Raw genomic sequence first — 189,430 nt, 5'->3', positions numbered from 1 at the left:
AAAACCTACTGGAGGTCCGAACCCACGCCCGTTGAAAAGGTCGGGGATGAACTGTGGATAGGAGTGAAAGGCTAAACAAGTCCGGAGATAGCTGGTTCTCCCCGAAAGCTATTGAGGTAGCGCGTTTGGTATTACTGCCGGGGGTAGAGCACTGTTACGGCTAGGGGGCTGTCATGGCTTACCAACCCGTTGCAAACTCCGAATACCGGCAAGTACGAGCCAGGCAGACAGACGGCGGGTGCTAACGTCCGTCGTCAAGAGGGATGAAAACCCAGACCGCCAGCTAAGGTCCCCAAATATGGCTCAGTGGGAAACGATGTGGGAAGGCAAAGACAGCTAGGAGGTTGGCTTAGAAGCAGCCATCCTTTAAAGAAAGCGTAATAGCTCACTAGTCGAGTCGGCCTGCGCGGAAGATTTAACGGGGCTCAAGCCATATACCGAAGCTGCGGGTGTGTTCTATGAACACGCGGTAGGGGAGCGTTCGGTAAGCCAGTGAAGGTGTGCCGGAAGGCATGCTGGAGGTATCCGAAGTGCGAATGCTGACATGAGTAGCGATAAAGGGTGTGAAAACCACCCTCGCCGTAAGCCCAAGGGTTCCTGCGTCAAGTCAATCTGCGCAGGGTGAGTCGGCCCCTAAGGCGAGGCCGAGAGGCGTAGCTGATGGGAAATCGGTTAATATTCCGATACTGTTGTGAGATGCGATGGAGTGACGGAGAAAGGTAGCTCAGCCGGGTGTTGGACGTCCTGGTTTAAGCGTGTAGGGAGTCTTCTTAGGCAAATCCGGGAAGGCAATTCCAAGGCGTGATGACGATCCTCTACGGAGGAGAAGTGAGTGAACCTACGCTTCCAGGAAAAGCTTCTAAGCTCTAGTCTTACGATGACCGTACCCCAAACCGACACAGGTGGGCAGGAAGAATATTCCAAGGCGCTTGAGAGACCTCGGGTGAAGGAACTCGGCAAATTGACACCGTAACTTCGGAAGAAGGTGTGCCCTGATAGGTTGTACTCCCTAGCGGAGGAAGGCTGAAGGGGTCGCAGAGAATCGGTGGCTGCAACTGTTTAACAAAAACACAGGGCTCTGCAAAGACGAAAGTCGACGTATAGGGTCTGACGCCTGCCCGGTGCCGGAAGGTTAAGTGAGGGGGTGCAAGCTCTTGATCGAAGCCCCGGTAAACGGCCCGTAACTATAACGGTCCTAAGGTAGCGAAATTCCTTGTCGGGTAAGTTCCGACCTGCACGAATGGCGTAATGATGGCCACACTGTCTCCACCGAGACTCAGCGAAGTTGAAGTCGCTGTGAAGATACAGCGTTCCCGTGGCAAGACGGAAAGACCCCGTGCACCTTTACTACAACCTAGCATGGGACTTTGAGATGATTTGTGTAGGATAGGTGGGAGGCTGTGAAACTGGGACGCTAGTTCTGGTGGAGCCGTCCTTGAAATACCACCCTGGTGATCTTGGGGTTCTAACCTCGATCCGTTATCCGGATCAGGGACAGTGTTAGGCGGGTAGTTTGACTGGGGCGGTCTCCTCCCAAAGAGTAACGGAGGAGCACGAAGGTACCCTCAGCGCGGTCGGAAATCGCGCAGTGAGTGCAAAGGCACAAGGGTGCTTGACTGCGAGACAGACAAGTCGAGCAGGTGCGAAAGCAGGTCTTAGTGATCCGGTGGTTCTGTATGGAAGGGCCATCGCTCAACGGATAAAAGGTACGCCGGGGATAACAGGCTGATTCCCCCCAAGAGTTCACATCGACGGGGGAGTTTGGCACCTCGATGTCGGCTCATCGCATCCTGGGGCTGTAGCCGGTCCCAAGGGTATGGCTGTTCGCCATTTAAAGCGGTACGCGAGCTGGGTTCAGAACGTCGTGAGACAGTTCGGTCCCTATCTGCCATGGGCGTTGGAGATTTGAAGGAAGCTGCTCCTAGTACGAGAGGACCGGAGTGGACGTACCTCTGGTGTTCCGGTTGTTCTGCCAAGGGCATTGCCGGGTAGCTATGTACGGTCGGGATAACCGCTGAAAGCATCTAAGCGGGAAGCCCATCCTAAGATGAGATCTCCCGGGGCATAAGCCCCCTAAAGGGTCGTGGAAGACTACCACGTTGATAGGCTCCATGTGGAAGCGCAGTAATGCGTGTAGCTAAGGAGTACTAATCGCCCGTGTGGCTTGACCATATATCACCCAAGCATCCAAGTAAAAGAAGCCTTCCCTTCAGCAACACCCTGAGCGCACGCCAACACCCGCGCCCAGGACCAGACCAGTTTAACCTTGTCTGGCGGCCATAGCGCAGTGGAACCACCCCTTCCCATCTCGAACAGGACCGTGAAACGCTGCAGCGCCTATGATAGTTGAGGGTCTCCCTCCGCGAAAGTCGGTCACCGCCAGACACCTATACCTCATCAACCCCGACTCAATACAACGAGCCGGGGTTGTTTTTTGTCGATTGGCCGCAGGAATGCCTGGTTTTTCCGCACGCGAGTTTAAACAACCTGCCCCGCTGCCTGTCCTGATGCCCAAGCCCACTGAAAGTTGTAGCCGCCGAGCCAGCCGGTGACATCGACCACTTCACCGATGAAATAGAGGCCCGGCACCAGCTTCGACTGCATTGTGCTGGAGGACAGTTCATTGGTATCGACCCCGCCCAGCGTGACTTCGGCGGTGCGGTAACCTTCGGTGCCGCTGGCGGTGACAGGCCAGGCGTTGAGCTGACTGCCGATAAGACTGAGCTCCGCGCTGCGGTATTGACGCAGCGGCCGACTGTCGAACCACTGCTCACACAGGCGCTGCGCCAGCCGATTCGGTAGCGCATCGCCGAGTACGGTTTTTAGTGCGGCAAGAGGACGAATTGTGCGCTGTTCGATCAGCCATTCCGCCGCGTCCTGTTCCGCAAGGAGGTTGATACACAGTGCGTCGCCGGGTTGCCAGTAGGAAGAAATCTGTAAGATCGACGGTCCGCTGAGGCCGCGATGGGTGAACAGGAGGCCGGCGCGGAAAGCCTGCTTACCCACGCTAACCTTCGCACTGGCTAGGGACACACCCGCCAGATTTCGATAATGCTCCTGATGGATGCCGCTCAGGGTCAGTGGCACCAGACCGGCGCGGGTGGGTAGTGTGTTATGCCCAAACTGGCGTGCCAGATTGTAGCCGAAGCCCGTGGCGCCCATGCTGGGAATCGATAGGCCGCCCGAGGCGACGACCAGTGATTCGGTAAGCACTTCACCACGCGTCGTACGCACGCTGAAGCCTTTCACGGCTTGTCGTACCTCTTGCACGGTGCAACTGGTCTCCAGTGTCACACCTGCTGCGCTGCACTCAGCCACCAGCAACTGCACGATTTGTCTGGAGGAACCATCACAGAACAGCTGACCGAGTTCTTTTTCGTGAAAGGCGATGCCGTGTTTCTCCACGAGTGCGATGAAGTCCGCGGGTGTGTAGCGCGCTAGCGCGGACTTGGGGAAATGCGGGTTGCTGCAGAGGTACTGGCTTGGCGTTACCCCGAGGTTGGTAAAATTGCAGTGGCCGCCGCCAGACATCAGGATTTTCTTGCCGACTTTGTTGGCATGATCGATCACCAGCACGCGCCGACCGCGCTGACCGGCCGCGATCGCGCTCATGAGGCCAGCGGCACCAGCGCCAACGATCAGCACATCCACTTTCACCCGTTCACCATGTGTTCAATCTGGCGCGTGTATTTTGCGTTGATGATGACTATGCTAGCTGTTTCAGTCACTGCAAAGTTACTTTGTCTGGTTTTAGTGGCGCTCATTATTTTGCTTGTCCTGGTGATATAACCACAACAGGTTATTTTGACTTTAGGTGCAGTGTTTTTGCGTGTCGGGAGTGGAAGCTGCCCTCTCTCCCAAGACCCTGACGGCGATTCGTCTATGATAATGGAGGGCTGCTCGGTACGAAATAGGCCACCGTCGGGCGGCGCTTTGACAGGATAAACAGAGAAGACGGGTTTTCGTGCGGGAGGCCAGTCACGGGAACGCTGAGCCACCCTTTCCTTGACAGTACCAACCAGTCGGTCTTATATGGTGCCCCATTTCGGAATATTTATGAGGCAAATATGGAAGTGATTACTGCAATAAAAAATCGACGTGCTACAAAGTCCTTTGATCCGCACCACAAAATGTCCGAAGAAACACGACGGGTGCTGCTGGAGATATCGGCATTGGCACCCAGTGCGTATAATATTCAGCATTGGCGGATTGTGGATGTACAGGATCCAGCGGAGCGGGCAGCTATTCGCGAGGTCGCCTGGGGACAGGCACAGGTGACCGATGCTTCCGCGCTCTATGTGCTTTGTGCCGACCTCAATGCCTGGCAGGAAGAGCCGCAGCGCTACTGGGTGACATCGCCGCAGCCGGTGCAGGATTTTCTGCTGCCGAAACTGGACGAATATTATCGTGGTAAGCAGGAGGTGGCGCGGGATGAGGCCATGCGCAGCCTGGGCATTTTTGGTATGGCCCTGATGCTGGTGGCCCAGGATCTCGGTTATGACTCTTGCCCCATGGATGGCTTCGATTTTAATGCCGTGGCTCAGATTATCCATCTCCCGGCAGATTTTGCGATTGGCTATATGGTTGCGATCGGTAAAGGCACGGATAATGCTTGGCCTCGTAATCGGGAACCTGTGGAGAAACTGGTATATATCGATCATTTTTGAGCCCTGGGCAGATCGTCGCGGTGGGAAATGCTCTATACTCGTAGCTCATCATAGCGAGCAGGTGACCACCTGCAGGAGAGTGAAGAATGCCTGTCAACGAAGGGACTGCGGACCGGATTATCCGCGTGATTGTAGGTTTGGCCATTATTATAGTGCTGGCAGCTTTTCTGCCTGGCGCGAACAAATGGTGGGCGTTGGTGGGTTTGGTGCCACTGATTACCGGGCTCACCGGTTTCTGCGCGCTGTATCCCTTGCTGGGCATCAAGACCTGCCCGATGAAGCCGCGAGCAAAATCCTGATCCTCTGAATGCTGTTTCCCGGCACTTACGGGCGTTGCGTGAAGGGCACGGCGGCGACTGAGCCTTTCTTGCTATACGCCTCTTGGATATACCTCGGTGGGCCGGGTGAAGTCCAAGCCCGTGGTGCGCCCCGTGCGCAAGCCAACGGGGATGATGCCATTGCTTGTTAACCTGAGCAGGGACGCGCGGCCAGCCGTTCTCGCTTTTTGATGCCTTGGAAGCGGTTTGCACGCAAAGTTGCCTGAGAGCCCGCAAACACCTTGACATCCACCCCTATCATCGCTAATCTCCCGCCCCTCAGTGAAAAACCCGAAGCCGGAGTTGTGTGATGAAGACCTATTCTGCCAAGTCTCATGAAGTGCAAGGGGACTGGTTCGTGGTGGATGCCACCAATAAAGTTCTGGGCCGCCTCTCTTCAGAGTTGGCCAAACGTCTGCGTGGCAAGCATAAGCCCGAGTACACGCCGCATGCCGATACCGGCGATTACATTGTCGTCATCAATGCCGACAAGATCGCGGTCACCGGCAACAAGGCCAAAGACAAAATTTATTACCATCACACCGGCTACGTCGGCAACCTGAAGAGTGCTTCCTTCGAGAAGATGATGGAGACGCACCCGGAGCGGATCATCGAACTCGCGGTCAAGGGCATGTTGCCCAAGAATCCGCTGGGTCGGGCGATGTTCAAGAAGCTCAAGGTCTACACCGGCTCCGAGCATCCTCATTCGGCGCAGCAGCCGCAGCCCCTGAACGTTTAAGGCGAAGATTTTATGGAACAATATTACGGAACCGGTCGGCGTAAAAGTGCAACAGCCCGCGTGTATTTGCGCCGTGGCTCAGGCAAAATCGTCATCAACAAACGCACTCTGGAAGATTACTTCGGCCGCGAAACCTCGCGCATGGTGGTCATGCAGCCTCTGGAATTGACCGGTCACGGTGGCCAGTTCGACATTCTGGTCAACGTCAGTGGCGGCGGTGCCAGCGGTCAGGCGGGTGCAATCCGCCATGGTATCACCCGCGCCCTTATGGTTTATGATGAAACCTTGCGGCGGCCTCTGCGCACGGCGGGTTTTGTCACCCGCGACGCTCGCGAAGTGGAACGTAAGAAGGTCGGCAAGCATAAGGCCCGGCGTAGTCACCAGTTCTCCAAGCGTTAATCACGCGCGCTTCAGACTGGAAAACAAGCCGCCTTCGGGCGGCTTTTTCCGTTACAGCTAAGATCATGTGGAGGGGAGTATGATTCATGTGGGCATTGTCGGTGGTACGGGGTACACCGGGGTGGAGTTGCTCCGTTTGCTGCTGCCGCATCCGGAAGTCGAGGTGACGCTCATTACTTCCCGTGCAGAGGCTGGGCAGCGTGTGGACGAACATTTTCCTAATCTGCGTGGTCACTGTGATCTGTGCTACACCACGCCAGATCCCGCGCTGCTGGGTCAACTTGACGTCGTCTTTTTTGCGACGCCCCATGGGGTGGCGATGGACCGCGCCCCGGAGCTCTTGGCCAAAGGCGTACGGATCATCGATCTGGGCGCCGATTTCCGCCTGTCAGATACGGAAATTTTTGCCCAGTGGTACGGTATGGCGCATCGTGCGCCCGAAGCGCTGGCCGAAGCCTGCTATGGTTTGCCCGAATACTACCGGGCGCAGGTCAGTGAAGCGCGGCTGGTGGCCAATCCGGGCTGTTATCCGACGGCGGTTATCCTCGCTTTTGCGCCGCTGTTAGCGGCTGGTTTGCTGAATGAAGAGCTGTTGATCGCAGACTGTAAATCGGGGGTCAGCGGCGCGGGGCGCAGCGCTAAGCTTGGTCTGCTGCTTCCTGAAGCAGCAGACAGCGTCAGCGCTTATGGCGTGAGCGGCCACCGGCACCGGCCGGAAATTGAGGCGGTGCTCTCTGCGATCAGCGGCACCGAATTGGAACTGCAGTTCACGCCGCACCTTATGCCCATGATCCGCGGTATCCATGCCACCCTCTATGGACGCTTGCGTCGACCCATGAGTGACGCGGCATTGCAGGAACTCTATGCGCGCCGCTATAGCGACGAGCCCTTTGTGGATGTGATGCCCTTCGGCAGTCATCCCGCCACCCGCTCTGTGCGGGGTGCTAACGTCTGCCGCATAGCCCTGCACCAGCCACGACCGGGACAGGTGGTCGTTCTCTCGGTCATTGATAATCTGGTTAAAGGGGCCGCAGGGCAGGCCGTGCAAAACATGAACCGCATGTTCTCGCTGCCGGAAGATTTGGGGTTGGCCCATGTCGCGCTATCGCCATAACGCCGTTCAGAAGTCCTCTGTGTGGAGGGGCGACAGGGTAATCTGCTGAAAACAATATCAATGTTTTATTTGTGTATAAATGCTGTAGCCGTTTTTCTACAGGCAAATTATATAACACCATGAAAAAATAGGTAATAATTATGGCATCATTTGTGCTTTTCCATCCAAACATCCCATCTGGAAGGCGGCATACGGTCCTTAATTGATGCCTGTTCTCGGTGGGTTTGTTTAATAAAAACAAGGAGTTTTGTGATGATTAAGCTATTAGCATTTGCTGTCGGTCCACGCTGGCTGGCGTTTGTCGGCCGTGTGGTGTTCGCTTGCGGCTTGGCCTGTGCGCCAGTCGCCACATGGGCGGATGATGGGCCATCTCTGGGGCTTGTTATTCCGGGGTTGAGCGTGTTTCTCGGTAATGCACCGGGTTATTATGCGCCGCCTCCCCCGGTCTACTACGCGCCGCCCCCGCCCCCGCCAGGTTACTACGTGGCGGCGCGGCCGGCGCGAGTCTATGGCCCCAGACGATGGGAACGGCGGGGTCCGCCGCCTTGGGCCGGACGCTGGCGGCGTGGTGATGACTGACTGACAACATGGGATGATGCGGTGGTTTGCCCGGGATAGAATGAGACGGTTCTGCTACGGAGGTTCAAGGAGTGCTCCAATTTGGTGTGTAATGCACATTTATGGTGCACTCGGGCCAGGGTGCCCAGTTGACACCTTGTGATTATTCTTTTGTTTTGTATGAATATAATGAACATTATTGGGTAATGTTGCTGATGGCATGATGTTTGCATTTTAGCAACAGTGGTTAATTTTTTCATACAAACTGAAGGAGTCGTTATGTTGCACCACAACGCTATCCATACTTCCCGCTCTTTGCGCAGATCGGTACTCGCTGCCATCGCCCTAGGCCTTCCTATGATCGCTGGGGTAGCTCAAGCCAGTCCCCTGTCCATGCCTGCCCCCCTGACCTTCAGTGCCGGCCCTCTTGGTAAGCTGGATGTGCAGGGTATTGCCAGTGGTATGGCTTTTTATCAGGATTTTCCACAGGGCACAGCCGGTACTATTGGCGCTAAGAATGTTGGCGCTGATATTACTAATGGAATGGTCATTATTCAAAAGAATACGGGCGCTCTGCAGTTTTATATCCAGGCGGGTGCCTACAGCTTCCCCACGCTGGCGGCTGCAATGCCTTCCTCCACGAGCGACATTAACTTCTTCGGTGCCATGCCCGTCGCCTACTTAAAGTACGCTCCTTCTTCTGATTACTCTGTGGAGGTTGGCAAACTCCCTACGCTTATTGGCGCCGAGGGTGGTTTTACCTACCAGAATATCAATATCGCACGTGGCCTGCTGTGGGATGTCGAGCCGATTGTCAGTCGTGGCGTTCAGTTTAACGCCAGTAACGGTCCTATCAGCGCCTCAGTTTCCTTGAATGACGGTTATTACTCCAATCGTTATAATGTCATGAGTGGATTGCTGAGCTATGCCATCAATGGCTCCAATACCGTGAGTTTCTATGCGCAGGGGCCACTCGGTAATGTCCGTACGAGCTCCCCGGATGTTGCTTATTCGTCGACTGGGACTGCCAGCGACATCTATGGCGTGGAGTATGTCTACAGTTCCGGGCCGTGGATGATCGAGCCCTACGTGCAATATATGCATACCCCGCAGTCAAACCGGTTGGGCATTGCGCACTCTTTCTCCAATTATGGCGCTGCTCTGCTGGCTGATTATAGTTTCACTAATACCATATCCCTGGGTAGCCGGGTAGAATATTTGGATGTTGGCGGGAAGCCTGGGGAACAGATTAGTGGCGTGGCGGCCAGCTTGACGGACTTGCCTGCTGATTCCCACGCTTGGTCCATCACGCTGACCCCAACTTACCAGGATGACGGCTTCTTCGCACGGGCGGATCTCTCCTACGTTGCGGCGTCTGCTCCTGCCGGATTGGGGCTGTCTGGCGGCACGAATACCACCCAGCTCCGCGGCATGCTAGAGACTGGTTTCATGTTCTGAGTCCTGCTTTGTGATCAGCGCCCCGAGACCATCGGGGTGGGCTCGCCGAGAAAACCCGCCACAGAAGTAGGGCGGGTTTTATGCGTACTGGCGGTGCGTACCTGGGTATGTTTGCCCCCTATCGGGGCAATTCTTGCCAGCTGCGGGTAAATACGCCTTGATTTTTCGGCTTCTATGCGCTGGCATGAGCTTTGCTAGGTTGTTGGTGTGGTATGGTGAACTTGTGTATCCTCCTCTAGCAATATTCATGGGCGGCCCTCCCGCCCATTTTTTATGCGCCTTGTATCATTACCAACCAAATATTTTCCCTTCTGTTATAAGCCGGGTCCAATTTGAGTTTGGGATCGTCCCTGCGGGCGCGATGGTGATCAATATGCAAGCACCCTTGACGTTTTGCCATAGCCTGGGCCATCATTCCCAAAACTTTGCTCTCAGTATTCACTCGCGACCTGCATCCCAGCGATGCGGTCCATTTTTTGCTTGGAGGACCATGGACGCCACGGACCAGAAGCGCCTGTTGCGTGAAATGCTTTTTGCCCGCCGTTTCGAGGAACGTTGTGCGGAGGCCTATCACGAACGCCAGATCGGCGGTTTTTTGCATCTCTACCCCGGTCAGGAAGCCTGTGCTATCGGTGTGCTGGAAAAGGCCCGCCCCGGTTCGGACTATGTGGTGACCGGTTATCGCGACCACATTCATGCACTGAAGTCGGGGATGGATCCCAAGGTGTTGATGGCAGAGCTCTTTGGCAAAGAAACGGGCTGCTCCAAAGGCCGCGGTGGTTCCATGCACCTCTTTGATCCTGATGTGCACTTCATGGGTGGCTACGCACTGGTCGGTGGGCCCTTCCCACTAGCCGCTGGTTTCGCTAAGGCGATTCAGTTGCGTGGCAGCGATGAAATCTCCATCTGCTTCCTGGGTGACGGCGCCAACAATCAGGGTACTTTCCATGAGACCATGAACATGGCGAGCCTGTGGAATCTGCCGGTGCTCTTTATCTGCGAAAACAATCTGTATGGCATTGGCACCGCCATCGAACGTTCGACGGTGGAAATCAATCAGTACAAGCGTGTGGCCTCTTATGGCATTGAGGCGGCGCAGTGCGACGGTCAGGATATTGATGTGGTCATGGCCCACGCCGAAAAGGCGGTGCAGCATGTGCGTGAAAAGCGTAAGCCCTACTTCCTGGAGTTGATGACCTACCGTCTGCGCGGTCATTCCATGTCAGATTCCGGTGCTTACCGCTCCAAAGAAGAGGTAGAAGAATGGGCACTGCGCGATCCCATCGGTATATATAAGCGTCGTCTGATGGATGCCGGGGTGCTCAGCGAGGATATCTTCCACGCCATGGACGTGGCCGTTCAGGACGAAATCGAGAACGAGATCGTGCGTTTTGCCACCGAGAGTCCGGAGCCGCGCGTCGAAGACGTTGCCCGTTATGTGTATACAGAAGGAGGCAAGCAGCCATGGCTGAAATGATGTATTGGCAGGGTATTCTGCGCGCCCACGATGAGGAAATGGCGCGGGACCCGCTGGTCTTTGCCATGGGTGAGGATATTGGCGTCGCTGGCGGTACCTACAAGGCGACCAGCGGTCTCTTCGCCAAGTACGGCGAGCTGCGGGTAGTCGACACCCCCATCTCCGAAAACAGCTACACGGGCATCGGCGTCGGTGCGGCCATGATCGGGGCCCGTCCCATCGTCGAGATCATGAGCGTCAATTTCGCCTGGCTGGCCATGGATCAGCTCATGAACAACGCCGCGAAAATCCATTACATGTCCGGTGGACGTATCCGCTGTCCCTTTGTGATGCGGGTGCCGGGCGGCACGGCGCACCAGTTGGGTGCCCAGCATTCGGCGCGCATGGAAAAAGTCTTCATGGGTATTTCCGGCCTGCGGGTGGTGACCCCGGCAACGCCGCGCGACGCCTACGGCCTGCTGAAAAGCGCCGTGCGTTGCGACGACCCGGTGGTGATCATTGAGCACGAAAGTATGTACAACCTCAAGGGCGAAATACCGGATACGGAGTTCTTCACCCCGCTGGAAGGGATAGAAGTGATGCGGCCCGGTAAAGATGTCAGCATTTTTGCCTACAACATCAGCGTGCACTGGGCGCTGGAGGCGGCGCAGCAGCTGGCGCAGGAGCATGGTATTGATGCCGAGGTCATCGATCTGCGGGCACTCAAGCCCATGGATCGGGCCGGTATCGCGGCCAGCGTCCACAAGACGCATCGCGCCATTATTGTCGAAGAAGACGAGGCGCCCGTAGGCGTAGGTTCCGAGGTGATCGCAATCGTCAACGAGGAATGTTTTTTCGACCTCGATGCCGCACCAGTGCGGGTGCATGCCCTGGATGTGCCCATTCCTTATAACCGTCGCTTGGAAAAGGCGGCGATCCCCAATGCCGGGGATGTGGTCGCCGCGGTGCGGAAGATGCTGGGTCGATAGTAGTATCCGGCGACCTGTTCTGGTGGTTGATCGTGACCCGTCCGGCGAACGGCGACACGGCCTCCCTCTCAATCTCGATTTGAATGAATAATGGTGAAACATGGCTGAACCTTACGTCATCAAGATGCCGCAACTTACTGACACCATGACGGAGGGTGTGCTGGTGTCCTGGGAGAAGCCCGTGGGCGCACGGGTGGAGCGCGGCGATGTGGTGGCGACGATAGAAACGGATAAAGCCATTATGGATGTGGAGGTGTTCCGCTCGGGTTATCTGGCAGGGCCTCTGGCCGACGCCGACAGTGTCCACCCGGTGGGCGGGGCTATCGGCTATATCACCGATAGTGCGGTGGCGACGGTAGCGGCGCCTATTCAGGCGGCGCCTGCTGCTGCTACACCAGAGCCGATGGCCGCTGCGGTATCCGCCCCTGAGGGCTATGCGGTGAAAATGCCGCAGCTCTCCGATACCATGACCGAAGGCGTGCTGGTGTCCTGGGAAAAATCTCTGGGTGCCAAGATTCAGCGTGGGGATGTGGTGGCGACGGTGGAAACGGACAAGGCCATCATGGATGTGGAAGTCTTTCGTGAAGGTTACCTTTCCGGTCCGTTGGTGGCGGCAGATGCGGTAGTGCCGGTAGGTGAACCTATCGCTTGGCTGGTGGCGTCGCCGGAGCAGGTGCAGCGCGACAGCGCGACAGCCAGCACCGGTACGGCGAGCAGCGTCAGTTCCGTGCATGCCCCCGCAGCGACCGTGGCCGCCGCCATGCCTGCTCTGGTGTCGGGCGCGCATCCGGCGGCACGCCCGCAGCAGGGCGCAGCCAGCCCCTTCGCCCGGCAGTTGGCGGGTCAGCAGGGGGTGGATCTCAACAGGCTGCGTGGCAGCGGCCCAGCAGGTGTGATTGTCGCCGCCGACGTCCTCGCGGCTGGCGGCGATACGGCACCAGTCGCCACCACCCGCCCCAGTGAGCCTGCCGTGCCCGGCAACGGCCGCGCCATGACGGCCATCGAAAGAGCCATCAGTCAGGCGATGGTTGCTTCCCTGAGTATCCCGGTTTTCCATGTCACGGTGCAGGCCAAGCCCGAGGCTCTGATCCGCGCGGCCAAGGCGCATCAGGTTTCCGTCACGGTGGCTATCGCCAAGGCCGCTTCCCAGGCACTGAGCAAGCATCCTTTGGTGAATGCCGCCTATCAGCCCACGGATAAAATTGTCGAACGTGGCCAGCATGACATCGGTATTGCCGTGACCACGGAAGATGGCGGGTTGGTGGTGCCGGTGCTACGTGGGGTGGAAGGCAAGGGCCTTGATCAGTTGCAAGCAGAATGGACCCCGTTGGTGGAGAAGGCGCGCAAACGTCGTCTCAGTCCGCCCGAATACACCCATCCCACCTTCACTATCTCCAACATGGGCATGTATGGCATTGCCCAGTTCGATGCCATCGTCACACCGGGCACGGCGGCCATCATCGCTATTGCCGGCAATGGCCCCGAAGGTATGCCTATCACCATTACTGCGGATCATCGGGTGGTGAACGGCGCCGAGGCGGCCCTGTTTCTCAAGGACCTGAAGCAGGCGATTGAGCATCCGGAGGCTTGGCTGGCCAGCACGGGACCGGTGATTCCTGAAGGGAATTATGATGTGCAGGTGCTGGTCATCGGTGCGGGTCCTGGTGGTGAAGACTGTGCCCGCGAGTTGGTGGAGAACGGCGTCAAGGCCGCAATGGTTAACAATGCGCCTTTGCCCGGTGGCGAATGTCTGTGGCGCGGCTGTATCCCCTCCAAAGCCTGGCGCGCCGCGGCAGACCGTATCCGAGACCGTGAGCATGATGCCGCCATGGGCCTTAGCTTGGGCAAGCCCAATTTGGATTGGGTGCAACTGGAGCAGCATCGCCGTGGCATTCTCCAGACGCGCGGGGAAATGGCCCTGAAAACCGATCAGGGCATGAAGATTCAGGTGCTGGAAGGCTATGCCCGCTTCACCGGCGATCATAGTGTCGAGATCAGCGGTAAAGATGCGCGAACGCTGACTTTTGGCGCTTGTGTCATCGCTACGGGTGCTCCGGCCTTTGTGCCGCCGATTCCCGGTATTCAGGAGGCGTTAAAAAGTGGCGCCGCTGTGACTTCTGATACGGTCTGGGACTTGAAGCAGCCCCCCAAACGCCTCTGCGTCATCGGTGCGGGAGCCATCGGCATGGAAATGGCGCAGATGTTCCATGACTTTGGCGCCGAAGTGCGGGTGCTGGAAGCCTTGCCGCGGCCGGTGGCGGAGATGGAAAAGGAGGTCGCGGAACAGTTGATGAAGGCCCTCGCCCACAACAGTCCGCGCTTGCAGGTGTTGACCGACGTCAAAGTGGCGGGTGTCACCGGGCAGGTCGGTCAATTAGCGGTTCGATATCAGATCGGTGAAGAAGCAGCGACTTACAACTGCGATCTGCTGCTGGTGGCAACCGGCAAGCGTCCGGATACCAGCGGTCTGAACCTGGCGGCGGCCGGCGTAACGCTCGGTGAGCGGGCTGCCATCGCTACGGATGCGACCGGGCGGAGCAATGTGCCCCATATTTATGCTGTTGGTGACGTGATTGGCGGTTACATGCTGGCCCACACGGCGGGTCAGCAGGGGCGAATTGCGGCGGCCAATCTGCTGGGCCACAGCGTTCGCTACGATGCGGCGAAGGACTGCGGTGTGACGTTCACCCGACCGCAGTGCGCCTTTGTCGGTTTGTCCCTGGAGCAGGCGAAGGCCGCGGGCATGGACGCCGTCGAGGTCAAAGTGCCGATGAGCATTGATGCCAAGGCGATGATGACCGGTGAGACCGATGGTCTGATCAAAATAGTTGCTGACAAGGTGAGCCATCGCATTGTTGGTGTACACTTTCTGGCCGATCATGCGGATACCCTGGTGGGTGAGGCGGTGCTGATGGTAAGCGCTGGTCTGACCCTGGAGCAGGTGGCCGAAGCCATTCATCCGCATCCAACGCAGACTGAACTCTTCGGCGAAATGGCGCGGCGTCTTTTGTCCCGTCTGCGCCGCTCCGTCAAGGCAGGGAGCTGATTGGGTTGAGTATAATGCCTCCCCCCCCCGGACATTCCGGCACCGAGTGGGTGTTAACGTGGTCTGTGGCGCGACTTGACGCCTGTGCGTAAAAGCGAGCAAAATACTCGGGTATCCACTGGATGAAGCGCCGCGGCGCATGGAGCGATGCATGATGAGCACAGCAACCGAAACGATGACTAATCTGGATTCCATTCCCCCGCTTATGACCCTGACGCAAAATGCAGCGGACAAGATTGCTTCGCTGGTCGAAGAAGAGGGTTCTGAAGGCCTGAAGCTACGTGTCTTTGTGACAGGTGGCGGTTGTTCCGGTTTTCAGTACGGTTTTACTTTCGATGAGAATATGAATGAAGGTGATACGGAAGTGCAGCAGTTTGGCGTGAGCCTGCTGATCGATCCCATGAGCTATCAGTATCTGGTAGGTGCAGAGATTGACTATAGCGAGGGGCTGGAGGGTGCACAGTTCGTCATCAAAAACCCTAACGCGACAACGACCTGTGGTTGTGGGTCTTCTTTCTCGGCTTGATTGCCGGATATGGTACTGAAGTGCCCCAAGGGGAGGCCGATGGCCTCCCTTTTATTTTACGGGCAGGTTATGATGATCTAACGATCGTGGTCTGCGGGGGCCTTTGTTGAGGATGCCCTCCGTCCGAATGATAAAAGGAGTTCTGTATGGCGGAACCGAACTTTGCGCCAGGTCTGGAGGGGGTGGCTGCAACTCACTCCAGCATTTCCAATATTGATGGTGTTGCTGGCTTGCTGAGTTACCGTGGTTTTGCCATTGCGGATTTGGTGGCGTATAGCAGTTTTGAGGAAGTCGCGCTCTTGTTGCTGGACGGTGTCCTGCCGAGCGCGGCTGATCTGGGAGAATTTGATCGCGGGCTGCGTACCCATCGCCAGGTCAAATACAATGTCCGGGAAATCATGAAGTATATGCCGGTAACCGGGCATCCCATGGATATGCTGCACTGTGCTGTGGCCAGTCTGGGCATGTTCTACCCGCAGCAGGAGCTCTCCGACGCCGAGCGCGAAAATACGCTCCATCTGGATGCTATGGCGATGCGGATTATTGCCCGCATGCCGACTATTGTGGCCATGTGGGAGCAGATGCGCTTTGGTAATGATCCCATTCCACCAAGCCCAGACCTTAGTCACGCAGCTAACTTTCTGTATATGATCTCGGGCCGGGAGCCGGATCCGGCCTTTGCCAAAATTCTCGACTCCTGCCTGATTCTGCACGCCGAGCACACCATCAATGCCAGTACCTTCTCCGTGCTGGTGACCGGCTCTACCCTCACTAACCCCTACCATGTTATCGGTGGGGCAATCGGGACACTGGCTGGTCCGTTGCACGGCGGTGCCAATCAGAAGGTGATAGAAATGCTGGAAGAAATCGGCTCTGTCCAGCGGGTAGGCGCCTATCTCGATGAGAGGATGGCTAACAAGGATAAGATCTGGGGCTTCGGGCACCGTGTCTACAAGACCCGTGATCCGCGCGCAGCGATTCTCAAGGATATGATGGAAGATCTGGCCAGTCACGGTCACCTGCGCCACAGTCGCCTTTTTGAAATCGCCATAGAGATGGAACGCCAGGCTACGGAGCGACTCGGCCCCAAGGGCATCCATGCCAATGTGGATTTCTACTCGGGCGTGCTGTATCACGAGATGGGCATCAAAGCGGACCTTTTTACGCCTATTTTTGCTATGGCGCGTTCTGCGGGTTGGCTGGCCCATTGGCGGGAGCAGTTGGCGGACAACCGGATTTTCCGGCCTACACAGGTGTATACAGGGGAACAGAGTCAACACTATGTGCCTGTGGCACAGCGGTCTTAGGAAAAACGCATGACAGAAGTTTTACAGGATATTCCCTTCCTGGCCACTGATCGGGTGGAAGCGCTGCTGGATATTGAGCGTCACCTGATCGCCGCACAATCCACTATTGAGCGCTGGTTTCGTGGACAATGGCAGCGGACGCCGCCGCCGTTCTATGCCTCTGTGGACTTGCGCAATGCTGGGTTTAAGCTGGCGCCCGTGGACACCAATCTGTTTTCAGCGGGATTTAATAATCTCAATCCGGAGTTTTCGCCGCTGTATGTTTCGGCTATTCAACATTATCTGAATCAGTATCATCCGGGTCTGGAGCGGGTGCTCCTGATCCCTGAAAACCACACCCGTAATCTTTTTTATCTGGAGAATGTGGCGCGGCTGCGCGAATTGCTGGAACTCTCCGGCCTGGAAGTGCGGGTGGGCTCACTGATTCTGGAAGATCGCATGGCTTATAATCTGCCTTCGGGTAACCTGCTCCTTCTTGAACCGTTGCAGCGTGTCGGCGGGCGTTTGACGACGGCGGGCTTCGATGCGCAACTGATTTTGCTGAATAATGACCTGTCAGGCGGCGTGCCTGAAATACTGGAACATCTGGAACAACCTGTCCTGCCTCCCCTCGCGGCAGGCTGGCGCAACCGGCGCAAATCCCAGCACTTCGCCCATTATCGTGCTGTCGCGCAGGAGCTGGCGGAGGTGATCGACATTGATCCATGGCTGATTGATCCCGTTTTTCGCCGCTGTCAGGGCATTGATTTTATGCGCTCCGAAGGACGCGAGTGTCTGGTCGCCAATGTTGATGCCGTGCTGGAGATCACGCGCGAGCGCTACGCCCACTATGGCATCCGCCAGCGGCCCTTTGTCATCGTCAAAGCCGATGCCGGCACCTATGGCATGGGCATTATGACGGCTTATTCGGGTGAGGAGTTTCTGGACCTCAACCGCAGGGAACGCACCCGCATGGCCAAGAGTAAAGAGGGCCTGCCGGTGAGTGATGTTTTTATTCAGGAAGGGGTTTACACTTTTGAGCAAACCGCCCAGGAGGCCGTAGCTGAACCGGTCGTGTACATGATCGGTCAGCAGGTGTTGGGTGGCTTCTACCGGGTGCATACGGAACGCGGGCGTGATGAGAACCTCAACGCCCCAGGAGCGCACTTTGAGCCCATGGCCTTTGGCCAGACCTGTGTGGTTCCTTGCCGGAAATCACCGCCCGATGCGCCGGTAAACCGTTATTATGCCTATGGCGTTATTGCGCGCCTGGCGCTGGTGGCCGCGACACGGGAGATGGCGGACTGGCGGCTACAGGATGCGCAGGAAGCAGGCCAATGAGTATGCTTAAGGCCGCTATACTCATGGACCCTATCATTGGCATCAAACCGGCTAAAGATACAACCTTTGCTATGCTTCTTGCGGCGCAGGCACGCGGGCACCAGTGCTGGGTGTTTACCCTGTCCGACCTGTTTCTGCGTGATGGGAGTGCCTGGGGGCGATTAAGTGCCGTGGTCGCGCGCGATGATGTGGAAGACTACTGCACGCTGGGTGAGCCGGAAGAACGTCCCCTCGCTGACATGGATGTGGTGCTGATGCGTAAGGACCCACCCGTTGATCTGGAATATCTTACCGCCTGCTATTTGCTGGAGCACGCAGGTACCTGGGTGGTCAATGATCCGGTCACCCTGCGCAATGCCAATGAAAAGCTCTATGCCCTGCATTTCCCGGATTTTCTGCCGCCCTTGCTCGTCAGTCGCGATCTTGGGGATTTGCGCGCCTTTCTCGTCGAGCATGGCGAGATCGTCGTCAAGCCGCTTTCGGCGCGGGGCGGCGAAGGGGTGTTTTATTTGCACTTGCAGGATCGCAATGTCGGCAGCATTCTGGAGACGGTGACGGACTGGGGCCGGCATTATGTGATGGCACAGCGCTATCTGCCTGCTATCCGCGCGGGCGACAAGCGTATCCTCCTGGTGGATGGCGTGCCGGTGTTGGGTGCTATGCTGCGGGTGCCTTCGGCCTCGGATTTTCGCGGTAATCTGGTGGCCGGAGCACAGGCCGTTGCGGCAGCACTTACGGACCGTGACCAGGAAATCTGTGCGGCGATCGGGCCCGCCCTGCGTGCTGCGGGCCTGCTTTTTGTCGGTCTGGATGTGATTGGTGGATATGTGACGGAGATCAATGTGACCAGCCCCACCGGGGCACGGGAAATCAAGCGCTTCTGCGGGGTGGATGCAGCGGATCTGCTCTGGCAACGTCTGGAGCAGGGGCGATAATGCCGCTATGCCCGTGCGGCTGGTCACCGGCACCTGCCGTTTTCGAGCGAAAACACGTATCATGGGAACTATGATCTTTTCATCCCTCAAAAATCATCTGCTCATTGCCATGCCTGAGCTGCACGACGGCGTTTTTGATCGCACCGTGATCGTGGTGTGCGAGCACAATGCCGAGGGCGCTATGGGCGTGGTCATCAACCGTCTGGTGGATATTAATATGTCTGATGCCCTGCGTGCGGTGGATATCCAGCCTTCAGAAGAAATGATCCATCGTCCGGTGTACTGGGGTGGGCCCGTACAACCCCAGCACGGATTTATCCTGCACTCGCCGCGTGGCGAATGGCTTTCCAGTCTGGAGATTAATGACGATCTGGCGCTGACCAGTTCGCCGGATATTCTGCAGGCTATTGCTCAGCACGAAGAGCCGCAGCGTTACCTGCTGACCCTGGGCTATGCCGGCTGGGGCGCGCAGCAACTGGAAGCGGAACTGCAGGATAACGCTTGGTTACACGGCCCCCTAGATATGGCGGTAATTTTCGACCTGCCCGCCAATGAGCGCTGGCAGGCCGCAGCGCGCTTGCTGGGTGTGGATATGCGGCTGCTCAGTGGCGCGGCGGGTCATGCCTGAGCGGAGCGGGCCGCTGCTTGGGATAGACTTCGGTGAGCGCCGGATCGGGATTGCGGTTTTGGGGGAGTCGGGGTTGGCGCCGCAAGGGGTTGCCACCCTGCGCAATGGCGAGGGTGGTCCGGACTGGGATGGCTTCGCCCGTATCCTTAAAGAATGGCAGCCGCGCGCGCTGGTTTTGGGTCTGCCGCTGCACATGGATGGCAGCGAGGGTTTTATGGTGGGCCGGGTGCGCAAGTTCGCCGAAAGTTTGCAGTACCGCTTCTCCCTGCCTATTCATTGGGTAGACGAGCGCCTGAGCAGTCACGCCGCTGAACTGGTCCTGAAAGATCGCGACTTTTCGCCAAAGAAACGCGGCCGTTTGCTGGACCAAGCCGCAGCCTGCGAGATTTTGTGGACCTTTCATAATGCCCGAGGCGACGCATGACGACCGACTGGGATGTGACCGCACTATTAGAGGGCATGGCGCGTGATCTGCGTCCCCTCATTGATCCGGAACAGACGGCAATGATCGGTATTTTTACCGGTGGTGTCTGGCTGGCGCGCACCCTGCACGCCGCACTCGCTTTGCAACAGCCCCTGGGGCAGGTGGATATCTCTTTTTATCGTGATGATTTCAGCCAGATCGGTCTGCATCCGCAGGTGCGTGCTTCGGATATCCCCTTTGGTATAGATGGTCGCGACATTATCCTGGTGGATGATGTCCTTTATACCGGTCGCACCGTACGCGCCGCGATGAACGAAATCTTCGACTACGGACGACCGGCTCGCATCCGCCTGGCGGTGCTGGTGGATCGCGGCGGGCATGAGTTGCCGGTGGCCGCTGATGTGGCGGCACTGCGCCTGAATGCCACGGCGGGCGAGCACATCAAGCTGCGCGGCCCCGATCCGTTGCGTTTGGAGTTGGAGCAGCGGAGGCCGCAGCCATGAGTACTACCCTGCGTTTTGGTGAAGGTAACTTGCAATACGATGCGCAGGGCCGCCTGCGCCATCTGCTCAGTACCGAAGGATTGCGGGAGCGGGAATTGCTGCAGATACTGGATACGGCGGAGTCTTTCCTCAGCATTGCAAAGCGCAGCGTCAAAAAGACGCCTACCCTGCGCGGACGCACCATCGTCAATCTCTTTTTTGAGAACAGCACACGGACGCGCAGTACCTTTGAGCTGGCCGCCAAGCGCCTCTCGGCGGATGTGCTGAATATTGCGGTCAGTACGAGTAGTGCCAGCAAGGGCGAGTCCCTCATTGATACCGTCGATAATCTGATGGCCATGCAGGTGGATGGTTTCGTCCTCCGTCATCCCGAAGCGGGTGCAGCCCATCTGATCGCCCGCCATCTGGGTGACTCGGCACTGGTGGTGAATGCCGGTGACGGTCAGCACGCCCATCCCACCCAGGCCTTACTGGATGTGTTCACCATCCGTCGCCTGGCGGGGCCGATTGAAAAGCGAGTGGTGGCCATCGTCGGCGATGTGCTCCATTCGCGGGTGGCGCGCTCGCAGATTCATGCCTTGTCCATTCTCGGTTGCCCGGAAATTCGCGTCATCGGCCCGCGCACCCTGGTGCCCGAAGAACTTTCGGCGCTGGGCGTGCATGTTTACCACGATCTGCAGGCCGGTTTGCGTGGGGTGGATGTGATTTGTGCCCTGCGCCTGCAACGGGAGCGCATGGCGTCGCACCGCCTGCCCAGTCTGAATGAATTTTATCACCGTTTCGGGCTGACACCGGAGCGCTTGCAGTGGGCAGCACCCGGCGCGCTGGTGCTGCATCCGGGTCCTATGAATCGCGGGGTGGAGATTGCCTCGGAGGTGGCCGACGGTGATCAGGCGGTGATTCTCCAACAGGTAGCCCATGGTCTGGCGATGCGGATGGCGGTGCTCACCATCCTCGCTGGCGCGGCGGGCGGGGAGTGAAGACCATGCACAGAATCATCCGCAATATTCGGGTCATGGACCCCAGTGACGGCTTTGATGCGGTCACTGATCTGGCCGTGGCGGGCGGTCGGATTGTCGCACGGGGCACGCTGCCTCCGGACTTTACGGCAGAAGAAGTGCTGAATGGCACTGGCTTGATCGCCTGCCCGGGATTCATCGAAACGTCTTTTCAGGCGCATACCCCCGGTCACGGCCGGGATGGTGACCTTGCCAGTGAGTTGCGTGCGGCGGTAGCCGGTGGCGTGACGCAGGTTTTACTGCGCCCGGACACGCTGCCCATGGCCGACATCCCGGCCGTTTTGCAGGAACAGCGCGTTCTGGCGGAGCGTCTGGCCTTGGCCAATGTGCATCTGTCCGGTGCCCTTACTACGCAGCTTCAGGGTGCGGCACTGACCGAGATGGCGGGCTTGGCAGAGGCCGGTGCTATCGCCTTCAGCCAGGCCAAGGAGCCGGTGCTCAGTGCGGCTTTGTTGCGGCTGGCGCTGAGTTACGCAGCGGATTTGGGCTTGCCCGTATTACTCCATGGCGAACAGCCGGAGTTGGCTGCCAACGGGGTGATGCACGAAGGCCGTCTGAGCATCCGTTTAGGCCTGACCGGCCGCCCAGCCGCGGCGGAGCAGATCGGCGTGCAGCGGGATATCGCCATTGCCGCGCTCAGCGCTTGCCCCATCCATTTCCCGCACTTGAGTATCGCTGCGGCGGTGGCCGAGGTTGCGGCGGCCCGGCAGCGGGGTGAGCCGGTGACTTGTGGGGTGAGTATCCATCACCTGCTGCTCACCGAGCAGGATGTCGGTTTCTTCAATCTCCACGCCAAGATCTTACCGCCTTTACGCGCCGCCGCAGAGCGCGACGCGCTGCGGCACGCCATTGCTACGGGTGCTATAACGGCCATCAGCAGTGATCACAGCCCCTGGGGGGTGGACCGGGAAGGCATGACTTTCACCCAGGCACCATTCGGCATTGCTGCCGTGGAATGGCTTTTGCCGCTGGCGCTACGTCTGATGGATGAAGGGGTGTTGGATTTAATGACGGTGCTGAACTTGCTGAGTGTTGGCCCGGCCCAAGCCCTTGGTTTGCCAGTGCCATCCCTGGCGGTCGGCGCCACCGCTGACCTCTGTATCTTCGATCCGGAGTCTTATTTCACGGTAGAGCCAGGGCGTCAGTGGAGCCGCGGGCGGAATCTTCCTTATGGACAATGGGAATTGCGCGGACAGGTGCGCTATACATTGGTGGCGGGTCGGATGGTTTTTCGAGGGTGAGCGGGGGCGGGAGGCAAATGTGACCGTCAGCGTTCAATTTAAATTGAATTGATTCGCATCGTCTGGTCGTCGTGGGCTTGGGCGTTTTCTTCCTGCACTTGACTCTCGCTGCTGGCTCGGCGCTTGCGGCGCTGCAGATGGGGGTCATGATTTATTCCCTGTGAGGGAAGATGCTCCATTGCTCCACCAATCTCCTATACTAAAAACTCGAGGTGTGGGATACACCCCGCCTTCCCACTAGACTGGCGCGCGCTGGAGGTGCCTTATGAACCCAAATATTTCCCGCATCCTATGGGTGCTTGCCGCCGTGGCGTTCAGCTCGGCGATGGCTCCGTCCGAGGCTGCAGTTGGACATCCATCGCAGCCTGCCATGGGCAATATGGACAAAGCGACCGGAGGAAGCGGCACCACGGAGTCCGGAAAAAAATATATCAAGATTCTTTCCCCTGCCAATGGTGCACAACTCAGTGCCGGTACCCCTGTGGTCCTGTCCTATGATGTCACTCTGGCTCCCAACGGCAATCATATCCATGTCTATGTTGATAAGCACATGGCTGGCCTGAGCCATGAATTGAAAGGTAACTTTTCTGTAGGCAAGTTGGCGCCCGGCACACACACTATTTGCATCAAAGAGGCTACAGCGGCCCATGTTCTCATCGGGGTCAACCGGTGCATTGTGGTTACGGTTAAGTAAAAATGACGGGCTTTTTCTTCAGCACCCAGCTTCTGCTCTATGCCTGCATTCAGGCGTTGCACAACTTGGGGGCGGTGGCCATCGTAGGTGGAGGCGCTGCAGCGCTTTTGCTGGCGCGCCGTTCTCCTGGCATACAGAGGACGCTGGTGTGGGTAATCACTTTGGGATGGGTAAACCAAGGGGTGACCGGCACCCTTTTTGGGGCTGCCAGCTATTACTATGATGGCCGTTTGCCCGATATTCATGGGATCGCTCTGACGGCTCTGATTCTCAAAATGGCTTGCGCAGTTCTGGGCATCATCCTCGGGATGGTCTACCTGCGTTTTGAGCGTGGATGGTCGGGGGCAGTGCAGCGCCGGATCCTGGGTTTTGATTTCGGCTTGGGTGTCACCGCCCTCACTGCCGCAGCATTTCTGCGTTGGTTTTCTTGATTTTGTAGGCGTGTTTCCTAACCCCGCTTAGGTGTGTCGGACACCCTATGCGAAAGCTCGACGACATCCCCCAGTTCCATCACCTGGTTGGGCGGGAGCCGGAAAAAGTCGGTGGCGTTGGCAGAAAAACGGAGCAGGATGGCGAAAAGACGTTCTCGCCATAAAGCCAGCCCCGCGTCGGCGGTCGGAATCACCCGTTGGCGGGAGGCAAAATAGGTGGTATCCGATGGGTTCCAGCGGAAGTTCGGACGCTCCGCGGACTTCAGAATCTCCGGAATATCAGGTTGCTCCATGAATCCATAACGGGCAGTGAAACGATAGATGCCTTGTCCGTAATCCAGAACCGCTACGCGGTGCGTGGGAAGAATGCGTGGCTCATCTTCAAATTTGACGGTGAGGATGATGACCCGTTCATGAAGCACCCTGTTGTGTTTCAGGTTATGCAGCATGGCATGCGGAATGCCGTGCTCGCGCACGGTCAGGTATACCGCCGTGCCCGGGACACGGATAGGCTCGCAAGGGGTGACGCCGCTCAGAAAGGCCTCCACCGAGATAGCATCCGGATACAGTTTGCGGGCGAGTATCTCCCGCCCCCACCGCCATGTCGACATGCTCGTAAAAACTACCAGACCGATCATCAGCGGGAACCATCCCCCTGCCACGAATTTCAGTAGATTCGCGCCGAAAAATATCCCATCCAGCAGGATAAAGAAGCCGCAGAAAAGGCCAGCTTTCCACAGCGGCCACCGCCAACTGTGGCGGGCGACGAAGAAGACCAGAACGGTGGTCAGCATCATGGTGCCGGTAACCGCCGTACCATAGGCGAAACTCAGCGCGTTCGAAGACCTGAACCAGAGAATCGCCGCGATAACCGCCGCCATCAGGACTCCGTTGAGCCCTGGAAGATAGATCTGCCCGCGCTCGGATGCCGAGGTGTGAATGATGGTCAGACGCGGTACGTAACCCAGCAGCAGGGCTTGGCGCGTCGCGGAATAGGCTCCGGAAATCACCGCTTGCGAGGCAATCACTGTAGCGATGCCCGATATCACCACTATAGGCAGAGTCGCCCAGGCGGGGAAGAGCCGGAAAAAGGGATTCTGAATAGCCGAAGGATCGAGCTCCAGCAAAGCGCCCTGGCCGAGATAGTTGAGGGCCAGGGCGGGCAGCACCAGAACATACCAGGCCATGCGGATGGGTCGCGCACCAAAATGACCCATATCGGCGTAGAGCGCCTCCGCCCCAGTGACGGCGAGGACTACCGCGCCCAGGATCACCAACCCACCGATGCCATGTATTCCGAAAAAATGCAGGGCGTACCACGGGTTGAGCGCAAGCAGCACCTGCGGATCAGCGCTGATCCAGGTCAGTCCGGAGCCGAAAAGCAGCAGGAACCATACCAGCATGCTCGGACCAAAGAGGTGACTAATGGCTGCCGTACCGCGACGCTGGACCAGAAAGAGTCCAACGATTACTCCCAAAGCCAGAGGGATGACCAGCGGTTTCCAAGCCGGAGAGGCGACCTCCATGCCTTCCATAGCCGACAGCACTGAAATGGCTGGAGTGATGATGCTATCTCCATAAAAAAGAGCCGCGCCCAAAAGCCCAATACTCAGTATCCACCAGCGCAATCGTCCAGAATGCCCTGTTGCATGGGCAGCCAGAGCGGTCAGCGCCATGACGCCGCCCTCGCCTTGATTGCTCGCCCGCATGATCACCCAGGCGTATTTGACGCTCACAACCAGCACCAGAGTCCAAAAAATCAGGGAAAGGATACCTTGGAGATTTGCCGCTGTGGGTGGCAAGGACATGGCGGACAGGCAGGCGCTGAGGGTATAAAGCGGACTCGTGCCGATGTCCCCGAAGACCACACCGAGGGTGGCCATAGCCAGCAGGGGAAGGGTTTCTTTCTGGTCGTTCATGATGACGTTCGCCAGTGCCTGTACGGCTGCAAATACCGAAGATAAAAAATGAATATTCGCTCGAATGCTTCCTTTACCAAAATCAAATGCTTCGATCGCCGCGAACCGGTACTCCATAAATGCCCTGACGATCGCGGAAAGCTACTTTCGAGCGCTGTCCAATCCATGTCAGTAATTTTATGCATTGGAAGAGGGCGGCAGGGCAGTGGCTGCTGCAGCGGCCCGCATGCCCTGCACCGCCTGCCCCAATTCTTCCTGAAAGAGATGGCTGTGCCCATGCAACTGACCGAGCAGGCGATGGAGCTCCTCGCGCGTCCCGCTTTGCCGTACCTGGAGAATTTTCCGACCCAGGATATGCACTGTTTCGTGCTCGGCCAGCAATGCCTCTACCCCTGTCAGTTCTGACGCATGGGCCTGCAGCCAGGTCGTGATCGGGCAGTCGGCCAGTTCCGTATTCTCGTAACCCTGATGATTCATCGCCGACTCTGCTGCCGCCCGCACCCAGCCCAGATGCTGGTACAGGGCCAGCATCGGCGTGTCCGCATCCCCGACGCCGAGGACAAAGCTGCGCACAAAATCCGCCACCGCTTCCGCCTGCAGCGGCCTGGCAATGGCGTACCCCTGGAGATAGTTGATTTTCATCTCGCGCAGTAGGGCGATGTGCGCTTCGGTTTCCACTCCTTCCACGGTGATGAGGACGCCCATCGCCAAGCCCAGATTGACGAGACTTTCGACGAAAATCAGATCCTGGGGTTTGTTCGACAACTCGCGGATGAAACCCTGATCGATCTTGATCTCGTCAATGGGCAGATTTTTGAGTCGCAGGAGAGAGGCGTATGCACTCCCCACGTCATCCAGGGCGATTTTGATGCCCGCGCCGCGCAGCCGTTGCAGATGCTCCAGGGCGACCCCCGGTTCGAGAATTTCCCCGATTTCCAGCACCTCCAGCACCAGGGATTTCGGAGGGACACTCGGATACGCCGCCAGGATGCCAAAGACCGTATCGGCAAATCCGGGTTGATCGAGTTCTTCCGGGGTGACATTGATGCTGAGAAAGAGGTCCAGTCCGGCTTCCCGCCACTGTGCGAGCTGTCGCAGTCCCGTTTGCAGCACGAAGCGCCCCAGTGCCTGACGCTCCCGTAACCCCAGGGCGGAAAGGAATTTGTCGGGGGAGACCTCCCGACCCTCCCGGTTCCACCGGGTCAGGGCCTCGAGACCCGCCACCCGATCCGTCGCCATGGCCACCAGAGGCTGATAGCGGAGAGTCACCGCTCCGCTGGCCAAGGCGCGCAGGAAATCCCGGCGCAACAGTTCATCGCCCATGCTGACATTGCCAATATCCGGGTGGTAGAGCTGCACCCAGCCCCCGCTCTCGCGACTGGGGCGCGCCTTGGCCGCATACATGGCCTGGTCCGCGTGGCGCAGGAGCAGATCGGCGTCCGCCTCGTCAAAAGGATAGATAGTCAGTCCCAGGCTCGCCTGAATACGGACCATCTCCCCCTTGATGTTGAAGGGCTGTGCACTCGCGGTCTGGAGACGGGCCAGAACCTGATCCAGTTCATCCATATCGCGCAGGCCTTCCAATAGCAGCACGAACTCGTCACCCCCCAGACGCGCCACGGTATCCGTCCGCCGCACTGTGCCTTGCAGGCGGCGGGCCATTTCTTTCAGCAGGTCGTCACCGGCATCATGGCCATAGGTGTCATTGACTGGTTTGAAATCGTCGATGTCGAGAAAACCCACGGCCAGAAGCCGCTCCTGGCGTGCAGATCGTGCCAGTGCCTTGCTTATCTCTGCATCCAGAGCGCGACGATTAGGTAGGCCGGTGAGCATGTCGGAGAACGATTGCCGCGCGAGATCATCCACCAATCGATGCCGTTCCGTCACGTCCACAAAGGTGCCGAGAATGCGCTGCACGCCATCCGTGCCGTCCAGACGTTGAACAGAAAGATCCACGTATATGACCGCTCCATCCAGACGGCGATAAGGCACATCTCTGAGCATCCCGTGGCCTTCGCTTAGGACCTTCTGATTAGCCGCGCCTACCCGATCGTAGGTTTCCTCGTCGAGGTAGAATCTCCGTATCGGGTGCCCGAGCAAATCCTCCGGGGAAGAGGCCCCGAACATTTCCAGCATTCGGGCGTTCACTTTTTCGAAAATCCTTTCTGGAGAGCGTATGACACCAATGCCAGACGACTGCGTGTTCAACAACACCTCGTTGAAGGCATTGGCTTCCCGCTCCCTTCGCAGAATATCCAGGCGATCGAGGCCATAGCCGACGTCTTTGGCCAAATCCGTCAATATCTTCTGGAGATCGGCATCGAAAATATTATCTTCACCGTGACCCATCGCCAAGATGGCCCAGCGCTTGCCACCACGGAAAATGGGTAGAGCGGCGTTCGCACTAATCCCAAAGGCTTCGGCACGCTGCGCCCAGGGCTTCATGCGAGGGTTTTTGGTGAATGACGCATTGTAAACCAATTTTTGATCGCGCCAGGACAGGCCTGCTGGTCCTTGTCCCTCTGGAAGTTCTGCGGACGCGGATATACGTATCCCCGCCAGATAGCCCATTGGCCCGACGGCGGCAAGCATTTGAAACCAGCCATCGCTATCGGGCTGGCCAATCCACGCCAGCCGCAGATGGGCATGATGGACGGCCAGTTCGCAGAGGGATCGCAGCAAATCTGCTTCGTTCTCCATCTGGGCGATGGCTTCATTGGCGCTGGAAAGCAGCACACTGAAATCGATGATCCGTTGTAGGCGTCTGGCGCTGTCCTGCTGGGCGGCCTCCAGCAACTTGCGCTTGCTGATGTCACGCGTGGTGGCTAGCAAGTAAGGCTTGTCGAGTTCGACAGGCACCACGTTGACCTCCACAGGAAACGTCGAGCCATCCTTGCGACGGTGTATGGTTTCGAACAGCGCGTGTCCCGATTTCCATAACTGCGCAAGCCCATTCTGGGGGGCAGCGCTGTAAGCCGTGTCTATGTCGTAAATGCTCATGGACAGGAGTTCTTCACGGGTGTAGCCCAAGGCGAGGCATCCCGTCGTGTTTATGTCTAAAAAACGTAGGGTGACAGGATCGAGCACCTCGATGGTGTCGCTGGAATTGTCGAGCAAGGCGCGGAATAATTTTAGCTTCGTCTCGGCCTGCTGATATTCGGTGGTGCTATGCATAATGGTCACCAATCATGTGCGTTGCCCCTTTTATATTTGCAAACTCACCAAATGGCTCTGCATGATTTCCACTGACCGGCGTAGTGCCTGCAATATATTTGGGTCGGGGATGTCGGTGTTCGCCGCAGTCGTCGGCCCATCGCCGGTGGCGCGCAATGCTGAAGGTGGGGCCATGTTCCATCGGCTGGGTGCAGTGGACCTGCGTCGCGAGGGGGCCCGGAAACAGTGCTCGACCGACGGCGATGGGATCGATCAACCCTCCATCCGCCAAAATCAGACCGTCGTGGCGCTGCGGAAGAGAGGAACACTTCCTGCCCAGTGACCATATCCGTCGCTACGCAGGCGAAAGGCCGGGCGGAATTCCTCAAGCTTGCGATGCCGGGCCGGTCATAGCAGGTATTGGGTGATGGCACTGCCCCAGCTGAGGCCCCCGCCACTGAAGTCAGGAAAAACAGACGCAAGGTTTCCGACCAGTGGGTCGCGCACGCCGCCCGAACCCGGGACCAAGGTATGCCGGGTTGCCGCTGCATTCCGCCGTGGCTACAAAGATGGGCAGGAAGGCGGGGAAAATAAAAAGCGCCGTTCGGAGAGCGGCGCCCTGTGGCGATCATCCCAACCGGGATTATGCCTCGCGCACGTCCTCAGCCTGCATACCTTTCGGTCCACGGACACTATTGAATGTTACCCGCGCACCTTCCGCCAAAGTTTTGAAGCCGTTGCCCTGGATAGCAGAGTGATGCACAAACACATCTTCCTTGCCATCTTCCGGGGTGATGAAACCAAAACCTTTGCTGTCGTTGAACCATTTTACTGTGCCAGTTGCCATGTTTAAGAACTTCCTATTACGTTAAATCTGGGCCATTTTCCCAGCTGGGAAGCATAATGGGTTTTATGCCGGGGTGCAAGGAAATATTGACGTATTGGGAAACCACTCACCCACCATGCTCAAAGGTGGGCGGCGAGCGGTCCGTTTGCTGGTCCCTTTTGTCGCCGCTGCCTCATTGCCGCAGGTGCACTCCCGACAATGATCGGGTTCAGGAATTGTGGTCAGTATATTTTATGATTTTCGCACGGTTTTTGAGTGGTGTTTTTGCGACCGCGGCGGTCGCTTTTTATTTGGGGCATATCTTCTATGCCCTTTAATCATAGTAAAGGCGTTTCTTGCGTTTTATGGCATTGGTGGGGCGCTGCATTTTCTGCCAATCTGCTGCTTTTCCCCCTCATGGGTCGCATCGCGTTATTGTGGTTTTTTCCGCGGACATTATGGTCGCGCCAAGGCTTTCTGCGTGGTGGCAGTCTGGACGAACTGCCTCGAAAACCAGACACTTGCAGTGCTTCCAGCCGGTTTAGGATGCTATGCGCTTGATGTCGAAGCTTTCCCCGGGATTCTCGAAGGCAGCGGGTACAAAGCTCTGGGCGGCCAGCCAGGTGAAGACGGTTTCGGGCTGGATCTCCGCGACCGTCTCAGGCGCGGTCGCGCCGGTCCACTTCGGGGGACAGGGGGACACAAGGCGTGGAGTGGTGGCCTGAACATGATGTCCGACAAAACCGTAGGTACCGGTGAGCAGGGTGGTCATGAGGATTTGCTCCTGGTACGGGGTAACTGGAAAGCGGTCCAATGGCGTTCCACGAAATCGATAAACTCCGCGCGGAAGTGCTCCGGAGCGAAGCGCATGGCGTTTACGCGGCAGGCGGTGGGCTGGATCACATCACCCTCTCGCTCGAAGCGTTCGACCGCTGCAATGATCGCTGCTTCGGATTGTTCCGCGAAAAAGAGGCCAGTGGGTGGGCGCAGCGGGATCTGTCCCGCTTCGGGGAGTGGGACAATGGTTTCCAGGGCGCCGCCCTGACCAAAGGCGATTACCGGGGTCCCGCAGGCTTGGGCCTCGAGTGGGGAAATACCGAAGTCTTCCTCCGCGGCAAACACGAAGGCGCGCGCCCTCTGCAAGTAATCGCGCAGGACGGCGGCCTCGGCAAAACCGAGCAGGATGACATTCACGCCCGCCCTGGCCTTGATCTTCGCAAAATCCGGCCCGTCACCGATCACCACCAGGCGTTTATCGGGCATGGCGGTAAACGCGGCAACGATCAGGTCGATCTTTTTGTACGGTACCATGCGTGAGGCCGTGACGTAAAAGTCCTCCTTGCTGGTGCCCATGGAAAATTCGCTCACGTCCACAGGCGGATAAATGACCGTGGATCCACGGCGGTACACCTTATAAATGCGTCGCGCAATATATCTGGAGATCGCCATGAATTCGTCCACTCCAAATGCTGTGCGGTTATCCCAGAGGCGGATGTAATGCAGGATAATTTTTGCGATCCATCCTTTCATCCCGGTGCTCAGGCCCGATCCCAACAGGTATTGATGTTGTAGGTCCCACGCGTAGCGGATAGGCGAATAGCAGAGACAAAGGTGCAACTGATCTGGCCCGGTCAGAACCCCTTTCGCCACCGCATGGCTGCTGGTCAACACCAGATCGTAGACGGAGAGGTCGAATTGTTCAATGGCCAAGGGCATCAACGGGAGATAAGTCCGATACTTTTTTTGCGCCAGGGGTAAGCGCTGAATGAAGGAAGTGGTGACGGTTCTGTTACCGATAAATCCGCGGTCTTCCGGCGGCAAAAAATCGATCAAACTGTAGAGGTCCGCTTCCGGGTAGCATAGCAGCATTTGTGCCAGAACACGCTCCGCCCCGGCATAGGTCACGAGCCAGTCGTGGACGATGGCGACCCGTCTGGGTGTCTGTGTTGTCACGCCGACAGGCCCTGGCGCGGAGACCGTTCGTGCGGGCGGAAGAGGGCAGCAACAGTACTGAGTATGGGAGCGTTCTCAAGGGCCATCGGGCAGTACCATAACGTTAATAGTCCACGTGGTCAATTGCATCGGATGGTCTTCGGCCCCCTATGGTGGCATAGGGGGTGCCCTTTTATCAGTTCTTCGGGCCATCTTCATCCTTATCCCGGAAGCTTTCCTCGGCAGCATCCATCTCGTCGGCAACATGCTGCGACGGCTCTGCTGTATCATCAGCGGCCGCCTCTACGCCGGGCCGGGATGCGGGCAGCCGTGCTGCGAAGAACAGTCCGACTTCAAAGAGCATGTACATGGGAATGAGCAGCATGACCATGGATAAAACATCGGGAGGACTGAGTACTGCCGATGCGATGGCGCAGATCAGGAATGCGTAGCGGCGACTGCGGCGCAATGTGGCCACTTGTAGCACCCCGATACGTACCAGTACGACGATCAGGATGGGAATCTGGAAGGCGAGGCCAAAGGCAAGCGAGAATTTGACGATGAGCGATAGGTAACTATCGACTTTGGGCATGGCGGTAATATCATTGCCAGAGAAGCTCACAAAAAATCGGAAGGCATTCGGGAATACGATAAAATAGGCAAAGAGCATCCCGCCGATAAACAGGAAAACAGAGGCAAAAATGAGCGGGAAAAAGGCCTTGCGCTCGTGTTCATAAAGGCCGGGGGCTATGAAGGCCCAAAATTGATACAGGACAATGGGTAGCGCCAGAACAAATCCGGATAGTAAGGAAAGTTGCACATAGGTTAAAAATACTTCAGGTAAACTAGTGTAAATTAAGTGACTACCCTTGGGTAACACCTCAATCAGCGGTGCGGCGAGAATAGTATAAATCGCTTTGGAAAAGGGGTAAGAGGCCATGAAGCCGACAAAAACGGCGATCACTGCAAATAATACACGGCGACGCAATTCTAACAGGTGGCCGATAAAGGTATTCTCCGCCAACTTGTCCATGCTTAAAAAACGTCCTTAGGCGGTATTGATGTGCTGGTGAGTTTGGACAGACTATACAATCAATGCAGGCGGCGGTTTTCTGGTCCGGGCAGCTCTGCATGCTGCACGGGTGCCGGCAGTATATCGAGTTCCCCCTGTTTTTGCTCTGCTATGATTTCTGGCGTTTCGTCGCTTACTGTAGGGATAGCTGTAGCGGTAACGTCCGCAGGCAAAAGTGCTTCATTGGCGTAGTCCCGCAGTCGGTTTGCCTCTTGGCGCAGGTCATCCAGTAAAAACTGCTGTTCGACCTCAGAGCGCAGGCCCGTCATGGTGCGCCGCATGGCGCCGTACCATTTCCCCGCAGTGCGCGCGAGCTCGGGCATTTTTTCCGGTCCGACCACGAGCAGTGCAATGATCCCGAGTAGTGCGAGCTCGCCGAAGCTGAAGTCGAACATGAGCGGTCAGCGGTTAACAGTTTCGTGTTCTTTGCTGGGCTGGACATCGGCGTCAATGGTGTGGCTGATGATTTCCTTCTTTTCCTCCTCTTCCTTGACGGCAGAGCGGAAGCCCTTGATGGCAGAACCCAGGTCCGAGCCCACGTGGCGCAGCTTTGCGGTGCCAAACAGCGCGACTACTATCAATAAAATGATGACCAGATGCCAGATGCTAAAAGCGCCCATGACTGCTCTCCTTCCCCCGCAGGGGTTTACGCACTACAACCAACTGTTGGACCATAGGAAAATAAATCGGTTGCGTCAAGCTTGGGGACGCCGTGCCGCCTTCTCTTCCAGGCCGGAAACGCCCTCACGGCGCGCCAGTTCCCCGAGGACATCATCTATATGCAATTCATGTTCCTCCAAGGCCACCATCAGGTGAAAGAGGAGGTCTGCTGCCTCTGCAATAACCGGTTTCGGCTCAGGATTCTTGCAGGCGATGATAAACTCGGTGGCCTCTTCCCCCACCTTTTTCAAAATCCGATCCTGGCCCCCATGGAGCAGTTGTGCCACGTAGGATTGGCCGGGATCAGCCAGCCGCCGACTGTGCAGGGTGGCCTGTAAACTATCCAGGATGCTGCCGGGCGGCGGTGCCTGATGCTGCCAGCCATCGCTGCCGGGTTGGCCGAGAAAGAAGCAGGTTTTCTCTCCCGTGTGACAGGCAGGACCTTCCTGAATGACACGCATAAGAATGGTGTCACCATCACAGTCGAGGCGCAGATCGACCAGATGCTGGACATGGCCGGAGGTCTCGCCTTTACGCCAAAGCGCTTGCCGGGAGCGCGACCAGTAGGTGCCCATGCCCACATGAAGCGTCGCCAGCAAGGCCTCGGCGTTCATCCAGGCCAGCATCAGTACCTGGCCGCTGCGTGCGTCCTGAGCAATGACCGGCACCAAGCCGTCGGCATTCCAGTGCACGGCGGCGAGTATGGCCGAATGCTTCGCTTCCGTATCACCCATGCTGGTCAGACCTCTCGTTGATGTCCTTCTACCCAAATATACGCAGTTACGGGTTGACCGGTGCGCCAAGCCGCGCTCGTCAGCGGATGCTGCGTACCGGGATACCCGCCTCTGCCATCTGTGCCTTGACCTCGGCGATGCGAAACTGGCCGAAGTGAAAGACACTGGCCGCTAATACCGCATCGGCATGCCCTTGCTGGATGCCTTCGGCGAAGTGCTGGATTTCTCCGACACCACCCGAAGCAATGACCGGGACCGGCACGACATCGCTGACGGCACGGGTGAGGGCGAGATCGAAGCCGACCCCCGTACCATCGCGATCCATACTGGTGAGCAGGATTTCACCGGCGCCGTATTCGGCCATCTGCCGCGCCCAGGCCACCGCATCCAGGCCAGTGCTGCGCCGCCCGCCGTGGGTAAAAACTTCCCAATGATCCGCCACGCGCTTGGCATCGATGGCGACGACGATACAGGAGTTACCGAAACGTCGGGCGGCAGCGCGCACCAGTTCCGGTTCATGGACGGCGGCACTGTTGATGCTGACCTTGTCGGCACCGGCGAGAAGCAGGGCGCGGATATCTTCGACGCAGCGCACGCCACCGCCGACCGTCAGGGGTATGAAGACTTGGGCCGCCACGGCAGACACCACATCGGCAAGGGTGCGGCGTTCTTCATAACTGGCAGAAATATCGAGAAAGGTAATCTCATCAGCGCCCTCGTCGTTGTAGCGTTTGGCCACCTCCACCGGGTCGCCGGCATCGCGCAGGGCAACGAACTGGACGCCCTTCACCACCCGGCCGTGGTCGATATCCAGACAGGGTATAATGCGCTTGGCGAGCATCTGCTTAAGCCTCGGCCTGGGCGCGGGCCCGGCTAAAGTCCAGGGTCCCCTCGTAGATGGCGCGACCGGTAATGGCGCCGGTGATGCCGTCTCCTTCGTGGGCCTTGAGCGCCAGCACCTGTTCCAGATTGGCGATGCCACCAGAAGCGATGACTGGCACGGGTACGGCCTGCGCGAGCGCTACCGTTGCGGGAATGTTCGGGCCGTTGAGCATACCGTCGCGGCTGATATCGGTGTAGATGATGGCCTCGATACCGTCGGCAGCGAAGTGCTGAGCGAGATCAATGGGATCGTGGCGGGACAGTTTGGACCAGCCTTCGGTAGCCACTTTGCCGTCACGGGCATCAATGCCCACCATAATATGGCCGGGAAAGCTTACTGCGGCGTTAGCGACGAAGCCGGGGGCCTTGACCGCCTGCGTGCCGATGATCACGTAGCGAACACCTGCTTGAATGTAGGCTTCGATTTGCTCTTCGCTGCGGATACCGCCGCCGACCTGAATTTCGAGCTCGGGGAAACATTCGCAGATGGCGGCGATCGCCTGTGCATTGACCGGCGCTCCCTGCACGGCACCGTCGAGATCGACGATGTGCAGACGTTTGGCGCCGGCTTCCACCCAGCGCTGCGCAGTGGCGATCGGATTATCCGAAAAAACCGTGTTGTCTTCCATCCGGCCCTGCCGTAAACGCACACAGTTCCCGCCCTTGAGGTCGATGGCCGGAATCAACAGCATGACAACTTCCTCCACACAAAGTTATTCCAGAAAACAGGGTCAAAGCGCACAGCTTGCTCCACCGTCACCATCCCAGCCGAGAAAATTTCCCAGCAGGCGCAGGCCTGTCGTGCCACTTTTTTCAGGATGGCACTGCAGGGCAAATAGATTGTCCGCCGCCATCGCGGCACAGAAGGGGAAGGCATAATCGCTAAAGGCCGCGAGTATCTCGGGGGCGGCGGGTTCCACGTAGAAGGAGTGCACGAAATAAAAATAGGCATTTTGTGGAACACCAGCAAAAAGAGGATGTTCCACCAACTGATGCAGCTCATTCCAGCCCATGTGCGGAATTTTCAGGCGGCGGCCATCTGCCGCCTGCAGAGCTTCTTCCGGAAAGGGAATGACCCGTCCCGGCAGCAGACCAAGTCCGGCGTGTTCTCCATGTTCCATACTGCCGTCCATGAGCATCTGCATCCCGAGGCAGATGCCGAGGAAGGGCCGAGTCTGCGCCGCAACGCGGACGAAGTCACTGAGTTCACGGGCCTCCAGCGCGGCCATGCAGTCACCAAAAGCACCGACCCCCGGAAAAATGATGCGGTCGGTGGTGGCCAGTTCGCTGGCCTGATCGCTGATAATCGCTTTGCCACCCAGATACTCCACGGCCTTGGCCACGGAATAGAGGTTGCCCATACCGTAATCGATAATGCCGACGCGGGTTGTGGCAGCGCTCATAGGGTCAGGGTACCTTTGGTACTGGGCACAGCGCCTGCCATGCGCGGATCGGGGGCGACAGCCATACGCAGGGCACGACCAAAGGCCTTGAACAGGGTCTCGGCGATGTGGTGGGCGTTGTTGCCGCGTAAGGCGTCCAGATGCAGGCTCACCTGAGCATGGTTGACGAAGCCCTGAAAGAATTCATGGAAGAGGTCCACATCAAAGCCACCCACCTGGGCGCGCGGGAACTCGACCGCAAAGACCAGTCCGGGACGGCCGGAAAGGTCTACCACCGCCCGTGACAGTGCCTCGTCCAGCGGCACGTAGGCATGACCATAGCGCTGAATGCCCGTCTTGTCGCCGACGGCACGGGCAAATGCCTGACCGAGGGTGATACCGATATCCTCTACCGTGTGGTGGGCGTCAATGTCCAGATCACCCTGGGCCTGAATGCGCAGGTCGAAAAGGCCATGGCGGACGATTTGATGGATCATGTGATCGAGAAAAGGTAGCCCGGTGTGCAGTTCCGCTTGCCCGGACCCATCGAGATTCACGGCAACCCGGATCTGGGTTTCGAGGGTGTTTCTTTCGACTTCGGCTTGACGCGGCTTCACAGTAAAGACTCCAGTACGGCCAGAAAGCGATCATTTTCGGCGGGGGTGCCGACACTGACCCGTAGATATTCGCTGAGACGGGGGTGACCTGTAAAGGCTTTGATGAGCACCCCGCCTTCGCGCAGCCCTGAAAATAGCGCTGCAGCTCGCCCGGGGGCATGAAAGAGCAGGAAGTTGGCGGCGCTGGGCCAGATCGCCAGGCCGTAGGAAGAGATGGCCTTAAGGAGCCTTTCCCGCTCGCTACGCAGGACTTCGGCCTGCGCGTCCAGCACTTTGGTATGGCATAAATAGAAAGCGACGCTACGCTGGGTGAGCACATTGATGTTGTAGGGCAGACGCAACTTGTCCAACTCCTGAATCCACGCCGTCGGCCCTGCCAGCATCCCCAGCCGTAACCCTGCCAGGCCCTCCTTGGACAGGGTGCGCAGGAGGAGGAGGTTGGGTGTGCGTCCCAGGCGATCGGCAAAGGTCGTCTGACTGAAAGCGTGGTAGGCCTCATCTACCACTACCAGGCCGGGTGCGGCAGCGACGATGGCTTCCAGATCGGCCTCAGGGAAGAGGCTGCCGCTCGGGTTGTTGGGCCAGTCGAGGAAAATGATGCCAGGCTGTTGCGCGGCGATAGCGGTCAGCATGGCGGGGAGATCCAGCTGAAAGTCCGCGTCCAGAGGAATGCCCGTAAAGGCTAGCCCGAGTTGTTGCGCCAGGATGCGGTACATGACGAAGCTGGGGTCCACCGCCATGATGGGACGCTGGCTACCGGCCACGGCGGTCACCAGAATCTGGATCAGCTCGTCGGAGCCGTTGCCGAGCATGAGTTCTGCACCCTCAGGCACACCGATATGAGTTTTGAGGGCGGCGATGAGGGCGCCCGGGTGCGCGTCCGGGTAGCGGTTGAGGGGCGCATCGGCGAGGCTTTCCAGCCATTGCTGGCGCAGCGCGGCGGGTAGACGGTAAGGATTCTCCATGGCGTCGAGCTTGATGAGCCCATCACTGGGCGCCACCGCATAGGCCTTGCTGGCCAGCAACTCCGGACGCAGCAAGCTCTGCATCAGGGCGATCGTCGCCTCGTCGCTCATGATCCAGCTTTGGGAATGCGGCAGGCTGCTGAGCGGGCATGTGCGGTCAGCCCTTCGCCCCGGGCGAGGCCTTCGGCGATCCGCCCCAGATGCGCGGCTCCAGCGGGGCTGGCATGGATGAGGCTGCTGCGCTTGATGAAATCGTAGACACCCAGTGCCGATGAGAAACGTGCGCTACCGCCCGTGGGTAACACATGATTGGGGCCGGCGACATAGTCGCCGAGGGCCTCACAACTGTGGATACCCATGAAAATGGCGCCAGCGTTGTGGATGTCCGCCAGCCAGTCTTCCGGATCCGCTACGGCCAGTTCCAGATGTTCCGGCGCGATACGGTCGGCAATGGCGCAGGCCTCGGCGCGATCGCGCACGCGGATCACCGCGCCGCGGTCTGCCCAGCTCTTGCGGGCGATAGGTGCGCGGTCCAGTACCGCAAGCGCAGTATCTACGGCAGTGAGCACCGACTCGATATGCGCATCGTCCCAGCTGATGAGGATACTCTGGGCCAGTTCATCATGTTCTGCCTGGGAAAGCAGGTCCCAGGCCAGCCATTCGGCGGGTGCCGAGCCATCGCTGATGACGAGGATTTCGCTGGGCCCGGCAATCATATCAATGCCGACCCGGCCAAAGACCATACGCTTGGCGGTGGCCACATAAATATTACCGGGGCCGACAATTTTATCTACCGCCGGGACACTCTCTGTACCATAGGCCAGCGCCGCTACCGCCTGCGCGCCGCCGACACAGAATACCCGATCCACCCCGGCAATAGCCGCCGCCGCCAGCACCCAGGGATTCACCTGCCCCTGGGGGGTGGGGACGGTCATGATGATTTCCTGCACGCCCGCCACGTGCGCAGGGATGGAATTCATCAGCACCGAGCTGGGATAGGCGGCCTTCCCACCGGGCACGTAAATCCCCACCCGGGACAGGGGTAGAATGCGCTGGCCCAGCACCGTGCCATCGGCCTCGGTAAAGGTCCAGCTTGCGCTGCGCTGGTACTCGTGGTAACTGCGGATACGTTGCGCCGCCTTTTCCAGGGCGGTGCGCTGACCTGGCTCCAGGCCATCAAGAGCCTGCTCCCAGTGGCTGCGGGGGATTTCCAGATCGGCGGACGAATCCGTATGCAGGCCGTCAAAGCGCTCGGTATACTCGCGTAGCGCCGCATCGCCCCGGTCGCGGACCGCAGCGACAATCTCCCGCACCCGTTCTTCAATCTGCGGATCCAGGTTGGCGTCCCAGTCATGCAGGGCGTGAAACTGCTGAGCGAAATCGGGGTTGCGGGTATCCAGACGATTCATGACGCGACTTGCGCCTCCAATTGGCTGATGAGGGTTTCGATGGCGTGGCGCTTGAGTTTCATGGCCGCACGGTTGACCACCAGACGGCTGGAAATAGGCATGATTTCTTCCACTTCCACCAGTCCATTTTCTTTGAGCGTCCGACCGCTGGAGACCAGATCGACAATGCGATCGGCGAGACCGACCAGCGGTGCCAGTTCCATGCTGCCGTAAAGCTTGATGATTTCCGTCTGTACACCGCGAGCATGGAAATAGTTGCGGGTGATGTGCGGATATTTGGTCGCAATGCGCACCCGTTCCCAGTTTTGCGGGGCATCGTGGGCTGCCAAGCTGGCAGGCTCGGCCACTGCCATGTGGCAGATGCCGATGCGCAGGTCGAGAGGCTCATAAAGGTCTAGGCCTTCCTGCTCCAGCAGCACATCCTTGCCAGCGATACCCACATCAGCAGCACCCCAGGTCACGTAGGTTGGCACATCACTGGCGCGGATCACCAGAAAGCGCACTGCAGGATCTGTGCTGGGGATGATCAATTTGCGGGATTCATCAGGATCTTCCGCCAGATGGATGCCTGCTCCCGCAAACAGGGGGATGGCTTCTTGCAGAATCCGTCCCTTGGACAGCGCAATGGTGATACCGGTACTCATGCGACGCTCCTGCTGCTGTTGCTGATCCGGCGAATATCCGCCCCTAAGGCGCTGAGTTTCTCTTCGATGACCTCATAACCGCGATCCAGATGGTATATACGGTCAATGAGGGTTTCGCCCTCTGCCACCAGCCCGGCCAGGACCAGTGAGGCGGATGCCCGCAGGTCGGTCGCCATTACCGGCGCGCCGCGCAGGCGGGGTACCCCGCGTACTACGGCGGTCTTGCCGTCGGCGTTGATGTCGGCACCCAGTCTCCGCAATTCAGAGACGTGCATAAAGCGATTTTCGAAGATGGTTTCGGTGATGACGCCGCTTCCTTCGGCGATGCAGTTCATCGCCATAAATTGCGCCTGCATGTCCGTGGGGAAGGCCGGATAGGGTGCCGTGCGCACATCCACCGCCTGCGGCCTGCGCGTCATGCGGATGCGGATCGTGTCCGCCCCGGTTGTCACTTCAGCCCCTGCTTCCCGTAGTTTGAGGATGACGCTTTCCAGCAAGCCCGCATCGGTGCGTTTCAGGCAAATATCGCCGCCGGCCATGGCCGCCGCCACCAGATAGGTGCCCGTCTCAATGCGGTCCGGCACAACACTATGCTCGGCACCATGCAGTTCATCTACGCCCTCAATCTCGATGACCGATGTCCCCGCTCCGGAGATGCGCGCACCCATGGCCGACAGGCAGTGGGCAAGATCGACAATTTCCGGCTCGCAGGCGGCATTTTCGAGAGTGGTGCGTCCCGTGGCGAGGGTGGCTGCCATGAGCAGGTTTTCCGTACCGGTGACGGAGACGATCTCCATGACAATGCGGGTGCCGCGTAAACGGGATGCCTGTGCTTTAACGAAACCGTCCTCTACGGTGATTTCAGCGCCCAAAGCCTGTAGACCACTGAGATGGACACTCACCGGACGACTGCCGATGGCACAGCCACCAGGCAGACTCACTTCTGCCGAGCCATGGCGGGCCAGCAGCGGACCGAGTACCAGAATCGAGGCCCGCATGGTCTTCACCAGTTCATAAGGGGCGACGACCGAATGTACCGGGCGCGGATCGACTTCAATCCCGAGCTGACCGTCTACCAGCACCCTTGCACCGAGTGTACTCAACAATTCCAGGGTGGTGGTGATGTCACGCAGATGCGGAATGTTGCGCAGTTGCACCGGCTCACGTGCCAGCAAGGTGGCGGCGAGACAAGGCAACGCCGCGTTTTTGGCCCCGGAAATCCGCAACTCACCGCGTAAAGGGCCATTACCACGCAACAGCAGCTTGTCCATGGGCGCAAATCAGCTCGCGCTGGCCGCTTGCGCGCTGTCGACCAGCTTCTTCAGTTCGCCCTGCTGATAGAGATCGGACATGATGTCTGACCCGCCGACAAACTCTCCTTGAATATAGAGCTGGGGAATAGTGGGCCAATTGGAATACTGCTTGATACCGTCGCGAATCTGCGGGTCGGCCAGGACGTCCACCGTAAAGAGGTCCTTGACGCCGGATTGCTGCAACAGTTGCACGGCACGGGCCGAAAAACCGCATTGCGGCGCCCGTGGGTTACCCTTCATGTACAGCACGACGGGATGCTTCTGAACCTGTTCCTGAATGAGTTCCTGAATCGTTGCCATGATTATCCTCGTTAAATTAGGGGTGAGTACGCCGATTAATGCGCTGCAGGGTGATGGACTGGTGGTGCCTGTTCGGGCGTCAGGGTGCGCAGCGAGAGGGCGTGAATCTCCTCGCGCATGCGTTCGCCCAGCGCATCATAAACCAGTTGATGCTGCTTGATGAGGGAAAGCCCGATAAAGGCCGGAGAAATGACCAGTGCCTCGAAATGGGCGCCGTCGTCTCCCAGGACTTCTATAAAAGCGTCGGGAAGCCGTTGCTGGATGAGTGATTTGATCGTATTGGCATTCATGGGGTGTAGTGTAACGTAAAAATGCCGCCGTGTGATGTGGCCACTTAGACCCAAACGTGTCATGCCGCGCTGGATCAGGGAGCGATACTCTGTAAGTGCCTACTGGCGCAACTTGTAGCCGCGATCCAGCAGGTGCCAGGCGAAAAGACCCGTGACGCCCGCGAAAACGATACTGACGCCAAGACATGTCCATACGCTGACATCAGAATCTGCGAAAAAGCCATAGCGAAACCCGTCGATGATGTAGAAAAACGGGTTGAACAACGAGAGGTGCTGCCACACGCCAGGCAGGGACTGCACGGAGTAAAAGACACCAGCAAGAAAAGTCAGAGGCATGATAATGAAGTTTTGGAAACCGGCAATCTGATCGAATTTCTCCGCCCAAAGTCCGGCAATCAGACCCAGTGAACCCATGCCGCCCGCGCCCAGAATGGTAAATACCACGATCCACAAGGGATGCAGCAGCGGTATCCGCAGATACAACAGCGCCAGTGCAAGGATCGCAATCCCCACCAGTGCGCCACGCAGCACGGAGGCGGCAACCATAGCAATGTATATTTCGGTAGGGCTGAGCGGGCTGAGCAGCAGAAAGACGATGTTTCCCGTCACCTTGGCTTGAATCAGGCTGGAGGAACTGTTGGCAAAGGCATTTTGTAAGATCGACATCATCATCAGGCCGGGCACGATGAAGGCCGTATAGCTGACCCCCGGATAGACCGCTATATGTCCGCCCAAGGCGTGCCCAAAAACCACCAGGTAGAGGATGGTGGTGATCAGCGGGGCGGCAATGGTCTGTAGCCACACCTTGCCGAAGCGCAAGGTCTCTTTGTAAAAGAGGGTCCAGGTCGGTGCGAGGCGGGCATGTGCGGGGCCGGGATCTGTCACGGCCCGCTTCATGAAAGTCTCAGGCATCGTTGCCGCGCAGGCCGGATTCGAGGATTTCGACGTAGGCGCTGTCGCGGATGCGGCGTTGCCACTCGTCCATGCGCTCGTGGACGATACGGTTGTAGAGCTGCATGCGTGCGGCGGCCATGATTTGTTTCTCTTTGACCGGCTGCTGGCGTTGTGCCTGAGAGTGCAAAATGTATATGGCATCCCCCTCGCGGATGGGACTGCTCACCCCACCCGGTTGCAAAGTGACCAGAGAACGCTCCAGGCTGTCTGGCAACTGTCCGGGAGCGACCCAGCCCATTTCCCCCCCCCGCGCGGCGGTGCTGGGGTCCTGGCTGTAAGTGCGCGCCAGTTTCGAGAAGCGGGTACCATTTTGCAATGCCTGCTGGATGTCCTGCGCGCGCGCTGTCGCCTCCTGCAACTGCAGGCTGTTGCCGGCCCGCAGGACGATCATGGCCGCCTTGACCTCGGTGACCGTCGGTTGCGCATGTTTGACATCGAGCAACTTGAATATGTGAAAGCCGGTAGGCCCCGGAATAACGGGGCTGATTTCGCCCGCCTTCAACTGAAGGAGGGTTTGGGTCACTGCGGGTGGGAGTTCGCCCGCCTTGACCCAGCCGAGGCGCCCGCCCTGCAAGGCATCGTGGCCGCTGCTGACCTGGGCGGCGAGGCGCGAAAATCTCTCGCCGGCCACCACGCGCTCACGGGTTTGCTCGGCTTCGCGCCGGACGGCGCTGACGGCGTCCGGTGTCGGGTTGCCGGGCAGCGGGATGAATATTTGCTGCAGGTCGAAACTCACGCCGCCCATTTCCTTGAGCTGTTGCGCGAAGGTTTTTACCTCGTCGGGGCCGATGTGGACCCGGTTCTCCACTTCCTGCTGCATGAGGCGATCCACAAGAATGCGATCCCTGAGGTCGTTGGTAAAGCTTTCCCACGACTGCCCTTGATTGGTCAGCGCCTGGCGTAGCTGGTCCTCGGTGAGGTGGTTGGCTTGAGCGAGGTTGCTGATAGCCTGGTCCAGCGTCCCTTTGTCAACCTTGATCCCGGCCCGGTGCGCAATCTGCAGCTCGATGTCCTGGAGGATCATCTGCTGTAGCACCTGGCGGCGCAGGATGTCTTCGGGGGGCATGGCGTTGGGGTCTTGCGTCTGCAGGCGGGCACGCACGGCGATTACCCGTTGCTCCAGTTGCATGGAGGTGATGATGTTGTCATTCACCACCGCAACGACTTTGTCGAGATTCTGGGTGTTTTCGGGTAGCGGCGCTGCCGTCGGTGCTTTGGCAGAGTTTTCCGAATAAGTGTGTGTTGTCGTGCCGGGTGCTACCACCGGCGCGGTCGGCAGCAGGGTATTGCGGTTGAGAAAAGGCGTATTTGCCCAGGCTAACACCGGAGCGGTTCCCAGAACGATGCTCAGGGCGAGTAAAATAGGACGGCGTTTGAGCGACATCAAAACTCCATGCTGGCGCCCGGCACATACTGGCTGAGCAAACCGTTTGAGGCATTGCCGAGGCTGGTCAGGCCACGCAATACGATCTCCAGATAAATAGCGTTATTGGACTGCCCGCCAAGAAGGATCTGATGATAAACCATCATATGGGCTGCCCAGCAGCCGCCATCATAGCCGATCCCTGCGAGCTCCTCCAGCGGCTTGTGATCGGTGATGTCATACTGATAGCTGCCGAGCGCCTGCCAGCGCTTGTAGATTGGCCAGGCACCGGAAAGGCCGGCTTGATGCACGAAGCCACGGGTAAAACGGTAGTCCAGGTTAATGACGCGTTGCGGGCCGGGCAACCACTGGGCGCGCAGGTTGAGCCGCTGCAGGTTGCTCTGCTGGGCGTTGACCTGTGAATTGGCGAGGAGGTTGATGTCCGGAAGGGGCGCGTATTGTCCCTCAAAAAAATAATTGGACTGCTGGGTTTGCGGGACAATATCGCCGGCGAGGTTGATCTGGCGCTGGTTGAAGTAGCGGATCTGGCCGACAGCCGCTTGCCAGAGCTGGCGCCCGCTGGGCGTGAGCCAGGTGCCACGCAGCCCCAGCGCGACCTGATTGGCAGCGTTGATGCGATCGCTACCGGTATAGAGGCTGTTATTCTCAAAAATCATCGGAAAGTTCTGATAGGGTTGACTGGCATCGAAAATGGGGATGCCGTTCTGGGCCTGTAGGGGAATGTAGGTATATTTGAACAGGGGTTGCAGCAGTGCCGTGCTGCCGTTGCTGCCATAACGCACGAAATTGAGGCCGCCCTTGAGGCTGAGTGCCGGCAAGGTGCGATTAATGGCGCGCGCGTAGGGGAGATTACGCTGAATCTGATAGTGACTGTAGTAGAGCCGGGCCTGCGGTTCCAAGAAGCCCCAACCGCGGCTAAAGCGCCAGCCGAGGGTGGGGGTGAGGTCGAGACGCTGACCGACGGGACCCGCCGAGGCCGAGAAATAGTTGAAGCTGCTGTGCCAGTCGAAATAGCCGTTGCGCCCCACCCGCCAGTAGGCATCGGCAAAGAGGCGGGGGAGTTGGGAATAGGGCGCAACACTGTTAGGCACCAGCACCTGATAGCCCTGCAAGGTGGCGCCGGCGTTAATGTGTGTACTGTTGTAATACAGACCCCCAGAGGAGCTGATGTAGGGGGCGTTGCCAATGCCGCCCACGAAACTGCTGCCGAAATTCGCTGTGCCGCCAAAATCCGAAAGGAAATTTTTGTAGCTGACGCGGTTATAATCGGCGTTGAAGCTGAATCCGTCGCCCAGATTTTGCGTGTGCTGCCAGGAGATGGCCCAGATATTTTTGTGGGTCAATTGGTCAGAGGGGAGCAGATCCATATAGAGTTTGCCACTGTAATTGGGTTCCAGATAGCGAAATTCATTCTGTAACATGACGCCGCGCTTGCTGAAGTAGTTGACGGTGAGGGTGTCGTCCATGTTGCGAGCGATATCGAAATAGTAGGGAATACCGAGGTAAAAACCGTTGATGGTAGAGCTGCCCACACCGGGGGCAAGAAACCCGGAGTGTCGTTTCAGCGGAAAACTGAGGTAGGGCATCCAGAATATGGGCAATCCAAACACGTCTACCGTGGTATTGCTGGTGGTGATGTAGTTGTCATTCTGGTTGAGGTCGATGCGCTTGCTCCAGAGCTGCCAGGCCGGTTTTTCGCCATGACAGGTGGTGTAACAAGCTTCATTGAGCTGATACCGACCCTTACTCAGTTCTTTGCCGTTTTCGGCGTGGCCGTGCCCTTGTTGCGCTTCCAGCAGGTAGCGGGGATGGACTATTACCCCTTCGTTGGCCCGCAAATGGATGGTGGCCTTGGGTGCCGCCGTGACCAGGCCGGGGCTGACCATGCGCACGTGGCCGTTGGCGATGATTTCATCATGGGCCTGGTCGTAGTGCACGGTGTCGGCATAAACCCGGCGGTCACCGTAAAGGACTTCGACGTGGCCACTGGCTGTCCAGTGACCGCTGCCAAGACCGTGGACCTGATCGGCATAGAGGGTGATTGGACTCTCTGCGGTGGCGGCGACAGCTATTCCGGGTGTCAGCAGGGCGCCAAGCAGGGCCAGGCGAATGCCAGAACGCAGGACATAGCTACCGCTTCCCGGGCGGGTTGGCCGGGGGCGGGATTTTCCGATATTGTGCAGAGGACTTTTCATAGGAGCGTAAAATCGCACAAAATGCTTTTATGCCGCAATCTTTCCTTGCCTCGAATTCTCGCCGCGCGGCGGCGGCCCCTCTGTCACCCGCCGCCGTGCACTGGCTCGCACAGCAGGGCGTTACGGTAGCGTCGGCGCGTGCCATTCCCGGTGATGCGAGCGGGCGACGTTACTGGCGCCTGTCACCGGGCCTCATCTTCATGGATGCTCCGCCGCCGGAGGATATTCTGTCCTTTTTGCGAGTGCAGCACCGCTTTGCCCGCGCGGCCCTGCCGGTGCCTCGGGTGCTGGCTGCCCAAATAGCCCTTGGCTTTGTGCTGCTGGAGGATTTGGGGAACGACGATTTTAAGACGGTGCTGGACGCCGGCGCGGATGTGGATCGGTGGATGCAGCAGGCAATAACCTTGGTCCTCAACCTGCAGCAAGCCGGGCAGCGGCAGGCAGCATTGCCCCCTTTGCCATTTTTCTCACCAGCCCGTATGCAGGATGAACTGACCCTGTTTACGGACTGGTATCTGGGCAGGCATCTTGGTCTGGTTCCGAGTCCGCAGCAGAGCATTACTCTGCAAACCCTTTTTGCCGTGTTGCTGAATAATGCCGCAGCGCAGCCACAGGTCTGGGTCCACCGGGATTTTCATGCGCGTAACCTCATTATTCGGCGGGACACGGGTTTGTTGGCTATGATTGATTTTCAGGACGCGGTGCTCGGACCATGGACCTATGACCTGGCTTCTCTGCTGTGGGATCGCTACTGGGATTGGGGGCGGGCACAACGGGATGCCTGGGCACTGGATTTTTTGGCGGCGCACCAGCATGCTGTCGCCCTGTCGTCACCGACGGATTTTCTGCGCCGTGTCGGGCGCATGGCGCTGCAGCGTAACCTGAAGATTCTCGGTATTTTTTGTCGCCTGGCTTACCGCGACGGGAAATCGGGTTATCTCGATTTTCTACCCCGGTTCTGGACTTATGTCGTAGATGCCCTGGATGCTGACCCACTGTTGCAGCCTTATCAGGAGCTTTTTGCCCCATGGCAACCGCCGTTACCCGGGCGATGATCCTGGCCGCGGGTCGGGGCGAGCGACTCCGGCCGCTGACCGATCATGTCCCCAAGCCTCTGCTGGAGATTGCCGGAAAGTCTCTTATCGTGCGCCTCCTGGAGGCGCTGGCGGCGGCGGGTATTCGCGATGTGGTCATCAATGTCGGGCATCTGGGTGACATGATCATGCAGGCCCTGGGTTCCGATTGGCAGGGGTTGCGCATCCATTACAGCGACGAGCGTGATGGTCGCCTGGAGACCGGGGGCGCTCTTGTGCACGCCCTGCCCCTATTGGGGAACAGCCCTTTTTTGCTGGTGAATGGGGATATTTGCACGGACTTTCCCTGGGCGCAGCTTTGTCAGTCTTCCTCTGCGCGTGCGCATCTGGTGCTGGTGCCCAACCCGATGCAGCACCCGCTGGGCGATTTTGCACTGTCTGCCGGCATGGTGGCGTTGGCGGGCGAAGAACGTCATACTTACGCAGGCATCGCGCGTCTTGATCCGGAGCTGTTTCGGGACTTTCCTGAACAGTCGGCTCCTCTGGCTCCCTGGTTGCGGCAATGGATTGCGGCGGGTCTGGTGGAGGGGAATTTGTACCAAGGAAAATGGATGGATGTGGGCACGCCAGAGCGGTTGCGGGCGGCCCGGCGTGATTGTGCGGAGGCCGGGCATGGACTTTGATCCGGCTGCGCTGCAGGCGGCGGTGGCTCTGGATGCCGACTCGCGCGACCGCTGGCGCCGGGAGTGGGGTTTGCTCATGGATCTCGCGGTCTGGGGAGATTTGCGCAGCGGTCAGATCGGCCTGACCGGCAAGCTGCGGAAACGGGTGCTCGAATTCGGGGAGCGCCTGCGCTCCTATGGGAATGATCGGAGCTGGATTCCACACCCTCGGGAACAAATCAAGAATGCCCTGAGTACCAGTCTGCAGATGCGTGAGTCCCTGGAAAAACTCGGCGAAATTGCAGAACAGTTTAATGATGGGGCCGACCTTGCCGCCTTGCGAGCCGTGTGGAAGGCTATAAGTGCTGCGTTGATGGCCGATGTGGTGACCCGGGAAGGGTTGCTTGTGCAGCTATTGAACCAGCAGTATCAGGAAGAAGTGTGATCCAACCCTATTCAGGTTACCCAGCACATTATATGAAGATTGTTTACGCTTTGGTTATTATTGGTGCGCTTGCGCTCTTTGCCCTGTTCTTGTGGTGGGTACGCGGGCAGGTGGGCGATGCCGCTGCCCCCCGTGATAGTGTAGGTTGGTACGCCCGGCATCCTGACGCGCGGAATGCCGAAAACCTGAAATGCTGGAAATTAATGCAAAATACCCCATTTGCGGATGTGGATAAGGTTATGATTGCGCATCCCCACTGCCGTGCGGTTTATGAAGCCGTCCAGAGGCAGAACCCCGCCCATGCGAATTGACGACTGCCGGTGACGAGCTCGACTGTAACGCCAGAAAGTCTGTTGGCTACTGGCCGAGAGGTGTTGCGCCTGGAAGCGGCGGCGGTGGCGGCACTGGAAGCGCGTCTTGACGCGGACTTTGTGGGAGCTTGCGAGCTTCTGCTGAACTGCCCCGGCCGTATTGTCGTCACTGGTATGGGTAAGTCCGGGATTATCGCTAGAAAAATCGCAGCGACTTTGGCCAGCACGGGCAGCCCTGCCCTTTTCCTGCATCCCGCCGAAGGCAGCCACGGTGATCTGGGTATGCTCACCCGCCAGGATTGCCTGCTTGCTCTTTCCAACTCCGGGGAGACCGCCGAACTTCTGGCTATTTTGCCCGTGGTCAAACGCCTCGCTGTGCCTTTGATCGCCATGACCGGCAATCCGCAGTCCACCCTGGCGCACAGTGCCGCGGTGCATCTCAACTGCGCTGTGGCACGGGAGGCCTGCCCCCTCAACCTGGCGCCCACGGCATCGACGACAGCAACCCTGGCCATGGGAGACGCCCTGGCCATGGCGCTGTTGCAGGCGCGCGGGTTTTCGGCAGATGATTTTGCCCTGTCCCATCCGGGTGGCAGCCTCGGCAAGCGCCTGCTGCTGCGGGTGCAGGATGTGATGCACCGGGGTACCAGCCTGCCTAAGGTGCGAGCGGATACGCCATTATGCGAAGCGGTACTGGAAATCAGCAGCAAAGGACTGGGAATGACGGCAGTGGTGGATGCAGAAGATCGGGTGCTGGGGATTTTTACCGACGGTGATTTACGCCGTGCCTTCGCGCGGCGCCAGGATATCTGGGAACAGCCCATGGCTGAACTGGCCCATGCCAAACCGGCCACTATTGTCGCCGAGGCCCTAGCTGCTGAAGCCCTCGCCCTGATGGAAGGTCATCGCATTGGCGCGCTTCTGGTCATCGATCATGAGGCGAGGCTGATTGGTGCCTTGAATATGCATGATTTGCTGCGCGCAGGCATCGTATGAATGAATGGATATCGCCCGACGCGGATTTAATGAAACGTGCTGCCCAGATCCGTCTGTTGATCCTGGACGTGGATGGGGTGTTGACGGATGGCCGTTTATTTTTTGACGATGACGGCAGGGAGAGTAAAGCCTTTCACGTGCGTGATGGTTACGGCATCAAGCTTGTGCAGGAACGGGGTATAGAGATTGCCGTTATTACCGCGCGCTATTCTCCGGCAGTCGCCCATCGTGCTCATGACTTGAGCATCAAGCGGATTTTTCAGGGCTGCTCGGACAAGAATCTAGCCTACACGGAACTCAAAATAGCCCTTGGCCTGGATGACGCGGTGGTGGCTTATATGGGAGATGATCTTATTGATCTGCCCATTCTTACCCGCGTTGGTCTGGCTACGGCCCCGGCTGATGCCCACCCGGAGGTCGGTTGTCGAGTGCACTGGCAGAGCGCGCAGCAGGGTGGCCGTGGTGCGGTACGGGAGCTCTGCGAGTTGATTCTGCGGGCGCAGGGGCATTGGCCAGCAATCATCGCCAGATCTGCCGGAGCCCTGCCTTGATCATCAATCAATCCGAAATCAGGTTATGTCGCGGAAACTGATGCCGCGTTTCCGCGCCCCCAGCCTGGGCCTGTCCCTGCTCTTGCTCCTGCTTGCGGCACTCGTGTGGTGGTCGTGGCCGCAGCATCCACTGTCTTTGCCATACATCGACTGGCATGGTCAAATTCATAAGGGAGATCAGGCGGCCGAAGATGTGGTCATGCGCCAGTACACGGCGGCCGGGAAACTGGATTTGCTGGCCACTGCGCGGACGGCTTATCACGAACCGCGTGTCGATCGGACCATGCTCAGTCAAGTTGCCGTCGAGCGTTTCAAGCCGGGACAGCAACTCCATCTGCGTGCTAATCAGGGTGTGGTAGAGCGTCATGGCCATCGGATTGTCTTGTCAGGCAATGTTATTAGTACCTTGCAACCGGATACCCGCGTACTCACCACAGAGGTGCACTATGATCCGCAAACCGGCATTATTACGTCCCGAGAGCCGGTACGGCTGGAGCGGGGTCAAGACTGGATGACCGGGGTAGGTCTCTGGGCTTCGGTAAAAACCCAAGAGATAAATATTTTGCATGATGTGCGTGGCATGTATGTTCCTTAAGCGATTTTCTTTCCGGCGCTTCTGGCCGTTTTTGCTCGTTGTGGTGTCTATTACCGCCCTGGCGGCACCGGTTGCGGAGCAGGGGCTGGCTAAGGGCCCCATTCAGATCAGCGCGGATACCCTGTATGGCAAAAATAAACCGCAGCAGCAGGCCGTTTATACCGGGAATGTGGTTATGATCCAGGGTGATGTGGTTATTCATGCCGACAAGCTCACTATCGACGCGGTCGGTGGCAAAGTGCGGCAGGCCACGGCGGTGGGGAGCCCGGTTACCTTCACCATGTCCAGCGCGCAGCGCCACGGGTATGGCAACACCCTGGTCTATAAACCGACCAGCGGCGAAATTGTGCTCATTGGTAATGCCCATCTCTGGCAGGGAAAGAATGAGATCAACGGTCAGCAGGTCACCTATTTCCTGCAGAATCAGCAAACGGCTGTCACCGGAAATCCCGGTCAGCGGGTGCGGTCGGTCTTCTATCCCGCCGCAGCGGGCCGTTCCACGAGCGCTGGGAAGCCATGAGCGAGCTGTTGCAGGCGCAATCCCTTTTCAAGTCATATCGGCGGCGAGCCGTGGTGCGTGATGTTTCGGTGCAGGTGGCGGCCGGTGAGGTGGTGGGTTTGCTCGGTCCTAATGGGGCGGGGAAAACCACCACTTTTTACATGATGGTCGGATTGGTGCGCCCTGAGCAGGGTCATATTTTTTTGCAGCAGCGGGACATCACGGCACTGCCCATGCATGAGCGGGCCCGCATGGGGCTGGGTTACCTCCCCCAGGAGCCTTCGGTTTTTCGCCAGATGAGTGCCGCTGACAATGTTCTTGCCGTGCTGGAAACTCTGCCATTGAGTAAGGTGGAGCGGCAGGAGCGCTTGGAGCAATTGCTGAGTGAGCTGCATCTTCATCAGCTGCGTGACACCAAAGGACATAGCCTTTCGGGTGGCGAACGGCGGCGGGTAGAAATTGCGCGGGCGCTGGCCATGAGTCCGCGTTTTATTTTGCTGGATGAACCCTTCGCTGGTATTGATCCTATTTCTGTTCTCGAAATCCAACGGCTTATCCAGGATTTGCGGGAGCGCGGCATCGGGATTCTGATCACCGACCATAACGTGCGCGAGACTTTAGGCATTTGCGAACGCGCCTATATACTGCATGATGGCAAAGTGCTGACAGCGGGCAGTCCGCAGGAAATTGTGGATGATCCTATGGTACGGCAGGTTTACTTGGGAGATCAGTTTCAAATCTGATTTTTGGAAATTATGAAACAAGGTTTAGAACTCAAGCTCGGCCAGCATCTGGCCATGACCCCGCAGTTGCAACAGGCGATCCGTCTGCTGCAACTGTCTACGGTTGATCTGCAGCAGGAAGTTCAAAGCATGCTGGAGAACAACCCGCTGCTTGATGAGGATGCTGGGGATGAAGACGGTGGCAGTGGGCCGCCCCCGGAGACGCTTGCGACGCCTTCCGAAGACCGTCAGCTGGATCTGGCCGCGGAGGATACGCTGCCGGATGAATTGCCTTTAGATAGCCAGTGGGACGATGTTTTTGATATGGGAACGTCAGGTTCTGGCGGTGGTTCTGACGAAGATATGCCAGATTTTGAATCGCGCAGTAGTCACAGCCAGAGTTTGCAGGATTATCTCCGCTGGCAGGCTGATATGACGCACTTCAGTACTGACGAGCGCAATATAGCGGAGTTGATCATCGACGCTATTGATGAGCGCGGTTATCTGGCGGAAAGCCTGGAAGACCTCGCTGTCAATATGAATGTGGAGGACGATGCGCTGTTGGCGGTATTGCTGCGCGTGCAGGACTTCGACCCGCCGGGCGTGGGTGCCCGTGACCTCAGTGAGTGTCTCCTGCTGCAACTGAAGCAGATGGTCGGGGAGGATGCATCTATATTGCTGGCGCAACGCATTGTGAAGGACCACTTGCAGGCCCTCGGGCGCCACGATTACCCACGTTTGTGTGCCACGCTGGTGGTGGATGAGGAGACGCTGCGTGGGGCGATGACGCTGATTTCCGCACTGAATCCTAAACCGGGTGAAGAGGTGGGTGCTGAGAGTACCGAGTATGTCATCCCCGATGTGATCGTGCGCTGGGTGGGTAAGCGTCTGCGCGTCGATCTGAATCCCGAGGCGATGCCTAAATTACGCATCAACGGTCGTTATGCGGGCATGGCGGGCGGGAAAGATGCAGCGCATAAATATATTCAGGATCAGCTCAACGAGGCGCGCTGGTTCATCAAAAGCCTGCAAAGCCGTCAGGAAACCATATTGAAAGTGGCGCGGGCTATTGTCGAAAGGCAGAAGGACTTTTTTACCAATGGGCCGGAATCCATGCGGCCCATGGTCCTGCGGCATATTGCCGAGACAGTGGAAATGCACGAATCGACGGTATCGCGGGTCACTAATCAGAAATATATGATTACACCCCGTGGTCTTTATGAGTTTAAATACTTTTTCTCCAGTCATGTGAGTACCGACAGTGGCGGTTCCGCATCGGCCACCGCTATTCGGGCGTTACTGATCAAAATGACTCAGGCGGAAAGCGCACGGCATCCGCTGAGTGATGCGGAAATCGCCAAGGTGCTGGCCGATCAGGGTATTCAGATTGCGCGGAGGACAGTGGCCAAGTACCGCGAGGCGGCCAATATTCCTACTGCGAGCCAGCGGCGGCGTTTGTGAGGGTGATATCGCCGCCAGGGTTTTTTGCCGGCGCCGTTGGCGCTACACTGAAAGTGGACCCCGTAGTGGGACAGGATTCATAACGATCACCTCACTTGTTAGGAGAGCGCCATGCAAATTACTATTACCGGGCAGCATCTGGATTTGACGGATGCCATTAAGAACTATGTCGATGGAAAGATTGGACGCCTCGGTCGGTACTTCGACCACGTTATTAATGCTCAGGTGGTGCTGAAGCACCTCCCCCACGAAAAGCTGAGTAACGTTGCAGATATTACTGTCAATGCCCCTGGGCACGTCTTCTATGCCGAGGTGCATGATGCTGATATGTACGCAGCTATAGACCTTGTGGCCGATAAACTGGAGGCGCAGGTGCACAGCTACAAGGAAAAGCTACAGGATCGTCGTAATGATCACCCCGCTGGTTTGGCTGCCATTGCGGAAGTCGACTGAATAACTATGGTGACTCTGCCTCTTTCCCCGGTCAATATTCGTATAGATCCGCCTGTGGCTGATGCTGGTGATGTGCTGCGGACGTTAGCGGAAATCCTGGCAGGGTCTACGGGCCTGTCCGCTCAGGGGATTGCTGTTGCCTTGCAACAGCGCGAGATGCAAGGATCTACGGGCATCGGGCATGGAGTGGCTTTGCCCCATGCCCGGGTGGAGGGTGCGAATCAGATAGCCATTGCCGCATTGCGTACAGCGCAGGGTATTCCATTTGCGGCGCCGGACGGGTTGGATGTGTATATTTTTCTGGCGGTGGTGGTGCCGAAAGCGGCCGCGACCGCGCATCTGGAGACGCTCTCCGCATTAGCCGCGAAACTCGCCGTGGACGAAGTGCGCGAAGCATTGATGAAAACTCCTGATCCCCAGGAGTTTTTTCGTTTATTGGCGGGGCCAGCGTAAGTTGTACCACAAAGCAGGCTGGTTACAGCCGTGAGTGTCGGGCAAGGCGGAGTTATGGAACGACAAATTAGCCTGCGTCGACTCTGGGCGGAGCTGTACAGCGAATTGCATTGGCAGTGTCTGCATCAACCTGGAGAAGATCATTACCTCCGCGGTGATCCTTGGGCGGGAGATGATGTGGGTGGGGCGGCACTGGTCGGATTTTTTAATTTTATCCGGCCACATGTGGTACAGATTGCCGGGCTTTGCGAGCTCGCTTACCTGGGTGCCCATCCAGAGGCTATGGAACAGTTTTTGCCCCATAAGCTGCGTCTGCTCGTTATTTGTGAAGACCAGGTACTGGATGATCATCTCTATGAAGCTTTGAAAGTCAGGCAGATTGCCGTGATGACGACGCCAATTGGCGCGCAGATGGTTCTGGCGCGGGTGCAACGCCACCTGCATCAGGAGCTGGCGCCCCGCCAGCAGGTGCATGGTGTGCTGGTCGATGTGCTCGGGGTGGGATTGCTTTTGCAGGGCGAGGTAGGGATTGGCAAGAGCGAGTTGGCTTTGGAACTGGTCAGTCGTGGCCATCGCCTGGTGGCTGATGACAGCGTGCTCTGTATTCGTGAAGCCCCGAATATCCTGACCGGGCATTGTCCGGCCCCACTGCGTAATTTTCTGGAAGTGCGAGGTCTGGGGATTATTAATATCCGGGAATTCTTCGGTGCCGCTGCCATTGTGCACTCCAAACGTATCCGGCTGGTCGTCGAAATCCAGGATATGCGTGACATGGAAATCGCGGATATTGATCGCTTACAGGGCAAGGTGGATCACCTGGATATTCTCGGAACCCCATTGCCCCGGTTGTGCTTGCCCGCTTCTGCGGCGCGCAATTTGGCGGTACTGGTCGAGGCGGCGGCACGCAGCCAGTATGTAAAGGAGTCCGGCGGCGATATGCTCGCGGATTTTGAGGCGCAGGTACGATTGAGTGTCGGGGAAGAATGATGGCGGAGCAGGACTTTATTATCGTCAGTGGTCTATCCGGTTCAGGAAAATCTACGGTCTTGCAGGCCCTGGAAGACCAGGGTTATTACTGCGTCGATAATCTGCCTGCCACCTTGTTAGTGGAGTTCGGGGCGCAGCTGGCGCGGCGGGATGCCGGCTTCATGCTCGCCGCCGTGAGTATCGACGTGCGCAACCGCGAGTTTCTCGCCGCTCTGCCACAGGCGCTGACCGAGCTGCGCGAGCGTTACTCTTTGCGCCCGCGCATCCTTTTTCTGGAAGCGGATGAGGGTACTTTGCTACGTCGTTTCAGCGAAACTCGCCGCCGTCATCCCCTCACCGATGACCTCGCAGAAGCATTGGGCGAACCGCTGCTCACGGTGTTGCGGCGTGAACGCGAGATGGTTCAACCGCTTGCCGATGTGGCTGACAAGCGCCTCGACACTTCGCAGATCAATACCCATCAGTTGCGTTTGCGGGTGCAGGCATGGAGTCTGGCGTCGCATCATTACAGCGGCCTAGTCTTGCTGTTGCAGTCTTTTGCCTTTAAAAAAGGTCTTCCTTTGGACTCCGATTTCGTTTTTGATCTGCGTGCCTTGCCCAATCCCCATTACCATCCCGAACTCCGCCCCCTAACGGGTCGTGACACACCGGTGCGCGATTTCCTGGAGAAAGCCCCAGAGGTGGTCCGTGCCTTCAATTCTTTGCGCAGCTTCCTGCAGGCATGGCTGGCGCCTTTTGCGCAAGAGCACCGTAACTATGTGACGGTTTCTCTGGGTTGCACCGGGGGACAGCATCGCAGCGTATATATGGTGGAGGCATTGGCGCAAATACTTGCCGGAGAGGGGCAGCGGGTCCTGATCCAGCATCGGGAACTGGGTATTACCGAGACGCTGCAATGATCACCATCGTGCTCCTGACCCACGCGGGACTGGGTGAGGCCTTCGCGGCAGCACTCCGGCATATTTTCGGGACCATGCCGCCAGCGTTGGAGATTCTGGAAATCCTGCCTGATCAACCGCCAGAGGAGGGGCGGCGGCGCTTGTGGGGTTTGTTAGAGAAAATAAGTGATGGTGATGCCATGTTGATTCTGAACGATCTTTATGGTGCCACCCCCGCCAACCTCATTCCGGCCACTCTCCCGGAAGGTCGTGTAGCGGCGGTGAGCGGTCTTAATCTGGCGATGCTCCTGCGTGCCTTATCGCGGCGCAGTGAAGGTCTGGCGGCAGCGCGTCAGGGTGCTCTGGAAGGCGGCGTCCAGGGTGTCGCCGATATTCTCGAACAGCGACCGCACGCTATCCTGCTGAGGATACCTGAGTGATTTTTGGTCATGAGAAAGGAGGCAAGTGGCGGTGACCCTGCGCGTAGATTATCCCATTATCAATCAGCTCGGCCTGCATGCGCGGCCTTCGGCTAAATTTGTCAGCCTTTCGGTGCGCTATCCCTGCACGGTCTGGCTGGCGCGTAATGGTCAGCGGGTCAATGGCAAGAGCATCATGGGGCTAATGACCCTCGCTGCGGCGCAGGGGACCGTTTTGACCCTGGAAACGGATGGTGAGGAGGAGCAGGCTTGTGCCGATGCCTTGCTCGCCCTCGCGGCGGATCGTTTTGGTGAAGAATCATGAGTTTTGAACTGGCGGGGATTGGCGCCTCTGGTGGCATCGCCATCGGTATGGCGCTGGTACTGGAGCCAACCACTCTTGATATCCCAGAACATATACTGTTGCCTGAAGCCGTAGAACCGGAAGTGTTGCGCCTGCGTGCAGCCTTGAGCAGCGCCCGGGATGAGTTGTTCTCGGTGCGCGACGCAATCCCGAGTGATGCCCCGCAAGATACCCGTCTGTTTATTGATGCGCACTTGTTGATGCTCGATGATCCAGCGCTGCGCGAGCGGCCCCTGCGGTCTATTCGTGATGAACATCGCAATGCCGCCTGGGCTATTCATTTGGAGCGGGAGCGGCTGCTGGAGATTTTTGACCGCATGGAAGACGCGTATTTGCGCGCTAAGCGGGAAGATGTTATTCAGGTGATAGACCGGGTGTTGCGCCATCTGATTGGTGTAAAGACCCCCGTCCTGCAGAGCGCCGAGGGTCAGATCATCATCGCCGAAGATCTGACGCCAGCCGATACGGTGTTGATGAAAAAAGACAAGGTGCTCGCCTGGGTAACTGACTTTGGTGCCGCAAACTCCCACTCGGCTATTCTTGCCAGAAGTCTTGGGCTTCCTGCCGTGGTGGGCACGCACTCGGCGACGCGCCTGCTGCGCAGTGGTGATGTGGTGATTGTCGATGGGGATCAGGGGATTCTGCTGGTTGCGCCGGATGCCCTGATATTGCAGCAATATCAGGCTTTGCAGGAGCAGCGACAGAGGCGTCGGCGACTCCTGGAAGAGCAGCGTGATCTGCCCGCGATAAGCGCAGACGGGGTGCTTATTCATCTGCGCGCTAATATTGAATTGCCAGACGATACCGATATAGTGCGGCGCATGAACGCGGATGGGGTGGGTCTTTATCGTAGTGAGTTTCTCTTCATGAATCGTCCGGATATCCCGGACGAGGAAGAGCAGTTCCACGCATTTGCCCGAGTAGTCGAGCAAATGCGTGGGGCACCGGTGACGATCCGCTCTCTCGACATTGGTGCCGACAAAGGCCTGCGCGATGACGATGCCGGGCTCCATGCGGCGCTTAATCCGGCCCTTGGCTTGCGTGGGCTGCGTCTTTGTCTGCGGCGTCCGGAGTGGTTCCGGCCGCATCTGCGCGCCATTCTCCGGGCTTCGGCACTGGGGCCGGTACGGCTGATGCTACCCATGCTCAGCAGTATGGGGCAATTGCTGCAAACTCGGGCGCTGGTCAGCGAGTTGCAGGCCGAATTGTGCGCCGAAGGGTATAGCTGTGACCCGGATATGCCTCTGGGGATCATGGTGGAAGTGCCTGCCGTGGCGATGGCCGCACACTACTTTGCCGGGCAGGCCGATTTTTTCTCCATCGGCACTAACGATCTGATTCAGTACGCGCTGGCGGTGGATCGCGGTGATGATGACGTCAATGATCTTTTCGATCCCTTGCATGCCGGGGTATTGGCGATGATTCAATACACCATCGCCGCCGGCCATGCACGGGGCATCCCGGTGGCCATGTGCGGCGAGATGGCCGCGAATCCGGCCTTCACCGCCTTGCTGCTGGGCTTGGGCTTGCGTGAATTCAGCATGTACTCCGGCGCTATTCCCGAGGTCAAGGAAGCGATCCGACAGACCACTATCGTGGATGCTGAGGCGTTAGCCGCCCGCGCGCTTTCCGGCGAAATGCCGGTGTTGCCGGGGGGCGGGCATAGTTAGGCTGATTCTGCGCAGGATTGCGACGGCTGTTATTGTCGTGTTGATCTTTATCGTTTCGGGTGCGCTGTTGTTCTGGTTCTGGGGTGGTCCCCGCTACGTTTTAGAGAGGATTTTTGCTGCCCGCTTGCAGCAGCCAGTGCATCTCGCCGCCGACCCGGAATGGCATTGGGGAAAACAGCAACTGCGGGTCACGTTGGCGGGTCTGTGCGTCGGTCCGGCGGCCCACCCACAATTCAGCGCAAATCGGCTCATGGTGACATTAGACTGGCACTCCCTCCTGCACGGCCAGCTGCAACCCCGGCAAATTGTGCTGGATGCGCCCGTGCTTAACGGGCCATGGAAAGGCGGTGGTAGCGTCGGCGGAGCTGTTCTTTCCCTGCCGGTCAAGATGATCGTTCGCGATGGTACGTTGCGCTGGCCGGATGTGGTGGGGCATATCCTGTCCCTGACGGCGGTGAATGGGCAGGTGTTGGCGACGGGTCCCAGTCAGTTGGCGGGTGACTGGCACTGGCGGGAAAAAGTCGGGCGCTGGCATTTTGCGGTCGAGATGGCGTCGGCACCGGCGCTGTCCGCACGGAATATTTCTTTGCAAGTGGGTACAACCATTGATCCGACGCTCCTGCAGGTGGCTATTCCAACGCTCCAAAGCGCAGTAAAGGACATGGTCGTGCCGACGCTGCACGTCCGTTGGCAAGCGCGCGGGCACGGTCCGGCGCAATTGCGCTTGCAGGCGTTACGTCTGAACATGGCGCAAAGCCAGCTTGCAGTGCAGGACGGCGCGCTGATCGCGGGGAATGACTTGGCACTCCAGGTCCAGGCAGTGGACCTTAACTGGAAGACGTTGCAGGGTCATCTGGCTTATCAGCTTAGCATTCGGCGTTTGCCCCAGTTGGCCACCCGCTGGGGGCTGCCCCTGCCGAAGTTGACCGACCCTAATGCTTTGCAGCGATTGACGTCGACGGGTACAGTCCAGTTAGGCACCCCCCATTTCCAGTGGACCGTCACCCAGGGCGAGTTGGATCACAGTGCCTGGATGGGCAAAATATCGGGGACCTGGAGACCGCTGGCTATCGATGTCAATCTGCGCATGGCGCAGCTCAATCTCGGGCAATATTTGCCGGTTCCCCAAGCGGGCAATGCGGCGCAGCTTCCCGCCCTGCCGCAGCAGTGGCCAGTCACTGGTGAAATCCACGTCGCCAAGCTCCTTTGGGGCAAAATGCGCGTCCGCGATCTGGTTATTCGCAGCACAAGTTCCAAGGCGCGGCCATGATCCCCATCGCGGAAACCCTGCTGGACTGGTACGCCTGCCACGGGCGCCACGACCTGCCGTGGCGCCAGAACCGCGATCCCTATCAACTCTGGCTTGCAGAAATCATGTTGCAGCAAACTCAGGTGGAGAGCGCCAAACCGTATTACGCCCGCTTTTTGCAGGCCTTGCCGAACTGGCAGGCATTGGCAGCGGCGCCCCAGGATCGGGTGCTCGCCCTGTGGAGCGGACTCGGTTATTACGCCCGTGCCCGCAACGCCCAGCGCGCGGCGCAGGAGGTGGTTACGCGCTTCGGCGGTCACTTTCCCAATACCCTCGAAGCCGCCGTCACGCTGCCGGGGGTGGGCCGCAGTACGGCGGCGGCGGTGCTCGCCAGCGCCTATGGGCAAAGACAGGCCATCCTCGACGCCAATGCCCGGCGCGTGCTCATCCGTAGCCATGCGATAGAAGCTGATCCGAAAGTCAGTGCGACTCAGCAGTGGCTTTGGACACTGGCCAGCGCCCTTACTCCTGAAGACGCCCATGGCTACAATCAGGCCATTCAGGACCTCGGTGCCCTGATTTGCACCCCACGCCAACCGCGCTGCACGGCCTGTCCCCTGGTCAACCGTTGTCTGGCCCATGCCCAGGGACGCAGTCATGCCCTGCCCGTGATCGTTAACAAGGCCCCAAAACCGCAGCGCTGTACCTTCTTTCTCCTGGTCGTGGATACGGAAGGGCAGATATTGCTGGAAAAGCGGCCGGATTCCGGCATCTGGGGGGGGCTCTGGTGTTTGCCCCAGGCGGCATCCGATGGTGGTGCATTCCCCATCCTTTGTAGTGATACCTTGCATCCGCTGGAAGACACCCCTGCTGTGCGCCAATCTTTGCAAGCGGCCTGGTCGCGTCGTCTGGGGCTGAATCTCCAACTGAAGGCATTAGAGGAAGAACAGCAACATGTTTTTACCCACTTTCAGTTGCGTTTTCGCTGTGTCCATGCGCGCGTTTTGGGCAGCGCTGTTGCGGATTCAGCTGCCACTCTGCGTTGGTATCGCCCCGCAGACGCTCTGACACAAGGATTGCCCACGCCCGTTCGGCGGATTTTACGGGATAGGAGCGGGGGTTGTTGACCCCCCATTTTGTGTTATGTGTGCCGCCCACTTAAGCGGTCATGCCTTGTGGCTTATTCCTGACTGGTGAGTTCAGGTAATATACTCCTACACAGCTTTATCCACCCCAGAGTTATTGAGGAGCTTCTGTTATGTCACGAATGGTACAGTGCGTAAAACTCGGCCACGAGGCCGAAGGTCTTGATCGACCGCCTTATCCCGGCGCCCTCGGCGCACGAATTTATCAAGAAGTCTCCAAGGAAGCCTGGCAGGGCTGGCTCAAGCACCAGACCATGCTCATCAACGAGTATCGTCTTTCTCCCATCGATCCCAAGTCGCGGACATTCCTGGAAAAACAGATGGATGCCTATTTCTTTGGCGATGGTGCCCAGGCCCCTGAAGGCTATCTACCGCCGGCGCCTTAAATCACCTCAATAGATGCTGCAGGGTGCTTTCTGGGTGCCCTGCAATCCGTGCAGATCTTGGCGTCGTTGCCGGACGACAGGCGCGAAGCGCGCCAGATCATGTTGGTATTGCAAGACTGTCAAGTCCTGTCGCCTAAAGGTGACGCTGTAACTTCTCTTCTTTATGTGCTCCCCCCGGTTTTTCTGGGGTGAAAAATAATAGCCATTAAAAGCATGCCTATAAATATTGGCATGACTCGTGCTTATACCTTTTTGCTGTCGAAAAACAGCCCCGCCGAGCGCGGAAACTGGAACCACTTTTTGAGGAGAGCTTACCGATGAAGAAGATTGTTGCCCTGACTGCTGCCCTGTCTTTCCTGACTGCCACTGCTGCTTTTGCCACCGAAGTCCCCGCCGTAAAGGCTCCAGGCAAGACCATGGAGCACAAGGTCATGGCGAAGAAGGTCGAGCACAAGAAAGTCGGGAAAAAGGCACCTGAGCACAAGAAGTTCGAGAAAAAGGCGCCTGAGCACAAAGTGATGGAGAAGAAGGCCAGGCCTGCGGCCTAAGGATTTGCCGGGTTGCGCCTCTGCGGTGTGACCTGTTGAGATCTGATTTCCAAACCTGGGGTTTAACTCCAGGTTTTTTAATATATGCGCCAGCGTGGGCGCACTCTTGCGGTTGCACTTGGCGCGATAGCTCTTGCACTTTCCAGCCCACGAACCTACGCTGAGACTCTTTTTCTGCGTCGGAGCCTGCTGGTCTATGGCATTACGCCCGAGTTCCATTTCCAAGCTGGCCGTCATTGGCTTTGGCCTGGTCATTGTGCCGTTGGTGCTGGTCATTGTCAGTGTGACCATTTCTATTGCCCATTTTGCCGAGCAGGGGCAGGTGAGTATTCTGCGCGCGGTGGCGATGAGCGATGCTGCCAACCGGATGAATAACGCGGTGCGCTCCATGGAGCGCTACGGGCTGCAATATACGGTGTTACAGGACCAGGCTTTACTGGTGCTCTATGATCAGAGTTTTACGGAGTACAAGAAATCCAGTGCCCGATTTGCTGCTGCCGGGCCGTCTCCCGTTGATCGACGACGTCTTCAACGCTTGGCCGATCATCTGGCCCATGCTCGCCAGATGTTGCCGCTGGTGTCGTTAGGGGGAAATCGCAGTGCACTGGAGAGTGACTTCAGCCGTGCCAGCGCTGAGGCGCAACACCTGCAAAGCGATGTCAATGAAGGCATCAGCACCGAAGTGGCCAAGTTGGGCACGCGGGCACTGGCGATCAAGCGTCTGACCATTGTAGAAGTGCTGCTGGTGTTGCCGCTCTCCATTGCCTTTGCGATCCTGTTTATCGTGCTGATCACCCGCCCCATCCGGCGTCTTGACCAGGCGGTTTCCGGTCTCGGTGATGGTGATCTGGAAACGCCCATCGCCGTGCAGGGGCCGCGAGATATTGCCAGTCTGGGCGATCGTCTGGAGTGGTTGCGTAATCGGCTCAATGCATTGGAGGCGGCAAAATTGCATTTCCTGCGGCAGCTTTCCCATGAGTTGAAGACGCCGCTGACGGCCATCCGTGAAGGCGCAGAGCTGCTTCAGGAGGACCTGGGTCACGAACTGGGTGCCGACGAACAGCAGGAGATCGTGCATATTGTTCGCGACAACAGCCTGCGTCTGCAGCGACTGATTGAGGATCTCCTGCGTTTCAGCCTGGCCGAGGGACCGGTGGGTGCGGGTATGGTACAGGATATCTCCCTGACAGCGGTTGTGGAGGACCTGCTGTTGAGCTATAAGCCCAGTCTGCGCAGCAAATCACTGCATCTGGTCACGGAGCTGGCCGACGTGCGGGTGCGTGGTCATGAAGACCGTCTGCGGACTATTTGCGATAATTTGTTGTCAAATGGCGTGAAGTTCTCGCCGCAAAACGCTACCATACGTATATATTTGCAGGTACAGGACGGACAAGCGGTCCTTGATGTTCAGGATGAGGGGCCGGGTGTGGCGCCCGAAGAGCGTGAAAAGATTTTCGATATTCTCTACCGGGGCGAGGCCTCGGAAGCCGGGAAGATCGAGGGCAGCGGGTTGGGACTGGCCATCGCCAGAGAATATGTACTGAGTTACGGGGGAAGTCTTGAATTGCTGGATAAAGAAACGCCAGGGGCCTGCTTCCGGTTGCGCCTACCGCTCACCGATCATATTGCTTCCCACGGTGCTTATCGTGCTGACCTTGGCGGGTTGCGCAACCACACCGTTGCGGACCCCCCCCAACACCGTGACCCTCAAGCCAGGTGAACAGGTGATACAGACCAGCACCTTGGCGGCCTTGCAGGCCCAGATTGCGGCACTGGGAAAAGCTACTCCAGTGACTGCGAGTGCTGCGAGTTGTGTTTCTGAAAAAGCGGAAGCTGCCAGTTTGAGTAAGCAACTTGCCGATGCCCGGGCTGGTGATCCCGGCTACCAAAAACTGGAGGCGCGGGCGAATGATTTGCAAAACCGGCTCGCCGAGTCCCGGCAGCGCGAGGTGGGCTTGCGTAAAAAGCTTGATGAACTGGTACAAATCGAAAAAAACGCGCGCTTACCTCAGGGGCACTAAACCAAATGGAAAAGGGCAGAATTTTATTGGTGGATGATGACGCTGATCTCTTGCGTTTGTTGTCTTTGCGTATGAAAACGGCCGGCTATGCCGTCAGTACCGCTGCCAGTGGCAACGAGGCGCTGTCAGTGTTGGCGATGGAGCATCCGTCTTTGGTCATCACGGATCTCAAGATGGACGAGATGGACGGGATGGCACTGCTTGACGCCATCCGCCGTGACTACCCGACTTTGCCCGTCATCATCCTCACTGCCCATGGTTCCATCCCTGATGCTTTGCTGGCGGCAGATCAAGGCGTCTTTGCCTTCCTTACCAAACCCTTTGACGGCAAGGATCTGATGGCGCAGGTCGAACGCGCCTTCAGCCTGACTGCGGCGGTTCTGCCCTCTTCAGGTAAGAAGGGCAGAGACTCCAGTTGGGACCGTATCCTGACCCGCAGTCCAAAAATGCAGACGGTGTTGGATCAGGCGCGTCTGGTGGCAGCGTCTGATGCCAGTGTTTTTGTGCATGGTGCCAGCGGTACGGGTAAAGAATTACTGGCGCAGGCCATTCATCAGGCCAGTCCGCGCCGTAATCAGGCCTTTATCGCACTTAACTGTGCCGCTTTTCCCGAACAACTCCTGGAGTCAGAACTCTTCGGGCATAAAAAGGGCGCCTTTACTGGCGCGGCCAATAATCATCAGGGACTGTTCCAGGCGGCGGATAGCGGCACACTCTTTCTCGATGAAATCGGCGACATGCCCCTCTCCTTGCAGGTCAAGCTGCTACGGGCCCTGCAGGAACGGGTAATCCGCCCTGTTGGCGCCACCGAGAGCATCGCCGTGGATGTGCGGATCATCTCTGCGAGTCACCGAGATCTGGAGCAGGAGATGGCTGCCCGACGGTTCCGGGATGATCTCTATTATCGCCTTTGCGTGGTGACTCTGGATCTGCCTGCCTTGGCTGAGCGCCCCGAGGATATCCCGCTGCTGGCCGAGTTTTTTTTACGCGACACGGCGGCCAAAAATCGCAAGGATGTCCGTGGTATCGCGCCGGAGGCCATGGAACTGCTGGTGGGGGCGCCCTGGCCGGGTAACGTCCGGCAACTGGCCAATGTCATTGAACAGGCGGTGGTGCTGTCTACCACTCCGCGAATCGGTGCGCCCCTCATCCGCCACGCTCTGCGCGACAGAGAGGGTGAAGTCATGCCCCTGGCCGATGCCAAGGGCCGTTTCGAAATGCATTATCTGATCCAGATTATGCGCATGACCCGGGGCAACGTGAGTCAGGCCGCGCAATTGGCGCAGCGCAACCGCACGGAGTTTTATCGTCTGCTGCGCCGCTATCACCTGGACCCCGCTGCCTTTAAAGAAACGGGCAGCGATGAAGGCGAAGCGGAGGTATAGTGGATCACCCGATACGCTGAAGAATCGGCGATCCACTCTTGAGCCATGATCAACGGGTTGCCGGGCAGGCAATCCAGGCTCAGCCGCAGCCATCGGGAAAATTGCTGGTTCAGGGAATGGTCGGGGCTATCAAGATGTACAGATGCTCAGGTTCTCATAGTTAAGCAGAACGAGCATCAGCTTCTGGAGACTTTTCATGAAGATAGAATCCATTACCTTGGTGCGGCACGGTATGACGGAGTGGTCGGATAGCGGCAAACATACCTCGGTGACCGATGTGGCATTGACGGCGGAGGGTCGGGTAGACGCGCAAGCGCTCTGGGGATCCTTTGTGGAGCAGGGGCATTTTGATGGCGTTTACTCCAGCCCTATGCTGCGGGCGCAGCACACTGCCATTCTCGCGGGGTTTGCCGATCCTGAACTACACCAGGGCCTCTGTGAGTGGCGCTATGGCCGCTATGAGGGCATGACGACCGCCGAAATCCGCCGGGAAAATCCGAAATGGAGCGTTTTCCGTTGCGGTGGACCGGGTGGTGAAAGTCCGGAAGCCGTCAGTGCCCGTTGCGACGGGCTGCTTGAAGAATGGGATGAGAAGGGCCACCGTCATGTGCTGTGTTTTGCCCATGGCCACATTCTGCGGGCGCTGGCCGCCCGTTGGCTGGGGCTGGAGTTGCGTTTTGGTGATCATCTGCACCTGGACCCAGGCAGTATTTCTTGCCTGGGTTGGGAGCACGAAATCCCCGCCCTGCATCTGTGGAATTATCGCCCACAGCGCCCGGTCATCGGGCCGCGCGCTGGCTGATTCAAACACCTGCCCGGCGATGATCGCTCAGGGCAGCAGAAAGGCTGGTGCGACCTGCGCGGCCTGTTGCATCCCGGCGTGATAATAATGCGTGCCCGAAAAAGCATTGGCATCATCAGCGCGAAACGCATCCATAGCCAGACCTTTGCGTCCCAGTGTCCCGCTCCACCAGCCGGAGGGATAGCAGAACTGCGGGAAGTACACACTGTTCACCGCATCAAAGCCTGCTTCCGTCATGCGCTGCTGGCACTGACGGATCAGGTCGGCATGTAACAGGGGAGATTCAGACTGGGCCACCAGCACGCCCTGATCTGCCAGCGCCTGGTGGCAAGCCGCGTAAAAGTCCGTGGCGAAAAGCCCCGCCGCCGGTCCGATCGGGTCGGTAGAGTCAACGATGATTACATCATAACGTCCGGCTTCGGCTTCGGTGACCCAGGCGATGCCATCGGTAAAGTGAAAATGGGCACGCGGGTCATTATTATTCTCACAGAGTTCCGGAAAAAAGCGCTCCGCAACCCGCGTGACCCGCTCATCCAGTTCTACCTGCACGACTTCTTCGACTTCCCGATGGCGCAAAACCTCGCGCAGGGTGCCACAATCGCCGCCGCCAATGATCAGTACCCGTTTGGGTGCCGGATGGGTAAACAGCGCCGGATGGCTCATCATCTCGTGGTAGAGGAAATTGTCGCGGTCGGTGACCATAACCAATCCATCCAGGGTCATGAGGGTGCCGAACTGTTCGGTCTCAAAAATCTCAATGCTTTGATAAGGGCTCTGCTCGCGATGCAGAACTTCGCGGATTTTCAGGCTCAATGCTGCGCCGTGTTCTTCATAACGCTCGGTGTACCACAGTTCTGTGCTCATAACCGTCTCTCTCAACGCTGGGAATGGTGGGGGGCTTGCGGGGGATTTTGCGGAAGATTCCAGTAAAAGAAAAGGGCGGACCGATTATCCAGGTCCGCCCGTTACCGCAGTGGGTCATTTCAAGCGCAGAGAACCGGCTTGACGCGCAACTCATGGGCAGGAACGCCCATCATGTCCACTTGCCCGCGCTTCATCTCCATGGTGGAGACTTGCCCGGCGCCAAAGGCTTCCTTGAGATAATTCAAGGCCTCCTCGGGCTGGATGATATCGCCGCAGGTGAAAATATCCACTGCGGCGTAACCATATTCCGGCCAGGTGTGAATGGCCAGATGCGACTCGGCGACGATGACGGCGCCGCTCACCCCGTAGGGCGAGAAGTGGTGAAAAGTTTGCGTCACGATGGTGCAATTGGCACGCCGGGCGGCCTCGAGCATGGCATCTGTAACATAATCAACATCAGACAAGGTACTGCCGTCACAATGGTAAAAATCTGCGACGATTTGATGTCCCAATGAGCGCATAGGTGCCCCCCTTACCAAAGTTAATAAACGGTTAAGAAGTAGCTCCCGTGCACCCCCAGACAGTACTTGGTTTTATGCCCTACCTTGCTGGAACGATGCCTTGCTCCAAGTCTCTTAAGGACTGACCCCCTTAGTAACTGCTTTCGGTGCCGTGGAAACAGACGACGAACTATACACTTCTGCGCTGAGGATGCAAGGATTTTTAGCGGGTAACGAGGTATGATTTTCGTCGTTACTGCGCGGCGTTCTGGCCCCACACTGACCGTTCGGTTTATACTGTGCGCCATGATCGCAAAAGCAGAGAGTGCCCATGGCCGCTGAGGCCCTTGTCGAACTGGAAAACGTGCGTTTTTCCCGAGGACCGCATCCAGTCCTGGCGGGGGTGGATATGCGTATTCCCCAAGGGGCCATCGTCTCCCTCATGGGCGCGAGCGGTGGCGGCAAGACGACTCTGCTGAATCTGATGGCCGGCACCCTGGCGCCCCAGTCCGGGCGCATACGGGTGGCAGGGCAGGATCTGCAAGCGCTGGATTTTGAGGGGGTATACCGATTACGGCGCCGCATGGGCATGCTTTTTCAGCACAGCGCCCTGTTTACCGATTTTAGCGTCTTTGAGAATGTTGCTTTTCCGCTGCGCCGCCATTTCCGGCTGAACGAGAGTATCTTGCGTAAACTGGTGTTGATGAAGCTGGAGGCGGTGGGATTGCGGGGTGCGGCTGGATTGATGCCCGCCGAGCTCTCCGGCGGCATGGGTCGGCGGGTGGCGCTGGCCCGTGCGGTGGTCATGGACCCGATGCTGATTTTTTACGATGAGCCCTTTACCGGCTTGGACCCCATTAGTGTGGGAATTATCGCGACTCTGATCCGTCGTCTCAATGATGCCTTGGGTGCGACCAGTATTCTCGTCAGTCACGATGTGCAGGAGACTTTTTCTATTGCAGAATACGGTTATATCCTCGCGGGCGGCAAAATTATTGCGGAAGGTTCGCCAGCAGCCTTGCGGGCCAGTGATTCAGAACTGGCCCGGCAATTTCTTGGTGGGCAGCCTGATGGGCCGGTGCCCTTCCATTATCCCGCAAAAGACGATTTTGCGACGGCTTTGACGGGCTCAACGGCGGCCGGCGAGGTGGTTTAGGTTATGGCCTTTCTGGACTTTGTGCCGAACCTGGGGCGGCGGGTATTGCTGACGATTCCCAACCTGGGTGCGGCGACCCGTTTTCTGCTATGGAGCTTGGTAGCGGTGATCAACCGCCATTTCAGCTTTCAGCAACTGCTCAAGCAGGTGTATGGCTTTGGGGTGCGGTCACTGCTGCTGATGGTTGTCGCTGCTTTCTTCACCGGCATGGTGCTGGGCTTTCAGGGCTATTACGCACTGGTGCGCTTTGGCGCGACTTCGGCACTGGGTACCCTGGTCGCCCTGTCGCTCCTGCGCGAACTGGGGCCAGTGCTGACGGCGCTGCTCTTCGCCGGGCGGGCGGGGTCGGCGCTGACCGCCGAAATCAGTTCCATGAAGGCGACGGAGCAGTTAAGCGCCATGGAAATGATGGCAGTCAACCCGTTTGCCTGGGTAGTGGCACCCCGTCTCTGGGCGGGGATCATCGTCGTGCCTATACTCTGTGCCATTTTTGATCTGGTGGGCATTTTCGGCGGGTATCTTATTTCGGTGCCGGTGCTGGGCGTGGATGGCGGCACTTTTTGGGCGCAGATGCAGTCCAACGTAGCGTTCTCCGGTGATATCCTGACCGGTCTGTTCAAGGCCCTTTGCTTTGGGCTGGCGGTGACCTGGATTGCCGCCTGGCAGGGTTACGCGGCGCAGCCGACCGCGGAGGGTGTGGGTAACGCCACAACCCGCAGCGTGGTGACGGCATCGCTGGTGGTGCTGGGTCTTGATTTCATTCTTACGGCTTTGTTATTCACCTAAGGGGTAGATGGCGCATGGAAAAACGGGCGATAGACTGGTGGGTGGGCATTTTTGTGCTCCTCGGCATCGCTGCTTTGGTGGTGCTGGCGCTACGCGTAGGGAATCTCTCCGGCTTCGCTTATAATGATGGTTATGTACTGCATGCGGATTTCACCAATATTGGCAGTCTCAAGATGCGCAGCCCGGTCAGGCTGGGCGGAGTCACGATCGGTGAGGTGACCCACATTGGCATGGACCCCAAGACCTTCATGGCGCAGGTGACCATGCGTATCGAACCGAAGGTAAAATTACCGACGGATACGGGGGCATCCATCTACACCGAAGGACTTCTGGGCGAACAGTACGTGGCCGTTCAGCCGGGTGGCATGCCACAGGATCTGAAGCCGGGTGGTACCATTACCATGACGCAAAGCGCTGTCAACATTGATCAACTGATCGGCCAGATGGTCTTCGATAAGGCCTCGGGCAGCAAATAGGGAGAATTCTGTATGCGTCAAATTTCTTTGATTTCGCTGGCATTTTTTATTCTGGCCTGGACATTGCCTGCCGCGGCAGAAGACACGCAGGGGGCGGTAACCGTTGTTGAGCAGCTTACCAATAGTGTACTCAAGGTGTTGCGCGCTAATGAAGGCAAGCCCATCACGCCGACCGTGAAGAAGGATGTGGCGGACATTGTCCTGCCGCATATGGATTTCACCACCATGTCGCAATATGTGATGGCGCGGTACTGGCGGCAGATGAGCCCGGTCCAGCAGCAGGAATTTGTGGTGCTGTTCAAGGATCTGCTGGTGCGCACCTACAGTAATTCACTTAATCATTATCACGGGCAGACGGTAAAAATCACGGGCAGCCAGCAGATCTCCCAGAATCCGCCAGTGGCACAAGTGAACATGGTTATTCGTCAGAACGGTGGTGGTCCAGATGTTCCGGTGATTTATGCTCTGCTCTATACCAATAACTCCTGGCGGATTTACAACACCTATATTGACGGGGTCAGCATGGTGCTCAACTATCGCCAGAGTTTCGGGCAGATTGCTGCAAGTCGCGGTATCCCGGCATTGTTGCAGGACATGAAGACCAAGAATGGCATGGGCGGCAAAACGGCGGCCGCGGCTTGAGCACAGTGACTTCCTGGGAGCGACGGATGGTTGACGGTACCCCCAGGCTGTTCCTCCAGGGAGACTGGCGAGTGGCACAACTGGATAAGGCCCTGCGCTCTTTTGCATGGGCGAAAGACGGTCAGGATTGCACGGAAATTTCCGTCGCAGAGTTGGAGGCTGCAGACAGTGCCACACTCGCGGTGCTGATGGAGTGGACCCAGCAGGCCACCGAGCGCGGAATTGCCCTGCGTATTCGCGGGGCATCTTCCAACCTGCAAGAACTGGCGAGTTTGTATCATCTGCAGGATATTTTGCCGCTGTATCATGACTGATTCCCCGGCTATTCACATCGCCGGATTGCGCAAAATCTATGGCAGTGGGCATCTGGCCTTGGCGGGCGTAGATCTGGATGTGCATGCCGGAGAGTTTTTTGGTCTGTTGGGCCCCAATGGTGCGGGGAAATCTTCGCTCATCAATATTCTGGCCGGAATCGTGCACCGCTCCAGTGGCGTGGCTGAGATCTTCGGCTTTGATGTAGAGCGGGATTTTCGCCGGAGCCGTCAGTTGCTGGGGGTCGTGCCCCAGGAGCTGGCTTACGACCCTTTCTTTACTGTGCGGGAATTTCTGCGCATGCAGTCCGGTTATTTTGGCTTGCGTCACAACGATGACTGGCTTGATGAGCTGATGATGGAGCTGGATCTGACGGACAAGGCCAACGCCAATTTGCGTGCTTTGTCCGGTGGCATGAAGCGGCGAGTGCTCATCGCCCAGGCTTTGGTGCACAAACCCCCGGTGGTGGTGCTGGATGAGCCGACCGCGGGGGTTGATGTGGAACTGCGTCAGGGGCTCTGGCGTTTTATGCGGCGCTATAATGAAGAGGGCCATACCGTTATTCTCACCACCCATTATCTGGAAGAGGCCGAGGAACTCTGTCAGCGGATCGCCATCCTCCAGCAGGGGCGAATCGTTGCCTTGGACAGCAAGGATGCATTGCTGCGTACCTCCAGTTGGCGGGTGCTGACGGTGACTTTCGACCGCGATCCGGGCACGCTCCCTCCTGAATTGGCCGAGTTGCTGACCGGTGCTGCAGAAAATACCAGAGTACTCAGGATTGACGCGCAGAGAAGCCCGTTGGGGGACGTCCTGGCACAATTGCAAACACTGCCCGCCCAGATCCTGGATTTACACCTTCAGGAGCCACGTCTGGAAGATGCCTTCACGGATATCCTCGGACAAGGGCGCTAAGCTTGGCGGACCATTTGCGTCTTGATCTTTTCCTCAAGACGTCACGTCTGATCAAGCGCCGCAGTCTGGCTAAAGATATCTGTGATGGCGGATGTGTGCAGATCAACGGTCGGCTGGCTAAGGCGGGGGCGATGGTGCAGGTGGGTGATATGCTCACTATCGATATTCGGGATCGACTGATGCGGGTACGGGTCCTACGTATTCCGCAGCGAATTGAAGGGCCGGAAGGGGTGGTGGAAGTGCTACCCGAGGAGGCTGGGGAATGATCACGGAGCCACGTCTGTTGCTGACAGTGGGGGAACCATCGGGCATCGGCCCGGATATCTGCCTGCAACTGGCCAGCCACGCCCTGCCCGCTGGGGTTCTGCTCATTGGCGACCTGCACTGTCTGCGCCGCCGTGCGCTGACTCTGGGCTTATCGCTGCGACTGGAGCCCTGGCAGGAGGGCGATCCCTGGCCAGCGCCGGAAAATAGTGTATTGCACGTGCTGGATGTGCCGCTGGCTCAGCCTTGTCGCCCCGGCCATCTGGATGTGGCTAATGCACCGGCGGTACTGGCTACTCTGGATAAAGCGATGCACCTGTTACGTGCAGGTGCTGCGGATGCACTGGTGACGGCCCCGGTGCATAAGGGCATCATCAACGATGCGGGAATTCCCTTTACTGGGCATACGGAATATCTGGCGGATGCTTGTGACCGTCCCGAAGTGGTCATGCTGCTCGCCGGTCGCGGTCTGCGAGTGGCGCTGGCGACAACTCACCTGCCTTTGTCTAAAGTGGCGGCAGCCATTACCCGGGAAGGGTTGGAGCGTACGCTGCGCATCCTGCACCGGGCCTTGCGTGAAGACTTCGCCCTCCTGGCACCCCGTATTTTAGTCGCTGGCCTGAATCCCCATGCCGGGGAGGGGGGGCACCTGGGGTATGAGGAGCAGGATATCATCGCGCCAGTGATAGCTGTCTTGCGGGGAGAAGGGCTGCGGGTCAGTGGCCCGTGGCCGGCCGACACCCTATTTACCCCTCGCCTGCTGGAAGATGCCGATGCCGTGCTGACCATGTATCATGACCAGGGCCTGCCGGTGCTGAAATACCATGCCTTTGGTGAGGCGGTAAATATTACTTTGGGTTTGCCCATTGTGCGCACCAGCGTGGACCATGGCACGGCGCTGGATGTGGCGGGCACGGGTCGGGCAGAAGGCGGCAGCTTGCTGCGGGCGCTGGATGTCGCTGCGGAAATTGTCCGTAACCGGCGTGCCGTAGCCCGTTGATTCGGCCCGCCACCGCATTGTTAGAAAATGCGACTGTGTCCTTCCGGCACTTGGGCGATCAGGAACTCCATTTGATCGGCGAGAATGCGCCGATTACTGAGCAGCAGATACTCCGCCCAGGTTGGGGTGAAGGGCACCGCGAGCAGCGGCATGTGCGCCTCATCGGGGGTGCGGTTGTCCTTGCGACTGTTGCAACTGCGGCAGGCGGTCACCACGTTGGTCCAGATATCCCTGCCCTTGCGGGAGATGGGAATAATATGGTCACGGGTGAGTTCGCGGAGGGGGAAGTGTTTGCCGCAGTACATGCAGAGATGACGGTCGCGATGAAACAAGGTCTGGTTGGACAGTGCCGGAGGGCGAATGGTGCCCTGATGGCGACCACGGACGGCGATGACCGGATGAATGTCGAGTTGCGAGAGAATGCCACTGCGGCGGCAGATGCCGCCGTGAGCGGTAAAGAAAGGATTCCCCAGTGTCCAGGCAACATTACCCCGGACATAATGGGCCGCGGCTTCTTCCCAGGTTTCCCAGGCCATGGGACGACCACCGACGTCAAGGCGCAGCACGAGGTGCATAGACTTTCCGTTTCGCATCGCCTGCTAGAGGCGTCGACCAAATATAGCATGAAGATGTGCTGATGTTGCAAGAGGGGCGCCTGCCGCGTGCAAAAAAGCGTTTCGGACAGAATTTTCTGGTTCAGCCGCAGATCGTTGCGCGTATTGTGGCGGCTATTCGCCCCGTGCCCGGCGATCAACTGGTGGAGATCGGGCCGGGGCCGGGGGCGCTGACCAGGGCTTTGCTTCGCCTCTTGCCGCAGTTGACGGTGGTAGAACTGGATCGGGATATGATTGCCGGTCTACGCGCACTGGCGTCGCCGGAACAGCTACAGGTCATGCAGGCGGATGCGCTGGAGGTCGACTTCGCGGCCCTGGCCGGTGCCGGGAATATCCTGCGGGTGGTGGGTAACCTGCCTTACAATGTGGCGACGCCGCTGATTTTCCATATACTGGAGCAGGCGGAACAGGTGCGGGATATGCACTTCATGCTGCAAAAAGAGGTGGTGGACCGCATGGTGGCGGTGCCAGGAACCAAAGCTTACGGACGGCTTTCGGTGATGATACAGGCGCACTGCGCGGTGGAATCGCTGTTCACGGTGGCCCCCGGCAACTTCTTTCCGGTACCCAAGGTGGATTCGGCGTTCATGCGCCTGGTGCCGCACCGTCCAGGATTGCTACCCCTGCACCTGCAGGCGCCTTTTGCGCGGATCGTCGCTACCAGCTTTGCCCAGCGCCGCAAGACACTCGCCAATAATCTGCGCGGCCTTTTGAGTGCGGATGACTTGCAGGCTTTGCAGATCGATCCCGGCTGCCGCGCCGAAACGCTGGATCAGGCTGCTTTTTTTCGCCTCGCCGAGGCCACAGTTGAACAAGGAAACCGATCATGAATCATTTGGAAGTTGCCGAGAAACTGTTTGCCGAACTGGAATGGGAAGCGAAGACGCTGCCCGATTATCCGGTCCTTACCTGCGCGCTGCAGGTGCCGAATGGTGTGCTGGACATTTTTTGCCATGTGCATGGCGAACGGGAGCGTGTCCTGTTTTACCTGCGTCCCCAGAATCTGGAGATAACTATGGAAAAACGCCCGGCGGTGGCGGAATTCCTGACTCGCGCCAATTATGGACTGGCCTTGGGTAACTTTGAACTGGATCTGGACGATGGGGAGATCAACTTCAAGACGATTCTCCAGGCACCGGCCACGGTGTTGAACACCGCCCTGCTGCGTCCTTATCTGTTGATTGGCGTAGAGACCATCAACCACTACCTGCCAGGGCTGGACCGGGTGCTGAGTGGTCGGGAAACCCCGGCTGCCGCGATCAAGGCGTTGGAGACTGCGACAGCAGTCCATTGACTCCGGGGCCGATAATCCCGCTGCCCAGCAGCAGTGGGGTGATGCCCATGCCACGGATTTTGGCGAGGGTGGGCTGGGCGGCGGCCAAGGAGTCGAAGGTGCCGGTGCGGAGCCGGTAGAGGATATTGTTATTACTGGCTTCCACCTTTTCCATCTGGATGCTGACTCCCAGCAGGGCGAGGCGGTCACGCAAGACGACGGCCGCGGCGCGGTTGGTGAAGGCGCCCACCTGAATGGTCACCGGCTGGTGGACGACGCTGGTGCTGCTGGTGCTTGCCGCACTGGGGATGCCGGGGCCGTTACCGAGGATGTCGGCAGGAATATCCACATGCATATTGGGCAGGATCTGGTAAAAACTGAAGTCGACGCCGCTGTGGGTGGAAGCCACAGCGGCGCTGCTGGAGGTGGTGACGGCGAGCGGACTGCGCACCGGAGTTGCTATACTAGTCAGGGTGGCCGGTGTGGACGCTGAAGGGTGGGTGGCTGCTGGGCTAACAGGCTGTTGCTGAGCGCTTGCCGGTGCGCTATTGCTGGCGCTCATCGCCGCCGGTAGCCCTGCCCCGCTACTGATGAAACCGAGCTTTCCGGTGCTGATGGGGAGCTGTGCTATCCACCACCAGGCCCCCGCACTGAGCATGATTATCAGAAGAAGCAGCAACACCCAAGGCCAGCTCCGTGCCGGACGGGGTGGTGTTTCCTCGCTGTCATCCTCCGGCTCAACCGGCCGCCGTGCGGTGATGGGCGGGCGTGCCTCCTGCGCTCGCGGGCGGCTGGTTTGATTTTTGTAATCGCGCATAATCCTTTACATCTGCTCCGGTGCGCTGACGCCGAGCAGGCGTAACCCGTTGGCAAGAGTCTGCGCGACGCTCAGACAAAGCGTCAGGCGGGCGTGGCGTAGCGGTGTCTCCACCACCAAAATTCTGGTCGAATTGTAGTAGGTATGAAAGGCCGCAGCCAACTCCCTGAGATAGAAAGCAATCTGATGTGGTTCGCGATCACGGGCCGCCGTGGCCACTACTTCCGGGAAGCGCCAGAGGACATCGGCAAGGGCGATTTCGCGGGGCTCCTGGAGGATTTCCAGGTCGACGCCGTCTGCTGCAGGCAGGCTGAGGCCCTTTTCTGCGGCTTGACGCAGCAGTGAATACACCCGGGCGTGAGCATACTGGATATAAAATACCGGGTTTTCTTCGGAGTGCTTTTTGGCCAGCTCCAGATCAAAGTCCAGATGCTGGTCGGCGCGGCGCAGCACATAAAAGAAACGCGCGGCATCATTGCCTACCTCCTCGCGCAGTTCGCGCAGGGTGACAAACTCGCCGGCACGGGTAGACATGGAGACTTTTTCCGTAGCGCGATAAAGGATGGCGAACTGGACGAGGACGACTTCCAGACGCTCGTCTTCCAGGCCGAGGGCGCGCAGGGCGGCTTTGACCCGGGGCACATAGCCATGATGATCGGCGCCCCACATGTCGATGACGTGGGTGAAGCCGCGCGCAAACTTTTCGGCATGGTAGGCTACATCGGAGGCAAAGTAGGTATAGGCGCCATTGTCGCGCCGCAAAACCCGGTCCTTGTCGTCATCAAAAGCCGTGGCACGAAACCAGAGAGCGCCTTCATGGGTGTAGCAATGTCCGGCTTTTTCGAGGGCGGCGACAGCGGCATCGACAGCACCCGCATCCATCAGACTGCGCTCGGAATACCAGCGTTCATAGTGCACGCCGAAGCCCTCCAGATCGTCGCGGATATCGGCGAGAATCTCGTCCAGCCCGGCGCTGTGCAGGGTGCGATAGTCTTCACCGAGGGACTGCTTCAGGTGGGCGATGAGGGTGTCGATGGCGCTATCACCGTCGCTCATCTCGGGCAGGTTCGGTAATCGGGCCGTTGCATACTGTAAGCGGTCGCCGACCCGCTGCCGAAGACGAGCCGCGATCTCGCGTACATAACCACCGCGATAACCATTCTCGGGAAAGGGCCAGGGCAGCGCTCCGGCGGCTTCGAGATAACGCAGGTAGACGCTGGCGGCGAGAATATCCATTTGCCGCCCGGCGTCGTTGACATAGTATTCGCAGAAGATGTCGAAACCATTAAAGCGGAGGAGGTTGGCGAGGCTGGCACCGTAGGCGGCACCGCGTCCGTGTCCGACGTGCAGGGGACCCGTCGGGTTGGCCGAGACGAATTCCAGCTGCAGGCGTTGCCCCGCGCCATTTTGGTTGGCGCCGAATCGGTCCTGTTCAGTGCGCACCTGGTGGATCACCGCATGGAATACAGCCGGCTGCAAAAAGAAGTTGATAAAGCCGGGGCCGGCAATCTCGGCGCGGGCAATCCATTCTGATGCAGGCAGTGCCGCAACGATATCGACGGCGAGATCACGCGGCTTGTGCCCGGTGGCTCTGGCGAGGAGCAGGGCGATGTTGCTGGCGAGATGGCCGTGTTCCACCTGTTTGGGGCGGTCCAACTCCAGGGTGGCGGGAATCCCTGGAATGCGGCCCTGGGCGTGGAGTTGTTGAAGCGCCCCTTGCAGGGCCTGGCTGACAAATGCTTTCACAGGGCTACCTTATGCACGAAATCTCTGCTTTAGTGTAACGCAAGCCAGCGCTTTACGGCAGGGGTTGTTGTATCTTGGATACTGTAACTGGAGCAGAAGATCAATGGGGGTGCGCATAATGCATGATTATCTGAGAGGTTTCCGGCACTGGCTTACCACCCCGTGGACGCTGCCCGGTGGTATGGTTGTCGAGCCCATCGGTATGGTCGAGTTTTTGATTATCCTGGTTTTTTTATGGTGGGGGGCGGCCTGGGTGCGGCGGCTCACGCGCCGGGTGCTAGGCCGGCAACTGGAGCATGCCACGGCTTACGCCATCTCGCGGCTCATCTATTACCTGGTTATTGCCCTGGGCATTTTCATTGCCCTGCAGACGATCGGTATCAATCTCAGCAGTCTGGCTCTCTTGGGTGGTGTGGTAGGTGTTGGTCTGGGTTTCGGGTTGCAGAATATTTTCAGCAATTTTGCGTCCGGACTCATTCTGCTCTTCGAGCGCAGTATCAAAGTTGGCGACTACATCCAGATCAAAGAGAACGGCCTGCATGGCGAGGTCAAAAAGCTGGGCGTGCGCTACACCCAGATCGTGACCAACGACCATGTGGATATCCTGGTACCCAATTCCCAGTTTGTGAATGGTGAAGTGATCAACTGGAGTCTGGATGACCCGATTATGCGGATTCATATTCCGTTTCGCGTGCCCTACGGTACCGACCGGGAACGATTGCGGAATCTGGTCATAGAAACTGCGCTCTCCTTGCCTCTGACGGCAAGAGATGAACATTATCCGCCGACCTTGTGGTTGAACGCGTTCGGAGATGCGGGCTATGACTGCGAGATGATCGTCTGGGTGGAACGTGCGGGACTGATACGTCCCGGCGGAACCCGTGCCAAATATAACTGGGCACTGGCGGATGCTCTGGAGCAGGCGGGCATCGAAATACCGCGCCCGCGTCAGGAGGTGGTGGTGACACCTTCCCTGGCGGCGGCACTGGCCACTGTGGAAAACTCGTCCTCTTCCTCCTCCACATAATTGCGCGGATCATCGGCTCTGCGTAAGGCGCTGGGCGGGATGATAAAGACGTAGGCGGTAATGGCCGCTATCAGGCAGATCCACATCGACAGGCGCAGCAGGTTGTCGATGCTCAGGGTGCCCGCCTGCACCTCGATCAGGGTGTGCAGGTGTTGGGCGGAGAGTGCTACTTCCGGATCGAAACGGCTGATGTGGTCGCGCAGATGGTCGCTGGCAAGGGCGCTGTAGCGGGCCCAGTAGACGCTCAGCAGGCTCACCCCGATGTTGGCACTGAAGACGCGAATGAAATTGCTGGTGGTGGCTGCTGACGGAATTTCCGCAGCGCTGAGGCCAGAGAGGATAACCATGGTCAGCGGCACGAAGAGCATACCGACGCCCATGCCGATGAACAGCATCGGCCAGAACAGATCACTCAGACTGCTGATGGGACTGAGATAGGCGCTGCCGTAGGCGAAGGCAAAAATGGCAAAGCAGAGGGTCGTCAGCTGGCGCAGGCCCAGTAGTCTGCGCAGGCGGTCCATCTGGGTCGATAAGGGAATAGCGCCAAGACCAATGGGAATAAGCACCGCGCTCCCCCAGAAGCCGTTGAAGCCGAGGGTTTCCTCCGCCCAGAGGGGCAGCATGGAGGCCCAGCCCATGAACATGGCCCAGCCCAGGCAGAGCAGCAGTAGCCCCAGCCAGTAATTGCGCCGGTGCAAAAAGTGCAGTTGCAGCAGGGGATAGCGGGCCTCGCTTTCGCGCCAAGCAAAGAACAGCAGGAAGACGAAGGCGAACAGGGTCATTTTCAGGATGAAGGTGGAATGCCACCAGCCGTACTGCTCGCCCTGATCCAGCACCACCTGCATGCTCATCAGGCCGCCGTAGAGCAGGCCGAAGCCCCAAGCGTCGAAAGGCGGCGTCCGGGGATCACCATGATCTTTGGGAATGCCCGTACTACCCAGAAATAGGGCGACGCCCCAGATTGGCAGGGAGAGTAGAAAAATGCTGCGATAGCCGAGTTCCGTCGCCAGCAGGCCGCCAATGGCTGGCCCGAAGAAAAAGGGTACCAGCATGGCGTTACTCCAAAAGATGGTTACGAGGCCGTGAAGTCGGCCGGGGCTATGGCGTAAAAACAGACTCTGGCTCAGCGGTACCAGCAGCCCCGCCGCTATACCCTGCAGAGCGCGGGACAGCAGCATGATCCAGAGATTATCGGTCACCGCACTGATGACGGTGCCCACCATGGCCACGCTAACCGCCACCTGAAAGACGCGGCGCATCCCGAAGCGGGCGGTCGTCCAAGGCATCAGGGTGATCCCCAGTGACCAGTGAACAATGAAGTAGGTCAGGGTCCAGAGGGCATGATCGCTGCTGGTGGAGAGGCCGCCCGCGACGTAGGGGAAAATACCCTGCACCGAGGCGCCATCGAAGGAGCCCATACCGAGGGCGAGGCCTACCCCCGCAAAGAGAGGCCAGGTTTTAGAAAGGGACTGCGCTGTTTCCACCAGGTTAGATCCTTGGACGTTGGCCCAATTTAACGTTAACGCTAATATTCAGTCGCGGGCGCTGCTTGCTTTTCTGGGCTTGGTCACCCCACGTCGGCATAACTTTGGTGCGCGCTGTCTTAGAAACCGCCGTCGGCCGTTGCCATCATTAGAAAGGCGCCGGAACCGCCCGCCGGATGCTCCAGCCAGATCAGGGGCAGATCAGGACGGCGGCGGATGAGGGCTGCTTCGGCATCGCCGGTTTCTACCACCAGCACGCCGCCCGTCTGCAGGTGCTGTGGCGCCTGCTCCAGCAGGGGGAGCAGGCAATCCAGGCCATCATCGCCGGCGGCCAAGGCGAGACGGGGCTCGTGCCGGTATTCGGGGGGCAGCTCCGCCATGGCCGCCGCATCCACATAGGGCGGATTGCTGAGGATCAGGTCGTAGCGCTGTCCATCCAATGCGGCGAAGAGGTCGGACTGATGCAGGTGCACGCGCTCCTCCAGGCCATAACGCTGCACATTCGCGCGGGCTACGGCGAGGGCCTCGGCGGAAATGTCTACCGCATCCACTTCGGCGTCAGGAAAACGCAGGGCCAGGATGATGGCCATACAACCGGAACCCGTGCCGATCTCCAAAATGCGCTGTATCTGCGACGCCTCTACCCAGGGCGCGAAGCCCTCTTCAATAAAGGGCTCCAGCAGGCTGCGTGGGATGAGGACACGCTCATCGACGCTAAAACGCAGTCCGGCAAACCAGGCTTCACCGGTGATGTAGGCGGTAGGGCGACGGAGCATCTCCCGCTGATAGAAGTAGTTGAGCATGGTGTTTTTCTCGCCATCCAGCAGGCGGGCCGCGCCGAGTTCTGCAAGGTCTTCTGGCTCCAGATGGAGCGCCCGCGCGATCAGGGTGTCGGCTTCGGCGCGGGGTTGCTGTTGGCCCTGGCTGAAGTCGAGCCCGGCAGCGGCAAAACGGCTGGCTCCCCAACGCCGGTAATCGGTTACCGTATGCAGGGCAGTGATAGCGAGGGCAGCATATTGTTCGAGGTTCATTCAGTCTAACTCCAGCCAGACCGGGCAATGATCGGAGCCGGTCACATCGGTGGCAATCCCCGCTCCGCGCAGGCGCGGCAGCAGGCTTTCATGTATCCAGAAATAATCAAGGCGCCAGCCGATATTGCGGGCGCGGGCGTTGGTGCGCTGGCTCCACCAGGAGTACGTTATGCTGTCCGGGTGCAGGTGACGGAAGCTATCCACCCAACCGGCCGCTACCCACTGGTCCAGGCAGACCCGTTCTTCGGGGAGAAAGCCGGATATTTTCGCATTCTCTTTGGGGCGTGCGAGGTCGATGGCCTGATGGGCAGTATTGACGTCGCCACAGAATACCACCGCCCGACCTGTGGCGACCCGGGCGTTGATCAGCTCCAGAAAGGCAGCGTAGAAATCCAGTTTGAAGGCGAGGCGTTCAGTATCTTTCTTGCCGTTGGGGAAGTAGACATTATACAGGTCGAAATCCCCACAGTCGGTGATAAGCACGCGACCTTCCCGGTCGAAGCGCGGGATGCCCAGGCCCGTTGCCACTGGTCGGCAGGGTGCTTTGCTGAAGGTGGTAACGCCGCTGTAACCGGAGCGCTCGGCAACTGCCCATTGGCTATCGTAGCCTTCCAGTACGGTTTCTGCCGCCGGAAGACGATTCGGATCGGCCTTGCTTTCCTGTATGCAGAGCACATCCGGTTGCGTCGCCGCGACCCAGTGGACTAACCCCTTGCGACAGGCGGCGCGCCAGCCGTTCACGTTCCAACTATAAAGGCGCATGGTCACGACTTCTCAACGCATTACCCGCACGGCCAAAAAATCCCCTTCGGTCAGTACCCGTTCCAGAATGGCACGCCCGGCATCGCCAGCGGTGCCTGCCGTAGCGAGCAGGGCGAGCCCTTCCCGCGCCGCTGTTGGGCTGATAACGCCATAGCGCAGGGCTAGTTGATAGAGCACGGCAACACTGATTTCCTGGCCGGGCTGTTTGACCAGCTCCCCCTGAAACTGCGCGAGCGGCCCGCCGTAGAGGAGCAGTTTGCGCACGTGGTCGATATTGGGCAGTGTCGAGGTACTGGTACTCATGATTATTCCTTGCTGACAAATCATCCATTAAACCGTGCGGTGACGGACCCAATGGTGGCGTTTGGTATGTGACAACTAATAAGCCTTGTCCGGACCCGGCCAGCCCTGGCAACGTAGGGACCACAGCCCGCCACTTTGTGGCGCAGTGAGCAGTGGACCCAGTTCTGTCAGGGCGGCGCTAAGCGCCTCGCGCAGGCCCCAGGGTGCATTCACCACGATCAGCCCGCTGCCAAAAAGTTGTTCCCGGCCTTCCTCCGGCATCTGCGACAGTTCGCAGGCAAAAGCGGGCAGGCGCTCACGCAAGGCCTGCCACAATCTGGTGATCGTACCGCGGATTTTTACCGGGTACCAGACGAGATACACCCCTTGCGGCCAGCGCCGATAGGCGCGGATCAGGGTGTCCGCAAGGCGCTCCCATTCATCTCTGCGTTCAAAGGGGGGGTCGATCAGGACCAGGCCACGTTTTTCAGGCGGGGGGATCAGCCCGAAGAGGGCGCGATAACCGTCTTCACTGAGGATGCTGGTGTGCGCCCGCTGGCCCATCGCCTTGCGCAGGCGCGTCGCTACTTCGGGCTGCTGTTCGCAGAGCACCATCCGGTCGCCGGGCCGGAGCAGGGCGGCGGCAAGGGCGGGTGAGCCGGGGTAGTGGCGTAACCTGCCATCGCTGTTCTCATTGCTGATGATTTTCAGCCACGCACCCGCATGCGGCAGGCTGCGCCGGTCTGCCCACAGGCGCGCAACACCTTGCATGTGTTCCCCTTGCGCGCCTAGGGTGTATTGCCCCGCTCCTGCATGGGTGTCGATGTAAGCGAGTGGCGTGTCCTTACGGATCAGTGCTTGCAAAGTGAGGCTCAGGGCCAGATGCTTGATGCAGTCGGCAGCATTGCCGGCGTGATGATGGTGGTCGTAATTCATGGTTTGTTTATCTTTCTGGGGTTGGCTTGGGGCGATGCTTTCGTCATGATAACAGATAGCCGTCCAGACTCAGTAGAAAAGGAGAGATGAAGATGCGACTTTATGCTACGCAGACCAGTCCCTATGCCCGGAAAGTGCGTATCGCGCTGCTGGAAAAAAACATCCCCTGTGCTTTGGAGTGGGTGGATCTCCGCGCCACCGACCATGGCGCACTGGAGCACAATCCCTTAGGTAAGATTCCTGTGTTGGTGCGTGATGACGGCGCGGCCGTATATGACTCAGCAGTAATCATCCAGTATCTGGAAATTTTGCGCCCCGAACCAGCCATCATCCCGCATGATCCGGAAGCCCGTATTGCGGCATTGCGGATTGAAGCGCTGGCCAGCGGTATTATGGATAGTACGGTTGCCTGGGTGTTGGAGCAACGTCACAGTAACGATTGCCAGGATCTCGATATGTTGCAGCGTGCCCGTGGCAAGATCGTTGCCGCATTGGCGGTGCTGCAGGAGGAGACATGCGGGTGGAAAGATGTGGCCGCAGCGCCCGTGTTAAACCTGGCGCAGATTGCGACCATCGCCGCGGTCGGTTATGTCGATCTGCGCGCGCCGGATTTCTTGTTGCAATTCCCGGAGTTGACGACCTGGATGCACGCCCTGCGTCAACGTCCCGGCATCAGTGCCACTGTGCCCCAGTAATTTTCGTGAAAATTGCCACCTGGAACGTCAACTCCCTGAAGGTGCGTCTCCCGCAAGTGCTGGAATGGCTGGGTAGCGAGCAGCCCGATGTCCTTTGTCTGCAGGAGACCAAGTTGGTCGATGCGCGTTTCCCGGCGGCCGAACTGGCGGACGCAGGTTATCTGTCGCTCTATCACGGTCAGCCGACCTATAACGGTGTTGCCATCCTGAGCCGGACGGCACCCGAGGACGCCCGCTGTGACTGGCCAGATGGGGGTGACGGACAGGCACGACTGTGCGCCGCCAGCTTTGGCGACATACGCGTCATCAATGTTTATGTGCCTAACGGTCAGGCCTTGGACAGCGACAAGTATCCCTACAAATTACAATGGTTGGAGCGTCTGCGCACGCTGCTTGCCGAGGAGTTGCAGCGCTGGCCGCAATTGCTGCTGGTAGGGGACTTCAATGTTGCCCCTGACGCCCGTGATGTTTACGATGCTGCGTCCTGGGGGGACGGCATACTTTGCTCACCTCCCGAACGGGCGGCGCTGGGTGCGCTGTTGAGCCTCGGGCTGCATGACAGTTACCGTAGCCTGTACCCGGACGCGCAGGCGTGGAGCTGGTGGGACTACCGCGCGGCAGCGTTCCGGCGCAATCAGGGGCTGCGCATCGACCTGATCCTGGCCTCGAGTCCACTCCTGGCGCGCACTCAGGATGTGGTCATCGACCGCGCCGCGCGAGCGGCAGAGCGTCCGTCAGATCACGCGCCCGTCTGCATCACGCTGGAGAACGAGACATGATTGGTATCCTGGTCGTCAATCTGGGCACCCCTGATGCGCCTGCCGCCCCGGCAGTGCGCCGCTACCTGCGCGAGTTTCTGAGTGATACCCGAGTAGTAGAACTTCCACGGATACTCTGGTGGCCCATCCTGAATGGGCCCATTCTGCTGTTTCGTCCTGCCCGTTCGGCGCGCAATTATGCCAGCATCTGGCTTCCCGATGGATCACCCCTGATGGTCTATAGCCAGCGCCAGTGTGATGCGCTGCAGGCCCGCTGGGATCAACAGTTTCCCGGTCAGGTTCGGGTGGAGCTGGCTATGCGCTACGGTAAGCCGTCCATTGCACAAGGCTTGGCGGTGCTGCGTGATGCTGGATGCCGCAAGATTTTTGTGGTGCCGCTTTATCCCCAGTATGCGGCAGCGACTACCGCCTCCATTTTTGATGCCGTGGGCAAAGCGTTACGACAATGGCGGGAAATTCCAGAAATTCGCATGATTCGGGACTGGTATGAACACCCTGCCTATATTCACGCCCTGGCGGATAGTATCCGTGCCTGGTGGCAGGAGCACGGACAGGCGGAGCGCTTGCTGATTTCTTTTCACGGCTTGCCGGAAAGCGGTGTTGCTAAGGGCGATCCCTACCGTAGCCAATGCGAGAAGACCACCGCACTGCTGGTAAAGGAGCTCGCTTTGTCTGATGAACAATGGGTACAAACTTTCCAGAGTCGCTTCGGCGCCGCCAAATGGCTGCAGCCCTATACGGATAAAACACTCGTTGAGTTGGCACATTCCGGAGTGTTCCGCATCGATGTCGTCTGCCCCGGGTTTAGTGCGGACTGTGTGGAAACACTGCAGGAAATTGCCCTGGAAGGCAAAGAAACTTTCCTCCAGGCGGGCGGCCAGGAGCTACGCTATATTCCTGCGCTCAATGACAACCCCCTCTGGATGGCGGCGTTCAGTCAGATTCTTGAACCCCATTGGCGTCATTGGGAGAGCTCGGAAAATTTTGCCGTTTCCGCGCAGTCAGGCTAAAATCGGCTCGAAACTACCTTAGCAGTACCTTTTTCAGGCTTTTAACCCATAGGACTCGCGCCATGATGATCAGCAAAGACAAAGTCGTCACTATCGACTATTCCCTGACCGATGAAGAGGGGGAGCTGATTGACAGCTCTGTGGGTGAAGAGCCCCTCGTCTATCTCCATGGCCACCACGGCATCATCCCCGGCCTGGAGCAGGCTCTGGCGGGGCGTCGTGTCGGTGATAAGCTAGAGGTTTCCATCCCACCCGAAGAAGGTTATGGCGATTGGGACGAAGATCTGGTTGAAGTAGTGGGTGTGGAAGATTTTGACGACCCGGAAGAACTGGAGATCGGCACCCAGTTTGAAACCATGACTGAAGATGGCACACGCCTTGCCACGGTAATCGATATCGAAGGCAACGAAATTACCGTCGATCTCAATCACCCGCTGGCTGGGATGACGCTGAACTTCGATGTGACGGTGCTGGAAGTGCGGGATGCCACTACCGAAGAGCTGGCCCATGGTCATGTGCATGGGCACGGAGCGCATGACGAGGATCATTGATGCGTTGATGCTGCACTGGTTGACGCGCTTGTTGGCTGGGTAGGCCGCCTTGCGTGGTCTGGGTCTGATGTCTGGAACCAGCGCCGACGGTGTAGATGCCGCTGTGCTGGATTTTGACGTCGCGGGTTGTGCGGGTTACCAGGGTATCTTTGGGTGCTCTTTTGATCCGGCTTTGCGTGCGGAGGTGCTGGCTGCCAACCGGCCACTGAGCGTTGAGGCGATGGCGCGGCTTGACCGGCGTCTGGGTGCCTGTTACGCGCAATTGGCGAGCGCTGCTATTGCCCATCTCGGTCCGGTAGACTTTATCGCCTTGCACGGGCAAACCATTCGTCATCAACCGCACCCGGCACCCGGCTTTACGCTGCAAATTGGTGCGGCGGCTGATATTGCCGTGGCCACCGGTCTGACCGTGGTCCACGATTTCCGGCGTGCCGATGTGGCGGCCGGGGGAGAAGGGGCGCCGCTGGTGCCACCTTTCCATCAATTCTGCTTTCAGGAAAAACAACCCCGTCTGGTACTCAATCTCGGTGGTATGGCCAACGTGACTTGGTTGCCGGGCATGGACGACCCCCGTCCATTGCTGGCTTTCGACTGTGGGCCAGGCAATGTGCTGATGGATGCTGCCATGCATTTGTGCAGTGCTGGGCGATTGACCTGTGATGTGGATGGCCAAATGGCCGCTGACGGACTTTGCGATGCTGTATGGTTAGCGGACCTGCTGACCCACAGGTTTTTCCGGCAGCCACCCCCCAAAAGCACCGGGCGGGAAGTGTTCGGGTTGCCCCTGGTGACGCAATGGTGGTCATCCTGGCAGGGCACCGCGGCGGATTTTCTGGCCACACTGACGGCATTGACCGCGGTTTCTGTGGCACAGGCGATAAGGACTTGGACACCGGGTGCTGCAGAAATGCTGGTGTTCGGTGGCGGTGCCGAAAACCCGACTCTGATGCGCGTTCTACAAGGGGCCCTGGCAGAGACCCGAATTGTGCACGGTGGGCAGTACAGCGGCATTCCCAGTCAGGCTTTGGAGGCGTTGGCTTTTGCCTGGCTGGGCGGCCAGTGTTTGCTGGGGCAGCGTCTGCCCTGGGCGCACGTTACCGGGGCGCAACGCCCCATGACTCTGGGTAATATTCTGCCCGGAGATAACTGGCCAGATCTGCTTGTCCATCTCTCGAAAAGGATGGAAATCACCGCAAAGGAAAGATCATATGGGGCGCTTCCCACAGCCTGACATCAGCAATTGCTGGCATCCCGGCGGCGGAACGGCCGTTTATGGCATTCTCGGTCAGTCGGTCACGCACAGTCTCTCGCCATGGATGCATCGTCTCTTTGCCGCGCAGCAGGATCGGGACCTGGTTTATGTGCCCTTTCCGGTGCATGCAGAGGCGATCGCCACGGCGCTGGCCGGACTGCCGGCGCTTGGTGTGCGCGGCGTGAATGTTACGGTCCCCCATAAAGAGGCCGTGTTGCCGCTGATGCAGCAGCTCAGCGCGACGGCGCGTGCCATCGGCGCGGTGAACACCGTGTGTTTCACGCCCTCGGGCATGGAAGGATACAATACGGATGCACTCGGTTTTCAGCGGGCGCTGGAGCGTGCCACAGGGCTTGGCTGGCAACAATATCCGGCGACGGTGATTGGCGCGGGGGGGGCGGCCCGGGCCATCGTCTACGCGCTCGGTCATGCCGGATGTCCGGCCATTTATTTAGCAAATCGCCACCTGCCGCGTGCCGAATCTCTGGCTGCACAGTTTCCCGATCTCCCGGTGCACCCCATTCCGTTGGACTCGGGGGCACTGTCTGCGGTGTTGCCCCTCAGTGTGTTACTGATCAATACCAGCGTGCGGGGCTTGCATGGGGAACATCACCCGGAATTGGATCTGACCCGCATGCCCAAAAATGGCAGTGTATATGATATCGTCTATAACCCTTTGACAACGCCTTTACTACGCGCCGCCCGGCAGGCCGGGCTGGGCGCGATTGATGGGCTGGGCATGTTGGTAGAACAAGGCGCGGAGAGTTTTCGAATATGGACGGGAACTTTGCCGCAGACCGCCGCCGTGGAGGAGATCTTACGCCGATGGCTACAAATCCAGCACACATTGCGTTGACGCCCGTATTGCGGGCATTAGTCAGCAACGGGCTAAGCGACGAGGCACAGTTGCAAAGCCTTGCCGCCGATCCGGCGCGTGGCAAGATGCCGCTGCTGTTTTACGCGGTTGAGAAGGGGGCAGTTCCTGCCACTGTGCTGATGGCGCACCTTTCGGCGCGCTATAACATGCCCATGCTCGATCTGGATGCAGTCATGATTAATGAGTTGCTCATCCGGAAGCTCGACAAAGGACTGATGACCCGCTATCTGGTGCTGCCCTTGTCGAAGCATGGGGACACCCTCTACCTCGCCATGGCAGATCCTACGGATTTTAAGGCGGTGGAAGATGTGAAGTTCAACACCGGCCTGCAGGTATTGCCGATACTGGTCGAGGCCAATAAGTTGGTAAAGGCGGTGAATGCCGCGACCAATAGTATGCAAGGCGGGATTGACGCTGTTTTCATGGATAAACCGCGCGACGAAGAAGAGCAGGAAGAATTCGATCTTGCCCAGGACAATGATGGCAATGTCGAGGATGCGCCCGTGGTGCGTTTTGCCCGGCAATTGCTGCTGGATGCCATTCAACGCGGGGTTTCCGATATTCATCTGGAACCCTATGAAAAGGATTTTCGGGTGCGTTACCGCCTCGATGGCGTATTGCAGGATGTGCTGCATCCGCCGGTGGCGTTGCGTGATGGTGTCACTTCGCGCCTGAAGATTCTCTGTCGCCTGGATATTTCTGAGCGGCGTTTACCCCAGGATGGCCGTCTGCGGGTCAGGGTGCCACCGGCACGGGTTATTGATTTCCGGGTCTCTTTTTTGCCCACCAGTTTTGGCGAAACCATTGTGCTGCGCTTGCTGGATCCGGCCAGTTCCAAGGTGCCCATAGAACAATTGGGCTTTTTGCCAGACCAGCGCAAAGCTTTTGAAGTGGCTATCCACCGGCCCTACGGTATGATCCTGGTCACCGGCCCCACGGGTTCGGGTAAAACAACGACCCTCTACACCGCGCTGAATATTCTCAACACCGGCGACTGCAACATCAGTACCGCAGAGGATCCTGTGGAAATCCCGGTATACGGGATCAATCAGGTGAATATCAACGAGCGTATCGGTCTCAGCTTTGCCGCGGCCTTGCGTTCCTTCCTGCGCCAGGATCCTGACATCATTATGGTCGGTGAGGTGCGTGATCTGGAAACCGCGGAAACGGCCATCAAAGCCGCCCAGACGGGTCATCTGGTGTTGGCCACCCTGCATACCAATGATGCACCACAGAGTCTCACCCGTCTGGAAAATATGGGCATCCCTACCTATAACATAGCGGGCGGTGTGCACCTGGTGATGGCGCAACGACTCGCCCGCAAACTCTGCCCGCACTGTAAAAAGCCGCTGCGCATTCCCGAATCGGTCCTGATTGAGGCGGGATTTGCGCCCGAGGATCTGCAGGGCTGGCGCCCTCTGGGCGCGGCGGGCTGTGATCAGTGCAATAACACCGGGTATAAAGGTCGGATGGGACTCTATCAGGTGATGCCGGTGAGCGATGCTATGCGTGAAATCATTATGCGCGGAGGTACTTCCATCGACCTAGCGCGGCAGGCGGCACAGGAGGGGGTACTGACCATGCGGCAAAATGGATTGAGGCGGATCAAGGAGGGCGTCACTAGCCTTGAGGAGGTTTTGCGGGTGACCAATCTTTGATTTTGCCTCCCCGTCTGCGCGGATATTTTGTACGGAGCGTCACAAATACGACACAGTGGGCGGTAGTGGTGCGATGAATTATGGCGGTGTAACGTCCAGCAGAACTCAGTGGCGGGGCGCATAATATGCCGGAGATGGTGGGCGACTGGCGGCGCCTTTGGGGGATTTCCGCTTACCGCTTGCTCATCACCGCGGTTATTGCGGTCCTGTTACACTTGCCAGCCAGTGAGACCATTATCGATCTGGGGGGACACGTAACGCTGTTGCGTGTCCTCACCCTGGTGGCCGCCGCGGTCAGTCTCGGTTATTTGTTGGCACTTTTGTTGCGGTGGCCGGTGCAACCGCGTCGCCACGCCTGGATTCAGGTGTCGACCGACACCTTGCTGGTGCTGCTGTTATTGTATTTCGGGGGAGGGGTTAGTGGTCCCTTTAGTATCCTTCCTTTCTTGCTGCTGGTGTCCACGGCGAGCCTGTTGCGCGGCAAAAGCGCTTTTGTTTTTGTGTGGATATTGCTTACGCTACTGGTTGGTGAGCCACTCCTGGGTGGAATGACGACCGTGCACCCGCCGCTTGGCCAGCTTTTTATATATATTCTGGCGTTGGTGGCGGTGGCAGTGCTGGCCGACAGTCTGGTCATCAGCCTGGAACGCGGCAACCGCCTGGCGCTGCAAAGAGATGCAGAGGTTGTCAATCTTAACGCCCTGAATCGGGAAATTGTGCAGCATATGGATGTGGGTGTTTTCGTGCTGGATCGGCAAAACCGCGTTATTCTCAGCAATCCCATTGCGCGAACGCTTTCGGGATACCGGCTATGGACTTCCGCACCCGCCGACCTCGATCTGGTGCAGCCGCAGCTGGCCAGCGCATTGCAACAACCAGCACAGGGGGACGGCGAGATGGTAATCACCTTGGGTGGACGTGATCCAACCCTGCAGGATGGTGCACAAACCCTGCTGGTACGCAACATCGCTCTGCCTCGGAGCCCCTATCGTCTGTTGCTGCTCCGCGATGCGTCAGCATTGCGTGCCCGCGAACGGGAGGCCCAACTGGCAGCGCTGGGTCGTCTGGCGGCCAATATTGCCCACGAAATTCGTAACCCGCTCAGCGTGATTCGGCACGCTGGTAACTTGCTTGGTGAGCGCGTGGAAAACCCCGACTCGCGGCATCTTTTTGAGATACTGGAACGAGAGACGGTGCGCATCAATGCCATCGTCGAATCGGTACTGGAGATGGCCCGCCCCAGCCCGGCGCATTCCGAACCCATCCCGTTGGCAAATTGGTTGCAGGTGCTCATCGCCCAGCTGCAGGCCGACCCGCTACTTGCACCTATGACGATTGTTGTCTGGGAAATTCCCCCGCAGCTTCAGGTTTATGCCGATCCTGCGCAGCTACGCCAGGTATTCTGGAATCTGCTGCATAACAGCGCGCAGTATGGGGTGACAGAAGAAGATGCGACGATGCGGGTGGAAATCGAGACGGTGCATGCGGACAAGGAAACCGTCATGGTGACACTGCGGGATTTTGGATCGGGTGTGCACCCGGAGGTGATGGAGCGTATTTTTGAGCCGTTTTTTACGACCAATTCTCAGGGTACCGGACTGGGCTTGTCTATGGTGCGCGAGCTGTTGCGTATCAATGGTGGTCGCATTGATTGTGAAAATCATCCACAGGGCGGTGTGCTATTCCGGATTTTTCTCCCCTGCTGGTGCCTGGAGGGGGAGGAATGATGGCCGATTTTTCCGTGTTGCCACCTGCCCTGATCGTGGATGATGAGCCGAATATCGTTGAATTGCTGGGCATTACGCTGCAAGGTATGGGCATCGCTGTCATCGGTGCCTATTCCCTCGCAGAGGCCTACGCCTGCCTCGCCGAAGGTCCCCCCTCTTTATGTTTGAGTGATCTGCGTTTGCCGGATGGTTCGGGTATTGATCTGGTACGTCGTCTGCACGTGTTGCATCCGCAAGTGCCGGTCGCCATGATTACCGCCTACTCCTCCGCTGATGGCGCCGTCGAGGCGATGCAGGCAGGGGCCTTTGATTACATGGCTAAACCCATCGAACTTGCGCGTCTGCGGCGACTGATATCGCAAGCTGTCGATCTCGCTCGCCTGTCACCCGTTGGTTCGGACGGTACGCAAAGGCTGGTGGGCGATTCTCCGGTCATGCGGCGCTTACGCGACGATATCCGCCGTGTTGCGCGAAGTAATGCGCCAGTACATATTACCGGTGAGTCTGGTACTGGTAAGGAGTTGGCAGCGCGTGCGATCCACGCCTCGGGGGTCCGTCACGACAAACCTTTCGTGGCAGTCAACTGTGGTGCCATTCCCGAGGGACTGGTCGAAAGTGAGCTCTTTGGTGCCGAAAAGGGGGCTTACTCCGGTGCTGTACAGCGCCGCGAGGGGCTCTTTGTGGCGGCCAATGGCGGCACCATTTTCCTGGATGAGATCGGTGAACTACCGATGATGGTGCAGGTTAAGCTCCTGCGCGCTATTCAAGAGCGCAGCATTCGTCCGCTGGGTGCCGCGCGGGAAATTCCCCTGGATCTGCGTTTCATCTCCGCTACCCACCGCGATTTGCAAGAGATGGTTATCGCCGGTAACTTTCGTCGGGATCTCCTGTATCGGCTGGATGTCGTGCGCCTCCAAATGCCCCCCTTGCGCGAGCATCCGGAAGATATTCCGCAGTTGGCAGAGGTGATTCTGCAACGTATCGGGGGTGCGCAGCCTGGTGTGCCGACGCGGTTGCCCGCAGGGATCCTTGCGCGACTGGGTGGCTACGCCTTCCCCGGCAATGTCCGCGAGCTGGAAAATTTGCTGGAGCGTCGTCTCGCGTTACAGCGGGACGATATTCTACCTGAAGAACTTATATCTTCTGGCAGCGTGGCGCCAGAAAGCAGCGCGCTTGCCGCTGTATCGGTAAGTGTTGCGGCAGCTGGTTTAGACACGGCCGAGGCAGCATTGCTGCGCCAGATGCTGGAGCAGACCGGAGGCGACCGGCATCATGCCGCAGATTTGCTGGGTGTCAGTGTGCAGTCGTTGGAACTGCGACTCAGCAGATTGTCTCTGGAAGAAATTGCATGACACAGGATGCAATGAGTGTAGCCTATCTCTTAATTGCTCTGCTCGGTCTGCTCATCGGCAGCTTCCTGAATGTGGTGGTACATCGGGTGCCGCGCCACGAATCCATCATTCATCCCGCGTCGCACTGCCCGCACTGCGGCCATCTGCTGCGGCCCTGGGAAAATATCCCGGTCCTGAGCTGGTTGTTGTTGCGTGGCCGCTGCCATGCTTGCGGCAACGCTATTGCCTGGCGTTATCCGGCGCTGGAACTCCTGACCGGCCTGCTCAGTCTGGTGGTCGTCGGGCAACTGGGCCTCACCTGGCAACTGATCCCGGCCTTGGTATTCACCTGGGTACTGCTGGCGCTGGCCATGATTGATCTGGAGACGCAACTGTTGCCTGATCGTATTACCAAGCCGGGACTGCTGATCGGGTTACTGCTGAATGGGTCGGCACTTTTATGGCCGGGGATAGGGTTGGTAACGCCCCTGGATGCCTTGCTCGGTGTATGCATTGGCTATGGCAGTCTGTGGTTGCTGGCCACGGTGTATTATCGGGCGACCGGGCGGCACGGAATGGGCGGCGGCGACCTAAAATTGCTCGGCATGATCGGTGCTTGGCTGGGCTGGCAGGCGGTCTTTTTAACCCTGTTTATTGCGGCACTGAGTGGCGGATTGGTCGCCCTGAGCTTTCTGCTGCGCGGTAAGGGCCGGGACTATGCCATGCCCTTTGGTCCTTATCTGGCGCTGGGGGGCTGGCTCCTGCTGTTGTGGCCGCAAGCCATCCTCTCCGGCTATCTACACCTGCTGGGTTCCTGAATGGCACTGCGGATTGGCCTGACAGGAGGGGTGGCCTGCGGCAAAAGCACGGTCGCCGAGATGCTCAAGGCGGCGGGCGCCCAGGTGCTGGATGCTGATGCCATCGCCCGCGAACTGGTGGTGCCGGGCAGCCCGACCCTGCAAGCCATTATTGCCCATTTTGGCCCGACTTTTCTAGGCGAAGAAGGTGGCCTCGATCGCGCCGCATTGCGGGCACGGATTTTTAGTGATCCGGCGGCGAAAGTCTGGCTGGAAGCCCTTCTCCATCCCCTTATCCGTGCATCCTTTATATCGGCCAGCAATGCATGGAGTAGAAGGCATCGACAAGCTCTAATAGTCTGGGTGGTGCCCCTGCTGGTCGAAAATGGCTATCGCCCATTGCTGGATCAGGTCCTGGTCGTCGATTGTCCCCGCTCCGTGCAAGTAGAGCGCCTGCGTGCTCGTCCTGGCTGGACAGAGGGCCAAATCTCTGCGGTGCTGGCGGCGCAATGTGATCGTGCTGTGCGTAATGCCGCCGCCGACTGGATTATTCCCAATGAAGGGTCGTTGCCTGAGTTGCAGACCCAGGTTGCTCTCTATCTTCGTCATTTGCAGGGAACATAACGATTTGCTTAGGGAAAGCACCTGTGGCAACCTGTGGGGTACTGCCCGGAAATGGTGCGCTGTTTCGTGGCACCGTGGCTTCGTGCAGTGGCGGTGACTCTTGAATGAGGTACGGCATGGCCGTTTATGAACACCCACTCCATGAACGCGCACGCCTTTTGTTGCGCTTGGAGAGCGTCTTTGCGCAGGTGCAACAGGAAGTGGCGGACACAACCGGTCTGCGCGATGCCTTGCGTCCTTTCAATGAACTGCTTGATTTTTGCAGCCGCCCGGAGTTGCGCCTTGATATCATTCTGGAACTGGAACGGCTTGGGCAGAGCCTCGCTGTCTGGGCGCAAAACCCGGAGATTGACGAAATCCCTTTGCGCGCCTGGCAATTTCGCATAGACCAACAGCTCAAAGTGCTGCGCGAGCACCGTGAACCTTTCGGCCAATTGTTGCGCCATCAGGAAATCATCCAGCTCGCGCGCGGCCGATTGGGTGTGGCCGGGGGGCTTGCGGACTGTGATCTGCCCATCCTGGCGTTCTGGAACCAGCAAGCCCCCGCGCGGCTCCACGGTCTGCTGAATAACTGGCAGAACAGTTTGAGGATTTTACAGAATAGCACTGATCTGATCCTCGCCTTATTGCGCGACTCCTGCACATGGTTGACTGTGGAAGCCCCGGAGGGGCGTTATGGTGCGCCTTTGGATCCGCGCCGTCCGCCCTCTTTGATTTGTCTGGAACTGACAGATCAAGCCGATTATTATCCGAAAATCAGTGGGGGTATTCATCGCTTTCATATTCAGTTACTGCAATGGTTGGACCAGGGAACGGCACGCGCGGTAGAATCCACGGTAAAATTCAAACTGGGCCTCAGTGCCCTCTAGACGATCAACCCTCTTCCAGTAAAGGACCGTACCATGCATATCGGCACCACCCTCAGCCAATTTATTATTGAAGAAACGCGCCTCTACCCCGGCGCCTCTGGCGACTTCGCCGCTTTGCTCAACGATCTCACCATTTCCTGCAAATTTATTGGGGCGCAGGTGTATCGCGGTGCTTTGGTGGGAGCGTTGGGTAGCGCGGGGACAGATAACGTGCAGGGTGAAGTCCAGAAAAAGCTGGATATCATCTCCAACGAAGCCATCCTCAAGTCCATGGACTGGACTGGCCATCTTGCCGGCATGGCCTCTGAGGAGATGGATGATCCTTACGCCATCCCCCAAAATGTGCCGCGCGGCAAATATCTATTACTTTTTGATCCCCTGGACGGTTCCAGCAATACCGACGTCGGTATCAGCGTCGGGACCATTTTCAGCATCCTCAAGGCACCAGTAGCCGGGCGTGACGCGGAACTCGCCGACTTCCTCCAACCCGGTGTGGAGCAGGTCTGTGCCGGCTACGCCCTTTATGGTTCCAGCAATATGCTGGTGTACAGCACCGGCTACGGGGTCAATGGCTTTACCCTTGATCCATCCATCGGTGAGTATATGTTGACCCACAGCCAGATGCGTATTCCCGAGGACACCAGCGAATATGCGATCAACATGAGCAACCATCGCCACTGGCAGAAACCGGTGCAACGTTATATCGACGAACTCAATCAGGGTACGGATGGACCCCGTCAGCGCAATTTCAACATGCGCTGGGTTGGCTCCATGGTTGCGGACGTGCATCGCATTCTGTGCCGTGGCGGCATTTTTCTGTATCCCTTTGATCAGCGTGATCCGAAAAAGCCCGGCAAGCTGCGTCTGCTCTACGAGGCCAATCCCATGTCCTATCTGGTAGAACAGGCGGGCGGCGTGGCCAGCACCGGTACGACGCGGATCCTGGATATCGATCCCCAGGGTTTGCACGAGCGTGTCCCCGTTATCCTGGGTGCCAAGAATGAAGTGGAGCGGGTAGTCGCATATCATCGTGACTCATTTTGAAGACCACGAGGTCGGCGCAATTTGATTAGGGCAACTCCAGTTGTCTATAGGTTCAAGCATGCGACGTTGAGGAGATGCCTGGGGGTGTTATGAGAAAATGTCATCAGTTCAAAAACACCACAAAGACGAACAAGGCGTTCATAGCGTTATTGACGCTTGTGATCAGCCTCGCGTTCCCGGTAGCGGTGTACGCCAATGGCGTACCTTTGAAGCGCGAAGCCCAGCATGTCGGGCGCGCGCTTGGTTCCACCGCACATAGAATCGGTCAGGTCGGGAAAGAGGTTGGCGTTGGGATTGCGAAAAGTGCAGTCGACGTTGGGCATGCGGCAAAGGCGGGAGCGATCGAATTTTGGAGCGCCCTGCGGGGACGCGGTACGGCGAATAATCGTTCGCTGCCCCCTCCCAAGTGATAAAGAATCAGGCGGGATCATTATCACTTTCTGAAATAACTGCGTTGTAACGTGCCAATATGATACGCCTTCCCCATTTTATGGCCGATTTTTTAAGGAGAAAAGGTGTGGGAGTTCTTGTTGATAAAGGTGCAGCGTTGATGGCGACGGGGGGTAACGCAAGCAGTATGCATGCTTTTTGGAAAGGTGTACTTTTTCTGTCTGTCCTGATCGGCTATCAAATGCTCACCTATGTGGATATTTCTGCAAAAAATCCGAATGCACTGGTTGTACTTTCGGCATTTATACCTGTTATGGTTGCCCTATTTCTGGTGTCTCGGTGTGCGCGCTTTAAGGAATTTTGGGTTATGATGGCTGCTATTTCTGGCGTAATAATATGGCGTAATAGTGCGACTATTGCGCACTATGTTGGCTGGATATGTATGGTGCAGCGGAGTGCGCTGTTTACCCTGTTAGCATTTGCTTTCGGACTCACTTTGCGCTCCGGCCACATACCGCTGGTCTCACGGATTGCAGAGATGGTGCATGGTCCACTGAATGCACGACTGGCGCGCTATACGCGCCAGGTGACGGTGGCATGGACACTATTCTTTACAGCGCTGGCAATTTTATTGTTTTTAATATTTTTTATCCTTGGTCAGCATGTATGGGTATTGATTTCCGGTGCGGCTAGCACAGTATTGATTGCATTAATGTTTATCATTGAATACGCTGTTCGTTGCCGCCAAATCCCCATCAGTGAGCGGGGCAGTATGGGGGCTGGCGTCCGGGCTTATTTTGCCGACAGGCAATCCGTTGCTATTATAAAATCGGATTCATAATTTGGAATTTATGATGTTTATTTTTTAACAGGGGGTTTTTCTAGGTATGAATTATCTCCCGATGATGACGCATCAATCACTGGATGATGCCGTGGCCATTCGCCAAGGCCGAGGTGTCACTCTGCGGCAATTCCTGGCTGATGTGAATTATATCCGACAGCTACTCCGGCCTGGACAGCATTTGCTGAATACCTGTCAGGATCGGTACCATTTCATGGTAGGCCTCGCGGCGGCAATGGTTGCCGGGAAAACCAGCTTGCTGCCTTCCACGTACACCACCGAAAGTGTTAAAAAAATAGTCGATTTCGCGCCAGACCTGTTTTGCATTGGCGATGATGGGAATGATATGGGCTTCCCATACCTGGCGTTTCCGATTGTTCTGCCAAATGCGCCTGTCGATAGCTCACCCACTATCCCGCGCCTGGATGAATCGCTCCCGGTGGCTTACGTGTTTACATCGGGGTCGACTGGAATACCCGTACCTCACCTTAAAACATGGGGAGATCTCGTGCATTCGGTGCGGGCGGAGGCTCAGCGCCTGGGGTTGCTCGATGGCCGCACCTACACGGTGGTAGGTACCGTTCCACCACAGCATATGTATGGCTTTGAATCTACCATTCTTATGCTTTGGCAATGTGCTGGTATAATCGCCACGGAGCGCTATTTCTACCCAGCGGATATCTATGCAGGAATTTCCTCAGTAGCGCGACCGCGCGTTTTGATCAGTACTCCTGTTCACCTTCGTTCTATGCTCGCTACTGATACGCCATTGCCAAGTGTGGATTTGCTGCTTTCGGCCACGGCACCACTAACTCGGGATCTCGCAGTAAGCGCAGAAGCCCGCTTTGGCGGCGAGCTGCTCGAAATTTATGGCTCCACGGAAACTGGCGTAGTGGCAACGAGGCGCACGAGCCAAACGAAGGAGTGGCATTTGCTCCCGGGATTGTCGTGGATGACGAAGGGTGATCGGATTAGGATACAGGGCGGGCATTTGCAGCAGGCGATGGCGGTTGGCGACGCCGTAGAAATAGTGGATGAACAACATTTTCTGTTATATGGGCGGATGGAGGATCTCGTAAATATAGCAGGGAAACGTAGTTCTATTTCACATTTAAATCATCAGCTCACATCTGTCTCCGGAGTTCTGGATGGGGTGTTTTTTATGCCCGATGAAAGTGATGATGGGCGAGTAACACGTTTAGTGGCATTTGCGGTGGCCCCGGACTTGGATGTAGAAATAATAATTGAGCGGCTCAAGCAGTGTGTGGATCCAGCGTTTATTCCTCGCCCGCTAAAGATCGTGGATAGCCTGCCTAGGAACACTACTGGTAAGATCTCACGAGAAGCCTTAAAAGCAATGGTCGAAGCTTTGATGGGTAATGAGGAGCGTTCGTCTGAAATATTATGACCATAGGTTTACAATTCCGGTTGGGCACCCGGTATTCGCTGGCCATTTTCCGGGAAATCCGATTGTGCCCGCCGCCTTGCTTCTGGATGAGATTGTTTGCGCTATGGCCGCAACGGGAGATTTGCCGATAAATGATTGCAGTATTAGCTCGGCGAAATTCTACAGCACGGCGGCACCTGGTGAATTGCTGAATCTTCGCGTGCTCGTGGCAGATGCACTGCCCATGACCTTTGAAGTCCATGCGGGCGCTCGTCTGGTCGCATCCGGCGACTTCTCTGGGCATGTTTTGGAGCGACTCTAATAATGGTTCACCGGTTTAGCACGGTTCAACAATCGCCGGATAGCGAGTGGTTTAGAAGCCCCGAGCGGGGAAGCCGATTTATGCTGCGCCTGATGATCTGGATTTCGAAAAAGATGGGAAGGACTGTCGGTCGTGTGGTGTTGTATTTGATTGCGGGCTATTTTTTGCTTTTTGCGCCCGCTGCGCGGGTTGCCTCCCGGGTCTACCTTACCCGCGTTCTCGGGCGCCGCGCCGATGCCAGAGATATCTATCGTCATTTCCTGACGTTTGCTACGACGATTCACGATAGAGTGTATCTGCTCAGTAATGATGATTCATCGTTTACTATCCAGTCGCATTTGTCCAAAGACGTGGAACAGGCGATTGCCGACATGCGTGGAGCCCTGCTGGTGGGGGCGCACCTGGGCAGCTTTGAGGTATTGCGGTCTGTCGGTCTGAAGTATCCTGGGGTGCCGGTGGTGATGGTGATGTATGAGGATAATGCAAAAAAACTCAATGCCACGCTGGCGAGCATGAAAACCGGAGAGCGACCTAATATTATCCCACTCGGTCGTTGGGACACGATGCTGCGTGTTCAGGAGCAATTGGAAATGGGTGCGTTGGTTGGTTTCCTCGGTGACCGGTCCGTCGGGTCAGAGAAAAAGCGGATCGTCCCATTCCTCGGAGAGCCCGCCGCATGGCCGAGCGGCACTTTTCGTATTGCGGCACTGCTCAATCGGCCCTTGTATTTTATGGCCGGTCTTTATACGGGTCCAGGGCACTATGAAATATTTATAAAGCAGATTGCCGATTTTTCTTCGGTAGAGAAATTGGATCAGGACAAGGCTATTCAGGATGCGATGTTAACCTATGTCAATGAGATTGAAAATTGCTGCCATATGGCCCCTTATAATTGGTTTAACTTTTATGATTTTTGGGTAAAAACTTCTAATATTTAAGTGAGAGAGGATCATATAAAATGAGTACTGAGCGCGCTCAACCGGAGTCTCTGGCCGCGATCACCGCGCCCAGTAGTAACATTTTATTTTTCAGATCACTACTGCTTCGGCGAATATTTTATCTGCCCAGAAGATATGTCATTGGCGCTGTGCTCGCTTTTTTCCTCGGGGGCTCCATGATAATACAAGCGGCCTCCGCGGCAGACTGGAACATAACACAATTAATGCATGCATTGGCGCAAGTGAAGTCTAGCCAGGCCTCTTTTGTAGAGACCAAGTATATTGGGTTTTTGGATAAGCCAATACAATCATCTGGCAATATGCGCTTTGTGGCACCGGATACGCTGGAAATGCACACTGTCAAACCCAGAGATCAGGTGATGCTGGTACAAGGCAATGTTCTCACCATGGATAAATATACTATTAAATTGGACGATCATCCGGAACTGCTCGCCTTTGTCGATAGTATTCGCGGGGTATTGACCGGAAATACGGAGCTGTTAGAGACGCATTTTATGCTTTCCCTCAAAGGCAAAAAAAATAGCTGGACGTTAATTCTGGTACCGAAGCAAAATGCGTTTGCAAAACAGATCAAGCATATCACCGTTAGTGGTATCGGGCACCTGGTACGCAGTATTGAAATTGTAAAAGCAAATCACGATTGGTCGTTTATTAGTATAAGAAATTCGTCTACTCCATGAGAAAATTCCGATGGTTGATTCTGGGCGTGTGGCTGGCGATTCTGATCGGCGCCATTGGCATAATAATCAATACAAAATTTGAGTCCACGCTATCCGAATTTTTGCCAAGATCATCTAGCGCACAGCAGGAGTTATTGAACGAGCAGTTGCGCAATGGTGTGCTCTCACGCAAGATTTTAGTGGGGATCAACGGCGGCGATGCCGCTGCAAGGGCGCGTATTTCCACTCAAATGGTTCGCGATCTCCGTAAGAATAACCAATTTGAATTTGTGAGTAATGGGAATGCGGGCGTGAATTCCAAAATATATAGTTATCTATTCACGCACCGTTATTTGTTGAGTGCAGCTACCAAGCCGGAGCTATTTTCGGTAAGAGGGTTGCACGATGCGATAGAAAAGACACTCAATGACCTGGCTACTCCAGGCGGTGAGGCAATGGTAGCGCTTTTCCCGAGTGACCCTACTGGAGCCATGATTGGCATGGCGAAGGGGATGAGTGGAATGGCGAAACCGCGAGTCCTGGATGGTGTGTGGGTATCCTCGACTGGAGATAGCGCATTGCTTTTGTTGCAAACGCGATTTCCGGGATCGGATAGTAACGCACAACAACAGGCGATAGCTACTATAAAAAATATATTCAGGTTGGCGCAAAGGGACATGGGGAGCTCTGACCAAAACATCAAGTTACAGTTGAGTGGTGTGGGTGTGATTTCTGTGGCGGCGCGCGATACCATCGTCCATGCCGCAGAGTTGATGTCGCTGATAAGTGGCACATTAATTATTATGCTGCTTTTGTTCGTATACCGGTCGCTGGCGGTGCTCGCTTTCAGCCTTGTACCCGTGATGTCTGGTGTTGTCGTTGGTATTGCGGCGGTGTCTTTAGGTTTTGGGATGGTTTATGATATCACTTTGGGATTCGGCACGGCGCTGATCGGGGAAGCTGTAGATTATTCAATATATTTCTTCGTGCAGGCCGGGGAAATGGCTACTGGTGCGGAGTTATGGAAAAAAAAATATTGGCCCATCATCAGGCTGGGCGTTTTCACCTCAGTGGCCGGTTTTGCCAGTCTGCTGTTTTCTAACCTGCCAGGACTCGCACAGCTCGGCCTCTATGCTATTACCGGCCTACTCACCGCCGCGGGTGTTACCCGCTTTGTATTGCCGAGACTGCCATTGCATCATTTTAAGCGGCGCGATTTCGAGCGGGTGGGTGATATTCTTCTCGACATTATGCGTATGCTGTCGTCCGCAAGATGGGTCGTTATTCTATTGACAGTCATTGCGAGTGGCATTTTGGTTGTCCATCGTGATCATATCTGGAGTCACGAACTGTCGGCACTTAGTCCGGTTCCTAAAGCCGATCAGTTACTCTATGCGAAGTTGCGTAAGGATATGGGGATACCTGATGCAGGATATCTGCTGGTTGTCTCCAGACCAACCCGTAACTTGGCTCTGGAAGAAGCTAGTAAAATTGAGCCGCTATTAGAACGGCTCCAGGTCTCTGGTATTATTGGTGGCTTTCAAACACCTACTCGTTTTTTGCCCGGCGTAGGATCCCAAGTGGAGCGAAGATCAGCTTTGCCTTCGGAACCTGTTTTGACCGCGCGTTTAGAAGCAGCGGTGCGCGGCCTGCCAGTGTCAGCATCACGGCTCTCCCCGTTTGTCCACGCGGTAGAGCGGGAGCGGAAGCTGCCGCCACTGACTTATGCTGAGCTGCCAGCAAGTGTTCGGCAAATGGTAGACAGTATGCTTGTGCATCATGGCCAGGAGTGGAGCGTATTATTACCTGTTATAGCGCCATCATCCGGTAAGGTTGACTCTAAGGCAGTGCAAGCAGTAATGACGCATAATCATGTTGATGATGCTATTTTTGTTGACATTTCTGGCGCCACAAACACGCTTTATTCCGGGTATATCAGGAATGCTCTCAAGCTTTCTCTGACTGGTGTTTTAGGTATTATCATTTTATTGTTAGTGGTCTTTCGATCCGTGATGCGCGTTATTCGAATCATGTTACCATTAATTGCTGCAGTACTTTCGGTGGTGGCTGTATTTGTGATGATGGGTATCGAGTTGAACATTATGAATCTCATTGGGCTGATGTTGATAGTTGCCGTTGGGTCTAACTACGCACTATTCTTTGATCGTGGAGGACAGCTGAACGGAGAAGGCTCATCGCGTACTTTAGTATCTTTAGTTGTTGCCAATATGGCCACGGTCATCGGTTTTGCGCCCCTGGCGTTCTCCGGAGTCCCAGTCCTTCAGGCAATTGGTGCCACGGTTGCTCCCGGCGTGATATTGGCTCTTTTATTTTCTGCCAGCTTGGTTGAGCGAAGAAAAGTGATAATACAACACACATTGTGAGCGCAGAGGCTTACTGTTGAGGGAGTGTTGTGCTTAGCCAGGTTGATGGTTTTGTACGTAATTACAAAGGTTTCTTAGGCAACTGAATATCTCTGTTTTATTGGCTCCTTCGCCAGATAGCATTACCCCATATTTCTTGGTGATTACCATAGACAGCTCCAGGAGATCAATAGAATCCAAGCCCAATGGACCGCCATAGAGTGGGGCTTCTGGATCTACCTGCAAAGGGTCCCCTGGCAGGTTCAAGGATTTTATAATTAAACGGCTTAAGTCTGCTTCTTCTGGGGTAAGGGCCATTCTTTAAGTATCTCCATTTTGACTGTCGTTGTACGTCAGATTCCGCTGGCCTGCCAGAGTGTGCATGGCTTTATTCGCTCTGCACGCGTTGTCAGGAGTGCACCGTTCTCTTGTTTCTGCCGGTGCTCCCTCGTCGAACGTAGTGTTGGGATTGTAACCCAGAATAAGGTGCCGTCCACCATCCTCTGTGGCGGGGTTTGCCAGCGAAGAGGGCATCGGGAGGCGGTGTGATCAGCGGGTGCGGGTTGACTTTTGGCCACTTCGCCATCACAATGGTGTTACAATATCACATTGATTTATAATATATATGTCCATTCTGATGATTTCTGGCGTGACCGCTACAAGTTGCATTGGACGCGGTCTGGAGCAGACCTTGGCCGCATTGCATGGGCGGCGGGGTGGGCTCGCGCCTTGTGTATTCCGCGACATGGTCGTCGATACATGGGTCGGTGAAGTGGCTGGCGTGGATGACGAAAAAATGGATGCAGATCTGCGCGACTTCAATTGTCGTAATAATCGCCTTGCCCAGCTCGCACTTTCTCAAGATGGTTTTACAGATGCTGTTGAGGCGGCCGTCGGTCGCTGGGGGCGACGACGCGTGGGTGTTTTCCTGGGAACGAGCACTGCCGGTATGTCACGTACCGAGTGGGCGTTTCAACATCGTGACGCAGTGAATGGCCAGCTACCGGCAGAATTCGTATATGCAGGTACCCATAGCCCTTATTCCCTTACGGAATTTGTCCGGCGTAAGCTTGCTCTTGCAGGGCCTGCGGTGGCGGTTTCGTCGGCATGTTCTTCCAGTGCGAAGGTCTTCGCCACCGCCCAGCGGATGATAGATTGCGGCCTGATTGATGCGGCAGTGGTGGGCGGTGTGGATTCATTATGCGCGACGACACTCTATGGTTTTGAGTCTCTGGGTCTTTTGGCTAAAGAACCTTGTCGACCATTTAACGGTGATCGGGCGGGCATTTCTATTGGGGAGGCGGCCGCGTATATGCTTGTGGAGAGAGTGGCCGGTCCTCAGGATCGCGAAGCCGTCTGGTTGTTGGGTGTCGGCGAATCAAGCGACGCCTATCATATGTCCTCACCACATCCGGAGGGTCTGGGTGCGCGCCTGGCTATGGAGCGCGCGTTGAGCTCCGCAGGATTGGATCCTGAGCATGTTGACTATATTAATCTGCATGGTACTGGCACTGTTGCAAATGATGCGGCAGAGGCAATTGCCATAGCGAATGTCTTCGGTACCGCAACACCTTGCAGCTCGACGAAAGGGGCTACGGGTCATACATTGGGTGCCGCCGGCGCTTTGGAAGCGGCCATATGCGTATTGGCCATTCAAAACGGCTTTATGCCGTCGAGTCCGTATACCGGACCGCGGGATCATGCGATGAAAATTAATTATATTTCCCAAAATCAGGGAGGTGCGATCTCCACGGTGTTAAGTAATTCATTCGGTTTTGGTGGCAGTAACTGCAGCCTGATTTTTGGCCATCCCATTTAACGAACCGGGGTTTCGCTATGCATCCTGTGTATGTGGACGGCATTGGAGTGTTGGGGCCGGGCATCGAAAGCTGGCAAGAGGCCGTATGTTTACTGAAGGGTGAACATACTTATCTGCCCGGAAAGACGATATTGTCGCCGCCGGAATCCTTACCCCCGGCAGAACGACGCCGCGCCAGCAGAGGGGTTATGGCCGCACTGCAGGTGGGATATGCGGCCTGCGCCATGGCGGATGTCTTGCCTGCGGAGCCGGCATCGGTGTTTGCCTCTTCGGGGGGCGATGGGGATATCTGCAACGCCATTTGTTCCGCGCTGGCCGCTGGCGACCATCTGATATCGCCCACCCAGTTTCACAATTCCGTGCATAACGCGATTTCTGGTTACTGGGGTATTGCCACGGGTGCGATGGCGCCATCGTCTGTGGTGAGCGCCTATGATGGAAGTTTTGCGGCTGGCCTGTTAGAAGCCGTATCGCTGCTGGTGTCGCTCCGTACCCCTGTGTTGCTGGTGGCCAGTGATCAGGATTATCCCTTTCCGCTGTCCACCGTTCGCCCGGTACCCGATATTTTTGCGGTTGCATTGTTATTGACGATAACGCCGCATCCCGGAAAATCTCTGGCGCAGATCCAGATTGCCGGCGACCTGCCCTTTGCCGAGTTGCCGGGGCAAGCGATGTCCGACGTGCTGCTTGACGATCTCTCCAGAGCCATCCCCGCAGCGCGTTGTTTGCCGCTGCTGCAAGCCATCGCGCGGCGCGATACCGGAAATATCGTATTGGAGTATTTGCCTTCTCAATATCTGCTGCTCGAAGTGGCGCCGTGTCGATAGGTCGTCAGTGGATCTCCGATCACCTTCCGCATAAAGGCAATATGCTCTTGCTGGATTGCGTAGAGCGCTGGGATGACGAGCAGATTCTCTGTGTCGCGAGCAGCCATCGAAGCGCAAGCAACCCATTGCGTGTGGGTGGACGGCTGGGTGCGATTTGCGCCGTCGAGTATGCGGCACAGGCCATGGCTGTACATGATGCATTAGTCCGGGCGAAAGAGGGCGGTGAGCCTCAAAGGACCGGTGCTGGTTACCTCGCGAGTGTCCGCGAATTATGTCTGGAAATAACGCGCCTCGACGATATCGAGGGCGATCTGGCGGTTAGTGCAACAAGACTCGCGGCGCACAGTAGTTTGCTTTACAACTTCGCTATCGCTACTGACCGACGTATACTCGTTAGGGGTCGGATCATTATTTTCGTGGCGGCCCAACAGGAAGCCCCTGATGTGTAAACGTGCCTTGGTGACGGGCGGGAGCGGTAGCATTGGTGCCGCTATCTGCCAAAGGCTGGCGGCAGATGGCTTTGACGTTATTATTCACACGCATCGCAACCTGGTAAAAGCCACCGCTTTGGCGGTGTCCATCAGAGACGCAGGCGGTCGCGCGGTGGTGGCTGCCTTCGATATCACCGACCGCGAGACGACGACGCAGTCCATACAGGCGTTGATTGCATCGGGGCCGATACAGGTGTTGATCAATAATGCCGGAATCCACGATGATGCGGCTTTTCCAGGGCTCAGTCCGCAGCAGTGGCAGGAGGTCATAGATGTTTCGTTGAACGGCTTTTTCCATGTGACGCAGGCCGTCTTGATGCCCATGATCCGCACCCGCTGGGGACGGATCATCAATATTACCTCCGTGGCGGCGCTTATGGGGAACCGCGGACAAGTAAATTACGCAGCAGCGAAGGGTGCGTTACATGCGGCGACTAAATCGCTAGCGTTGGAAGTGGCCAGCCGGGGTATTACCGTCAATGCCGTAGCGCCCGGGATTATCGCCACGGAAATGAGTGCGCAGGCTTTTGATGCTGCGCGAATCACCCAGATGGTGCCCATGGGGCGGGCGGGACAACCGGCCGAGGTCGCTGATCTCGTGGGTTTCCTGGCCTCAGAAAAAGCGGCTTACATCAGTGGGCAGATTATATCGGTCAATGGTGCCATGGTATGAACATAGAAACAATTTCATGACCATTGCTAAGCATGTTGCGGATTTGGCAACCCAGCAATCCGAACGTCTGGTATTTTTTACCTTGGCACAACTTTGCATTATTATTCTGGCCGCGCGCCTTGCGGGAAGCTTTGCTGCTAGAATAGCCCAGGCCACTGTTGTTGGAGAAATTATTGCGGGCATTCTGCTGGGTCCTTCATTATTCGGCTGGATAATGCCCGTTCCTTTTCATTGGGTTTTCCATTCTATTCCGTCAGGGCCGTTAGATGTCCTTTCCCAGTTAGGCCTTATCTTGCTGATGTTTCAGGTCGGCCTGGAATTTGATTTTTCGCATCTCAAGGAAAAAGCCAATCGCCGTGTAGTGTTATGGATAGCGATGGCTAGCCTGTTGTTACCATTCGCTACGGGTCTTGGCGTGGGCTTCATGAGCGCTCCTCAGCTTTCTCCGGAAGCGAACCGCTGGGTTTCGGCGCTCTTTGTGGCTACCGCTTTTTCCATTACGGCTGTTCCTGTTCTCGGTCGCATTATGATGGAGCTGGGCATAACGAAATCCCGCCTTGGGGTGATCGCAATCAGTGCTGCGGCGATAAATGACGTGGTGGGCTGGTTGTTGCTCGCACTGGTAACGGCCATGGCGCTTGCGCAATTCCAATTTCCCTTATTTTTGGCTAAGGTATTTTTCGTTTTGCTTTTTGTCCTGGCGTGGTTTTTTTTCGTTCGGCCACTCATGAAATGGGCGGTCCGCCACTTTGACGCTGAGCATGGAATGTCTGCGACTTTTCTGGGCATCGTTTTAGTGAGCATATTCATCTCGGGTATGATTACCTCAGCGTTAGGAATATTTACGATATTTGGTGGGTTTATTATGGGTGTCATATTGTATGACGAACACGCTTTTGCCAAACTATGGCAAGAGCGTGTTGCCCCTTTCGTTTTAGTCTTTTTCCTGCCAATATTTTTTACCTATACCGGCTTGCGAACTAATATTACTGCGCTCGATGGTGTTGGACTGTGGATTTGGTGTGGTTTAATATTGATATTGGCGACGATCTCTAAGGTTGCTGGAGTGTATGTCGCCGCACGGATTTCAGGATTAAATCATCATCAGGGAAAAATAATTGGGGTCATGATGAATACCAGAGCACTCATGGAGCTTATTGTCATTAATGTGGGTTATGATATGGGGGCTATCTCGGTAAATGTTTTTACCATGCTGGTCATTATGGCTATTGTGAGTACTATCATCACAACGCCGTTGCTGCGGCGCTGGTTACCCCATGTGCATGGGCAACATGGGGGGGCGTTGCTACTAAAATACTGAACAGTGGGTCATATGGCAGCTAATGCTGTTGCTGTATCCGGCGTGCTAATAACATCGGCAGGCGTATTATAAAGCCGAGAAATAAACGGGTATGCATCCAGGTCAACAGAATGTTATCACGCAGGTAATGAAAATGAGAAACCCCGCCGTCGCTGGTCTCAAAATAACGCACGAATGCCGGTAAATTGATAATACGGATTCCCATCCAAGACATTCGTACAGCAGCTTCAGGGTCGAAGTCGAAACGCCGCATCCAGCGCTGTTTGTGCATGAGGCGCTGCAGGGGGGCTAAGGGATAAACGCGAAAGCCAAACAGGGAGTCACCAATACCCCCACCTAGCGTTTCCAGATTGGCCCACCAGTTAGATATCTTGCGACCTTTTACCCGAAGAGCAGGGGCGCTGGCATCAAAAACCGGTACGCCGAGGATCATGGCGTCAGGGTTGTGAGCCGATGCCTGCATAAAGGCAGGAACCGCCTCGGCGGGATGTTGACCATCAGAGTCCATCGTCAATACATGGGTATAGCCCCGCGCCTGGGCTTGCGCCAAGCCAAAGCGTATAGCTTCACCTTTGCCCCGGTTGCGGGAGAGAAGAAGAATGCGCAATCCACTATCCCGGCGCGCTAATTCCTGGAGGCCTATTGCCGTGCCGTCGGTGCTCCCGTCCACGATGACCCAGACAGGGCTCCAATGCTGACGTGCCGCGGTCACGGTTTCATAGACTTTAGGTCCAGGGTTGTAGCTCGGAATAAGCAATAAGTGGGTGCTGGAGGGTTGTTTCATTCCAATTCGTCGGCTGCCGCTGCTGCGGCATTTGGTGGTAAAGGGTTGCCTGTCAAAGCTGAGTGAAAATAGGTTTCCAGTTCCGCCATCGAACGGCGTACGTCCGTTGGTGGATCGAAGCGGCGACCTATCTCTATACGGTAGTGAATAGGCATGGTCGGCTTACGAAAGAAGGGCCATCCCTTACCGAGAAAGGGAGAGTCTGCGGTGATTAATAGGGTCTGAATGGGGACATGGGCCTGCTTGGCGATCAGCGCAATGCTGCCCCGTATGGTTCCGATGGGAAGGGGGTGACTTCGGGTGCCTTCCGGAAAAAGTAGTAAATGACTGCCACCACGTAGTTCCTCGACGGCAAGGTGAAGCATGTGGCGTAAGGCGTCATTACGAATGTAACAAGCCAAGCGCGCGCCAGCGCCAAAAAATGGATTATCTACCAATTCCGCTTTCATAATGCATGCTAGGCGCGGCATGCGCGAAAGGATCATAATCGCATCGAGTAGTGATGGGTGATTCGGTGCGATGACCATCGGTGATTCATCACTAAGTGTATCGAGTGCGCTAATATCAAAATGACAAGCACCGAGAGCGGATAATGCCCGCAGATACAGCCTAAACCCCATGGAAATAACCCATCTTCCCGCTAATTTCCGCAACTTTATCGGCAATATAATGTTCATGGGTAGTGCAAAAATAGACCACAAAAGACTAATGGTCGCCAAGAGCGCGAGACCAACGTAAAATACCACATATTCTCTGGCAGAGCGTATTTTATCAATAAATCTCATGGGATGAATATATTGATCGTAAAGGCCTGGCCTGCAATAGCACTTGGCTAGCATGTATCTGCATGGATATCTGACCCTTAGCCGGTATGTAGTCCAACATTGACGTCGCCCTAAGCAGAAATAAGGATCTTAAATAACTTACCAGAATTTCTTAGCTTTTGTCACGGATTGCAATTTTTGTCAACCGCTTCGCGCTTGCTGCCGAAGCTGTTAAATTTTGGCGTTAGGATGTGCAACGAGACATTATTTTTACGGAGTATTAGTGTCCACTGTTATTATCAGCAGGGTATCTGTTGATCCAAATCGAGAGTTATTGTCATAAGTAAGGACACCTTGGCCCTTATAAGACGCTTCTGTACGGCGCGTATCCCCGCCAAAGTAGAACGGAATAAATTGCTTGCCGGTAATGTGGCTCGATGTGTGGTCTGGAAAGCCAATCAGTTGTTCGACCTGGCGTCTGGACATGCCTATCTTCAATTTGGAGAATGGCGTACCGGGAGCGGGGAGGACGTTGGTTTTTGGGGCGACAGCAGTGACCGGTGCCGCGGTAGTGCTCGCCGTAGGTGCCGCTGCTACGGCCCCGGATGCTGGAGTGGTCGATGCGGATGGATATTCTTGGGTGGCGCAGCCGAGCAACCCCGAGGCAAGGCAGGTAATAGATAATAGTCTGGCGATACTTATGGTTGATTTCATTGAGGTTGTTGCTCCGATGTGGAATTCCTGGTGGTGCTTAATCTAAATTTGTCGAATAGGGCTAAGTCAGATGGCTCGATCAGTCAATATTTTTACCGGAATTAAGGTTGACTATTGCTCATTCTATCCGCGAGATATCAAAAAGTAAATGATCAGAATAAAATTGTTTGCACTGCAATCGGTATTTCCTGGAAAAGGTTTCTACTACTACTACTTTAAGGCGCTGGTATCATGCAATGTAGATACTGTGCATTTTTTATAAATGCACGACGCCGCCTGTGGCCTCGATCTCCACGAGGAGCTCGGATCTGCAGATGTCTGCCTGAGTGTATAGCGTTTTCGTCGCGGGTGCGATAAGCCGATTCAGTTCCGTCTGGATAATGGATAGGTCCGCTATGTTGCGGAAATAGACGCGATAATTCAGCGTGTTTAATGTATGTAAATGATGCCCGGCGACGCGATTCGCTTCATCGATAACCGCGGAAATGTTCCGTATGCTTTCCTGGGTTTGTGCGGCGACATCACCGATGTGCAAGGTGTCGTGGCCAACAATGCTGGCGGTTCCGGAAATAAATAAGGCATGTTGCTGATCTAGATTGAGCCATCCGCCGCGCGAGAAGGTAGGGCTGCATGGCCCATACTCTTTGGGGTAGCGATAGGCGCTAATCTGTCGGGGATTTTCCAGAGCCACGGATTTGTGCCGCCCGGCGAGAAAATGTACGACTAAGTTTGCGGAGGATGTCCCTACGGCACTCGCGGCGGGGATGCTACTTTCTTCGGTAAGTCGGTTGTGGGCAATGAACGAACTTTGGCGCCCAATATTGAACTGGCGATAGTGTTCCAAGCCGTGCGTGCTACGATTGATATCGGGTAAAAAATTCCAGACGCGGAGTAAGTGAAGGTGTCCACTCTGGTGGAGGAGGTTGAATATTTGCTGATAGGCTTCTTGAGCGCATGACTGAATGGGCGGGGGACTGATGTTGTCGCCATCGTCTGTCGGTGATGTTATAGCCAGGGTTATGCTGCCCAAAGTAAGGGTTGCACTACGCCGATAGCGTATATCCAAATAGTGTCCAGGAACTACAGTCTGTGTGGTACTCCAGATTTCACAGACATCAGATCCGTAAATGCTCAGGGGTGTTTTTAGAATGCCACTACTTTGGTCGGCATCAATCCCCGCGCTGAGTGGACTATCGAACAGCACGATACCGAGGATGTTTTCAGTGCGCAGCGCGTCATTGTTTAATGCCTCTGCTGCCGGAGCATAAGTAAGCGTAAGCCGCGTGCCAGTGTCTGTTGTCATGATGTCATCTAAGCGCATGGTTAAATCCTGATGTTCTCCTTTCGTTTTTTGTATGCGGCCCAAGACGTTCCGAGGTGCCGCAGCGACGTCAGGTAATAGACCATTTTGAAGATCCGTAGGGAAGTCCAAATCGGTGTTTTATTGAAAATATCCCCAGCGAGAACGGATAGTACGGCCTCTTTGGTGCGTGCCTGGTTACCCGGAAACATAAACATATGGCGCAGGGCAGGCTGTGACATGCGATAAATATACCAGGAGAATACCTTGCCTCCGTGCCGAGTTTCCCGGTCAAAGCGACGCAACGCAGCGGCAGCACGTCGCGGTTGCCGCAGGCAGGTATCAATAGTATCGGCACCGATAAAAGCGCTTTGCATGGCGAGCATGACACCCGACGAAAAGACCGGATCGTAAAATGCGAATGCATCCCCCAACATGAGGAAGCTTTCCCCATGGGTCTGCGCGCAGATATAGGCGTAATTGCCAGTAGCTTCGACATCGGTCACGCGCCGTGCGTCTGCTAATCGCAGCGCCAGCGCGGGAGACATGGCGATAGTGTCCGCAAAAAAATCTTCCACGGGTTTCTTGCGCGTTTTGAGATAAGAGGGCCATACCACCGCTCCCACGCTGGTGGTTCCGTCGGCTAACGGGATGAACCAGAACCACCCATGTTCAAACCAGAATAGCGAAATATGTCCCTCTGCGCTGTCGGGGAGGCGATGTGCCCCACGGAAGTGCGCATAAAGGGCGGAGCTGTTATGTTTTGGGTTATTCTGTTTGGTCTTGAAGCATGTCCCGAGAAATGTATCTCTACCGGATGCATCAACCAGGAACCGTGCTTTCCATGTTTCTGTCGATCCATCCTCGCGGAGGGCGTAGACTATGGCACCTTTTTCGTGCGGCAAAAATTCAACCGACCGGGCCCGGCAACCCTCAATCGTTGTCGCGCCTTTTTTACGCGCATTGCGAAACAGAATATCATCGAAGTCGGCGCGTCTGACCTGATAGGCCATGGGCATGGACTTGTCCCATGCATCGGCAAATAAGAAAGTTTCTCTTTTCTTTGTATGGTAGGGCGAGTTGAATTCTGCGCCCCACTTTTTCATCCCAATCTGGTCTACCTCTTGGGCAACACCCAATTTCTGCAGCAGCGGTAAATTGGCGGGAAGCAGGGATTCACCTATATGAAATCTTGGATGATGTGCTTTTTCTAGTATGGTGATTTGGTAGCCGCGCTCTGCGAGTAGCGCACCGATCGTCGAGCCTGCCGGTCCGCCACCTATAACCAGAACGTCACATTCGTGTATCACAGGATGTGCGTTGGATGTCTGTTGTTCTTTGGTCATCTGTCGTTCCTCCAGTGGCGCTTTCTATAAAAGCTACACTGACTAGTTAGCTCGGCGTATTCGTCGATGATGTGTGATCACCGTAAGCACTTGCAATGCTCTGCTCGTATATTGGCGGGAGTGTTTTAAGGTCCTGAAATATCATGGATAAAGATACGCTGCGCACTTCCTTATGCTGACACAGTTCTAGTAGTCTGGGTAACACAAGCAGAGCCAGTTTGCCCTCATGCAATAATAGTATGTCGCCGGCAGCCAGATTGCGGCTGAGGCGACGGAGCACGGTGTCTGGATTTCGAGAGGTTGTGTCATAGCCACGTCGAGTCCATGCGACGTGCTGCAGGCCGAGGTGCCGTAATACCCCGCCCAAGAATGGACTGCGAAAGCCAAAAGGCGCGCGGAAGAAACGTGGTGCTGTCCCATGTGTCGCAGTTTTGATGGCTTTTTGCGCTTTAATAATATCGTTCGCTAATGTAGTTGTGCCACTGAACGCGAAAAGTATATTGTGGCGATAACTGTGATTTTCTACGCTATGGCCGCGACGAAGTATTTCGGCGACTAAATTCGGGTGCGCAGCAACTTTCTCACCGATGCAGAAAAAAGTGGCTTTGGCGTTATGCAGGTCTAGCTGATCAAGTATTTGAGCGGTTATTTCTGCATGTGGCCCGTCATCGAAGGTGAGCGCAATTTCGCGACGCGCGATAGCGGTTTGCGGCAGGCGGACTAAATTCGGACTGATCAATTTGCAGCGAGGGCAAAGGACTAGCATAGCAAGCATGACTTGGCTGGATATTACACTTGCCAAAATACCTAGTATTATCGTTTCTAGCATGAGTTGATATATTCTCTTTGTCGACTCTGTGAGTTGTTGTAGCGACAGATTATCTCTCTTTCAGCAAGGAGTCACTCACTGCGCCCATGGCGGTCCCGGCGCGCGCTCTGGCGGCGGTCCACCCAGCGCCGCGGACCCCCCAAGCGGAGCTGGGCTGCCGTCAGAAAGTTCTGTTCCACCGCCCCCTGATGCCTTGCTGGCAAGGTTGCGCACCAGCGGGGCTGATCACCAACGGCGCGGGCATGGTGCCTCATATTTTAGAGATTGCTGTAACAGCGGTGTGCTATTTTTCTGGATGTGCAAGAATAACCTGTTCTGTGCGGTTTTATTCGCAGAAATCGTTTTTCAAACAAGTGGATATATTACATTGGTTGGGATTGAACAGTGGCATCTACTTGCTGGATCCTACCGTCGGCAGCTGAACTCTCTTGAGAATTCCGAAAAATCGTCTATAAACGAGTTATGGATGATTTTGAATGCAGCGGCAACAGGAGCAACCCTTATGTCTTTGGCTTGCACTGTTTATATGGCTGGATGCTGATGATGGAGAATAAAATTGTTACCTGAAAGTGCTAAGCCCTATCTGCTCAATGCCGTCTATCAGTGGTGTGTGGACCAGGGACATACCCCATATATCCTGGTGGTTGTGGCTTATCCGGGGGTGTCTGTTCCGAGTGGCTACGAAAAGGATGGACGGATGATTCTTGATGTCTCGCCGCGCGCTTGCCACAGTCTCAATATGGCGGATGACTGGATTACTTTTAACGCCCGCTTTGGTGGGGTCGCCCGCACGGTAGATGTACCGATGGCGGCTGTGGCGGCGATTTACGCCGCGGAGACGCAGGAGGGGATGGGCTTTGCCGATCCCGAAGCTCCAAGCACACCGCCGTCGTCCCCAGAGGGAGGCGGTATTGAGAGCGCGGACAAACCCGCAGGTAAGCCCGAGCGCCCTGCACTGCGGGTGGTGAAGTGAGGCTTGACCTGCTGCTCGGTACGCTGCTGCTCCTTTGCGGAAGCATGGCGGAGGCCAATATTTATGCATACACCGATAGCAGTGGGGTAGTGCATCTGACCAATGTGCCTGGCGGGAATGACAGGTACCGGATGGTCATGCGCACGCCGAAAATGGCGGTAGCCCTGGCGCGCGCAGATTTTAACCAGGTGGCCAAGGCGCATTATCAGGCACTGATTCGGGCGGCAGCTAGCCGTTATGGAGTCAGTCCGGCGCTGGTTAACGCCGTGATTAGCGCCGAGTCCGGTTATAATGCGGGGGCGGTTTCACCCAAAGGGGCGATCGGGCTGATGCAACTCATTCCGGCAACGGCGGATCGTTTTGGGGTGGCCAACTCCTTTAGCCCGGCTGACAACATCAATGGTGGCACGGCGTATCTGGCCCATTTGCTGCGTGTATTTGGCGGTGACCTGAAACTGGCCGTAGCCGCCTACAACGCGGGATCGAAGGCCGTGATCCAGGCGGGTTACCATATTCCGCCTTTTGCGGAAACCCAGGCATACGTGCCGCGGGTACTCGCTTATTATCAGCAGTACCTGAATAGCAGCGGCAAGGTGGGCGGCGTGAATCCGCAACTGGTGGCGCAAGCCGCTCCGCAGCTCATTCAGGTATCTAATCCGTAGGCTTGTAGTTTCTTCCGCAAGGTGTTGCGATTAATGCCTAACCACTGGGCAGCCGTGCCGCGTTGCCCGCTACAGTGCTGCAGCGTGTTAGCAAGCAGAGCACGTTCCACTTCGTCTATTATCAGTGCATGCAGGTTGCTGGGCACTTCGCCCTGCAAATCCGCCAAATAGCGGTCCATGACCGCGGTTACGCAATCGCTCAACGACAGGTTCGTGGTTTCCATGGCCAGCCCTGCTCAGGGGCGACTGAGGAGTGTGACTTGGTAACCGGCTGCGGTCGTTAATGCTGGGCTGCTGAGTGTAAATGGTACCGCAGTGCCGGGAACAAACCCGGAGCTGGCATGGAATGCGCCGCTCAGGTATTGAGCGGCGGTAAACTGCAGGTGCGCTATCGGTGCACCGTAGATATTGCTGAGGGTGACTTCGATCACTGGGTAGGCCTGGACTTTGTTGGCCACATTTTCGATGTTGCCGGTGATGCGCGCCAGATGCTTCCCCGCCTGGGTAACCTGACTGTTTAAAATACGGATGTCTTTGTTAGGGCCCGGCCACGGAATGGTGACACCCAGTTGTTCGGCGCTACTCAGTAATATGTGGCGTACTGGCGCACTGGTGGCGGCGTAACTATAGCTGCGTGTCCACCAAAGTGCCTGCCCAATTAGAGCGGTAATCAGCAGGATAATCGCCAGGATGAGCAGAAATTTACCCAGAAGGCGCCCCAGGTTGCTACCGGCACGCGTATCCTCTGCGGCAATATCAATATGAAAGATTTGTTGGCAGACGCTGCATTTCGCTTGATAGTGATGCTCGCGCAACGCATTGTTATCGGTGGCGAAGGTCGATTCACAGCGGGGGCAGGTGATTTCCATGGTCATACTCCGATTTTGCGCTGGCCAGAGAGGAGCGACCAGTCTTCTTCGTGTTGCGGGGCGGCGAGATCGAAATAGGGTCTATAGGCGGCGTTAATCTCCGCTTCCTGATGGTGCAGGATGCCGGACAGGGCGATCCAGCCTCCGGGACGGACAGCGTCAGCCAGGGTGGCGGCGAGGGCCAACAAGGGGGTCGCGAGGATGTTGGCGACCAGGATGTCGGCCATGGGCAGGCTGGCGTTTTCCGGTAGCGCGAGCTGCAGGCTGGTACTGACGCCATTGCTTTCAGCATTGGCGGCGGCTACCTGCAGCGCAACGGGGTCCGTATCTACGCCGAAGGCTTGGTCGACTCCCAGCAGCAGCCCGGCGATGGCCAGGATACCGGAACCGCAACCATAATCGATAAGGCTTTCGCCCCCGCGGATCTGCGCGTCCAGGAAACGCAGGCAGAGAGCCGTGGTGGCGTGGGCGCCGGTGCCAAAGGCCTGGCCGGGATCGAGATGGAGCACGCGAGTGGCGTCGGCGGGCGCCGCATCCCAACTGGGGGTTACCCAGAGGCGACCGAAGCAGCGTGCCGGGAAAGCGGCCTGCGTCGCCGCTACCCAGTCCTGTTCCTCCAGCGGCGTGAACTGTGCTGCGAATTGCTGCCAGTCATTGTCTCTGACCAGCCTTTGCAGGGTCGCTTCACTATGGTCGTCGGCAGGAAACAAGGCCTGGCACTGGCTGTTCTGCCAGATCAGCCCTGCATCGAATACGGCTTCACTGTCGTCGCCTTCAAGAAAGCTGACGGCTTCTGCGCCAGCATCCTGTAATTGCACCTCAATGGCTGCCGTAACTGCCGCGGGGACACGCATGTCGAGCTGCCACCAGGCAATTTTCATAAGGCGAGCAAGGTCTCAAGATAGTGGATATGTACCCCGCCGGCGGCGTACTGGGCCTCTTCCAGGACCCGCCGGTGCAGGGGAATATTGGTCTGGATACCCTCAATGGTGGTCTCGCGCAGGGCGCTGCGCATACGCATATTGGCTTCTTCACGGTCGCCTCCGAACGCGATGATTTTGCCGATCATGGAGTCGTAGAAGGGCGGCACGCGATAACCCGCATAAATGTGACTGTCGACCCGGATGCCAGGTCCACCGGGCGGGTGCCAAGCGGTAATTTGTCCAGGAGAGGGTACGAAACGTTCTGGGTCTTCGGCATTGATGCGGCATTCGATGGCGTGACCGCTGAGAACAACGTCTTCCTGCCGAATCCCAAGCGGCAAGCCCGCTGCAATGCGGATTTGAGCCTTGACGATGTCGATGCCGGTAATCAGCTCCGTGACCGGGTGCTCGACCTGCACGCGTGTATTCATTTCAATGAAGTAGAAGGTTTGGCTGCCCGGGTCGTAGAGAAACTCGATCGTGCCGGCGCCCCGATAGCCCATATCCTCGCAGGCTTTGACCACCGATGCGCCGATTTCAGCCCGCTGGGCGGCGCTGATGCCGGGAGCAGGGGCTTCTTCGATCACTTTCTGATGGCGGCGCTGCACCGAGCAGTCCCGTTCACCCAGATGAACGCAATGGCCATGGGCATCGCAGAGTATCTGAAACTCGATATGGCGCGGCGTCTCCAGGAATTTTTCCATGTACAGGGTGGGGTTGCCGAAAGCCTTGCCCGCCTCTGCGCGGGTCAGATTGGCGGCGTTGATGAGGTGTGCTTCCGTATGCACGACCCGCATACCGCGCCCACCACCACCACCAGCGGCCTTGAGAATGACGGGATAACCGATCTCGCGGGCAATGGTTTTGAGGGCTCCATTATCGTCGGGCAAAGCTCCGTCGGAGCCCGGCACACAGGGCACTCCGGCCTTCTTCATGGCCGTTTTGGCGGCAATTTTGTCGCCCATCAGGCGGATGGTCTCGGCACGTGGGCCGATAAAGGCAAAGCCACTTTTTTCGACCCGTTCGGCGAAGTCGGCATTTTCCGAAAGGAAGCCGTAGCCGGGATGAATGGCTTCGGCATCCGTTACTTCGGCGGCCGCAATTACGGCGGGAATGTTCAGATAGCTTTTGTCGCTGGACGCCGGGCCGATGCACACCGACTCGTCGGCGAGTTTGACATGCAGCAGATCGCGATCGGGCTCGGAGTGGACGGCGACGGTGCGGATGCCCAGTTCGCGGCAGGCGCGCTGGATACGCAGGGCAATTTCGCCGCGGTTGGCGATGAGGATTTTCTCAAACATCTCCATTCTCGGGAGCAATGATGAACAGGGGTTCACCGTATTCGACGGGTTGGCTATTGCTGGCCAAGACCTTGATCACTTTTCCGGAGATGTCGGCCTCGATTTCGTTGAGCAACTTCATGGCTTCGATAATGCAGAGGGTCTGGCCAGCCTTGATAAGGCTGCCTTCTTCCACAAAGGGCGCGGCTTCGGGGGAGGCGGCGCGGTAAAAGGTGCCAACCATGGGCGATTTTATTACGTAACCTTGGGGCGGTTGCTCAACGGCGGCAGGTGGTGTGCTCGCTACCGGTGCAACAGTGGGCATCGCTGCAGCCACTGCCATTGGCTGAGTGTAGGTAACGGTCGGTGCCGTATGCGCAGGCGCGACGTGCCGGGTGATTCGGACTTTGTTATCGCCCTCGACCACTTCTATTTCATCAATGGCACTTTTTTCCAGCAGCTCGGCCAGGCGGCGGATGAATTGGATATCCATGCTCTTTCCTTGGTATCAGTTATGAGTTGTTGCGCTTCAGGCGCCGATGAATGGCATCCAGCGCCAGGAAATATCCATCCGCACCCAGCCCCGCGATGACGCCCTGGGCGAGATCGGAGAAATAGGAGTGCTGGCGGAACGGTTCCCGGGCATGGATGTTGGACAAATGCACTTCAATAAAGGGGATCTGGACAGCGGCCAGAGCATCACGCAGGGCGACGCTGGTATGGGTGAAGGCTGCGGGGTTGATGATGATGTAGGTAACGCCCTGGCGGACCGCTTCCTGAACCGCGTCGATCAGTATATGTTCGGCATTGCTCTGCAGGCTGCGCAGCCGCCAGCCCCATCCCTGCGCGTGCGCCTGCAGCCCGACATCGATCTCAGCGAGGGTGGTCTGCCCATAATGGCCGGGCTCACGGCTACCCAGCAGATTCAGGTTCGGTCCATGCAGTACAAGGATATGAGGAGATGATCCAGTCATAGCTTCCGCGTAACACTAAGTATATTCGTAAAGTCTGCCGCAAATGGCCGGATAAATCTAGGTCATTCGTGCCTGCGGCGGCGGCTAGGGGAAATAAATGGGGCCATCGCCCAAGGCGGGGATTTGGCGTAGAATACAATGGGTATATGTGAGACTTCGCGGATTCTGCTGCAATGCCTGGAGGGGTCGGCGCGCAACTTTCGTCAGATGGGTGGAAAGATTGAGATGTCCAGGTACCCATTATTGAGAACGCCAGAGAGAGGTGTGTTCGTTATGTTATACCCTGAGTTATTCAAATCGCTGGAGGCCGCACGCTGGAACATGGCCACGGATATTCCCTGGGAGCAGTTTGACCGTAGTCTGGTGAGCGATGAGCAGTTGCGCACGATCAAGATGAATGCGGTCACCGAGTGGTCCGCACTTCCGGCGACGGAGATGTTTCTCCGGGACAACCGGAATGACTCCGATTTCTCGGCTTTCATGTCCATCTGGTTCTATGAAGAACAGAAGCATGCTTTGGTGCTTATGGAATATTTGCGCCGCTTCGCGCCGGAGTATCTGCCGACAGAAGAAGAGTTGCACAACGTGCGTTTTGAATTTGATCCAGCCCCGGCGATGGAGACGCTCATGCTCCATTTTTGTGGCGAAATTCGTCTGACGCATTGGTACAAATGCGCGGCACAGTGGCATAGCGAGCCGGTGATTCGCACGATTTACGAGGTGCTTTCCAAGGATGAGGCACGGCACGCAGGTATTTACCTTAAATATATGCGGCGTGCTATTGATCGCCTTGGGGATACCGCGCGCCTGGCCTTTGCCAAGATTGGTGTGCTCATGGCTAACACCAAGACGGCGAAGGCATTGCATCCCACCAATCTCCACGTCAATAAGGCCATGTACCCCGAAGACAGTGTGCAAAGCCATTTGCCGGACCCGGGCTGGCTGGAGCAATGGCTGGATACCCAGATTCATTTCGACGTGATCTGGGAGGGTAAGGTAGTCAATGGCATTTTGCGTAATCTTTCCGCTTTGCTCGAAACGCCCATTCAGAGTGCCAAGGACCTCAGTCGTTACCGCAAGGCGATGAGCGCCGCCGACCGGGATGCTTCTGGGCACATGGTGGTGGGCTGAGCGCGCTGTAGCGCTTTGGCGGCGAGAGGTGCGTCACCGGGTATAAGAGAAAAATGACGGAAGATCCATGGCGGACCCTTACCCTGGATGCCCGATTGCAGTGGGCATTGAGTCCGGAATTGCCAGAAGTATACCGGCCTTTTCTGTTGACGGAGCAGTGGATGCAGACCCGCTGCTATTTTGCCCGCCGTGCGGACCTGCGGTTGGAGGAGGTGGCGGTGCTGGCAGCGGATGGGGACTACGTTATCCGCCTGTGCATTGCGAAAAGGCCGGATTTAACGGCGGAACAGGTGGGGGTTTTTTGTCAGGATCAGGCCCCTAACGTGCGCTATGCCATCGCCCGCAATCCATTGCTGACGCAAGTTCAGCGTACACAGTTGCTGGCGGATGCAGACGAACTGGTGCGCCAGGCAGCGGCTAAGGGGCCGCGGCCGAGCAAAGAACGCTGCCGTCCAGGCCAAGCGCCGTTATTGCGCTGACCTGGTTTTGTCGGCCTTAGTCCGCCTGACGGCGTAAAAAGGCGGGGATGTCCAGGTCGGCATAGTTCGGGGTGTTATTGCCGCCGCGCGCGGCGGCTACCGAGGCCGCGGGGCGTTCAGCCTGACGCATGCCAGTGGGCTTGTCGAGATTGCGCCAGTCTGCGGCAGTAGCCGGGGCCACCGCCGGGCGGCTGCGAATATTTTCGATCGCCAGACGCACGGGCTCCCGCTGCAGACCGGTGGCGACCACAGTGACCCGCAGTTCCCCTTCCAGTTCTGGATCCAGCACGGTACCAACCTTGACGTTGGCATCATCAGCGGCATAGCCACGGATCAGTTCGCCGACTTCTTCAAACTCGCCCAGGGTCAGGTCCATGCCAGCAGTGATGTTGACCAGAATGCCGCGGGCGCCGGAGAGGTTGATATCGTCCAGCAGCGGACTGGAAGCGGCGCGGGTGGCCGCGTCCTTGGCGCGGTTTTCGCCGCGACCGCTGGCGGCACCCATCATCGCCAGGCCCATGCCAGACATGATGGTACGGACATCGGCGAAGTCGAGGTTCATCAGACCGGGGCGGGTGACCAGTTCGGAGATACCCTGCACGGCGCCAAGGAGGATGTTGTCGGCGGCCTGATAGGCATCCTTGAGGCTGATGTTCTTGCCAAGGACGGTCAGCAGCTTTTCGTTGGGGATGATGACCAGTGAGTCTACGTACTGGGAGAGTTCGTCGATGCCGGAGAGGGCGTGCTGCTGACGCTTCTTGCCCTCGAAATTGAAGGGCCTGGTGACCACGCCGACGGTAAGGATGCCCATGTCGCGGGCAATGGCCGCCACCACGGGGGCGGCGCCGGTACCGGTGCCGCCCCCCATGCCGGTGGTGATGAAGACCATGTCGGCCTTCTCCAAAGCCGCGCGGATTTCATCACGACCTTCTTCGGCAGCCTTGCGGCCGACTTCGGGATCCGCGCCAGCACCGAGGCCGCGGGTGATCTGGGCGCCGAGCTGGATGATGTGGTTGGCGTGGGAATGGCGCAGCGCCTGGGCATCGGTATTGGCAGTGATGAATTCCACGCCTTCCAGACCTGCTATACACATGTTGTTGATGGCATTACCGCCGCCGCCACCGACGCCGATCACTTTGATGACCGCGCCTTCCTGTTCACATTCATTGAGTTCAAACATGGTCTTTCCTCTTCTTGAAGTCCTGCAAAATGGTGTGCCTCAGCCCTGCAAGCAGGAATTAGCCAAAGCTCGTCTGTACCCAGGAGCGCATCTTGCGAAAAATGCCGCCGAAGCTGGTATCCATATGATTTTCCCGGGCTGCAATAGCCGGGTTCTGTAAAGGCTCTGCCTGGCTCACCACTTGATTGTGGAGACCATACATGACCAGGCCCACCCCCGTGGCATGGCCCGGCGTACGGACGACGGTTTCCATGCCGGGCAAATGCATGGGTTCACCGACGCGCACTGGCAGGTGGAGGATTTCTTCGGCCAGTTCGGCCATACCTTCCAGCTTGCTGGAACCGCCGGTAATGACCACTCCGGCCGCGACCATATCTTCATAGCCGGTGCGCCGCAGCTCAGCCTGGATCAGCTCAAAGAGTTCCTTGATGCGGGGCTCGATGATGTCGCCGAGAATGCGCCGGGATATGGTCCGGGGCGGGCGTGTGCCGACGCTGGGGACGGGGATTTCTTCATCTTGCTCGATGAGGTCACCGAGGGCGCAGCCGTAGAGCTTTTTGATATTTTCCGCGTCGACGGGTGGGGTGCGCAGGCCGAGAGCGATGTCGTTGGTGACCTGATCGCCGGCAATGGGGATGACAGCGGTGTGGCGAACGGCGCCATCGCGGAAGATGGCGATATCCGTGGTGCCACCGCCGATGTCCACCAGGCAGACGCCCAGTTCCTTCTCATCGGCGGTGAGGACAGCGTCGGCGGAGGCGAGCTGTTCGAGAACCAGATCCTGTACCTGCAAGCCGCAGCGTTCGACGCATTTGGTGATGTTTTGCGCGGCGCTGACGGCACCGGTGACGATATGCACCCGGGCCTCCAGGCGCACGCCGGACATGCCGACGGGCTCACGGACGCCTTCCTGGCTGTCAATCATGAATTCCTGGGGCAGGATATGGATGACGTTCTGATCCTGGGGAATGACGATGGCACGGGCGGCATCCATGACCCGGCCAACATCCTCATTGCTGACCTCCTTGTTCTTGATGGCGACGATGCCGTGGCTGTTGTAGCCGCGGATGTGGCCGCCGGCAATGCCGACCACTGCGCCGTGAATCTGCACACCGGCCATCAGTTCTGCTTCCTGCACGGCGCGGGTGATGGCCTGCACGGTGGATTCGATGTCGACAACCACGCCCTTTTTGAGGCCGCGGGAGGGATGTTGACCGACGCCGATGATTTCCGCCTCACGGCCCCCCCTGGACTGGGCGACGATGCAGGCGACCTTGGAGGTGCCGATGTCCAAACCGACAATGAGTTCCGGATTGCTGCGTTTCATTTCATCTTGCTCCTTCGGATCGGTGATCCGTTACTGACTGCTGACGGTGGCCGCCGTGGGCATAGCGACCGCAAAGCCATTGGTGTAGCGCAGGTCCATGGTGGCCCCTGGCACGAGGTATTCTTTGACTTGGGAGACAATAGCCACCCAACGTGTTAAAGCGGGAAGGATGTTTTCACTGCCCAACAGCAGGCGCACCTTATTGCTCAGAATGCAACGCCAGCCGCCGCGTTGATCTTCTTGCAAATCCAGCACCTTGACGCCCAGAGGGGTGAGGATCTGATTGAATTTGGCCATTTGTGCAATCAGCCGGGCACCGCTATCCGCCGGTCCTTCGAGGTTGGCCAGATTACCGGGGACCTGACTGGGAGGAACGCTGAATACCTGACCCTGGGCATTCACCATTTGTCCGGCGCCGCCCAGCCAGCGGGCCACGGGCACCTCGGGTTTGATATCGATCTGCAAGCGATCGGGCCAGACTCTGCGGACTTCGGCATCGGCGACCCAAGGTAGTGTATCGAGGGTGTGGCGTACCTGCTTCGGGTTTACCCAGAGAAAACCCTGAGCAACGTAAGGTTTGAGGGCGGCATTGACCATAGGCAGCGGAATTCTCGCGGAGGTGCCGGTGGTGGTCAGAGTGCTGATGGGCATGAGCTGCGGCTCGCGCACCCAGTTCCAGCCCAGCCAGCACCCCCAGGCGAGGGCGCTGAGGCCGACGCCGCCGACCAGTACACGACCGTAAAGGCGCCACGGGATGGGTTGACGAACTTTGGGTGGGGCTGCCGCTTTGCGTTTGGGCGGCGTCTTGAGGGTGGCGGCAGGCCGTTGCGGGTGCTGCCCATGGCGGTAATCGCGCATGACGCTAACCATGTTTCACTCTCCTCTGCGCAGTGCGCAGTATGGCGTTGCATAATTCCGGGAAATCCATGCCGATCGCTTTGGCGGCCATGGGGACCAAGCTATGGCTGGTCATCCCGGGTACACTATTCACTTCCAGCAGATATGCCTGACCCTCGGCGCCGATCATGAAATCGACGCGTCCCCAGTCGCGGCCGTCCAGCTCGGCAAAGGCCTTGAGCGCCACTGCCTGCAATTGCTGATCCAGTGTGGCACCAAGGCCTGAGGGTAGGAGGTAGCGGGTATCGTCGGCGAGATACTTGGCGGTGTAGTCGTAGAAGGCGCGCGGTGTTTCGATGACGATAGGCGGCAGGGCACGGTCGTCGAGGATACCGACGGTGGCTTCGTGGCCGATGACGGCCCCCTCGCAGAGGACTTCGTCTGCAATTGCAAAGGCGCTCTGCAAGGCCGTATCCAGTTCTTCCGGACCGCTGACCTTGCTGACCCCGAGGCTGGATCCCCCGTGATTGGGCTTGATATACAGGGGCCAGCCGAAACGGGCGCCAATATCCGGTGCGTTCTCGCCGCGGCGCAGCAGGATACCGTCGGTCACCGGTAAACCGGCTGCCCGCCAGAGCTGCTTGCAGCGCCATTTATCCATGGCGAGGGCGGAAGCGAGCACGCCACTGCCGGTGTAAGGGATATTCAGCATCTCCAGGCACGCCTGGAGCAGACCGTCTTCGCCCACCGCCCCGTGGCAGATATTGAAGACGATGCCCGCCTGGCTGTCCGCCAGCTGTTGCTGCAGGATGGCGGGCTGGATGTCGATACCTACTGCATTCAGGCCCAGTCCCTGCAAAGCCTGCAACACGGCCTGGCCACTGCTGAGAGAAACTTCCCGTTCTCCCGAGGGGCCACCGTAGAGGACGGCGATGCGCGGCAAATCAGACATCAGCCACCTCCCCGATGATGCGCATCTCCGGCTGCAGGTCGATGCCAAAGCGGTTGTACACTTCTTGTCGGACGCGGATGACCAGTGCCTCGATTTCTTCGGCGCGGGCGCTGCCCCGGTTGATGATGAAATTGGCGTGTTGGTCGCTGACTTCAGCGTCCCCGTAACGCATGCCTTTGAGTTCCGCCGCCTCGATGAGCCGGGCGGCATGATCGCCAGGTGGGTTGCGGAAGACGGAACCGCAGCTTGGCCATTCCAGAGGCTGGGTGGCGGCGCGGTATTCTTGCCAGGCACGCAGACGGTGCATGACGGTGTCGCTGTCTGCGGGGGTCAGGCGCAATCCTGCGGCGATGAAGCAGGCAGCGCCCTGACCCAGGACTTCCCGGTAACCAATCTGAAACTCGGCGCGAGACAGACGTTGCACCTGGCCATCGGGATGTAACACCTCGACCCATTCCACCAGGCTCCAGGTGTCGCCACCGTGGGCGCCGGCATTCATGCTGAGACAGCCGCCCAGGGTGCCGGGAATGCCAGCCAGAAATTCGGCGTCGGCGACCCCGGCTTTGGCGGCGAAGTGGGCGATCTTGACTGCACCGACGCCCGCTCCGGCACGGATCAGGCCGGACGCGTCGAGGGTGATTTCATCCAGGGTGTTGGCCAGGCAAATGGTGGTGCCGCGCAGACCGCCATCGCGCACCAGCACATTGCTACCCAGCCCGAGCCAGGTGAGAGGAGCGACGGCGAAATGCTGCAGGAAAGCCTGCAGATCTTCCAGCGTGCCGGGCAGATAGAAGCGATCGGCCGGGCCGCCGACCCGCCAGCTGGTGTGGCGGTGCATGGGTTCTCCCAGGCGCAGACGGCCCCCAATAGAGTGCATCATGCGGGATCCCCCCCGAAGACCTGCGGCCATTGTGCCGCCAGATTGGCGATGCTGCCCGCGCCGAGGGTCAGCAGTACGGCCCCGACGGGGAGTTCGGCGCGGATTTGTTGCGGCGCCGTGAGTAAATCAGGCAGGAAGCGGACAGACACCCCTTGCGCAGCCATGGCCGCGGCGAGGGCATGACTGCTGACACCAGGCAGAGGCGTTTCGCCGGCACTGTAAATGTCCGTCAGAATCACCCGATCCGCCGCCGCCAGACTGCTGACAAAATCCGCAAAGAGGGCTTGGGTGCGGCTGTAGCGATGCGGCTGAAAGGCCAACACCAGCGGCCGCTCCGGCCATACGGAGCGGGCTGCGGCGATAGTCGCGGCAATTTCCCTGGGGTGATGGCCGTAATCATCCACCACGGTGATTCCATCGAATGTGCCGACCAGCTCAAAGCGGCGACCGACACCACGGAAGTCGGCCAGAGCGGTAGCAATAGTGGACTCCTGTATGCCCACCTTGCTGGCAATGCCGATGGCGGCGAGGGCATTGAGGACATTGTGGTGGCCGGGGATGCCCAGTTCTACGTCCAGCCAGTGCACATAATCACTGTTCACCCGCCGCCACACGGCGAAGCGACTGCCAATGCCGTGCACGGTGACATCACGCGCTTGCAAATCGGCATCGTCACCGAAGCCATAGCGCAGTACGGGGGTGTGCAATTCGGGGATGAGGCCGGCGACCATGGGTTCATCGGTGCAGAGAACGGCGAGACCGTAGAAGGGCAGGCGCTGGAGAAATTGCAGGAAGGCGCCACGCAAATTGTCGAGGCTGTCGCCGTAGGTTTCCATGTGATCGGCGTCGATGTTGGTGACGACGGCCATGACGGGCGAGAGATAGAGGAAGGATGCATCAGATTCGTCCGCCTCGGCCACCAGATATTCGCCACTGCCGAGGGCGGCATGAGTACCCGCGCTCTTCAAACGGCCGCCGATGACGAAGGTGGGATCCAGTCCGCCAGCCCCGAGAATGCTGGCCACCAGGCTGGTGGTGGTGGTCTTGCCATGGGTCCCGGCGATGGCGATACCCTGCTTGAAGCGCATCAACTCCGCCAGCATCTCGGCGCGGCGGATGACGGGAATGCGCAGTTCGCGGGCCGCCTGAACCTCTGGATTGCTTTCGGGAATGGCGGAGGAAATCACGACCACATCCGCGCCGCGTACATTGGCCGCTTCGTGGCCGCTGAAAATCCACGCGCCTAAGTCCGTCAGGCGCAGGGTGGAACCGCCGGGGCGTAAATCGGAGCCGGATACGGCATAGCCGAGATTCAGCAGTACTTCGGCGATGCCGCGCATGCCGCTGCCGCCGATGCCGACCATGTGAATTTGGCGGACCCAGTTACGCATTGTTGCCTCCGGCACATTCTATGCACGCTGTCGCAACGGTGGCGGCGGCATCGCCCTTGGTCTGCGCGCGCGCGGCTTCGGCCCAGCACTGGCGGAGTGCGCTGTCGATCAGCAAGGGATTCAGCACGGCGCGCAATTGTATGGCGTCCAGTCCCTCCTGACGCAGCATCCTGGCCGCACCAGCCTCCTCCAGAAAGCGGGCGTTGGCGGCCTGATGATCGTCTACTGCGAAGGGAAAGGGGATCAGGATAGCGCCGAGACCAGCGGCGGCGAGTTCGGCGATGGTGGCGGCGCCCGCGCGGCAGAGGGCGAGATCGGCCCAGCCCAGCGCCGCCGCCATATCCTCTATAAAGGGTTCTACCCGGGCGTCAAGGCCTGCCTGCAGGTAAGCCGCCTGCGTGCTTTCTAGGTGATCCTTACCCGTCTGATGCCAGATGGCAGGGCGCTCGGCGGCGGTCATGCTGCTCAGCGCGGCGACACTGACTTCGTTGAGTGCTTTGGCGCCCTGGCTGCCGCCCATGATGAGCAGACGCGGTGGTCCGTTACGGTTTTTGAAACGTTCTTGCGGTGCGGGTAAGGCGCGAATAGCCGTGCGCACCGGATTACCCACCCACTCTCCGTGGGCTAGGCGCGCGCCGGGAAAACCGAGAAAAACGCGTTTGGCCAGTGGGGCCAGCAGACGATTGCTGAGACCGGCGATGGCGTTCTGCTCATGCAGGCAGAGGGGGCGTCCCAGGGTCCAGGCGGCAATGCCGATGGGGGCGGCGACATAGCCCCCCATGCCCAGCACCACGCGGCTCTGGGTTTGCCGCAGAATCGCCCGTGCCTGTAAGATCGCCTTACCCACCCGCCAGGGTGCACGCAACCAGCGCCCGATGCCTTTGCCGCGCAGGCCCTGCATGTCCAAGGCATGCAGCGGGTAGCCGCGTTCCGGCACCAGGCGTGCTTCCATCCCGGTAGCCGTTCCTGCAAAAGCGACCTCCACGCCCCGGGCGCGTAGTGCGTCGGCGACCGCCAGGGCCGGGAAGACATGGCCGCCAGTGCCGCCTGCTGCGATCAGGACGCTGTCAGCCATTCTGGAGTGCCTCCCCGACGACGGCCTTGCTGTTGGGCAACGCCGGATAACGGCGGCTTACGCCGAGGACGACGCCTAGTGCCGCGCAGAGGAAGACCAGGGCGCTGCCGCCGTAACTGATCAGCGGTAGGGCAAAACCTTTGGTCGGCAGAGCGCCGAGATTCACACCCATGGACATAACCGCCTCGCCTCCAAACCAGGTCAGCGTGCCGTAACAGAAAAGGGCGAAGAAGGCATCTCCGGCCGCCGCAGCACGGCGGCCGACGCGATAGATCCGCCAGCAGGCGATGCCATAGAGCAAGGTCAGGGACCACACACCGATCATGCCGAGTTCTTCGCCGATTACCGCCAGAATGAAGTCGGTATAGGATTCGGGCAGGTAGAAATATTTCATTATCCCGTCGCCCAGACCGACCCCGAAGAGGCCGCCACGCCCAAAGGCAATGAGGGATTGCACCAACTGGAATCCGGCCCCGTAAGGATCGGCCCAGGGGTTTTGGAAGGTCGTGATGCGGGCCAGACGATAGGGCGCTGATATGGCCAGAATTCCGAGCGCGCTACCCGATACGGCGCCAGCCAGGATGACGTAACCCAAGGGCAGGCCACCCAGAAAGAGCATGACCCCGGTGAGGAGCACCACCATCGCGTAAGAGCCGAAATCCGGTTGCAGGAGCAGGAGCATACCCAGCAGAGCAAGTACCACAAAAATCGGCCAGAGCCCCTCTTTGAAGTGGCCCAGCAACTCCCCCTTACGCACCACGTAGCGGGCGAGGAAAAGCAGCAAGGCAAATTTCAGCAACTCAGAAGGCTGCAGGCGGACAATGAGGAAGTTGATCCAGCGATGGGAACCGTTCACCGATACGCCGATAAATGGTATGAAAACAAGGAGTAGAGCGGCGATGGAAAGGCCCATCAGGGGGAAAGTGATGCGCTCCCAGAAATCCAGGTCAATGCGGCTGGTGTAATAAAGTATTGCAGCGGCAAGAAGGGCGTAGAGGCCCTGCCGTTCGGCAAAGAAGAAGGGGTTGCCGGTTTCGTGCTGGGCGATGGGCGCGCTGGCGGAGTAGACCATGATGAAGCCGAAGCCGAGCAAGGTCAGAATGATCCACCAGAGAACATAATCGGCAGGGCCGTCTTCCGCTAACCACCAACTTGGCCTGGTCATGCCACCCTCCCCGTCACGGTCTGCACGGCTGCGGCAAACTGACGGCCGCGATCCTGATAATCGGTGAACATGTCCGTACTGGCGCAGGCAGGTGAGAGCAGCACCTGATCGCCACGCTGCGCCATCTCCGCTGCCGCCTGCACCGCCGACAGCATGCTGTCGGCGGCGTGTACCGGTAACACGCCAGCCAGCAGCGCGGCGATGTGCGGGCCATCCTTACCAAGGACGATGGCCCCCCGTTGACCGCGACAGGCTTCCCGCAGCGGGCTCAGGTCAGCCCCTTTGGCATCGCCGCCCAGAATCATCACCAGGGGTCCCGGCAAGCCGGACAAGGCTTTGAGGGTGGCGCCCAGATTGGTGCCCTTGGAGTCGTCGTAGTAGTTCACCCCATTCACCTCAGCGATCCAGGCGAGGCGGTGGGGCAAACCGGAAAAATTGCGTAAGGCCTGCCGGATGGCGGTAAGTGGGATATCCACGGCGCGCGCGAGCAATGCTGCCGCCAACGCATTTTCGGTGTTATGCCCACCGCGTAGCAGGAGTTGATCCAAAGCCAGCAACGGACCATCGGCGCGCAGGCAGAGCTGATCATCGGCGGTATAGGCGTCGCGATCGTCTGCCCGGCCAAAGAACCGTAGTTGCACGCCGGCCGGAACGTGGTCGGGGAGGGCGGCAGTAAAAGGGTCTTCAGCATTCAGCACCAGGGTATCTCCCGCCCCCATCGCCTGGAAAATGCGCGCCTTGGCGGAACCGTAGGCGGTATAGCCGCCGTGCCAGTCCAGATGGTCAGGGCTCAGGTTGAGGATGGCGGCGGCGCGTGGGTGAAAGCGTTGGCAGGCAGCGAGCTGAAAGCTGGACAGTTCCAGGACATAGAGCTCCGGCTCGGGGCCCGTTTCCGGCAAAAGGTCGAGGGCGGGGGTACCAAGATTGCCACCGACGGCGGCGTGTAGTCCGGCGGCGTGTGCCATCTCGCTAAGCAAAGTGGTGACCGTACTTTTGCCATTGCTGCCGGTGATGGCGACGATGGGCGTCCGGGCGATCCGGCCAAAAAGTTCGATATCGCCGATGATCTCTATGCCTGCTTGTCTGGCGCGGAGCAAGGCGGGCAATGTCGGTATCAGTCCTGGGCTGAGTAGGATGAGATCCGCACCCAGGAATACGTCTTCGGGAAGGTCGCCAAAATGGAAATCGACGTCTGGGTAACGTTGCCGCAAATCGGCGGCATCTTCTAGCAGGCGCGTGTCCGCGACCCGGCAATGGGCAGCACCCAGGCGCAGGGCAGTGCGCAAGAGGGACTGTCCCGTCTTGCCCATACCGGCGATGCATATCTTTTTGCCGTTGAAGTCCATGTCAGCGTATCTTCAGACTGGAGAGTCCGACGAGGACCAGAATCACGGTGATGATCCAGAAACGGACCGCCACCCGAGGTTCTGGCCAGCCTTTTTTCTCAAAATGATGGTGTAGCGGCGCCATGCGGAAGACCCGTTTGCCGGTGAGCCGGAAAGAGGTCACCTGGATGATGACGGATAAGGTTTCTACCACAAAAACGCCGCCCATAATGACCAGCACGAGTTCCTGACGGGCGATGATGGCGACGATGGCCAGCGCCGCACCCAGCGCAAGGGCACCGGTATCGCCCATAAAAACCTCGGCCGGATATGTGTTAAACCAGAGAAAACCGAGTCCCGCACCCACCAGTGCCCCGCAGAAAATCAGCATCTGTCCGGAGCCCGGCACCCAGGGCACATCCAGGTAGCGGGCAAAGACCGCGTTGCCGGACACGTAAGCGAATATTCCTAAAGCCGCTGCGACCATGACTGTCGGTACAATGGCCAGCCCATCCAGTCCATCGGTCAAGTTGACGGCATTGGAGGTGCCAACAATCACGAAATAACTGAACAGGATGAAACCGATGCCCAGCGGAATCAGGACATGCGGTACAAAAGGCAGGATCAGGCTGGTCTCTATCGGCTTGTTGGCCAGGGCATAGAGCACACTCGCCGCAGCGAAGGCCACCAGCGACTGTAAACCATATTTGGCCCGTGCCGAGAGTCCTTTGCTGTTTTTGCGCCGCAGCTTGCGCCAGTCGTCGATGAAGCCGATGGCGCCAAAGGCCAGGGTGGTGAGCACGGCCACCCAGACCAGCGGATTACGCAAATCCGACCAGAGCAGTGTCGTCAGGACGACTACCAGCAGGATCAGGGCGCCCCCCATGGTGGGTGTACCCTGCTTGCTCAGGTGGGTTTCGGGGCCATCATTGCGGACTATCTGGCCGATTTTGTACTGACGCAGGCGGGCGATAAAGAAAGGACCGATGAACAACGAGAGGATCAACGCGGTAAGGATAGCCAAAACGCCGCGCAGGGTCAGATACTGAAACACGTAAAAGCCGTGATAAAGGCTGCCGAGTTCCATAAAGAGGGCGTAGAGCATCAGGTATTCCCCCCGGTTAAGGCCTGCACGACGCGCTCCATGTGGGCGGCGCGGGAGCCTTTGACCAGTACCACGGTGTCTCCGTCCAGGCGACTTTGCAGGGCAGCTAGTAAAGGGGGCAATTCGGAGAAGACGGCGGCGTCGATGCCAAAGGCATCGGCTGCTTCTGCTGCCAGCGGGCCGAGTGCGTAAAGGCGCTCAATACCGAGTTGCCGCGCCAGCGTCCCCGCCTGCCGATGGTAAAGTGCGGCTTCGGGACCGAGCTCACCCATGTCACCGAGGACCAGAATGCGTTGGCCGGGCTGCGCGGCGAGCACGCGCAGGGCGGCTTCCAGAGAGGCCGGATTGGCATTGTAAGTGTCATCCAGAATCCGACTGCCACGGGGGCCGGAGCGCCACTGCAAACGTCCGGGGATGGCCTGCAGTCCGGCCACTGCCCGTTGAATCTGCGGAATGGGAATGTCGAGCGCCAGCGCCGCGGTCGTGGCCGCCAGGACATTGCGGCCATTGTGTTGACCGGGCAAGGGAATCTCCAGAGTGAATTGCCCTTGCGGAGCGCGTACTTCCAGATAGCCGCCACCCTGTTCGTGGGCGCGCCAGTGGCCGCGTACCCGCGTCGGGCGATGCTCCAAGCTGAAGCGCCAGACCTCCCCCGGTGCCCGTTCCGCCCAGAAATCCGCGAACGGATCATCGCCATTGAGGATCGTGATACCGCGCTTGTCGAGACCGGAGAGAATTTCGCCTTTGGCTGCGGCAATGGCGGCAATGCTGCCGAGGCCTTCCAGATGCGCGGGGGCGGCATTGTTGATCAGGGCCAGGGTGGGCCGCGCCAGCCCGCTGAGGAGGGTGAGTTCGCCGGGGTGATTCATGCCCATTTCCAGCACCGCGTAGCGATGCTCCGGACCGAGTCTGGCGAGCGTCAGCGGCACACCGACGTGATTGTTTTGATTGCCGAGTGTGGCAAGTACCGGGCCGGACTCGTTAAGGATGGCGGTGAGTACCTCTTTGACCGTTGTTTTACCGCAGGAGCCGGTCACTGCCAGCAGCGGCAGGGTGAAACGCCGCCGCCAGTGGGCGGTCAGTGTCTGCAACGCTATCAGGGTATCTCCCACCAAGACGCCGGGTGCGGTGACAGGGGTGCCGGTCAGCACGGCCCCGGCGCCCTGAGCAAGAGCAGCAGACACGAAGTCCTCGCCATTGAAGCAGTCGCCGCGCAATGCGACAAACAGTTGTCCCGTCATCGCCTGGCGGCTGTCCGTAGCGATGCCCTGAGTTTCTTGGTGGCCAGCACTGCCGGGCAACAGCTTACCTCCGGTTATTTCAGCGATTTCTTTCAGTGAATAACGGATCATGCGCTGAGCACCTCCGCGGCAATACTGCGATCCTGAAAGGGTAAACGCTGCCCCAGTACCTCCTGGACACGCTCGTGTCCCTTGCCGGCGATGAGCACCCAATCCCCTGCCTGTGATGCGGTGATGGCGGCCCGAATGGCCGCCGCGCGGTCGTGAATCACGGTAGCCTGACCGGGCCGTTCCATACCGTCCAGGATGTCGTTGACGATAGCCTCCGGCGTTTCGCTGCGTGGGTTATCGTCGGTGAGAATGACGTGGTCGGCAAGGCGTTCGGCCACCCGCCCCATTTCCGGACGTTTGCCGCGATCCCGATCACCACCGCAGCCAAAGACCACGGTCACGGCACCTTTGGCGACTTCGCGCAGGTCGGTCAGCACCCGCTGCAGCGCGTCGGGGGTGTGGGCATAGTCGATCATCACCTGTGCCTTGCCGGGGACCGGAGCCAAGCGCTGATAACGACCTTCCGGCAAGTCGAGTCCGGCGATGGCGGTGTCACTGACCGGCCAGCCCATACCCTCGACAGTGGCCAGTGCAGCCAGCAGATTCTGAACATTGCTATTACCGATGAGGGGGCTGCGCAGGTGCCGCGGGCCGGTAGGGGTCTGCAGGTCGAGCAGGGTACCGCTGGCTCCGGGATGCCACTCGACAGCCTGGTAGTCGCCGCTTTTTATCCCGAAGCGCAGTTGCCGAACTGCCGGCGCCACGGCGGCAGCGATCTGCCCGGCGAATGTGTCGTCGCTGTTTACTACGGCCAATTGGAGGCCTGGCGTCTGGAAGAGGCGGGCTTTGGTGCTGCCGTAGTGCGCCATATCCCCATGAAAATCAAGGTGATCCCTACTGAGATTGGTAAATACGGCGGCGGCAAAGGGTACTGCCGCAACCCGTTCCAGCGCGAGCGCATGGGAGGAGACTTCCATGGCGATGACTTTGGCACCCTGGTCGCGCAGCGTGGCCAGGGTCTGCCACAAAGGGACCGGGTCCGGTGTGGTGTTGGCGTGGGAGATAAGAGCATCCACGCGGCCGTAGCCGAGGGTGCCGATGATCATGGCAGGCTGCGGCGCGAGTTCGGCGATGAGGCGAGTGACGCTGCTTTTGCCATTGGTGCCGGTAACGCCAATGATGACGGGCGCCCGACCCTCGTCCCAGCGATGCCAGCGGCGCAGTGACCTAGCGAGCAGAGTGCGTGCCTGCGGGCTTTGCCAGACGGGGTGACCCTGTTCAGTGTAAATACGCTCTGCACTGCCCTCTAACAGCGCTGCAACTGCACCTGCTGCCCAAGCCTGTTCCAGAAATTGTCGGCCATCGCCATGGTTGGTGTTCAATCCGACGTAGAGCATGCCCGGTCGCAGGCGACGGGTATCGGTTTCAATGCCCTGCAGGGCAATCCCCGCCAAGGCAGCAGGAGTGGCGGGCAACAGGCTGGCGAGCGTTTCAGTGTGCGGCATCGCCAGCCCCCTCGGCCCAATGCTGCTCCTGGTCTGCGCTCATGGCTTTTCCTGCCGTGGCATTCCAGACACCGGCGCTGGCATTGGGTTGTACGCCCATTTGATGCAGGGCAGCGCTCATGGTTACCCGAAATACCGGGGCAGCAACTACCCCGCCATAACGCCAGCCCTGAGTCGGTCCACGCACCACTACGGCCATGACGAATTGCGGATTGTGCGCGGGCGCAAAGCCAACAAAGGTGGTATTCACCTGATGCTTATGAAAGCCGCCCTTACCATCGGCCATGATGGACGTACCGGTTTTTCCGGCTACCGAATAGCCGGGAATCGCGGCAAGGAAACCGGTGCCGCCCCGACCGGTCACACCGGCGAGCCAGTCGCGAAGTCGCGCCGCAGTCACGGCCGGTATGACCTGCTGACTGTGCAGAGGGGCGTTGCTGGTGCTGCGCAGTAAGGTGGGTTGGACATAGACGCCGTTATTGGCGATGGCACCATAAGCCGCCGCCAGTTGCAAAGGGGTGACGGAGAGACCATAACCGTAAGCCATGGCGGCACGCCGCGCCACATCCCAGCCTTGCCACGCGGGAACCGTACCGCCGGTTTCCCCCGGCAGTCCTAAGCCGCTCACCTGCCCAAAACCGACATTGCGCAGCATCTGGTAGAAATCGGCAGGCGGTGTCCGCAGGGAAATTTTCGCCGCACCTATGTTGCTGGAATACTTGAGCACCTGAGCGAGGTCGAGGGTTCCGTGACGGACATCGTCCTGAATGCAGTAATGGGCCACCCGAAAGCAGTTGGTGTTCACATCAAACGTGGAATTGGGCTGAATGCTGCCGTCATCCAATGCGGCAGCGATGGTAAAAGGTTTTACCACCGATCCCGGTTCGAAAGTGTCGGCGACGGCGCGATTATTGTAGAGGTCTGGCTGATAATCGGCGCGATCATTGGGGTTAAAAGAGGGATAGCTGACCATGGCGAGAATTTCGCCGGTATGCACATTCATCAGCACTGCGGCTCCGGAGCGTGCCTGAAAACGCTGTACGGCGGAGGCGAGAGCAGTGTACGCCACATACTGGATGTCGCGGTCAATGCTGAGCGTGAGTGCCTGGCCGGGCAGGGCCGGTTTGGTTGTGCCCAGGATGGCGAGCGGATGTCCCAGATTGTCGCGCAGCCCGGTTTCTTTCCCTGACTTCCCCTGCAGCCACTGGTTATAGGCCAGCTCCAACCCTTCAATGCCGCGCTCGTCTACATTGGTGAAGCCGAGCAATGGCGCGGCGATACTGCCGGACGGATAGTAACGCCTATTTTCATTGAGGCTGTATAAACCGGGTACATGCAGGGCGAGAATAGTAGCAGCACGTTCCGGAGCAATCTGGCGGGCAAGGAAGGCGAACCGGCTGCCGCCGTTATGGATTCGTGTGGCAAGGGCGGTTGTGCTGATCCCTAAGGCGGCGGCAATTTGTGGCCAGTGGGCTTGCTGCGGATTAAACAACCGGGGGTCTACCCAGAGGGTTTGCACCGGGACGGACAGCGCTAACGCTTTGCCGGAACGATCGAGAATGGGGCCGCGCTGCGCCGGTAAGGCGAAATGTCGCAGATACCGTAGTGCGCCCTGGTTGCGTAGAAACGGACCGCGCTCCACCTGCGCGCGCCAGGCTTGTGCCATAATCGCCGCCAAACCCAGCGCAACTGCCACCCATACCGCGGTCGCCCGCCACGCGGGAAGCGTAACGGGTTGCGGCGAATGGAGGGGGGCGCCGGGATAGGTCATGGTGCTTTGACCATGACAATTTGATCGTTTTTGGGGGCGGCAAGCCCGAGTTTTTGGCGCGCAATATCGCCCACGCGGGCATTGGAAGCGAGCGTGGCCTGCTCCAATTGGAGCTGGCCCCAGCGGTTGTCCAGGGCGAAATGCCTGGCCTGGGCTTCCTGTAAGGCGATGAACTGGCTACGGGTATTTTCTCTTGCCGCGACGATTCCGAATAGAGTGGCGGTAATCAGCAGGGCGAAAATAATGGTGCTACGCCGCATGTCATGTACTCCTTTCGGCAGCCCGCAGCACGGCCGAGCGGGAACGGGGGTTGTCGCAAGTTTCCCGGGCACTGGCCCGCAGGGCCTTATCTACAGGCTGCCACGGCAGAGGTGGGAGCTCGCTGGCACGCAGGGGTATATCAGCACTGATACGATAATCGTCAGCGCGGAAAAAACGTTTTACCAAGCGATCTTCCAGAGAGTGAAAGCTGATGACCGCCAGCCGGCCGCCCGCGCGCAACGCATTCATGGCCTGGGGGAGAAAGGCTTCCAGTTCTTCCAGTTCGCGGTTGATGAAAATGCGGATGCCCTGAAAACTGCGGGTGGCCGAATGCTGTCCGATTTCGTGACGGGGCAGTACCTCAGCGATCAAGTCCGCCAGTTGCAAGGTTCTGGTGATCGGAGTTTGTTCCCGGACCCGCAGGATGGCGCGGGCGATAGGGCGGGCAAAACGTTCCTCGCCGTATTCGCGCAATACGCGCGTTATTTCCGCTTGGGGTGCGATGGCCAGCCACTCTGCGGCGCTCATGTCCGCCTCGGGGTCCATGCGCATATCGAGAGGGCCGTCGCGCAGGAAGCTGAAGCCGCGACCTGCCTCATCCAGTTGCGGGGAGGAAACGCCGAGGTCGGCGAGAATGGCATCCACGCTCTCCCACTCCAGCGTAGCGAGCACCCCGGCCAATTGGCTGAAGCGTGCCTGACGGATATATACCCGGGAGTCCTGCGCGAAGCGGGCGCGCAATGCGGCAATGGCGGTCGGGTCGCGGTCGAGGATGAGCAGGGTATCTGCCGCCCCGAGTTCGGCCAGCAAGGCCGCACTATGGCCGCCGCGCCCGCCGGTTGCGTCGACGCAGCGCACCGGCGCACCGGTATGGAGTGCCGGACGCAGGACGGCGATGGTTTCTGCCAGAAGAACGGCAACGTGTGCTGTGCTTGGTTCATTTTCACCTCTCACAGGACCAGATCACCCAGGCCGGCGAAACCATTGGCGGTGGCCAGCCAGTTTTCCTGGCAGGTATCCCAACGGGCAGCATCCCAGATTTCAAATTTGTCGATCTGACCCACCAGTACCAACTCCTTGTCCAGCTCGGCGAATTTGCGCAGGTTGGGAGAAAGGAGAACGCGGCCTTGGGCATCCAGGCGGAGCTCTTCAGACTGTCCCACAAAAAGACGTTGAAACTGACGGGCCGCGGTATTGTTGCTGGGGAGTTCGGCGATGCGGCGTTCAACCTTTTCCCAGGTGGGCAGGGGGTAGGCGACCAGGCAGCGTTCTCCTTCCTGGCTCTGGGCATCAATGGTAATGATTAATTGTCCGTCGCAGTGGGCGCTCAGCCAGTCGCGGAAGCGCGCGGGGACGTTCATGCGGCCCTTGCTGTCCAGGCTGTGTCGATGCGTTCCCCTAAACATGTCTGCGCTCTCCTCCAAAAACTTCCACTTTGCCCCACTTTCCCCCACACTTTGAAGGTTAGAGGGAAGGGTGCCTGCTGTCAAGGAGAAAAAACGAATAATTACGGCATGTTAGAGGGTGTTTATAAAGAGTAAACAAACTACTTGAAAGGGTCTCTGCAATCGTCGGATTACATGATGCAAAATGCACCTGATGATACTCTTTCTTCAGCCGTGGAATGCGGGGGGCACTGCGCATCCTGTTTTTCTAGGGGATTGATTTTTATAGGCGCTGCTGACATTTCCGGGCTGTCTGCCGGGATAAATGGGGGCTGGTGGTAAAATTTGGAGTGGGCCGATAAGCCGGGTTCTGTCGTGGACGACCATTCCTCTAGGCCTGCACTTACGCACAGGCTCCAGCAACCTACCCGCGTGCACCGCGGGCCACGGTATCGCACGCCTATTTGGTCTTGCTCCAGGCGGGGTTTTCCCTGCCATTTCCGTTGCCGGAAATGCGGTGCGCTCTTACCGCACCTTTTCACCCTTACCGGCGCTTACGCGCTTGGCGGTATATTTTCTGTGGCACTTTCCGTAGGCTCACGCCTCCCGGCCGTTAACCGGCGCCTTGCCCTATGGAGCCCGGACTTTCCTCCCCGGATTGCTCCGCGGCGGTCGTCTGGCCCACTCCGTCGCGGAGCATACGCGTTTTATGGCCTTCTGTCAGAAGAAAAACGCATGTCCAGATTTTGCGCACTATACTGTGATGCGTCTTCACGTTGCATCAGAATCCTGCTGCGGCCCGCTGCGGTGGCTATGGAGAGGAGTGGAATACCATGATCAATGACGGTTTTCTCGATGAGGTACGGGAAGTGCCTTCGGTTACGCCGATGGAGCGAGTGGTGGCCTGGTCTGTTTTCCGGAGTCGTGAGGATGCCCGGCAGCATTTAGAGCATGTGTATCTGGCAGAGGGGCAGGGCTTGGTGGGTGGTTGTGGCCGCGATAGCGTCGCGCCGTACTGGTGGGTAGGAGTCCAGGTACAAGATATCAGTCAGTGGGGAAACGTGACGGCAGTGAATAAACGCGGTCGTCTCGGAGACTAAGTTCGGACAAGCGCTGGTGCAGCGCCACCGTCAGAGATTCGCGGTCGTGGTAATCACCGCTCACCTGTAGTTCGTGGGCAAGAGCCAGCGCTTTGCCCAACTGCGGCCCGGGGGTGAATCCCTGGGCCATCAGGTCAGACCCCTTTAGTAGCGGGTCTGGGAGACCGCTCCAAAGGTGCATCTCTTGCCAAAGCTTGCGGGTGACATCTATGGCCGGGGGATGCTCTGTGCCTGCGCCGCGCGCATTCGCCAGGGCGACATCCAGCAGTAGGGGGCGGTCAGGGACCTGTAGGGCAAGGCGGGCATAAGCGGCGCGCCCTGCGCCATCGCGGTGCAGGGCACAGGGCGCGGCATGCCAGCGCAGGAGTGGCAGCACCTGGTGGCTGAGATGGTTGCCGGGAAAATAATGGCTTAGGAAGGCCTCGGCGGCGACACGTGCCTGTTCATGTCCGTAAGCGCGCCAGCAACCTTGGGGGTCGCGTCGGGTGGTACTGGCTTTGCCGAGGTCGTGTAGCAGGGCACCCAGCATGAGGATGATGTCGCGCTTTTTATCGCCGCTGCGTAGTTGGCCAGCAGCGGCGAGTACCCGCCCGGTGTGTATCCAGACATCCCCTTCCGGGTGGGCATCGGGACGCTGGGGTACGGCTTGCAAGGCATGGAGTTCGGGAAATTGGGTAATGGCGCCAGTAAGGGCGAGACTATCCCAGGCCCGGATCAGATGCTGGCCGCGCAGGAGCAATGCCTCCCATTCTTTGCGTATGCGTTCTCGGGGGATTTCTTGCAGGCGAGGCGCCAATTGGCGGCAGAGTGTGGCGCTCCGGGCTTCAATAGAAAAACCCAATTGGCCTGCCAACCGGGCTGCGCGAAAAACACGCAAAGGGTCTTCTCCAAAAGTGTCGGCCGCTACTACGCGGAGCCGCCGGGCGTGGAGGTCCGCTACTCCCCCAACATGGTCCAAGAGGCGCTGAGCCTGCCAGTCCCAGGCCAGGGCGTTGACCGAAAAATCCCGCCGCTGGGCGGCGATGGCCCAGGGCAGGTGCGGGTTGATCTGTCCGCCGCTTGCTTGGGGCAGGGAAATCTCCGCGCCAGCCGTTACCCAGACCGCACAGCGGCCACCTACCCGATGCGCGCCGAAGGGTTCCAGACATTCGGCCAAACGGGTCTCGCCTAATCCATGTATTTCCAGATCCCAATCATGGGCGAACATCCCGAGCAGGGCGTCGCGCGGTGTGCCGCCCACTACCAGGACTCGCGCTCCCGCCCGCTGTAATGCCGTTAGAATGGGAGTCAGCGCAGCGGGTGGCGTAAGCAGCATGGGGAGGTCAGCCGTTGCTGTTGCCCATACGCGCCAGCAGCTCGGCGTAGTGTTCGGCGACGACGCGCCGTTTCACCTTGAGGGTCGGGGTGAGTTCGCCGTTGGCTTCACTCAGCGCCTCTGGCAGCAAGGCGAAACGCCGTACCTGTTCATGCGAGGGCAGATCAGCAAGAGCGGTCGAAATGACTGTATGGATAACCTTGCGGATGGCGGCATCGTCGGCGCGGGCATCGACACGCTCCTTGAGGAGCTCCCGATTGGGAAAGATGAGGGCTACGAGATAGGGCATGCGATCGCCGAAGACGACGGCCTGGTCGATCAACGCTTGCGCCATCAGCCGCATCTCAATTTTCTGCGGCGGGATGTTCTCGCCGGCGGAATTAACGATCAGATCTTTCTTGCGGTCGCTGATATGCAGGTAACCATCCGGGTCCAAGCTACCCACGTCGCCGGTGTGTAACCAACCGTCCACCAGGGTCTCGCGTGTGGCGCTCTCATTGTTCCAGTAGCCCAGCATGACGGACGGGCCGCGGACCAGGATTTCGCCATCGGCAGCGATGCGTCCTTCCAGATTGGGCAGGAAGTGTCCCACGGTTCCTGAACGAATGGCCTCCAGAGGATTGGCGGCGATTACCGGGCTCGCTTCGGTCATGCCATAACCTTCGACAATCGGTAATCCCAACTCAATAAAAAATCTGGAAATTTCAGCATCCAGAGGGGCGCCTCCAGAGACAAAGAAACGCAAGCGACCACCCAATTTCTTGCGGAGATTACGGATCAGCAGGCGGCGGGTAAGAGAACGTTGCCAGCGTGCCGCCGGACGTCCCTGCGGATCAAGCCCCGCCCCCCGGCGCAGAAAACGGCCGAGCAGGCCCGGTCGATCTTCAATGCTCCGTCGTACCCGGCTATAAAGCAGTTGGAAGACCCGCGGCACGGCGACCACAATGTCCGGATGCGCGGCTTCCATGTCGCGGAGGACCGTGTCCGGGCGTTCCGCATAGGCGACTTCCAGCCCCAGCAGATAGGCGCCGAAATGCCCCGTGCCCCGTTCGAAAACGTGGGAGAGGGGCAGAATGGAGAGCAGGCGTTGTCCGGTATGTAATGGCACCAACGGTACGAATCCTTCGATATTGCTCAGGATGTTGCCGTGACTGAGCATGACGCCCTTGGGCCAACCCGTCGTCCCGGAGGTGTAGACGATGGTGGCCGTCTGTTGGCGTTGCAGCGCCGTGAGACGTTCTTCCAACTCGATATCGCGCAAGGAGGTATCCTCCTCTTCCAGCGCCCCCCAGTGCCGCAGCCCGACCTCTTGCGCAGCATTGGCATCGCGTAGCAGGATGCGGTCGTTGGGTACCCCCCAGTTTTGTATATGTCGCCACTCGCGGGCACTTTCCAGCAGTATCAGCCCGGCGCCGCTATCGCCCAGTACATAATGAATCTCGCGCGGGCTGAACGTCGGATAGAGAGGAACGGTAATGGCGCCAATGCTGAGGATGGCGAAATCCATGATCGCCCAGTCCAGAGAGTTGGGGGCCATCAGAACCACGCGTTCCCCGCTGCGTACCCCCAGGCGCAGGAGTCCGTGGGCTCGTAAGCGGACGCACCCAACAAAGGCCGTCGCCGTTACCGGCTGAAAAACATCCCCTTGCCGTTGCAAGGCAATGACACCACCCGGGTCGCGCTTGCAGCGTGCAAAGAGGCCTGCTGGCAGACTTTGGAGGCGGGCAAGCTCCACACTCATGTCAGCGCATGGCCTTCTCGGCAGGGGTCAGGCAGCGTTTGAAACTCTCCAGAGTGAAGACGCGATCCATGTACTCTTGCGTTGCGCGGGCTGCCGCAGGCAGGCTGATTTCCAGAACCGGGAGGCGCCACAGCAGTGGGGCGATGGCGCAGTCGAGCACCGAGAGTTCATCGCCGAAGAGGTAACGCTGCTGGCTGAAGATACTGCTTAGTCCGGCAAGGGTGCTGCGGATCTGCTCTTTAGCCGTTTTGATCTGCTCGGCACTGTAGCCCGGCTGAAAGAGTGGGGCGAACCAGTCGCGGTCGAAACGCAAGAGACCCAGGCGCACCTTGGCGCGGGAGATGGGGTCCACAGGAATCAACGGAGGGTGCGGAAAACGCTCATCCAGATATTCCATAATGAGGACAGATTCGTGGATGGCCAGGTCACGATCCACCAAGGTAGGTACCTGATTGTAGGGGTTGAGTTCCGCGAGATCTTCTGGTTTGTTGGCGAGATCGACGTCGATGGTCTGGTACTCCATGGCTTTTTCCTCCAGAACGAAGCGGACGCGGTGCGCAAAAACACAATCGTTGCCGGAGTAAAGGGTCATCAGAGTTTTTTTGCTGCTGGGGGTCGCCATGATATAGATCCTTGTATTGGAGAAGCGCGTTTCGGTGCGACTGCGGTGGTGCGGTCACCAGATCCTTTGGATTATACATAACTGGGTGCGCCTTGGGGTGATGTGCCGTGCTTGCCCGCTAAAAAAGTCGATCAACGCATGTGTTAATTGAATGTCAATGGAATATTGTCAGGTGTGGCAGGTCACTGTACACTCTCTGACCAGTTGGTTAGTTGTATGGAGACAACAAAAGTTGTAAAGTGGGCTACATGTCGTTTAGCGGGAGGGCGATCCCTAAGATCGCGGATAGGGAATAAAATTATGATCCGTCAACGTACGCTCAAAAATATGATCTGGGGTACCGGTATCGGCTTGCACAGTGGCAAGAAGGTCTATATCGGCCTGCGCCCAGCGCCGGTAAACACCGGAATCGTCTTCCACCGCAGTGATATCGAGGGTGGCGCCTGGATCAAGGCAGATCCTCTGCATGTGGTGGATACCCGCCTGTCTACCAATATCGGCGATGGTCAGATACGGGTTGGTACTATTGAGCACCTGATGTCGGCCTTGGCGGGACTGGGTATTGATAATGCCTATGTAGATCTCGACGGACCGGAAGTGCCGATTATGGATGGCAGTGCTGCACCCTTTGTATTCCTCATCCAGTGTGCCGGGATCGAAGAGCAAAATTCACCAAAGCGTTTCATCCGCATCACCAAGCCTCTCAAAGCAGAAGACGGTGATCGGTGGGTGCAACTGGAGCCCTTTGAAGGTTTTAAGGTGAGTTTTACCATCGATTTCGACCATCCAGTGATGAAAAATGGCGGTCAGGAAGTGACGGTGGATTTCGCGCGAACCTCGTATCTCAAAGAAGTGGCGCGGGCACGCACCTTCGGTTTTATGCGTGAAGTCGAGACCTTGCGGAGCATGGGGCTCGCCTTGGGTGGCAATCTCGATAACGCTATTGTGGTCGATGATTACCGTGTACTCAATGAAGAAGGCCTGCGTTACACCAACGAGTTCGTGCGCCACAAGGTACTTGACTCCATTGGTGATCTCTATCTGCTTGGTCACCCGCTAGTAGGTCATTTCTCTGGTCACAAGGCGGGGCACGCCCTCAATAACAATTTGCTGCGGGCGCTGCTTGTCCGTCAGGATGCCTGGGAGTTTGTGGATTACTCCGAGAGGCGTGCGCCATTTTCCTTCGCCGATGCGCTGACGACAGCCTCCGCCTGAAGGCTGTCCAGAGTGGCTGCTAGGCGCTTAAGCGCGACGGCTATGGCTTGTGGCAGATGATCGGCTTCTGCCCGTAGTGCTTCGGCCGCCCCTGCTGAAATATAAGGCGCTTTCGGGCTTTTGGCGGGTTGCGGCAGCCGGTATGACCAAGGCCGTACCGCGGCGGTGATTTGCTGCGCTGGAGTTTTCGGGAAGCGATTATTCCATTGTTTTAGTATGTTCTTTTCATTTCTTCGTAACCATGAAATCCATACCGGACTCTGACAGAGTACACTCAACACCCCCCCAGACCAATCAACCAGCCAAGTATGGTCCTGCGCCTCCAGTGCGAGTAACGCATTCCAGTCCATTTGACGCTCACGCAGTAGCGCCCCGCGACGGCAGACCTCGCCGATCGGTCCAGAAGGGTTTTGCGTCATGGGGCGCCAGCTGAGTCGTCGTTTATCATCCATAGGCTTTCATGCTACCCTGCTCGATATTTTTTACCTAGGCTCGTGTGCTCATGTTTGGAACTATCATCCGCCATGTCGTTGGCAGTCGCAATGACCGCCTGATCAAGAAGGCCCGTGCTGTCGTGGCGCAGATTAACCTCCTGGAGGATCGCTACAAGGCCATGGACGATGTTGCCCTCGCCGGGCAAACCGCACTCTTTAAAGAGCGGATAGCCCAGGGCGAAGCGCTTGACGCGCTGCTGCCTGAGGCATTTGCGGTGGTGCGTGAGGTGACGCAGCGGGTGATGGGTATGCGCCAGTACGACGTGCAGCTCATCGGCGGCTACATGCTCCATGAAGGCAAAATCGCGGAAATGCGCACCGGTGAGGGCAAGACTCTCGTCGCGACCTTGCCCGCCTACCTCAACGCCCTGCAGGGTAAGGGCGTGCATGTGGTGACGGTCAATGATTATCTGGCCAGCCGCGATGCCCAGTGGGTTGGTAAGATTCACGGTTTTCTGGGTCTGAGCGTCGGTACCATCATCTCGGACCTGTCCAGCGATGAGCGCCGCGCCGCTTATGCGGCCGACATCACCTACGGTACCAACAACGAGTTCGGTTTCGATTACCTGCGCGATAATATGGCGTTTTCTCCGGCTGAGCGGGTGCAGCGCGGACTCCACTACGCCATCATCGACGAAGTGGATTCCATCCTCATTGACGAGGCGCGTACCCCGCTGATTATCAGCGGTCCTACGGAAGAGAATACCGACCTTTACTACCGGGTGGACAAACTCGTCGGGAATTTTGTGGTCGATGAGGACTATACGGTCGATGAAAAGGCCCGGCAGGTGATGCTCACGGAAGAGGGCATCGAAAAGGCGGAACGCCTGATGGCGGAAAGCGGCCTGCTTGACGACGGCAATCTCTATGATCTGGCCAATGTCACCCTGGTTCATCATCTCAACCAGGCGCTGCGTGCGCATGTGATCTACCGGCGGGAGACAGATTATATCGTCCGCGACGGAGAGGTTTGCATCGTTGATGAGTTCACCGGACGCATGATGTCCGGGCGCCGTTGGTCTGATGGTCTGCATCAGGCGGTGGAGGCCAAGGAAGGGGTGGCCGTTCAGAATGAAAACCAGACTCTGGCCTCTATTACCTTCCAGAATTATTTCCGTATGTATGAAAAGCTTTCGGGTATGACTGGTACTGCGGACACCGAGGCCTTTGAACTGAACCAGATTTACGGGCTGGAAGTGGTAATGATACCGACGCATAAGCCGGTGAAGCGGACGGACTTTGCCGATCTTATCTATCGCACCAGCCAGGAAAAGTGGGCGGCTATTGTTGAGGATATCCGCGATTGTCAGCAGCGTGGCCAGCCGGTACTGGTGGGTACTACCTCCATCGAGCATAACGAATTCCTGTCTCACCAACTCAAACAAGCACGGATTCCCCATGAAGTTCTGAACGCCAAACAGCACCAGCGCGAAGCCGAGATTATTGCGCAGGCCGGTAAACCTGGAATGGTGACCATCGCTACCAATATGGCGGGGCGTGGTACCGACATTGTGTTGGGCGGCAATGTCGGACATCAGGTGGATATGGTGCTGGCTAACCCGGATCTGGGAGAAGAAGAAAAAAGCCAACGGGTCGAATCCCTCAATGGCAGTTGGCAGGGACTGCATGATGCGGCGATAGCGGCGGGTGGATTACATATTATTGGTACCGAACGGCATGAGTCGCGGCGGGTAGACAATCAGTTGCGGGGGCGCTCCGGTCGTCAGGGCGACCCCGGTACCACCCGTTTTTACCTTTCCCTGGATGATCCGCTGATGCGTATTTTCGGCAGCGATCGTCTGGGCGGTCTGATGCAGAAGCTGGGCATGAAAGAAGGTGAGGCGATTGAACATCCCTGGGTGACCAAATCCATCGAAAACGCCCAGCGCAAGGTGGAAAGTCGCAACTTCGATATCCGCAAGCAATTGCTGGAATATGATGACGTGGCCAATGAGCAGCGTAAGATTATTTATCAGCAGCGCAATGCCTTCATGGATGCGGATGACGTCAGTTCGGAGATCAAGGCGCTGCGTGAAGATGTCCTCGACGCAGTGTTGGCCGACACCGCGCCCGAAGGCATTATGGAGGAGCGCTGGGATCTGCCCGGCCTGGAAGCGGCGCTGGAGCGGGTTTTTAATCTGCAGGTTCCGGTCGGACAATGGCTGGAGCAGGATAAAGGCCTCGCCTACCCCGTTTTGCGGGAGAGGATCATGGCGATGGTGTTGTCTGCTTATGCGGCCAAGGAAGAACTCCTGGGCAGTGAAATGGCGCGTCACTTCGAGAAGTCCATCATGCTGCAGGTTCTGGACAGTCAGTGGAAGGATCATCTGGCGAGCATGGACCATCTCCGTGAAGGCATTCATCTGCGTGGATATGCCCAGAAAAATCCCAAGCAGGAGTATAAAAAAGAATCTCTGACCATGTTCAACGTCATGCTGGGGCGGTTGCGCGAAGAGGTGATCAGTACTTTGTCGCGCTTGCATGTGAGCCCAGCGCCCGCAGAGCCGGTGGATTGGGATGCCATCGCCCGAGTCGTTCAGCCCCAGCATTTGCAGTTTTCTCATCCTGATTTTACGGCGGTGGCAGTGCCCGCCGTCGAAAATGCAGGCCTTGCTGTGGCGGGGTTCGGGATCATTGGTGAACAGGAAGCTGGTCATAGTCCGGCAGTCAATGAGGATAAAGTGGGGCGGAATCAGCCCTGCCCCTGCGGTTCCGGTAAAAAATACAAGCATTGTCATGGGCGTTTGCAATAAGGAAAGCGTATGGCCGTTGGTCTCCACCCTCCCCGGAATATCCTGCCCATAGCGGGGGTTCGCCTGAGCGTGGCAGCAGCAGGCATTCGTTATGCGAATCGTGCTGACCTGACCTTGATCCATTTGGCGGAAGGATCTCAGGTGGCGGGTGTTTTTACCCGTAATCGTTTCTGCGCGGCGCCGGTGCTGGTGGCACAGCGTCACCTGGCAGACGGCGCTGGCGTGCGGGCGCTGGTGATTAATACGGGCAATGCCAATGCGGGTACGGGCGCCGCCGGGCTGCAGGCGGCAGAGGCGAGTTGTCGGGTGGTGGCCGGGCAGTTGGGTTGCGCGCAGGAGGCCGTCTTGCCTTTTTCTACGGGTGTCATTGGCGAACCGGTAGCGCTCGCGGAGAAAATTGCCGGGGTGCTGCCAAGCTGTATCGAGACGCTCGCCGAAAATCACTGGGAGCTGGCCGCAGCCGCGATTATGACCACGGATACCATTGCCAAGGCTTGCTCCCGGCAGTTGGAAATGGATGGTGTGACCATCACGGTGACGGGTATGGCCAAGGGCTCAGGGATGATTCGCCCGGATATGGCCACGATGCTGGCCTATATCGCCACCGATGCCCCGTTGCACGGGGTAGCCTTGCAACAATGCCTGCAAGAGGCCATGGAACAATCCTTCAACCGCATTACAGTGGACGGCGACACCTCTACCAACGATGCCTGTATCCTGATGGCAACTGGGCAGGCGGCGCTGCCGCCCATCTCTTTAGCAACGGATCCCCGCTACGGAAGACTGAGAGACGCCATCACGGCGGTGGCGCAGTGGCTGGCGCAGGCTGTTGTGCGCGACGGCGAGGGGGCGACCAAGTTTATTCCGATCCATATTCTGGGCGGGCGTGATGCAGCCGAGTGTCTGCAGGTGGCTTACCGGATGGCTCATAGTCCATTGATCAAGACGGCTTTCTTTGCTTCTGACCCGAATTGGGGGCGCCTGCTGGCGGCCATCGGTTCAGCCGGCGTGGACGACCTGGAAGTGGATGGGGTGCAGGTCTGGCTGGGCGATACGCGCATCGTCCGCGACGGTGCCCGCGACCCTGATTATAGTGAGGCGGCCGGACAGGCCGTGATGGCCCAGGAGGAAATCCCGGTGCGAGTTGATCTGGGCAGAGGTGCCGCCGAGGCGCAAATCTGGACTTGTGACTTGTCCTATGACTATGTCCGTATTAACGCCGATTACCGTAGCTGATGCGCACCGTTCCTGTCGCCACTGGAATTATTGAAGATGCCGCCGGGCGCTTGCTGATTTCGCTGCGCCCAGAGGGTAAGCCCTGGCCAGGCTTTTGGGAGTTTCCCGGCGGCAAAGTAGACCCTGGTGAAACGCCGGAGCAGGCCCTGGTCCGGGAGCTTTGGGAAGAGTTGGGGATCACCGTTACGGCACCAGAGCCGTTCCGGGTGCTCGATTATACCTATCCGGAGCGTACGGTGCGCCTGCATTTTTACCGGGTGCGGTACTGGACGGGCACTGCCTATGGGCGGGAAGGGCAGGAAGTACGTTGGCTCTATCCCTGGGAAATTCCGGCGCTGGAATGTCTCCCAGCGAATTTTTGTATAACGGCGGCGGTATTAGCAGAGGCTTTGCCCCAGCCGCCTCTTTGCCTGATTGCCGATCCCGACAGGTTGCCGTTACTTGATTTCCGGAAATCTCTGGAAGCCGCGCTTGGCGCTGGATTGCGCTGGTTAGTGCTGCGCTGCAAAACGGTGCCGGATGCCCCGACTGCCGCCGTACTGTCGGCGCTGTGTGCCGAGGCGCTGGCGCAGGGTGCGCAGGTCTATCTCAATCATCCCGATCCCTTGCCCGGCTGGCCGCGGAGCGGACGTCATCTGACGCAAACTCAGCTCGACGCAGGCGTACGGCCTGACGCGGCTTTCGGGGTGTCTTGCCATGATGCTGCAGGCTTGCTGCAGGCGGCGCGGCGCGGCGCCCGTTATGCTTTTCTCTCGCCGCTTTTCCCCACCCCGAGTCATCCGGGTGCGACGGCGCTGGAACCTCTGGCTTTTGCGGCGATGGCCACGGAATCGTCTCTGCCGCTCATTGCGCTCGGGGGAGTGACGGCAGCACGGGTGCCGGTGGCGCTGGCCGCTGGGGCGCGCGGCGTGGCAGTGCTCTCCGGTATTCTCGAAGCACCGGATCCTGCTGCTGCTACCCGTGCTTATCTCCAGCACTGGAATGGGTAATGGCCCTTATTTCTGTCGTTATTCCGCTTTACGATGAGATCGACAATATCCTGCCGCTTTGTACGGCCCTGAGCCATGCCCTGGGAGACGCCGATGCCGAGGTGATTATCGTCGATGATGGCAGCCGGGACGGGAGTGCCGCCGCCCTGGACCGCGAGGCAGAGGCGCGGGGCGCGCAATTCAAGATCATCCACCTGCAGCGCAATTTCGGCCAGACAGCGGCCATGCAGGCGGGGATTGATGCCGCTCGGGGCGAAGTTATTGTGACCCTGGATGCGGATCTGCAGAATGATCCCGAAGACATCCTGCCTTTGGCCCGGCACTTGCTGGAGAAAAACCTGGATGTGGTGGCGGGCTGGCGGAAGGACCGTCAGGATGACTTGCTCTTGCGTAAGATTCCGTCGCGTCTGGCTAATCGTTTGATACGCCGTCTCACCGGTGTTTATCTGCACGATTATGGATGCACCCTGAAGGCCTATCGGGCTTCCGTGATCAAAGGGGTGCGTCTCTATGGCGAGATGCATCGTTTTGTCCCGGCTTGGCTTTCTACGTTGACCTACACGGATCGCATTGTCGAAGTACCGGTGCGCCACCACCCGCGCCGGGCCGGACAGAGCAAGTACGGCATCACCCGTACCCTCCGGGTGTTGGTTGACCTGCTGTTTGTGAAGTTTTTTCTCGGTTACAGTCAGCGGCCCATGCATTTTTTCGGGGTAATCGGGCTGGTGTTATCAAGCATCGGTTCGACCATGCTGCTGTATCTTTTGGTGGACAAATTTGGCTATGGTGCGGCGATTTCCGGGCGCCCCATGCTGATTGCCGGTGTGCTGTTTTTCCTCGCCGGACTGCAATTTCTCAATACCGGTATTGTTGGGGAGATGTTATCGCGCATTTATCATGAGTCTCAGGATAAAAAGACTTATGTGGTGCGGCACACGATACATCTTGATCCACCCAAGTGAAGCCCGTCCCCATTCTGATGTATCACAATATTGCGGTGGCGCCGCAAGGCGTGAAGTTGCGCGGTCTTTATATCTCGCCCCGGCGTTTTGCGTGGCAGATGGCGCTGCTGCATCGCTTGGGTTACCGTGGCCTGTCCATGTCTGCGGCTATGCCCTATCTGCGGGGTGAGCAGGAGGCCAAGGTGGCGGTGATTACCCTGGATGACGGTTATCGCGATAACCTGGAAAACGCCTTGCCGGTGTTGCAGCGCTATGGATTCACCGCTACCTGTTATGTAGTGAGTGCTGCTCTGGGTGATCACAATTACTGGGATGCCGAACAGCTGGGCGCAAGTAAGCCATTGATGAACCTCAATGAACTGCGCAGCTGGCAGGCGGGCGGGATGGAAGTCGGTGCGCACAGCCGTCACCATCCTCGCTTGCCGGAGCTGAGTGACGCCGCCTTGGCTGATGAGGTCGCAGGCTCACGGCAGGAGCTGGAGGACCTCCTGGGGGTGCCGGTGACGCAATTCTGTTATCCCTATGGCGCGGCGGGGCTGCGCGAACGGGAGGCGGCCCGGCGCGCTGGCTTTGTTGCCGCGGTGACGGTGCGGCGGGGCCGTCTCTCGCCGGGTGCTGACCTTATGGATTTACCGCGGGTGATGGTCGGCGGGCATCATGCACCCCATGTTTTCCCCCTGCAACTGCTGACCAGGCATGAGGACCGCCATTGACTGCCACCCCGCGTCTGCTCTGGGTGGGCACCAACCCCGGCGGCGGCGGTACGGAGACGCACATGATCACCCTGAGCCGCGCCCTGGCCGAGCAGGGGGCGGAGGTGCATTGTCTGGTGCATCCGCAAGGACGGATCGCCCAGGCGCTGGAGACGGCGCCGGTGACCCGGCATTTCGGCGTCTTCCGCAACAGCGCCGATCCCGGCGGCATCCGTGCCTTGCATCGGGCTATTCGTATAGTGCAGCCGGACTGGGTCATCGGCAGCTTCAGCAAGGAATACTGGCCGCTGGCACTGATCAGCCGCAGTGAGGGGCGGCGCCTTGCGCTCTTTCGGCACATGGACCTGCGACTCAAGCCCAGTACCCGCTGGTTGCTCTCGCGCTGGCCTCTGCGCTTGTTCGCTATATCCGCCTATCTGCGGGAGCGACTGATCTTGCAAGGCGTGCCCGCAGAACGTGTCGAAGTATTGGCGAATCCCCTGCGCCTGGCAGATTTCCAGCGTGATTTCACGGCGCGAACACGGCAGCGCGCCGCCTTGGGATTAGCGGATGAGGATTTTCTCGTGGGCTTTGTCGGCGCTTGGCACCGGGGCAAGGGTGTTTTTATGCTGGCCGACGCCATCGATGCCGCGCATGCCACAGACGCACGGGTGCATGGGCTGTGGTTGGGGGGAGGCACCCATGAAGCGGAGTTGCGCGTGCGTCTGGAGGACAAGCCCTGGCATCATCTGCTGGGCTGGCAAGACCCGGCAACGCCCTGGTACAGCGTCATGGATGCCCTTGCCTTACCGTCTATCGAGCCGGATACCTTTGGTCGCGTTTGCTTGGAGGCGGGGGCTAGCGCGACGCCCGTGCTGGGGGCAGCCATGGGCGGAATCCCGGAGAGTTTTGCAGCGGAGCGGAGCGGCCTGTTATTGTCTGCCGGAAACATGGCAGGCTGGCGGGACGCTATTCTTCGTTTTGCGGCGGATCGGCATTTGTGCGCGGAGCTCGGTGCCGCCGGGCCGGAATATGCCCGGCGTTTTGACGCCGGCATCATCGCCAGCGATTTTCTGGCCACCCTGGCGCGATGACATAGATGCTTCCACGTCTTATGATAGGGGCTGTTTATTCGCTGAGGCAGGGGGAAAGGTCATGCAGGTAGCCATGTTGCGGCCTTTGTCCGTCAAAGAGTATCTGGAAGGTGAGGAGCGCGCCGATATACGCCACGAGTATGTGGCCGGGCAGGTCTATGCCATGGCTGGGGCCAAGCTGCGTCATAATCAGATTGCGGGCAACCTGTATGGACTGCTCTGGCAAAAGACCCGTGGTAGTCACTGCCAGGTTCTGAACAGCGATATGAAAGTGCGGGTAGAAGCTGTAGATGCCTTTTATTACCCCGATGTCGTGTTGCGTTGTGGTGTGCCGTTGTCCGGAGATACCCTCTATCTGGAAGATCCTTGCCTTATCGTCGAAGTATTGTCGGCGAGCACGGCGAATGTGGACCGTCGTGAAAAGCTACAAGCTTATCAGACGCTTCCCAGTCTGCAGGAATATGTTCTGGTGGATAGCGAAAAAGCCGTCGTCGAGGTATTCCGCCGGCATCCTGAAGGTTGGTGGTACGAGTTGCTGAATGACCCTGAAAGCGACCGTTTGCGCTTCCGATGTGTCGACCTGGCACTTTCAGTAGAGGACATCTATGCCGGCGTCGATCTGCCTTCGGCCCTGCCGACGGATTGAACGCAGCCCTGATGCCACGTCCTTTGCCCGCAGAACCCCGACGTATACTTCTGATCAAGTCGCACAGCGCCGGTATCGGCGACATTCTGCGCAGTTCAGCAGCATGGGCGGTGCTCAAAAAGCGCTGGCCGGAAGTGGAATTGCATCTGGTATTCCTGACCCGCTGGCCGGGTTATCCGAGCGAGGCGCTGATTCGGGAGCATCATCTGCTGTCCAGCGCCCATTTTCTGCCCATGCAAGAGGGGCGCTTTGCCGGTATTCGGGGCGTTGGCCCGCGTACGTGGCGACGATTACTGCCCGAGCTGCGGCGCATCGTGCAGGATCTGCAACCCGACCTGATTATCGACCACGAACCTTTTGGTATAGAGACGAGTATCGCCGCCCGCTGGATGCGGCACTTCTGCTCGGCGCCTACGGTTGGGGTGAATCAGGTGCTGGGACGGGGACGATTCTATGACCATGCAGGACCAAATTTGCAGCGTTATGCCCATCAGCATGACTTGCCCTGGCCCATGGACTATACGGAGCGGGACTGCGCAGCGTTAGCGGCTTTGGGGCTGGAGCGGGATGGCCAGCGGATCGTGTTGCAAGAGACAGCGGCGGGGCGCGCCTTCCGTGAGCTGTTGCTGCCCAGGCTGCCTGCGGACCGGCTGGTTATCGGCCTTAATATTGGCTGTGGTACACCGGATGCGGAAAAAAAACGCCCCTCCGTCGAATTTCTGGTAGAAGTGATGGGGCAGGTTGCGGCCGCTTCTCCCCATATCCTTTTGCTGACCGGCGCCCCCAACGAACGCAGCATCAATCAAGGTTTTCTGGGGCAATATGCGGCGCGCTGGGGTGATGTCGAACACATTCTGGATATTGCCGGCCAGACAACACTCAGTGGCTTGACGGGTGCACTGGCGGTTTGTGATATCTTCGTGTCCAGCGACTCCGGGCCATACCACATGGCCGTTGCCATGGGTGTATCCACGCTGGCGCTGTTTAATTTTCCGAGTCCGGAACATTATCATAGTGAGGTTGCCATTGTTATGATGGAACATTGTGATGTGGCAGCATGTGTGGCGATTGTTTTAGAGAATATGGGTCGAGTGAAGAGGTTGTCTGACTTATGAAATGGCGGGTCCCAGATGGCTTGCTGTTCACTGCTTATGCGCTGCCATTATTTTCTTTTCCGTTGAGTACGGCAGGTGCTGGTATTTCGGCAGGGCTTTTGCTGGTGATTTATGTGGTAAGTGGCCATTGGCGGAAATGGCGCCAGATCTTCGCGCGGCCCTGGGCGATACCACTTGCGCTGCTCATCGCTTGGACGCTCCTCGGTCTGCTATGGACCACCGATATGTTCTTCGGACTGAAGGTCGCGGAAGCCACCAGTTACGGTATTTTGGCGTTTATAGGCGCCACATTGCCCTGGAAGGCGCGCTGGATAAAGCTATTAATCAGGCTATTTCTTTCTGGTTTGTTGATCAACGAATTCCTGGCGGTCATGATGACTTGGGGAGTTTTCCCGTGGAATAATACCGGCGGTATAGCCTATACGGGTTTTTGTGGTCATATTTTCCTTTCCTTGGCAATCGCCCACGCGCTTCTGTGGCTGACTTGGGACTTCAGGCAGCAATGGAACTTTCCCCGCTGGGTTAATGTGCTTATTGGTCTGATGCTGTTTGCACAACTACTTGTTATCCATGGGCGTTCTGGTCAATTACTACTGGTGCTTTTGCTTCCTATAGCAATCTGGATGGTTTATCCCGGATGCTGGCGCTACTGGGTATCGATGGTTTTCACGGGGGCCGTCGCCGGATTGTTTGCGCTGCCTTCCATTCGCGCCCATTTCATGCTTGGAGTCCATGAGTTGTTGCGCTTCAACCTGAGTCACGCAGCTATTTATTCAAGCTGGGGTATTCGTCTCCTGGCAATGATCGGCGGTGTGATGATGTTTTTTGCACATCCATTTTTTGGGGTTGGGACAGGCGATTTTTATCCCGTCATACTGAAAATGCAGGCAGCGCATCAGATTCCCGCGACCCCCGGTTTTATCATGAATAGTGCGGCTAACAGCTATATCAGTGAAGCGGCATCTTTGGGGATTGTCGGTCTTGGGCTTTTCCTCTGGTTTCTCTGGTCTCTAGGGCGTGAAATATGGGGGTCGCGTAATCTTCCGCAGAACTGGTTCGCACTTACTTATTTCTCCATTTATCTTGTCGGTGGGCTTTTCGATGGTTTGAGTTGGGGATATGCTGATGCTATTACTATCGCGCTGCTGGCGGGCTTGCCCCTATACCAAAGGTCTGTGATTGAGCCTGCAGAGACGAGCGACTCATAATGGGCGCTCGTCTATCGGTGGTTTATATTACTAAAAACGCCGGGCAGCATTTCGATCGCTCACTCGCAAGTGTGGCCCATATCGCCGACGAGTTGCTGGTGGTAGATAGCGGTTCTCAGGATGATACGTTAATGGTAGCGCGAAGCACGGGTGCTCGTATCATTGAGCGCTCCTGGCCCGGCTTTGCTGCGCAGCGACAGTTTGCCGTGGCGGCGGCGGAAAATCCGTGGGTTCTCATGATGGATGCCGATGAAATACTAACCGAGGCGGCTGCGAAGGCTATCCGAAATACTTTCTTGATCGGGGAGCCTGCAGGTGTGGCGGGTTATCTGCTTGAGCGCAGAAGCTTTTTTCACGGCAAAGAAATTTGTTATGGCGATTGGGCGCATGACCGGGTATTGCGTTTGTTTGACCGCCGATGTGGCGCTTATGGGGAAAGTCTGGTGCATGAGGCGTGGGAAACTCACGGAACTGTCGAGCAAATCCCAGGTTGTGCGCTGCACCATTATTCTTACGCCAATTATGGCGAGTTACTCCATAAAATGTGCCTTTACGCTACCCTCAACGCCCAGCAGGTCCACCAGCGCGGCAAAGCACTGCACGCTTACATGCCCATGACCCACGCACTGGCCGCTTTTTGGCGCGGCTATTTCTGGCGCTTGGGATTTCTGGATGGTATGGAGGGTGCTGCCATTGCCTGGACTACGGCGCTGGGCGCGTTCATGAAATATGCCATGGCGCTGGAACTCAGAGACTGCGATCGGCAATGAAGATTTTGCTTGTGCGCCTGAGTTCCATGGGCGACGTGCTGCATACCCTGCCGGCGTTGACGGATTTGCAGCAGGCCCGGCCGGATCTGCGCTTACATTGGTTGGTAGAGCCTGCATTCGCACCCATCGCACTGCTGCATCCCGGGATCGCGCGGGTGATTCCCTTTTCTCTGCGCAACTATAGAAAACAATGGTGTGGACTGGCGGTCGCGTTACGGGATTTGCGCCGGGGTTTACGGGTGGAGCATTACGATCATATTCTCGATGCCCAGGGACTTTATAAAAGTGCGTTGCTGGGCCGTCTGGGCGGTGCGCCGCTGTGGGGTCTGGATGCCGCCAGCGCCCGCGAACCGGGCGCCACTCGGCTTTACCATCGCTGCTTTCCCGTGTCCTGGGGGCAGCCCGCCATCAGCCGGAATCGCCAGCTCTTCGCGCAGGCTTTGGATTACCCCCTGCCGGAAACGCCGCCGGATTATGGTTTGCAGGTGGCCGCCGCGCGCCTGCGTAAAGATACGCTGGCGCAGCCTTGGGGTGAACTGGTGCAGCAGCCCTTTGTGCTGGGTTTTCACGGGACCTCGCGGGAGAACAAGGAATGGCAGGAAGACTATTGGCGGGTGCTGGCCGCCCGCTTGCGGCCGGCGGGACTGCGTTTGTTGTTGCCCGCAGGCAATGCCCGCGAGGCGGCGCGGGCGCAACGGATCGCGATGCAGGCGGATAATGTGCTGGCGCTGCCCACCGCTACCTTGCTGGAGCTTGCCGCTGTGATCGTGCGGGCTGATGCTTATGTCGGCATGGATACTGGCCTTTCTTATCTGGCCGGCGCCCTGGGGCTGGCGGGGGTTACTTTGTACGGACCGACGGCCAGGGGGCGGTTTTCGGTGGCGGAGAACCGTCAGGCCAGCCTGCAAAGCCGCGAGCCTTGCTCGCCTTGCGGTAAATCCCGATGTCCGTTGCCGGAAGCGAAAAATGGCCTGATACTCTGCCAGCAGGCCCTGCTCCCGGAGCAGGTCTGGACGGCCTTATCCCCTTTGCTGGAGCAGCGACGATGAAACACCCCCTGGTGCTCCTGCCGGATGAGCGCCGCCGCTACCGGCGCCATCAGTTCTGGACGGATCACGGCATTTTCCGCGAGCTGTTTTATGCGAACTTTCACAAGATTGCGCCAGGCGTGTTCCGCTCGGCTCAGCCGTCACCGGTCCAGTTACGGCACTGGCAGCAACAACATGGTCTCTGCACGGTATTGAACCTGCGTGCTCCGGCACCTCACGAACCCCATTACTGTCTGGAGCAGGAGACCTGTGACGCCCTGGGCATGACGCACCTGACCCTGCACGGCTTTGGTTCCCGGGATCTGCCGGAACGCGACAAATTGCTGGCGGCCATCGAGGTGCTGGATCGATTACCCAAACCTTTTTTGCTGCACTGCAAATCCGGGGCGGATCGGGCCGGTTTCATCAGCGTGCTGTATCTCCATCTGGTGCTGGGGATACCCCTCAGTGAGGCGCAACGGCAACTGCGTTTGTGGCCCTTCGGTCATATCCGGCACGCCAATACTGGCATTCTCGACTGGTTTTTCATCAGTTACCACGATGCTGCCGTCCACCAGCCCTCCTTGACCCTGCGTGATTGGATCAAGGACGGGTATGAGCGCGAGCGCGTCCTGAAAAACTTCCGGCCCTGGTATCGTCTGGATTGGCTGACTGACCGTATTTTGCACCGCGAATGATGAGCCGTCGCTTCTACGCCTTTCTGCTCTGGCTGCTCAGCCCTGTTATCCTGGGTTTTACCCTCTGGCGGGTCTGGCGACGACCTGCCTACCGGGAGCGCTGGTGGGAGCGTTTCGGCTGGGTGCCGCGCCGTTCGGATCGGCCTATCTGGATTCATGCGGTGAGTGTAGGGGAGACCATCGCGGCAATTCCCCTGGTGCGGGCTTTGCAGGCACGTTATCCGGAGGTGCCCATTCTGATGACCAGCACAACGCCGACGGGAGCTGCCGTAGTCCGCCAGCGCCTGGGTAAGGAAGTGCTGCAGCATTACCTGCCTTACGACCTGTCCGCGGCAGTCACGCGCTTTATGCGCCGCCAGCGGCCGCGCCTGGGGATTATCATGGAGACGGAGATCTGGCCCAATCTCTGTCATGCAGCCAGCCGCGAGGGCGTGCCCCTGATGCTGGCCAATGCCCGGCTTTCGCAGCGCTCACTTCGGGGTTACGCCCGTTTCCGGACGCTCTTTGCCCCCGCATTGGCCAGTATGAGCGCTGTTGCGGCCCAGAGTTCGGAGGATGCGGCGGCTTTTCGCCGCTTGGGGGCAGAGCACGTGGTGGTGACCGGTAATATCAAATATGACCTGCCGGAACCCGTCACCGCGCGGGAGCGGGGGCGCCAGTGGCGGCAGCGTTTCGCTGGCCGACCGGTCTGGGTATTCGCTTCTACGCATGCTGGTGAGGAGCAGATGGCGCTGGCGGCGCTGGAAGACTTGCAGCGCCAATGGCCGGATCTGTTGCTGGTGCTGATTCCCCGCCATCCCTCGCGGCGACTGGAGGTGATGGCACGCATGCAGGCAAAGGGGGTGTCCTTTGCCTTGCGCTCGCGTGCCGAGGACGTGGGGGCGCGCGCGGTTTTTCTGATAGATACACTGGGCGAGGTGATGGACTTCTACGCGGCGGCAGATGTGGTGACCATCGGTGGCAGTTTTGTGCCGGCGGGGGGGCATAATCCCTTGGAAGCTGCAGCTCTGGCCCGCCCAGTTAGCTTCGGCCCATATATGGATAATTTTAAGGGCATCACCCAGGATTTACTGGCGGCCAACGCTGCGGTTCAGGTTGTGGATGTCGAGGCCCTGGTCGCGCAGTTGGGTGCGTGGTTGACTACCCAGGAGCCAGCGACAGAGATGGGTGACCGTGCCCTGGCGTTTCTGCAACAGCAGCGTGGCGCGCTGGGGCGTACTCTTTCACTGCTAGATCATATCGTTCCGTAAGTATTTTAATAGGGGTAGTCCCAGCCTTCCGGCTGATCTTTGAAACGACGGTGAACCCACCAGTACTGTTCTGGGGCTTTACGGATAGCGGTCTCCAGTGCGACATTCATCGCCGTGGCATCCGCCTCCGCATTGCCGCTCGGGAAGGATTCCGGCATGGGCACGATCTCGATACGAAAACCCTCAGCACTTGGTAGCCGATAGGCAAAGAGTCCGAACACCGGACTTCCGCGGCGCGCTGCCAGCCGGCCTAGCACCGGTGTCGTGCAGGCGGGACGGCCAAAGAAAGGGGCATAATCCCCTTCGCGCGGATCGACGTTCTGATCCGGAAGTATACCGACCACTTTTCCTTGCTGCAGCGCGTGGAGCAGGGGGCGGACACCACCCTTCTTGGGAACCAGCTGCGCACCGCTGCGCCCGCGTCCGGCCACCATCTGCACGTTGACAGCCGGATTGCCGGTTTCCATGTAGAGTACGGTTACCGGCCAGCGTTGCCCGATATAGAGCACTGCAGCTTCCCAGGCCCCCAGGTGCGCAGTAAAGAAAATAACCCCATGTCCCTTGGCTAAAGCGGTGTCCACCAGATCGTCCCCACGCACTTCGCGGATCAGGCCGAGGGCGCGGGGCAAGGGCCAGTACCACAGTGGTCCCAACTCCAGGGCCGCCTGGCCCAGTGCCCGGAAATGCGCGCGCCGCAAGGTATGCCGCTGAGCCAGGCCCATCATGGGGAAAGCAATGGCGAGGTTGGCGTCCACCACCTTGCGCGCCCGTATCATACTGAGCCGCACCAAATCGCCGAGCATTGTACCCAGAGCCGCCCGCCATCCTCTCGGCAAGTAGCCTGCCCCGCGCAGAATGCCTGCCGCCAACGAGGCCACTGCCTTTTGTCGCAGATTTCCCGGTACCTCAGCCACTTTCCCCTGGCCTCCTCCATTTTGTGGCAGGTATTGTAGGATAGGGCGAGGCGTTCGGATACCCATTGCTCGCATGGTATTGCCCGCGAAGAGGTTCCCGGACTACCGGTGCAGCGCCTGCCGCAGGCGGTCCAGGCCTTCCTCCAGCACGTTCCGCGGTGCGGCGAAATTCAGTCGCACAAAACCCTCGCCGCCCGGCCCGAAACTGGGGCCGGGATTGAGGCCGAGACCAGCTTGCAGCAGACGCCGCGCCAGCACGGCGTCTGCACCGTAAGGATGCACATCCAGCCAGGCCAAATAGCCGAATTCCGGAGGATGGTAGCCGACTTCGGGTAATTTTACGGCCAGAAAATCGGCGATGAAGCGGGCATTATTGCTCAGATACTGACGTAATGCGGCCTGCCACTCTGTACCGTAGCGCCAGGCGCTGGTCATGGCGGTCAGGGCGAAGAGGTTGGTGTGCTGAATCTGGCTGCGCTGGATTTCATTCAGAAAGGCGTGACGCAGCCCGGCATTCGGGATGACGCTGATCCCGCCACCCAGTCCCGCCAGATTGAAGCTTTTGCCGGCAGAGCTCAGCAGGATCGAGCGCGGGAAGCGACTGGGGAAAGGGTAGTGCGGATGCTGGCTGAGATCGGCATGGATTTCATCGCTGACCACCACGCAGCCGGCATCGGTGCAGAGTGTGCCCAGTCGTTGCAGTTCTTCCGCTGTCCAGACCCGCCCCACCGGATTGTGGGGCGAGCAGAGGAGCAGCAGCTTCGCCTGCCGGACGGCGATTTCCAGGGCATCCCAATTCATGCGGTAATGGCCGGTGTCATCCGCGATCAGCGGGGCCAGCAGCAATTTCCGCCCGTTGTCCTCCACCGCGGTGATGAACGGGGGATAAATGGGAGGCATGACGATGATCGCCTCGCCCGGTCGGGTGAAGGCGCGCACGGCTGCGTAAAGGGCAGGAACAACACCGCTGATACAGGCGACCGCGTCGCTTTCCGGCCGCCAGTTATGGCGCTTGGCCAGCCAATCGGCGGCGGCCTGCAACATGCTCCCTTCATTGCCCGGATAACCGAAAACGGGATGCTGCAGACGTTCCTGCAAATCGGCGAGGACCGCGTCGGGTGCGGCGAAATCCATATCTGCCACCCACATGGGCAGCACTTCAGCACCAAAACGTTCTGCCGCAGCATCCCATTTAAGGGATCCGGTTCCGCGTCGTGGAATGACTCTGTCGAAGTCGACGCTGTCCTGTGCCGCGCTCACAAGCGCTCCCAGACGGTCACCTGCGCGATACTGTGCTGATATTTGCGCGCCGTTTCGCGAATGACAAAGGACAAATCCTGCGGACTGTCATCGCGCAGACGGAACGGTCCGGATAAAATTTCACGCAAGGCGTCAAAGGTACTCAGATTCTCCCCATCCCGTTTGAAACCGCCGAGCCATTCCGTCCGTGCGGTATATTCTTCCAGCCAGGTATAGGGCGAAGTGATGACCAGCAGCCCACCGGGAAGGATGCGGTCGGCAATGTCTTCCAGAAATTTGCGGGGATGGTGCAGGCGGTCAATGAGGTTGGCTGCGATTACCAGATCATAATCCCGATATAAGGGCCTCAGATTGCAGGCGTCGGCCTGGAAGAAGTGGACCCGGTGCGCCGTCCCGGTCAGGCCCAGGGCAGCGAGATCCGCCGTTTGATAGCTTTGCAGTTCACCTTCTTCGGTCAGTGTGTAGGAGAAGTGCCCGCGCTCGCGCAGTTGCACGCCGACGCTGATGAAGCGTGCCGAGAAATCGAGGCCAGTGACCTCGGGGCAGTGCCTTGCCAGTTCAAAACTACTGCGACCAACGGCACAACCGATGTCCAGGGCGCGCCGCAAGGGCTTACCCGCCATAGCCTCCACCGCGATGCGCGCGACTTCCACCGCAAAATTGGGCACCCCATAGTATTCGCGCCCATAATGAAATTCCGCATACTGGGAGACCAGGGCGTCACTCTCATAGACCGGTACCTCAGGCAGCGCATTGGGCGAGGTCACATAGCGGAATCCCGCGTGCTGGAAGAAGTGGCGGCGGAAGGCATAGCGGGCTTCCTGCTGCATTTCGTTGCCGAGACTGATGAACGAACCGCCCTTGATGAGATTGTGCTGCTGGTCGAAGGTGGGCACCGTGAAGTCATCATAAAGCGGATGTACCTCGAAACCGGGAAAGGGATAGATGGGCGTCGCGGTCCATTGCCAGACGTTGCCGATCACATCGTAGAAATTCCCCTGTTTGAATTGATCTACGCGGCAGGGCGAACAACCGCCGGCAAGTCCGATATTACCGGGCACCGCATCATCCCAGGCAGCGCAGTCCGCGAGTCCGCTGAGATCACGCAGGCGCTGCCATTCATCCTCGCTGGGCAGGCGCAGGCTCTGACCGGTCTGGGCTGATTTCCAGCGGCAGAAGGCGTCGGCTTCCAGCGCATTCACCTCCACCGGCCAGTTCCACGGCATGGGGCGCTCCTCCGCAATCAGGCGTAGCCGCCAGACGCCCTGATCCGGGACCCAGAAAGTCGGGTGCCGGGCTTGGCTGAAGCGGCGCCAGCGATCTCCCTCCACGCTCCACCAGCGGCTCGCGCTGTAGCCATCTTGCTCCACGAAAGCGAGGAACTCCTGGTTGCTGACCAAAAAGCGGGAGGCATGAAAGGTCTGTAACGCCGCCTGATGAAGACCATATTCATTATCCCAGCCGTAACGAGGATCCGCGCGTTCTTTGCCCAGACGGACGGCGCCACTGGCCACGGCCTGCAGGATATTGTCCGGCGCAGCCCCTGCGGAGGTCCAGGGACGGAAGGCTTCCACCGGCCGGACGCGGGACAGAGGCAATTGCCGCATGAGCACCGAACTGGTCTCCAGATGGATGTTTTCATGCTCAATTCCCATGAGGATCACCCACCACGGCGAATCCCAGGTGATGGGCAAAGACAGGGGCATCTCGCGGATCAGGCCATCCACCAGTTCCCGCACCTGCTGCCGGTACTGCCGGACGTCGTCGACGGAAGGCCAGTCATAATGGGTTTCGTCCAGGTCGTCCCAGGACATTTCATCGACGCCGACCGCAAAAACGGACTCTAAACGCGGATCGAGACGCTGTCCGATCAGTCCGGCTACCTGGAGTTTGTTTACATAGAAGGTGGCGCTATGGCCGAAATAGAAAATCAGGGGATGCCGCAGGGGAATAGCCTTCTCATACCACGCGGCCGGCTCTGCCAGATGATCAAAAAGCTGTTCATACAGCGAAAAAGTCGCGTGAAAGGTCCTGCGAATCTCTTCCCGCTTTTGCTCAGCGTGCTCGCCGTCGAGACGGAGCGCAGCGATACGTGTACGCGCCATGGATTCCCCTTCTGTACGTCCTTGGTGTCTTAGTGAGTCAGTCTAACACAAAGATACCGTCCGGTCGGATGCGTGGGAAGGGGTGATCCTACCTACAGGCGGCGGTTCAGACACTCCTTCATCAGTAGATACCTGCGGCAGTCACCGTCTGAGTTACACGCCGCCATTATAATCCATCTGCCGCCAAGCCTCGAAGACCGCGACAGCACAGGCGTTGGACAGGTTTAGGCTGCGCTGGCCGGGGCGCATGGGCAGGCGCAGTACCTGCGTGGTGGGCAGACTATCCAGGAGACGGGCAGGCAAGCCGCGGGTCTCCGGGCCGAAAAGCAGCGCATCGCCGGGCTGGTACGCGACGTGCTGATAAGATTGCGTGCCTTTGGTGCTGAAGGCGAATATGCGTGCATCCCCCAAAAACGCCCGGCAGTCCGCCCAGTCCGCATGGCGATGTACCTGCGCGAATTCGTGGTAATCCAGCCCGGCGCGGCGCAGGCGATGGTCATCCCAGGCAAAACCCAAGGGTTCCACGAGATGCAGGGTGGCTCCGGTATTGGCGCAGAGGCGGATGATATTGCCGGTATTGGGGGGGATCTCCGGTTCATACAGGATGACGTGCAAAAATGACTCAGACAGCAATGGATTCTCAGAGGACACGGGCGAGCACCCAGATGTCAATGCGCTGCACACCAGCATCCCGCAGGGTGCTGGCAATCTGGGCGGCAGTGGTTCCAGTCGTGAGTACATCATCGACGATGGCGACATGATCTGGAACGTGCCGGCGCAGGATAAAGGCCGCATCCAGATTATCCCGCCGGGCGGCTGCGCTCAGCCCGAGTTGGTGGCCGGTATTGCGGCGGCGCTGTAGCGCTCCGGGGATGACCGGGATTTTCCAGCGGTTGCCCCAGCGACGGGCGAGCAGCATGGATTGGTTGTAACCGCGTTCGCGCAGGCGCTGGCGATGCAGCGGCACGGGCAGCAACGCATCTGGACGGGACGGCGGATGCCCGCCCCAAGCACTGGCCCAGGCATCAGCCAGGGGTCTGGTCCAGTCCAGACGCTGCTGAAACTTCCACGCGATGATGGCGGTGTTCAGGGGTTCGGCATAGATAAATGGGGTATGGACGTGGTCATAGGCGGGGGCTTCCACCGAGCAGACCGGGCAGTCGCCATTGTCCAGCAAGGGTAGCGCGCAATAGCTGCAACGCTCGGCGGGCAGACGCGGCCAGTCGCCGAAACAGCCGGCACAGAGCGGCGCGCCGGGTGCGGCACAGGCGCGACAGCGTTCCGGAAACAGCCAGTGGCTGAAACGCCCCGCTGCGTCGTGTAGCCGGGACAGATGGGGAAGGATCCGGTGCAAGAAGTTCCTTTGCTTTTTAATAAGGTCGTTTGGCAACGCCAGTCGTTGTCACTGGATCTGATTCTCGCGCCCCTGCCCTCCATTGACAAGGCACAGACCCATCCCTATAAGAAGCTATGCATACGGAATGGGAAGAACAATGGCGTGTGGAGTTGTCCGCCTTGCGTGCGCACGACCTCTGGCGGGAGTTGCAGGTCCTGCAACCCGTGCCAGAACGGGGGCCGCCCGCTTTTATGGGGGCGCAGGGCGAACCGCTCCTGTCTTTTGCCAGCAATGATTATCTGGGCCTGAGCGCAGAACCGGCCTTACGTGACGCCGCCATCGCCGAGATCCAGCAGAACGGGGTAGGGGCTGGTGCGGCGCCGCTGCTCGGTGGGGAGCGACCCGCCCATGCGGCGCTGGCATCCGCCCTGGCGCACTGGTTGGGGGTGGAGGCGGTACTGCTCTTCGGTAGCGGTTATCTGGCCAACCTGGGCGTTATTTCCGCACTGGTCGGGCGCGGTGATCGCGTCTATGCCGATCGTCTCAACCACGCCTCGCTGGTGGATGGGGTGCGCCTCTCCGGCGCGCGCCTGCATCGCTATCGGCATGGCGACATGACGCATCTGGCGCAATGGCTGGAACGCGGCGGCCGGGGACAGGCCTGGATCATCACGGACGGGGTGTTCAGTATGGATGGCGATATCGCTCCACTTCCTGAACTTGCCGCCCTGGCGCAGCAGTATGGTGCTGGGATCATCCTCGACGAAGCCCATGCCTTTGGGGTGCTGGGGTTGGAGGGAAAGGGTACCGTGGCGCACTGGAACATGAACCTCCATGAGGTAGACGTCATCATGGGCACCTTGGGTAAGGCCTTTGGTGTTTATGGTGCCTTCGTGGCCGGCAGTCAGGATCTGGTGGATATCCTGCGCAATCGCGCCCGCAGCTTCATCTATCATACCGCTCTGCCCTCTGCCTTGGCGGTTGCCGCCCTCGCCGCGCTGGATCTTCTCCGGCATGGCGATGCCCGGCGCGAGCGCCTGACGCAGCACCGGCAGCATCTGCGTGCGCAAGTGCCCGACGCCCCCTGGTTGGCCAGCGAGACACCTATTCAGGGCCTTTTGCTGGGCGATGCGCGGCGGGCGCTGACGGTCAGCGCCCAATTGCGCCGCGCTGGCCTCTACTGCCCAGCGGTGCGGCCACCGACGGTGCCGGCCGATAGTGCGCGTCTGCGTATCACCCTCAGCGCGTCACACAGCCACGATGATATCGAGCTTCTGGCGGCTGCGCTCCGGGGAATCTTATGAACTGGGCGCGTCAGGTCAGTGGTCAGGGGCGCCCGCTGGTGCTGCTCCACGGCTGGGGGATGGAAAGCCGGGTCTTCGCTTCCTGGCGGCCCTTTCTGGAGGCGCATTTCACCTGTGTCAGCTACGATCTGCCTGGCCACGGACAGACGCCCTGCGCGCCCTCCGGCCTGGCTTGGCTAGCCAGTCTGGAGGGGCTCCGCCAAATGCTTGCTCAGGAGGCCCCCAAGCCCCTGTTGCTCGGCTGGTCCCTTGGAGGGTTGTTGGCCTTGGGGATCGCCTTGCAACACCCTGAATTACTGGATGGACTGGTGCTGGTATCCGGTTCCCCCGCCTTTTGCCAGCGCCCCGACTGGTTTCCGGCCATCCCTGCCGCGACTCTGGAGGATTTCGCTCAACGCCTGCGCGAAGACCCGCAGGGTACCCGGCGGCGCTTCCTCGCCCTGCAGGTGTTGAACGATCCGCAGGGACGCCGCGCTCTGGAAGGTCTGCGTGCCTGGCCTATGCCGGATCAGCGCTGTCTTGCCGATGGGCTGGGGCTGCTGCGGGAGGTGGATTTGCGCGGACAACTGACGGCGCTGCCCATACCGGTACAACTCCTGCACGGGCGACAGGACCGCATTGTGCCCATCGGTGCCGCCGATTATCTCCACACGCGGTTATCTGGTAGTCGGATCATCCGGTTAGAGCGGGTAGGCCACGCCCCTTTTCTGGCGCAGCCGCAAGCCTGCGCCCAGGCACTGCTGGAGACCTGGGGATGAGTGCCGAAAATCCTTCCTTCCACATGGAAAAACGTGCCGTGCGGCGGGCCTTTGAGCAGGCCGCAGCGGCGTATGAAGCCAGTGCCGTCTTGCAGGATCAGGTCGGCGCACAGCTCATTGAACGGCTGGACCTCGTCAAGCTGGAACCACAATGGATACTCGATGTGGGCAGTGGTACCGGTCTGCAAAGCCGCCGTCTCAATCGCCGCTATCCCAAGGCGCGGCTGCTCGCCCTGGATCTGGCGTCGAATATGTTACAGCAGGCCCGGCGTCGCAAAGGCTGGCGGCAGCGTCAACATTTTTGCCAGGGTGATGCGGAAAGCCTGCCACTGGCGACGGCCACTATCGACCTGCTCTACGCCAATATGTCCATTCAGTGGTGCAATGATCTGGATCAAGTGCTGCGCGAGTTTGCCCGGGTGCTGCGCCCTGGGGGTCTGCTGATGTTTAGCACCCTCGGTCCAGACACCCTGAAAGAACTGCGTCAGGCCTTCGCGGCGGTGGATGAACGCCCCCACGTCAGTCATTTTATCGATATGCATGATATTGGTGATGCTTTAGTGCGTCAGGGCTACGAAATGCCGGTGCTGGATGTAGAACATTATCAGCTCACCTATGCGACGGTGGATGGTCTCCTCCGCGACCTGCGTAACATCGGTGCCACCAATGCCGCCGCAGGGCGCACCCGTGGCCTGCTCACCCCGCGCCGCTTGCAGGTGCTGCGCCAGGCCTACGAGGGTTTGCGCGCCGATGGTCGGCTGCCCGCCACCTATGAAGTCGTCTATGGGCATGCCTGGAGCAGCGGTCCACGCGCCCTTCCGCGTGCAGACGGCAGTGTCGCCATCCCCTTGACCCAATTGCGCCGCCGCCCGTGATGCAGGAACAGCGATCGCGAGGTCAACAAGCGCGCCCTGCGCGCGGAATTTTCATCACCGGCACCGACACGGGCGTTGGCAAAACTGCCGTCACGGCGGCGCTGGCCCGGCTCTGTGCCGGTCACGGCATGCGCGTTGCGGCCCTCAAACCCGTTGTCTCAGGGGTCGAGACCGACGGCACCTGGGAAGACGTGGAAATTTTGCGCGCCGCCAGCCAGCCCCCGCGCAGCATTGCCGAAACCAATCTCTACGCCTTCGACCCACCGCTGGCCCCCCACTGGGCGGCGCAGCAGGCGGGCGTCACCGTGGATCGCGGGCGCATCGCAGCCTTCGTCCGGGCGCAATCCATGGCGATGGACTGCGTACTGGTGGAGGGCGCGGGTGGTTTTCTCGTGCCGTTGGGCGCTGACTGGGGCTTTGCGGAACTGGCTGAGGACCTGCATTTCCCGGTGCTGTTGGTGGTGGGCTTGCGGCTGGGAGCCATCAACCATGCCCTGCTGAGTGTCGAGGCCATCCGCGCCCGGGGTCTGCCCTTCGCCGGATGGGTGGCGAACACCCCGAACCTTGCGGTCGCAGAGGGTACCTTGGCGACCTTGCAACAGTGTTTACCGGAGCCTTGCCTGGGGGTGTTGCCCTATATCCCGCACTGGTCCGCCGCCGTTCTGAGTCCTTATCTGTCTCTTTCGGCGTCCTTATATTGATGTTAGACTGACTTCGCATTGTCATAAAAAAACAAAAGGCAATCAGCCGCGATGTCGGGGTGAAAATTCACGGCATCGCGGGCGGGGTTCAAGATAATTCTGATGGAGCGTGAGTGTCATGAAGTCATTCAAGAGCATATTGCTGTTGGTGGTGACAAACCTGCTGATATTCGTCAGCCTGTCGATCAGTTTTGCCATTCTGGTTAATTTTGTTCTACCCCTGTTTGGGGTGGATCTGCGTGGCTCGGTGAGCAACACGGATCTGCTCTGGGCGCTGGTGATCGGTTTTGGCGGTGCCTTTATTTCGCTGCTGATGTCGAAACATCTGGCGCGCGCGGGGCTGCAGATGCAACGCATCGACACACCGCAGTCGACCAAGGAGCATTTGGTGTACGACTCGGTTGCACAGTTCGCTAATCGCCTGGGCATCCGCATGCCGGAAGTCTGGGTGTACTGGAATGATGAGCCTAATGCCTTCGCTACCGGACCGGGTCGCAATCATAGCATGGTCGCGGTGAGTAGTGGCCTGGTCAACCTGCTCAGCGACAATGAGGTGCAGGCGGTGCTGGCCCATGAGATGGGGCATGTATACAATGGCGATATGGTGAGTACCACCTTACTACAAGGCTTGATGAATACGTTTGTATTCTGGCTGTCCATGCTGGCCGCGCGGCAGTTTGATGACCGGCCCATGATCGCTTTTATGGTGTCCATAGTTTTGCAGATTGGCCTGTCTTTCCTGGCGCTGATTCCCATCACCTGGTTTTCGCGCCGCCGGGAGTTTGCGGCAGATCGTTTTGCTGCCGAGCAGGTGGGTGTGGCCCCGATGATCTCGGCGCTGCAAAAGCTGCATCAGCGGGCGGAAGCCATGCATGTGGTGCATGACGTGGTGCGCGATCCCATGGCGACAGCCTACATTTCCGGAAGCTGGCGCGGCTGGTTTGCTACGCACCCCAGCCTGGAAGCGCGGGTGGCGGCCCTGCAAGCACTTCAAAACGGGTATAGTTACCGGTAGCTAGTAGCGCAAATGGGGGATTGGTCTTTGATGCAGGCAGGAGGCAGTGCAGTTGCGCCCTGAAGGCGTATGTCCGGTCCTCCTGCGCGGTCATGACCGGTCAGCCCCTTTCCCCGACCCGGAGCAGGCCGACGGCAATCTGGTCGCCATCGGTGGAGATTTATCCCGGGAGCGTCTGCTCAGGGCCTACGCACAGGGCATTTTTCCTTGGTTTGCTGAGGAGGACCCCATTCTCTGGTGGTGCCCTGATCCCCGTGCTGTCCTGGAACCCTCGGCGGTACATGTTAGCCGCAGTTTACGCAAGTCGGCCCGTAACGGGGACTGGCAATACCACATGGACAGCGACTTTGTCGGTGTTATCGACGCATGTGCGGAGCCGCGCGCCGGGCAGAGCGGTACCTGGATTACTCCGACGGTGCGTGCCGCCTATCTGGATCTGTTTGCCGCCGGAGCGGCGCATTCCTTGGAAGTCTATCAGCGGGACCGCCTGGTCGGCGGGCTCTACGGCGTCGCCCTCGGCGGACTCTTTTTCGGAGAGTCCATGTTCAGTCGGGTGCCCGATGCCTCCAAGCTGGCTCTTGTTCTGCTAGCGCGTCATCTCCAGCACTGGGGCTTTAGCCTGATTGATACCCAGTTCATTACCCCACATCTGCAAAGCATGGGTGCGCGCGAATGGGCGCGCAGGGCTTTCTTGCAAGCGCTTGCCGATCTGCGCACCCAACACCCACAAGCCGACTGGAAAATCTCATTATCTTTGCACGAGATGTTTTAGTCATGGCCTTCTATATATCCGCTTTGCAGAAATGTCCCTACTTGCCGGACCAGGAAGAACTTTTGGTGCTCAGCGATCCCCGCGAGATGGTGGGCAATGTCCAATATGACCAACTCTTGCAAAAAGGATTTAGGCGCAATGGCTCGGTGGCCTACCGCCCGATGTGTCCGCAATGCGATGCCTGTATTTCCGTGCGTATACCCGTCGCGGAGTTTCAGCCGGATCGCGGCCAGCGCCGCACCTGGGGGCGGAACCAGGAGATTCAAATACGTGAACAGGCCCCGCAATGGGATGCTGCCCACGCCCGTCTCTTCGCCGAATATCAGTGCTGGCGGCATCCGGGGGGGGGCATGGATGAACACGCGGATCGCCTGTACCGGGAAATGATTGTCGAAACCGGTGGCGTTGATGCCCGCCTGCTGGTCTTTGAGCAGGACAAACACCCGCTAGCGGTGGCACTGGTGGATGTGCTGGACGGTGGTGTGTCTGCGGTTTACACTTTTTACACGCCGGATCTGCCGCAACGTGGCCTGGGTATTTTCGCTATTCTCAGTCAGATTGAATGGACCAGGAAACAGCGCTTGCCCTACCTTTATCTCGGTTATTGGGTCGCCAGCAGCCCGAAAATGGACTATAAAAAGCACTTTCGCCCTCTGGAGGGCTTTGTGGCGGGTGGCTGGCGTCTGCTGTCAACGGCGCGTAAGCGCGAATGAACAATGCCGCACCAAATATTTTCAGCACCTTATCGCCGTGGACCATAGTGGGGGTGATGGGCCTCTTGGGCAGCGCCTGGGCTTTGTCCGCCTGGCAGCGGCTCGGCGTAGGCAAGGAACTGCTCTGGTCTGCGGCGCGGGCGACGGTTCAATTAGGGGTCATGGGATTTTTGCTGGGTTGGCTGTTCCGCCAGCACCAACCGCTTTTGCTGGTACTCTTCCTGGTGGCCATGATCCTGATGGCTGGTCGTTTCAACCGTAAGCGTGGTGCCGGTATCCCTCATGCCTACTGGATCGGGGTGATCAGCATCACGGTGGCGACTGCGGTCACCCTCGCTTGGATGCTCCTGTCCGGGTTGGTTTTCTGGCGCGGCGAATCATTGGTCCCCATTGGTGGTATGATTATTGGCAACGCGATGAACGCGGTATCGCTGGCGCTTAACCGTTTGCGCAGTGAAGTGGACCAGCGCGAGGATATGTTGCTGGCTATGTTGGCCCTTGGCGCCCATCATCGCCAAGCTATGCGTAGTCTGTATAGTAGTGTTGTGCGCAGCTCGTTGATCCCGACTATCGACAGTCTGAAAAGTGTCGGCATGATTCATATTCCAGGAATTACCGCAGGTATGATTCTGGCGGGTATGGCGCCACTCACTGCGGTATCCATGCAATTGGTAGTGATGGTGATGTTGACTGCGTCGGTAACCTTAAGTGTCTCCACGGCGGTTCTGCTGGCCGCACCGCGCGCCCTGGTTTTTTCTCAACGTATTGCGGGGTAATACTCTAATGGCGGCTTTAGCCGGACGTTTTCGCGGCTTTTTGCCGGTAGTGGTCGATGTGGAAACGGCAGGATTTGATCCTGACCGTAATGCTTTGTTAGAAGTGGCTGCGATTATCATTGGCGGCGAAGTAGGGCAGTTACGGCCGGTAGCCGCTCACCACTTTCATGTGCAACCCTTTGCCGGGGCCGTGCTCGATCCGGCGGCATTGGCATTCACCGGTATTGATCCCTTTCAGCCACTGCGCGGTGCGATTTCCGAGGAAGAAACCTTGCGCGGGATCTTCCGGCCGGTGCGCACGGCTGTAAAGGCTGCCCAATGTCGGCGGGCCATTCTTGTGGGCCACAACGCCTCTTTTGACCTGTCGTTTATCAAGGCAGCAGAAAAGCGAACGGGTGTTAAAAATAATCCCTTTCATCTTTTCAGCACCTTTGACACCGTCAGTCTGGCCGGTTTGGCCTATGGTGAGACCGTGCTGGCCAAGGCCGCTATGGCCGCCGGTCTGGACTGGGACCACACCCAGGCGCATTCAGCACTCTATGATGCGCGCCAGACGGCGGAATTATTCTGTCGGATTGTGAATCGCTATGATCTCAACCGGGAGTACCCCTGAAGCAGGACCAGCATGCCGCACATCTGTTAGAATGTCCGCTAAAATAGTTTAAATTTTTATGAAAGGAAGTGCGTATGCCTTACCGTCTGCATATTGAACCCAGTGGCCATGAGCTGGATTGCGATAGTGATGAAACTATCCTGGAGGCCGCCCTACGGCATGGTTTTAACATCCCCTATGGTTGTCGCAATGGTACCTGTGCGACCTGCAAGGGACGTATTCTCAGTGGCGAAGTGGATTACGGGAAGGTGGAAGAAAAAGTATTGTCGGCCGCGGAGAAGGCGTTGGGTTTGGCGCTCTTCTGTCAGGCAATGCCCTTGTCCGATGTAAGCATAGAAGTCCGGGAGATCGGCGCCGCCAAGGATATTCAGATTAAAACCCTGCCGTCGCGGGTGGCCAAAATAGTGGATTTGGCACCTGATGTGCGTGCTCTCTTTCTAAAGATTCCGACTACAGAGCGCCTGCAGTTTCTGCCTGGGCAGTACATCGACATCCTTCTGAAAGATGGCGGCAGGCGGAGTTTTTCCCTTGCCAATGTACCCGGCGACGATGCGCTGTTAGAGCTGCACATTAAAAAGGTGTCGGGTGGCGCCTTTACCGGGCATGTTTTTGGTGCTTTAAAAGAAAAGGACATCCTGCGCTTTGAAGGCCCATTAGGCACTTTCTTTATTCGCCAGGAATCCACGCGTCCTTTGCTGATGGTCGCCACTGGCACAGGCTTCGCGCCTATTAAGGGTATGCTCGAGTCGCTCTTCGCGCAGGACTCCATACGGCCTATCCATTTTTATTGGGGTGTACGTCATGCGGAAGATTTTTATTATCACGATTTACTGAGTGAATGGCAGTCGCGCCATGACCATTTTCAGGTAACCCAGATAGTATCGCGCCCGGATGCTTCCTGGTCGGGAGCCACTGGTTATGTTACTGCACAAGTCATTCATGATTTTCCAGACGCGAGCGCAATCGATGCTTATATTTGCGGGCATCCAGATATGGTGTTTTCCTTATCCGCTGCTTTACAGGGAGTAGGATTGAATCCAGAACATGTTTTTGCCGATGCATTTGTATTTGCCAAAGCAAAAACAAGCTGACATAATTATCGCATTGGTGATTTCTTCCGCCATGACAACCTGATTTTAAGGAGTGATCGAGTATGGAAGCACAAGCAAAGAAACGTCATCGCCGTACCTCAGAAGAGCGTCTGGCGGATTTAGAAGAGAAGCAACGCCAGACAGAAATGCGGCTGCGTGAGCAGTTGGCAAAATTCGAGCAGCAGAAGCGGAGTTTGCAGGAAAACCCACGCGCACGTCGTGAGCGTGAAGCACAACGGCGGTCATTGATGGACCGCATTTCTCGTTTGGTGCCTGATTGGGAGCCTGCGCAGATTCTTGCGGCTGTCGCTGAAGTTCGTGACCGCGTGGGTGACAATAGCCATCTGCTGGGTGAGTTGGATAATCGTGGAAACGCGCTCATGCAAGAATTGAAGCCCCGTCGTGGACGGCGTCCCCGTTCCGCGATTTAGTCCTCGATCTGAGCAGTTTTTTAAGTACAGAAGCCCCCGCAGCGATGAGTTGCGGGGGCTTCTTATAATACGACATTCCCCTAACGCCTTTTGCATCCCCGCCAGCGTGCCAGCATTGGTACGCGGTGCGCCATGTAAGCGCGGATATACCATGGGTTATTGCGGTTGCGCATCAGTTGACGGACACGGTGTTGCATGGCGTCCAGCGTCAGTTCCGGCTCCTTGAACTGCCCGGCCGCATAGCAGTAGCTACAGTAATGGATACTATGGCTGCCGTCAGTCTCCGTCCCGCCGCCTTGGGGATCAAACTGTAGCGGCATGCCGCAACTCTGGCAGCGGTTTTTCTCAATTTCCAGTAGACGTATGCATTTTTTCATGGCGAAATTTAGACATCCTCCGGTGCTATCAGTTCAAGAGCCTCAATATAGATATGCGCCATACCCAGCAGGAACACTACATTAGGGAGAATAAAAACCAGCGCAGCGGCCAGGCCGACCCCCATGCTGAGTCCCGCGCTATATAAGGAGGTGCTCGTTGCCACTGGCTGCGCAAGTATTTCGCCGCTGATGAGTCTGTCGCCAGACAGTGCCCCCAGCATTTGCCAGAACATGTCTGCACTGCGGATGATTTCTGCGGCCAGCACCGGGGTAGCCGCCGTTAGTGCCATGCTATATCCAGTGTAGAGAATCACCGCGATGATAATTCCCATACCCGTTGCCAATGCGGCGAGCAGCAACATCATCAGCAGAATAGAACCTGGTTTATTGCGTGCAATGGCGATGGTATGACGGAGTGAGTTGCCTACGCTTTCGCCGTGCCATAAAGCGGGTCCGGAGAGATTGAAGACAATAATGGCGAGGACAAAAACAATGGCGTTTACTAACATGATGGCAGGGAAGAGCGGGACAAAGAGCATCGCGCCAATCCCCGGTATCTTGCAAGCGAGAAATCCCAATACTTCTACGACAAAAATGCCCAAGAGCAAAAGACTTTCAATAATCAGCAGCCCCAGCAGGCGCGGCAGCACCCGTATGCCAAAGTGGAGACTTTTAACTATTCCCGGCAACGGGTCACCGCGCGCCTCGTGCAGTAGAACACCGCCAGCGCCCAGGTAGCCGACACCAAAACTGATCAGCAGAATAATCACCCCAATGGTGGCACCAGCCCAACCCCCAGGCCATTGTGCGAAGAGTTCCAGGCCAGAGATGCCCAGGAAAACGGCGATGATGTACACCAGAATAGGTTGCCATAAGGTAATGCCGCGCAGCGCCCGCAACAATAAAGCGAAAGACAGGTCTCCCTGGCTGGGTGTATGGGTAAACATGTGTGTAGTTCCTTAGTCGCCATCCTTGGCGCCTAGAATAGCAAATTGCAGGCGGATGGTGGATAACTATCGGCCCTTGTCCACAGAGGGACAATTACCATGGGTGGTGCTACACTGCCCGATATTGACCGATTGGTCGGGTATTGTGCAACTGTGGTCGCCATATGCAGATTGGAGGCGGAGGGTTCATGGGGGATTTGCCACTGGCAATCGAAGGTGAGGGTCGGCAGCGGATTTTAGCGGCTGCTGAAAAACTTTTCTCCGATAAGGCATTTGATGCCGTCTCCATGAACGCCATCGCTTTGCAGGCGGGTATCAGCAAAGCCAATATCTATCATTATTTTCCCAACAAAGATGCGCTCTATCTTGCGGTATTGCGCGCTGCCAGCCACAATTTACGGACATTGCTCAATGATGCGGTCAACGCCCACGGAGCCGTGGTGGATGTGCTCCGGCATTTCGCGCGCTGCCATCTCCAGGCACTGTTAGACCGACCGGAATTGGTGCGTCTGGTATGGCGGGAAATTCTCGAAAAGGGCGCGCCCAGAGCACAAGAGTTCGCCGAACAGGGCTTTGCCGATGTATTTTCGGCATTGGTCGCCGTGCTCGAGGCCGGTCAGTCCCGAGGTGAACTGCGGGTGGATTTTGACCCGGCCCTAGTGGCAACCCTGCTGTTGGGTGCGAATGTCTTCTTTTTCCAGTCCCGCGATATCCTCCGTCATTATCCGCCTATAACCTTTGCCGACGATCCTGCAGGTTATGACGCTGGAATTGTGGAAATTCTTTTGCGCGGGCTGATTCCAGCATCTTCGATAGATACGGCGAGTACACGATGAGCTCTATGCACAATGATCCGCACTTGCAGGCGCATATATTGGTAGAGGCGTTGCCTTACATGCAGCGTTTCCATGGGCGTACCATCGTCATCAAATATGGTGGTAATGCCATGACCGAAACCCATCTTCAGGAGCAGTTTGCTTACGATGTGACCCTGATGAAACAGGTGGGCATGAATCCGGTGGTGGTACATGGCGGCGGACCGCAGATCGGCGCCATGCTGGGGCGACTCGGGGTGCAGACGCATTTTGTGGATGGCATGCGCGTGACGGATGCGGCCACCATGGAGGTGGTGGAAATGGTTCTCGGCGGGCGCGTTAACAAGGAGATCGTGCAGGCCATCAACCGGGCGGGCGGGCGGGCGGTGGGGCTGACGGGAAAGGATGGTGGATTGCTGCACGCCCGTCCTTTGCGTCGCAACGGTGTTGACCTCGGTCTGGTGGGTGAGGTAGCCCAGGTGAACCCTGATGTTATCCGACTGCTGGATCAAGGCGAATTCATTCCGGTGGTGGCGCCGATTGGTGTAGGCACCCAGGGCGAATCCTACAATATCAACGCAGACTTGGTGGCAGGTGCCCTCGCCGCGACGCTGAAGGCTGAGAAGCTGATTCTGATGACCAATGTCGCCGGAGTACTGGATCAGGACGGACGACTGCGCACGCATTTGGAAGCTGCTGAGGTGGCTCGGATGGTTGCCGATGGCCATATTTATGGCGGCATGTTACCCAAGATTCAGTGCTGTCTGGATGCGGTGGCCGCCGGGGTCCACGCCGCGCATATCATTGATGGTCGGGTACCCCATGCGTTGTTGCTGGAGATATTCACCGACGCGGGTGTAGGCACATTGATCTCTGATTAACCTCTGCTTTCAGAGGAATGGCCGCAGTGCCTTGACCCAACGCGGTGCTCCGCCCGTATCCACCGTTACCGACACGCTGGTACCAATCCGGAGCGGGAACCTGGGGTCCGGGTTGGTGATGAGGACCCGCACGGGCACGCGTTGCGTCACCTTGACCCAGTTACCCGTAGCATTTTCCGGGGGCAGCAGGGAGAAGGCGTTGCCCGCACCACCACTCAGGCTCACTACCTTTCCTTTGAAGCGATGGTTAGGGTACATATCAATGGTGAGTTCTGCAGTCTGGCCGGGATGTACCCGGTGGAGATCGGTTTCCTTGTAGTTGGCCTCAACCCAGTATTCCGCATTGCCAATCAGAGGGAACAAATCTTGATTGACATTGACCACGTCGCCCACATGGATATTATCCACTTTGCTGACGACCCCGGTGATGGGCGCGTAGAGGGTGGTTTCGGAAAGGTACATCTTCGCGGTGCTGACCGCCGCCTTGGCGGCGGTGATACGCGCGGCGTTGAGCCCTTGCTGTGCCCGCCTTTCCGCCAGGGCAGCCTGATCAGCGGCCAAGCGTGCCCCGGCACTTTGCGCGGCGGTCAGCTGATTGTCTGCCTGTTGCGCAGACAGGTATTTCTGTGCCGCCAATGCCGCCGCGCGCTGTGCGTTGCGCTGGGCATTCTGGTAATTGACTTGGTCGGCGCTGATATTGGCCAGCGCTCCGGCAATGTTGGCCCGAATGGCGGTGGTCTGCCTTTCCGCCTGCATCAATTCAGCCTCGGTTTTCTGCAGAGCGTAGCGATAGGCCCGCGGGTCCACTTTGACCAGAGGCTGTCCAGCCTGCACGACCTGATTATCATGTACATAAATAGCGACGATATGCCCTGTTACCCGCGGTGCAATGTCCACGACATGGGCGTGTACATAAGCATCGTCCGTGTTGGGGTAGTAATCAGCAATCTGGAAGTAGGCGTAGGCGCTAAAAGCAACGACGACGATGATGATCAGAACCGGAAGGCGTTTGAGCCAGCGCATAGGTATCCCTTGTTGCAATCCAGGTAGCCGGGTGACTCTCCGGACCTGTTTCTGAAAGTCGGTTCATGCGAAGAACTCATTTAACATAAGGTCTTGCGCGTAATGTCTGTACGGCTCAGAGCGGCCATAATATTTTTGACACGTATGCTGAGTGAACGCATACTGACCGTTCGGTTGATACCATAACGCAAACGATTCCTGTCGGCAAGGCGGCCGATATATCGTTAATAAGGAGTGGTCATGAAGCAGGATATGAGAGTCTGGGCAGGGATTATGGGTAGCGCTGCACTGGGTGTGTTGGTGACAGGGTCGGCGCAGGCAGGTGATACAGGGTTGCATGTGATTCAGGGCGGCCCTGCTTATTTCAGTGCCGGCATTGGTGCCTTTAATGCGGCGGGTGTTGAGCCCGGTCCCGGACATCGAGGTAATGCGACTCTTCCCGAAATCGATCTGGAATACCAGTCTGCCTCCAAATTGTTCGGCATTGGCGCGCTTTGGGGTATAGTCGCTAATACCAATGGTGGTTTCATGGGTTATACCGGCTTGTACTCGGATGTCGCCTGGGATCACTGGGTGCTGACGCCAGTGCTCGGCATAGGTGGATATAATCGGGGGCGGGGCAAATACCTGGATGGTGTCTTCCAGTTCCGCCTGGAGTTGAGTCTGGCCTATCAGTTTGCGAATCAATCACGATTTGGGCTTAAAATCGCCCATATTTCCAACGCATATATCGCCCAGGAGGATCCTGGTGAAGATGAGATCATGCTGAATTACTCCATTCCCTTGTCTTTTGGTGACCACTCCTCCTGAGATAAACCAGGGCCTGTCCGGGCTCGTTTTGGCGCGGGTGATCAGGCTTCGCTCCGGTGCAGCCCTAGTCGGCTGAACAGCGACTGATCGTGGCCCATGCTGGCATTGTCTGTCGTCAGCAAGCGATCCCCAAGGAAAATACTGTTGGCGCCGGCCAGGAAGGCGAGAGCCTGCAATTCATCGCCCATGGCTCCGCGCCCAGCGGAGAGTCGTACATAGGCCTTGGGGAAGAGTATGCGGGTAACAGCTATAGTGCGCACAAACTCGAAGCCATCAATGGGTTCGGCCGCTTCCAGCGGGGTACCGGGAACGGGAACCAGGGCGTTGATAGGGATGCTCTCCGGGGCTTGCGGCAGATGTGCCAGCACCTGCAGCATACGTGCCCGGTCACGGCGGGATTCACCCATGCCGAGGATGCCGCCGCTGCAGATCTTGATGCCGGCGCCACGCACTGTCTCCAGCGTGTCGAGGCGATCCTGATAGCTACGGGTGTGGATGACTTCGCCGTAAAACTCGGGTGAGGTGTCGAGGTTGTGGTTGTAGTAGTCGAGGCCGGCATTCTGTAAGCGTTCTGCCTGCCCGGGCTTAAGCATGCCCAGCGTGACGCAGCTTTCCAGGCCATATTCTTTGACCACGCCAATCATGGCGGCGACTTTTTCGATGTCCTTGTCGTGCGGGGAGCGCCAGGCAGCCCCCATGCACAGGCGTTGGGCCCCGTTGGCTTTGGCCTCCTGTGCGGCCGCCCGAACCTGATCAAGATCCATGAGGGCTTCCGCCTTGAGCGCCGTCTGGTGATGGGCGCTTTGTGAACAGTAGCCGCAATCCTCAGGGCAACCACCTGTCTTGATGGACAGGAGGGTGGAGCACTGGATGGCATTCGGATCAAAATGTAGCCGATGCACCTTTTGCGCCTCAAAAATCAGATCGTTGAAGGGGCTGGCATAGATTTCGAGGATGGTATCAAGAGTCTGAGGTGGTGCGGTGGTGTTCATCAGTCGTCCCTGTTGAGAGCAGGTGGGTGGGAGGATTCCGCGTATTTTCTGAGCTGGGCCTGAACACCGGCAGACGCCGCGCGGATGCGCAGTGTTTTGTCTCGCGCGCTTTCGCCCTGCACCAAGGTAATCTGCGATCCTTTGAGGCGTAGGGTAGCACAGAGGAAGGCAGCAAGGGCAGTGTTGGCAGCGCCCTCCACGGGCCGGGCGCGCAGACGGATCTTGAGGGCATCGCCGTGGCATCCGCTGATGGCATCGGCCTTGGCACCCGGCTGTACCCGGACGCGTAAATACAGATCGTCACCCTGTACGCGCAGGTATGGGGGCGGTGCTTCTATAGGTGTCATATGCCGCAGCCTGCCGGCAATGGGTTAGCCGCCCAAATTGAGGATGGCATTGACCAGCAGGCCTTTGAGCAACTCGATGAGAAGCATGGCCACCAACGGGCTGAGATCAATGCCACCCAGTGGCGGGATGATCCGCTGTAGCGGATAAAGAATGGGGCCGGTCACCCGCTCGAGGAACTGGACGATCGGATTGCGCGGATCGGGCTGTACCCAGGACAGGATGGCACGGATGAGAATGGCCCAGAACAGCAGGGTCAGGACAAGGCTGGTAAGACGGGCTGCCATAATGCTGAGTTCGGTCACGTTATATCCTTTTTGGGGCTGCCCAGAGCGCGGCTGCGCTCGGCCGCGGCGGCCAGGGCCCGCTGCGCCAGTGGTCGCAACTGCTCTTCCCAGGTGGCTAAACCCGCTGCCGTGGTGCCGCCGGGGCTGGTGACCTGATGGCGCAGTTCGGTCGGGCTGAGCCTGCTGGCAGCGGCCATTTGCGCGGTACCGAGTACGGTTTGTAAAGCGAGCGCGCGGGCGGTGGGTCGGTCCAGGCCTTGCAGCACGGCAGCATCTTCGAGTGCCTCCAGAAACAGCAGGATGTAGGCAGGGCCGCTTCCAGAGAGCGCAGTAACGGCATCCATCAGCGACTCATCACTCAGCCAGTAAATCTGGCCCACACTGGACATGATGGCTGCGGCGGTCTGACGTTGGGCAGCGTTCACCGAATCGCGGGCGTAAAGGGCGGTTGCTCCGGCACCCACCTGCGCCGGGGTGTTGGGCATGCTGCGCACGATGGCGCTCCCGGTGTTCAGTTCGGCGGCGATGCGCGCACTGCCGACGCCCGCGGCGACGGAGAGAAAGAGCACCCCGGCATCGGTAAAGTCCTGCCGCCAGGGCGCGAGCACCGACGAGATTTGTTGCGGCTTGGCGGCATAGATCACCACGCTGTTGGTCGGTAAACGCTGCGCTGCCGCCGACAGGCTGCGAATGCCGAACTCTTCCGCAAGTGCATCACGGCGCATGACGCTGGGGGCGTGAACCTGAATCTGCTCGCCCGTAACGCCTTGAAGCCGCAGGCCGGCGATGAGCGCGCGTGCCATGTTACCGGCACCAATGAAGACGATATTCTGAGTAATCATAAGGACTCCTGGGTACGTGCTCCGAAGAGGATGGTACCAAGACGGATCTCGGTGGCGCTGTGTTGCAGGGCTTGGAGGTAGTCCGCCGAAGTGCCCATGGAGAGGGTATCCAGATCGGCATGGACCGGGGTCTGTTGCAGCGCGAAGAAAAGTTCTGCCATCCGGCGGAAGTCGGCGTCTGCCTGCTCCGCTTGTGGGTGGACCAGGGCCATCAGACCGCGCAGCCGTAAATGGGATAATCGGGAAATAGCGAGGGCCAATTCGGGAACTTCTTCGGGGGCGCAACCCCCTTTGCTGTCTTCCGCACTGACAGCGACCTCAATCAGCACGTTTAACGGCGCTACCATGCCCGCGCGCGCGGTATTGAGTCGTTCAGCGATGAGTGAGCGGTCTACACTTTCCACCCAGTCAAAATGCCGGGCTAATGCTGCAGTCTTGTTGCGCTGGATGCGGCCGATGAAGTGCCAGACGATGCCATCCAGATCGCTCAGCGCCATTTGCTTGTCCAGGGCTTCCTGCAGATAGTTTTCGCCGAAGTGACGGAGGCCGAGTGCATAAGCGCGCCGCAGTGTCTTTGCCGCGACACCCTTGCTGGCGGCGAGCAGACATTGTGGTGGACGATCGGCAATCGCACATTGCACATGGGTTAGGCGTTCGGCGAGGGGCATCGGTCTCCGGCAGACGTGGGCGAAATGGTCAATGTCGACTATAGTAACGCTCAATAGCCTTTGGTCCCAAATCACGGGCCGTTTCTTTTGGGAGCTGCATGATGGACATTTCAGAACTGCTCGCCTTCGCGGTGAAAAACAATGCTTCGGACACGCATATCTCGGCGGGTTTGTCGCCTATGCTGCGGATCAACGGCGATATTCGCCCCCTCAATGTGGAGGCGCAGGACAGAAAGGCCGTACATGGCATGATTTACGACATCATGAATGATTCTCAGCGGAAGGGGTATGAGGAAAATCTGGAAATCGATTTTGCCTATGAACTGCCCGGTGTGGCGCGTTTTCGGGTGAATGCCTTCAACCAGGACCGTGGGCCCGCGGCGGCATTTCGGACGATTCCCGCCAAGGTGCTGAGTCTGGAAGATCTCAATGCACCCAAGTCTTTTGTAGAGATCATCAACGTACCGCGTGGACTGGTGCTGGTCACCGGGCCGACGGGGTCAGGTAAATCTACGACGCTGGCGGCGATGGTGGATCATATCAATGCGAACCGCGCTGACCATATTATTACCATTGAAGATCCCATCGAATTTTTGCACACTCCCAAGAAATGTCTCATCAACCAGCGTGAGGTAGGTGCCAACACCCACTCCTTTGAAAATGCCCTGCGCTCAGCTTTACGTGAAGATCCGGATATTATTCTGGTGGGCGAGTTGCGTGACCTGGAGACCATGCGCCTGGCGCTGACTGCGGCGGAAACGGGCCATATCGTGTTTGCGACGCTGCATACCAGTTCGGCGCCGAAAACTATCGACCGTATTGTCGATTCCTTCCCTGGGGGGGAAAAGGATATGGTTCGCGCGATGTTGTCAGAATCTCTGCGCGCAGTTATTTCTCAGACCCTGCTCAAAACGGCTGATGGCAAAGGCCGGGTAGCCGCGCATGAAATTATGATTGCCACACCGGCTATCCGAAACCTTATTCGCGAAAATAAGGTGGCGCAGATGTATTCGGTGATCCAGACTGGACAAAATCAGGGTATGCAAACGCTCGACCAGTGCCTTGCTGATTTGGTGCGGTCCCACAAGGTAACCCGCGAAGATGCTCTGCGCCGGGTACAGAATAAAGACAGCTTTATGAATGTGGCCTGAGGATAATTTATGTCTGTACTGGATGATCTGCTGATCTTGATGGTGGAAAAAAACGGTTCTGATCTTTACCTCACCGTAGGCTCGCCGCCGGTTATGAAAATTGACGGGCGGGCGGTTTCATTAGGGACTGAGATGCTGAAGCCGAGTCAGGTGCTGAATCTTGCTAAAGAGATTTTGGGCATGGAGCGGTTGCAGGAATTCCAGCAGGAAAAAGAAATTAACATGGCCATCTCCGCGTCCGGGATTGGGCGTTTCCGGGTCAATGGCTTTTTTCAGCGTGGTGAACTGAGCTTTGTCTTGCGCGCCATTAAGACGCAAATTCCCAGTCTGGAGCAGCTCAGGCTGCCGCCCATACTGAAAAATCTGGCCATGGCCTCCCGAGGTCTGGTGCTCTTCGTCGGGGCTACCGGTTCTGGTAAAAGTACTTCTCTGGCATCGATGATTCAGTATCGCAATCAGAATGCGGCGGGCCATATTCTCACGATTGAGGACCCCATTGAATTTCTTCACAAGAATGCGATGTCTATCGTCAATCAGCGCGAAGTGGGTATCGATACCCTGAATTACGAGCGGGCGCTGGAGAATGCCTTGCGGGAGGCGCCAGATGTTATTCTGATCGGCGAAGTGCGTAGTCGGGATACCATGGACCATGCCATGGCATATGCAGAAACCGGACATTTGTGTATGTCGACCTTACATGCGAACAATGCGAATCAGGCCATTGAACGTATCATCAACTTTTTCCCGGAGGACCGTAAAAAACAATTGTTGATGGACCTTTCGCTCAATTTGCGCGCCGTGGTCTCACAACGCCTGTTGCCGATCAAGGGGCAGGGCGGGCGCGTCGCCGCGATAGAGGTGCTGATCAATACCCCGGCTATTGCCGATTTGATCTATAAGGGTGAAGTGGGCTTGCTGAAAGACGCCATGGCGCGGACGAATGATGTGGGTATGCAGACGTTTGATCAAAGCCTGCGGCAACTGTTTATGGATGGGCTGGTGGAATATGAGGATGCCCTGCGCGGAGCCGATTCGCAGAATGACCTGCGCCTTGCCATCAAGCAGGAGTGCATGCGACGTGGCGTAGAGGACCCGGGTGCCAGTACCTCTGCAGAGGGGCAGTGGCGCATTCAGTCTTGAATGGCTGGTGGGTTCTGCTGGCCGCGTGGTCAGCCTTGCTGGCCTGGCTGATACTGGTCCTTGGGCGGGGCGCCTTTTGGCGGGCAGATCAGCGTCTTCCCCTTAGCGAAAACGGCACGCAGCGCACATGGCCGGAAGTTACCGCTGTGGTGCCTGCGCGTAATGAAGCAGAGGGTATTGGTGACTGTGTAAGTGCTCTATTAAGGCAGGACTACCCCGGTGTGCTGCACGTCATCGTGGTGGACGACCAGAGCAGCGACGGCACCGCGGAGCGTGCCCGGGAAGCGGCATGTCGGGTGGATGCTGCTTCCCGTTTGGAGGTGTTGCGCGGCGCGCCGCTGCCGGAAAACTGGGCGGGTAAAGTCTGGGCCATGGCCCAGGGGGTGAACGCGGCAGGCCTGGTGCCGCTGCTCTGGTTCACCGACGGCGATATTGTTCATGGGCGGGATGTTCTGCAACGCCTCGTCATACAGGTGGAGGATCAAGACCGGTCACTGGTCTCGCTGATGGTGATGCTCTCTTGTCGCAGTTTTTGGGAGCGTCTTCTGATTCCGCCCTTCATCTTCTTCTTCCAGATGCTGTATCCCTTTCCCTGGGTCAATAACCCGCGCCGGGCGCTGGCTGGCGCTGCGGGGGGGTGCATGCTGCTGCGGCGGGCGACCCTCGAAAAGGCGGGTGGCTTCGCTGCCATGCGCGGAGCACGCATAGATGACTGCACGTTAGCGGCTTTAGTGAAGCCGCATGGAGCTATCTGGCTGGGTCTGGGAACGGAGAGCTACAGTCTGCGTGATTACCAGCGGCTTGGCGAAATATGGCGGATGGTGGCGCGTTCTGCCTATGTGCAACTGCAGTTCAGCCCCTGGCGCTTGCTAGGGGCGATATTAGGGATGATTTTTCTTTATGCCTGGCCGATAGGGGGGCTGCTATTCGGCCTTTGGACGAAAAATATCTGGTTGGGGTTGCCCGCGCTGCTGGCCTGCATGCTGATGTTGACGGCCTATCGGCCCTCCCTGCGTCTTTATGCGCTGAATCCGTTGTGGATGTTCAGCTTGCCCCTTGCCGCCCTGCTCTACACGCTCATGACGTTGGATTCTGCCCGTCGTCATTATGGTGGCCGGGGTGGCGCGTGGAAGGGGCGGCATTACGGTATGCCCGGAGAAAAACAGTAAACACTCGGATTAAAGAACACCAGCTCGATCTGCTTACGTTTGCCGATGCGTCGCAGGTGGGTGGCGATCCCGAAAAGCAGTTCAAACACAGGTCCACCGCGTCCGCCAGCCCACCGAGAACCCGCACCGATAATGGTCACTTGGGTCATGTGCTATTCCTCGGAGTCGAAAAGCCTGGACGTGTTAACGGACAAAAGTATCATCCTCGACAATTGGGGTGTCATCCTAGCCCTCTGATCCACAGACGACAGGCCTTATCTACAGACGACGGGGTGCCTAGTATCTTGTGGGACGAACGGCAGTAACACACTGTTATGTATTATGTAAAAATTGATTTAGGTCATTCATTTTGCCCCCCGCTTGACTAATGTGCTATTCCGATGCTGGTTTACCGAAGGGTGACGTGCCAGTTTAGTTATACTATGATTTTGGCGTCGCTCCATGTCGGTATTAGGTCGTATGTCATGGGCACTGCAAAGCAGCCAGCTCAAAATGTTGGGCTAATGAGCTCGCCGGATGAAGCGCGGAGAATTTGGCCGTCAGTTGAATTACCGGCTCCCTGGTCGTCTGTGTATATGACATGATCGTTTTTATCGCGTGAACCGCACCGAACGGAGCAAAAAACCATGCCTAATGACCGCCTGACCTTCTATACCAACCCCATGTCGCGGGGCCGCATCGTGCGCTGGATGCTCGAGGAATTGGGTGTGCCTTATCAGGCGGTGCTGCTCGACTATGGCACGACGATGAAGGCCCCCGAGTATCTGGCCATTAACCCCATGGGCAAGGTCCCTGCCATCCAGCATGGGCAGACCGTGGTGACGGAAGCGGCGGCCATCTGCGCCTACCTTGCGGATGCCTTTCCCCAGATGGGGCTGGCACCGGCCCCCGATGATCGATTGCGAGGCCCGTACTTCCGCTGGCTGTTCTTTGCCGCAGGCCCGTTGGAGGCCGCAGCCAGCAATAGGGCCATGGGCTTTGTCGTGCCGCCGGAACGTGAGAAAATGATGGGTTACGGCACTTATGCGGCGGTGATGGATGTGCTCGAAGACGCGGTGGAACAGGGTAAATATCTGCTCGGCGACAACTTCTCGGCTGTCGATGTGTACGTGGGTGCGCATTTGGGATTTGGCATGCAATTCGGCACGATCGAAAGGCGCCCAGGCTTTGAACATTACTGGTCACGGGTCAGTGCCCGCCCGGCTGCCATCAGGGCCAAGCAGATCGACGATGATCTTTTACCCAAGGACGCCACAAAAACATGACAGGGAATAAGGTCTGGCGGCGTGATACATTTTGTCGCCTGAAGCTGTATAGCTCTATACTGCATGGTACCCCCTTATCGTTGAGCGAATGGGCAAAAAAACCGCCCGAATGCTTGGGATACGTGCTGGTCCACGGAATGACCCACCTGCTGAAGCTGTCCCACAACCTCTGTTCAGGGTGCTGGGTGCTGATGGACCATTTCATGCCCGACTGACGTCATCAAAGGCATCAGTTCACTCCTCTGCGGGTGCGGCGGGAGGGGTGATATCACGCATTGCACGACCGCTCCATACAGTCCAAAATCCACCCCTACACGAGGGGGACCCATGTTTGACAATCTGACCCAGAAACTGACCCAGACCTTCAAGAACTTGCGCGGCCAGGGACGGCTGAGTGAGGATAATATCCGCGACGCCCTGCGCGATGTGCGGCTGGCGCTGCTGGAGGCCGACGTAGCCCTGCCGGTGGTCAAGGACTTCATCAGTAACGTCCGCGAAGAGGCTATGGGCGAAGCCGTGGTCAAGAGCCTCACGCCGGGGCAGGTCTTTGTCAAGATCGTCCATGATGAGCTGGTGAAGTTGATGGGCGCGCACAATGATCGTCTTGATCTCAGCGCCCGCCCCCCGGCGGTGATTCTCCTCGCAGGTTTGCAGGGCTCGGGTAAGACCACCACCAGTGCCAAGCTCGCTCTGTGGCTCAAGGACAAAGAAAAGAAGCGCGTGCTGATGGTCAGTACCGACGTCTATCGTCCTGCCGCCATGGAGCAGTTGGCGCATCTCGGTAAAGATATTGCGGTGGATGTGTTCCCCTCCAGCCCCGACCAGCAGCCGGTGCGCATCGCCCAGGATGCGGTGGAAGCGGCGCAGCGCGGCGTCTACGACGTGCTCATCGTCGACACGGCGGGGCGTCTGCACGTGGACAGCGAGATGATGGCCGAGGCGCAGGCCTTGACCACGGCGGTCAAACCGGTGGAACTGCTTTTCGTGGTCGATGCCATGACCGGTCAGGATGCGGTGAATACCGCCAAGGCCTTTAACGACGCCCTGCCGCTGACCGGCGTGATCCTCACCAAGGCGGATGGTGACGCCCGCGGTGGCGCGGCCCTATCGGTGCGGGCCATTACGGGTAAACCCATCAAGTTTATTGGTATCGGTGAGAAAATTCGCAAGGGCCTGGAGCCCTTCTATCCGGATCGCATGGCCTCGCGCATTCTGGGCATGGGCGACATCGTCAGTCTGGTGGAGCAGGTCCAGCAGGATGTGGACGAAGATCAGGCCCGGAAAATGACCGAAAAGCTGCGCAGCGGCAAGGGCTTCGATCTGGAAGACTTCCGTGAGCAGTTGCGCCAGCTTGAGCGCATGGGCGGTATGGCCAGTATCATGGATAAGCTGCCCGGCATGGGTGAGTTGCCCGCCGAGGCGCAGAGCGCCATGCAGGATGGCAAGTCGATGCGCCGACTGGAAGCCATCATCAACTCCATGACGCCTGGCGAGCGGCATCATCCGGACATTATCAAAGCCTCGCGGCGGCGGCGGATTGCTGCGGGTTCCGGGACGAGCGTCACCGAGGTCAACCGTCTGCTTAAACAGTTCGAAATGATGCAAAAGATGTTCAAAAAAATGGGTAAAGGGGGTCGGGGGCTCAGCCGTTTGCTGGGGATGAATCCAAAATCGATGTTGAAGGGCGGTTTACCCTTCCGTTAGAGCTTGTTTTTAGTTACGATACGCGCCTTTCTCCCGCACAGAGGGAGAGGATCATGGTTAAGGAGAACACATGGTAGTCATTCGTATGGCCCGGGGCGGCGCCAAGAAGCGGCCTTTTTATCACATTGTGGTGACCGACAGCCGTAGCCGCCGGGATGGTCGTTTTATTGAGCGCCTGGGCTTTTACAATCCCATTGGCGCAGTAGCCGAGCTGCGGATCAATAAAGAACGCGCCGTTTACTGGTTGAGCCAGGGTGCCCAGCCGTCCGACACCGTCGCCGGCTTTCTGAAGAAAGAAGGCGTGAGCAAGACGGGTGTTGCCAGCGTCTGACGCCGGGGAGTGGGTGGTGCT

205 protein-coding genes, 2 rRNA genes and 1 other RNA gene (2 of these 208 only partly in view) are annotated in these 189,430 nt (G+C 58.0%); 127 read left to right on the top strand and 81 right to left on the bottom strand.

Annotated elements, in window-relative coordinates; all coding sequences use genetic code 11:
* Together H2515_RS14895 and rrf are read left to right on the top strand one after the other, a co-directional pair.
* Positions 1-2,172: ribosomal RNA gene (locus H2515_RS14895) — 23S ribosomal RNA — on the top strand (it extends 715 nt beyond the left edge of the window).
* Between the two features lie 97 nt (positions 2,173-2,269).
* Positions 2,270-2,385, top strand: a 5S ribosomal RNA gene (gene rrf, locus H2515_RS14890).
* A gap of 93 nt (positions 2,386-2,478) precedes the next feature.
* On the opposite strand, the gene H2515_RS14885 is transcribed toward rrf, so the two are convergent.
* Positions 2,479-3,657, bottom strand: a complete 1,179-nt coding sequence (locus H2515_RS14885; RefSeq protein WP_232821433.1) for a BaiN/RdsA family NAD(P)/FAD-dependent oxidoreductase — start codon at positions 3,655-3,657, stop codon at positions 2,479-2,481.
* A gap of 410 nt (positions 3,658-4,067) precedes the next feature.
* On the opposite strand from H2515_RS14885, the gene H2515_RS14880 reads away from it, so the two are divergent.
* The 21 genes from H2515_RS14880 to H2515_RS14780 all read left to right on the top strand — a co-directional run bounded on the left by H2515_RS14880 (position 4,068) and on the right by H2515_RS14780 (position 23,771).
* Entirely contained in the window at positions 4,068-4,667 is a 600-nt protein-coding gene (locus H2515_RS14880; protein WP_065412800.1) for a nitroreductase family protein, read from the top strand.
* A gap of 86 nt (positions 4,668-4,753) precedes the next feature.
* Positions 4,754-4,966 (top strand): YgaP family membrane protein, encoded by a 213-nt coding sequence (locus H2515_RS14875; protein ID WP_035191226.1) that lies wholly within the window; start codon positions 4,754-4,756, stop codon positions 4,964-4,966.
* Between the two features lie 328 nt (positions 4,967-5,294).
* Positions 5,295-5,723: a 50S ribosomal protein L13 gene (gene rplM / locus H2515_RS14870; protein ID WP_014030395.1), complete on the top strand. Its 429-nt coding sequence runs from the start codon at positions 5,295-5,297 to the stop codon at positions 5,721-5,723.
* A 12-nt stretch (positions 5,724-5,735) separates the two neighbouring features.
* Entirely contained in the window at positions 5,736-6,122 is a 387-nt protein-coding gene (rpsI, locus tag H2515_RS14865; protein ID WP_014030394.1) for a 30S ribosomal protein S9, read from the top strand.
* Positions 6,123-6,201: 79 nt separating this feature from the next.
* Positions 6,202-7,236, top strand: a complete 1,035-nt coding sequence (argC, locus tag H2515_RS14860) for an N-acetyl-gamma-glutamyl-phosphate reductase (RefSeq protein WP_014030393.1) — start codon at positions 6,202-6,204, stop codon at positions 7,234-7,236.
* Between the two features lie 252 nt (positions 7,237-7,488).
* Entirely contained in the window at positions 7,489-7,815 is a 327-nt protein-coding gene (locus tag H2515_RS14855) for a hypothetical protein (protein WP_198660500.1), read from the top strand.
* 258 nt (positions 7,816-8,073) lie between these two features.
* Positions 8,074-9,252, top strand: coding sequence for an outer membrane beta-barrel protein (locus H2515_RS14850; protein WP_198660499.1), 1,179 nt, complete (start codon positions 8,074-8,076; stop codon positions 9,250-9,252).
* A gap of 490 nt (positions 9,253-9,742) precedes the next feature.
* The gene (pdhA, locus tag H2515_RS14845; protein WP_198660498.1) at positions 9,743-10,729 is read left to right on the top strand and encodes a pyruvate dehydrogenase (acetyl-transferring) E1 component subunit alpha; all 987 of its coding nucleotides are present in this window, start codon (positions 9,743-9,745) and stop codon (positions 10,727-10,729) included.
* A complete protein-coding gene (locus H2515_RS14840) occupies positions 10,717-11,697 on the top strand; it encodes an alpha-ketoacid dehydrogenase subunit beta (RefSeq protein ID WP_014030389.1) in 981 nt (326 codons plus the stop codon). The genes pdhA and H2515_RS14840 overlap by 13 nt, the downstream gene beginning before the upstream one ends.
* A gap of 100 nt (positions 11,698-11,797) precedes the next feature.
* Positions 11,798-14,743 (top strand): FAD-dependent oxidoreductase, encoded by a 2,946-nt coding sequence (locus tag H2515_RS14835; protein WP_198660497.1) that lies wholly within the window; start codon positions 11,798-11,800, stop codon positions 14,741-14,743.
* Positions 14,744-14,894: 151 nt separating this feature from the next.
* Positions 14,895-15,269, top strand: a complete 375-nt coding sequence (gene erpA, locus H2515_RS14830; RefSeq protein ID WP_014030387.1) for an iron-sulfur cluster insertion protein ErpA — start codon at positions 14,895-14,897, stop codon at positions 15,267-15,269.
* Positions 15,270-15,415: 146 nt separating this feature from the next.
* Complete coding sequence (locus H2515_RS14825; protein ID WP_198660496.1) at positions 15,416-16,576, top strand: citrate synthase; 1,161 nt, start codon at positions 15,416-15,418, stop codon at positions 16,574-16,576.
* Between the two features lie 9 nt (positions 16,577-16,585).
* Positions 16,586-17,896 (top strand): glutamate--cysteine ligase, encoded by a 1,311-nt coding sequence (gene gshA, locus H2515_RS14820; RefSeq protein WP_014030385.1) that lies wholly within the window; start codon positions 16,586-16,588, stop codon positions 17,894-17,896.
* On the top strand, positions 17,893-18,831 hold the full coding sequence (gshB, locus tag H2515_RS14815; RefSeq protein WP_198660495.1) for a glutathione synthase: 939 nt from the start codon (positions 17,893-17,895) through the stop codon (positions 18,829-18,831). The genes gshA and gshB overlap by 4 nt, the downstream gene beginning before the upstream one ends.
* A gap of 61 nt (positions 18,832-18,892) precedes the next feature.
* Positions 18,893-19,459, top strand: coding sequence for a YqgE/AlgH family protein (locus H2515_RS14810; protein ID WP_232821430.1), 567 nt, complete (start codon positions 18,893-18,895; stop codon positions 19,457-19,459).
* A complete protein-coding gene (gene ruvX / locus H2515_RS14805; RefSeq protein ID WP_065412808.1) occupies positions 19,452-19,883 on the top strand; it encodes a Holliday junction resolvase RuvX in 432 nt (143 codons plus the stop codon). Before H2515_RS14810 ends, ruvX begins: the two co-directional genes overlap by 8 nt.
* Positions 19,880-20,386: a bifunctional pyr operon transcriptional regulator/uracil phosphoribosyltransferase PyrR gene (gene pyrR, locus H2515_RS14800; RefSeq protein WP_198660494.1), complete on the top strand. Its 507-nt coding sequence runs from the start codon at positions 19,880-19,882 to the stop codon at positions 20,384-20,386. Before ruvX ends, pyrR begins: the two co-directional genes overlap by 4 nt.
* Positions 20,383-21,366 (top strand): aspartate carbamoyltransferase catalytic subunit, encoded by a 984-nt coding sequence (locus tag H2515_RS14795; protein WP_198660493.1) that lies wholly within the window; start codon positions 20,383-20,385, stop codon positions 21,364-21,366. Before pyrR ends, H2515_RS14795 begins: the two co-directional genes overlap by 4 nt.
* Before the next feature lie 5 nt (positions 21,367-21,371).
* Complete coding sequence (locus H2515_RS14790) at positions 21,372-22,646, top strand: dihydroorotase (protein ID WP_035191044.1); 1,275 nt, start codon at positions 21,372-21,374, stop codon at positions 22,644-22,646.
* A 265-nt stretch (positions 22,647-22,911) separates the two neighbouring features.
* On the top strand, positions 22,912-23,340 hold the full coding sequence (locus tag H2515_RS14785) for a hypothetical protein (protein WP_065412811.1): 429 nt from the start codon (positions 22,912-22,914) through the stop codon (positions 23,338-23,340).
* Positions 23,341-23,342: 2 nt separating this feature from the next.
* Positions 23,343-23,771 (top strand): hypothetical protein, encoded by a 429-nt coding sequence (locus tag H2515_RS14780; protein WP_065412812.1) that lies wholly within the window; start codon positions 23,343-23,345, stop codon positions 23,769-23,771.
* Positions 23,772-23,788: 17 nt separating this feature from the next.
* Here the strand turns inward: H2515_RS14780 and H2515_RS14775 are convergent, their stop codons facing one another.
* Together H2515_RS14775 and H2515_RS14770 are read right to left on the bottom strand one after the other, a co-directional pair.
* On the bottom strand, positions 23,789-25,807 hold the full coding sequence (locus H2515_RS14775) for a potassium transporter Kup (RefSeq protein WP_232821429.1): 2,019 nt from the start codon (positions 25,805-25,807) through the stop codon (positions 23,789-23,791).
* Positions 25,808-25,867: 60 nt separating this feature from the next.
* The gene (locus H2515_RS14770; RefSeq protein ID WP_198660491.1) at positions 25,868-28,864 is read right to left on the bottom strand and encodes a bifunctional diguanylate cyclase/phosphodiesterase; all 2,997 of its coding nucleotides are present in this window, start codon (positions 28,862-28,864) and stop codon (positions 25,868-25,870) included.
* A gap of 61 nt (positions 28,865-28,925) precedes the next feature.
* Between H2515_RS14770 and H2515_RS14765 the strand changes: the two genes are divergently transcribed.
* The gene (locus H2515_RS14765; RefSeq protein WP_141672404.1) at positions 28,926-29,186 is read left to right on the top strand and encodes a hypothetical protein; all 261 of its coding nucleotides are present in this window, start codon (positions 28,926-28,928) and stop codon (positions 29,184-29,186) included.
* Between the two features lie 300 nt (positions 29,187-29,486).
* Here the strand turns inward: H2515_RS14765 and H2515_RS14760 are convergent, their stop codons facing one another.
* The 20 genes from H2515_RS14760 to H2515_RS14665 form a co-directional block, all read right to left on the bottom strand.
* Positions 29,487-29,690, bottom strand: a complete 204-nt coding sequence (locus tag H2515_RS14760; protein ID WP_014030249.1) for a cold-shock protein — start codon at positions 29,688-29,690, stop codon at positions 29,487-29,489.
* Positions 29,691-30,210: 520 nt separating this feature from the next.
* Complete coding sequence (locus tag H2515_RS14755; RefSeq protein ID WP_065414068.1) at positions 30,211-30,441, bottom strand: GDP-mannose 4,6-dehydratase; 231 nt, start codon at positions 30,439-30,441, stop codon at positions 30,211-30,213.
* On the bottom strand, positions 30,438-31,622 hold the full coding sequence (locus H2515_RS14750; protein ID WP_198660490.1) for a glycosyltransferase family 4 protein: 1,185 nt from the start codon (positions 31,620-31,622) through the stop codon (positions 30,438-30,440). Before H2515_RS14750 ends, H2515_RS14755 begins: the two co-directional genes overlap by 4 nt.
* Positions 31,623-31,797: 175 nt before the next feature.
* Entirely contained in the window at positions 31,798-32,634 is an 837-nt protein-coding gene (gene tatC / locus H2515_RS14745) for a twin-arginine translocase subunit TatC (protein WP_035190653.1), read from the bottom strand.
* Positions 32,635-32,693: 59 nt separating this feature from the next.
* A complete protein-coding gene (gene tatB, locus H2515_RS14740; RefSeq protein WP_065414071.1) occupies positions 32,694-33,068 on the bottom strand; it encodes a Sec-independent protein translocase protein TatB in 375 nt (124 codons plus the stop codon).
* A 6-nt stretch (positions 33,069-33,074) separates the two neighbouring features.
* Positions 33,075-33,293, bottom strand: coding sequence for a Sec-independent protein translocase subunit TatA (gene tatA, locus H2515_RS14735; protein ID WP_035190659.1), 219 nt, complete (start codon positions 33,291-33,293; stop codon positions 33,075-33,077).
* Between the two features lie 75 nt (positions 33,294-33,368).
* A complete protein-coding gene (gene hisIE / locus H2515_RS14730) occupies positions 33,369-34,067 on the bottom strand; it encodes a bifunctional phosphoribosyl-AMP cyclohydrolase/phosphoribosyl-ATP diphosphatase HisIE (protein WP_065414072.1) in 699 nt (232 codons plus the stop codon).
* Between the two features lie 79 nt (positions 34,068-34,146).
* A complete protein-coding gene (gene hisF / locus H2515_RS14725) occupies positions 34,147-34,908 on the bottom strand; it encodes an imidazole glycerol phosphate synthase subunit HisF (RefSeq protein ID WP_198660489.1) in 762 nt (253 codons plus the stop codon).
* Positions 34,909-34,912: 4 nt separating this feature from the next.
* Positions 34,913-35,641, bottom strand: coding sequence for a 1-(5-phosphoribosyl)-5-[(5-phosphoribosylamino)methylideneamino]imidazole-4-carboxamide isomerase (gene hisA / locus H2515_RS14720; RefSeq protein ID WP_035190665.1), 729 nt, complete (start codon positions 35,639-35,641; stop codon positions 34,913-34,915).
* 39 nt (positions 35,642-35,680) lie between these two features.
* Positions 35,681-36,352, bottom strand: coding sequence for an imidazole glycerol phosphate synthase subunit HisH (hisH, locus tag H2515_RS14715; RefSeq protein WP_065414074.1), 672 nt, complete (start codon positions 36,350-36,352; stop codon positions 35,681-35,683).
* On the bottom strand, positions 36,349-36,948 hold the full coding sequence (gene hisB / locus H2515_RS14710; protein ID WP_035190668.1) for an imidazoleglycerol-phosphate dehydratase HisB: 600 nt from the start codon (positions 36,946-36,948) through the stop codon (positions 36,349-36,351). The genes hisH and hisB overlap by 4 nt, the downstream gene beginning before the upstream one ends.
* Complete coding sequence (gene hisC, locus H2515_RS14705; protein WP_065414075.1) at positions 36,945-38,024, bottom strand: histidinol-phosphate transaminase; 1,080 nt, start codon at positions 38,022-38,024, stop codon at positions 36,945-36,947. The genes hisB and hisC overlap by 4 nt, the downstream gene beginning before the upstream one ends.
* Positions 38,021-39,322, bottom strand: a complete 1,302-nt coding sequence (hisD, locus tag H2515_RS14700; protein WP_065414076.1) for a histidinol dehydrogenase — start codon at positions 39,320-39,322, stop codon at positions 38,021-38,023. Before hisD ends, hisC begins: the two co-directional genes overlap by 4 nt.
* On the bottom strand, positions 39,319-39,966 hold the full coding sequence (hisG, locus tag H2515_RS14695; protein ID WP_035190671.1) for an ATP phosphoribosyltransferase: 648 nt from the start codon (positions 39,964-39,966) through the stop codon (positions 39,319-39,321). The genes hisD and hisG overlap by 4 nt, the downstream gene beginning before the upstream one ends.
* Positions 39,963-41,237: a UDP-N-acetylglucosamine 1-carboxyvinyltransferase gene (gene murA / locus H2515_RS14690; RefSeq protein ID WP_065414077.1), complete on the bottom strand. Its 1,275-nt coding sequence runs from the start codon at positions 41,235-41,237 to the stop codon at positions 39,963-39,965. The genes hisG and murA overlap by 4 nt, the downstream gene beginning before the upstream one ends.
* Positions 41,238-41,246: 9 nt before the next feature.
* Positions 41,247-41,579 (bottom strand): Grx4 family monothiol glutaredoxin, encoded by a 333-nt coding sequence (grxD, locus tag H2515_RS14685; RefSeq protein ID WP_035190677.1) that lies wholly within the window; start codon positions 41,577-41,579, stop codon positions 41,247-41,249.
* 35 nt (positions 41,580-41,614) lie between these two features.
* Entirely contained in the window at positions 41,615-41,869 is a 255-nt protein-coding gene (locus tag H2515_RS14680) for a BolA family protein (protein WP_014030233.1), read from the bottom strand.
* A gap of 99 nt (positions 41,870-41,968) precedes the next feature.
* Positions 41,969-42,766 carry an ABC transporter permease gene (locus H2515_RS14675; protein WP_231550995.1) on the bottom strand — a complete coding sequence of 266 codons (798 nt, stop codon included), beginning with the start codon at positions 42,764-42,766 and terminating at the stop codon, positions 41,969-41,971.
* Positions 42,767-42,773: 7 nt separating this feature from the next.
* Positions 42,774-44,207 carry a peptidylprolyl isomerase gene (locus H2515_RS14670; RefSeq protein ID WP_065414078.1) on the bottom strand — a complete coding sequence of 478 codons (1,434 nt, stop codon included), beginning with the start codon at positions 44,205-44,207 and terminating at the stop codon, positions 42,774-42,776.
* Positions 44,207-46,402: an LPS-assembly protein LptD gene (locus H2515_RS14665; RefSeq protein ID WP_198660488.1), complete on the bottom strand. Its 2,196-nt coding sequence runs from the start codon at positions 46,400-46,402 to the stop codon at positions 44,207-44,209. Before H2515_RS14665 ends, H2515_RS14670 begins: the two co-directional genes overlap by 1 nt.
* Before the next feature lie 29 nt (positions 46,403-46,431).
* On the opposite strand from H2515_RS14665, the gene H2515_RS14660 reads away from it, so the two are divergent.
* The 25 genes from H2515_RS14660 to H2515_RS14540 all read left to right on the top strand — a co-directional run bounded on the left by H2515_RS14660 (position 46,432) and on the right by H2515_RS14540 (position 66,438).
* Positions 46,432-47,457, top strand: a complete 1,026-nt coding sequence (locus H2515_RS14660) for an aminoglycoside phosphotransferase family protein (protein ID WP_065414079.1) — start codon at positions 46,432-46,434, stop codon at positions 47,455-47,457.
* Positions 47,430-48,119 carry an N-acetylmuramate alpha-1-phosphate uridylyltransferase MurU gene (murU, locus tag H2515_RS14655; RefSeq protein WP_198660487.1) on the top strand — a complete coding sequence of 230 codons (690 nt, stop codon included), beginning with the start codon at positions 47,430-47,432 and terminating at the stop codon, positions 48,117-48,119. Before H2515_RS14660 ends, murU begins: the two co-directional genes overlap by 28 nt.
* A complete protein-coding gene (locus H2515_RS14650) occupies positions 48,109-48,543 on the top strand; it encodes a hypothetical protein (RefSeq protein ID WP_198660486.1) in 435 nt (144 codons plus the stop codon). Before murU ends, H2515_RS14650 begins: the two co-directional genes overlap by 11 nt.
* Positions 48,544-48,575: 32 nt before the next feature.
* Positions 48,576-48,854: a hypothetical protein gene (locus H2515_RS14645; protein WP_198660485.1), complete on the top strand. Its 279-nt coding sequence runs from the start codon at positions 48,576-48,578 to the stop codon at positions 48,852-48,854.
* Between the two features lie 42 nt (positions 48,855-48,896).
* On the top strand, positions 48,897-49,850 hold the full coding sequence (locus tag H2515_RS14640; protein WP_269802049.1) for a KpsF/GutQ family sugar-phosphate isomerase: 954 nt from the start codon (positions 48,897-48,899) through the stop codon (positions 49,848-49,850).
* A complete protein-coding gene (locus H2515_RS14635) occupies positions 49,847-50,401 on the top strand; it encodes a KdsC family phosphatase (protein ID WP_065414082.1) in 555 nt (184 codons plus the stop codon). The genes H2515_RS14640 and H2515_RS14635 overlap by 4 nt, the downstream gene beginning before the upstream one ends.
* 25 nt (positions 50,402-50,426) lie before the next feature.
* On the top strand, positions 50,427-50,996 hold the full coding sequence (gene lptC / locus H2515_RS14630) for an LPS export ABC transporter periplasmic protein LptC (protein WP_232821428.1): 570 nt from the start codon (positions 50,427-50,429) through the stop codon (positions 50,994-50,996).
* Entirely contained in the window at positions 50,986-51,516 is a 531-nt protein-coding gene (lptA, locus tag H2515_RS14625; protein ID WP_198661488.1) for a lipopolysaccharide transport periplasmic protein LptA, read from the top strand. The genes lptC and lptA overlap by 11 nt, the downstream gene beginning before the upstream one ends.
* Positions 51,513-52,238, top strand: coding sequence for an LPS export ABC transporter ATP-binding protein (lptB, locus tag H2515_RS14620; protein WP_014030221.1), 726 nt, complete (start codon positions 51,513-51,515; stop codon positions 52,236-52,238). Before lptA ends, lptB begins: the two co-directional genes overlap by 4 nt.
* Before the next feature lie 12 nt (positions 52,239-52,250).
* Positions 52,251-53,678 carry an RNA polymerase factor sigma-54 gene (locus tag H2515_RS14615; RefSeq protein ID WP_198660483.1) on the top strand — a complete coding sequence of 476 codons (1,428 nt, stop codon included), beginning with the start codon at positions 52,251-52,253 and terminating at the stop codon, positions 53,676-53,678.
* A gap of 111 nt (positions 53,679-53,789) precedes the next feature.
* Entirely contained in the window at positions 53,790-54,131 is a 342-nt protein-coding gene (gene hpf / locus H2515_RS14610; RefSeq protein ID WP_198660482.1) for a ribosome hibernation-promoting factor, HPF/YfiA family, read from the top strand.
* 6 nt (positions 54,132-54,137) lie between these two features.
* Positions 54,138-54,584 (top strand): PTS sugar transporter subunit IIA, encoded by a 447-nt coding sequence (locus tag H2515_RS14605; RefSeq protein WP_198660481.1) that lies wholly within the window; start codon positions 54,138-54,140, stop codon positions 54,582-54,584.
* 54 nt (positions 54,585-54,638) lie between these two features.
* Positions 54,639-55,571, top strand: a complete 933-nt coding sequence (gene hprK / locus H2515_RS14600; RefSeq protein ID WP_198660480.1) for an HPr(Ser) kinase/phosphatase — start codon at positions 54,639-54,641, stop codon at positions 55,569-55,571.
* The gene (gene rapZ, locus H2515_RS14595) at positions 55,571-56,470 is read left to right on the top strand and encodes an RNase adapter RapZ (RefSeq protein ID WP_198661487.1); all 900 of its coding nucleotides are present in this window, start codon (positions 55,571-55,573) and stop codon (positions 56,468-56,470) included. Before hprK ends, rapZ begins: the two co-directional genes overlap by 1 nt.
* The gene (locus H2515_RS14590) at positions 56,467-56,889 is read left to right on the top strand and encodes a PTS sugar transporter subunit IIA (RefSeq protein ID WP_198660479.1); all 423 of its coding nucleotides are present in this window, start codon (positions 56,467-56,469) and stop codon (positions 56,887-56,889) included. Before rapZ ends, H2515_RS14590 begins: the two co-directional genes overlap by 4 nt.
* Positions 56,890-56,920: 31 nt before the next feature.
* Positions 56,921-57,193 carry an HPr family phosphocarrier protein gene (locus H2515_RS14585; RefSeq protein WP_198660478.1) on the top strand — a complete coding sequence of 91 codons (273 nt, stop codon included), beginning with the start codon at positions 56,921-56,923 and terminating at the stop codon, positions 57,191-57,193.
* Positions 57,190-58,902: a phosphoenolpyruvate--protein phosphotransferase gene (gene ptsP / locus H2515_RS14580; protein ID WP_198660477.1), complete on the top strand. Its 1,713-nt coding sequence runs from the start codon at positions 57,190-57,192 to the stop codon at positions 58,900-58,902. Before H2515_RS14585 ends, ptsP begins: the two co-directional genes overlap by 4 nt.
* 37 nt (positions 58,903-58,939) lie before the next feature.
* Entirely contained in the window at positions 58,940-60,172 is a 1,233-nt protein-coding gene (locus H2515_RS14575; protein WP_232821426.1) for an AsmA family protein, read from the top strand.
* A complete protein-coding gene (gene mutY, locus H2515_RS14570) occupies positions 60,169-61,278 on the top strand; it encodes an A/G-specific adenine glycosylase (RefSeq protein WP_198660476.1) in 1,110 nt (369 codons plus the stop codon). Before H2515_RS14575 ends, mutY begins: the two co-directional genes overlap by 4 nt.
* Positions 61,279-61,409: 131 nt before the next feature.
* Positions 61,410-61,682, top strand: a complete 273-nt coding sequence (locus H2515_RS14565; protein ID WP_014030210.1) for an oxidative damage protection protein — start codon at positions 61,410-61,412, stop codon at positions 61,680-61,682.
* Between the two features lie 317 nt (positions 61,683-61,999).
* A complete protein-coding gene (locus H2515_RS14560) occupies positions 62,000-62,230 on the top strand; it encodes a hypothetical protein (RefSeq protein WP_198660475.1) in 231 nt (76 codons plus the stop codon).
* Between the two features lie 196 nt (positions 62,231-62,426).
* Positions 62,427-63,950, top strand: coding sequence for a HAMP domain-containing sensor histidine kinase (locus tag H2515_RS14555; protein ID WP_065414092.1), 1,524 nt, complete (start codon positions 62,427-62,429; stop codon positions 63,948-63,950).
* Between the two features lie 4 nt (positions 63,951-63,954).
* On the top strand, positions 63,955-64,251 hold the full coding sequence (locus H2515_RS14550) for a hypothetical protein (RefSeq protein ID WP_232821425.1): 297 nt from the start codon (positions 63,955-63,957) through the stop codon (positions 64,249-64,251).
* A gap of 5 nt (positions 64,252-64,256) precedes the next feature.
* A complete protein-coding gene (locus H2515_RS14545) occupies positions 64,257-65,636 on the top strand; it encodes a sigma 54-interacting transcriptional regulator (protein WP_014030207.1) in 1,380 nt (459 codons plus the stop codon).
* Positions 65,637-65,832: 196 nt separating this feature from the next.
* The gene (locus tag H2515_RS14540) at positions 65,833-66,438 is read left to right on the top strand and encodes a histidine phosphatase family protein (protein ID WP_198660473.1); all 606 of its coding nucleotides are present in this window, start codon (positions 65,833-65,835) and stop codon (positions 66,436-66,438) included.
* A 27-nt stretch (positions 66,439-66,465) separates the two neighbouring features.
* Here the strand turns inward: H2515_RS14540 and speE are convergent, their stop codons facing one another.
* Both speE and speD read right to left on the bottom strand, forming a co-directional pair.
* The gene (gene speE, locus H2515_RS14535; protein WP_198660472.1) at positions 66,466-67,302 is read right to left on the bottom strand and encodes a polyamine aminopropyltransferase; all 837 of its coding nucleotides are present in this window, start codon (positions 67,300-67,302) and stop codon (positions 66,466-66,468) included.
* 119 nt (positions 67,303-67,421) lie between these two features.
* Entirely contained in the window at positions 67,422-67,823 is a 402-nt protein-coding gene (speD, locus tag H2515_RS14530; RefSeq protein WP_014030204.1) for an adenosylmethionine decarboxylase, read from the bottom strand.
* 310 nt (positions 67,824-68,133) lie between these two features.
* On the opposite strand from speD, the gene H2515_RS14525 reads away from it, so the two are divergent.
* Genes H2515_RS14525 through pdxA form a run of 8 tightly spaced genes read left to right on the top strand, consistent with a single transcriptional unit; the run spans position 68,134 to position 73,353 of the window.
* On the top strand, positions 68,134-68,958 hold the full coding sequence (locus tag H2515_RS14525; protein WP_198660471.1) for an ABC transporter ATP-binding protein: 825 nt from the start codon (positions 68,134-68,136) through the stop codon (positions 68,956-68,958).
* Positions 68,959-68,961: 3 nt separating this feature from the next.
* Positions 68,962-69,744 (top strand): lipid asymmetry maintenance ABC transporter permease subunit MlaE, encoded by a 783-nt coding sequence (gene mlaE, locus H2515_RS14520; protein WP_014030202.1) that lies wholly within the window; start codon positions 68,962-68,964, stop codon positions 69,742-69,744.
* Positions 69,745-69,758: 14 nt separating this feature from the next.
* Positions 69,759-70,220: an outer membrane lipid asymmetry maintenance protein MlaD gene (gene mlaD, locus H2515_RS14515; protein ID WP_014030201.1), complete on the top strand. Its 462-nt coding sequence runs from the start codon at positions 69,759-69,761 to the stop codon at positions 70,218-70,220.
* Positions 70,221-70,232: 12 nt separating this feature from the next.
* Positions 70,233-70,862 (top strand): MlaC/ttg2D family ABC transporter substrate-binding protein, encoded by a 630-nt coding sequence (locus H2515_RS14510; RefSeq protein ID WP_198660470.1) that lies wholly within the window; start codon positions 70,233-70,235, stop codon positions 70,860-70,862.
* Positions 70,863-70,867: 5 nt separating this feature from the next.
* Complete coding sequence (locus tag H2515_RS14505) at positions 70,868-71,176, top strand: STAS domain-containing protein (protein ID WP_232821637.1); 309 nt, start codon at positions 70,868-70,870, stop codon at positions 71,174-71,176.
* A complete protein-coding gene (locus tag H2515_RS14500; protein ID WP_014030198.1) occupies positions 71,169-72,089 on the top strand; it encodes an ABC transporter ATP-binding protein in 921 nt (306 codons plus the stop codon). The genes H2515_RS14505 and H2515_RS14500 overlap by 8 nt, the downstream gene beginning before the upstream one ends.
* 2 nt (positions 72,090-72,091) lie before the next feature.
* Complete coding sequence (locus H2515_RS14495) at positions 72,092-72,355, top strand: RNA-binding S4 domain-containing protein (RefSeq protein ID WP_071182316.1); 264 nt, start codon at positions 72,092-72,094, stop codon at positions 72,353-72,355.
* On the top strand, positions 72,352-73,353 hold the full coding sequence (gene pdxA / locus H2515_RS14490) for a 4-hydroxythreonine-4-phosphate dehydrogenase PdxA (RefSeq protein ID WP_065414098.1): 1,002 nt from the start codon (positions 72,352-72,354) through the stop codon (positions 73,351-73,353). The genes H2515_RS14495 and pdxA overlap by 4 nt, the downstream gene beginning before the upstream one ends.
* A 20-nt stretch (positions 73,354-73,373) precedes the next feature.
* On the opposite strand, the gene H2515_RS14485 is transcribed toward pdxA, so the two are convergent.
* Positions 73,374-73,928 carry an HNH endonuclease gene (locus tag H2515_RS14485; RefSeq protein WP_014030195.1) on the bottom strand — a complete coding sequence of 185 codons (555 nt, stop codon included), beginning with the start codon at positions 73,926-73,928 and terminating at the stop codon, positions 73,374-73,376.
* A 62-nt stretch (positions 73,929-73,990) separates the two neighbouring features.
* Here H2515_RS14485 and rsmA point away from each other — a divergent pair, with 62 nt between their 5' ends.
* Both rsmA and H2515_RS14475 read left to right on the top strand, forming a co-directional pair.
* Positions 73,991-74,797 carry a 16S rRNA (adenine(1518)-N(6)/adenine(1519)-N(6))-dimethyltransferase RsmA gene (gene rsmA / locus H2515_RS14480; RefSeq protein ID WP_172804447.1) on the top strand — a complete coding sequence of 269 codons (807 nt, stop codon included), beginning with the start codon at positions 73,991-73,993 and terminating at the stop codon, positions 74,795-74,797.
* Positions 74,794-75,261: a YbjN domain-containing protein gene (locus tag H2515_RS14475; protein ID WP_014030193.1), complete on the top strand. Its 468-nt coding sequence runs from the start codon at positions 74,794-74,796 to the stop codon at positions 75,259-75,261. Before rsmA ends, H2515_RS14475 begins: the two co-directional genes overlap by 4 nt.
* On the opposite strand, the gene H2515_RS14470 is transcribed toward H2515_RS14475, so the two are convergent.
* Together H2515_RS14470 and argS are read right to left on the bottom strand one after the other, a co-directional pair.
* On the bottom strand, positions 75,227-76,057 hold the full coding sequence (locus H2515_RS14470) for an SPOR domain-containing protein (protein WP_198660469.1): 831 nt from the start codon (positions 76,055-76,057) through the stop codon (positions 75,227-75,229). The genes H2515_RS14475 and H2515_RS14470 overlap by 35 nt on opposite strands.
* A gap of 6 nt (positions 76,058-76,063) precedes the next feature.
* Positions 76,064-77,803: an arginine--tRNA ligase gene (gene argS, locus H2515_RS14465; protein ID WP_198660468.1), complete on the bottom strand. Its 1,740-nt coding sequence runs from the start codon at positions 77,801-77,803 to the stop codon at positions 76,064-76,066.
* A 118-nt stretch (positions 77,804-77,921) separates the two neighbouring features.
* Here argS and H2515_RS14460 point away from each other — a divergent pair, with 118 nt between their 5' ends.
* Positions 77,922-78,830 (top strand): mechanosensitive ion channel family protein, encoded by a 909-nt coding sequence (locus tag H2515_RS14460; RefSeq protein ID WP_232821424.1) that lies wholly within the window; start codon positions 77,922-77,924, stop codon positions 78,828-78,830.
* On the opposite strand, the gene H2515_RS14455 is transcribed toward H2515_RS14460, so the two are convergent.
* From H2515_RS14455 to H2515_RS14435, 5 genes are all read right to left on the bottom strand, one after another.
* Positions 78,752-80,314, bottom strand: coding sequence for an MFS transporter (locus H2515_RS14455; protein WP_198660466.1), 1,563 nt, complete (start codon positions 80,312-80,314; stop codon positions 78,752-78,754). The two genes, H2515_RS14460 and H2515_RS14455, sit on opposite strands and share 79 nt — an antisense overlap.
* 119 nt (positions 80,315-80,433) lie before the next feature.
* Entirely contained in the window at positions 80,434-81,345 is a 912-nt protein-coding gene (prmB, locus tag H2515_RS14450) for a 50S ribosomal protein L3 N(5)-glutamine methyltransferase (RefSeq protein ID WP_198660465.1), read from the bottom strand.
* A complete protein-coding gene (locus H2515_RS14445) occupies positions 81,346-82,107 on the bottom strand; it encodes an exodeoxyribonuclease III (RefSeq protein ID WP_198660464.1) in 762 nt (253 codons plus the stop codon). It abuts the gene before it with no gap.
* 12 nt (positions 82,108-82,119) lie between these two features.
* A complete protein-coding gene (locus H2515_RS14440) occupies positions 82,120-82,410 on the bottom strand; it encodes a DUF2322 family protein (protein ID WP_232821423.1) in 291 nt (96 codons plus the stop codon).
* A gap of 75 nt (positions 82,411-82,485) precedes the next feature.
* Positions 82,486-83,325, bottom strand: a complete 840-nt coding sequence (locus tag H2515_RS14435) for a 23S rRNA (adenine(2030)-N(6))-methyltransferase RlmJ (RefSeq protein ID WP_198660462.1) — start codon at positions 83,323-83,325, stop codon at positions 82,486-82,488.
* A gap of 92 nt (positions 83,326-83,417) precedes the next feature.
* Between H2515_RS14435 and H2515_RS14430 the strand changes: the two genes are divergently transcribed.
* The 20 genes from H2515_RS14430 (at position 83,418) to H2515_RS14335 (ending at position 103,481) form a co-directional block, all read left to right on the top strand.
* Positions 83,418-84,020: a glutathione S-transferase N-terminal domain-containing protein gene (locus H2515_RS14430; RefSeq protein WP_014030184.1), complete on the top strand. Its 603-nt coding sequence runs from the start codon at positions 83,418-83,420 to the stop codon at positions 84,018-84,020.
* A gap of 5 nt (positions 84,021-84,025) precedes the next feature.
* Positions 84,026-84,799 carry an exodeoxyribonuclease III gene (gene xth / locus H2515_RS14425; RefSeq protein WP_035190758.1) on the top strand — a complete coding sequence of 258 codons (774 nt, stop codon included), beginning with the start codon at positions 84,026-84,028 and terminating at the stop codon, positions 84,797-84,799.
* The gene (gene hemH, locus H2515_RS14420) at positions 84,796-85,809 is read left to right on the top strand and encodes a ferrochelatase (protein WP_198660461.1); all 1,014 of its coding nucleotides are present in this window, start codon (positions 84,796-84,798) and stop codon (positions 85,807-85,809) included. The genes xth and hemH overlap by 4 nt, the downstream gene beginning before the upstream one ends.
* Positions 85,810-85,871: 62 nt before the next feature.
* Positions 85,872-86,360, top strand: a complete 489-nt coding sequence (locus H2515_RS14415) for an FKBP-type peptidyl-prolyl cis-trans isomerase (RefSeq protein ID WP_035190764.1) — start codon at positions 85,872-85,874, stop codon at positions 86,358-86,360.
* A 67-nt stretch (positions 86,361-86,427) separates the two neighbouring features.
* Complete coding sequence (locus tag H2515_RS14410; protein WP_232821422.1) at positions 86,428-87,591, top strand: anhydro-N-acetylmuramic acid kinase; 1,164 nt, start codon at positions 86,428-86,430, stop codon at positions 87,589-87,591.
* Positions 87,569-88,468, top strand: a complete 900-nt coding sequence (aroE, locus tag H2515_RS14405) for a shikimate dehydrogenase (RefSeq protein ID WP_198660459.1) — start codon at positions 87,569-87,571, stop codon at positions 88,466-88,468. The genes H2515_RS14410 and aroE overlap by 23 nt, the downstream gene beginning before the upstream one ends.
* Complete coding sequence (gene pilB, locus H2515_RS14400; RefSeq protein ID WP_198660458.1) at positions 88,438-90,147, top strand: type IV-A pilus assembly ATPase PilB; 1,710 nt, start codon at positions 88,438-88,440, stop codon at positions 90,145-90,147. The genes aroE and pilB overlap by 31 nt, the downstream gene beginning before the upstream one ends.
* Positions 90,148-90,272: 125 nt before the next feature.
* The gene (locus H2515_RS14395; protein ID WP_176712639.1) at positions 90,273-91,874 is read left to right on the top strand and encodes a two-component system sensor histidine kinase NtrB; all 1,602 of its coding nucleotides are present in this window, start codon (positions 90,273-90,275) and stop codon (positions 91,872-91,874) included.
* On the top strand, positions 91,871-93,226 hold the full coding sequence (locus H2515_RS14390; RefSeq protein WP_269802048.1) for a sigma-54-dependent transcriptional regulator: 1,356 nt from the start codon (positions 91,871-91,873) through the stop codon (positions 93,224-93,226). Before H2515_RS14395 ends, H2515_RS14390 begins: the two co-directional genes overlap by 4 nt.
* Positions 93,223-94,023 carry a prepilin peptidase gene (locus H2515_RS14385; RefSeq protein WP_035190771.1) on the top strand — a complete coding sequence of 267 codons (801 nt, stop codon included), beginning with the start codon at positions 93,223-93,225 and terminating at the stop codon, positions 94,021-94,023. The genes H2515_RS14390 and H2515_RS14385 overlap by 4 nt, the downstream gene beginning before the upstream one ends.
* Positions 94,024-94,626: a dephospho-CoA kinase gene (coaE, locus tag H2515_RS14380; protein ID WP_035190775.1), complete on the top strand. Its 603-nt coding sequence runs from the start codon at positions 94,024-94,026 to the stop codon at positions 94,624-94,626.
* A 116-nt stretch (positions 94,627-94,742) separates the two neighbouring features.
* Positions 94,743-95,495, top strand: coding sequence for a cell division protein ZapD (locus H2515_RS14375; protein ID WP_035190778.1), 753 nt, complete (start codon positions 94,743-94,745; stop codon positions 95,493-95,495).
* 33 nt (positions 95,496-95,528) lie between these two features.
* Positions 95,529-96,539, top strand: coding sequence for a class 1 fructose-bisphosphatase (locus H2515_RS14370; RefSeq protein ID WP_035190781.1), 1,011 nt, complete (start codon positions 95,529-95,531; stop codon positions 96,537-96,539).
* An 89-nt stretch (positions 96,540-96,628) separates the two neighbouring features.
* A complete protein-coding gene (locus H2515_RS16205) occupies positions 96,629-96,949 on the top strand; it encodes a hypothetical protein (RefSeq protein WP_035190783.1) in 321 nt (106 codons plus the stop codon).
* 59 nt (positions 96,950-97,008) lie between these two features.
* Complete coding sequence (locus H2515_RS14360) at positions 97,009-97,770, top strand: COG4648 family protein (RefSeq protein ID WP_206385114.1); 762 nt, start codon at positions 97,009-97,011, stop codon at positions 97,768-97,770.
* A 46-nt stretch (positions 97,771-97,816) separates the two neighbouring features.
* The gene (locus tag H2515_RS14355) at positions 97,817-99,178 is read left to right on the top strand and encodes an AMP-binding protein (RefSeq protein ID WP_198660455.1); all 1,362 of its coding nucleotides are present in this window, start codon (positions 97,817-97,819) and stop codon (positions 99,176-99,178) included.
* 64 nt (positions 99,179-99,242) lie between these two features.
* A complete protein-coding gene (locus tag H2515_RS14350; protein WP_065414110.1) occupies positions 99,243-99,479 on the top strand; it encodes a hypothetical protein in 237 nt (78 codons plus the stop codon).
* A 2-nt stretch (positions 99,480-99,481) separates the two neighbouring features.
* A complete protein-coding gene (locus H2515_RS14345) occupies positions 99,482-100,417 on the top strand; it encodes an LpxL/LpxP family acyltransferase (RefSeq protein ID WP_198660454.1) in 936 nt (311 codons plus the stop codon).
* Positions 100,418-100,437: 20 nt separating this feature from the next.
* On the top strand, positions 100,438-101,118 hold the full coding sequence (locus H2515_RS14340) for a LolA family protein (RefSeq protein WP_198660453.1): 681 nt from the start codon (positions 100,438-100,440) through the stop codon (positions 101,116-101,118).
* Positions 101,115-103,481 carry an MMPL family transporter gene (locus H2515_RS14335; protein WP_035190797.1) on the top strand — a complete coding sequence of 789 codons (2,367 nt, stop codon included), beginning with the start codon at positions 101,115-101,117 and terminating at the stop codon, positions 103,479-103,481. The genes H2515_RS14340 and H2515_RS14335 overlap by 4 nt, the downstream gene beginning before the upstream one ends.
* Positions 103,482-103,514: 33 nt before the next feature.
* On the opposite strand, the gene H2515_RS14330 is transcribed toward H2515_RS14335, so the two are convergent.
* Positions 103,515-103,778, bottom strand: a complete 264-nt coding sequence (locus H2515_RS14330; RefSeq protein WP_035190800.1) for a phosphopantetheine-binding protein — start codon at positions 103,776-103,778, stop codon at positions 103,515-103,517.
* 307 nt (positions 103,779-104,085) lie between these two features.
* Here H2515_RS14330 and H2515_RS14325 point away from each other — a divergent pair, with 307 nt between their 5' ends.
* From H2515_RS14325 to H2515_RS14305, 5 genes are read left to right on the top strand one after another with little or no spacing between them, the layout of a single operon-like run.
* Positions 104,086-105,279, top strand: a complete 1,194-nt coding sequence (locus H2515_RS14325; protein WP_035190803.1) for a beta-ketoacyl-[acyl-carrier-protein] synthase family protein — start codon at positions 104,086-104,088, stop codon at positions 105,277-105,279.
* A gap of 17 nt (positions 105,280-105,296) precedes the next feature.
* Positions 105,297-106,106 carry a beta-ketoacyl synthase chain length factor gene (locus tag H2515_RS14320; protein ID WP_065414115.1) on the top strand — a complete coding sequence of 270 codons (810 nt, stop codon included), beginning with the start codon at positions 105,297-105,299 and terminating at the stop codon, positions 106,104-106,106.
* A complete protein-coding gene (locus H2515_RS14315; protein WP_206385112.1) occupies positions 106,097-106,555 on the top strand; it encodes a 3-hydroxylacyl-ACP dehydratase in 459 nt (152 codons plus the stop codon). Before H2515_RS14320 ends, H2515_RS14315 begins: the two co-directional genes overlap by 10 nt.
* Positions 106,548-107,270: a 3-oxoacyl-ACP reductase FabG gene (gene fabG / locus H2515_RS14310; protein ID WP_035190807.1), complete on the top strand. Its 723-nt coding sequence runs from the start codon at positions 106,548-106,550 to the stop codon at positions 107,268-107,270. The genes H2515_RS14315 and fabG overlap by 8 nt, the downstream gene beginning before the upstream one ends.
* Before the next feature lie 16 nt (positions 107,271-107,286).
* On the top strand, positions 107,287-108,591 hold the full coding sequence (locus tag H2515_RS14305) for a cation:proton antiporter (RefSeq protein WP_198660452.1): 1,305 nt from the start codon (positions 107,287-107,289) through the stop codon (positions 108,589-108,591).
* Between the two features lie 19 nt (positions 108,592-108,610).
* Here the strand turns inward: H2515_RS14305 and H2515_RS14300 are convergent, their stop codons facing one another.
* On the bottom strand, positions 108,611-109,375 hold the full coding sequence (locus H2515_RS14300; protein ID WP_198660451.1) for a glycosyltransferase family 2 protein: 765 nt from the start codon (positions 109,373-109,375) through the stop codon (positions 108,611-108,613).
* On the bottom strand, positions 109,372-110,160 hold the full coding sequence (locus H2515_RS14295) for a lysophospholipid acyltransferase family protein (RefSeq protein WP_198660450.1): 789 nt from the start codon (positions 110,158-110,160) through the stop codon (positions 109,372-109,374). Before H2515_RS14295 ends, H2515_RS14300 begins: the two co-directional genes overlap by 4 nt.
* Positions 110,161-110,623: 463 nt before the next feature.
* On the opposite strand from H2515_RS14295, the gene H2515_RS14290 reads away from it, so the two are divergent.
* Positions 110,624-110,899 carry a hypothetical protein gene (locus tag H2515_RS14290; RefSeq protein WP_065414119.1) on the top strand — a complete coding sequence of 92 codons (276 nt, stop codon included), beginning with the start codon at positions 110,624-110,626 and terminating at the stop codon, positions 110,897-110,899.
* A 210-nt stretch (positions 110,900-111,109) separates the two neighbouring features.
* On the opposite strand, the gene H2515_RS14285 is transcribed toward H2515_RS14290, so the two are convergent.
* The 4 genes from H2515_RS14285 to H2515_RS14270 all read right to left on the bottom strand — a co-directional run bounded on the left by H2515_RS14285 (position 111,110) and on the right by H2515_RS14270 (position 114,582).
* Complete coding sequence (locus H2515_RS14285) at positions 111,110-112,174, bottom strand: chorismate transformation enzyme, FkbO/Hyg5 family (RefSeq protein WP_198660449.1); 1,065 nt, start codon at positions 112,172-112,174, stop codon at positions 111,110-111,112.
* 2 nt (positions 112,175-112,176) lie between these two features.
* Positions 112,177-113,499 carry an NAD(P)/FAD-dependent oxidoreductase gene (locus tag H2515_RS14280; RefSeq protein ID WP_035190817.1) on the bottom strand — a complete coding sequence of 441 codons (1,323 nt, stop codon included), beginning with the start codon at positions 113,497-113,499 and terminating at the stop codon, positions 112,177-112,179.
* Between the two features lie 46 nt (positions 113,500-113,545).
* Complete coding sequence (locus H2515_RS14275) at positions 113,546-114,328, bottom strand: polysaccharide deacetylase family protein (protein ID WP_198660448.1); 783 nt, start codon at positions 114,326-114,328, stop codon at positions 113,546-113,548.
* Between the two features lie 71 nt (positions 114,329-114,399).
* Positions 114,400-114,582, bottom strand: coding sequence for a hypothetical protein (locus H2515_RS14270; protein ID WP_198660447.1), 183 nt, complete (start codon positions 114,580-114,582; stop codon positions 114,400-114,402).
* Between the two features lie 302 nt (positions 114,583-114,884).
* On the opposite strand from H2515_RS14270, the gene H2515_RS14265 reads away from it, so the two are divergent.
* Together H2515_RS14265 and H2515_RS14260 are read left to right on the top strand one after the other, a co-directional pair.
* Positions 114,885-115,301 carry a ClpXP protease specificity-enhancing factor gene (locus H2515_RS14265; RefSeq protein WP_172804449.1) on the top strand — a complete coding sequence of 139 codons (417 nt, stop codon included), beginning with the start codon at positions 114,885-114,887 and terminating at the stop codon, positions 115,299-115,301.
* Positions 115,298-115,963 carry a transglycosylase SLT domain-containing protein gene (locus tag H2515_RS14260; protein WP_198660446.1) on the top strand — a complete coding sequence of 222 codons (666 nt, stop codon included), beginning with the start codon at positions 115,298-115,300 and terminating at the stop codon, positions 115,961-115,963. Before H2515_RS14265 ends, H2515_RS14260 begins: the two co-directional genes overlap by 4 nt.
* On the opposite strand, the gene H2515_RS14255 is transcribed toward H2515_RS14260, so the two are convergent.
* The 6 genes from H2515_RS14255 to aroQ are packed head-to-tail and all read right to left on the bottom strand — an operon-like array spanning position 115,945 to position 120,009.
* The gene (locus H2515_RS14255; protein WP_035190826.1) at positions 115,945-116,187 is read right to left on the bottom strand and encodes a helix-turn-helix domain-containing protein; all 243 of its coding nucleotides are present in this window, start codon (positions 116,185-116,187) and stop codon (positions 115,945-115,947) included. The two genes, H2515_RS14260 and H2515_RS14255, sit on opposite strands and share 19 nt — an antisense overlap.
* A gap of 12 nt (positions 116,188-116,199) precedes the next feature.
* Positions 116,200-116,832, bottom strand: a complete 633-nt coding sequence (locus H2515_RS14250; RefSeq protein WP_035190828.1) for a zinc-ribbon and DUF3426 domain-containing protein — start codon at positions 116,830-116,832, stop codon at positions 116,200-116,202.
* Positions 116,833-116,834: 2 nt separating this feature from the next.
* Positions 116,835-117,713, bottom strand: coding sequence for a 50S ribosomal protein L11 methyltransferase (gene prmA, locus H2515_RS14245; RefSeq protein ID WP_035190832.1), 879 nt, complete (start codon positions 117,711-117,713; stop codon positions 116,835-116,837).
* Positions 117,710-119,056 carry an acetyl-CoA carboxylase biotin carboxylase subunit gene (gene accC / locus H2515_RS14240; protein WP_065414123.1) on the bottom strand — a complete coding sequence of 449 codons (1,347 nt, stop codon included), beginning with the start codon at positions 119,054-119,056 and terminating at the stop codon, positions 117,710-117,712. Before accC ends, prmA begins: the two co-directional genes overlap by 4 nt.
* On the bottom strand, positions 119,049-119,528 hold the full coding sequence (gene accB / locus H2515_RS14235) for an acetyl-CoA carboxylase biotin carboxyl carrier protein (RefSeq protein WP_065414124.1): 480 nt from the start codon (positions 119,526-119,528) through the stop codon (positions 119,049-119,051). The genes accC and accB overlap by 8 nt, the downstream gene beginning before the upstream one ends.
* A 19-nt stretch (positions 119,529-119,547) precedes the next feature.
* Entirely contained in the window at positions 119,548-120,009 is a 462-nt protein-coding gene (gene aroQ, locus H2515_RS14230; RefSeq protein WP_014030146.1) for a type II 3-dehydroquinate dehydratase, read from the bottom strand.
* Positions 120,010-120,282: 273 nt separating this feature from the next.
* Between aroQ and H2515_RS14225 the strand changes: the two genes are divergently transcribed.
* Together H2515_RS14225 and H2515_RS14220 are read left to right on the top strand one after the other, a co-directional pair.
* The gene (locus tag H2515_RS14225; protein WP_014030145.1) at positions 120,283-121,140 is read left to right on the top strand and encodes a diiron oxygenase; all 858 of its coding nucleotides are present in this window, start codon (positions 120,283-120,285) and stop codon (positions 121,138-121,140) included.
* Positions 121,141-121,193: 53 nt separating this feature from the next.
* A complete protein-coding gene (locus H2515_RS14220; RefSeq protein WP_065414126.1) occupies positions 121,194-121,619 on the top strand; it encodes a hypothetical protein in 426 nt (141 codons plus the stop codon).
* 16 nt (positions 121,620-121,635) lie between these two features.
* On the opposite strand, the gene ftsZ is transcribed toward H2515_RS14220, so the two are convergent.
* From ftsZ to rnpB, 17 genes are all read right to left on the bottom strand, one after another.
* Positions 121,636-122,799, bottom strand: coding sequence for a cell division protein FtsZ (gene ftsZ / locus H2515_RS14215; RefSeq protein ID WP_035190842.1), 1,164 nt, complete (start codon positions 122,797-122,799; stop codon positions 121,636-121,638).
* Between the two features lie 58 nt (positions 122,800-122,857).
* Complete coding sequence (gene ftsA / locus H2515_RS14210) at positions 122,858-124,126, bottom strand: cell division protein FtsA (RefSeq protein ID WP_014030142.1); 1,269 nt, start codon at positions 124,124-124,126, stop codon at positions 122,858-122,860.
* 30 nt (positions 124,127-124,156) lie between these two features.
* Complete coding sequence (locus H2515_RS14205; RefSeq protein ID WP_198660445.1) at positions 124,157-124,996, bottom strand: cell division protein FtsQ/DivIB; 840 nt, start codon at positions 124,994-124,996, stop codon at positions 124,157-124,159.
* Positions 124,989-125,915: a D-alanine--D-alanine ligase gene (locus tag H2515_RS14200; protein WP_198660444.1), complete on the bottom strand. Its 927-nt coding sequence runs from the start codon at positions 125,913-125,915 to the stop codon at positions 124,989-124,991. Before H2515_RS14200 ends, H2515_RS14205 begins: the two co-directional genes overlap by 8 nt.
* The gene (gene murB, locus H2515_RS14195; RefSeq protein ID WP_198660443.1) at positions 125,908-126,795 is read right to left on the bottom strand and encodes a UDP-N-acetylmuramate dehydrogenase; all 888 of its coding nucleotides are present in this window, start codon (positions 126,793-126,795) and stop codon (positions 125,908-125,910) included. Before murB ends, H2515_RS14200 begins: the two co-directional genes overlap by 8 nt.
* Positions 126,792-128,186 (bottom strand): UDP-N-acetylmuramate--L-alanine ligase, encoded by a 1,395-nt coding sequence (gene murC / locus H2515_RS14190; RefSeq protein ID WP_198660442.1) that lies wholly within the window; start codon positions 128,184-128,186, stop codon positions 126,792-126,794. Before murC ends, murB begins: the two co-directional genes overlap by 4 nt.
* A complete protein-coding gene (murG, locus tag H2515_RS14185) occupies positions 128,179-129,261 on the bottom strand; it encodes an undecaprenyldiphospho-muramoylpentapeptide beta-N-acetylglucosaminyltransferase (protein ID WP_065414131.1) in 1,083 nt (360 codons plus the stop codon). Before murG ends, murC begins: the two co-directional genes overlap by 8 nt.
* Complete coding sequence (ftsW, locus tag H2515_RS14180; RefSeq protein ID WP_198660441.1) at positions 129,254-130,426, bottom strand: putative lipid II flippase FtsW; 1,173 nt, start codon at positions 130,424-130,426, stop codon at positions 129,254-129,256. Before ftsW ends, murG begins: the two co-directional genes overlap by 8 nt.
* Positions 130,423-131,772: a UDP-N-acetylmuramoyl-L-alanine--D-glutamate ligase gene (gene murD, locus H2515_RS14175; protein ID WP_065414133.1), complete on the bottom strand. Its 1,350-nt coding sequence runs from the start codon at positions 131,770-131,772 to the stop codon at positions 130,423-130,425. Before murD ends, ftsW begins: the two co-directional genes overlap by 4 nt.
* Position 131,773: 1 nt before the next feature.
* Positions 131,774-132,856 (bottom strand): phospho-N-acetylmuramoyl-pentapeptide-transferase, encoded by a 1,083-nt coding sequence (mraY, locus tag H2515_RS14170; RefSeq protein ID WP_065414134.1) that lies wholly within the window; start codon positions 132,854-132,856, stop codon positions 131,774-131,776.
* Positions 132,856-134,208: a UDP-N-acetylmuramoyl-tripeptide--D-alanyl-D-alanine ligase gene (locus tag H2515_RS14165; protein WP_198660440.1), complete on the bottom strand. Its 1,353-nt coding sequence runs from the start codon at positions 134,206-134,208 to the stop codon at positions 132,856-132,858. The genes mraY and H2515_RS14165 overlap by 1 nt, the downstream gene beginning before the upstream one ends.
* Complete coding sequence (locus H2515_RS14160; protein ID WP_065414136.1) at positions 134,205-135,653, bottom strand: UDP-N-acetylmuramoyl-L-alanyl-D-glutamate--2,6-diaminopimelate ligase; 1,449 nt, start codon at positions 135,651-135,653, stop codon at positions 134,205-134,207. Before H2515_RS14160 ends, H2515_RS14165 begins: the two co-directional genes overlap by 4 nt.
* Positions 135,640-137,424 carry a peptidoglycan D,D-transpeptidase FtsI family protein gene (locus H2515_RS14155; protein ID WP_198660439.1) on the bottom strand — a complete coding sequence of 595 codons (1,785 nt, stop codon included), beginning with the start codon at positions 137,422-137,424 and terminating at the stop codon, positions 135,640-135,642. The genes H2515_RS14160 and H2515_RS14155 overlap by 14 nt, the downstream gene beginning before the upstream one ends.
* Complete coding sequence (ftsL, locus tag H2515_RS14150) at positions 137,421-137,684, bottom strand: cell division protein FtsL (protein ID WP_014030130.1); 264 nt, start codon at positions 137,682-137,684, stop codon at positions 137,421-137,423. Before ftsL ends, H2515_RS14155 begins: the two co-directional genes overlap by 4 nt.
* A 1-nt stretch (position 137,685) precedes the next feature.
* Positions 137,686-138,639, bottom strand: a complete 954-nt coding sequence (gene rsmH, locus H2515_RS14145) for a 16S rRNA (cytosine(1402)-N(4))-methyltransferase RsmH (protein ID WP_065414138.1) — start codon at positions 138,637-138,639, stop codon at positions 137,686-137,688.
* Complete coding sequence (gene mraZ, locus H2515_RS14140) at positions 138,636-139,091, bottom strand: division/cell wall cluster transcriptional repressor MraZ (RefSeq protein ID WP_035190868.1); 456 nt, start codon at positions 139,089-139,091, stop codon at positions 138,636-138,638. Before mraZ ends, rsmH begins: the two co-directional genes overlap by 4 nt.
* Before the next feature lie 322 nt (positions 139,092-139,413).
* Positions 139,414-139,758: RNase P RNA component class A (rnpB, locus tag H2515_RS14135), an RNA gene on the bottom strand.
* A gap of 145 nt (positions 139,759-139,903) precedes the next feature.
* Between rnpB and H2515_RS14130 the strand changes: the two genes are divergently transcribed.
* Entirely contained in the window at positions 139,904-140,170 is a 267-nt protein-coding gene (locus H2515_RS14130) for a hypothetical protein (RefSeq protein WP_081919189.1), read from the top strand.
* Here H2515_RS14130 and H2515_RS14125 read toward each other — a convergent pair.
* From H2515_RS14125 to H2515_RS14115, 3 genes are read right to left on the bottom strand one after another with little or no spacing between them, the layout of a single operon-like run.
* The gene (locus tag H2515_RS14125; protein ID WP_198660438.1) at positions 140,115-141,485 is read right to left on the bottom strand and encodes a CCA tRNA nucleotidyltransferase; all 1,371 of its coding nucleotides are present in this window, start codon (positions 141,483-141,485) and stop codon (positions 140,115-140,117) included. The two genes, H2515_RS14130 and H2515_RS14125, sit on opposite strands and share 56 nt — an antisense overlap.
* Positions 141,486-141,492: 7 nt before the next feature.
* Positions 141,493-143,226 (bottom strand): AMP-dependent synthetase/ligase, encoded by a 1,734-nt coding sequence (locus tag H2515_RS14120; RefSeq protein WP_065414139.1) that lies wholly within the window; start codon positions 143,224-143,226, stop codon positions 141,493-141,495.
* A 1-nt stretch (position 143,227) separates the two neighbouring features.
* A complete protein-coding gene (locus tag H2515_RS14115; protein WP_035190876.1) occupies positions 143,228-143,848 on the bottom strand; it encodes a glutathione S-transferase N-terminal domain-containing protein in 621 nt (206 codons plus the stop codon).
* Between the two features lie 300 nt (positions 143,849-144,148).
* On the opposite strand from H2515_RS14115, the gene lpxC reads away from it, so the two are divergent.
* Positions 144,149-145,063: a UDP-3-O-acyl-N-acetylglucosamine deacetylase gene (lpxC, locus tag H2515_RS14110; RefSeq protein ID WP_035190878.1), complete on the top strand. Its 915-nt coding sequence runs from the start codon at positions 144,149-144,151 to the stop codon at positions 145,061-145,063.
* Here the strand turns inward: lpxC and H2515_RS14105 are convergent.
* Positions 145,003-145,515, bottom strand: coding sequence for a DciA family protein (locus tag H2515_RS14105; protein WP_232821420.1), 513 nt, complete (start codon positions 145,513-145,515; stop codon positions 145,003-145,005). The two genes, lpxC and H2515_RS14105, sit on opposite strands and share 61 nt — an antisense overlap.
* Positions 145,516-145,565: 50 nt before the next feature.
* On the opposite strand from H2515_RS14105, the gene secA reads away from it, so the two are divergent.
* The 13 genes from secA to waaA all read left to right on the top strand — a co-directional run bounded on the left by secA (position 145,566) and on the right by waaA (position 159,998).
* Complete coding sequence (secA, locus tag H2515_RS14100) at positions 145,566-148,310, top strand: preprotein translocase subunit SecA (protein WP_198660437.1); 2,745 nt, start codon at positions 145,566-145,568, stop codon at positions 148,308-148,310.
* A 9-nt stretch (positions 148,311-148,319) separates the two neighbouring features.
* A complete protein-coding gene (gene argJ / locus H2515_RS14095; RefSeq protein WP_065414141.1) occupies positions 148,320-149,546 on the top strand; it encodes a bifunctional glutamate N-acetyltransferase/amino-acid acetyltransferase ArgJ in 1,227 nt (408 codons plus the stop codon).
* Positions 149,546-150,535, top strand: a complete 990-nt coding sequence (locus H2515_RS14090) for a Nudix family hydrolase (protein ID WP_035190883.1) — start codon at positions 149,546-149,548, stop codon at positions 150,533-150,535. Before argJ ends, H2515_RS14090 begins: the two co-directional genes overlap by 1 nt.
* Positions 150,535-151,497 (top strand): glycosyltransferase family 2 protein, encoded by a 963-nt coding sequence (locus H2515_RS14085; RefSeq protein WP_198660436.1) that lies wholly within the window; start codon positions 150,535-150,537, stop codon positions 151,495-151,497. Before H2515_RS14090 ends, H2515_RS14085 begins: the two co-directional genes overlap by 1 nt.
* A complete protein-coding gene (locus H2515_RS14080) occupies positions 151,494-152,210 on the top strand; it encodes a polysaccharide deacetylase family protein (RefSeq protein ID WP_083091642.1) in 717 nt (238 codons plus the stop codon). Before H2515_RS14085 ends, H2515_RS14080 begins: the two co-directional genes overlap by 4 nt.
* Positions 152,207-153,283: a glycosyltransferase family 4 protein gene (locus tag H2515_RS14075; protein WP_198660435.1), complete on the top strand. Its 1,077-nt coding sequence runs from the start codon at positions 152,207-152,209 to the stop codon at positions 153,281-153,283. Before H2515_RS14080 ends, H2515_RS14075 begins: the two co-directional genes overlap by 4 nt.
* A gap of 61 nt (positions 153,284-153,344) precedes the next feature.
* Positions 153,345-153,929, top strand: coding sequence for a Uma2 family endonuclease (locus H2515_RS14070; RefSeq protein ID WP_198660434.1), 585 nt, complete (start codon positions 153,345-153,347; stop codon positions 153,927-153,929).
* An 11-nt stretch (positions 153,930-153,940) separates the two neighbouring features.
* Complete coding sequence (locus H2515_RS14065; RefSeq protein ID WP_198660433.1) at positions 153,941-155,044, top strand: glycosyltransferase family 9 protein; 1,104 nt, start codon at positions 153,941-153,943, stop codon at positions 155,042-155,044.
* A gap of 224 nt (positions 155,045-155,268) precedes the next feature.
* Positions 155,269-156,252, top strand: a complete 984-nt coding sequence (locus H2515_RS14060) for an O-antigen ligase family protein (protein ID WP_232821419.1) — start codon at positions 155,269-155,271, stop codon at positions 156,250-156,252.
* A complete protein-coding gene (locus H2515_RS14055; RefSeq protein ID WP_198660431.1) occupies positions 156,252-157,022 on the top strand; it encodes a glycosyltransferase family 2 protein in 771 nt (256 codons plus the stop codon). Before H2515_RS14060 ends, H2515_RS14055 begins: the two co-directional genes overlap by 1 nt.
* Positions 157,019-158,071: a lipopolysaccharide heptosyltransferase I gene (gene waaC / locus H2515_RS14050; RefSeq protein ID WP_198660430.1), complete on the top strand. Its 1,053-nt coding sequence runs from the start codon at positions 157,019-157,021 to the stop codon at positions 158,069-158,071. Before H2515_RS14055 ends, waaC begins: the two co-directional genes overlap by 4 nt.
* The gene (locus H2515_RS14045) at positions 158,068-158,748 is read left to right on the top strand and encodes a tyrosine-protein phosphatase (protein ID WP_198660429.1); all 681 of its coding nucleotides are present in this window, start codon (positions 158,068-158,070) and stop codon (positions 158,746-158,748) included. Before waaC ends, H2515_RS14045 begins: the two co-directional genes overlap by 4 nt.
* Positions 158,745-159,998 (top strand): lipid IV(A) 3-deoxy-D-manno-octulosonic acid transferase, encoded by a 1,254-nt coding sequence (gene waaA, locus H2515_RS14040; RefSeq protein ID WP_198660428.1) that lies wholly within the window; start codon positions 158,745-158,747, stop codon positions 159,996-159,998. Before H2515_RS14045 ends, waaA begins: the two co-directional genes overlap by 4 nt.
* Positions 159,999-160,003: 5 nt before the next feature.
* Here waaA and H2515_RS14035 read toward each other — a convergent pair whose 3' ends face one another.
* From H2515_RS14035 to H2515_RS14015, 5 genes are all read right to left on the bottom strand, one after another.
* Complete coding sequence (locus H2515_RS14035) at positions 160,004-160,912, bottom strand: lysophospholipid acyltransferase family protein (protein WP_035190903.1); 909 nt, start codon at positions 160,910-160,912, stop codon at positions 160,004-160,006.
* Positions 160,913-161,014: 102 nt separating this feature from the next.
* Positions 161,015-162,172 (bottom strand): PatB family C-S lyase, encoded by a 1,158-nt coding sequence (locus tag H2515_RS14030; protein WP_198660427.1) that lies wholly within the window; start codon positions 162,170-162,172, stop codon positions 161,015-161,017.
* On the bottom strand, positions 162,169-164,277 hold the full coding sequence (gene ovoA, locus H2515_RS14025; RefSeq protein ID WP_198660426.1) for a 5-histidylcysteine sulfoxide synthase: 2,109 nt from the start codon (positions 164,275-164,277) through the stop codon (positions 162,169-162,171). Before ovoA ends, H2515_RS14030 begins: the two co-directional genes overlap by 4 nt.
* A gap of 153 nt (positions 164,278-164,430) precedes the next feature.
* On the bottom strand, positions 164,431-164,928 hold the full coding sequence (trmL, locus tag H2515_RS14020) for a tRNA (uridine(34)/cytosine(34)/5-carboxymethylaminomethyluridine(34)-2'-O)-methyltransferase TrmL (protein WP_304363954.1): 498 nt from the start codon (positions 164,926-164,928) through the stop codon (positions 164,431-164,433).
* Positions 164,918-165,631, bottom strand: coding sequence for a ComF family protein (locus H2515_RS14015; protein ID WP_198660425.1), 714 nt, complete (start codon positions 165,629-165,631; stop codon positions 164,918-164,920). Before H2515_RS14015 ends, trmL begins: the two co-directional genes overlap by 11 nt.
* Before the next feature lie 116 nt (positions 165,632-165,747).
* Between H2515_RS14015 and bioF the strand changes: the two genes are divergently transcribed.
* The 11 genes from bioF (at position 165,748) to H2515_RS13960 (ending at position 174,662) form a co-directional block, all read left to right on the top strand.
* The gene (bioF, locus tag H2515_RS14010) at positions 165,748-166,917 is read left to right on the top strand and encodes an 8-amino-7-oxononanoate synthase (protein ID WP_198660424.1); all 1,170 of its coding nucleotides are present in this window, start codon (positions 165,748-165,750) and stop codon (positions 166,915-166,917) included.
* On the top strand, positions 166,914-167,675 hold the full coding sequence (locus tag H2515_RS14005; protein ID WP_065412674.1) for an alpha/beta fold hydrolase: 762 nt from the start codon (positions 166,914-166,916) through the stop codon (positions 167,673-167,675). Before bioF ends, H2515_RS14005 begins: the two co-directional genes overlap by 4 nt.
* Positions 167,672-168,550, top strand: coding sequence for a malonyl-ACP O-methyltransferase BioC (gene bioC / locus H2515_RS14000; RefSeq protein ID WP_065412673.1), 879 nt, complete (start codon positions 167,672-167,674; stop codon positions 168,548-168,550). The genes H2515_RS14005 and bioC overlap by 4 nt, the downstream gene beginning before the upstream one ends.
* Positions 168,550-169,251, top strand: coding sequence for a dethiobiotin synthase (gene bioD / locus H2515_RS13995; protein ID WP_065412672.1), 702 nt, complete (start codon positions 168,550-168,552; stop codon positions 169,249-169,251). The genes bioC and bioD overlap by 1 nt, the downstream gene beginning before the upstream one ends.
* 118 nt (positions 169,252-169,369) lie before the next feature.
* A complete protein-coding gene (gene htpX, locus H2515_RS13990; protein ID WP_198660423.1) occupies positions 169,370-170,266 on the top strand; it encodes a protease HtpX in 897 nt (298 codons plus the stop codon).
* A gap of 46 nt (positions 170,267-170,312) precedes the next feature.
* Positions 170,313-171,038: a leucyl/phenylalanyl-tRNA--protein transferase gene (aat, locus tag H2515_RS13985; RefSeq protein WP_232821418.1), complete on the top strand. Its 726-nt coding sequence runs from the start codon at positions 170,313-170,315 to the stop codon at positions 171,036-171,038.
* A 2-nt stretch (positions 171,039-171,040) separates the two neighbouring features.
* Positions 171,041-171,751, top strand: a complete 711-nt coding sequence (locus tag H2515_RS13980; protein ID WP_065412670.1) for an arginyltransferase — start codon at positions 171,041-171,043, stop codon at positions 171,749-171,751.
* Positions 171,748-172,527: an ABC transporter permease gene (locus tag H2515_RS13975; protein WP_065412669.1), complete on the top strand. Its 780-nt coding sequence runs from the start codon at positions 171,748-171,750 to the stop codon at positions 172,525-172,527. Before H2515_RS13980 ends, H2515_RS13975 begins: the two co-directional genes overlap by 4 nt.
* Positions 172,528-172,534: 7 nt before the next feature.
* Positions 172,535-173,140, top strand: a complete 606-nt coding sequence (gene rnt / locus H2515_RS13970; protein WP_014030095.1) for a ribonuclease T — start codon at positions 172,535-172,537, stop codon at positions 173,138-173,140.
* A 74-nt stretch (positions 173,141-173,214) separates the two neighbouring features.
* On the top strand, positions 173,215-174,231 hold the full coding sequence (locus tag H2515_RS13965; protein WP_035190929.1) for a CDP-6-deoxy-delta-3,4-glucoseen reductase: 1,017 nt from the start codon (positions 173,215-173,217) through the stop codon (positions 174,229-174,231).
* 62 nt (positions 174,232-174,293) lie between these two features.
* Positions 174,294-174,662: a hypothetical protein gene (locus H2515_RS13960; RefSeq protein ID WP_035190932.1), complete on the top strand. Its 369-nt coding sequence runs from the start codon at positions 174,294-174,296 to the stop codon at positions 174,660-174,662.
* 80 nt (positions 174,663-174,742) lie between these two features.
* On the opposite strand, the gene H2515_RS13955 is transcribed toward H2515_RS13960, so the two are convergent.
* Both H2515_RS13955 and H2515_RS13950 read right to left on the bottom strand, forming a co-directional pair.
* Positions 174,743-175,039 (bottom strand): zinc ribbon domain-containing protein, encoded by a 297-nt coding sequence (locus H2515_RS13955; RefSeq protein WP_065412668.1) that lies wholly within the window; start codon positions 175,037-175,039, stop codon positions 174,743-174,745.
* A gap of 8 nt (positions 175,040-175,047) precedes the next feature.
* Positions 175,048-175,986, bottom strand: a complete 939-nt coding sequence (locus H2515_RS13950; protein ID WP_198660422.1) for a hypothetical protein — start codon at positions 175,984-175,986, stop codon at positions 175,048-175,050.
* A 188-nt stretch (positions 175,987-176,174) separates the two neighbouring features.
* Here H2515_RS13950 and H2515_RS13945 point away from each other — a divergent pair, with 188 nt between their 5' ends.
* A complete protein-coding gene (locus H2515_RS13945) occupies positions 176,175-176,822 on the top strand; it encodes a TetR/AcrR family transcriptional regulator (protein WP_035190939.1) in 648 nt (215 codons plus the stop codon).
* The gene (gene argB, locus H2515_RS13940) at positions 176,819-177,682 is read left to right on the top strand and encodes an acetylglutamate kinase (RefSeq protein ID WP_232821417.1); all 864 of its coding nucleotides are present in this window, start codon (positions 176,819-176,821) and stop codon (positions 177,680-177,682) included. The genes H2515_RS13945 and argB overlap by 4 nt, the downstream gene beginning before the upstream one ends.
* Before the next feature lie 9 nt (positions 177,683-177,691).
* Here argB and H2515_RS13935 read toward each other — a convergent pair whose 3' ends face one another.
* Positions 177,692-178,705: an HlyD family secretion protein gene (locus H2515_RS13935; protein ID WP_065412621.1), complete on the bottom strand. Its 1,014-nt coding sequence runs from the start codon at positions 178,703-178,705 to the stop codon at positions 177,692-177,694.
* 240 nt (positions 178,706-178,945) lie between these two features.
* Here H2515_RS13935 and H2515_RS13930 point away from each other — a divergent pair, with 240 nt between their 5' ends.
* A complete protein-coding gene (locus H2515_RS13930; protein WP_035190943.1) occupies positions 178,946-179,515 on the top strand; it encodes an acyloxyacyl hydrolase in 570 nt (189 codons plus the stop codon).
* Between the two features lie 41 nt (positions 179,516-179,556).
* Here H2515_RS13930 and bioB read toward each other — a convergent pair whose 3' ends face one another.
* The 5 genes from bioB to H2515_RS13905 are packed head-to-tail and all read right to left on the bottom strand — an operon-like array spanning position 179,557 to position 182,649.
* Positions 179,557-180,507 carry a biotin synthase BioB gene (gene bioB / locus H2515_RS13925; protein WP_035190944.1) on the bottom strand — a complete coding sequence of 317 codons (951 nt, stop codon included), beginning with the start codon at positions 180,505-180,507 and terminating at the stop codon, positions 179,557-179,559.
* Complete coding sequence (locus H2515_RS13920) at positions 180,507-180,854, bottom strand: DUF167 domain-containing protein (protein ID WP_198660421.1); 348 nt, start codon at positions 180,852-180,854, stop codon at positions 180,507-180,509. The genes bioB and H2515_RS13920 overlap by 1 nt, the downstream gene beginning before the upstream one ends.
* Positions 180,855-180,878: 24 nt before the next feature.
* Positions 180,879-181,157, bottom strand: coding sequence for a YggT family protein (locus tag H2515_RS13915; protein ID WP_081919196.1), 279 nt, complete (start codon positions 181,155-181,157; stop codon positions 180,879-180,881).
* Positions 181,154-181,981, bottom strand: a complete 828-nt coding sequence (gene proC, locus H2515_RS13910) for a pyrroline-5-carboxylate reductase (protein WP_065412622.1) — start codon at positions 181,979-181,981, stop codon at positions 181,154-181,156. The genes H2515_RS13915 and proC overlap by 4 nt, the downstream gene beginning before the upstream one ends.
* Positions 181,978-182,649 (bottom strand): YggS family pyridoxal phosphate-dependent enzyme, encoded by a 672-nt coding sequence (locus H2515_RS13905; RefSeq protein ID WP_035190950.1) that lies wholly within the window; start codon positions 182,647-182,649, stop codon positions 181,978-181,980. The genes proC and H2515_RS13905 overlap by 4 nt, the downstream gene beginning before the upstream one ends.
* A gap of 98 nt (positions 182,650-182,747) precedes the next feature.
* On the opposite strand from H2515_RS13905, the gene H2515_RS13900 reads away from it, so the two are divergent.
* From H2515_RS13900 to H2515_RS13890, 3 genes are read left to right on the top strand one after another with little or no spacing between them, the layout of a single operon-like run.
* Positions 182,748-183,800 (top strand): type IV pilus twitching motility protein PilT, encoded by a 1,053-nt coding sequence (locus H2515_RS13900; protein WP_269319575.1) that lies wholly within the window; start codon positions 182,748-182,750, stop codon positions 183,798-183,800.
* Between the two features lie 9 nt (positions 183,801-183,809).
* On the top strand, positions 183,810-184,940 hold the full coding sequence (locus H2515_RS13895) for a PilT/PilU family type 4a pilus ATPase (protein ID WP_035190953.1): 1,131 nt from the start codon (positions 183,810-183,812) through the stop codon (positions 184,938-184,940).
* Positions 184,922-186,109, top strand: coding sequence for a glycosyltransferase (locus tag H2515_RS13890; RefSeq protein WP_232821415.1), 1,188 nt, complete (start codon positions 184,922-184,924; stop codon positions 186,107-186,109). Before H2515_RS13895 ends, H2515_RS13890 begins: the two co-directional genes overlap by 19 nt.
* On the opposite strand, the gene H2515_RS13885 is transcribed toward H2515_RS13890, so the two are convergent.
* A complete protein-coding gene (locus tag H2515_RS13885) occupies positions 186,082-186,258 on the bottom strand; it encodes a hypothetical protein (RefSeq protein WP_176712547.1) in 177 nt (58 codons plus the stop codon). The genes H2515_RS13890 and H2515_RS13885 overlap by 28 nt on opposite strands.
* 477 nt (positions 186,259-186,735) lie before the next feature.
* On the opposite strand from H2515_RS13885, the gene H2515_RS13880 reads away from it, so the two are divergent.
* The 5 genes from H2515_RS13880 to rimM form a co-directional block, all read left to right on the top strand.
* Entirely contained in the window at positions 186,736-187,374 is a 639-nt protein-coding gene (locus H2515_RS13880) for a glutathione S-transferase family protein (protein WP_198660419.1), read from the top strand.
* Positions 187,371-187,589 carry a YgjP-like metallopeptidase domain-containing protein gene (locus tag H2515_RS16585; protein WP_141672303.1) on the top strand — a complete coding sequence of 73 codons (219 nt, stop codon included), beginning with the start codon at positions 187,371-187,373 and terminating at the stop codon, positions 187,587-187,589. Before H2515_RS13880 ends, H2515_RS16585 begins: the two co-directional genes overlap by 4 nt.
* A gap of 112 nt (positions 187,590-187,701) precedes the next feature.
* Complete coding sequence (gene ffh, locus H2515_RS13870; RefSeq protein ID WP_198660418.1) at positions 187,702-189,078, top strand: signal recognition particle protein; 1,377 nt, start codon at positions 187,702-187,704, stop codon at positions 189,076-189,078.
* A gap of 70 nt (positions 189,079-189,148) precedes the next feature.
* Complete coding sequence (gene rpsP / locus H2515_RS13865) at positions 189,149-189,409, top strand: 30S ribosomal protein S16 (protein WP_014027790.1); 261 nt, start codon at positions 189,149-189,151, stop codon at positions 189,407-189,409.
* A protein-coding gene (rimM, locus tag H2515_RS13860; RefSeq protein ID WP_065412626.1) for a ribosome maturation factor RimM crosses the window boundary here: on the top strand, positions 189,393-189,430 show its start. 478 nt of this gene lie beyond the right edge of the window; the window shows 38 of its 516 coding nt (coding positions 1-38); the start codon lies at positions 189,393-189,395; the stop codon falls past the right edge of the window. The genes rpsP and rimM overlap by 17 nt, the downstream gene beginning before the upstream one ends.

The sequence above is a fragment of the Acidithiobacillus ferrivorans genome (assembly GCF_016250455.1).
GTDB classification, from domain to species: domain Bacteria; phylum Pseudomonadota; class Gammaproteobacteria; order Acidithiobacillales; family Acidithiobacillaceae; genus Acidithiobacillus; species Acidithiobacillus ferrivorans.
This window is presented reverse-complemented; position numbering and strand designations above follow the sequence as displayed.

Bases quoted from the DNA above. Each gene is read 5' to 3' on its own strand.
- H2515_RS14880 (WP_065412800.1), top strand. From the start codon at position 4,068: ATGGAAGTGATTACTGCAATAAAAAATCGACGTGCTACAAAGTCCTTT.
- H2515_RS14875 (WP_035191226.1), top strand. From the start codon at position 4,754: ATGCCTGTCAACGAAGGGACTGCGGACCGGATTATCCGCGTGATTGTA.
- rplM (WP_014030395.1), top strand. From the start codon at position 5,295: ATGAAGACCTATTCTGCCAAGTCTCATGAAGTGCAAGGGGACTGGTTC.
- rpsI (WP_014030394.1), top strand. From the start codon at position 5,736: ATGGAACAATATTACGGAACCGGTCGGCGTAAAAGTGCAACAGCCCGC.
- argC (WP_014030393.1), top strand. From the start codon at position 6,202: ATGATTCATGTGGGCATTGTCGGTGGTACGGGGTACACCGGGGTGGAG.
- H2515_RS14855 (WP_198660500.1), top strand. From the start codon at position 7,489: ATGATTAAGCTATTAGCATTTGCTGTCGGTCCACGCTGGCTGGCGTTT.
- H2515_RS14850 (WP_198660499.1), top strand. From the start codon at position 8,074: ATGTTGCACCACAACGCTATCCATACTTCCCGCTCTTTGCGCAGATCG.
- pdhA (WP_198660498.1), top strand. From the start codon at position 9,743: ATGGACGCCACGGACCAGAAGCGCCTGTTGCGTGAAATGCTTTTTGCC.
- H2515_RS14840 (WP_014030389.1), top strand. From the start codon at position 10,717: ATGGCTGAAATGATGTATTGGCAGGGTATTCTGCGCGCCCACGATGAG.
- H2515_RS14835 (WP_198660497.1), top strand. From the start codon at position 11,798: ATGGCTGAACCTTACGTCATCAAGATGCCGCAACTTACTGACACCATG.
- erpA (WP_014030387.1), top strand. From the start codon at position 14,895: ATGATGAGCACAGCAACCGAAACGATGACTAATCTGGATTCCATTCCC.
- H2515_RS14825 (WP_198660496.1), top strand. From the start codon at position 15,416: ATGGCGGAACCGAACTTTGCGCCAGGTCTGGAGGGGGTGGCTGCAACT.
- gshA (WP_014030385.1), top strand. From the start codon at position 16,586: ATGACAGAAGTTTTACAGGATATTCCCTTCCTGGCCACTGATCGGGTG.
- gshB (WP_198660495.1), top strand. From the start codon at position 17,893: ATGAGTATGCTTAAGGCCGCTATACTCATGGACCCTATCATTGGCATC.
- H2515_RS14810 (WP_232821430.1), top strand. From the start codon at position 18,893: ATGGGAACTATGATCTTTTCATCCCTCAAAAATCATCTGCTCATTGCC.
- ruvX (WP_065412808.1), top strand. From the start codon at position 19,452: ATGCCTGAGCGGAGCGGGCCGCTGCTTGGGATAGACTTCGGTGAGCGC.
- pyrR (WP_198660494.1), top strand. From the start codon at position 19,880: ATGACGACCGACTGGGATGTGACCGCACTATTAGAGGGCATGGCGCGT.
- H2515_RS14795 (WP_198660493.1), top strand. From the start codon at position 20,383: ATGAGTACTACCCTGCGTTTTGGTGAAGGTAACTTGCAATACGATGCG.
- H2515_RS14790 (WP_035191044.1), top strand. From the start codon at position 21,372: ATGCACAGAATCATCCGCAATATTCGGGTCATGGACCCCAGTGACGGC.
- H2515_RS14785 (WP_065412811.1), top strand. From the start codon at position 22,912: ATGAACCCAAATATTTCCCGCATCCTATGGGTGCTTGCCGCCGTGGCG.
- H2515_RS14780 (WP_065412812.1), top strand. From the start codon at position 23,343: ATGACGGGCTTTTTCTTCAGCACCCAGCTTCTGCTCTATGCCTGCATT.
- H2515_RS14775 (WP_232821429.1), bottom strand. From the start codon at position 25,807: ATGGAGTACCGGTTCGCGGCGATCGAAGCATTTGATTTTGGTAAAGGA.
- H2515_RS14770 (WP_198660491.1), bottom strand. From the start codon at position 28,864: ATGCATAGCACCACCGAATATCAGCAGGCCGAGACGAAGCTAAAATTA.
- H2515_RS14765 (WP_141672404.1), top strand. From the start codon at position 28,926: ATGATTTCCACTGACCGGCGTAGTGCCTGCAATATATTTGGGTCGGGG.
- H2515_RS14760 (WP_014030249.1), bottom strand. From the start codon at position 29,690: ATGGCAACTGGCACAGTAAAATGGTTCAACGACAGCAAAGGTTTTGGT.
- H2515_RS14755 (WP_065414068.1), bottom strand. From the start codon at position 30,441: ATGACCACCCTGCTCACCGGTACCTACGGTTTTGTCGGACATCATGTT.
- tatC (WP_035190653.1), bottom strand. From the start codon at position 32,634: ATGGACAAGTTGGCGGAGAATACCTTTATCGGCCACCTGTTAGAATTG.
- tatB (WP_065414071.1), bottom strand. From the start codon at position 33,068: ATGTTCGACTTCAGCTTCGGCGAGCTCGCACTACTCGGGATCATTGCA.
- tatA (WP_035190659.1), bottom strand. From the start codon at position 33,293: ATGGGCGCTTTTAGCATCTGGCATCTGGTCATCATTTTATTGATAGTA.
- hisIE (WP_065414072.1), bottom strand. From the start codon at position 34,067: ATGGGTGATACGGAAGCGAAGCATTCGGCCATACTCGCCGCCGTGCAC.
- hisF (WP_198660489.1), bottom strand. From the start codon at position 34,908: ATGCTCGCCAAGCGCATTATACCCTGTCTGGATATCGACCACGGCCGG.
- hisA (WP_035190665.1), bottom strand. From the start codon at position 35,641: ATGCTGTTGATTCCGGCCATCGACCTCAAGGGCGGGAACTGTGTGCGT.
- hisH (WP_065414074.1), bottom strand. From the start codon at position 36,352: ATGAGCGCTGCCACAACCCGCGTCGGCATTATCGATTACGGTATGGGC.
- hisC (WP_065414075.1), bottom strand. From the start codon at position 38,024: ATGAGCGACGAGGCGACGATCGCCCTGATGCAGAGCTTGCTGCGTCCG.
- hisD (WP_065414076.1), bottom strand. From the start codon at position 39,322: ATGAATCGTCTGGATACCCGCAACCCCGATTTCGCTCAGCAGTTTCAC.
- hisG (WP_035190671.1), bottom strand. From the start codon at position 39,966: ATGAGTACCGGTATCACCATTGCGCTGTCCAAGGGACGGATTCTGCAA.
- murA (WP_065414077.1), bottom strand. From the start codon at position 41,237: ATGGACAAGCTGCTGTTGCGTGGTAATGGCCCTTTACGCGGTGAGTTG.
- grxD (WP_035190677.1), bottom strand. From the start codon at position 41,579: ATGGCAACGATTCAGGAACTCATTCAGGAACAGGTTCAGAAGCATCCC.
- H2515_RS14680 (WP_014030233.1), bottom strand. From the start codon at position 41,869: ATGAATGCCAATACGATCAAATCACTCATCCAGCAACGGCTTCCCGAC.
- H2515_RS14675 (WP_231550995.1), bottom strand. From the start codon at position 42,766: ATGAAGCGGGCCGTGACAGATCCCGGCCCCGCACATGCCCGCCTCGCA.
- H2515_RS14670 (WP_065414078.1), bottom strand. From the start codon at position 44,207: ATGTCGCTCAAACGCCGTCCTATTTTACTCGCCCTGAGCATCGTTCTG.
- H2515_RS14665 (WP_198660488.1), bottom strand. From the start codon at position 46,402: ATGAAAAGTCCTCTGCACAATATCGGAAAATCCCGCCCCCGGCCAACC.
- H2515_RS14660 (WP_065414079.1), top strand. From the start codon at position 46,432: ATGCCGCAATCTTTCCTTGCCTCGAATTCTCGCCGCGCGGCGGCGGCC.
- murU (WP_198660487.1), top strand. From the start codon at position 47,430: ATGGCAACCGCCGTTACCCGGGCGATGATCCTGGCCGCGGGTCGGGGC.
- H2515_RS14650 (WP_198660486.1), top strand. From the start codon at position 48,109: ATGGACTTTGATCCGGCTGCGCTGCAGGCGGCGGTGGCTCTGGATGCC.
- H2515_RS14645 (WP_198660485.1), top strand. From the start codon at position 48,576: ATGAAGATTGTTTACGCTTTGGTTATTATTGGTGCGCTTGCGCTCTTT.
- H2515_RS14635 (WP_065414082.1), top strand. From the start codon at position 49,847: ATGAATGAATGGATATCGCCCGACGCGGATTTAATGAAACGTGCTGCC.
- lptC (WP_232821428.1), top strand. From the start codon at position 50,427: ATGTCGCGGAAACTGATGCCGCGTTTCCGCGCCCCCAGCCTGGGCCTG.
- lptA (WP_198661488.1), top strand. From the start codon at position 50,986: ATGTTCCTTAAGCGATTTTCTTTCCGGCGCTTCTGGCCGTTTTTGCTC.
- lptB (WP_014030221.1), top strand. From the start codon at position 51,513: ATGAGCGAGCTGTTGCAGGCGCAATCCCTTTTCAAGTCATATCGGCGG.
- H2515_RS14615 (WP_198660483.1), top strand. From the start codon at position 52,251: ATGAAACAAGGTTTAGAACTCAAGCTCGGCCAGCATCTGGCCATGACC.
- hpf (WP_198660482.1), top strand. From the start codon at position 53,790: ATGCAAATTACTATTACCGGGCAGCATCTGGATTTGACGGATGCCATT.
- H2515_RS14605 (WP_198660481.1), top strand. From the start codon at position 54,138: ATGGTGACTCTGCCTCTTTCCCCGGTCAATATTCGTATAGATCCGCCT.
- hprK (WP_198660480.1), top strand. From the start codon at position 54,639: ATGGAACGACAAATTAGCCTGCGTCGACTCTGGGCGGAGCTGTACAGC.
- rapZ (WP_198661487.1), top strand. From the start codon at position 55,571: ATGGCGGAGCAGGACTTTATTATCGTCAGTGGTCTATCCGGTTCAGGA.
- H2515_RS14590 (WP_198660479.1), top strand. From the start codon at position 56,467: ATGATCACCATCGTGCTCCTGACCCACGCGGGACTGGGTGAGGCCTTC.
- ptsP (WP_198660477.1), top strand. From the start codon at position 57,190: ATGAGTTTTGAACTGGCGGGGATTGGCGCCTCTGGTGGCATCGCCATC.
- mutY (WP_198660476.1), top strand. From the start codon at position 60,169: ATGATCCCCATCGCGGAAACCCTGCTGGACTGGTACGCCTGCCACGGG.
- H2515_RS14565 (WP_014030210.1), top strand. From the start codon at position 61,410: ATGTCACGAATGGTACAGTGCGTAAAACTCGGCCACGAGGCCGAAGGT.
- H2515_RS14560 (WP_198660475.1), top strand. From the start codon at position 62,000: ATGAAGAAGATTGTTGCCCTGACTGCTGCCCTGTCTTTCCTGACTGCC.
- H2515_RS14555 (WP_065414092.1), top strand. From the start codon at position 62,427: ATGGCATTACGCCCGAGTTCCATTTCCAAGCTGGCCGTCATTGGCTTT.
- H2515_RS14545 (WP_014030207.1), top strand. From the start codon at position 64,257: ATGGAAAAGGGCAGAATTTTATTGGTGGATGATGACGCTGATCTCTTG.
- H2515_RS14540 (WP_198660473.1), top strand. From the start codon at position 65,833: ATGAAGATAGAATCCATTACCTTGGTGCGGCACGGTATGACGGAGTGG.
- speE (WP_198660472.1), bottom strand. From the start codon at position 67,302: ATGAGCACAGAACTGTGGTACACCGAGCGTTATGAAGAACACGGCGCA.
- speD (WP_014030204.1), bottom strand. From the start codon at position 67,823: ATGCGCTCATTGGGACATCAAATCGTCGCAGATTTTTACCATTGTGAC.
- H2515_RS14525 (WP_198660471.1), top strand. From the start codon at position 68,134: ATGGCCGCTGAGGCCCTTGTCGAACTGGAAAACGTGCGTTTTTCCCGA.
- mlaE (WP_014030202.1), top strand. From the start codon at position 68,962: ATGGCCTTTCTGGACTTTGTGCCGAACCTGGGGCGGCGGGTATTGCTG.
- mlaD (WP_014030201.1), top strand. From the start codon at position 69,759: ATGGAAAAACGGGCGATAGACTGGTGGGTGGGCATTTTTGTGCTCCTC.
- H2515_RS14510 (WP_198660470.1), top strand. From the start codon at position 70,233: ATGCGTCAAATTTCTTTGATTTCGCTGGCATTTTTTATTCTGGCCTGG.
- H2515_RS14500 (WP_014030198.1), top strand. From the start codon at position 71,169: ATGACTGATTCCCCGGCTATTCACATCGCCGGATTGCGCAAAATCTAT.
- pdxA (WP_065414098.1), top strand. From the start codon at position 72,352: ATGATCACGGAGCCACGTCTGTTGCTGACAGTGGGGGAACCATCGGGC.
- H2515_RS14485 (WP_014030195.1), bottom strand. From the start codon at position 73,928: ATGCACCTCGTGCTGCGCCTTGACGTCGGTGGTCGTCCCATGGCCTGG.
- rsmA (WP_172804447.1), top strand. From the start codon at position 73,991: ATGTTGCAAGAGGGGCGCCTGCCGCGTGCAAAAAAGCGTTTCGGACAG.
- H2515_RS14475 (WP_014030193.1), top strand. From the start codon at position 74,794: ATGAATCATTTGGAAGTTGCCGAGAAACTGTTTGCCGAACTGGAATGG.
- H2515_RS14470 (WP_198660469.1), bottom strand. From the start codon at position 76,057: ATGCGCGATTACAAAAATCAAACCAGCCGCCCGCGAGCGCAGGAGGCA.
- H2515_RS14460 (WP_232821424.1), top strand. From the start codon at position 77,922: ATGCATGATTATCTGAGAGGTTTCCGGCACTGGCTTACCACCCCGTGG.
- prmB (WP_198660465.1), bottom strand. From the start codon at position 81,345: ATGAACCTCGAACAATATGCTGCCCTCGCTATCACTGCCCTGCATACG.
- H2515_RS14445 (WP_198660464.1), bottom strand. From the start codon at position 82,107: ATGCGCCTTTATAGTTGGAACGTGAACGGCTGGCGCGCCGCCTGTCGC.
- H2515_RS14440 (WP_232821423.1), bottom strand. From the start codon at position 82,410: ATGAGTACCAGTACCTCGACACTGCCCAATATCGACCACGTGCGCAAA.
- H2515_RS14435 (WP_198660462.1), bottom strand. From the start codon at position 83,325: ATGAATTACGACCACCATCATCACGCCGGCAATGCTGCCGACTGCATC.
- H2515_RS14430 (WP_014030184.1), top strand. From the start codon at position 83,418: ATGCGACTTTATGCTACGCAGACCAGTCCCTATGCCCGGAAAGTGCGT.
- hemH (WP_198660461.1), top strand. From the start codon at position 84,796: ATGATTGGTATCCTGGTCGTCAATCTGGGCACCCCTGATGCGCCTGCC.
- H2515_RS14415 (WP_035190764.1), top strand. From the start codon at position 85,872: ATGATGATCAGCAAAGACAAAGTCGTCACTATCGACTATTCCCTGACC.
- H2515_RS14410 (WP_232821422.1), top strand. From the start codon at position 86,428: ATGTCTGGAACCAGCGCCGACGGTGTAGATGCCGCTGTGCTGGATTTT.
- aroE (WP_198660459.1), top strand. From the start codon at position 87,569: ATGGGGCGCTTCCCACAGCCTGACATCAGCAATTGCTGGCATCCCGGC.
- pilB (WP_198660458.1), top strand. From the start codon at position 88,438: ATGGCTACAAATCCAGCACACATTGCGTTGACGCCCGTATTGCGGGCA.
- H2515_RS14395 (WP_176712639.1), top strand. From the start codon at position 90,273: ATGCCGGAGATGGTGGGCGACTGGCGGCGCCTTTGGGGGATTTCCGCT.
- H2515_RS14390 (WP_269802048.1), top strand. From the start codon at position 91,871: ATGATGGCCGATTTTTCCGTGTTGCCACCTGCCCTGATCGTGGATGAT.
- H2515_RS14385 (WP_035190771.1), top strand. From the start codon at position 93,223: ATGACACAGGATGCAATGAGTGTAGCCTATCTCTTAATTGCTCTGCTC.
- coaE (WP_035190775.1), top strand. From the start codon at position 94,024: ATGGCACTGCGGATTGGCCTGACAGGAGGGGTGGCCTGCGGCAAAAGC.
- H2515_RS14375 (WP_035190778.1), top strand. From the start codon at position 94,743: ATGGCCGTTTATGAACACCCACTCCATGAACGCGCACGCCTTTTGTTG.
- H2515_RS14370 (WP_035190781.1), top strand. From the start codon at position 95,529: ATGCATATCGGCACCACCCTCAGCCAATTTATTATTGAAGAAACGCGC.
- H2515_RS16205 (WP_035190783.1), top strand. From the start codon at position 96,629: ATGAGAAAATGTCATCAGTTCAAAAACACCACAAAGACGAACAAGGCG.
- H2515_RS14360 (WP_206385114.1), top strand. From the start codon at position 97,009: ATGATACGCCTTCCCCATTTTATGGCCGATTTTTTAAGGAGAAAAGGT.
- H2515_RS14355 (WP_198660455.1), top strand. From the start codon at position 97,817: ATGAATTATCTCCCGATGATGACGCATCAATCACTGGATGATGCCGTG.
- H2515_RS14345 (WP_198660454.1), top strand. From the start codon at position 99,482: ATGGTTCACCGGTTTAGCACGGTTCAACAATCGCCGGATAGCGAGTGG.
- H2515_RS14340 (WP_198660453.1), top strand. From the start codon at position 100,438: ATGAGTACTGAGCGCGCTCAACCGGAGTCTCTGGCCGCGATCACCGCG.
- H2515_RS14335 (WP_035190797.1), top strand. From the start codon at position 101,115: ATGAGAAAATTCCGATGGTTGATTCTGGGCGTGTGGCTGGCGATTCTG.
- H2515_RS14330 (WP_035190800.1), bottom strand. From the start codon at position 103,778: ATGGCCCTTACCCCAGAAGAAGCAGACTTAAGCCGTTTAATTATAAAA.
- H2515_RS14325 (WP_035190803.1), top strand. From the start codon at position 104,086: ATGTCCATTCTGATGATTTCTGGCGTGACCGCTACAAGTTGCATTGGA.
- H2515_RS14320 (WP_065414115.1), top strand. From the start codon at position 105,297: ATGCATCCTGTGTATGTGGACGGCATTGGAGTGTTGGGGCCGGGCATC.
- fabG (WP_035190807.1), top strand. From the start codon at position 106,548: ATGTGTAAACGTGCCTTGGTGACGGGCGGGAGCGGTAGCATTGGTGCC.
- H2515_RS14305 (WP_198660452.1), top strand. From the start codon at position 107,287: ATGACCATTGCTAAGCATGTTGCGGATTTGGCAACCCAGCAATCCGAA.
- H2515_RS14300 (WP_198660451.1), bottom strand. From the start codon at position 109,375: ATGAAACAACCCTCCAGCACCCACTTATTGCTTATTCCGAGCTACAAC.
- H2515_RS14295 (WP_198660450.1), bottom strand. From the start codon at position 110,160: ATGAGATTTATTGATAAAATACGCTCTGCCAGAGAATATGTGGTATTT.
- H2515_RS14290 (WP_065414119.1), top strand. From the start codon at position 110,624: ATGCCTATCTTCAATTTGGAGAATGGCGTACCGGGAGCGGGGAGGACG.
- H2515_RS14285 (WP_198660449.1), bottom strand. From the start codon at position 112,174: ATGCGCTTAGATGACATCATGACAACAGACACTGGCACGCGGCTTACG.
- H2515_RS14280 (WP_035190817.1), bottom strand. From the start codon at position 113,499: ATGACCAAAGAACAACAGACATCCAACGCACATCCTGTGATACACGAA.
- H2515_RS14275 (WP_198660448.1), bottom strand. From the start codon at position 114,328: ATGCTAGAAACGATAATACTAGGTATTTTGGCAAGTGTAATATCCAGC.
- H2515_RS14270 (WP_198660447.1), bottom strand. From the start codon at position 114,582: ATGAGGCACCATGCCCGCGCCGTTGGTGATCAGCCCCGCTGGTGCGCA.
- H2515_RS14255 (WP_035190826.1), bottom strand. From the start codon at position 116,187: ATGGAAACCACGAACCTGTCGTTGAGCGATTGCGTAACCGCGGTCATG.
- H2515_RS14250 (WP_035190828.1), bottom strand. From the start codon at position 116,832: ATGGAAATCACCTGCCCCCGCTGTGAATCGACCTTCGCCACCGATAAC.
- prmA (WP_035190832.1), bottom strand. From the start codon at position 117,713: ATGAAAATTGCCTGGTGGCAGCTCGACATGCGTGTCCCCGCGGCAGTT.
- accC (WP_065414123.1), bottom strand. From the start codon at position 119,056: ATGTTTGAGAAAATCCTCATCGCCAACCGCGGCGAAATTGCCCTGCGT.
- accB (WP_065414124.1), bottom strand. From the start codon at position 119,528: ATGGATATCCAATTCATCCGCCGCCTGGCCGAGCTGCTGGAAAAAAGT.
- aroQ (WP_014030146.1), bottom strand. From the start codon at position 120,009: ATGACTGGATCATCTCCTCATATCCTTGTACTGCATGGACCGAACCTG.
- H2515_RS14225 (WP_014030145.1), top strand. From the start codon at position 120,283: ATGTTATACCCTGAGTTATTCAAATCGCTGGAGGCCGCACGCTGGAAC.
- H2515_RS14220 (WP_065414126.1), top strand. From the start codon at position 121,194: ATGACGGAAGATCCATGGCGGACCCTTACCCTGGATGCCCGATTGCAG.
- ftsZ (WP_035190842.1), bottom strand. From the start codon at position 122,799: ATGTTTGAACTCAATGAATGTGAACAGGAAGGCGCGGTCATCAAAGTG.
- ftsA (WP_014030142.1), bottom strand. From the start codon at position 124,126: ATGAAACGCAGCAATCCGGAACTCATTGTCGGTTTGGACATCGGCACC.
- H2515_RS14205 (WP_198660445.1), bottom strand. From the start codon at position 124,996: ATGGTTAGCGTCATGCGCGATTACCGCCATGGGCAGCACCCGCAACGG.
- H2515_RS14200 (WP_198660444.1), bottom strand. From the start codon at position 125,915: ATGTCTGATTTGCCGCGCATCGCCGTCCTCTACGGTGGCCCCTCGGGA.
- murB (WP_198660443.1), bottom strand. From the start codon at position 126,795: ATGATGCACTCTATTGGGGGCCGTCTGCGCCTGGGAGAACCCATGCAC.
- murC (WP_198660442.1), bottom strand. From the start codon at position 128,186: ATGCGTAACTGGGTCCGCCAAATTCACATGGTCGGCATCGGCGGCAGC.
- murG (WP_065414131.1), bottom strand. From the start codon at position 129,261: ATGGCTGACAGCGTCCTGATCGCAGCAGGCGGCACTGGCGGCCATGTC.
- ftsW (WP_198660441.1), bottom strand. From the start codon at position 130,426: ATGACCAGGCCAAGTTGGTGGTTAGCGGAAGACGGCCCTGCCGATTAT.
- murD (WP_065414133.1), bottom strand. From the start codon at position 131,772: ATGGACTTCAACGGCAAAAAGATATGCATCGCCGGTATGGGCAAGACG.
- mraY (WP_065414134.1), bottom strand. From the start codon at position 132,856: ATGCTCTACGCCCTCTTTATGGAACTCGGCAGCCTTTATCACGGCTTT.
- H2515_RS14165 (WP_198660440.1), bottom strand. From the start codon at position 134,208: ATGATCCGTTATTCACTGAAAGAAATCGCTGAAATAACCGGAGGTAAG.
- H2515_RS14160 (WP_065414136.1), bottom strand. From the start codon at position 135,653: ATGCCGCACACTGAAACGCTCGCCAGCCTGTTGCCCGCCACTCCTGCT.
- H2515_RS14155 (WP_198660439.1), bottom strand. From the start codon at position 137,424: ATGACCTATCCCGGCGCCCCCCTCCATTCGCCGCAACCCGTTACGCTT.
- ftsL (WP_014030130.1), bottom strand. From the start codon at position 137,684: ATGCGGCGTAGCACCATTATTTTCGCCCTGCTGATTACCGCCACTCTA.
- mraZ (WP_035190868.1), bottom strand. From the start codon at position 139,091: ATGTTTAGGGGAACGCATCGACACAGCCTGGACAGCAAGGGCCGCATG.
- H2515_RS14130 (WP_081919189.1), top strand. From the start codon at position 139,904: ATGATCAATGACGGTTTTCTCGATGAGGTACGGGAAGTGCCTTCGGTT.
- H2515_RS14125 (WP_198660438.1), bottom strand. From the start codon at position 141,485: ATGCTGCTTACGCCACCCGCTGCGCTGACTCCCATTCTAACGGCATTA.
- H2515_RS14120 (WP_065414139.1), bottom strand. From the start codon at position 143,226: ATGAGTGTGGAGCTTGCCCGCCTCCAAAGTCTGCCAGCAGGCCTCTTT.
- H2515_RS14115 (WP_035190876.1), bottom strand. From the start codon at position 143,848: ATGGCGACCCCCAGCAGCAAAAAAACTCTGATGACCCTTTACTCCGGC.
- lpxC (WP_035190878.1), top strand. From the start codon at position 144,149: ATGATCCGTCAACGTACGCTCAAAAATATGATCTGGGGTACCGGTATC.
- H2515_RS14105 (WP_232821420.1), bottom strand. From the start codon at position 145,515: ATGGATGATAAACGACGACTCAGCTGGCGCCCCATGACGCAAAACCCT.
- secA (WP_198660437.1), top strand. From the start codon at position 145,566: ATGTTTGGAACTATCATCCGCCATGTCGTTGGCAGTCGCAATGACCGC.
- argJ (WP_065414141.1), top strand. From the start codon at position 148,320: ATGGCCGTTGGTCTCCACCCTCCCCGGAATATCCTGCCCATAGCGGGG.
- H2515_RS14090 (WP_035190883.1), top strand. From the start codon at position 149,546: ATGCGCACCGTTCCTGTCGCCACTGGAATTATTGAAGATGCCGCCGGG.
- H2515_RS14085 (WP_198660436.1), top strand. From the start codon at position 150,535: ATGGCCCTTATTTCTGTCGTTATTCCGCTTTACGATGAGATCGACAAT.
- H2515_RS14070 (WP_198660434.1), top strand. From the start codon at position 153,345: ATGCAGGTAGCCATGTTGCGGCCTTTGTCCGTCAAAGAGTATCTGGAA.
- H2515_RS14065 (WP_198660433.1), top strand. From the start codon at position 153,941: ATGCCACGTCCTTTGCCCGCAGAACCCCGACGTATACTTCTGATCAAG.
- H2515_RS14060 (WP_232821419.1), top strand. From the start codon at position 155,269: ATGTTCTTCGGACTGAAGGTCGCGGAAGCCACCAGTTACGGTATTTTG.
- H2515_RS14055 (WP_198660431.1), top strand. From the start codon at position 156,252: ATGGGCGCTCGTCTATCGGTGGTTTATATTACTAAAAACGCCGGGCAG.
- waaC (WP_198660430.1), top strand. From the start codon at position 157,019: ATGAAGATTTTGCTTGTGCGCCTGAGTTCCATGGGCGACGTGCTGCAT.
- H2515_RS14045 (WP_198660429.1), top strand. From the start codon at position 158,068: ATGAAACACCCCCTGGTGCTCCTGCCGGATGAGCGCCGCCGCTACCGG.
- waaA (WP_198660428.1), top strand. From the start codon at position 158,745: ATGATGAGCCGTCGCTTCTACGCCTTTCTGCTCTGGCTGCTCAGCCCT.
- ovoA (WP_198660426.1), bottom strand. From the start codon at position 164,277: ATGGCGCGTACACGTATCGCTGCGCTCCGTCTCGACGGCGAGCACGCT.
- bioF (WP_198660424.1), top strand. From the start codon at position 165,748: ATGCATACGGAATGGGAAGAACAATGGCGTGTGGAGTTGTCCGCCTTG.
- H2515_RS14005 (WP_065412674.1), top strand. From the start codon at position 166,914: ATGAACTGGGCGCGTCAGGTCAGTGGTCAGGGGCGCCCGCTGGTGCTG.
- bioC (WP_065412673.1), top strand. From the start codon at position 167,672: ATGAGTGCCGAAAATCCTTCCTTCCACATGGAAAAACGTGCCGTGCGG.
- bioD (WP_065412672.1), top strand. From the start codon at position 168,550: ATGCAGGAACAGCGATCGCGAGGTCAACAAGCGCGCCCTGCGCGCGGA.
- htpX (WP_198660423.1), top strand. From the start codon at position 169,370: ATGAAGTCATTCAAGAGCATATTGCTGTTGGTGGTGACAAACCTGCTG.
- H2515_RS13980 (WP_065412670.1), top strand. From the start codon at position 171,041: ATGGCCTTCTATATATCCGCTTTGCAGAAATGTCCCTACTTGCCGGAC.
- H2515_RS13975 (WP_065412669.1), top strand. From the start codon at position 171,748: ATGAACAATGCCGCACCAAATATTTTCAGCACCTTATCGCCGTGGACC.
- rnt (WP_014030095.1), top strand. From the start codon at position 172,535: ATGGCGGCTTTAGCCGGACGTTTTCGCGGCTTTTTGCCGGTAGTGGTC.
- H2515_RS13965 (WP_035190929.1), top strand. From the start codon at position 173,215: ATGCCTTACCGTCTGCATATTGAACCCAGTGGCCATGAGCTGGATTGC.
- H2515_RS13960 (WP_035190932.1), top strand. From the start codon at position 174,294: ATGGAAGCACAAGCAAAGAAACGTCATCGCCGTACCTCAGAAGAGCGT.
- H2515_RS13955 (WP_065412668.1), bottom strand. From the start codon at position 175,039: ATGAAAAAATGCATACGTCTACTGGAAATTGAGAAAAACCGCTGCCAG.
- H2515_RS13950 (WP_198660422.1), bottom strand. From the start codon at position 175,986: ATGTTTACCCATACACCCAGCCAGGGAGACCTGTCTTTCGCTTTATTG.
- H2515_RS13945 (WP_035190939.1), top strand. From the start codon at position 176,175: ATGGGGGATTTGCCACTGGCAATCGAAGGTGAGGGTCGGCAGCGGATT.
- argB (WP_232821417.1), top strand. From the start codon at position 176,819: ATGAGCTCTATGCACAATGATCCGCACTTGCAGGCGCATATATTGGTA.
- H2515_RS13935 (WP_065412621.1), bottom strand. From the start codon at position 178,705: ATGCGCTGGCTCAAACGCCTTCCGGTTCTGATCATCATCGTCGTCGTT.
- H2515_RS13930 (WP_035190943.1), top strand. From the start codon at position 178,946: ATGAAGCAGGATATGAGAGTCTGGGCAGGGATTATGGGTAGCGCTGCA.
- bioB (WP_035190944.1), bottom strand. From the start codon at position 180,507: ATGAACACCACCGCACCACCTCAGACTCTTGATACCATCCTCGAAATC.
- H2515_RS13920 (WP_198660421.1), bottom strand. From the start codon at position 180,854: ATGACACCTATAGAAGCACCGCCCCCATACCTGCGCGTACAGGGTGAC.
- proC (WP_065412622.1), bottom strand. From the start codon at position 181,981: ATGATTACTCAGAATATCGTCTTCATTGGTGCCGGTAACATGGCACGC.
- H2515_RS13905 (WP_035190950.1), bottom strand. From the start codon at position 182,649: ATGCCCCTCGCCGAACGCCTAACCCATGTGCAATGTGCGATTGCCGAT.
- H2515_RS13900 (WP_269319575.1), top strand. From the start codon at position 182,748: ATGATGGACATTTCAGAACTGCTCGCCTTCGCGGTGAAAAACAATGCT.
- H2515_RS13895 (WP_035190953.1), top strand. From the start codon at position 183,810: ATGTCTGTACTGGATGATCTGCTGATCTTGATGGTGGAAAAAAACGGT.
- H2515_RS13885 (WP_176712547.1), bottom strand. From the start codon at position 186,258: ATGACCCAAGTGACCATTATCGGTGCGGGTTCTCGGTGGGCTGGCGGA.
- H2515_RS13880 (WP_198660419.1), top strand. From the start codon at position 186,736: ATGCCTAATGACCGCCTGACCTTCTATACCAACCCCATGTCGCGGGGC.
- H2515_RS16585 (WP_141672303.1), top strand. From the start codon at position 187,371: ATGACAGGGAATAAGGTCTGGCGGCGTGATACATTTTGTCGCCTGAAG.
- ffh (WP_198660418.1), top strand. From the start codon at position 187,702: ATGTTTGACAATCTGACCCAGAAACTGACCCAGACCTTCAAGAACTTG.
- rpsP (WP_014027790.1), top strand. From the start codon at position 189,149: ATGGTAGTCATTCGTATGGCCCGGGGCGGCGCCAAGAAGCGGCCTTTT.